At 66.5% G+C, this 227315-nt stretch carries 201 protein-coding genes, 2 tRNA genes and 1 pseudogene (2 of these 204 cut by a window edge); 100 read left to right on the forward strand and 104 right to left on the reverse strand.

Annotation, left to right across the window (positions count from 1 at the left end; all coding sequences use genetic code 11):
- Together hutC and ACZK2R_RS14470 are read right to left on the reverse strand one after the other, a co-directional pair.
- Nucleotides 1–108: the beginning of a histidine utilization repressor gene (gene hutC / locus ACZK2R_RS14465; RefSeq protein WP_125892035.1), read on the reverse strand. 621 nt of this gene lie to the left of the window's left edge; only the first 108 of its 729 coding nucleotides appear in the window; it begins with the start codon at nt 106–108; its stop codon lies off the left edge, out of view.
- Nucleotides 109–136: 28 nt separating this feature from the next.
- The gene (locus ACZK2R_RS14470) at nt 137–1507 is read right to left on the reverse strand and encodes a formimidoylglutamate deiminase (protein WP_125892037.1); all 1371 of its coding nucleotides are present in this window, start codon (nt 1505–1507) and stop codon (nt 137–139) included.
- Between the two features lie 67 nt (nt 1508–1574).
- On the opposite strand from ACZK2R_RS14470, the gene hutI reads away from it, so the two are divergent.
- The 6 genes from hutI to ACZK2R_RS14500 all read left to right on the forward strand — a co-directional run bounded on the left by hutI (nt 1575) and on the right by ACZK2R_RS14500 (nt 10733).
- The gene (gene hutI, locus ACZK2R_RS14475) at nt 1575–2798 is read left to right on the forward strand and encodes an imidazolonepropionase (RefSeq protein WP_125892038.1); all 1224 of its coding nucleotides are present in this window, start codon (nt 1575–1577) and stop codon (nt 2796–2798) included.
- A complete protein-coding gene (gene hutH, locus ACZK2R_RS14480) occupies nt 2795–4336 on the forward strand; it encodes a histidine ammonia-lyase (protein WP_125892040.1) in 1542 nt (513 codons plus the stop codon). Before hutI ends, hutH begins: the two co-directional genes overlap by 4 nt.
- Nucleotides 4333–5187: an N-formylglutamate deformylase gene (gene hutG, locus ACZK2R_RS14485; protein ID WP_125892042.1), complete on the forward strand. Its 855-nt coding sequence runs from the start codon at nt 4333–4335 to the stop codon at nt 5185–5187. The genes hutH and hutG overlap by 4 nt, the downstream gene beginning before the upstream one ends.
- A complete protein-coding gene (gene hutU, locus ACZK2R_RS14490; protein WP_180837941.1) occupies nt 5184–6851 on the forward strand; it encodes a urocanate hydratase in 1668 nt (555 codons plus the stop codon). The genes hutG and hutU overlap by 4 nt, the downstream gene beginning before the upstream one ends.
- 149 nt (nt 6852–7000) lie before the next feature.
- Nucleotides 7001–8437: a serine hydrolase domain-containing protein gene (locus ACZK2R_RS14495; RefSeq protein ID WP_180837541.1), complete on the forward strand. Its 1437-nt coding sequence runs from the start codon at nt 7001–7003 to the stop codon at nt 8435–8437.
- A gap of 187 nt (nt 8438–8624) precedes the next feature.
- Entirely contained in the window at nt 8625–10733 is a 2109-nt protein-coding gene (locus ACZK2R_RS14500; protein WP_180837540.1) for a TonB-dependent receptor family protein, read from the forward strand.
- Nucleotides 10734–10779: 46 nt separating this feature from the next.
- Here ACZK2R_RS14500 and ACZK2R_RS14505 read toward each other — a convergent pair whose 3' ends face one another.
- The 3 genes from ACZK2R_RS14505 to ACZK2R_RS14515 all read right to left on the reverse strand — a co-directional run bounded on the left by ACZK2R_RS14505 (nt 10780) and on the right by ACZK2R_RS14515 (nt 12567).
- A complete protein-coding gene (locus ACZK2R_RS14505) occupies nt 10780–11301 on the reverse strand; it encodes a hypothetical protein (protein WP_180837539.1) in 522 nt (173 codons plus the stop codon).
- Nucleotides 11302–11555: 254 nt separating this feature from the next.
- A complete protein-coding gene (locus tag ACZK2R_RS14510) occupies nt 11556–11939 on the reverse strand; it encodes a nuclear transport factor 2 family protein (RefSeq protein ID WP_180837538.1) in 384 nt (127 codons plus the stop codon).
- Between the two features lie 52 nt (nt 11940–11991).
- On the reverse strand, nt 11992–12567 hold the full coding sequence (locus ACZK2R_RS14515) for a TetR/AcrR family transcriptional regulator (RefSeq protein WP_125892050.1): 576 nt from the start codon (nt 12565–12567) through the stop codon (nt 11992–11994).
- Between the two features lie 69 nt (nt 12568–12636).
- Here ACZK2R_RS14515 and ACZK2R_RS14520 point away from each other — a divergent pair, with 69 nt between their 5' ends.
- Nucleotides 12637–13182, forward strand: a complete 546-nt coding sequence (locus ACZK2R_RS14520; protein ID WP_049397600.1) for a thioesterase family protein — start codon at nt 12637–12639, stop codon at nt 13180–13182.
- A 37-nt stretch (nt 13183–13219) separates the two neighbouring features.
- Here the strand turns inward: ACZK2R_RS14520 and ACZK2R_RS14525 are convergent, their stop codons facing one another.
- Both ACZK2R_RS14525 and ACZK2R_RS14530 read right to left on the reverse strand, forming a co-directional pair.
- A complete protein-coding gene (locus ACZK2R_RS14525) occupies nt 13220–13597 on the reverse strand; it encodes a hypothetical protein (RefSeq protein ID WP_478487390.1) in 378 nt (125 codons plus the stop codon).
- A 122-nt stretch (nt 13598–13719) separates the two neighbouring features.
- Nucleotides 13720–14850 carry an agmatine deiminase family protein gene (locus tag ACZK2R_RS14530; RefSeq protein ID WP_180837536.1) on the reverse strand — a complete coding sequence of 377 codons (1131 nt, stop codon included), beginning with the start codon at nt 14848–14850 and terminating at the stop codon, nt 13720–13722.
- A gap of 105 nt (nt 14851–14955) precedes the next feature.
- Here ACZK2R_RS14530 and ACZK2R_RS14535 point away from each other — a divergent pair, with 105 nt between their 5' ends.
- Nucleotides 14956–15840, forward strand: coding sequence for a LysR family transcriptional regulator (locus ACZK2R_RS14535; protein WP_180837535.1), 885 nt, complete (start codon nt 14956–14958; stop codon nt 15838–15840).
- Here the strand turns inward: ACZK2R_RS14535 and ACZK2R_RS14540 are convergent.
- Nucleotides 15815–16603, reverse strand: coding sequence for an SGNH/GDSL hydrolase family protein (locus ACZK2R_RS14540; RefSeq protein ID WP_125892055.1), 789 nt, complete (start codon nt 16601–16603; stop codon nt 15815–15817). The two genes, ACZK2R_RS14535 and ACZK2R_RS14540, sit on opposite strands and share 26 nt — an antisense overlap.
- 49 nt (nt 16604–16652) lie before the next feature.
- Complete coding sequence (locus tag ACZK2R_RS14545; RefSeq protein ID WP_180837534.1) at nt 16653–17618, reverse strand: DUF2268 domain-containing putative Zn-dependent protease; 966 nt, start codon at nt 17616–17618, stop codon at nt 16653–16655.
- A gap of 138 nt (nt 17619–17756) precedes the next feature.
- On the opposite strand from ACZK2R_RS14545, the gene ACZK2R_RS14550 reads away from it, so the two are divergent.
- The gene (locus ACZK2R_RS14550) at nt 17757–18740 is read left to right on the forward strand and encodes a hypothetical protein (RefSeq protein ID WP_180837533.1); all 984 of its coding nucleotides are present in this window, start codon (nt 17757–17759) and stop codon (nt 18738–18740) included.
- Between the two features lie 10 nt (nt 18741–18750).
- Here ACZK2R_RS14550 and ACZK2R_RS14555 read toward each other — a convergent pair whose 3' ends face one another.
- The 4 genes from ACZK2R_RS14555 to ACZK2R_RS14570 form a co-directional block, all read right to left on the reverse strand.
- Complete coding sequence (locus tag ACZK2R_RS14555) at nt 18751–19071, reverse strand: hypothetical protein (RefSeq protein ID WP_125892059.1); 321 nt, start codon at nt 19069–19071, stop codon at nt 18751–18753.
- Between the two features lie 133 nt (nt 19072–19204).
- Complete coding sequence (locus tag ACZK2R_RS14560) at nt 19205–19957, reverse strand: hypothetical protein (protein ID WP_125892061.1); 753 nt, start codon at nt 19955–19957, stop codon at nt 19205–19207.
- A gap of 109 nt (nt 19958–20066) precedes the next feature.
- Nucleotides 20067–22529 carry a S9 family peptidase gene (locus ACZK2R_RS14565; protein ID WP_125892063.1) on the reverse strand — a complete coding sequence of 821 codons (2463 nt, stop codon included), beginning with the start codon at nt 22527–22529 and terminating at the stop codon, nt 20067–20069.
- Nucleotides 22530–22696: 167 nt separating this feature from the next.
- Nucleotides 22697–23026: a hypothetical protein gene (locus ACZK2R_RS14570; RefSeq protein WP_006376346.1), complete on the reverse strand. Its 330-nt coding sequence runs from the start codon at nt 23024–23026 to the stop codon at nt 22697–22699.
- Nucleotides 23027–23598: 572 nt separating this feature from the next.
- On the opposite strand from ACZK2R_RS14570, the gene ACZK2R_RS14575 reads away from it, so the two are divergent.
- The 5 genes from ACZK2R_RS14575 to ACZK2R_RS14595 all read left to right on the forward strand — a co-directional run bounded on the left by ACZK2R_RS14575 (nt 23599) and on the right by ACZK2R_RS14595 (nt 26758).
- Nucleotides 23599–24105 carry a hypothetical protein gene (locus tag ACZK2R_RS14575; RefSeq protein ID WP_239669774.1) on the forward strand — a complete coding sequence of 169 codons (507 nt, stop codon included), beginning with the start codon at nt 23599–23601 and terminating at the stop codon, nt 24103–24105.
- A 12-nt stretch (nt 24106–24117) separates the two neighbouring features.
- The gene (locus ACZK2R_RS14580) at nt 24118–25362 is read left to right on the forward strand and encodes an XVIPCD domain-containing protein (protein WP_258015759.1); all 1245 of its coding nucleotides are present in this window, start codon (nt 24118–24120) and stop codon (nt 25360–25362) included.
- Nucleotides 25356–25541 carry a hypothetical protein gene (locus ACZK2R_RS14585; RefSeq protein ID WP_478487393.1) on the forward strand — a complete coding sequence of 62 codons (186 nt, stop codon included), beginning with the start codon at nt 25356–25358 and terminating at the stop codon, nt 25539–25541. The genes ACZK2R_RS14580 and ACZK2R_RS14585 overlap by 7 nt, the downstream gene beginning before the upstream one ends.
- A 70-nt stretch (nt 25542–25611) precedes the next feature.
- Nucleotides 25612–26388, forward strand: coding sequence for a HipA family kinase (locus ACZK2R_RS14590; protein WP_180837532.1), 777 nt, complete (start codon nt 25612–25614; stop codon nt 26386–26388).
- The gene (locus ACZK2R_RS14595; protein WP_180837531.1) at nt 26366–26758 is read left to right on the forward strand and encodes a DUF3037 domain-containing protein; all 393 of its coding nucleotides are present in this window, start codon (nt 26366–26368) and stop codon (nt 26756–26758) included. Before ACZK2R_RS14590 ends, ACZK2R_RS14595 begins: the two co-directional genes overlap by 23 nt.
- A 12-nt stretch (nt 26759–26770) precedes the next feature.
- Here the strand turns inward: ACZK2R_RS14595 and ACZK2R_RS14600 are convergent, their stop codons facing one another.
- The 3 genes from ACZK2R_RS14600 to ACZK2R_RS14610 all read right to left on the reverse strand — a co-directional run bounded on the left by ACZK2R_RS14600 (nt 26771) and on the right by ACZK2R_RS14610 (nt 29613).
- Complete coding sequence (locus tag ACZK2R_RS14600) at nt 26771–26995, reverse strand: hypothetical protein (RefSeq protein WP_125892069.1); 225 nt, start codon at nt 26993–26995, stop codon at nt 26771–26773.
- A gap of 62 nt (nt 26996–27057) precedes the next feature.
- On the reverse strand, nt 27058–28488 hold the full coding sequence (locus ACZK2R_RS14605; RefSeq protein WP_180837530.1) for a serine hydrolase domain-containing protein: 1431 nt from the start codon (nt 28486–28488) through the stop codon (nt 27058–27060).
- Nucleotides 28489–28707: 219 nt separating this feature from the next.
- Nucleotides 28708–29613 carry a LysR family transcriptional regulator gene (locus tag ACZK2R_RS14610; protein ID WP_180837529.1) on the reverse strand — a complete coding sequence of 302 codons (906 nt, stop codon included), beginning with the start codon at nt 29611–29613 and terminating at the stop codon, nt 28708–28710.
- 119 nt (nt 29614–29732) lie between these two features.
- Here ACZK2R_RS14610 and ACZK2R_RS14615 point away from each other — a divergent pair, with 119 nt between their 5' ends.
- Nucleotides 29733–30722: a zinc-dependent alcohol dehydrogenase family protein gene (locus tag ACZK2R_RS14615; protein WP_180837528.1), complete on the forward strand. Its 990-nt coding sequence runs from the start codon at nt 29733–29735 to the stop codon at nt 30720–30722.
- Nucleotides 30723–30765: 43 nt separating this feature from the next.
- On the opposite strand, the gene ACZK2R_RS14620 is transcribed toward ACZK2R_RS14615, so the two are convergent.
- From ACZK2R_RS14620 to ligA, 7 genes are all read right to left on the reverse strand, one after another.
- Nucleotides 30766–33294 (reverse strand): membrane-bound PQQ-dependent dehydrogenase, glucose/quinate/shikimate family, encoded by a 2529-nt coding sequence (locus ACZK2R_RS14620; RefSeq protein ID WP_180837527.1) that lies wholly within the window; start codon nt 33292–33294, stop codon nt 30766–30768.
- A 131-nt stretch (nt 33295–33425) separates the two neighbouring features.
- A complete protein-coding gene (gene gyrA / locus ACZK2R_RS14625; protein ID WP_049400193.1) occupies nt 33426–36140 on the reverse strand; it encodes a DNA gyrase subunit A in 2715 nt (904 codons plus the stop codon).
- 218 nt (nt 36141–36358) lie between these two features.
- Nucleotides 36359–37423: an S-methyl-5-thioribose-1-phosphate isomerase gene (gene mtnA / locus ACZK2R_RS14630; protein WP_180837526.1), complete on the reverse strand. Its 1065-nt coding sequence runs from the start codon at nt 37421–37423 to the stop codon at nt 36359–36361.
- A gap of 47 nt (nt 37424–37470) precedes the next feature.
- On the reverse strand, nt 37471–38199 hold the full coding sequence (locus ACZK2R_RS14635; protein WP_032127686.1) for a DUF3011 domain-containing protein: 729 nt from the start codon (nt 38197–38199) through the stop codon (nt 37471–37473).
- A gap of 142 nt (nt 38200–38341) precedes the next feature.
- Nucleotides 38342–39298: an EF-P lysine aminoacylase EpmA gene (gene epmA, locus ACZK2R_RS14640; RefSeq protein ID WP_125892083.1), complete on the reverse strand. Its 957-nt coding sequence runs from the start codon at nt 39296–39298 to the stop codon at nt 38342–38344.
- Complete coding sequence (locus ACZK2R_RS14645; RefSeq protein ID WP_032127684.1) at nt 39295–39780, reverse strand: GNAT family N-acetyltransferase; 486 nt, start codon at nt 39778–39780, stop codon at nt 39295–39297. Before ACZK2R_RS14645 ends, epmA begins: the two co-directional genes overlap by 4 nt.
- Nucleotides 39781–39829: 49 nt before the next feature.
- Nucleotides 39830–42301 carry an NAD-dependent DNA ligase LigA gene (gene ligA / locus ACZK2R_RS14650; protein WP_180837543.1) on the reverse strand — a complete coding sequence of 824 codons (2472 nt, stop codon included), beginning with the start codon at nt 42299–42301 and terminating at the stop codon, nt 39830–39832.
- Nucleotides 42302–42665: 364 nt separating this feature from the next.
- Here ligA and ACZK2R_RS14655 point away from each other — a divergent pair, with 364 nt between their 5' ends.
- Entirely contained in the window at nt 42666–43790 is a 1125-nt protein-coding gene (locus ACZK2R_RS14655) for a pyridoxal phosphate-dependent aminotransferase (protein ID WP_125892087.1), read from the forward strand.
- A 118-nt stretch (nt 43791–43908) separates the two neighbouring features.
- On the opposite strand, the gene zipA is transcribed toward ACZK2R_RS14655, so the two are convergent.
- The 7 genes from zipA to ACZK2R_RS14690 form a co-directional block, all read right to left on the reverse strand.
- Nucleotides 43909–44646 (reverse strand): cell division protein ZipA, encoded by a 738-nt coding sequence (gene zipA / locus ACZK2R_RS14660; RefSeq protein WP_006376490.1) that lies wholly within the window; start codon nt 44644–44646, stop codon nt 43909–43911.
- Between the two features lie 46 nt (nt 44647–44692).
- The gene (gene smc / locus ACZK2R_RS14665) at nt 44693–48196 is read right to left on the reverse strand and encodes a chromosome segregation protein SMC (RefSeq protein ID WP_180837525.1); all 3504 of its coding nucleotides are present in this window, start codon (nt 48194–48196) and stop codon (nt 44693–44695) included.
- A 259-nt stretch (nt 48197–48455) separates the two neighbouring features.
- Complete coding sequence (rplI, locus tag ACZK2R_RS14670) at nt 48456–48905, reverse strand: 50S ribosomal protein L9 (RefSeq protein WP_014037734.1); 450 nt, start codon at nt 48903–48905, stop codon at nt 48456–48458.
- Between the two features lie 105 nt (nt 48906–49010).
- Nucleotides 49011–49241 carry a 30S ribosomal protein S18 gene (gene rpsR, locus ACZK2R_RS14675; protein ID WP_002804494.1) on the reverse strand — a complete coding sequence of 77 codons (231 nt, stop codon included), beginning with the start codon at nt 49239–49241 and terminating at the stop codon, nt 49011–49013.
- Nucleotides 49242–49252: 11 nt separating this feature from the next.
- On the reverse strand, nt 49253–49690 hold the full coding sequence (gene rpsF, locus ACZK2R_RS14680) for a 30S ribosomal protein S6 (protein ID WP_006452997.1): 438 nt from the start codon (nt 49688–49690) through the stop codon (nt 49253–49255).
- A 160-nt stretch (nt 49691–49850) separates the two neighbouring features.
- On the reverse strand, nt 49851–50393 hold the full coding sequence (locus tag ACZK2R_RS14685; RefSeq protein WP_180837524.1) for a CbrC family protein: 543 nt from the start codon (nt 50391–50393) through the stop codon (nt 49851–49853).
- 78 nt (nt 50394–50471) lie between these two features.
- On the reverse strand, nt 50472–50810 hold the full coding sequence (locus tag ACZK2R_RS14690; protein ID WP_006376495.1) for a HesB/IscA family protein: 339 nt from the start codon (nt 50808–50810) through the stop codon (nt 50472–50474).
- 128 nt (nt 50811–50938) lie between these two features.
- On the opposite strand from ACZK2R_RS14690, the gene asnS reads away from it, so the two are divergent.
- The 12 genes from asnS to ACZK2R_RS14750 all read left to right on the forward strand — a co-directional run bounded on the left by asnS (nt 50939) and on the right by ACZK2R_RS14750 (nt 61495).
- Nucleotides 50939–52333 carry an asparagine--tRNA ligase gene (asnS, locus tag ACZK2R_RS14695; RefSeq protein ID WP_049400203.1) on the forward strand — a complete coding sequence of 465 codons (1395 nt, stop codon included), beginning with the start codon at nt 50939–50941 and terminating at the stop codon, nt 52331–52333.
- A 30-nt stretch (nt 52334–52363) separates the two neighbouring features.
- Nucleotides 52364–52663, forward strand: coding sequence for a hypothetical protein (locus ACZK2R_RS14700; RefSeq protein ID WP_005417403.1), 300 nt, complete (start codon nt 52364–52366; stop codon nt 52661–52663).
- Between the two features lie 7 nt (nt 52664–52670).
- On the forward strand, nt 52671–52985 hold the full coding sequence (locus ACZK2R_RS14705; protein ID WP_006453002.1) for a hypothetical protein: 315 nt from the start codon (nt 52671–52673) through the stop codon (nt 52983–52985).
- A gap of 7 nt (nt 52986–52992) precedes the next feature.
- The gene (locus ACZK2R_RS14710) at nt 52993–53631 is read left to right on the forward strand and encodes an FMN-binding negative transcriptional regulator (RefSeq protein WP_180837523.1); all 639 of its coding nucleotides are present in this window, start codon (nt 52993–52995) and stop codon (nt 53629–53631) included.
- Nucleotides 53632–53703: 72 nt separating this feature from the next.
- Nucleotides 53704–54366: a carbonate dehydratase gene (gene can / locus ACZK2R_RS14715; protein ID WP_014037740.1), complete on the forward strand. Its 663-nt coding sequence runs from the start codon at nt 53704–53706 to the stop codon at nt 54364–54366.
- Nucleotides 54367–54385: 19 nt separating this feature from the next.
- Nucleotides 54386–54907, forward strand: a complete 522-nt coding sequence (locus ACZK2R_RS14720) for a 3-hydroxyanthranilate 3,4-dioxygenase (RefSeq protein WP_032127723.1) — start codon at nt 54386–54388, stop codon at nt 54905–54907.
- Between the two features lie 218 nt (nt 54908–55125).
- The gene (gene kynU, locus ACZK2R_RS14725; RefSeq protein ID WP_180837522.1) at nt 55126–56400 is read left to right on the forward strand and encodes a kynureninase; all 1275 of its coding nucleotides are present in this window, start codon (nt 55126–55128) and stop codon (nt 56398–56400) included.
- Nucleotides 56401–56431: 31 nt separating this feature from the next.
- Complete coding sequence (locus ACZK2R_RS14730; RefSeq protein ID WP_032127676.1) at nt 56432–57799, forward strand: FAD-dependent oxidoreductase; 1368 nt, start codon at nt 56432–56434, stop codon at nt 57797–57799.
- Nucleotides 57799–59238: an exodeoxyribonuclease I gene (gene sbcB / locus ACZK2R_RS14735; RefSeq protein WP_180837521.1), complete on the forward strand. Its 1440-nt coding sequence runs from the start codon at nt 57799–57801 to the stop codon at nt 59236–59238. Before ACZK2R_RS14730 ends, sbcB begins: the two co-directional genes overlap by 1 nt.
- On the forward strand, nt 59235–59921 hold the full coding sequence (locus ACZK2R_RS14740; protein ID WP_032127674.1) for a DUF2461 domain-containing protein: 687 nt from the start codon (nt 59235–59237) through the stop codon (nt 59919–59921). Before sbcB ends, ACZK2R_RS14740 begins: the two co-directional genes overlap by 4 nt.
- Nucleotides 59921–60901: an aldo/keto reductase gene (locus ACZK2R_RS14745; RefSeq protein WP_049463159.1), complete on the forward strand. Its 981-nt coding sequence runs from the start codon at nt 59921–59923 to the stop codon at nt 60899–60901. Before ACZK2R_RS14740 ends, ACZK2R_RS14745 begins: the two co-directional genes overlap by 1 nt.
- Before the next feature lie 42 nt (nt 60902–60943).
- Nucleotides 60944–61495, forward strand: coding sequence for a DUF2939 domain-containing protein (locus ACZK2R_RS14750; RefSeq protein WP_071227460.1), 552 nt, complete (start codon nt 60944–60946; stop codon nt 61493–61495).
- 129 nt (nt 61496–61624) lie between these two features.
- Here the strand turns inward: ACZK2R_RS14750 and ACZK2R_RS14755 are convergent, their stop codons facing one another.
- From ACZK2R_RS14755 to ACZK2R_RS14765, 3 genes are all read right to left on the reverse strand, one after another.
- Nucleotides 61625–62569, reverse strand: coding sequence for a 5'-nucleotidase (locus tag ACZK2R_RS14755; RefSeq protein WP_005417414.1), 945 nt, complete (start codon nt 62567–62569; stop codon nt 61625–61627).
- Nucleotides 62570–62616: 47 nt separating this feature from the next.
- Nucleotides 62617–63390, reverse strand: a complete 774-nt coding sequence (locus ACZK2R_RS14760; RefSeq protein WP_006376667.1) for an NAD kinase — start codon at nt 63388–63390, stop codon at nt 62617–62619.
- Between the two features lie 381 nt (nt 63391–63771).
- Nucleotides 63772–68748, reverse strand: coding sequence for an NAD-glutamate dehydrogenase (locus tag ACZK2R_RS14765; RefSeq protein ID WP_180837519.1), 4977 nt, complete (start codon nt 68746–68748; stop codon nt 63772–63774).
- A gap of 250 nt (nt 68749–68998) precedes the next feature.
- On the opposite strand from ACZK2R_RS14765, the gene ACZK2R_RS14770 reads away from it, so the two are divergent.
- From ACZK2R_RS14770 to ACZK2R_RS14780, 3 genes are read left to right on the forward strand one after another with little or no spacing between them, the layout of a single operon-like run.
- Nucleotides 68999–69655 (forward strand): TetR/AcrR family transcriptional regulator, encoded by a 657-nt coding sequence (locus tag ACZK2R_RS14770; protein WP_032127669.1) that lies wholly within the window; start codon nt 68999–69001, stop codon nt 69653–69655.
- Nucleotides 69655–70923, forward strand: a complete 1269-nt coding sequence (locus ACZK2R_RS14775) for an efflux RND transporter periplasmic adaptor subunit (RefSeq protein WP_180837518.1) — start codon at nt 69655–69657, stop codon at nt 70921–70923. Before ACZK2R_RS14770 ends, ACZK2R_RS14775 begins: the two co-directional genes overlap by 1 nt.
- Before the next feature lie 15 nt (nt 70924–70938).
- Entirely contained in the window at nt 70939–74112 is a 3174-nt protein-coding gene (locus ACZK2R_RS14780; protein WP_107433071.1) for a multidrug efflux RND transporter permease subunit, read from the forward strand.
- A 139-nt stretch (nt 74113–74251) separates the two neighbouring features.
- Here ACZK2R_RS14780 and ACZK2R_RS14785 read toward each other — a convergent pair whose 3' ends face one another.
- Together ACZK2R_RS14785 and ACZK2R_RS14790 are read right to left on the reverse strand one after the other, a co-directional pair.
- Nucleotides 74252–74515, reverse strand: coding sequence for a hypothetical protein (locus ACZK2R_RS14785; RefSeq protein ID WP_080355173.1), 264 nt, complete (start codon nt 74513–74515; stop codon nt 74252–74254).
- Between the two features lie 155 nt (nt 74516–74670).
- Complete coding sequence (locus tag ACZK2R_RS14790) at nt 74671–75819, reverse strand: acyl-CoA dehydrogenase family protein (protein ID WP_180837517.1); 1149 nt, start codon at nt 75817–75819, stop codon at nt 74671–74673.
- Between the two features lie 153 nt (nt 75820–75972).
- On the opposite strand from ACZK2R_RS14790, the gene ACZK2R_RS14795 reads away from it, so the two are divergent.
- Genes ACZK2R_RS14795 through metH form a run of 3 tightly spaced genes read left to right on the forward strand, consistent with a single transcriptional unit; the run spans nt 75973 to nt 80749 of the window.
- Nucleotides 75973–76902: an ArsR/SmtB family transcription factor gene (locus ACZK2R_RS14795; protein WP_032127664.1), complete on the forward strand. Its 930-nt coding sequence runs from the start codon at nt 75973–75975 to the stop codon at nt 76900–76902.
- Between the two features lie 13 nt (nt 76903–76915).
- Nucleotides 76916–78007, forward strand: coding sequence for a homocysteine S-methyltransferase family protein (locus tag ACZK2R_RS14800; protein WP_219630851.1), 1092 nt, complete (start codon nt 76916–76918; stop codon nt 78005–78007).
- A 57-nt stretch (nt 78008–78064) separates the two neighbouring features.
- On the forward strand, nt 78065–80749 hold the full coding sequence (gene metH, locus ACZK2R_RS14805) for a methionine synthase (RefSeq protein WP_219630850.1): 2685 nt from the start codon (nt 78065–78067) through the stop codon (nt 80747–80749).
- Between the two features lie 212 nt (nt 80750–80961).
- Here metH and ACZK2R_RS14810 read toward each other — a convergent pair whose 3' ends face one another.
- The 6 genes from ACZK2R_RS14810 to ACZK2R_RS14835 form a co-directional block, all read right to left on the reverse strand.
- A complete protein-coding gene (locus tag ACZK2R_RS14810) occupies nt 80962–83034 on the reverse strand; it encodes an acyltransferase family protein (protein WP_180837516.1) in 2073 nt (690 codons plus the stop codon).
- 48 nt (nt 83035–83082) lie between these two features.
- Nucleotides 83083–83772 (reverse strand): DUF2058 domain-containing protein, encoded by a 690-nt coding sequence (locus tag ACZK2R_RS14815; RefSeq protein WP_180837515.1) that lies wholly within the window; start codon nt 83770–83772, stop codon nt 83083–83085.
- A 10-nt stretch (nt 83773–83782) separates the two neighbouring features.
- Nucleotides 83783–84022, reverse strand: coding sequence for a SlyX family protein (locus ACZK2R_RS14820; protein WP_019660397.1), 240 nt, complete (start codon nt 84020–84022; stop codon nt 83783–83785).
- The gene (locus tag ACZK2R_RS14825; protein ID WP_032127659.1) at nt 84015–85364 is read right to left on the reverse strand and encodes a UDP-glucose dehydrogenase family protein; all 1350 of its coding nucleotides are present in this window, start codon (nt 85362–85364) and stop codon (nt 84015–84017) included. The genes ACZK2R_RS14820 and ACZK2R_RS14825 overlap by 8 nt, the downstream gene beginning before the upstream one ends.
- A 23-nt stretch (nt 85365–85387) precedes the next feature.
- Nucleotides 85388–86365 (reverse strand): FKBP-type peptidyl-prolyl cis-trans isomerase N-terminal domain-containing protein, encoded by a 978-nt coding sequence (locus ACZK2R_RS14830; RefSeq protein ID WP_019337358.1) that lies wholly within the window; start codon nt 86363–86365, stop codon nt 85388–85390.
- Between the two features lie 96 nt (nt 86366–86461).
- On the reverse strand, nt 86462–87049 hold the full coding sequence (locus ACZK2R_RS14835) for a glutathione peroxidase (RefSeq protein ID WP_019337359.1): 588 nt from the start codon (nt 87047–87049) through the stop codon (nt 86462–86464).
- Nucleotides 87050–87664: 615 nt separating this feature from the next.
- On the opposite strand from ACZK2R_RS14835, the gene ACZK2R_RS14840 reads away from it, so the two are divergent.
- From ACZK2R_RS14840 to ACZK2R_RS14865, 6 genes are all read left to right on the forward strand, one after another.
- Entirely contained in the window at nt 87665–88024 is a 360-nt protein-coding gene (locus ACZK2R_RS14840; protein WP_006453095.1) for a GntR family transcriptional regulator, read from the forward strand.
- A complete protein-coding gene (locus tag ACZK2R_RS14845) occupies nt 88024–88899 on the forward strand; it encodes an ABC transporter ATP-binding protein (protein WP_032130455.1) in 876 nt (291 codons plus the stop codon). The genes ACZK2R_RS14840 and ACZK2R_RS14845 overlap by 1 nt, the downstream gene beginning before the upstream one ends.
- On the forward strand, nt 88896–89924 hold the full coding sequence (locus ACZK2R_RS14850; protein ID WP_125892125.1) for an ABC-2 transporter permease: 1029 nt from the start codon (nt 88896–88898) through the stop codon (nt 89922–89924). The genes ACZK2R_RS14845 and ACZK2R_RS14850 overlap by 4 nt, the downstream gene beginning before the upstream one ends.
- A 25-nt stretch (nt 89925–89949) precedes the next feature.
- Entirely contained in the window at nt 89950–90837 is an 888-nt protein-coding gene (locus ACZK2R_RS14855) for a DUF4097 family beta strand repeat-containing protein (protein WP_125892127.1), read from the forward strand.
- A gap of 31 nt (nt 90838–90868) precedes the next feature.
- The gene (locus ACZK2R_RS14860; RefSeq protein WP_164081210.1) at nt 90869–91474 is read left to right on the forward strand and encodes a YggN family protein; all 606 of its coding nucleotides are present in this window, start codon (nt 90869–90871) and stop codon (nt 91472–91474) included.
- A 106-nt stretch (nt 91475–91580) separates the two neighbouring features.
- A complete protein-coding gene (locus tag ACZK2R_RS14865; protein ID WP_125892130.1) occupies nt 91581–92006 on the forward strand; it encodes a hypothetical protein in 426 nt (141 codons plus the stop codon).
- A gap of 104 nt (nt 92007–92110) precedes the next feature.
- On the opposite strand, the gene ACZK2R_RS14870 is transcribed toward ACZK2R_RS14865, so the two are convergent.
- On the reverse strand, nt 92111–93538 hold the full coding sequence (locus ACZK2R_RS14870; protein ID WP_049462122.1) for a class II fumarate hydratase: 1428 nt from the start codon (nt 93536–93538) through the stop codon (nt 92111–92113).
- A gap of 294 nt (nt 93539–93832) precedes the next feature.
- Between ACZK2R_RS14870 and purB the strand changes: the two genes are divergently transcribed.
- The 6 genes from purB to lpdA all read left to right on the forward strand — a co-directional run bounded on the left by purB (nt 93833) and on the right by lpdA (nt 104009).
- The gene (gene purB / locus ACZK2R_RS14875; protein WP_125892132.1) at nt 93833–95200 is read left to right on the forward strand and encodes an adenylosuccinate lyase; all 1368 of its coding nucleotides are present in this window, start codon (nt 93833–93835) and stop codon (nt 95198–95200) included.
- 732 nt (nt 95201–95932) lie between these two features.
- The gene (locus tag ACZK2R_RS14880) at nt 95933–97345 is read left to right on the forward strand and encodes a ribosomal protein uL16 3-hydroxylase (protein WP_125892134.1); all 1413 of its coding nucleotides are present in this window, start codon (nt 95933–95935) and stop codon (nt 97343–97345) included.
- Between the two features lie 9 nt (nt 97346–97354).
- On the forward strand, nt 97355–98251 hold the full coding sequence (locus ACZK2R_RS14885; RefSeq protein WP_180837513.1) for a GNAT family N-acetyltransferase: 897 nt from the start codon (nt 97355–97357) through the stop codon (nt 98249–98251).
- 186 nt (nt 98252–98437) lie between these two features.
- Nucleotides 98438–101269, forward strand: a complete 2832-nt coding sequence (locus ACZK2R_RS14890; protein ID WP_180837512.1) for a 2-oxoglutarate dehydrogenase E1 component — start codon at nt 98438–98440, stop codon at nt 101267–101269.
- Between the two features lie 40 nt (nt 101270–101309).
- Nucleotides 101310–102509, forward strand: a complete 1200-nt coding sequence (gene sucB / locus ACZK2R_RS14895) for a dihydrolipoyllysine-residue succinyltransferase (RefSeq protein WP_032129627.1) — start codon at nt 101310–101312, stop codon at nt 102507–102509.
- A gap of 63 nt (nt 102510–102572) precedes the next feature.
- The gene (lpdA, locus tag ACZK2R_RS14900; protein WP_008264626.1) at nt 102573–104009 is read left to right on the forward strand and encodes a dihydrolipoyl dehydrogenase; all 1437 of its coding nucleotides are present in this window, start codon (nt 102573–102575) and stop codon (nt 104007–104009) included.
- Between the two features lie 149 nt (nt 104010–104158).
- Here the strand turns inward: lpdA and ACZK2R_RS14905 are convergent, their stop codons facing one another.
- The 11 genes and pseudogenes from ACZK2R_RS14905 to ACZK2R_RS14955 form a co-directional block, all read right to left on the reverse strand.
- A complete protein-coding gene (locus ACZK2R_RS14905; RefSeq protein ID WP_125892138.1) occupies nt 104159–104407 on the reverse strand; it encodes a hypothetical protein in 249 nt (82 codons plus the stop codon).
- A complete protein-coding gene (locus tag ACZK2R_RS14910) occupies nt 104404–104616 on the reverse strand; it encodes a hypothetical protein (RefSeq protein WP_010486834.1) in 213 nt (70 codons plus the stop codon). Before ACZK2R_RS14910 ends, ACZK2R_RS14905 begins: the two co-directional genes overlap by 4 nt.
- 167 nt (nt 104617–104783) lie before the next feature.
- The gene (locus tag ACZK2R_RS14915; protein WP_180837511.1) at nt 104784–106373 is read right to left on the reverse strand and encodes an alkaline phosphatase D family protein; all 1590 of its coding nucleotides are present in this window, start codon (nt 106371–106373) and stop codon (nt 104784–104786) included.
- Nucleotides 106373–108616 carry a TonB-dependent receptor family protein gene (locus ACZK2R_RS14920; RefSeq protein ID WP_180837510.1) on the reverse strand — a complete coding sequence of 748 codons (2244 nt, stop codon included), beginning with the start codon at nt 108614–108616 and terminating at the stop codon, nt 106373–106375. Before ACZK2R_RS14920 ends, ACZK2R_RS14915 begins: the two co-directional genes overlap by 1 nt.
- Before the next feature lie 173 nt (nt 108617–108789).
- Nucleotides 108790–110218, reverse strand: a pseudogene (locus ACZK2R_RS14925) (replicative DNA helicase).
- Nucleotides 110219–110430: 212 nt separating this feature from the next.
- On the reverse strand, nt 110431–110991 hold the full coding sequence (locus ACZK2R_RS14930; protein WP_180837509.1) for an NADPH-dependent FMN reductase: 561 nt from the start codon (nt 110989–110991) through the stop codon (nt 110431–110433).
- A gap of 66 nt (nt 110992–111057) precedes the next feature.
- Nucleotides 111058–113001 carry an asparagine synthase (glutamine-hydrolyzing) gene (asnB, locus tag ACZK2R_RS14935; protein WP_180837508.1) on the reverse strand — a complete coding sequence of 648 codons (1944 nt, stop codon included), beginning with the start codon at nt 112999–113001 and terminating at the stop codon, nt 111058–111060.
- A gap of 3 nt (nt 113002–113004) precedes the next feature.
- Nucleotides 113005–115284, reverse strand: a complete 2280-nt coding sequence (locus tag ACZK2R_RS14940; RefSeq protein WP_180837507.1) for a thiamine pyrophosphate-dependent enzyme — start codon at nt 115282–115284, stop codon at nt 113005–113007.
- A 78-nt stretch (nt 115285–115362) separates the two neighbouring features.
- Nucleotides 115363–116019 carry a glutathione S-transferase family protein gene (locus ACZK2R_RS14945; protein WP_180837542.1) on the reverse strand — a complete coding sequence of 219 codons (657 nt, stop codon included), beginning with the start codon at nt 116017–116019 and terminating at the stop codon, nt 115363–115365.
- A 175-nt stretch (nt 116020–116194) separates the two neighbouring features.
- On the reverse strand, nt 116195–116737 hold the full coding sequence (locus tag ACZK2R_RS14950; RefSeq protein WP_049460564.1) for a GNAT family N-acetyltransferase: 543 nt from the start codon (nt 116735–116737) through the stop codon (nt 116195–116197).
- Nucleotides 116738–116863: 126 nt separating this feature from the next.
- Nucleotides 116864–117709: a glycine zipper 2TM domain-containing protein gene (locus ACZK2R_RS14955; RefSeq protein ID WP_032129667.1), complete on the reverse strand. Its 846-nt coding sequence runs from the start codon at nt 117707–117709 to the stop codon at nt 116864–116866.
- Between the two features lie 163 nt (nt 117710–117872).
- Between ACZK2R_RS14955 and ACZK2R_RS14960 the strand changes: the two genes are divergently transcribed.
- Together ACZK2R_RS14960 and ACZK2R_RS14965 are read left to right on the forward strand one after the other, a co-directional pair.
- Nucleotides 117873–118088, forward strand: a complete 216-nt coding sequence (locus tag ACZK2R_RS14960; protein ID WP_049398753.1) for a DUF6116 family protein — start codon at nt 117873–117875, stop codon at nt 118086–118088.
- On the forward strand, nt 118085–118864 hold the full coding sequence (locus tag ACZK2R_RS14965; protein ID WP_049420901.1) for a TatD family hydrolase: 780 nt from the start codon (nt 118085–118087) through the stop codon (nt 118862–118864). Before ACZK2R_RS14960 ends, ACZK2R_RS14965 begins: the two co-directional genes overlap by 4 nt.
- Nucleotides 118865–118936: 72 nt before the next feature.
- Here ACZK2R_RS14965 and ACZK2R_RS14970 read toward each other — a convergent pair whose 3' ends face one another.
- The gene (locus tag ACZK2R_RS14970; protein ID WP_134952129.1) at nt 118937–119764 is read right to left on the reverse strand and encodes a tRNA threonylcarbamoyladenosine dehydratase; all 828 of its coding nucleotides are present in this window, start codon (nt 119762–119764) and stop codon (nt 118937–118939) included.
- Between the two features lie 80 nt (nt 119765–119844).
- On the opposite strand from ACZK2R_RS14970, the gene ACZK2R_RS14975 reads away from it, so the two are divergent.
- Nucleotides 119845–120279, forward strand: a complete 435-nt coding sequence (locus ACZK2R_RS14975; RefSeq protein WP_180837506.1) for a cytochrome c — start codon at nt 119845–119847, stop codon at nt 120277–120279.
- A 136-nt stretch (nt 120280–120415) separates the two neighbouring features.
- Complete coding sequence (locus tag ACZK2R_RS14980) at nt 120416–120910, forward strand: glycine zipper 2TM domain-containing protein (protein WP_010486804.1); 495 nt, start codon at nt 120416–120418, stop codon at nt 120908–120910.
- A gap of 71 nt (nt 120911–120981) precedes the next feature.
- Here ACZK2R_RS14980 and ACZK2R_RS14985 read toward each other — a convergent pair whose 3' ends face one another.
- Nucleotides 120982–121191, reverse strand: a complete 210-nt coding sequence (locus ACZK2R_RS14985; RefSeq protein WP_005410290.1) for a cold-shock protein — start codon at nt 121189–121191, stop codon at nt 120982–120984.
- 236 nt (nt 121192–121427) lie between these two features.
- Here ACZK2R_RS14985 and ACZK2R_RS14990 point away from each other — a divergent pair, with 236 nt between their 5' ends.
- From ACZK2R_RS14990 to arsC, 3 genes are all read left to right on the forward strand, one after another.
- Complete coding sequence (locus tag ACZK2R_RS14990) at nt 121428–121913, forward strand: DUF456 domain-containing protein (protein ID WP_049398758.1); 486 nt, start codon at nt 121428–121430, stop codon at nt 121911–121913.
- Between the two features lie 119 nt (nt 121914–122032).
- Nucleotides 122033–123187 carry a phospholipase A gene (locus ACZK2R_RS14995; RefSeq protein WP_125895489.1) on the forward strand — a complete coding sequence of 385 codons (1155 nt, stop codon included), beginning with the start codon at nt 122033–122035 and terminating at the stop codon, nt 123185–123187.
- Nucleotides 123187–123528: an arsenate reductase (glutaredoxin) gene (arsC, locus tag ACZK2R_RS15000; RefSeq protein ID WP_125895488.1), complete on the forward strand. Its 342-nt coding sequence runs from the start codon at nt 123187–123189 to the stop codon at nt 123526–123528. The genes ACZK2R_RS14995 and arsC overlap by 1 nt, the downstream gene beginning before the upstream one ends.
- A 71-nt stretch (nt 123529–123599) precedes the next feature.
- On the opposite strand, the gene ACZK2R_RS15005 is transcribed toward arsC, so the two are convergent.
- The 3 genes from ACZK2R_RS15005 to ACZK2R_RS15015 form a co-directional block, all read right to left on the reverse strand.
- Nucleotides 123600–124235 (reverse strand): glutathione S-transferase family protein, encoded by a 636-nt coding sequence (locus ACZK2R_RS15005; RefSeq protein WP_049398760.1) that lies wholly within the window; start codon nt 124233–124235, stop codon nt 123600–123602.
- Nucleotides 124236–124293: 58 nt separating this feature from the next.
- Entirely contained in the window at nt 124294–124629 is a 336-nt protein-coding gene (locus tag ACZK2R_RS15010; RefSeq protein ID WP_100434983.1) for a hypothetical protein, read from the reverse strand.
- A gap of 127 nt (nt 124630–124756) precedes the next feature.
- Complete coding sequence (locus ACZK2R_RS15015) at nt 124757–126274, reverse strand: fumarate hydratase (RefSeq protein WP_125895487.1); 1518 nt, start codon at nt 126272–126274, stop codon at nt 124757–124759.
- Between the two features lie 149 nt (nt 126275–126423).
- On the opposite strand from ACZK2R_RS15015, the gene ACZK2R_RS15020 reads away from it, so the two are divergent.
- From ACZK2R_RS15020 to ACZK2R_RS15035, 4 genes are all read left to right on the forward strand, one after another.
- Nucleotides 126424–127320, forward strand: coding sequence for an RNA polymerase sigma-70 factor (locus ACZK2R_RS15020; RefSeq protein WP_180837505.1), 897 nt, complete (start codon nt 126424–126426; stop codon nt 127318–127320).
- 36 nt (nt 127321–127356) lie between these two features.
- On the forward strand, nt 127357–127806 hold the full coding sequence (locus ACZK2R_RS15025; protein ID WP_012511595.1) for a carboxymuconolactone decarboxylase family protein: 450 nt from the start codon (nt 127357–127359) through the stop codon (nt 127804–127806).
- A gap of 241 nt (nt 127807–128047) precedes the next feature.
- Nucleotides 128048–129919 (forward strand): ABC transporter ATP-binding protein, encoded by a 1872-nt coding sequence (locus tag ACZK2R_RS15030; protein WP_125895485.1) that lies wholly within the window; start codon nt 128048–128050, stop codon nt 129917–129919.
- A gap of 79 nt (nt 129920–129998) precedes the next feature.
- Nucleotides 129999–130778, forward strand: a complete 780-nt coding sequence (locus ACZK2R_RS15035; protein ID WP_046984352.1) for a ferredoxin--NADP reductase — start codon at nt 129999–130001, stop codon at nt 130776–130778.
- A 79-nt stretch (nt 130779–130857) separates the two neighbouring features.
- Here ACZK2R_RS15035 and ACZK2R_RS15040 read toward each other — a convergent pair whose 3' ends face one another.
- Entirely contained in the window at nt 130858–131337 is a 480-nt protein-coding gene (locus tag ACZK2R_RS15040) for a glutathione peroxidase (RefSeq protein ID WP_125895484.1), read from the reverse strand.
- A 130-nt stretch (nt 131338–131467) separates the two neighbouring features.
- Between ACZK2R_RS15040 and ACZK2R_RS15045 the strand changes: the two genes are divergently transcribed.
- The gene (locus tag ACZK2R_RS15045; RefSeq protein ID WP_125895483.1) at nt 131468–133636 is read left to right on the forward strand and encodes a M3 family metallopeptidase; all 2169 of its coding nucleotides are present in this window, start codon (nt 131468–131470) and stop codon (nt 133634–133636) included.
- Between the two features lie 199 nt (nt 133637–133835).
- Here ACZK2R_RS15045 and ACZK2R_RS15050 read toward each other — a convergent pair whose 3' ends face one another.
- From ACZK2R_RS15050 to ACZK2R_RS15065, 4 genes are all read right to left on the reverse strand, one after another.
- Entirely contained in the window at nt 133836–134597 is a 762-nt protein-coding gene (locus ACZK2R_RS15050) for a hypothetical protein (protein WP_180837504.1), read from the reverse strand.
- Between the two features lie 161 nt (nt 134598–134758).
- A complete protein-coding gene (gene cfa / locus ACZK2R_RS15055) occupies nt 134759–135874 on the reverse strand; it encodes a cyclopropane fatty acyl phospholipid synthase (RefSeq protein ID WP_125895481.1) in 1116 nt (371 codons plus the stop codon).
- Nucleotides 135875–135893: 19 nt separating this feature from the next.
- Entirely contained in the window at nt 135894–136775 is an 882-nt protein-coding gene (locus ACZK2R_RS15060; protein ID WP_071229774.1) for a DUF3298 and DUF4163 domain-containing protein, read from the reverse strand.
- A gap of 37 nt (nt 136776–136812) precedes the next feature.
- Entirely contained in the window at nt 136813–137115 is a 303-nt protein-coding gene (locus tag ACZK2R_RS15065; RefSeq protein ID WP_006455911.1) for a GNAT family N-acetyltransferase, read from the reverse strand.
- Nucleotides 137116–137324: 209 nt separating this feature from the next.
- On the opposite strand from ACZK2R_RS15065, the gene ACZK2R_RS15070 reads away from it, so the two are divergent.
- A complete protein-coding gene (locus ACZK2R_RS15070) occupies nt 137325–137486 on the forward strand; it encodes a hypothetical protein (protein ID WP_165929939.1) in 162 nt (53 codons plus the stop codon).
- A 43-nt stretch (nt 137487–137529) separates the two neighbouring features.
- Here the strand turns inward: ACZK2R_RS15070 and ACZK2R_RS15075 are convergent, their stop codons facing one another.
- Nucleotides 137530–138156 carry a rhomboid family intramembrane serine protease gene (locus ACZK2R_RS15075; protein WP_010486760.1) on the reverse strand — a complete coding sequence of 209 codons (627 nt, stop codon included), beginning with the start codon at nt 138154–138156 and terminating at the stop codon, nt 137530–137532.
- 7 nt (nt 138157–138163) lie between these two features.
- Entirely contained in the window at nt 138164–139729 is a 1566-nt protein-coding gene (locus tag ACZK2R_RS15080; protein WP_032129657.1) for a POT-type proton-dependent oligopeptide transporter, read from the reverse strand.
- A gap of 163 nt (nt 139730–139892) precedes the next feature.
- On the opposite strand from ACZK2R_RS15080, the gene ACZK2R_RS15085 reads away from it, so the two are divergent.
- The gene (locus ACZK2R_RS15085) at nt 139893–140729 is read left to right on the forward strand and encodes an endonuclease/exonuclease/phosphatase family protein (RefSeq protein ID WP_125895480.1); all 837 of its coding nucleotides are present in this window, start codon (nt 139893–139895) and stop codon (nt 140727–140729) included.
- Between the two features lie 132 nt (nt 140730–140861).
- On the opposite strand, the gene ACZK2R_RS15090 is transcribed toward ACZK2R_RS15085, so the two are convergent.
- Complete coding sequence (locus ACZK2R_RS15090; RefSeq protein WP_005410310.1) at nt 140862–141473, reverse strand: superoxide dismutase; 612 nt, start codon at nt 141471–141473, stop codon at nt 140862–140864.
- Between the two features lie 219 nt (nt 141474–141692).
- Here ACZK2R_RS15090 and ACZK2R_RS15095 point away from each other — a divergent pair, with 219 nt between their 5' ends.
- Nucleotides 141693–142154: a guanyl-specific ribonuclease gene (locus tag ACZK2R_RS15095; protein WP_125895479.1), complete on the forward strand. Its 462-nt coding sequence runs from the start codon at nt 141693–141695 to the stop codon at nt 142152–142154.
- Nucleotides 142151–142564 (forward strand): barstar family protein, encoded by a 414-nt coding sequence (locus ACZK2R_RS15100; RefSeq protein ID WP_032129660.1) that lies wholly within the window; start codon nt 142151–142153, stop codon nt 142562–142564. Before ACZK2R_RS15095 ends, ACZK2R_RS15100 begins: the two co-directional genes overlap by 4 nt.
- 695 nt (nt 142565–143259) lie before the next feature.
- On the opposite strand, the gene ACZK2R_RS15105 is transcribed toward ACZK2R_RS15100, so the two are convergent.
- Both ACZK2R_RS15105 and ACZK2R_RS15110 read right to left on the reverse strand, forming a co-directional pair.
- A complete protein-coding gene (locus tag ACZK2R_RS15105) occupies nt 143260–145026 on the reverse strand; it encodes a hypothetical protein (protein WP_125895478.1) in 1767 nt (588 codons plus the stop codon).
- Nucleotides 145027–145036: 10 nt separating this feature from the next.
- The gene (locus tag ACZK2R_RS15110; protein ID WP_125895477.1) at nt 145037–145636 is read right to left on the reverse strand and encodes an NfuA family Fe-S biogenesis protein; all 600 of its coding nucleotides are present in this window, start codon (nt 145634–145636) and stop codon (nt 145037–145039) included.
- Nucleotides 145637–145726: 90 nt separating this feature from the next.
- Between ACZK2R_RS15110 and ACZK2R_RS15115 the strand changes: the two genes are divergently transcribed.
- The 3 genes from ACZK2R_RS15115 to zupT all read left to right on the forward strand — a co-directional run bounded on the left by ACZK2R_RS15115 (nt 145727) and on the right by zupT (nt 147398).
- Entirely contained in the window at nt 145727–146077 is a 351-nt protein-coding gene (locus ACZK2R_RS15115; protein ID WP_100440645.1) for a 4a-hydroxytetrahydrobiopterin dehydratase, read from the forward strand.
- A complete protein-coding gene (locus tag ACZK2R_RS15120) occupies nt 146074–146490 on the forward strand; it encodes an energy transducer TonB (protein WP_032129663.1) in 417 nt (138 codons plus the stop codon). Before ACZK2R_RS15115 ends, ACZK2R_RS15120 begins: the two co-directional genes overlap by 4 nt.
- Before the next feature lie 98 nt (nt 146491–146588).
- Complete coding sequence (gene zupT / locus ACZK2R_RS15125; RefSeq protein WP_049399991.1) at nt 146589–147398, forward strand: zinc transporter ZupT; 810 nt, start codon at nt 146589–146591, stop codon at nt 147396–147398.
- A gap of 542 nt (nt 147399–147940) precedes the next feature.
- Here zupT and ACZK2R_RS15130 read toward each other — a convergent pair.
- A complete protein-coding gene (locus ACZK2R_RS15130) occupies nt 147941–148915 on the reverse strand; it encodes an RluA family pseudouridine synthase (RefSeq protein WP_049401092.1) in 975 nt (324 codons plus the stop codon).
- Between the two features lie 407 nt (nt 148916–149322).
- Here ACZK2R_RS15130 and rne point away from each other — a divergent pair, with 407 nt between their 5' ends.
- Complete coding sequence (gene rne / locus ACZK2R_RS15135) at nt 149323–152607, forward strand: ribonuclease E (protein ID WP_125894419.1); 3285 nt, start codon at nt 149323–149325, stop codon at nt 152605–152607.
- Nucleotides 152608–152979: 372 nt separating this feature from the next.
- Here rne and ACZK2R_RS15140 read toward each other — a convergent pair whose 3' ends face one another.
- The 10 genes from ACZK2R_RS15140 to ACZK2R_RS15185 all read right to left on the reverse strand — a co-directional run bounded on the left by ACZK2R_RS15140 (nt 152980) and on the right by ACZK2R_RS15185 (nt 166867).
- Nucleotides 152980–153867 carry an endonuclease/exonuclease/phosphatase family protein gene (locus ACZK2R_RS15140; protein WP_125894421.1) on the reverse strand — a complete coding sequence of 296 codons (888 nt, stop codon included), beginning with the start codon at nt 153865–153867 and terminating at the stop codon, nt 152980–152982.
- 2 nt (nt 153868–153869) lie between these two features.
- A complete protein-coding gene (locus tag ACZK2R_RS15145) occupies nt 153870–157037 on the reverse strand; it encodes a discoidin domain-containing protein (protein WP_125894423.1) in 3168 nt (1055 codons plus the stop codon).
- Entirely contained in the window at nt 157034–157870 is an 837-nt protein-coding gene (locus ACZK2R_RS15150; protein WP_006378064.1) for a carbohydrate ABC transporter permease, read from the reverse strand. Before ACZK2R_RS15150 ends, ACZK2R_RS15145 begins: the two co-directional genes overlap by 4 nt.
- Nucleotides 157867–158748 (reverse strand): carbohydrate ABC transporter permease, encoded by an 882-nt coding sequence (locus ACZK2R_RS15155; protein ID WP_032129770.1) that lies wholly within the window; start codon nt 158746–158748, stop codon nt 157867–157869. The genes ACZK2R_RS15150 and ACZK2R_RS15155 overlap by 4 nt, the downstream gene beginning before the upstream one ends.
- The gene (locus ACZK2R_RS15160; protein WP_032129771.1) at nt 158745–160085 is read right to left on the reverse strand and encodes a sugar ABC transporter substrate-binding protein; all 1341 of its coding nucleotides are present in this window, start codon (nt 160083–160085) and stop codon (nt 158745–158747) included. Before ACZK2R_RS15160 ends, ACZK2R_RS15155 begins: the two co-directional genes overlap by 4 nt.
- A 4-nt stretch (nt 160086–160089) precedes the next feature.
- Entirely contained in the window at nt 160090–161694 is a 1605-nt protein-coding gene (locus ACZK2R_RS15165) for a glucoamylase family protein (RefSeq protein ID WP_032129772.1), read from the reverse strand.
- Nucleotides 161695–161945: 251 nt separating this feature from the next.
- Nucleotides 161946–165032, reverse strand: coding sequence for a TonB-dependent receptor (locus tag ACZK2R_RS15170; RefSeq protein WP_049401101.1), 3087 nt, complete (start codon nt 165030–165032; stop codon nt 161946–161948).
- Between the two features lie 76 nt (nt 165033–165108).
- Nucleotides 165109–166146, reverse strand: coding sequence for a LacI family DNA-binding transcriptional regulator (locus ACZK2R_RS15175; protein WP_032129774.1), 1038 nt, complete (start codon nt 166144–166146; stop codon nt 165109–165111).
- A 149-nt stretch (nt 166147–166295) separates the two neighbouring features.
- Nucleotides 166296–166571: a BolA family protein gene (locus ACZK2R_RS15180; protein ID WP_434060509.1), complete on the reverse strand. Its 276-nt coding sequence runs from the start codon at nt 166569–166571 to the stop codon at nt 166296–166298.
- Nucleotides 166568–166867 carry a YciI family protein gene (locus tag ACZK2R_RS15185; protein WP_032129789.1) on the reverse strand — a complete coding sequence of 100 codons (300 nt, stop codon included), beginning with the start codon at nt 166865–166867 and terminating at the stop codon, nt 166568–166570. Before ACZK2R_RS15185 ends, ACZK2R_RS15180 begins: the two co-directional genes overlap by 4 nt.
- Nucleotides 166868–167242: 375 nt before the next feature.
- Here ACZK2R_RS15185 and ACZK2R_RS15190 point away from each other — a divergent pair, with 375 nt between their 5' ends.
- From ACZK2R_RS15190 to ACZK2R_RS15200, 3 genes are read left to right on the forward strand one after another with little or no spacing between them, the layout of a single operon-like run.
- Nucleotides 167243–168148: a segregation and condensation protein A gene (locus tag ACZK2R_RS15190; RefSeq protein ID WP_006456456.1), complete on the forward strand. Its 906-nt coding sequence runs from the start codon at nt 167243–167245 to the stop codon at nt 168146–168148.
- Nucleotides 168149–168161: 13 nt separating this feature from the next.
- Entirely contained in the window at nt 168162–169037 is an 876-nt protein-coding gene (gene scpB, locus ACZK2R_RS15195; protein ID WP_125894427.1) for an SMC-Scp complex subunit ScpB, read from the forward strand.
- Nucleotides 169030–170679, forward strand: a complete 1650-nt coding sequence (locus ACZK2R_RS15200; RefSeq protein ID WP_049401107.1) for a pseudouridine synthase — start codon at nt 169030–169032, stop codon at nt 170677–170679. The genes scpB and ACZK2R_RS15200 overlap by 8 nt, the downstream gene beginning before the upstream one ends.
- A gap of 116 nt (nt 170680–170795) precedes the next feature.
- Here the strand turns inward: ACZK2R_RS15200 and ACZK2R_RS15205 are convergent, their stop codons facing one another.
- Nucleotides 170796–171584, reverse strand: a complete 789-nt coding sequence (locus ACZK2R_RS15205; protein WP_125894429.1) for an AraC family transcriptional regulator — start codon at nt 171582–171584, stop codon at nt 170796–170798.
- A gap of 90 nt (nt 171585–171674) precedes the next feature.
- Between ACZK2R_RS15205 and ACZK2R_RS15210 the strand changes: the two genes are divergently transcribed.
- The gene (locus ACZK2R_RS15210; RefSeq protein WP_180836682.1) at nt 171675–172823 is read left to right on the forward strand and encodes an MFS transporter; all 1149 of its coding nucleotides are present in this window, start codon (nt 171675–171677) and stop codon (nt 172821–172823) included.
- 84 nt (nt 172824–172907) lie between these two features.
- Here ACZK2R_RS15210 and ACZK2R_RS15215 read toward each other — a convergent pair whose 3' ends face one another.
- Nucleotides 172908–173315, reverse strand: a complete 408-nt coding sequence (locus ACZK2R_RS15215; protein WP_010486702.1) for a hypothetical protein — start codon at nt 173313–173315, stop codon at nt 172908–172910.
- 352 nt (nt 173316–173667) lie between these two features.
- Here ACZK2R_RS15215 and ACZK2R_RS15220 point away from each other — a divergent pair, with 352 nt between their 5' ends.
- The gene (locus tag ACZK2R_RS15220; protein ID WP_049401115.1) at nt 173668–173961 is read left to right on the forward strand and encodes a hypothetical protein; all 294 of its coding nucleotides are present in this window, start codon (nt 173668–173670) and stop codon (nt 173959–173961) included.
- Here ACZK2R_RS15220 and ACZK2R_RS15225 read toward each other — a convergent pair.
- The 3 genes from ACZK2R_RS15225 to ACZK2R_RS15235 form a co-directional block, all read right to left on the reverse strand.
- Entirely contained in the window at nt 173948–174382 is a 435-nt protein-coding gene (locus ACZK2R_RS15225; protein WP_071229733.1) for a hypothetical protein, read from the reverse strand. The genes ACZK2R_RS15220 and ACZK2R_RS15225 overlap by 14 nt on opposite strands.
- Nucleotides 174383–174485: 103 nt before the next feature.
- Nucleotides 174486–175292, reverse strand: a complete 807-nt coding sequence (locus tag ACZK2R_RS15230) for an amidohydrolase (RefSeq protein WP_180836681.1) — start codon at nt 175290–175292, stop codon at nt 174486–174488.
- Nucleotides 175293–175306: 14 nt separating this feature from the next.
- On the reverse strand, nt 175307–176455 hold the full coding sequence (locus ACZK2R_RS15235) for a pyridoxal phosphate-dependent aminotransferase (protein WP_125894437.1): 1149 nt from the start codon (nt 176453–176455) through the stop codon (nt 175307–175309).
- A 186-nt stretch (nt 176456–176641) separates the two neighbouring features.
- On the opposite strand from ACZK2R_RS15235, the gene ccmA reads away from it, so the two are divergent.
- The 11 genes from ccmA (at nt 176642) to ACZK2R_RS15290 (ending at nt 184999) form a co-directional block, all read left to right on the forward strand.
- Complete coding sequence (ccmA, locus tag ACZK2R_RS15240; protein ID WP_032129784.1) at nt 176642–177271, forward strand: heme ABC exporter ATP-binding protein CcmA; 630 nt, start codon at nt 176642–176644, stop codon at nt 177269–177271.
- Nucleotides 177268–177963, forward strand: coding sequence for a heme exporter protein CcmB (gene ccmB / locus ACZK2R_RS15245; protein WP_032129785.1), 696 nt, complete (start codon nt 177268–177270; stop codon nt 177961–177963). Before ccmA ends, ccmB begins: the two co-directional genes overlap by 4 nt.
- Before the next feature lie 43 nt (nt 177964–178006).
- On the forward strand, nt 178007–178777 hold the full coding sequence (gene ccmC, locus ACZK2R_RS15250; protein ID WP_125894439.1) for a heme ABC transporter permease CcmC: 771 nt from the start codon (nt 178007–178009) through the stop codon (nt 178775–178777).
- Nucleotides 178774–178962 (forward strand): heme exporter protein CcmD, encoded by a 189-nt coding sequence (locus tag ACZK2R_RS15255; RefSeq protein ID WP_032129786.1) that lies wholly within the window; start codon nt 178774–178776, stop codon nt 178960–178962. The genes ccmC and ACZK2R_RS15255 overlap by 4 nt, the downstream gene beginning before the upstream one ends.
- On the forward strand, nt 178959–179420 hold the full coding sequence (gene ccmE, locus ACZK2R_RS15260; protein WP_032129787.1) for a cytochrome c maturation protein CcmE: 462 nt from the start codon (nt 178959–178961) through the stop codon (nt 179418–179420). Before ACZK2R_RS15255 ends, ccmE begins: the two co-directional genes overlap by 4 nt.
- Nucleotides 179421–181340, forward strand: coding sequence for a heme lyase CcmF/NrfE family subunit (locus ACZK2R_RS15265; protein WP_125894440.1), 1920 nt, complete (start codon nt 179421–179423; stop codon nt 181338–181340). It abuts the gene before it with no gap.
- An 8-nt stretch (nt 181341–181348) separates the two neighbouring features.
- Complete coding sequence (locus ACZK2R_RS15270; protein ID WP_125894442.1) at nt 181349–181966, forward strand: DsbE family thiol:disulfide interchange protein; 618 nt, start codon at nt 181349–181351, stop codon at nt 181964–181966.
- Nucleotides 181967–181970: 4 nt separating this feature from the next.
- Nucleotides 181971–182420 carry a cytochrome c-type biogenesis protein gene (locus ACZK2R_RS15275; protein ID WP_032129419.1) on the forward strand — a complete coding sequence of 150 codons (450 nt, stop codon included), beginning with the start codon at nt 181971–181973 and terminating at the stop codon, nt 182418–182420.
- Nucleotides 182414–183403, forward strand: coding sequence for a tetratricopeptide repeat protein (locus tag ACZK2R_RS15280; protein ID WP_125894444.1), 990 nt, complete (start codon nt 182414–182416; stop codon nt 183401–183403). Before ACZK2R_RS15275 ends, ACZK2R_RS15280 begins: the two co-directional genes overlap by 7 nt.
- 138 nt (nt 183404–183541) lie before the next feature.
- On the forward strand, nt 183542–184654 hold the full coding sequence (gene metX / locus ACZK2R_RS15285) for a homoserine O-acetyltransferase MetX (protein WP_125894446.1): 1113 nt from the start codon (nt 183542–183544) through the stop codon (nt 184652–184654).
- The gene (locus ACZK2R_RS15290; RefSeq protein WP_049401133.1) at nt 184655–184999 is read left to right on the forward strand and encodes a DUF1294 domain-containing protein; all 345 of its coding nucleotides are present in this window, start codon (nt 184655–184657) and stop codon (nt 184997–184999) included.
- Between the two features lie 91 nt (nt 185000–185090).
- Here ACZK2R_RS15290 and cydC read toward each other — a convergent pair whose 3' ends face one another.
- Together cydC and cydD are read right to left on the reverse strand one after the other, a co-directional pair.
- Nucleotides 185091–186764: a thiol reductant ABC exporter subunit CydC gene (gene cydC, locus ACZK2R_RS15295; protein ID WP_125894448.1), complete on the reverse strand. Its 1674-nt coding sequence runs from the start codon at nt 186762–186764 to the stop codon at nt 185091–185093.
- Nucleotides 186761–188506 carry a thiol reductant ABC exporter subunit CydD gene (gene cydD, locus ACZK2R_RS15300; RefSeq protein ID WP_125894450.1) on the reverse strand — a complete coding sequence of 582 codons (1746 nt, stop codon included), beginning with the start codon at nt 188504–188506 and terminating at the stop codon, nt 186761–186763. The genes cydC and cydD overlap by 4 nt, the downstream gene beginning before the upstream one ends.
- A 228-nt stretch (nt 188507–188734) precedes the next feature.
- Between cydD and ACZK2R_RS15305 the strand changes: the two genes are divergently transcribed.
- The 10 genes from ACZK2R_RS15305 to pgaD all read left to right on the forward strand — a co-directional run bounded on the left by ACZK2R_RS15305 (nt 188735) and on the right by pgaD (nt 199415).
- The gene (locus ACZK2R_RS15305) at nt 188735–190318 is read left to right on the forward strand and encodes a cytochrome ubiquinol oxidase subunit I (RefSeq protein ID WP_032129413.1); all 1584 of its coding nucleotides are present in this window, start codon (nt 188735–188737) and stop codon (nt 190316–190318) included.
- A 15-nt stretch (nt 190319–190333) separates the two neighbouring features.
- Entirely contained in the window at nt 190334–191488 is a 1155-nt protein-coding gene (gene cydB / locus ACZK2R_RS15310) for a cytochrome d ubiquinol oxidase subunit II (RefSeq protein ID WP_125894452.1), read from the forward strand.
- Between the two features lie 54 nt (nt 191489–191542).
- Nucleotides 191543–191656, forward strand: a complete 114-nt coding sequence (gene cydX, locus ACZK2R_RS15315; protein ID WP_125894454.1) for a cytochrome bd-I oxidase subunit CydX — start codon at nt 191543–191545, stop codon at nt 191654–191656.
- A gap of 56 nt (nt 191657–191712) precedes the next feature.
- Nucleotides 191713–191789, forward strand: a tRNA-Pro gene (locus tag ACZK2R_RS15320).
- A 140-nt stretch (nt 191790–191929) separates the two neighbouring features.
- Nucleotides 191930–192006, forward strand: a tRNA-Pro gene (locus ACZK2R_RS15325).
- Nucleotides 192007–192225: 219 nt separating this feature from the next.
- Nucleotides 192226–193431 carry a CynX/NimT family MFS transporter gene (locus ACZK2R_RS15330; protein WP_032129410.1) on the forward strand — a complete coding sequence of 402 codons (1206 nt, stop codon included), beginning with the start codon at nt 192226–192228 and terminating at the stop codon, nt 193429–193431.
- A 343-nt stretch (nt 193432–193774) separates the two neighbouring features.
- Complete coding sequence (pgaA, locus tag ACZK2R_RS15335) at nt 193775–195802, forward strand: poly-beta-1,6 N-acetyl-D-glucosamine export porin PgaA (protein ID WP_125894456.1); 2028 nt, start codon at nt 193775–193777, stop codon at nt 195800–195802.
- 1 nt (nt 195803) lies between these two features.
- Nucleotides 195804–197690 carry a poly-beta-1,6-N-acetyl-D-glucosamine N-deacetylase PgaB gene (gene pgaB / locus ACZK2R_RS15340; protein ID WP_032129408.1) on the forward strand — a complete coding sequence of 629 codons (1887 nt, stop codon included), beginning with the start codon at nt 195804–195806 and terminating at the stop codon, nt 197688–197690.
- 1 nt (nt 197691) lies between these two features.
- Nucleotides 197692–198948 carry a poly-beta-1,6-N-acetyl-D-glucosamine synthase gene (gene pgaC / locus ACZK2R_RS15345; protein WP_010486660.1) on the forward strand — a complete coding sequence of 419 codons (1257 nt, stop codon included), beginning with the start codon at nt 197692–197694 and terminating at the stop codon, nt 198946–198948.
- The gene (gene pgaD, locus ACZK2R_RS15350) at nt 198945–199415 is read left to right on the forward strand and encodes a poly-beta-1,6-N-acetyl-D-glucosamine biosynthesis protein PgaD (RefSeq protein ID WP_125894458.1); all 471 of its coding nucleotides are present in this window, start codon (nt 198945–198947) and stop codon (nt 199413–199415) included. The genes pgaC and pgaD overlap by 4 nt, the downstream gene beginning before the upstream one ends.
- Nucleotides 199416–199552: 137 nt before the next feature.
- Here the strand turns inward: pgaD and ACZK2R_RS15355 are convergent, their stop codons facing one another.
- From ACZK2R_RS15355 to ACZK2R_RS15405, 11 genes are all read right to left on the reverse strand, one after another.
- Nucleotides 199553–200824 (reverse strand): glutamate-5-semialdehyde dehydrogenase, encoded by a 1272-nt coding sequence (locus ACZK2R_RS15355; protein WP_125894460.1) that lies wholly within the window; start codon nt 200822–200824, stop codon nt 199553–199555.
- A complete protein-coding gene (proB, locus tag ACZK2R_RS15360; protein WP_125894462.1) occupies nt 200821–201978 on the reverse strand; it encodes a glutamate 5-kinase in 1158 nt (385 codons plus the stop codon). Before proB ends, ACZK2R_RS15355 begins: the two co-directional genes overlap by 4 nt.
- Nucleotides 201979–201989: 11 nt before the next feature.
- Nucleotides 201990–202253: a YciI family protein gene (locus ACZK2R_RS15365; protein ID WP_032129404.1), complete on the reverse strand. Its 264-nt coding sequence runs from the start codon at nt 202251–202253 to the stop codon at nt 201990–201992.
- Complete coding sequence (argH, locus tag ACZK2R_RS15370) at nt 202253–203548, reverse strand: argininosuccinate lyase (RefSeq protein WP_049461415.1); 1296 nt, start codon at nt 203546–203548, stop codon at nt 202253–202255. Before argH ends, ACZK2R_RS15365 begins: the two co-directional genes overlap by 1 nt.
- A gap of 20 nt (nt 203549–203568) precedes the next feature.
- On the reverse strand, nt 203569–204522 hold the full coding sequence (argC, locus tag ACZK2R_RS15375) for an N-acetyl-gamma-glutamyl-phosphate reductase (protein ID WP_125894464.1): 954 nt from the start codon (nt 204520–204522) through the stop codon (nt 203569–203571).
- A complete protein-coding gene (locus tag ACZK2R_RS15380; RefSeq protein WP_125894466.1) occupies nt 204519–205121 on the reverse strand; it encodes a GNAT family N-acetyltransferase in 603 nt (200 codons plus the stop codon). Before ACZK2R_RS15380 ends, argC begins: the two co-directional genes overlap by 4 nt.
- A gap of 3 nt (nt 205122–205124) precedes the next feature.
- A complete protein-coding gene (locus ACZK2R_RS15385; protein WP_125894468.1) occupies nt 205125–206453 on the reverse strand; it encodes an acetylglutamate kinase in 1329 nt (442 codons plus the stop codon).
- A 75-nt stretch (nt 206454–206528) separates the two neighbouring features.
- Nucleotides 206529–207617, reverse strand: coding sequence for an acetylornithine deacetylase (locus tag ACZK2R_RS15390; protein WP_125894470.1), 1089 nt, complete (start codon nt 207615–207617; stop codon nt 206529–206531).
- A gap of 137 nt (nt 207618–207754) precedes the next feature.
- Nucleotides 207755–208951, reverse strand: coding sequence for an argininosuccinate synthase (locus ACZK2R_RS15395; protein WP_125894472.1), 1197 nt, complete (start codon nt 208949–208951; stop codon nt 207755–207757).
- Nucleotides 208952–209070: 119 nt separating this feature from the next.
- Nucleotides 209071–210081 carry an N-acetylornithine carbamoyltransferase gene (locus ACZK2R_RS15400; RefSeq protein ID WP_032129398.1) on the reverse strand — a complete coding sequence of 337 codons (1011 nt, stop codon included), beginning with the start codon at nt 210079–210081 and terminating at the stop codon, nt 209071–209073.
- Between the two features lie 318 nt (nt 210082–210399).
- Nucleotides 210400–210969 (reverse strand): glycine zipper 2TM domain-containing protein, encoded by a 570-nt coding sequence (locus ACZK2R_RS15405; protein ID WP_032129397.1) that lies wholly within the window; start codon nt 210967–210969, stop codon nt 210400–210402.
- Nucleotides 210970–211157: 188 nt separating this feature from the next.
- Here ACZK2R_RS15405 and cysS point away from each other — a divergent pair, with 188 nt between their 5' ends.
- The 3 genes from cysS to ACZK2R_RS15420 are packed head-to-tail and all read left to right on the forward strand — an operon-like array spanning nt 211158 to nt 214284.
- Nucleotides 211158–212534: a cysteine--tRNA ligase gene (gene cysS, locus ACZK2R_RS15410; protein WP_032129396.1), complete on the forward strand. Its 1377-nt coding sequence runs from the start codon at nt 211158–211160 to the stop codon at nt 212532–212534.
- Nucleotides 212535–212587: 53 nt separating this feature from the next.
- Nucleotides 212588–213040, forward strand: coding sequence for a SufE family protein (locus ACZK2R_RS15415; protein WP_049423936.1), 453 nt, complete (start codon nt 212588–212590; stop codon nt 213038–213040).
- On the forward strand, nt 213037–214284 hold the full coding sequence (locus tag ACZK2R_RS15420) for an MFS transporter (protein ID WP_032129395.1): 1248 nt from the start codon (nt 213037–213039) through the stop codon (nt 214282–214284). Before ACZK2R_RS15415 ends, ACZK2R_RS15420 begins: the two co-directional genes overlap by 4 nt.
- A gap of 646 nt (nt 214285–214930) precedes the next feature.
- Here ACZK2R_RS15420 and dksA read toward each other — a convergent pair.
- A complete protein-coding gene (gene dksA, locus ACZK2R_RS15425; protein ID WP_180836677.1) occupies nt 214931–216160 on the reverse strand; it encodes an RNA polymerase-binding protein DksA in 1230 nt (409 codons plus the stop codon).
- 272 nt (nt 216161–216432) lie between these two features.
- Between dksA and yidD the strand changes: the two genes are divergently transcribed.
- The 4 genes from yidD (at nt 216433) to ACZK2R_RS15445 (ending at nt 220516) form a co-directional block, all read left to right on the forward strand.
- Nucleotides 216433–216687 (forward strand): membrane protein insertion efficiency factor YidD, encoded by a 255-nt coding sequence (yidD, locus tag ACZK2R_RS15430; protein WP_478487400.1) that lies wholly within the window; start codon nt 216433–216435, stop codon nt 216685–216687.
- Nucleotide 216688: 1 nt separating this feature from the next.
- Complete coding sequence (locus ACZK2R_RS15435) at nt 216689–218035, forward strand: dihydroorotase (protein WP_010486624.1); 1347 nt, start codon at nt 216689–216691, stop codon at nt 218033–218035.
- Entirely contained in the window at nt 218035–218883 is an 849-nt protein-coding gene (locus ACZK2R_RS15440; RefSeq protein ID WP_180836676.1) for a M23 family metallopeptidase, read from the forward strand. Before ACZK2R_RS15435 ends, ACZK2R_RS15440 begins: the two co-directional genes overlap by 1 nt.
- Before the next feature lie 112 nt (nt 218884–218995).
- Nucleotides 218996–220516 (forward strand): gliding motility protein, encoded by a 1521-nt coding sequence (locus ACZK2R_RS15445; protein ID WP_125895509.1) that lies wholly within the window; start codon nt 218996–218998, stop codon nt 220514–220516.
- 97 nt (nt 220517–220613) lie between these two features.
- Here the strand turns inward: ACZK2R_RS15445 and ACZK2R_RS15450 are convergent, their stop codons facing one another.
- The 5 genes from ACZK2R_RS15450 to efp form a co-directional block, all read right to left on the reverse strand.
- Nucleotides 220614–221318 (reverse strand): squalene/phytoene synthase family protein, encoded by a 705-nt coding sequence (locus tag ACZK2R_RS15450; protein WP_049460737.1) that lies wholly within the window; start codon nt 221316–221318, stop codon nt 220614–220616.
- Nucleotides 221319–221329: 11 nt separating this feature from the next.
- A complete protein-coding gene (locus tag ACZK2R_RS15455; protein ID WP_125895510.1) occupies nt 221330–222025 on the reverse strand; it encodes a phosphoglycolate phosphatase in 696 nt (231 codons plus the stop codon).
- A complete protein-coding gene (ubiG, locus tag ACZK2R_RS15460; protein WP_049401248.1) occupies nt 222022–222738 on the reverse strand; it encodes a bifunctional 2-polyprenyl-6-hydroxyphenol methylase/3-demethylubiquinol 3-O-methyltransferase UbiG in 717 nt (238 codons plus the stop codon). Before ubiG ends, ACZK2R_RS15455 begins: the two co-directional genes overlap by 4 nt.
- 24 nt (nt 222739–222762) lie before the next feature.
- Nucleotides 222763–224106 (reverse strand): TRZ/ATZ family hydrolase, encoded by a 1344-nt coding sequence (locus tag ACZK2R_RS15465; protein WP_014037873.1) that lies wholly within the window; start codon nt 224104–224106, stop codon nt 222763–222765.
- A gap of 197 nt (nt 224107–224303) precedes the next feature.
- Nucleotides 224304–224870, reverse strand: coding sequence for an elongation factor P (gene efp / locus ACZK2R_RS15470; RefSeq protein WP_014037874.1), 567 nt, complete (start codon nt 224868–224870; stop codon nt 224304–224306).
- A 120-nt stretch (nt 224871–224990) separates the two neighbouring features.
- Here efp and epmB point away from each other — a divergent pair, with 120 nt between their 5' ends.
- On the forward strand, nt 224991–226007 hold the full coding sequence (gene epmB, locus ACZK2R_RS15475) for an EF-P beta-lysylation protein EpmB (RefSeq protein ID WP_049401246.1): 1017 nt from the start codon (nt 224991–224993) through the stop codon (nt 226005–226007).
- A 74-nt stretch (nt 226008–226081) separates the two neighbouring features.
- Here the strand turns inward: epmB and ACZK2R_RS15480 are convergent, their stop codons facing one another.
- Nucleotides 226082–227315: the 3' portion of a putative bifunctional diguanylate cyclase/phosphodiesterase gene (locus ACZK2R_RS15480; protein WP_049460742.1), read on the reverse strand. The gene runs 893 nt beyond the window's last position; the window shows 1234 of its 2127 coding nt (coding positions 894–2127); its start codon lies off the right edge, out of view; its stop codon occupies nt 226082–226084.

Consider the following 227315-nt stretch of genomic DNA (forward strand, 5'->3'; position numbering starts at 1 on the left):
GTGTTCGTACGGAATACGGAAGCCCGGCGCCCACTCTCCGCTGAGGATGCGGCTTTCCAGATCGCTGCGGATACGCTGGTTGAGCGTGGCGGACTTGCTGGCCTTCACGTGATGGGATCTCGGTGGCGGGAGGCGATCAGCCCAGCACGCCGCGCAGGGCGGCAGCGAAGGCGCTGGTGATCGCCTCGCGCTGCAGGTGGCGGCCGTCGGCCACGCACTGGCGGCCATGGCGCCAGACCGATCGCAGCGCGCCATTACGTGCGGCGAACACCCAGCTGTCAAGCCATGCGTCGTCCTGCCGCGCCTGTAGCGCGGGGTGTGCGGCATCCAGCTCGACCAGATCGGCGCTGGCGCCGACCTGCAGGCCAGCAGCCACGCCCAGCGCCTGTGCACCGCCCTGCAATGCACCTTCGAACAGGAAGCGACCGCTGCTGCGGGTGGCATCCGGGGCCAGTACGTTGCGCCCGCGCAGGGTCAGGCGCTGACCGTACTCAAGCAGGCGCAGTTCCTCAGCCGCGTCGATCAGCACATTGGAATCGGAACCGACACCGAAGCGTCCACCCTCGCGCGCGAACGCCTGCATCGGGAACAGGCCGTCGCCAAGGTTGGCTTCGGTGATCGGGCACAGGCCGGCCACCGCCTGGCTGGCCACGATGGCGGCGCGCTCATCGTCGGTGATGTGGGTGGCGTGCACCAGGCACCAGCGCGCATCCACCGGCGCATGGTCGTACAGCCACTGCACCGGACGCTGGCCGCTCCAGGCCAGGCAGGCCTCCACCTCGCGCACCTGTTCGGCGATGTGGATGTGCACCGGGCCGTCGGTAAGCGGCAGCAAAGCACTCAATTCCTCGCCGGTGACTGCACGCAGGCTGTGCGGGGCAATGCCGAGCACCGCATCGGGCAGCGCGGCCAAAGACGGCTTGGCGGCGTCCAGCAGCTGCGCGAAGCCGTCCACGTCGTGGATCAGGCGTCGCTGCGCGGGGTTCGGTGCCGCTCCGCCGAAATCGGCATGCGCATAGAACACCGGCAGCAGGGTCAGCCCGATGCCGGTCTGGTCGGCCGCCGCCGCAATCCGCGCGCTCATCTCGGCACGGTTGGCATACGGCCGGCCGTCAGCATCATGGTGCAGGTAATGGAATTCGCCGACGCGGGTGAAGCCGCTTTCCAGCATTTCCATGTAGGCCTGGGCGGCGATGGCCTGCACCGCGTCCGGGCGCAGATGGGCCAGGAAGCGATACATCAGCTCGCGCCAGCTCCAGAAGCTGTCACCGTCGCCGCCGCCGATCTCGGTCAGCCCGGCCATGCCGCGCTGGAAGGCATGGCTGTGCAGGTTGGGCAGGCCCGGCACCAGGATGCCGACACGGGTATCACCCGCCTGCGCGCCCTGCCCCGTACTGATCGCCGTGAAGCGACCGTCCTGCACCTGCAGGCGGACATCGCGGGCCCAACCCTCGACCAGCAGGGCGTGGGCGGCATGGAAACTGTGCGGGGAACGCGAATCGGACATGGCTGGACAACCCGAAATGGACGCCTATATTGTATAGACATATAAGCACAGCCGCGTTGTGGATGCCATGCACGTCGATACCCTCTGGTCCAACGTTCACCTGATCACCCTCGATGGCGAGGGGCTGGGTGTCATCCGCGATGGCGTACTGGCCTGCGCCGACGGCCGCATCGTCCATGTCGGCGCGGCCGGCAGCGATGCCCACCTGCAGCCGACCACCCGCATCGACGGCGAAGGCCGCTGGATTTCGCCCGGCCTGATCGACTGCCACACCCACCTGGTCTACGCCGGCAACCGCGCCAACGAATTCGAGCAGCGCCTGCAGGGCGTCAGCTATGCCGACATCGCCCGTGCCGGCGGCGGCATCGTCTCCACCGTGCGCGCCACCCGCGCCGCCACACCGGAACAGCTGGCCAGCGAAAGCCGGCCGCGCCTGCTGGCAATGCGCGCCGAGGGCGTGACCACCCTCGAGATCAAGTCCGGCTACGGCCTGACCCTGCCCGACGAACGCAAGCAGCTGCAGGTGGCGCGTGCGCTGGGCGAGGAATGCAGGGTCAACGTGGTGACCACCTTCCTCGGCGCACATGCGATTCCGCCAGGCCGCGAAGCACAGGAATACACCGACGAGGTGTGCAACGTGATGATTCCGGCCATCGCCGCCGAAGGCTTGGCCGAAGCGGTGGATGTGTTCTGCGAGAACATCGCGTTCTCGCCGGCGCAGGCGCGGCAGGTCTTCGAAGCGGCGCGCGCCAACGGGCTGGCGGTGAAGATCCACGCCGAGCAGCTGAGCAACCAGCATGGCGCCGAACTGGCCGCCAGCTTCGGTGCCCTCTCGGCCGACCATATCGAACACCTGGACGATGCCGGCATTGCCGCGATGGCGGCGGCCGGCACCGTCGCCGTGCTGCTGCCCGGTGCCTTCTATTTCACCCGCGATACCACCCTGCCACCGATCGCGGCGCTGCGTGCGGCCGGCGTGCCGCTGGCGCTGGCCACCGACAGCAACCCGGGCACCTCGCCGCTGACCAGCCCACTGCTGGCGATGAACATGGGCGCCACCCTGTTCCGCCTGACCGTGGACGAGTGCATCGCCGGCTTCACCCGTGAAGCAGCGCGCGCTCTGGGCCATGGCGACCGCATCGGCCGCCTGGCCGTGGGCATGGACTGCGACCTGGCGATCTGGGACATCGACGCCCCCGCCGACCTGGTCTATCGCATTGGATTCAACCCGCTGCACGCGCGCGTGGTGCGCGGACAGCCCGACCTGCCTGCCTCCTGGAGCAACACATGAGCAACACCCTGGTTCTTCGCCCCGGCCATGTCACCCTCGCCCAGTGGCGGCAGGCCTATCGCGGTGCGCCGCTTGCACTGGACCCGGCCGCGCTGCCGGTGGTGCGTGCCAGTGCCGCGACCGTGGCCGCCATCGTCGCCAAGGGCGCGCCGGTCTATGGCATCAACACCGGCTTCGGCAAGCTGGCCAGCGTGCGCATCGAGCGCGAGGACCTGGCTACCCTGCAGCGGAACATCGTGCTCTCGCATGCGGCCGGTGTGGGCGAGCCGATGCCGGCGAATGTGGTGCGACTGATGATGGCGCTGAAGCTGGTCAGCCTGGCGCAGGGCGCTTCGGGCGTGCGCGAGGAAACCCTGCTGCTGCTGGAAGCAATGCTGGTCAAGGGCGTGCTGCCGGTGGTGCCCGCACAGGGCTCGGTGGGTGCCTCGGGTGACCTGGCGCCGCTCTCGCACCTGGCCAGCGTGATGCTGGGCGTCGGCGAAGCCTTCATCGGTGACGAACGCCTACCGGCGGTCGACGCACTGGCACGTGCCGGCCTGCAACCGATCGAGCTGGGCGCGAAGGAAGGCCTGGCGCTGCTCAACGGCACCCAGTTCTCCACCGCCTATGCGCTGGCCGGCCTGTTCGAGATCGAAACCGTGTTCCAGGCCGCGTTGGTCACCGGCGCGCTGTCGGTGGAAGCGGCCAAGGGCTCGGATACCCCGTTCGACCCGCGCATCCATGCCATCCGCGGCCAGCGCGGGCAGATCGCCACTGCCGCCACCCTGCGCACGTTGATGCAGGGCTCGGACATCCGCGAATCGCATCGTGACAACGACGTACGCGTGCAGGACCCGTACTGCCTGCGCTGCCAGCCGCAGGTGATGGGCGCGGCGCTGGACATCCTGCGCCAGGCCGCGACCACGCTGGAAATCGAAGCCAACGGCGTCTCCGACAATCCGCTGGTGTTCACCGATACCGGCGAAGCACTGTCCGGTGGCAACTTCCACGCCGAGCCGGTCGCATTCGCCGCCGACATGCTGGCCATGGCGGTGTGCGAGATCGGTTCGATCAGCGAGCGCCGCCTGGCGATGCTGGTCGACCCGGCCCTGTCCGGCCTGCCGGCGTTCCTGACCCCGCGTCCGGGCCTGAATTCCGGCTTCATGATTCCACAGGTGACCGCGGCTGCGCTGGTCTCGGAAAACAAGCAGCGTGCCTACCCGGCCAGTGTTGATTCGATCCCGACCTCGGCCAACCAGGAAGACCACGTGTCGATGGCCGCGCACGGCGCGCGGCGCCTGATGCAGATGGCCGAGAACGCCGCCAACGTGATCGGCATCGAACTGCTGGCCGCTGCGCAGGGCTGCGACTTCCATGCGCCGCTGCGCTCCAGCGCCGCGCTGGAAACCGTGCGCGCCACCCTGCGTGCGCAGGTGCCGACGCTGGAAGAAGACCGCTACTTCCACCCGGACATGGTGACCGCCACGAATCTTGTGCGCAGCGGTGCACTGGCGCAGGGCCTGGGAGAGCTGCTGCCGACCGTGGAACCGCAGGCATGAATGCCCATCCCGAATGGTTGACGGTGCACGAGGGCGACGCCCCGTTGATCGTCAGCTTCCCGCATACCGGCAGCGAACTGCCGCACGACCTGATCGGCGACTACCACTCGCCGTGGCTGGCCCGTCGCGATGCTGACTGGTGGGTGCACGAGCTGTACGACTTCGTGCGCGGCATGGGCGCCACCACGGTGCGCTCGGCGATCTCGCGCTCGGTGATCGACCTCAACCGCGATCCCAGCGGTGTGTCGCTGTACCCGGGTCAGAACACCACCGGCCTGTGTCCGCTGACCACCTTCGACAACCAGCCGCTGTACCACGCCGGGCGCGAACCGGATGACGCGGAAATCGCTCGTCGCCGCGACACGTATTTCCTTCCTTACCACGATGCGCTGGCCGCACAGATCACGCGCCTGCGTGCACGCCACGGCACCGTGGTGGTGTATGACGCGCACTCGATCCGCTCGCATATCCCGCACCTGTTCGAAGGCGAGCTGCCGCAGTTCAACCTCGGTACCGCCGGCCCGTCCGGCGCACCGGACACGTCCTGCGACAACGCCTTGAGCGATGTGGTGGAGAACCTGCTGAAGATCAGCGGCATGAGCCAGGTACGCAACGGCCGCTTCAAGGGCGGCTGGATCACCCGCCACTACAGCAACATCGCCGGTGGCGTGCACAGCCTGCAGATGGAACTTGCCTGCCGCGGCTACATGCACGAACCCCTGCCGGACCAGGTGGACGAACACAGCTGGCCCACCCCGCTCGACCCCGATCACGCCGCACCGCTGCGCCACACCTTGGCGCAGGTGCTCAACGCCTGCCTTGAATTCGCTACGAACCGGAGCGCCGCATGACCCGCAACGACCCGACCCGCACCATTGCCGCGCCGACAGGCACCACGCTCAACGCCAAGAGCTGGCTGACCGAAGCGCCGCTGCGCATGCTGATGAACAACCTGCACCCGGACGTGGCCGAGCGCCCGCAGGAACTGGTGGTGTACGGCGGCATCGGCCGCGCCGCGCGCGACTGGGAGAGCTTCGATGCCATCGTCGAGACGCTCAAGCGCCTGGACGACGACCAGACTCTGCTGGTGCAGTCGGGCAAGCCGGTGGGCGTGTTCCGCACCCATGCCGATGCGCCGCGCGTGCTGATCGCCAATTCCAACCTGGTGCCGCGCTGGGCCAACTGGGACCACTTCAACGAGCTGGATAAGAAGGGCCTGGCCATGTATGGCCAGATGACCGCCGGCAGCTGGATCTACATCGGTGCGCAGGGCATCGTGCAGGGCACCTACGAGACCTTCGTGGAGATGGGCCGCCAGCATTTCGGTGGCGACCTGACCGGCAAGTGGCTGTTCACCGGTGGCCTCGGTGGCATGGGTGGCGCGCAGCCGCTGGCTGCCGTGATGGCCGGCGCGTCCTGCCTGGCCGTCGAGTGCCGCAAGAGCAGCATCGACATGCGCCTGCGCACCGGCTACCTGGATACCTGGACCGACAACCTGGACGAAGCGCTGCGGCTGATCGATGAATCGTGCAAGGCCGGTACGCCGAAGTCGGTGGGCCTGCTCGGCAACGTGGCCGACGTGCTGGCCGAACTGCTCAAGCGCGGCGTGAAGCCGGACCTGCTGACCGACCAGACCTCCGCGCACGACCCGGTGAACGGCTACCTGCCACAGGGCTGGACCGTCGAACAGTGGGATGAGAAGCGTGTGAGTGCACCGAAGGACGTGGAGAAGGCCGCGCGCGCGTCGATGGCCAACCACATCCGCGCCATGCTCGGCTTCCACGCACTGGGCGTGCCGACCGTGGACTACGGCAACAACCTGCGGCAGATGGCGCTGGAGGAAGGCGTGGCCAATGCCTTCGACTTCCCCGGTTTCGTGCCGGCCTACATCCGCCCGCTGTTCTGCCGCGGCATCGGCCCGTTCCGCTGGGCCGCACTGAGCGGCGACCCGGAAGACATCGCCAAGACCGATGCCAAGGTGAAGGAACTGATTCCGGACAACCCGCACCTGCACCGCTGGCTGGACATGGCTGCCGAGAAGATCAAGTTCCAGGGCTTGCCGGCACGCATCTGCTGGGTCGGCCTGGGTGACCGCGATCGCCTCGGCTTGGCGTTCAACGAAATGGTCGCCAACGGTGAACTGAAGGCGCCGGTGGTGATCGGCCGTGACCACTTGGACAGCGGCAGCGTGGCGTCGCCGAACCGAGAAACCGAAGCGATGGCCGATGGTTCCGATGCGGTGTCCGACTGGCCGCTGCTGAACGCCCTGCTCAACACCGCCAGCGGCGCGACCTGGGTGTCGCTGCACCACGGCGGTGGCGTCGGCATGGGCTTCTCGCAGCACGCCGGCATGGTGATCGTCTGCGATGGCACCGAGGCCGCAGCCAAGCGGATTGGCCGCGTGCTGTGGAACGACCCGGCCACCGGCGTGATGCGCCATGCCGATGCGGGCTATGAGATCGCGATCGACTGCGCGAAGGAAAAGGGGCTGGATCTGCCGGGCATCCTGGGCTGATCGCAGGGGTGCCGGCCAGCGGCCGGCACTACCGGAAGCGTAGGGTAGTGCCGGCCGCTGGCCGGCTCTCCCTGATGCGGGAATCGGTGCCCTTGACCCGCTCTCCCGCCGTGACCAACATGCGCCATCACCGCTGACGGATCACCGCGATGTACCGCACCCTTGCTGCCGCATTGCTCTGTGCCCTGGCCATCGCCCTGCCCGCCTCGGCGCGTGACGTCCCTACCGGCCTCTCTTCCCGGCTCGACGCCCAACTGCAGAGCAACCGCGAGCGCTACGGCATCGCCGGCCAGGCGGTACTGGTCGCACACAATGGCCAAGTGCTCTACCAGGGCGCCAGCGGCGAGCGCGACCCGGCCACGCATGCACCGGCCACCGTCGATACCATCTTCGCCGCGCAGTCGATGGCCAAGCTGCTGACCAGCACGCTGGTGATGCAACTGGTGGATCAGGGCAAGGTGGATCTGGATGCGCCGGCCAGTCGCTATGTGCCGGACCTGCCATCAGCATGGCAGACCATTCACGTGCGCGATTTTCTCAACCACAGCTCGGGTATCGGCGAGTATTACGACCGGGTGGACAACCGCTGGGTGAGCAAGGGCTACACCGGAGTGGCGCCGGACCTTGCAGCAGCGCTGAAGGTGGCCGGCGCGACACCGATGCAGTTCGTCACCGGCAGCCGCGTGCAGTACACCCAGGCCAACTACCTGGTGCTGACCGCCTTGCTGGAAGCGCATTACGGCAAGCCCTACCCGGCCATCGCGCGCGAACGCATCCTGCAACCGCTGAATATGACCAGCACCTCATGGGGCGTCACCAGCGTGCCAGCCACGCGCGCGGCGGTGCCTTACATCGGCAAGGACGGCCAACTGCAGCCGGCCAATGAAGACCCCTGGCCGAACTACGGTTGGGGCCACGCCGACCTGCAGACCACCGTGGGCGACATGAACCGATTCCTGCAGGCGCTGGCGACCGGCAAGCTGCTGCGCACGTCCACGCTGGAAACGCTCTGGCAGCCGCAGAAGCTGAGCGGCGGCGGCAGCAATTTCTTCTCCACCGGTTGGGACACCACTCGCAGCGACGGCTACACCCAGGTCGGCCACGATGGCGGCACCCGTGTACGTGCGCGGCTGGCCTACAAGGGCACGCTGGCCAACGGCTACTGGGTGTTCGTGTACCTGACCAACGGCAGCGCCCGCAATGTCTGGTCGAGCACGCTGGTCGAGAGCACGATGGCGGTGGCCGCACCCGAGGAGTTTCCGCATGCGGCGTTGTCCGAGCGACTGATCGCGTATGCGCTGGATGACAGCGCTGGCGCGGCCGAAGCTGTGCATCGCTGGCTGCGCGACAGCAACAAGGTTGCTGCCAGTGAACTGGAACGCGCGATCAATGCCGATGGTTACGCGATCCGCGAGAGCCTCGGGGCACGCAAGGCAGTAAAGGTATTTGCTCTCAACACCGAGCTGTATCCGGATTCGGCAAATGCGTGGGACAGCCTGGCGGAATGCCTTGCGGCGCTGGGTGAGAAGGAAGCGGCCGATCGGCTGTATGCAAAGGCCAAGGCGCTGGCGAAGCCGGCTCTGTAGAGTCGAGCCGTGCTCGACTCCGGGACACAGAGGCAGTCGAGCAAGGCTCGACTCTACAGAAAGCGAAAGACAGTCGAGCAAGCTCGACTCTACAAGGAGCGCGGGCGGCCATACGCCGCCGATGGGTGACGTGACGCCGTCGACCTGTTAACTTGCGCGCCACTTTCGTGGTTTACAGCATTCCCGCATGTCGCTCTCGTCGTACCGCCCCACCCGATCACTGCTGTCCCTGGCCGTTTCCCTCGGCCTCGCCTCCACCGCCGCAGCCGCCCCGCAGGCCACCACCCTCGATGCGGTGCAGGTCACCGCCGCCGATGCCAGCGCCCAGGCGCGCGAGGCGCTGAAGCGCGTACCCGGCGCCAGCAACGTCATCGACGTGGCCAAGGCCGACAGCCGACTGTCCAGCAGTGCCGATGTGCTGGCCTACCAGCCGGGCATCAGCGCACAGTCGCCGGGCAACGAGGGCACCAAGATCTCGATCCGTGGCTCGGGCATCAACCGTGGCCCGGGCGCGCATGCCTCGGGTATTGCGGTGTCGATCGACGGTCTGCCACTGACCGGCCCGGGCGGCACACCCTACGAGCTGCTGGAACCGCTGTGGCTGTCGCGCGTGGAAGTCCTGCGCGGCGCCAACGGCTTCGAGCGCGGCGCGCTGGCGCTGGGCGGTGCCATCGACTACGTCAGCCGCAGCGGTCGTGATTCGGCGGGCGTACAGCTGCACTACGAAGCCGGTAGCCGTGGCTACCAGAAGCGCGGCATCAGCTGGGGCGGCGTCAATGGTGATGTCGATTACTTCCTGGCCTACACCGATACCGAGTTCGACGGTTATCAGCGCCATGCGCGCGGCGATGGCAAAGGCGCGATGGCCAACATCGGCTGGCAGATCACGCCCGACCTGCAGACGCGCTTCTTCGTGCGCTACCGCGAAACCAATCATGAAACACCCGGGCGCCTGACCCGCGATCAGATCCGCAACGACCCACGTGCCGCGAATGCGGCCAACCTGGCCATCGACGCGCGCCGCCCGCAGCCGGGCAGCACGTGGGTGGGCAACGTCACCACGCTGCAGATTGATGAGGACTCCTCGCTGCAGGCCGGGCTGGTCTACCACAAGTATCCGATGGACTTGAACGAGAGCCTGTACCGCCAGCAGCTGGACTACGCCAACCTCAATGCCACGCTGGACTATCGCCGCCGCCACCGGCTGTTCGGCCTGGACAGCGAAACCACGGTCGGCCTGCGCGTCACCCACGATCTGGACGCCGATGTGCGCGAGTCGCTGCGTTTTGCCAGCAACGGCTATGCCGCCGGCACGCGCACACGTGACTTCCGCCACCACGGCACCGACAGCACCCTGCACGTCAGCAACACCCTCTCCTTCAATGACCGCCTGCGCATGCAGACCGGGCTGGCGCTGATCAACACCCGTCGCGATGTGCAGGTAACCTGGCCGAGCAGCGGCGGCCGCCTGCGCGACCACGACTGGGACTACGCGCCGCGTCTGGGCTTCACCTGGCAGCACAGCGCGCAGACCCAGTGGTTCGGCAACCTCAGCCACTCGGTGGAAGCACCGCATCCGTGGTCGATGATCTGGAGTTCCAACCAGTACTTCGGGCCGGGCAATGGCCCGTCCACCGGCCGCCAGCGCGCGCCGGTACCGATGCAGAACCAGACCGCCACCACGCTGGAACTGGGCGCGCGCGGTGACGCGGCGCTGGGCCGCTGGGAACTGACCGGTTACTACGCACACGTGAACCACGAACTGCTGAGCGTCGAGCTGCAACCGGTGCCGAACCTGTTCATCGCCGAGAACAACGCCAGCCCCACCGTTCACCGCGGCATCGAAGCCGGGTTGGACAGCACCCTGTGGCAGGCTGCACCGGGCCGCCTGTCGCTGCGCCAGGCGTACACCTTCAGCGATTTCCGCTATCGCCACGACGCGCGTTTCGGCAGCAACCGCCTGCCCGGCCTGCCACTGCACAGCTACCAGGCCGAGCTGCGCTTCGATCACGCGTCCGGCCTGTACGCTGCGCTCAATTCCGAATACGCCTCGCGCATCGCCGTGGACTACGCCAACAGCTACTGGGCCGACAGCCATGTGATCTTCGGCAGCCGCATCGGCTACGACGCACCCGGTGGCCGCTGGCAGGCCTGGGCGGAGATGCGCAACATCGGCAACCGCCACTATGCCGCCACGGTTACGCCGGGCTACGACGACGCCGGCAAGGATGTCGCGCGCTCAACACCGGGCGAAGGCCGTGGGGTCTATGCAGGCGTGCGCTTGCGCTTTGATTGATTGCCTCAGGCGGCGCCGGGCGTGATCCGGCGCCGCCGTTACAGGGTCAGCCGATACGCCACGCTGGCAGGCGCTCGCTGCGCTTCCAGATGGAAGGCGCCAAGCCGATCAGCACCATCGCCGCCAGCCACTTCGGTGAGGTAGTGAGCAGTGTCGAGGTGAGCGAGCCATCGACGGGGGCGGCCATTTCCTGCCACGGGTTGTAGCCCAGGTAGACGACGCTGCCAGCCCACCACAGCAACGCCACACCGACACCCACCAGCAACAGGGCCAGCGTGCGGCAGGTCCATCGTTGCGAGGTGGTGCCCCATTCGCGGGATACCGCCACCAGCAGGCCCACCACCAGCAGCGAAATCAGGGCCACCAGGCCGATATCGACCTTGGGCCCAATGCGCTCATAAGCGCAGGCGCGGCATTGCGCCTCTTCCGTAGCGGTGGTGGCGGCTTCGGCGCCATCGGCCTGCCCGGCTGCAGGCTGTGCCAGTGCTGCAAACGGCAACAACACCGCCAGCAGCACCATCATGGTCCAACGAAACAACGTCCTGTTGCGGTGTGCAGCGACATCCATGCGCTCTTCCTCGTCAGTGGTGGTTGACAGCCGGCCACATACCTTGGCCTTGGCGCGGATCATAGCGCAGGGTAGGCCAGGAACGAAAAACTGGGCTCGGCCATCCACATGCGCCGCTACAGCTCGTGGAGCATGGGGGCTCAAGAGCCTGATGCAGCATGCGGACATCCTTGCCGGGCACGCGTAGGTGGTGATGGGCGGATTCTACCGCGGGCAGGTCCGCTGTCCAGACGGCGGACCTATGCCATCGATCCTCAGCTGCGGTCGATGATCCGCACGATGCGACCGTCCTCAAAAGCGAACTCGCTGCGTCCCTGCAGGGCCAGTTCCGTGCCCGCACTGGGACCATCGGGAATGTCCTGCGCGAACACGCCACGCCAGCCGATGCTGGCCAGCGCCATGCCATCCTCGAAGGTCAACTCGAGCAACCGCTGCTCGCGCTCGCGGAACAACGGCGCCGATTGCCGTGCCAGTTCGCCGAAGGCATCGATGCCTTCGGTGACCATCGTCGGCTGGCTGCCGCTGTGGTTCTCGAATCGCACGTTATGCGCCAGCACCGCCAGCATGGCGTCGATGTCGAAGCGGTTGTAGGCCTGCAGGTAGTGCTCAATCAGGTGGCGGCAGTGCGATTCGTCCATGGCGGCGTCCAGTCAGGGCCTGCACCGAGTCTCCCGCGACCGTGCCGCCGGATCAAGGCCGCGCGGCGGCCTTCAGCAACTGCGCGGCCACCTGGTCGAACGGGGCGATGTCCTGCAGTGCGCGGCACATCGCCACCGCACCTTCCACGCTGGCGATCACCAGACTGGCCAGCCCACCCGCGGCGGCCGGATCGTGTCCGTCGGCGACGAACGCTGCGGCCAGATGGCCCTGCCAGCGCGCGAATACCTCTGCAGCTGCCGCGCGCGGCTGGCTGTGCACCGCGTCAACCGGCTCCTCCACCGCAGCGGCCAACACCGGGCAGCCGGCGCGGAAATCGGTGCGCAGCAGGCGCTCGCGCCACATCGTCAGGAACTGCTGCAGGCCCTGCACCGCCCCGCCTTTCAGCAGCTCCACCAGCAACGCTTCGACCTTGTCGCCGGCCATATGGGTGGCACGCGCCAACAGCTCCTGCTTGCCGCCGGGAAAGTGGTGATAGGTGGAGCCCAGCGGCGCCTCGGCAAGCTTGGTGACCTCACGGATGCTGGTGGCATTGAGGCCCACACGCGCCAGCATCTGTGCCGCAGCATCAATCACGCGTTGTGGCGCATCAGACGTACGCGGGCTCACGGCAGGCTCCTTGCCAGGACAGTCGTCATAGATTAGCGTACCGGCGATTATATAACAGTCGTCATAACCATGAATCTCTGGTTCCGCCTGCTCCATCTGCTGCTGTGCAGCCTGTTCCGGCCCAAGCTGGAGGCCCCATTCGGGGTCTCGCGGCTGCAGTTCCGGGTACTGCCCAATGACCTGGACAGCAACCTGCACATGACCAACGGCCGCTACTGGAACATCTTCGACCTGGGCCGGCTGGACCTGATCCTGCGCATGGGCCTGGGACGGGTGGCGCTGCGCGAGAAGTGGGCACCGATCGTCGGCGCCGGCACCATCCAGTTCCGCCGCGAGCTGAAGCCGTTCCAGCGCTTCACCCTGGAAACGCGGCTGGTCGGCTGGGTCGGCTCGCGCGGGATCATGGAGCAACGCGTACTGATCGGGCCCGAGCAGAAGATCGCCACCCGTGCGCTGCTGGTCACCGGCATCTACGACCGTCGCGCACGTCAGTTCCTGGGCATGCCGAAGATGATGGAAGCGATCGGCGTGGTCGCCCCGCCGTCGCCGCCGCTCAGTGCAGCCGCCGAGGCGCTGCTGGCTGCCGATGCGGCGTTGAAGCAGGACGACGCCTGAGCGGGCTGGATGTGCGCGCCATGCAGGTGCTGCCGCCTCAGCCCGGCAGCCGCAAAACTCCGACCACACCACAGGCGACGCCTGCCAGCAGGATCGAGTAGATCAACCACACCGGCCCACCCTGCGAATAGCCGAAGATCACCCATGCCTCACGGATCGGACGGCGGGTCATCCAGGGAATCAGCAGCAGCGCCAACAGCGGCAGACCGCAACTCATGCCGGTAGCCAGCAGCAATGGAAGTGAATCCGTACTGGCGTAGTGACCCAACGGCCAGATCAACAGGCCGCTGATCAACCCGAGCAGGAAAAGCGCGTTTGCACTCCAGATGGAAGCGCGATGGCGGCGTCGCAGGTAGACCAGACTATGGCCGCGGTAGTGACTGGGAAGTCGACCGGCAGCTCGCCGTGCAATCATCGTGGCGATACTGCCGCCGACCAATCCACTCCATATACCCGTATCCAGATCCATCTGCTCCCCCGAGCATGTGTATCTGGAGCATCATGACATGACCTCCGGCGCGTCAACGCAACAGTGGACTACACCTTCGGCATGTTCTTGGTCACGCAATGTATGCCGCCACCGCCACCGGCGATGGCATCGATATCCACCTGCTCGATCACGCGGCCGGGATACATGTCTTCCAGTAGTTCGCGGCAGAATCCATCGGCTTCGTCGTCACCGAACTGCGGCGCGACCACCGCGCCGTTGATCGGCAGGTAGTTGATGTAGCCCATCGCAAGATCATCGTTGTCGCGGGTATGCACGTTATCGCGCCCGTCCAGCGGCGGCGGCAGCGTATGCACCTGCAGGCGCCGGCCATCGGCATCGGTGGCCCCGCGCAGGATCCGCAGATGCTCGCGGGTCAGGTCGTAATCGTAGGACTCCGGATCGTTGTCCAGATTGGCGATCACCACGCCCGGGCGTACGAAGCGCGCATAGAAGTCCACGTGCGCATCGGTGATGTCCTTGCCGGCGATGCCGGGCAGCCAGATCACCTTGCGCAGGCCCAGGTGAAGCTTCAGCTCGGCCTCGATATCCGCGCGCGACCAGTCCGGATTGCGGTTGCGGTTGACCCAGCAGCTTTCGGTGAGGATGGCCGTGCCATGGCCATCGACTTCGATGCCACCGCCCTCGCCCACCAGATCGCTTTCCAGCAGCGTCGCACCGGTCACCTGCGCCAGCCACGGCGCCAGCGCGCCATCGTTGCGCGCGCTCTGCTTGCCACCCCAGCCGTTGAAGTTGAAGTCGACCAGGCCCAGGCCGCCCTTGTCATTGGTGACGAAGCAACCACCGTAATCGCGCACCCAGATGTCATCCAAGGGCACGTCCAGGAACTCGATGTTGTCACGGCCACAGCGATCCTGCGCCTGCTTCAACTGCGCCGGACGGCACAGCACGCTGATCGGCTGGTGGCGCGCGATGGTACGGGCCAACCGCGCCACGGCGGTGTTCACCGCATCGGCTTGCGCGCCCCACACCCGCGGCTGCGCGGCGAAGGCAAGGAACACGCGTTCCTGTGGGCCGTGCTCGTCCGGCATGCGCCAAGTCCCCGCACCTGGCCCTGCTGCAGCCACGCGACCCGGCAGCCCGGCCAGGCCCAGAGCAGCCAGGCCGCCAAGGCCGGCGGCGCCCGCCAGCTGGGTGAGGAAGTGACGACGGTTGCTCATGACAGGCTCCATGGCCGGTGTGGGATGGGCGCTATGCTGCGCTTGCCGACACATAAGAACAAACGATAGATTTAGTCATCAATTGAACAGTTTTACTTATCTGAAATGCTCAAGCACTGGCCACCACTGAACGCGCTACGGGGTTTCGAGGCTGCGGCCCGGCTGGGCAGTTTCCACCGTGCGGCGGAGGAACTGCACCTGACCCAGTCGGCCATCAGCCAGCAGATCCGGGGCCTGGAAGCGTCGCTGCAGCAGCCGTTGTTCTTCCGGCAGGGCCGCAGCGTCACCCTCACCGATGCCGGCATCGACCTGCTGGAAACAACGCAGGCGCTGCTGCGGCAGCTGGCCAGCGGCATCCGCCGGCTCGATCAGTACCGCAAGCCCAATCAACTGATCGTCAACGCCAGCCCGGCCTTTGCTCGGCATTGGCTGGTGCCACGCCTGGCCAGCTTTCACCGGCTGCATCCCGACGCCGATCTGTGGCTGCTGACCAGCGAGGAAGCGCCGGACATGACCACGCAGACGCTGGACGTAGCGGTACGTGATGACCTCGACTCACAGGCGCAGTGCCAGCATCGCGTGCTGCTGCAGGATCGTCTCTATCCGGCCTGCCATCCCAAGCTGCTGGCGACGCCCGTGCACGAACGTCTCACCCTGCATGGCGAGCGTGAGATGGACTGGAGCCAATGGCAGGTACAGGGTGGCGCCGATGTCGGCCAGCGCCGCGAGGGAATGAATTTCTCCGAGCCTGGGCAACTATTGGATGCCGCGTGCCAAGGGCTGGGTATCGCCTTGGTCAGCGAGCTGCTGGCAGCCCGAGCCTGCGAACAAGGCCTGCTGCAACCATTGGATGATGCACGCGTGCGCGGCCCACGCTGGAGTTGGCTGGTACATGAGGAGAGTGCAGCCGATCCGCTGGTGATCAGTTTCTGCGAGTGGTTGTTGGCAAGCCTGCCCGGCGGAGCTACTTCTGCTGCAGCGCGCGCATGACCGCCGCCTCGGCCAACGGCGCCATCACCGCATAGCCCTTCGCCGTAGGATGCACGCCGTCCTCCGCCAACTGCGGGTCCAGTCCGCCGATTGCATTGGCCATCGGCGTGTAGTAGTCCAGATAGACCAGCTGCTGTGCATCGGCATAGCGCTTCAATGCCGTGTTCAATGCACGCACCTTGGGCGCAGGTGCTGTGCCCGGCAGCCACGGGTAATCGCTGACCGGCAGCACTGATGCCAGTACTACGGCGATGCCATGTGCACGGGCAAGGTCCACCATCGCGTGCAGGTTGTCTTCGATCATCGCCTGCGTGGATGGGCCAGTGTTGCCTGCAATGTCGTTGGTGCCGGCCAGGATCACCACCACCTGTGGCTTCAGTGCCAGTACGTCCTGCGGGAAACGCACCAGCATCTGCGCCGTGGTCTGGCCGCTGATGCCGCGGTTGAGCCAGCCCTTGCCGGGGAAGAAACCGGCACTGCCTTCCCTGCCCCAGCCCTTGGTGATGGAGTCACCGAAGAACACCACGCGCGGCTGGCCGGGCACCGCATCAGGTAGGCGCGCATTGGCATCACGATAGCGTTGCAGCTCCGGCCAATCGGCCAGGCGCTGCTGCATGAAGCGCACTTCGTCGGGGCGTAGCCGGTCGATGGGCGTCTGCAGTAGCGGGTTGACGGCGACGGCCTCAGCGGCGTCCAGCGGAGAAGCCAACGCGAGGCCCAACGTCACGACAGTGGCAGTGGCAAGCTCAACAGGTCCACGCATGCGGGTACTCCAGAAATCATCTTCAGCAGTCTAACGCCCCACCCTGTGCTCAGCGTGCAGCCGTACGCGCCGCCACACCCGTGACTTTCGCCGGCATCCACATACCCGGCGTCCAGCCGCTGGCGGCCAGGATCGCCTTCGGGTTGTCCTGCTGGATCAGCGCACGCACCGCGTCACGCTTGTTCTTGGCCTGCAGGTAATAGGCCTTGGCGATGCGGTATCCCACCCAGTACCCGAGGTCATAGGGCTCCTGCGAACCGGGCTTGTAGTTGTACAGCCACGGCGACAGATCGGTGCTGTCCAGATCCAGCGCGAATGCGCTTTCGATATGCACTTCCCGACCACGGGTCCAGGCCGCATGGCGCCCGTTGCCGACGTTGCCGGAAATCAGTTCGGCGATGAACTCAGCAATGCCCTCGCCCAACGAAACACGCAGCACGGTCGCATGCGGGTCGCCCGGCTCGAAGTCGGTCAGGCCGGTCTGCTGGATGTGCACGTACTCGTGCGCGATCACATGCACGAAGCGGTCCTGCACATTGGGATTCATGAAATCGGCTGCGCACAGCGCTTCCAGGCCGATGATCACGCCGCTTTTCGAGGTCAACCCTACCGGACGACCACGGCCGACGGCGATGGTCACCGGCGGAAACGCAGCCTGCGGATAGATGGCCTGCAGGTTGGAAAACACCTGCGTCAGACGTTGTTTCACCGCCGGCAGTTCGGCCAGGCAGCTTCGCCCCTGCACATACAGCTCCGGCTGGCTGGCGACGGACTCGGCAATGCGCTCGGGGGTGACCCGGCGCGCCTTGGCCAGCTCGGCCAGGCCCGCCGAACCCTCGGCCATGTAGCCACGCAACTGCGCAACGCTGGGTTTGCCACCTGCGTTGTCGTACAGCGCGTAGAAACGGCTGACATCGTCAGTGACAATCTGCGGCCCGGCCGGTGCCGCCGCCGTGGCCATGCCAACCACCCCGGCACAGGCCAGGGCCAACAGGCCGCGCAGGATCATGGACATCGCTCCGTCCTTGGTGGAGTGCATGCGAAGCGCGCAATCTATCACTCCGGCCCGGCCGCCGCAGCAAGCAGATGCGGGCACCCCGGCGCTGTGCCAGACTCGCGTTGGCACCTGCCACGGAAGATAGAGCACCCCGCGATGATGATCGTTCCCGCCTACTGGGCCGAAGCCCGCCTGCAGGCCCGTTTCCGTGGCCGGCCGGTGGTGGTGCGCCGCTTCGGCTGGTCCGACGAAGGCCCTGCCGAGGCGCAGGTGCACGCCGACCGCCGCGCCAATGAAGCCCTCAATGCCATCCTCGCCGGACAGGTGCTGCCGCGTCGCGAAGTGCGCAGCAACTACGGCGTGGAAGGCGTGCCGATCCGCGAGCAGATCGTGCTGCGCGACGGCGACGTCATCATCACCCGCAACAGCTATGGCGCACTGTGCCTCAACAGCCCGGACGTACTGTTCGCCGACATCGACCATGCGCAGCCGCCAGCCGGCTGCGTGATGCCAGCCATCGTTGCGGCGGTCGTGCTGCTTGCCGGCGCCGTCACCGGCACGCTGCTGTGGCATTGGCTGGTGGGACTGGTGCTGGGCGTGGCGGCGGTGGTTCTGGTCAATGCCGCATTGCTGATGCGCCGCAGGCAGCGGCTGGCCGCCGCCGGGGGCGCCGAGGGGTTGGCGCTGCGACGCGTGGAAGCCTTCAGCGAACAACACCCCCACTGGCATCTGCGCGCCTACCGGACGCCTGCGGGACTGCGCGTACTGGCGATGCATGCCACGTTCTCCCCGGAGGACGAGCAGCTGCAGGCATTCTTCAAGGCACTGGGCACCGATACCCTGTACGCGCGCATGTGCCGGCTGCAGCATTGCTTCCGTGCGCGACTGACACCGAAGCCGTGGCGCGTCGGCCTGAAGTACCGCATCCGCCCACCAGTGGCCGCGTGGTCATCCGAACAGGCCAACAATCCGGATCGATTGGCCTGGATTGCCGAGTACGAAAAGAAGAGCGCCGGCTTCGCAGCCTGCGCTTATCTACGCAGTTTCGGCGATACCACCCGGGTGCATGCCAAGGCCGAGCACGTGCGCGACCTGCATGACGGGTTATCCCACGCGCAGGACCGCCTACCGCTGGCGTGAGGGCGGGTGCTCAGTCAGCGCTCTGCACGAACGGCTGCCCTGCCAGGGTAGTACCCAGCCGCACCGCGATCTGTTGACCGTCCTTTTCGAAGGTCGTCGCACACTGCTTTCCGTCCTTATGGCATCCGACTTCCGGAAAGCCCTCCAGCGACTCCGGCGCGCCCTGCGCAGGTTTCGCCTGCCAGCCTGCGGCATCCAGCAGGCGCTTGGCCTTGGCGTAAGGCATGCCGGCGATGATGCCCAATTGCGTCAGCTCAGCGGGAAACGACTGAGCATATGCCGTTGAAACCTGGGCCAACGACAACGTTGCAGCAAGGAGAATGGCTTTCATTGCACCGACCTGGAACGAGCGATCAGGTTCAGCCTAGACCATTTGCGTGGCATGCGAATGTGCCGGTAACACGTCGTTACCGAGTCTCCACAGTTGATTGCAGAGCATCCATGGATGATCAATCTGCCGTTTCCTAGCGCAGGGTTCCACAACGCAGCGCCTCCAAGGCAAGGTCGCCGCGTAATCTGTTCTGAAACCAAGCGATCTTGAAGCGTTCGCGTGTGGGTTCTCCCCCAGGTAGGAGCCCCATCAATGCATCGCTCAACGCCGGACGCCACTCTTCCTGAGCACCTTCCAGAACCTGCTGATCGAAGTCCGCCGACGACAGGCGCTTCCAAGGCAGCATCATCGTGTGCTGGGAGGTGGACACCAAGACGGTATCCGGGTGGCCCAGCCGGGATACGACCACGGTCATGATGGGATAGTCATCGGTCCGGAGACTGTTGAAGTGTTCTGCAACGCGCTCCTGCAAACCCTGCCCGGCCAGAGCTTGCCGTGCCCAGGCCTGCTGCTGGGCAAACGAACATCTGGCCGGCGGCATGCTGCGCAGCTCCGGATCCAGCTTGAGTATCGCGGGCCGGTCCAGCTGCGAAGTGATCAGATCCACCGTGGCGTCCCTGGTCAACGGTGCTGCCCGCAGCGCGGCCTCGAACGCTGACAGCGCGCCGAACGGCAGAAGCTCCGGCAAACGCGGCTGGACGTCGGGCGCATCAACCACCTGTACACGGGTGGTCAAGCCATAGGCATCGCGCCGGATGACCCAGCGCTCAGATACAGAACCCCAACCAGACCAGTCGTACGTCACGTGCACGCTCATCCGGGGCTGCACCGCCATTGCCACGGGAGAAACCAACAACGTGGCCAGTACCAACATCCATGCCTTCATGAGACTTTCCTATCTCTGTCGAACAGCAGCCGAGCATGGCGCGGCTCTACAGGATGCAGGAAGGCCGCCCGAAGGCGGCCTTCTGCAAAGCAGTCGAGCACGCTCGACGCTACTTGGCGTTCTTCACGTAGGTGTCGAACCAGTTCAGCATCTCCGACACCAGCTGCTCGTTGGACTCCAGCGCGGTGTACCAGTGCGGTTCGTTCGGCAGCATCACCAGGCGGGTGGTACCGCCGTTGCCACGAATGGCCTGGTACAGCTTGCGCGACTGGAACGGTTCGGTACCCGGGTTGGCGTCATCCTCACCGTGGACCAGCAGCAGCGGCAGCTTGATCTTGTCGGCATAGAAGAACGGCGAGGCCTTCAGGTACACGTCCTGCGCCTGCCATACCGAGCGACGCTCGTTCTGGAAGCCGAACGGGGTGAAGGTCTTGTTGTACGAACCGCTGGTCGCCACGCCGGCCTTGAACAGGTTGGTGTGCGCGATCAGGTTGGCGGTCATCAGGCCGCCGTGGCTGTGACCGGTCACGCCGATGCGGTTGCGGTCGACCACGCCCATGTCCACGGCCTTGTCCACCGCTGCCTTGGCGTCGGCTTCCAACTGCTCCAGGTAGGTGTCGTAAGCGTTCTTCGGGTCACCCACGATCGGGAACGAGGCGTTGTCGATGATCGCGTAGCCGGCCAGCAGCATCAGGCGGTAGGGTTGCAGGCGGGTGAAGGTCTGCTGCGAACCAGACACCTGGCCGGCCTGCGCGGCATTGGCGAAGTCGGCCGGGTAGGCGTACAGGATCGCCGGCACGCGCTGGCCCTCCTTGTAGCCCGGCGGCGTGTACAGGGTGAACGACAGGTCCACGCCATCGGCACGCTTGTAGGTCACCAGCTGCTTCTTGATCTGGCGCACTTCCGGGGTCGGGTCGACCAGTTTGGTCAGCGCGGTCGTGGTCGACGCGAACTGCGCCTCGCCGGCCTTCGCATCGGCCACTGCCTCCCCCTGCTGGCGGATGAAGGCGTTCGGCGGATCGATCACCGACTGGTGCCAGGTCAGGTAGCGCCCCTGCGTGTTGCTGAAGCCGAGGAACTGTTCGTAGGCGTCGGCACTGCTACGGAACAGGCGCTCGCTCTTCAGCGTGCCCAGGTCCAGGCGGTCGAGGAACGGACGATCGCCCTGCGGCGAGGCGCCACGGCCGCTGAGGAACACGTGGTTGCCCTCACGGCGCACGACCTGCGCACCATTCGGCAGACGGGTGAACACCAGGTTGCCGGGATTGCCGTACAGCTCATCGCTGGACATGTCCCACAGCAGGCGGCCTTCCTTCTTCGGCTGGTCCACATCGACGATGCGGGTCTGCATCCAGTGGCGGTTCTCGTCGTTCTCGTACTGGAAGGCTACGGCCGGATCGGCGGTCCACGCAAACCCTTCAAAACGCTGCGCGGTACGGGTGATTTCGGTCGGCTTGCCGTTGAACGGGGCCTTCAGCATCAGCACGCGGTCACGGTGCGGTACGCTGACCTTCCAGTCGCCCTTGTCCAGCGCTTCGGCATAGACCAGGGTCGCCGGATCGGTGGCCCGCCAGTCGAAACCGCGCGGGCCTTCCGGTACGCCGTGCACCGGCACGCGATCCGCCAGCGGCAGGCTGGCGATCGGCGTGCTGCGGCCATTGCTTACGTCAAGCACCGCCACATCATTGGCGAAGCGCTGATAGGTCACCGCATGTGAGTACGGCGCCTTGATCGATTCGGTCAGCACGTGCACGCCATCGGGCGCGGCGCTGACCTCGTTGAACAGCGCAGGCTGCCCGACCGGGCGCACGCTGCCCGCGGCGGTATCGACCACGGCCAGCTGCGAAGCGCCGTAGTAGGCGAACAGCTTCTCGTCATGCACGCTGGTCAGCGTGTCGCGAGCTTCATAGGTGCTGCTCTCGCCGCTGCTGCCCAGCGACTCCTGCGCATCCGGACCGGTCGGCACGCCGCCGTTGGACGGCGCCGGACCCTGATTGGCCGGCACCAGTTTCACCAGAAGGTTCTGGCTGCCACCCAGCCACTGCACGGTGTAGCCGAAGATCGGGTTCAGCTGTACGTTCGGCACCTGCTTCACCTGGCCGGTGGCCGCATCGCCCACCCACAGCTGCACGCTGGTATCGACCGCATTCTGGAAGGCGAAGTGGCTGCCATCGGCCGACCACAGCGCGCCGGTGGCGCAGCCCTGCGGCAGGTTGACCTTGGTCTCCTTGCTGCTGCCGATATCGACCAGGGTGAAGTCGGCCACGCAGGCCGGAATACCGTAGCCGCCGGGGGTGTCATGCCGACTGCGGTTCTTCGGCTCCAGCCGAACGCCGGCCAGCTTCAGGTACGGCTGGGCGACGCGGCTGATCGACGGATAGGTCTGCGCGGTGGTCAGCAGCAGGCGCTGGCCGCCCGGGGCCACGTTCGGTGCTGGCGGCGGCGGTGCCTTCAGCACCTTGAGCAGGTGCTCCGGCGGCTTCGCGTAATCGGCAAGCGCCGGGCCAGCGGCCAGCAGGCCGACGGTGGCAACGGCAACGGCCGCTGCCAGAGAGGTTCGACGGATCAGCATCCTTATCCCCTGGGGTGTGAATGGGTACCCGGAATCGGGCATGGCCCCGAATCTAGCACCGCAGGGGTTGTCGTGAATGGGCCGGAAGGGCTAGTGGCCGGATGGGGCAAAGTGCAGCTCCGGCAGGTGCCGGGGAGCTGCCGGCACCTGCCAGGCATGGCCTGGCACTACTGCTGGGCGTGCAGGTCCCAGGCGGTGAGATAGTCCGGGTCGACCACGATCATGCCGCTGTTGCTCATCCGGTACTCTCCCGGCTGGGCCGGCAGGTACTGGTCGAGCATCGGCGGCAGGTAACGCTCGTGGCCATCGTTCTCGTCGGCCAGCACCACGCCTTCATCGGCACTGATGCGCAGCACCGTTCCCGCGTACTGCTCCAGTCCCTGCACCTGGCCGTCGCCGCCGTAGCGGGTCACCCCGACCAGCACCAGTTTTCCGATCATTTCCTCGACCTTGGCATCGTCCAAGGCCGGCAGCATTCGTTCGTATTGGTCGCTCATCGGTGCACCTCCAAAGCCTGCAGGATCATCATGGACAAGCCAGCCTCCGCGCTGCGAAGGCCATCGGGCAACGCAGAGGACAATCTGGCGGGCGTATGTCTGTATTGCAGGGCCGGCAAGAGCATGCCGGGACCGCATCGGGTGAACAGTGGCAGATGCTGTGGGTGGCGGCCATCCGTGCCGGCAAAGTGGCCGTATCAGACCAGGGTCAACACCACGCGTTGCATTGCATGCAGGGTAAAGCGTGACAGCTGCGCAGTTGTTGCATGACGGCCTCCTGTTGAAGGTCACACGCGAAGTTGATGCTCCATGAACCCGATGCTGACATCGCGCCCGGAATGGTCAAGTGAAGAATGCGCACCCGTTCACCTTTTGTAACGCATTCGGATGCCTCGATTACGCTTAACCTCTGCTTCATCCGGCTGGCCCTAGGGTCAGCCTTCAATCTGCAAGGATCGCACATGCCCCGGTACGCATTCATACGACCGTGGACGCTCGCACTTTCAGCGGCCGCGCTCTGCGCCTGCGCACATGCCGCCGACCGCACGCCGACTTCTCAAGGAACCGACACCATGGCCCCCGCCGTATCCGAGACCACTTCGCCCTCCCCGCTCAATGCCGAGCAGTTGCTGCTGCGCCTGTTGGACCTGATCAAGGCCACGACCTCCACCCGCGAGCTCACCGCTGAGCGCCTGTCCGCAGCGATGCAGGCGCCGGCGCAGGTCTTCGGCCCCGGCCACTTCGGCTATGGCGGCACGCTGACACCGGAATGGGGCTATGGACTGGAAGTGCAGCGGGCCGGCACTGCCGACGCGCGGCTGGACCTGAACTTCATGGACACCAGCAGCGATCGCAAGGCCTCGGCTGCGGCGATCTGCCAGGTCGACTTCAACCACTTCGCTTCGGCACTGGATGCCGCCGGCTTCAAGCGCGAGACGGTGCGCGGCGAACACGGCCGGGTGATCTACGATCGCTTCGATCGACCGCAGCTGAGCATCAAGGTCGACACGATGCCCGAGAACCCCCACGCCCTTGGCGACGCCACGCATGCCTGCGTGCGTCTTGTCACCGTGCAGTAAGGGGAGCCATCAATGACGATCCTTTCCGCAGAAACGGAACGCCTGCTGGGCGAGTTCGCCGGCAAGACCGACGTCACCAGCGACCAGGTCGACAACCTGCGCAGCGTCATCGCGGGCTCGCACGTGCTGGCGAAGCAGGTGGACGCAGCGATCGCGGCAGGCTATCTGGAACGCTTCGAACTGTTGCCCGCCACAAGCAATGCGGGTGGTACCTACGAGACCGGCACGAAATCCATCAACCTGCCCGCCAGCAGCTTGTCGACCCCGGCGGCGCCGGACAGGTTCGACGCGGCCGAGGTCACCTTTGTGCTCGGTCACGAGATCCAGCACGGCTTCAACGATGCTGATGTCGAGCGTGCCTACGTGCAGTTCGATGCCGACGTGGAGCAGATCGCAGGCCGTACCACCAGCCATGATTACACCGAGGCGATCGGCACCCTGCTCGCGGCCAACCGCCGCGATGAGGCCTGTTCCAACATCGCAGGCTGGAATGCGCTGGTCAGCCAGGTACGTGCCAGCAACCCGGACGCTACCCTGCGCGACCTGTATGAAGCCAGCACCCGCTCGACAGACGTCATCCAGTCGCGACCCGGCCCGCCGATCACCTATGCCCCGCACCCGGAGCTGACCCTCAATGCGGACCTGACCATCTCCCCCACCGCAGCCAACATCGAGGGAATGGCCAGGCACTATTACGATCAGGGCGTCAGCACCGGCCTGGGCCATCATGGGAATTCGGACTACCAGAATTTCTACGGCGCCCTGGCGATCGGACTGGCCAGCGAATTCGAGGCCGCGAATCCAGCGCCCGATGGCGTCAGCCGGATGGAAGTGAACATGAAGAAGCTGGGCCTGGACGAGCGCCTGCTGGAGCAGAACGGGCTCAACCTCGGCGAGGGCTCGCCCCCGCGCCAGCCCTACTTCGATACCAGTACCTCGCCGTCGACGCTGCGTTACTTCGACCACACTGAGGGCACGCATACGCATGTGCCGATCACCACACAGCATGCGGTGGAGGGCGATGGCTTACCGACGCTGCTTGCGGAAGGCCGTGACCGTTCGCTGCACGAGCAGATCCGCGGCAAGGTAGCTGAGCTGGATGCTGCCAACGGACGCAGTTTCGATGCGTCCAGCGAGCGCCTGAGTGCCAGCCTGCTGGTGCTGGCCCGCGAAAACGGCCTGGACCGGGGGTCGACCATGTGGTGCTCAGCCGCCAGACCGAGGGTGCGGGCGCGGCGCAGAACATCTTTGTGGTGAAGGGGCCACTGGATGATCCGGCCTCGCTGCGCGCCTCATCACCCACTGCCGAGGCCGCCCAGCGTCCGGTGCAGGACAGCCTGGATACGCTTGCCGTGGTCAACCAGCGGCAGGCCGATCAGGCCACGCAGGAACAGGTCCGCGTGCAGGAGCAGCAGCGCGGCGCGCTGACGCACTGACGGGGAACGACATGGAGCCGCCGGGACGCGCCCAGCGCTCCCTTGGCGGCACCCACGCTAGAATGCGCGCATGCGCACCGTACATGCCCTCCGCTACATCACCCCCTTGCGGGAAGGTGGCTCCCTGCCGGCCGTGGTTGAGACCGACGACGACGGCATGGCCGTACTGAAGTTCCGTGGCGCAGGCCAGGGCCCGAAGGCCTTGATCGCGGAGCTGATCGCCGGCGAAATGGCGCGCACGCTGGGCCTGCCGATTCCGGAGATCCTGTTCGTGGAGCTGGACCGCGAGTTCGCCCGCACCGAGCCCGACCCGGAGATCCAGGAACTGATACGCGCCAGTGAAGGTTTGAACCTGGGCCTGGACTACCTGCCCGGTGCGATCAACTACGACCCGGCGGCGATGCCGGTGGATGCCGACCTGGCCTCGCGCATCGTCTGGTTCGATGCGTTCACCAGCAATGTCGATCGCACCACGCGCAATCCCAACCTGATGGTGTGGCATCGAAAGCTGTACCTGATCGACCACGGTGCGGCCATGTACTTCCATCACGACTGGGCCAACGCCGGCGATGCCTGCGAAAAGCCGTTCGTGCTGATCCGCGACCACGTACTGCTGTCGTTCGCCAACCGCATCGCCGAGGTGGATGCCGAACTGGCCGCGCGCCTGACCGATGCCGAGATCGAGCGCATCGTCGGCCTGGTGCCGGACAGCTGGCTGGTGGACGAACCGGCGTTCGACAGCCCGCAGGCCTACCGGCAGGGTTATATCAACTACCTCAAGCACCGCCTGAAGGTGCGTGCGGTGTTCGTGCAGGAGGCCATCCGTGCCCACGCTGCACACGTATGACTATGCGATCATCCGCGTGGTACCGCGGGTGGAGCGCGAGGAGTTCATCAACGTCGGGGTGATCGTCTCCTGTCCCGGCGCGCGCCATCTGGAAGCAGCCATCGAGATCGATCCGGCACGCCTGCACGCCTTCGCGCCAGCGCTGGACCAGGAGGCGCTGCAGCCATGGCTGGATGCGATCGTGGCGATCTGCCGCGGCGATGCCAGCGCCGGGCCGATCGCGCAGCTGCCGGCGCGTGCGCGCTTCCATTTCCTCACCGCCAAGCGTAGCTCGGTCGTGCAGATGTCGAGCACGCATGTGGGCCGCACGGCGGACCCGGCGGGTGTGGTGGAACACTTGATGACGAAGATGGTGCGGGTGCCGCGCTGACGCGCCCGTCTCTCACTTCCGGGCGCGCGCCCTGTGCCAGGCAATGAGCGCACAGGCTGCTGCAGCGGCAATCAACACCCACCCGGCTGCCGCTTGTCCATGCAGGTAGCCTTGTGCATACGCAGCACTGGCACCTTCGCTGGCCATGGCCGGAACACCCTTGAGTATCACGTGCACCCCACGCAGCAGCAGCACCATGCTGGCGACCAGACACACCACGGGAAGAAGTCGGCTCATGGCCCGATTCTGGTCCGCCACCCGCCCCAGCGTCAACATCGCTGCGGCATAGTCGCTCGGGACTACAGCGGCACTCTTCGCGCGATGTAGTTGACCACATTGCCGATCGCATCCGGATCGACATTGGCCAGCCCAACGATCACATAGCCCTGCGCGGGTAGCACCACGATGGCACTGTTCGATCCGGGCGCACCGCCTTCGTGGCCGTACTGATGCTCCCTGCCCTCGCCCTGCACCAGGAAGCCGAACCCGTACCAGCCCTTGTGGTTCTGCGCCGTGGTGGCCTGCTGCAGCAATACAGGTGAGACCAGCTTTCCGCTGCGCAGCGCCTCGGCGAACTTCACCATGTCGCTCACCGTGCTGTAGCCACCACCGGCTGACATGCCGCGCCAGGGCAGCGACTTCGTTTCACGCACCCATTGCCCTTCCTGCTTCGTATAGGCGACCGCACGCTGTGGCACCGTCACTGTTTCCGGTTCGAAGCCGGTGCCGGTCATGCCTGCCGGGCGCAGGATGTGTTGCTCCACATAGGCGTAGTACGACTGACCGGAGACGGCCTCGATGATCCGCCCAAGCACGATGAAGCCATAGTTCGAGTAGCTGTCCTGGCTGCCGGGCGTGAACTGCGGTGCATCCTTGGCAAAGCGCTGCACATAGTCATCCAGCGTCTTCAGCGACGCGGAACACTGCTCGAAATCGTCGCCGAAGAAATCACCCAGGCCACTGGTATGGGTCAGCAGCTGGCGAACCGTCACGCTGTTGGCAACGGCCTTGTTCGGATAGTCCGGCAGGTGCTTGCCGATCGTGTCATCGAGACTGAGTTTGCCCTCCTGCACCCGCTGCAGTATGGCCACTGCGGTGAACATCTTGTTGGAGGACGCAAGGCGGAACTGCGTATCCACGCCCACTGGAATGCCAGCGGTGCGATCGGCCTCGCCACCGCGCCAGTCCAGCAACACCTTTCCATTCTGTGCCACCTGCAACGCGCCCGACAGCGCGTCCTGCGCCCGCAGCGCCTCCAGCTTTGCCGTGGCTTCGGCCATCAGGGCAGGCAATGCAACCCTCTCCGGTCTGTACTTGTCCGGCGTTTCAGTGCCTTCGATCTGGAACTGCTTCACATGCGCCGGGCTGGCCGGATCCATGACGACCGTCACCCACATCGCGCGCTCGCTCAGCTGGCCCATCACCAGCACCTTCGCGTGACCGGGCGCGCTCTGGCGTGTTTCCAGCACACGCAGCGGGCCGGTGCTCTCGCGGAACTCGAGATAGTCCTTGGGGCTGCTGCCTTCCTTCTTCGCGTAGGTATCGGCGAACGCCTGCAGTTGCTCGAGGCTGCCAGCGTTGAAGGCCGCCAGCCAGTCATCGATGGCGTCCTGCGCACGTGGATGTGCACTCTCGGAAGATGTAGCGCCGATTGCTGGAAAAACCGGGGTAACCAGTAGAACCGAACAGGCCAGTGCATTGCAGAGAAACAGGCGTCCAACAACCCTCATGGCAGTTCCTTTGCGGGGATTCCTGGACGCATCCTAGACCAAGGATGCGGCCGCCGCATCGACACCAGGGACTCTGCTGCAACACCTCAACAGTGACGCTGAATGCATCGATGCGCTGCCATCCACTCCGCGTGCGTGGTGGAATGCGCACAGCCCCGGATGCAACGTGAGTGCGAGATCCTTCGCAGTTGATGGAAACCCTGCTACCCGATGGCCCCGCTATCGCCTTGCCATCGTCTGTTCGCTGAATCTCGCCACGCAGAAGTCCAGGAAGCTGCGCAGCTTGGGCGTCAGCTGGCGATCGCGCGGATACACCAGGTTGATCCAGGTCGACACCGGTACGTAGTCCGGCAGCACTTCCACCAGCTCACCACGCGCCAATGCTCCGGCCAGCATTTCGTGCGGTTGCAGGATCAGCCCCAGCCCTCCGATGGCGGCGGTCAGCAGCGGCTCGGCCTGGTTGACCATGAAGCGGCTGGACACTGGCACGGTCAGCACGCCGCCATCGGTATCGCGAAAGCTCCAGCGGGTGCGGATGATCGAATGCGCGAAGCCCAGGCACTCGTGGCGGCTCAGGTCATTGGGATGGGCAATGGCCGGGCGCGAAGCCAGATAGTCCGGCGAGGCACACAGGACCAGCGGATACGGCCCCAACCGCCGCGCCACCAGCCCACTGTCGGCCAGATCGCCAGTGCGGAACACCAGTTCGTAGCCGTCTTCAACGATGTCCACCAGACTGTTGGACAGGTTCAGATCGACCTGCACGTCCGGGTACTGCTGCATGTAAGCCACCACCGCCGGGCTCAGCGCGTGCACGCCGAAGGTGACCGGCGCACTGATGCGCAGGCGCCCCATCGGCCGCCCGCGCGCCACTTCGGCCAGCTGCTCGGCCCCCTCCACTTCCTCCAGGATCACCCGCGCCCGCGCCAGGTAGGCCTGGCCGAAGTCGGTCAGGCTCTGCTTGCGCGTGGTGCGGTTGAGCAGGCGCACCCCCAGATGCTGCTCCAGCGCCTGGATGTGCTTGCCGACCAGCTGCGGCGACAGGTCCAGTGCCTCGGCAGCGGCGGCGAAGGAGCCGACCTCGGCCACCTTGGCGAAGGTCCGCAGGGGAACGATCAGGTCCATTGCAAACAATTGTTTTTCAATGAAACGCCAGATTACCCCTTATTCTGGATGCAGACTACGCGCACAGTAGCGCTCACCCTTTCGCCGGCGCCCTCGCCGGCCCTTCCTTGGAGCCCCCCATGAGCCAGGTTGTCCGCATCCACGAATATGGCACTGCCGATGTACTGCGCATCGACGATATCGACGTTCCCGCCCCCGCCCCTGACGAAGTCCAGATCCGGGTGAAGGCGATCGGCCTGAACCGCGCCGAGGTGATGTTCCGTAACGGCGCCTACTTGCAGGAAGCGCAGTTCCCCAGCCGCCTGGGCTACGAAGCGGCCGGCGTGGTTGAAGCCGTCGGCAGTGCAGTGAGCGGATTCACTGCGGGCGATGCGGTCAGCGTAGTGCCGCCGCTGGATATCGCGCGCTGGGGCACCTACGGCGAACTGGCCAACGTGCCGGCACGACTGGTAGTCAAGCATCCGCAGGCACTGGACTTTGAAACGGCCGCCGCGGTGTGGATGCAGTACGTCACCGCCTGGGGGGCGCTGTTGGAGCAGGCGCACTTGTCCGCCGGGGATTTCGTCATCATCACCGCCGCCAGCAGCAGCGTCGGCCTGGCCGCCATCCAGATCGCCAATGCAGTCGGCGCCACGCCGATCGCTGTGACCCGTGGCCCGGGCAAGCGCCAGGCCCTGCTCGATGCAGGCGCCGCCCACGCCATCGCCACCCAGGAGCAGGATCTGGTGGCCGAAGTGGCGCGCATCACCGGCGGCGCAGGTGCCCGCGTGGTGTTCGATCCGATCGGTGGCCCGCAGTTCGTGCCGCTGACCGAAGCGATGGCGCGTGGCGGCATCCTGCTGGAGTACGGCGCGCTGAGCAGTGAACCCACCCCGTTCCCGTTGTTCAACGTGCTGGGCAAGTCACTGACGCTGAAGGGTTACCTGTACTCGGAAATCGTCTCCGACGATGCCGCGCTGGCACGCGCCAAGGCCTTCATCGTCAACGGCCTGGACCAGGGCACGCTGGCGCCGAAGATCGCCAAGGTATTCCCGTTCGCGCAGATCCAGGACGCACACCGTTACCTGGAATCGAACGAGCAGATCGGCAAGGTGGTAGTGACGGTGTGATCCAGCGTCATGCAACGGGGGCGGCCCACCGCCCCCCTTGCGGTTACCTGGGCAACTCAAACGCCATCACGTAATCGCCGTTCGGGGTTTCCATGAAATGGTGGCCGCCGGCCATGATCACCACGTACTGGCGCCCGCCCTGCTCGTACACCATCGGGTTGGCCTGACCTCCCGCGGGCAGCTTGGCATGCCACAACTCCTTGCCGGTCCTCAGGTCGATGGCGCGCAGCAGGTCATCGGTGGCGGCGGCGATGAAGATCAGGCCGCTGGCGGTCACCACCGAACCGCCATTGTTCGGTGTGCCGATCTCGATCGGCAGGCCGGAGCGGATGCCGAAGGGTCCGTTGCCGCGCGCACTGCCGAATGGACGGTCCCACAGCAGTTTGCCGGTGCGCAGGTCGATGGCACGGATGCCGCCATAGGGCGGCTGCTTGCACAGCAAACCGGTGAACGGCAGGCGCCAACCGGCATTGACCTGGATGGCGTAGGGCGTGCCCACCTGCGGGTCACCCGCGCCTTCTGCTCCGCCCTTGTCGAACCGGATCTTTTCGCGCGGCAGCCAGCCCAACCGGTCGGCCTCCGCGCGTGGCACCAGCCGGTTGTAGTTCGGCATGTCGTTGTAGTTGGCCACGATCACGCCGCGGCGCGTATCGATGGACACACTGCCCCAGTCCGAGCCGCCGTTGTAGCCGGGGTACTCGATGGAATGGCGCTCGCTGCTCGGCGGCGTGTAGAACCCTTCGTAGTAGGCCTTGCGGAACTGGATGCGGCAGACCAGCTGGTCGATCGGGGTGATGCCCCACATGTCACGTTCGGTCAGCTCATGCTCGCGACGCAGCGTGTGGTACAGCGAGAACAGTTGCGTGGGCGAGCGCTGCTCGGGTTCAACACCACCGATGGGCACCTTGCGCTCTTCGGCCGCGGTCAGAAGCTGGCCGTTGCGGCGGTCGAGGATGTAGATGTCGCCCTGTTTGGTCGGCAGCAGGATCGCCGGCACTTTGCCGGCAGCGGTCGGGTAATCGATCAGGCTGGCCTGCGAACCCAGGTCGTAGTCCCACACATCCTTGCGCACCGCCTGGAAATGCCAGGCCGGCTTGCCGGTGGCCACGTCGATCGCCACCAGTGACGTCGCATAGCGGTTCTGGTTTTCCGTGCGTGAGCCGCTCCAGTAGTCACCCGCGGAATTGCCCAGCGGCAGGTAGACCAGGCCCTGCGCCTCATCACCGGTGGCGGTGGTCCACATGTTGGGCGTGCCGCGCGTATAGGTCTGCTCGCGCGGCGGCAGACCGCTGCGCTCGGGCTGGTCCATGTCCCACGCCCAGCGCAGCTTGCCGGTGATGGCATCGTAGGCCTGGATCACGCCCGACGGCGCGTCACGGCGCTGCCCGTCCAGCACCTGGTGACCGGTCACGATCACGCCACGCACGATGGCCGGCGGCGAGGTGATCGACACGTAACCCGGTGGCACCTCGCCCATGCCCAGGGTGATGTCGACCTGGCCGTTGTTGCCGAAGTTGGCGCAGGGGCGGCCGCTGTCCGCGTCCACCGCGATGATGCGGCCGTCCAGCGTGCCTTCGATGATGCGTGCCCAGCACGCCGGGCGATTGCCCGGTGCAGCACTGCGGGTGACGCTGGGCGGCGGCTCCGGCAGCGCCAGATCGGCGGCGACATCGGCCAATGCCGCATCGGCAATGGTCGGCGTGCGGGGCTGCTCGTAGTAGCTCACCCCACGGCAGGCGGCGGTGTACGGAATCGAGGTGTCCTTCACCTTGGGGTCGAACCGCCACAGTTCCTTGCCGCTGGCGGCATCGAGTGCGATCAGGCGGTTGCGCGCGGTGCACAGGTAAAGGCGATCGCCGATCTTCAGCGGCGTGGTTTCCGCGCCCCAGCGCTTCTTGGGCATATCGCCGGTACGGAACTGCCAGGCTGGCTGCAACGAGGCCACATTGGCCGGGGTGATCTGCTGCAGCGGCGAATAGCGGGTGGCGGCATTGCTGCGGCCCCACGCCGGCCAGTCGCCCTCGGCGGGCTGGTCAGCCGGCTGCAGGCCCGTGGTATCACGCGTAGGTTCCAGTCCGGCGCTGACCGCGCCTTCCGGGAACGGCTGATGCCCATCCACTTCACCATGCGGCGCAAAGGCCAGGCCGAAGGCGGCCACGAACACCAGCATCAGCACACCCGCCACGCTGCGCGACAGGCGTTTGGAGACCGGCTCGTGCAAGGTGGGCGCCAGCAAGGCCAGCACGATGCCGAGTGCGGTCACCAGGCCCAGCCGTGGCACCCAGCGCCAGTAGTCGCTGCCTGACTCCCACCAGGTCCACAGCAGCGTGCCGATGAACACCAGCGCGTACAGCAATGCACCGCTGCGGCGGTTGCCGAACAACAGGATGCCGCTGGCCAGCAGGCCGAGCCCGGCGATGGCGTAGTACGCCGAGCCGCCAAGGCTGAGCAGCCACGCACCGAGCCCGCCGATGACCAGGCCGAGCACGACCAGCAGCAGCGACAGCACGGTGACAAGGGGGTGCCGGGAGGCGCGAACAGGGGCAGGAGCGGACTGCGGCGTGGCGGACATCGTCGATCTCCGGGGGCAGCATGCGCCGTTATCCCACCGCCTGCGTGAAGCGCGCGCGTATGTGCGGCACCCGGATACGACGACGCCGGCACAGGGCCGGCGTCGTCGGGTACCTCAACCTGATGGCAGGATCACTCCTGCGCGGCGTCCTCGCTGCTGGCAGCCGCCGGTGCGCCGTCGGTCGCGGCCGGGGCGGCGACGGCCACCTCGTCCTCGTCCTCGTCGATCGAGGCATCCATGCGCTCCACCGCCTGCAGCTTCTCGTCCTTGGACAGGCGGATCAGGGTCACGCCCTGGGTGTTGCGGCCGACGCGGCTGATTTCCGAGCCACGCGTACGCACCAGGGTGCCACCATCGGAGATCAGCAGCACTTCGTCGCTGGAGCCCATCAGCACCGCGGCGACCAGCTTGCCGTTGCGCTCGGTGGTCTGGATGCCGATCACGCCCTGCGTGCCACGGCCCTTGCGCGGGTAGTCCGGCAGCGGGGTACGCTTGCCGTAGCCGTTCTCGGTGGCGGTGAGGATGTACTGCACGCTGGCGTCATCGGCGCCGTCGATCACCGCATCGCCATTGGCTGCGGTTTCCTCGACACCGTTGTCGTCCTCGTTCTCATCCTCGCTGCCACCGGCACTCTCGGCCACGATCAGGCTGACCACTTCCTCGCCGGCCGGCATCTTGATGCCACGCACGCCGGTTGCGGTACGGCCCATCGAGCGGACCTTGTCTTCACCGAAGCGCACGGTCTTGCCGTTGGAGGCGAACAGCAGGATGTCGCGCTCGCCGTCGGTCAGGCCGACGCCGACCAGGGCATCGCCCTCGTCCAGATTGATTGCGATCTTGCCGCGCGCCAGACGGAAGGCGAACTCGCCCAGCGGGGTCTTCTTGACCGTACCGTTCTTGGTGGCGAAGAACACGAACTGGCCATCGGCGTATTCGCGCACCGGCAGCACGGCCTGCACGCGTTCGCCCGGCTCCAGCGGGATCCAGTTGATGATCGGACGGCCGCGGGCATTCGAACCGGCTTCGGGCAGCTGGTAGACCGGCAGCCAGAACACCTTGCCCGAGCTGGTGAAGGTCAGCAGCGTATCGTGCGTGTTGACCAGCCACAGCTGTTCGATGAAATCCTCTTCCTTGGTCGCTGCCGCACTGCGGCCACGGCCGCCACGGCGCTGTGCGCGGTACACGCTCACCGGCTGCCGCTTCACGTAACCGGCATGCGACACGGTGACCACCACGTCTTCCGGCGCGATCAGGTCGAGGATGTCCAGGTCTTCTTCGCTGTGGCGGATTTCGGTACGACGCTCATCGCCGAACTCGGCCTTGACGTTGACCAGCTCCTCGCGGATCACCTGCAGCAGGCGGTCGGGATCTTCCAGGATGTGGATCAGCCCGGCGATCACTTCCAGCAGCTGCTTGTACTCGTCGGTCAGGCGGTCCTGCTCCAGCCCGGTCAGGCGGTGCAGGCGCATTTCCAGGATCTGGGTGGCCTGGATCTCGGTCAGCTGGTAGCCGCCCTCGATCAGGCCCACGCCCTTGGGCAGGTCTTCCGGGCGCGAGGCTTCGGCACCGGCGGCACCCAGCATCGCACCGACCAGGCCCGGCTCCCACACGCGCGCCAGCATGCGCTCGCGTGCTTCATTCGGGTTCGGCGAGGTCTTGATCAGCTCGATCATCTCGTCGATGTTGGCCAGCGCAACGGTCAGGCCTTCCAGCACGTGGGCACGGGCGCGCGCCTTGCGCAGCTCGAACACGGTGCGACGGGTGACCACTTCGCGACGGTGGCGGACGAACGCCTCCAGCATCTGCTTGAGGTTCATCAACTGCGGGCGGCCATCGACCAGCGCCACCATGTTGATGCCGAACACCGATTCCATCTGGGTCTGCTGGTACAGGTTGTTCAGCACAACCTCGGCAGATTCACCGCGCTTGATCTCGATGTAGATGCGCATGCCGTCCTTGTCGGACTCATCGCGCAGCTCGCTGATGCCTTCGATCTTCTTTTCCTTGACCAGCTCGGCGATCTTCTCGATCAGACGCGCCTTGTTCACCTGGTAAGGAATTTCGGTGACGATGATCGATTCGCGGCCGTTGTCGGCCACTTCGATATCGGCCTTGGCACGGATGCGCACACGGCCGCGGCCGGTGCGATAGCCGGCGACGATGCCGGCAGTGCCATTGATGATGCCGGCAGTCGGGAAATCCGGGCCCGGGATGTACTCCATCAGGCCGTCGACATCGATTTCCGGATTATCAATCAGCGCGATGCAGGCGTTGATCGATTCGCTCAGGTTGTGCGGCGGGATGTTGGTCGCCATGCCCACCGCGATACCGGCCGAACCGTTGACCAGCAGGTTCGGGAACCGGGTCGGCATGACCGTCGGCTCCAGTTCCTTCTCGTCGTAGTTGGGCTGGAAATCGACGGTTTCCTTGTCGATATCCGCCATCAGCTCATGCGCGAGGCGCGACATGCGCGCTTCGGTGTATCGCATCGCCGCGGCGGAGTCGCCATCGATCGAGCCGAAGTTACCCTGGCCATCGACCAGCATGTAACGCAGCGAGAACGGCTGTGCCAGGCGCACCAGCGTGTCGTACACCGACTGATCGCCATGCGGGTGGTACTTACCGATGACGTCACCGACGATACGCGCCGACTTGAAGTAGGGCTTGTTGCTGTGCGCGTTGAGTTCGTTCATCGCGAACAGCACGCGGCGATGCACCGGCTTGAGGCCATCGCGCGCATCCGGGAGCGCGCGGCCCACGATCACGCTCATGGCGTAATCGAGGTAGCTCTTGCGCATCTCGTCTTCCAGGTTGACCTGGATGATTTCCTTGGCGTTTTCTGCCATTCGGGTTCCGTTGTCTGGTAGCGGTCCAGTCCGGCGCAGCCCTCTGCGGGAGGGGGTCGTGCCGGAACCTCGATTCAACCTGTGGATACTACCACAACAGGCCGCTCCCTGCCTCCATTTACGGGGATTTTACCGGCACAAATCAGGAACTTAGGGGGGTACCGGCCAGCGGCCGGCACTACCGGGGGCGGAGGTCACGCTGCCCCCTCCCCTGTGCCTCAGCCACCAAAGGCGGCGCGCATGTTCTCGATGGTCGGGTTCAGGATCACCCCGCGCTCGGTCACGATGGCATCGATCAGTTCACCCGGGGTGACGTCGAACACCGGGTTCCAGGCGGCGATGCCTTCGGCCACGGTGCGGGTACCGCCCACGCCGTACAGCTCGCCCGGGTCGCGCTGCTCGATCTCGATCTGGCTGCCGTCCACGGTCTCCATGTCCACGGTCGAGGACGGCGCCACCACCATGAACTTGACCCCGTGGTGGCGAGCGGCGATGGCCAGCTGATAGGTGCCGATCTTGTTGGCGGTATCGCCGTTGGCGCAGATGCGGTCGGCGCCGACGATCACCCATTGCACCGCACCGGTCTTCATCAGGTGCGAGGCTGCCGAATCGGCGATCAGGGTGGCGTCGATGCCATCCTGCTGCAGTTCCCACACGGTCAGGCGTGCGCCCTGCAGCCACGGACGGGTCTCGCCGGCGAACACGCGGGCGATGCGGTGCTGGGCCATACCGGCACGGATCACGCCCAGTGCCGTGCCGAAGCCGGCGGTGGCCAGCGAGCCGGTGTTGCAGTGGGTCAGCACGCCGCTGCCGGCCTCGATCAGGCCCGCGCCCAGCGCGCCCATGTGGCGGTTGGCGGCCAGGTCCTCCTCGGCAATGGCCTGCGCTTCGGCTTCCAGCAGAGCCTTCCAGTCGGCGCCGGCGACGTTCAGGCAGCGACGCATGCGCGCCAGCGCCCAGGCCAGATTGACGGCGGTCGGGCGCGATGCGTTCAGGCGCTGCAGCGCCGGCTCCAACTGCTGAAGCGCATGCGCGCCATCAGCGGCCTGCACGTCCCGCGCCGCCAGCACCACACCCCAGGCTGCGGCAATGCCGATCGCGGGCGCGCCACGCACAGTCAGCGCGTGGATGGCGCTGGCAACGTCGTCACTGTCATGGCAGACCACGTGCTCGACCACGAACGGCAGCTTGCGCTGGTCCAGCAGTTGCAGGGCATCGCCGGTCCAGAGGATCGGGCGGATGTGGTCATAACGGGCGTAGTCGATGTCGGAGGCAGTGTTCATGGGCCCATTGTAGGGCCACGCCCCGCGTGGTTGGAGCCTGCCCGGGCTCAATTCACCGAGAATTCGGCGCGGCAGCCGCCGTCCACCCAGATCCCGTTGCGGTTCCAGCCCCAGGTGTTGCCTTCCTCGCACGGGGTGCTGGACAACTGCTCGGTAACGACCGCGCCGACCGAAATGCTCGCCCCACAGAAGCGGCGCTTCTTCGACTTCGACTCGCAGGTCAGGCGGCGTGGCACGTCGACAAAACGGCCGTCCTCGTCAGCCACTTCGAAATCGCCCTGGCAACCACGGCTGGTCCAGACTTCATTGCGCTTGTAGCCCCAGCCCTGCCCTTCGCGGCACGGCAGCACCGACAGCTGGCGCAGCAGGCGCACCGGCGCCCCGTCCAGGCGCACCGGGCAACTCTGCGGGCGGCCATTGGATTCGCAGCGCACCACACGGCGGACCAGGCGCTTGCCTTCCGTTGCCGCAGGCGCTGCACCTTCCGCACGACGCGCACGGAACTCTGCGCGGCAGCCAAGGGTGACCCACACGCCACTGCGGTCGGTGCCCCACTCGCTGCCACGGATGCAACTGTTGCTGGACAACTGGCGCACAAGGTCGATGCCATTGCTGACGTCGATATCGCAATGCACCCAGCCCATGTCGCGCGATTCGCAGGTCACCACTTCGCCGTCATAGCCCGCCTGCTGGGCCGACGCCGATGACGGCAGCCAGGCACCCCAGAGCGCGATGGAGTACACCGGTGCAGCGACAACCGCAAACCACTTGACCAAAGCCTTCCCCAGCAGGAATGGATGAACTGCGTGCCAGTGTCCGGCATCTGCCGTGATAAGAGCATCATCCTGCTTACCGAAGCAAGCGCGGAAACGCGGAATTCCGTTCAGTCTTCGATGTTCAGGAACGTGCGCACCGCGCTCACGCGTGGGCGAAGTCGTAGGCCAGCACATCGGCGATACGCGGCGTGCGGCTCATCGCCATCAACAACCGATCGACACCCACCGCCACGCCAGCGCAGGCAGGCATCGATGGCAACGCCGACAGCAGCGCCTCATCCACGGACGGTTGCACCTGGCCCCGCTCATGGCGTCGCTGCAGGTCACGCTGGAATCGCGCACGCTGTTCGTGCGCGTCGTTCAGTTCGTGATAGCCGTTGGCCAGTTCCACGGCCCCCAGATAAAGCTCGAAACGCTCGGCCAGCGGCGGCGTGCCGGCTCGAATGCGCGCCAGTGCGGCCTGGCTGGCAGGCCAATCGTGGACCACGGTCATCACCGCGTCATCGAAATGCGGCTGGATATGATGGGTCATCAGCAGATCCAGCCAGTCATCGCGGGTCAGCCCGACCGGGTCGATATGTACCTCGCCCAGCGCGGCACGCAGCGCGGCCTCGTCGGCATCGAACGGATCCACACCCACGTACTGCTGGAACAGCTCGCGGTAACTGAGCACACGCAGCGTCGCACTGCGCCCGACCAGGGCCAGCGCCTGGCCGACCAGCTCGGCGGTTTCCTGCACCAGACGATGGTGGTCCCAACCGACCCGGTACCACTCCAGCATGGTGAATTCCGGATTGTGGCGGCCGCCCGCCTCGCCGTTGCGGAACACCCGGCCCAGTTCGTAACAGTCACCCACGCCCGCCGCCAGCAGGCGCTTGAGCGGATACTCCGGCGAGGTACGCAGCCAGCGGCGGCGGCCACCGGCATCGACATGGCCGGTGAAATCGGTATGGAAGCTGTCGATGTTCGGCTCGGTGTTGCCGGCCACCGACAGGATCGGCGTCTCCACCTCCAGCACATCGCGATCGGCGAAGAAGCGGCGCACCAGCGCGTTGAGCGCGGCACGCTGCTGCAGCGCGCGCAGCAGGGCCTCGCTCACAGGATGCCCTCCGGGCGCGGATGATCCAGCGGCAGGGTCAGCAGATCGCGGGTGTCATCGATGTAGCCACTGGCCAGGTACAGGCGCCGGGCCAGTTCGTTGTGGTGGTTCACTTCCAGCCGCAGGCGGCTGACGCCACGCCCGCGAGCGCGCTGTTCGCAGATGGCCAGCGCCTGCTTGCCGCGGCCGCGGCCGCGCGCGCGGTGGCTCAGGTACAGCTCGTCCAGCAGCATGAAGTGGCCGCCCTGCTCCAGGCTGAAACCCATCGCGATCACTGCGTAGCCCACCACCTCGGCGGCCTCGTCCAGCCACAGCAGCACCTCGCCATTGCGCGGATCGGCCAGCAGCGCGTCCACGCCGCGACGCACGCGCGCGTCGTCGAAGTCGATCTTGTCTTCGGCATAGAACTCGCGCATCAACGCGATCAACAGTTCTTCGTCGGCACGGGTGGCCAGGCGGAAATCCAGCGGAGCGGTCTGCATCGGTGTTCCTTTGTGTTTCATGCCGGGCGCCAGGCACCCGGCGGGGTCATCATTCGTGTTCGGCGAGGTAGGCCAGCAGGCGGTCTTCGTCCCATACCGGCACGCCCAGCGACTGCGCCTTGTCCAGCTTGGAGCCGGCCTCGGTACCGGCCACCACGAAGCTGGTCTTCTTCGACACGCTGCCGGAGACCTTGGCACCCAGCGCTTCCAGGCGTTCCTTGGCGGCATCGCGGGTGAGCTGGGCCAGGGTGCCGGTCAGCACCACGGTCTGCCCATCCAGCGGGCCGGCCACGATCTCGGCCAGCGCCGGCGCCTTGGCCAGGATCTGCTGCATCGCCTTCTCGGCCGCCAGCAACATCGCGCCATGGCCATCGGCATCGAGCCACGCAGCCAGGCCGCGTGCAGTGTCATCGGGCAGGCCGGCGTTGACGAACTGGCCATGCTCGGCGTCGAGCACTGCTTGCGCGCCGGAAAGCGCAGCGACCAGTTTTTCGGCGCGCAGGCGGGTGATGCCAGGGATCTCCGATTCGACCAGCAGCTGCGCCAGATCCAGCCCTTCGCGCAGCTTGGCACTGGGCGCATGCACATCGCTGATGCGCACCTGACCGACCTGCAGCAGGTCATCGATGGCCTGCTGGTTGCCCTGCTGCTCGAAGAAATGACCCAGCGAACGCGCCACTTCGCCGCCGATGTCCGGCACACGCTTGAACAGCGGCCACGGCAGGTGGCGGATAAGCTCCAGGTCACCGAACCACTGCGCCAGCGCCTTGGCCGTGCTCTCGCCCACGTGCTCGATGCCAAGCGCGAACAGCAGGCGCTCCAGCGTGGCCGCACGGCTGGCATCGATCGCCGCGATCAGGTTGTCGGCCCACTTGGTGGCGATCTTCTTCGTGTTCCATTCGAAGCTGGCCGGCTGTGCCAGCGCCTGTGCTCGCCAGCCCGGATCGTTGCCATCCAGCTTGAGCACCGCATTGAGCACCGCACCACTGCCTTCGGCGGGCAGGTGCAGCTTCAGCGCAGCCGCCAGTGCGGAAGGGTCCTCGGCATCCAGCACCAGCTTCAGATGCAGCAGCTGGTCACGGTTGAGCCGGTACAGATCGGCCACGCTTCTGACGATGCCGGCGTCGACCAGAGTTTCGATGTACTTGTCACCCAGGCCATCGATATCCATCGCGCGACGCGAGGCGAAATGGGCGATGGCTTCCTTGCGCTGCGCCGGGCAGGACAGTTCGCCCGAGCAGCGCCATGCGGCAGCACCTTCCTCGCGCACGATTTCCGAGCCGCACACCGGGCAGCGCGTCGGCATCTGCCACGGCGTGGTGCCCGGCGGGCGGCGATCAAGGATGACGCTGACCACTTCCGGAATCACATCACCGGCGCGGCGCACGATCACGCTGTCACCCACGCGCACATCCAGGCGTGCGATCTGGTCGGCGTTGTGCAACGTGGCGTTGGACACGATCACGCCTGCCACCGCCACCGGCGCCAGCCGCGCGACCGGTGTGGCTGCACCGGTGCGGCCGATCTGGATCTCGATCGCCTCTACCGTAGTGCTCTGTTCCTGTGCCGGGAACTTGTGCGCGATGGCCCAGCGCGGCGCACGCGAAACGAAGCCCATGGCCTGCTGGCCGGCGCGGTCATCCAGCTTGTAGACCACGCCATCGATATCGAACGGCAGGCCATCGCGGCGCTCACCGATATCGCGGTAGTAGCCGAGCAGGCCGTCGGTGCCTTCCACGACCTTGCACAGCTCACTGACCGGGAAGCCCCAGGCACCGAGCTGGGCCAGTGTGCCCGAATGGGTGTCCGGCAGCTCGCCGCCCTGCACTTCGCCGGTGCCGTAGGCGAAGAAACTCAGCCGGCGCTGCGCACTGATCTTCGGGTCGAGCTGGCGCAGCGAACCGGCGGCGGCGTTGCGCGGGTTGGCCAGCACCTTGCCGCCCTGCAGGCGCGCACGCTCGTTGTAGGACTCGAAGTCGGCGCGGGCCATGTAGACCTCACCACGCACCTCCAGCACATCCGGCCAGTCCTTGCCGTGCAGCCGCTTGGGAATATCACCGATCTCGCGCAGGTTGGCCGTCACGTCCTCGCCGGTACTGCCATCGCCGCGGGTCGCGCCGAGTACGAAATGACCGTCCTCGTAGCGCAGGCTGATCGCCAGGCCGTCCATCTTCGGCTCGGCCGAGAACCGCAGGCTGCGTCGGCCCAGGCGCTCGTCGATGCGGCGCACGAAATCTGCCACTTCCTCGTCGCTGAAGGCATTGGACAGCGACAGCATCGGCACCGCGTGGCGCACTTCCGGGAAGCGGCCGGAGGGGCGCGCACCGACCTGCTGGGTCGGGCTGTCGGCACGGGCCAGCTCCGGATGCTCGCGCTCCAGCGCTTCCAGCTCGCGCACCATCCGGTCGTAGTCGACGTCGGGGATCTCCGGCGCGTCCAGCTCATGGTAGGCGCGGTTGGCCTGGGCGATCTGCCGGCGAAGGTCTTCGGCGCGTTCGGCGGGGCTGGGGCTCATCGGGATCCGGTGGTTCTGGGATGGCCGGGGATTCTACCGCGCCCGACCGTCAGGCCCTGTAACGCTCCCGCCTTTGTAGCGTCGAGCTTGCTCGACTGGTGCTCCCTCGCTCTGGCAGGTGCCAACCACTCCCCCATCCTGGTACGTGCCAACCACTCCCCAGCTCTGGTACGTGCCAACCACCCTCCCGCTCTGGTAGGTGCCAACCACCCTCCCGCTCTGGTAGGTGCCAACCACCCTCCCGCTCTGGTAGGTGCCAACCTTGGTTGGCACATCTGCAGTCAAGCATGGTTCGACTCCACAAAAAGCAGCTTGCCGCCCATCCCCACCGGCGCTAGCGTGCGACGGTCTTCCCTTCGGAATCCCACCCGTGACCCTGCCCGCCTCCCGTCGACGCTTCCTGCAACTGGCCGGTGCTGGCCTCGCCGTCGCCGGCACCGGGCTGCCGCAGCTCGGCCATGCCCAACCCGCGACAGCCGCCGCCCCAGCCCCTGCCGAAGGCGCCGTACTACTGAACTTCAACGAATGCCCGTACGGCCCCTCGCGCGCCGCCCAGCAGGCGGCGCGCGACAGCATCGCCAGCTGCGGCCGCTACCGCTTCGCTCTGGCGGCACAGGTTCGCGATGCCTTCATCGAACAGGCGCGCATCCCGGCTGATCACGTGCGGCTGTATCCGGGTTCCAGCGAGCCGCTGAACCGCGCCGCCGTGCTATGGACCGGCCCGCAGGCGGGGCTGGTAGTGGCCGACCCGACCTTCGAGACGCTGGGCGAGGTCGCCGCCGCACACGGTGCACACGTGCAGAAAGTGCCGCTGCGCGAGGACGGTGCACACGACCTGCGTGCGATGGTCGCCGCCGCACACGCACGCCCGACCGGGCTGCTGTATGTGTGCAACCCGAACAACCCGACCGGCTCGATCAGCCCACCGGATGAGCTCGCCTGGCTGCTGGCCCACAAGCCCGCTTCCACCCGCGTGCTGTTGGACGAGGCGTATCTGCAGTACAGCGAACAGCCGAGCCTGATCGCGCAGGTGGCGCAGCGCGATGACCTGATCGTGTTGCGCACGTTCTCCAAGCTATATGGCATGGCCGGCCTGCGCCTGGGCGTGGCGACCGCACATCCCGACCGCCTGCGCGAGCTGGCCAGCCTCGGCGACAACCCGCTACCCGTGCCGGCACTGGCCGCTGCACTGGCCAGCCTGCGCGATCCGCAGTTGATTCCGCAGCGCCGCCTGCAGAATGCCAAGGTGCGCGAGGCCACCATCGCGTGGCTGGGCAAGCGTGGTTTCAGCTGCGTGCCGTCGGAAGCGAACTGCTTCGTGGTCGACGTGCAACGCGATGGCAGCGCGTTCGCCAAGGCGATGGCGGACAACGGCGTGGTGATCGGACGCAGCTGGCCGATCTGGCCACAGCGCGTGCGCGTGACCGTCGGCACCGAAGAAGAAATGGCCGCGTTCCGCCATGCGTTCGCGAAGGTGGCCGGCGTGCCGGCCTGATCCTGTTGGTGGGGGCGAACCTTGGTTCGCCCCATCCACGCATGGCGTGGATCTACTGTTGTGGGTGCCGACCGTTGGTCGGGGTGGGTGCCGACCGTTGGTCGGCACGCCATGGCGCTTACCAGCGCGGGGTCTTGGTCAGCGGCGGGGCCTGGTGCTGGCGGTCGTAGGCGCGCAGCTCGTCACGGATGTGTGCGATGCGCTGGCGGCCCAGGGCATTGCGGCTGTCATCGAGCACCACGCCATCCAGCAGTTCAGCCATGCGCTGCACCGTCGGCAGCATCTTCTCCCAGGCGTCCAGCGCGGTCAGCGGCGCCGGCAGGGTCAGGAAGAAGGCGATGGCCGGGGTTTCCATGGCACGGATGTTGGCCATGTCGAAGCTGCCCGGCTTCATGATGCTGGCCATCGAGAAGATCGGGCCGCGCTCGGGGTGGCCTTCCACCAGACGGTGGAACACGTTCATGTGGCCGAACACCAGGCCGGTCTTCTCAGCCGCCACCACGATGTCCTCACCACGAAGCTGCTCGCCGGCCCGGGCAGCCACGAACAAGGAGACGATCTTGTCGAAATCCTGGGTGGCGCGCTTGCCGAGATCACTGGCGCCCGGGTCGGTTTCGCCCAGACCAAGTTCGGCCTGCTCGCCTTCCGTGCCCATGCCCGGTTCGACGCGGCCATCGGCCACGGCGACGCCGTCTTCGCCCAGTACCGGTTCGCGGCGCTCGCCGCTGGTCGGTTCCGCGCCTTCCACGCGGCGCCCCTGGGGCTTCTTTTTCGGACGGCCAAACAGGAAGATCGCGGCGATCAACAGCAGGCCGGCGGCCAGGATGCCGATGCGCAACAGTGCCGTGTCGGACATTCGATAGGTTCTCCGGCTGGTTCATTCAGGTAACTAGGATGGCACGTCAGGCCGCGCCCGCCAATCGCGCGGCTTCTTCCAGGTCCACGCTGACCAGGCGGCTGACGCCCGGCTCGCGCATGGTCACGCCCGACAGCTGGTGCGCGGCCTCCATCGTCGCTTTGTTGTGGCTGACGAACAGGAACTGCACCTTTTCGCTCATTTCCTTGACCATGTTGGCCAGGCGGCCGACGTTGGCTTCGTCCAGCGGCGCGTCCACCTCGTCCAGCAGGCAGAACGGCGCGGGGTTCAGCTGGAAGATGGCGAACACCAGCGCCACCGCGGTCATCGCCTTCTCGCCGCCGGACAGCAGCGAGATGCTGGACACGCGCTTGCCCGGCGGACGCGCCATGATGGTCACACCGGTGTCGAGCAGGTCTTCACCGGTCAGTTCCAGGTAGGCGTGGCCGCCACCGAACAGGCGCGGGTACAGCGCCTGCACGCCAGCGTTGACACGATCGAAGGTGTCCTTGAAACGACCGCGGGTCTCGCGGTCGATCTTGCGGATGGCATCCTCAAGGGTTTCCAGCGCCGTGGTCAGGTCGGTGTGCTGCGAATCCAGGTAGTCCGAGCGCTGCGAAGCCTCGCCGTACTCGTGGATGGCGGCCAGGTTGACCGGCTCCAGCCGGCGCATGCGGCCATCGATCTGGTGCACGGCCTGCTCCCAGTCACCCAGGCGGGCGTCCTCGGGCAGTGCGTTGAGCACGTCCTGCAGCACGAACCCGGCCTTCTCCACCGCGCCCTGCAGGGTATCCGCGCTGAGCACCAGCGCCTGCTGGTCCAGCTTGCGCTGCGAAATACGCTCGCGCTGGGCCAGCGCCTGTTCGTCACGCTGGTGACGGGTCTGCTCGTAATTGCGCAGCTCGGCGTCGATGCCGTCCAGCAGCGTGCGCGCCTCGGTCAGCACGCGATCGGCACGCACACGCTCTTCCAGTGCGTTCTGGTGCTCGGCCTGCAGCGACTCGACCGGCGAATCACCTTCGTCCAGCTGCGAATGCAGTTCGCCCAGTCGCGAATCCAACTGCCCGCGCTGGGTACCCATGCGTTCCAGCGCTTGGCTCAGTGAAGCCAGCTGCGCCCGCTGCGATTCCAGGGTCAGCGCCAACGAGTGCGAGCGCTCGCGCACCGCTCGCGCGGCGTCTCTGGCCAGGTCGCGGGCCTCGGTCAGCTGGCGGCGCTCACCCTCCAGCCGTTGCCGGGTCGATTCCAGGTCGCCCATGCTGCTGACCGCGTTTTCCAACCGCGACCGCGCTTCACGCGCCTGCTCGTTGTTGGCTTCCAGCGTTTCCTGCAGCTGCTTCAGTTCACCTTCGATGCGGTCGATGCGCGTTCGCGCCGCCTCCACCTTGCCCTGCTGTCCCTGCAATTGGCCAGCCAGTTCAGAGACCGCACGATGGGCCTGGTACAGCGCACGCTGCGCGTCTTCGCGCTGCTGCTCAGCGGCCTGCAACTGCTCGCGGAAACCACTCAGCTGTTCTTCCAGCTCGGCTTCGCGATCCTGCAGTTGCTCGATCTGCTCACGCAGCTCGTTGATCTCACGTTCGCGCAGCAGCGCGCCCTGCTGGGCCGCACCGGAGCGCGACACGCGCAGCCAGCCCTGGCCCAGGCGCTCGCCGCTCTGGGTGATGATCGAATCGCCTTCCGGAAGACTGCCCTGCAACACCTTCGCCTCGGACAGGTCCTTGGCTGCGTGCAGGTGCGCCAGCAGGCGACGGATCGCGGCCGGGCCACGCACGCGGGCCGCCAGCGAGGTTGGCGCGACCTTCAGGTCCGCGCCATCGTTGGCAACCAGCGCGATGTGGCCCTCGCCCAATTCGCCTAGGGCATCGACCAGGCTGGCCGGATCATCAACCAGCACGCCTTCGATCAATTGGCCGAGCGCGCTTTCCACCGCGTTCTCCCAGCCGGCATCAACGTCCAGGCGTTCGCCGACACGCGCCGCCGAATCCAGTCCACGCGCCTTCAACCAGGCCACGGCCGCGCCCTGCTCCTGGCCCAGCGCGGCCTGCTGCAGGGTTTCCAGCGAAGCCAGGCGACCGCGCAGGCCGTTGGCCTGCTTGCGCAGTTCGGCCAGTTCGTTCTGGCCATTGCGCTGCTGTTCCTGCACCGTCGCCACGCCCTGCTTGCGCAGCTCGACGTCTTCGCTCAATTCATCCAGCGCGGTCTTCTGCGTGTCGTGCTGCAGGTGCAGCTGCTCGAAGGCTTCTTCCAGCGCGTCCACGTCCAGCCCGGCGCGCTCGGCGGCCAGGGCCTCGCGACGCCGGTCAGCGTCGAGGATCTGCTTGTCCAGGTAGTCCACGCGCGTGCGCTCGACATCGCCGGCGCGCGACGCCTCCGAACTCTGCGAGGTGTGCTGCTCCCAGCGCTGCTGCCAGCTGGCCAGCCGGTCCTCGGCCTCGCGCAGGCTTTCCTGCTTGATCTCGTTCTCTTCCTGCAGTTCTTCCAGCTGCGGGGTGGCGGCCTCCACCGCCTCGCGCAGCACCATCAGCTTGGCTTCGTCGCCGCTGATGTGCTGGCCCAGTTCGGCCAACGCCTGACGGGTCTCGTCGCGCGCCTTGTGCAGGCGCTGCGACAGTTCGCGCTGGTGCTGGATCTGCTGCTCCAGGCGCGCCAGCGTGCTGCCGACCTGATAGACCGCAGCCTGCGCGGTGTTGAGCGCGTCGGCGGCCTCTTCGCGTCGAACGCGCGAGGTCTCGATGCGGGCCTCGGCATCACGCTGATCGGCGATCAGCTGCTGCAGCTTGGTCTCTTCCTGCGACAGCCCTTCGCGCAGCTTGGACAGGCGACCGTCCAACCCGCGGAATTCCAGGGCCTTCCACTCGGCATCCTTGACCCGGCGCTCTTCCTGCAGCGCCTGGTACTGCTCGGCCTGCCTGGCCTGGCGCTTGAGGTGTTCGAGCTGCTTGCTGATCTCGTCGCGCAGGTCGCCCAGCCGGTCCAGGTTCTCGCGGGTGTGGCGGATGCGGGTCTCGGTCTCCTTGCGGCGCTCCTTGTACTTGGAGATGCCGGCCGCCTCCTCCAGGTACACGCGCAGGTCTTCCGGGCGCGCCTCGATGATCTGGCTGATCATGCCCTGTTCGATGATCGAGTAGCTGCGCGGGCCCAGGCCGGTGCCGAGGAACAGGTCGGTGATGTCGCGGCGGCGGCACTTGGTGCCGTTGAGGTAATAGTTGCTGGTGCCGTCGCGGCTGACCGTGCGCTTGACCGAGATTTCGTTGAACGAGGCGTACTCGCCCGAGATCGTGTGGTCGGAGTTGTCGAAGATCAGCTCAACCGTGGCCTGCGACACCGGCTTGCGGGCGTTGGAGCCGGAGAAGATCACGTCGGTCAGCGAGTCGCCACGCAGGCGGCTGGCCGAGCTCTCGCCCATGACCCAGCGCACGGCGTCGATGATGTTCGACTTGCCGCAGCCATTGGGGCCCACCACGCCGGTCATGTTGGTCGGCAGGTGCAGGGTGGTCGGATCGACGAACGACTTGAAGCCGGACAGCTTGATCGTGGAAAGACGCATAGGGGTTCCGGACTGGGGCCGGCAAGCGGCCTGCGTTTACCCTCCAAGTCATTGATCCTGCTGGGATCGATGCCCGTGGAACGGGTGTGACGCCCTGAGTATACCGATGTGGCCGTGTTCTACGAATGGGCGTGGAACATTGTCCAGCCCCACCCCGCCGGCCGGACGTGGCCCGACGCCACGAAACGGAGCCATAAAACAAAACGGGCACCCTTGCGGGCGCCCGTTCTGCGGTGATTCCAGGCCTTGCGGCGTGGGATCAGGCTTCGGCGACGACGACGACCTTGACGGTGGTCTCGACGTCGGCGTGCAGGTGGACCAGCACGTCGTATTCGCCGATGTTGCGGAAGGCGCCTTCGCCCAGGATGACTTCGCTCTTGCTGACCGGCAGGCCGGCAGCGGTGAAGGCATCGGCGATTTCGCGGGCGCCGACCGAGCCGTACAGCTTGCCTTCGGTCGAAGCGTTGGCCGGGATGGTCACGCTCGCGCCTTCCAGCTTGGCCTTGCGGGCGTCAGCGTCGGCGTGGATGGCCTGGGCCTTGGCTTCGTATTCGGCGCGCTTGGCTTCGAACTCGGCCTTGTTGCTCTCGGTGGCCGGAACGGCCTTGCCCTGCGGCACGAGGAAGTTACGGCCGTAGCCCGGCTTCACGTCGACCAGGTCGCCCAGATTGCCGAGGTTGGTGACTTTCTGCAGGAGGATCAGCTGCATGGTATTGCTCCAGATAAGTTATTCGTTAGCGAGGCGATGCCCCGCAACAAAGGCTGTCCGAATAGCTGGCACAGCGGGGGCGGCACCGGGCCGCCCCGCCGGGCATCAGACGTCGTGGTTGTCGGTGTACGGGATCAGGGCCAGGAAGCGAGCGCGCTTGACGGCGGTCGCCAGCTGACGCTGGTACTTCGACTTGGTACCGGTGACGCGGCTCGGCACGATCTTGCCGTTCTCGGTCAGGTACTGGCGCAGGGTGTTGAGATCCTTGTAGTCGATCTCCTTCACACCTTCAGCCGTGAACTTGCAGAACTTGCGGCGACGGAAGAACTTGGACATGGGAAGGCTCCTTAGGCGGCGGAAGCGGCGTCGTCGCCGGCTTCGTTGTCAGCGGTGGTGGTGGACTCGCCTTCTTCGTCGTCACGACGACGGCGCTCACCGCGCTCCGGCTTGTCACCCTTCTCGTCCTTGCTCTTCATGATCAGCGACTGCTCGGTGTCAGCCTCGTCACGCTTGATGACCAGGTTGCGCAGCACGGCGTCGTTGAAGCGGAAGCTTTCGGTCAGTTCGTTCAGAACGGCCTGGTCGGCTTCGATGTTCATCAGCACGTAGTGGGCCTTCACCAGGTTCTGGATCGGGTACGCCAGCTGGCGGCGGCCCCAGTCTTCCAGACGGTGGATGGTGCCGTTGCCGTTCTCGACCAGCGACTTGTAGCGCTCGATCATGGCCGGGACCTGCTCGCTCTGGTCCGGGTGGACCATGAACACGATTTCGTAATGACGACTCATGTTTTTTCTACCTTTCGGATGTGGCCTCGCGGCCGGACAGCCCCCCGCCGTTGAGACCGCGGTGGGGCAAGGATTCCCGCCAGGAAGGCAGGAAGCCGCGCATTATGGCGCAGATGGGGTGGCTGGGCAACCGGCGGGTCACAGGGCAACCTGAACCGGGCTACCCCAGATCCACATGAAGGCGGTGCTGGCCGCATTCCAGGCACTGGAACAGGCAGCCAATCATCTCCCCGTCCCGGCTCAGGTGTTCCAGCACCCAGTCGGCGTCGCGCGGGTTGACCTCGATCACGACGGGCCGGACCTCGTCGAGGATGGGCTGGAGATCCTCGCTACCGGCGTAACCGAGGAAGGCGCAGGGCCGCTCACAATGGCTGAGCCAGACCGACTGCTGCCAGGACGAGTAGCCCGGGGTGCGCTCGCAGATCTCCAGCAGCAGCTCGCGGGCGATGGTCGGCGGCGGATCGGCCGGATCCGGGGATACCCCCTCGATATCGCTCCAGCCGGTGAATTCACCCTCGTAACTGGCCGCTGCCCTGCCATCGGCGATACACCAGGGGCACAGGTAATCGGGGCTCAGAACGGAGTAGAACGGCCCCCGGTACCGCAGTGTGCGCGGCTGACCGCAGCAGTCGCAGACCCCGTCGACCTCTTCGAAGGAGAGGGCGTAGGCGTTGGGGTGATAAATGAAAAGCGGTCGTTCCACCCGTGGATCCCTTCCCTGCCGACCAAGGTCGGCATCTACCAGCGCCCGGCCATGCCCGGCGGACGCCAGAACCAGCCCTCAGGCCTTGTCGGCGTCGGTGGTGAAGCTTTCACCGCAGCCACACTCGGCGGTGGCGTTCGGGTTGCTGAACGTGAACGTTTCGCTCAGGCCGTGCTTGCCGAAGTCGATCACGGTGCCGTCCACCAGCGCCAGGCTCTTGGCGTCGACGTAGATCTTCACGCCGTCCTGGTCGAACACGGTATCGCCCTCGCGCTCGTCGCGGGCCAGGTCGGTGATGTGACCCCAGCCCGAGCAACCGGTCTTGGTCACGCCGAAACGCAGGCCCAGCGCGCCGGGGGTCTGGGCGACAAAGCGCTGCACGCGCTCGAAGGCAATGGGGGTCAGGCTGACGGCCATGGGGCTACTCCATAGGTACGGGGACATTATAAGGAGCCGTTGCCACGAAAAATGCCTCGCAAGCAGAACGCTGCAACCGGTAAACTCCCGTGTTCACAGATCGAGTCGATCAGCAGAGGATTCAAGTCATGACGGTGGTCAGCGTTGAACATGCGCTTGCCGGGAAGATCCCGGAAGGCGGCGAAGTCACGGTACGCGGATGGGTGCGCACGGTGCGCGGTTCAGCGAATCTGGCCTTCGTGAATGTGAGCGACGGCTCCTGCTTCGCCCCGATCCAGGTCGTGGCCGGCGACAGCCTGGCCAACTTCGACGAAATCAAGCGCCTGACCAGCGGCTGCTCGGTCATCGCCACCGGCACCCTGGTGAAGTCGCAGGGCAAGGGCCAGTCGTTCGAGATCCAGGCCAGCACGCTGGAAGTGGTCGGCTGGGTCGAAGACCCGCTCACCTACCCGATCCAGCCCAAGCCGATGTCGCCGGAGTTCCTGCGCGAAGTGGCGCACCTGCGCCCGCGCACCAACCTGTTCGGCGCGGTCACCCGCATCCGCAACTGCCTGGCCCAGGCCGTGCACCGTTTCTTCCACGAGAACGGCTTCAACTGGATCAGCACCCCGATCATCACCACCTCCGACGCCGAGGGCGCCGGCCAGATGTTCCGCGTGTCCACCCTGGACATGGTGAACCTGCCGCGTGACGAGAAGGGCGCGATCGATTTCAGCCGCGACTTCTTCGGCAAGGAAACCTTCCTGACCGTGTCCGGCCAGCTGAACGTCGAGGCCTACTGCCTGGCGCTGAGCAAGGTCTACACCTTCGGCCCGACCTTCCGCGCCGAGAACAGCCACACCACCCGCCACCTGGCGGAGTTCTGGATGATCGAGCCGGAAATCGCCTTCGCCGACCTGGCCGAAGACGCGCGCCTGGCCGAAGAGTTCCTGAAGTACCTGTTCCGTGCGGTGCTGAACGAGCGTGGCGACGACCTGGCCTTCATCGCCGAGCGCGTGGACAAGAACGCGATCACCAAGCTGGAAGACTTCATCAATGCGCCGTTCGAGCGCATCGACTACACCGATGCGGTCAGCCTGCTGCAGAAGTCCGGCAAGAAGTTCGACTTCCCGGTCGAATGGGGCCTGGACCTGCAGACCGAGCACGAACGCTGGCTGACCGAAGAACACGTCGGCCGCCCGGTGGTGGTGACCAACTATCCGGAGCACATCAAGGCCTTCTACATGCGCCTGAACGACGACGGCAAGACCGTTGCCGCGATGGACGTGCTGGCCCCGGGCATCGGCGAGATCATCGGCGGCAGCCAGCGCGAAGAGCGCCTGGACGTGCTGGATGCGCGCATGGCCCAGTTCGGCCTGGATCGTGAGCACTACAGCTGGTATCGCGACTTCCGCCGCTATGGTTCGGTGCCGCACGCCGGCTTCGGCCTGGGCTTCGAACGCCTGGTGGTGTACGTCTGCGGGCTGTCCAACATCCGCGATGCGATCCCCTACCCGCGCGCCCCGGGCAGCGCGGACTTCTAAGCCCCACACGACCACGGAGGTACCGCTCCCATGACCCTGTTCTTCGCCCTCTGTTTCGTCGGCGTTGCAGTGGCCGGGTTCAGTGCCTTCGTGATCTTCTGGCCGCTGACCCTGGTGCACGTACGCGATCGCCATCCGGCGCTCGCCGAGCGCTTCGGCAGCGGTGCCTTCCTCAAGCCCGATGCCCTGGCCTGGCTGCTGCGCCGTGACTATCGCCAGCAGCCGGACCGCTCGCTGTCCGGGCTGGCGACGCCGGCCTGGGTATCGCTGCTGACCCTGCTGGCCGGACTGGGCATGGCCGCCCTGCTCTGGCTGGCCTCGCTCTGGTAACACATCCATGAATGACATCACCGCCTCGCGCGACAGCTGGTGGCTGGCCAGCCTCGGCAACACCCTGATCTGGGCGCGCCTGCGCGTGCGCCCGGCCGGCACCGCCGAAGTGCTCGACAGCGATGGCAACACGCTGAGCTATGACAGCGAAGACACCGCGCGTTCGCAGCTGTTCGACGCCGAATTCGTCGAGTACGACGGCTTGGACGAGGAAGACGCGCTGGTGCGCGGCTTCAGTCTGCACGAAGTGCAGCCGCCGCAGGCCGACAGCGATGAGGGCCTGCGCGGCCGCATGATCCAGTCGCTGGGCGGGCGCGCCTGACCCCTGCATGTTCACCCCGCGCGCCTTCGCCGAGACCGACCTGCTCTGGCTGGACCGCCTGCTGGCGCGCGACCCGTTCGTTACCGTGCTTACGCCCGGCAGCGATGGCCTGCCGGAGCTGACCCGGATGCCGGTGCTGTACCGGCGTGACGGCGACCAGATCGAACTGCGCGGCCACTGGGCGCGCGCCAACCCGCAGTCGCGCCACCGCGGCGCGGCCAAGGTACTGATCGATGGTCCGCATGGCTACGTCTCGGCCAGCTGGTATCCGGACAAGGAACCCGCTGCGCGGGTACCCACCTGGAACTACGCCGCTGCCGAGCTGCGTGGCCAGCTGCAGACCTTCGACGATACCGAGGCGCTGGCCGAACTGGTCGGCGCGATCAGCGACCGCTTCGAAGCGAGTGTCGGCCAGGCCTGGCAGTTCGATGCCACGCGTGCCGAACATGGCCCGGAGCTGCGCGCCATCGTCGGCTTCCGTTTCCAGGTCGAACAGGTGCAGCTGAAGCTCAAGCTGAGCCAGAACCATCCCGATGCGAACCAGCGCGCGGTGATCACCGAACTGGAACAGCTGGGCACCCCCGCTTCCACCGAGTTGGCGCAGTGGATGCGCTGGCACCGCGAACAGGCCGCCCGCAGCGACTGAACGCCCCAGATTCCCGCGACGACGCAGCCGGACGGCTGCGGCGCGCCCCCACCCGACGCCAGGGACCCATACATGAAAGACATCCACAAACTGCTGCAGAACAACCGCGACTGGGCCGACCGCATCGAGAAGGAAGACCCCGAGTTCTTCCACCAGCTCGCCAAGCAGCAGCACCCCGAATACCTGTGGATCGGCTGTTCCGATTCGCGCGTGCCGGCCAACCAGATCATCGGCATGGCCCCGGGTGAAGTGTTCGTGCACCGCAACGTCGCCAACGTGGTCGCCCACACCGATCTGAACTGCCTGAGCGTGGTGCAGTACGCGGTAGACCAGCTGAAGGTGAAGCACATCCTGATCGTCGGCCACTACGGCTGCGGCGGCGTGCATGCCTGCCTGCACAACACCCGCGTCGGCCTGGCCGACAACTGGCTGCGCCACGTTGGCGACGTGATGCAGAAGCACACCGGCATCCTCGATGCGATCGAGACCGACGAGCTCAAGCACGCACGCCTGTGCGAACTGAACGTGATCGAGCAGGTGGCCAACCTGTGCCGCTCGACCATCGTGCAGGACGCCTGGGCCCGCGGCCAGAAGCTGATGGTGCACGGCTGGGTCTACAGCCTGAAGGACGGACGCGTGCGCGAGATGGGCATCGACGTCGGTTCGCAGGAAGAACTGCAGCCGGCCTACGAAAAGGCCCTGTCCTACGTCCCGCGCAAGGGCAAGCGCGACTGATCCCTTACGGATGACCACCATGCTCGCTTCGCCGATCAACCTGCACGCTTGGATCGAAGAAAACCGCCACCTGCTGAAGCCGCCGGTGGGCAACAAGATGATCGACAACGGCGACTTCATCGTGATGGTGGTGGGCGGGCCGAACTCGCGTACCGACTTCCACTACGACGAAGGCCCCGAGTGGTTCTACCAGCTCGAAGGCGAGATGGTGCTGAAGGTGCAGGAAGACGGCGCAGTGCGCGACATTCCGATCCGCGCCGGCGAGATCTTCCTGCTGCCGGCAAAGGTTCCGCACTCGCCGCGGCGCCCGCCCGGTGGTATCGGTCTGGTGGTCGAGCGCAAGCGCCTGCCGCACGAGATGGACGGCGTGATCTGGCACTGCGAGCGCTGCAACCACAAGCTGCACGAAGAGTATTTCCCGCTGCAGAACATCGAAACCGACCTGCCCAAGGTGTTTGCGCGCTATCACGCCAGCCTGGAACTGCGTACCTGCAGCGAGTGCGGGCACGTGGACCCGCTGCCGGCGCCAGCGGTCGGCTGAGCCTCGAACGGTAGTCGCCCACCCTGGTGGGCGCATGCTCGCCCCCGCTCTGGTAGATGCCCACCTTGTAGATGCCCACCTTGGTGGGCGCTTGCTTGTACGTGCGCCAACCAAGGTTGGCGACAACCGGGTCATGCGGCGCTGGCGTTGGGTTGGCAGCTACCGGGCCATGCCCCAGGCGCTACACTGGCGGTCCCGTTGCAGCCTGTTGCCCGACCATGTCCGACCTGCTCAGCCGCACCCACGCCATTGCCCTGGACGCCGCCGATCCGCTGCGCCCGCTGCGCAATGAATTCCTGATTCCGCGCCATGGCGGCGGCGAGCAGACCTACTTCGTCGGCAACTCGCTGGGCCTGCAGCCGCGTGGCGCGCAGGCGGCCGTGCAGGAAGTGATGAAGCAGTGGGGTGAGCTGGCGGTGGAAGGCCACTTCACCGGCCCGACGCAGTGGCTGTCCTACCACCGCCTGGTGAGCGCGCAGCTGGCCCGCGTGGTCGGTGCGCTGCCCAGCGAGGTGGTTGCAATGAACACGCTGAGCGTGAACCTGCACCTGATGATGGTCAGCTTCTACCGGCCCACGGCCGAGCGCCCGGTGATCCTGATGGAAGCCGGCGCATTCCCGACCGATCGCCACGCGGTGGAAGCACAGATCCGCTTCCATGGTTTCGACCCGGCCGAGTGCCTGGTGGAAGTGCAGCCGGACGAGGCCAACGGCACGATTTCACTGACCGCGATCGAGCATGCCATCGCCGAGCACGGTTCACGCCTGGCGCTGGTGCTGTGGCCCGGCGTGCAGTACCGCACCGGCCAGGCCTTCGACCTCGATGCGATCACCCGCGCCGCACGCCTGCAGGGCGCGCGTATCGGCTTCGACCTGGCACACTCGGTCGGCAACCTGCCGCTGCGCCTGCATGACGTGGCCCCTGATTTCGCCGTGTGGTGCCACTACAAGTACCTCAACAGCGGCCCGGGCGCGGTTGCCGGCGCCTTCGTCCACGAGCGCCATCACCGCGACACCAGCCTGCCGCGCTTTGCCGGCTGGTGGGGCCATGAGGAATCCACCCGCTTCCAGATGGCACCGCAGTTCACGCCGGCCATCGGTGCCGAAGGCTGGCAGCTGAGCAATCCGCCAATCCTCGGCCTGGCGCCGCTGCGCGCCTCGCTGGACCTGTTCGAGCGCGCCGGCATGGAGGCGCTGCGCAGCAAGTCGCTGGCACTGACCGGCATGCTCGAAGCACTGGTCCGTGCGCGCCTGTCCGGCGTGCTGGACATCATCACCCCGGCCGAGCCGCAGCGCCGTGGCTGCCAGTTGTCGCTGCGCGTGATCGGTGGCCGCGAGTGCGGCCGTGCGCTGTTCGAGCATCTGCGCGGCATCGGCGTGCTCGGCGACTGGCGCGAACCCGACGTGATCCGCATCTCGCCCACGCCGCTCTACAACCGCTACCTGGACGTGCACCACTTCGTCGAGGAAGTGGAAGCCTGGGCCGGCCTCTAAGCCGGCCCCTCCCCTACTGCTGGACAGTTCGTTGATCGCACACGCTTCCCGCTCGTTGAGCATTATCGGTGCCGGCCTTGCCGGGTCCCTGCTGGCCATCCTGCTGTCACGCCAGGGCTGGCGCATCACCTTGTACGAACGCCGCGGCGATCCACGCGTGGCCGACTACGAGAGCGGCCGCTCGATCAACTTGGCGTTGGCCGAGCGTGGGCGCAACGCACTGCGTCAGGCGGGCGTGGAAGACGAGGTGATGGCGCGCGCGGTGATGATGCGCGGGCGCATGGTGCACCCGCGCGAGGGCGAACCGCAGCTGCAGCGCTATGGCCGCGACGACAGCGAAGTGATCTGGTCGATCCACCGCAGCGACCTGAACACCACGCTGCTGGAGCTGGCCGAACAGGCCGGCGCCACCGTGCACTTCCATCGCCGCCTGCACACCGTCGATTTCGATGCGGGTTACGCACGCTTCATCGATGACCGTGACGACAGCCCGCACGACATCCGTTTCGACACCCTGATCGGTGCCGACGGTGCCGGTTCGGCACTGCGTGCGGCGATGAACCGGCGCGCGCCGCTGGGTGAGGACATCGCCTTCCTCGACCACTCCTACAAGGAGCTGGAGATCCCGCCGGCTGCCGATGGCAGCTTCCGCATCGAGCGCAATGCACTGCACATCTGGCCGCGCGGCCACTACATGTGCATCGCCCTGCCCAACCATGAAGGCACCTTCACCGTCACTCTGTTCCTGCCCAACCAGGGCGACCCCAGCTTCGCCACGGTCAACACCGGCGCACAGGCCGAGGCGCTGTTCGCGCGCGAGTTCGCCGACACCCTGCCGTTGATCCCGAACCTGCGCGCGGACTGGGAGCAGCATCCGCCGGGCCTGCTTGGCACGCTCACTCTGGAACGCTGGCACCAGCAGGGCCGCGCCGTGCTGATCGGCGACGCCGCGCATGCGATGGTGCCGTTCCATGGCCAGGGTATGAACTGCGCGTTCGAGGACTGCGTTGCGCTGGCCCGTCACCTGATGGAGGCCGATGATCTGGAAGGCGCGTTCGCCGCGTTCGAAGCCGAGCGCAAGCCAAATGCGCGCGCAATCCAGCAGATGGCGCTGGAGAACTACCTGGAGATGCGCGACCGCGTGGCCGATCCCGCCTTCCTGCTGCAGCGCGAGCTGGAACAGGAACTGCAGCGGCGCTGGCCGACCCGCTTCGTACCGCACTACACGATGGTCACTTTCCTGCACACGCCGTACGCCGAGGCGCTGCGCCGCACCGAACTGCAGCGCGACATGCTGGTGGCCGCCACCGCCGGTCACGATTCACTGGACAACATCGACTGGACCGCACTGGAAGCACAGATCCACGCCCAGCTGCCGGTCCTGGAGGGCGCGCACTGATGGCTGACAGCTTCCTGTTCTACGACCTGGAAACCTTCGGCCAGGACCCGCGGCGCACGCGCATCTCGCAGTACGCCGCGATCCGTACCGACGCCGATCTCAACGAAATCGACACGCCGGTCAGCTTCTTCGTGCGCCCGGCCGATGACCTGCTGCCCTCGCCGATGGCCACGCTGGTCACCGGCATCACCCCGCAGCAGGCACTGGCCGAGGGCATCAGCGAGGCCGAGGCCTTCGATCGCATCAACGAGCAGCTGTCGCGCCCCGGCACCTGTGCGCTGGGCTACAACACGCTGCGCTTCGACGATGAGTTCGTCCGCTACGGCCTGTTCCGCAACTTCCACGACCCGTACGAACGCGAGTGGCGCAACGGCAATTCGCGCTGGGACCTGCTGGACATGCTGCGGCTGATGCGCGCGATGCGCCCGGACGGCATCCGGTGGCCGCTGCGCGAGGATGGCGCCACCTCGTTCAAGCTCGAGCACCTGGCCGAGGCCAACAACGTGCGCGAAGGCGATGCGCACGAAGCGCTGTCCGACGTACGCGCCACCATCGGCATGGCACGCCTGTTCAAGCAGTCGCAGCCACGGCTGTGGGAGTACGCGCTGAAGCTGCGCGACAAACGCTTCGTCGGCAGCCTGCTGGACGTGGCCGCGATGAAGCCGGTACTGCACATTTCCATGCGCTACCCGGCCAGTCGCCTGTGCGCGGCCCCGGTGCTGCCGCTGGCCGCGCACCCGACCATCAACAACCGGGTGATCGTGTTCGACCTGGAAGGCGAGATCGACGATCTGCTGGAACTGCCGGCCGAGGTGATCGCACAGCGCCTGTACATGCGCGCCAGCGAGCTGCCCGAAGGCGTGGCGCGGGTGCCGCTGAAGGAAGTGCACCTGAACAAGGTGCCCGCGCTGATCGCCTGGAACCACCTGCGCGCCGATGACCACGCGCGCCTCGGCCTGGACGTGGCCGCGATCGAGGCCAAGGTGGAACGCCTGCGCGCGTTCGCCCCGCAGCTGGCCGAGAAGGCCCGGCAGGTCTACAACCAGCCCCGCGCCGCCACCGTGGCCGATGTCGATGCCTCGCTCTACGACGGCTTCCTCGGCAATGGCGACAAGCCGCTGCTTGCGCTGGCACGCACCACCGCGCCGGAGCAGCTGGCCGCGCTGGAAGGCCGCTTCCGCGACCCGCGCCTGCCGGAGCTGCTGTTCCGCTACCGCGCGCGCAATCATCCCGACAGCCTCGCGCCGGCTGAACGCCAGCGCTGGCAGGATTACCGCCGCCAGCGCCTGCTCGGAGATGGCGGGCTGGGCGAACTCAACCTGCCCCAGTACCAGCAGCAGCTCGATGCACTGGCCGCTGAAGCGCCCGACGACGCGCGGCGCCAGGCCCTGCTGCAATCGCTGCGCGACTGGGGCCAGCACCTGCAGGAGACCTTGTGAGTACCTATTTCTCGGACGCCAGCTTCAAGTTCCTGCGCAGCCTGGCGCGGCATAACGACAAGGCGTGGTTCAACGACCACCGCCAGCAGTATGAAGACCACGTGCGGCAGCCATTCCTGCGCCTGCTGGGTGACCTGCAGCCGGCGCTGGCCGAGGTCAGCGACCACTTCCGCGCCGATACCCGCGGCGTCGGCGGCTCGCTGTTCCGCATCCATCGCGACGCGCGCTTTTCCAACGACAAATCCCCGTACAAGACCTGGCAGGGTGCACGCCTGTTCCATGAGCGCCGCCGCGAGGTGGCCGCGCCCTCGTTCTACGTGCACCTGCAGCCGGGCGAGAGCTTCGTCGGTGCCGGCCTGTGGCATCCGGAACCGGAGACCCAGCGCCGCGTGCGCCACTTCATCCTCGACAACCCGGGCAGCTGGAAGGCCGCAGCGCATGCACCGGCCCTGCGCAAGCGCTTCGACTTCGAAGAGAGCGAGAAGCTGGTGCGTCCGCCGCGCGGCTTCCCGGCCGACTTCGAATTCATCGACGACCTCAAGCACCGCAACTGGGTGATGTGGCGCTCGCTGGACGACGCCACCATGACCGGCCCGCGCCTGCTGTCCACGCTGGGCAAGGACCTGGCCGCGCTCGGCCCGTTCGTCGACTACCTGTGCGCGGCGCTGGACCTGGAATTCTGATGCCGTTGGCACAGCAACGCCGCACGCTGGGCCGCACCGGCCTGGCGGTTTCGCCGGTGGGCCTTGGCTGCTCCGGCTTCTGGGGGCATCGCCGCTTCCCGGAACAGTCGGCCGCGCACGTGGTCGAGCATGCACTGGCACAGGGCGTGAACCTGTTGGACACCGGCCACAACTATTCCGGTTTCCACGCCGAGCCGCGACTGGGCCGCATCCTGCGCCCGTTGCTGAAGCGATACCCGCGCGAGTCGCTGGTGATTTCCAGCAAGGGCGGCACGCTGACCGGCCAGGCCGGCGTCAGCGGCGCCGAGCAACGCAATTTCTCGCCGGCAGCCATCACTGCCAGCTGCGAGGCCTCTCTGCGCAACCTCGGCCTGGATTACCTGGATATCTACCAGCTGCACGGTGCCAGCCAGCACGACATCAACGATGACCTGCTGGCCGCGCTGCAACGCCTGCGCGAACGCGGGCTGATCCGGCACACCGGCATCAATACGCACACGGCATCGACCCTGCGCTGGATGATCGACCATCCCACGCTGTTCGACGTGGTGCTGCTCGATTACAACGCCCTGCAGCAGGACCGTGAACCCCTCATCGACCAGTTGCACGCGGTGGGCATCGGCGTACTGGCCGGCACCGTGCTGGCGCAGGGCCATCTGCTGCCACCACGCCCGCGCCTGCCACGACCGGCGGATGCCTGGTACCTGGCCAGGGCCTGGCTCAAACCGAGCAGCCGTCAACTGATGCGCAGCGCACGCAACATGCGGAAGGCACTCGCCGCCATCCGCAGCCAGCGCCCGGCCCAGACCGCGTTTGCCTACGCCCTGGGCCATCCCGGCGTGGCCAGTGGCATCCTGGGCACCACCCGCACCGGCAGCCTGGACGAAGTACTGGCGACGCGGCTTGAGGCACTGACCGCAGCCGAACGCCAGCAGCTGGTGGACGCCTTCGGTGATGGCCGCGGATCTCCCAGTCATTGAGTCTTCACCCCATGCTGCTGCGGTTGCGGCAGTCTGGGCGGCATGAAGAAACTCACCGCACTCGTTGGGCTGCTGGTCCTGGCCTTGGCCGCCTGGTGGTTCGGCGGCCCGTACATGACCGTCAATGGCCTGTCCAAGGCCATTGAGCAACGCGACACCGCGCGCCTGGAGCGTTACGTTGATTTCCCGCGCGTGCGCAGCAGCCTGCGCGCGCAGCTCAATGACTATCTGGTGCGCCAAGCCGGCCCGGATGTGGCGGCCAGCCCGTTCGGTGCCCTGCTGTACGGGCTGGGCGACCAGCTTGGTGGTGCCGCGGTGGACACCATGGTGACCCCGACCGGGATCGGCGCGATGCTGCAGGGTCACGTGCTGTGGAAGCGCGGCCGCAATGAACTGCAGGGCGGCGATGCCTTCGGCGCGACCGAACCCGCACGGCCGCTGAAGCATGCCGAACATCATTTCGAAGCGCTGGACCGCTTCGTGATCGATGTCGATCGCGGCCCCGGCCAGCCGCCGATGAAGGTGGTGCTGGAACCGCAGGGCCTGCGCTGGAAAGTGGTGGACCTGCAGCTGGGGATGTCCGGCAGCCCTTGACGGGACCCGTGGCCTGACGGCAATGCCAACCAAGGTTGGCGACTACCGGGGCATGGCGCTCTGGTAGATGCCCACCTTGGTGGGCACGCATCCAGGACGGCGCCAACCAACGTTGGCAACTACCAGACCCTATCCTTCGTTGGCAACGCCATGCGGCACGTGGCCGGCGGCTACATGCTCTCGGGCGCTGTCGATGTTGTGCTGCGAATCATCGAAGAAGATGTCGGCGCCGAACGCCTGCAGGAACGGGCCCTTGTGGCGGCCACCGAGGAACAGCGCTTCGTCCAGGCGCACACCCCACTCACGCAGGGTGCGGATCACCCGTTCGTGCGCAGGTGCCGAACGCGCGGTCACCAGTGCGGTGCGGATCGGTGCACTGTCTCCGGCCGGGAACACTTCCTGCAGCGTGTGCAGCGCCGACAGGAAGCCACGGAACGGCCCGCCGCTGAGCGGCTCGCGGGCGCGCTCGCGTTCGTGGCGGCCAAAGGCTTCCACGCCCTGCTCGCGCGAAATGCGCTCACTCTCGTCGCCGAAGATCACGGCGTCACCGTCAAAGGCGATGCGCAGCTGGCCGGCCGGGCGACCGGTATCGATCTGGTCGGCCGCCGCAGCGGCGGTCTCGCCCGGCGGCTTGGGCAGGATGGTCGCCGCCGCGATGCCATGGCGCAGCGCGCTGCGCACCGATTCGGGGTTGGCCGACAGGAACAGGTCGGTGCCGAATGGCTTCACGTACGGCCAGGTCGGCTCGCCGGCGGTGAACGTTGCGCGGATGATGCCCAGGCCGTAGTGCTGGATCGAATTGAAGATGCGCAGGCCGGTATCGGCCGAATTGCGCGACAGCAGGATCACCTCGACCCGCGGGTTCTCCGGGCTGGCGCCCTGATTCAGCGCCAGCAACTTGCGCACCACCGGGAAGGCCACGCCGGGCCCGAGGATATCGTCCTCGTGCTGGCGCTGGAATTCGGCATAGGCCGCCACGCCATCGCTCTCGAACAGCGCATGGCTTTCCTCGAGGTCGAACAGGGCGCGCGAGGTCACCGCGACGGTCAGCAAACGGGGGGAGTTGTCGCCCATCGGTGGGGGTCCTTCAAGCGGTCGGCGGGGCCGGCCGCCTATTGTCGTCAAAAAACGAACTGTTCGCTCAGGATCCGGTCTTCCAGGTTGTGCTCCGGGTCGAACAGCAGGGTCACGCGGCGGTCCTTCGACTCGCGGATGGTCACCTCGACCACGTCGCGGGTCTCGTGCGAATCCGCTGTAACGCTGACCGGGCGCTTGTACGGATCAAGCACGCGGAAACGCACCTCGGTGTCGGCCTTGAGGATCGCCCCGCGCCAGCGTCGCGGCCGGTAAGGGGCCAGCGGCGTGAGCGCGATGGTATGCGAGCCCAGCGGCAGCACCGGTCCGTGCGCGGAATAGTTGTAGGCGGTACTGCCTGCCGGGGTGGCCACCAGCACGCCGTCTCCGATCAGTTCGGCCACACGTTCCTGGCCGTTGAGGTCGATGCCGATATGCGCCGCCTGCCGGGTCTGGCGCAGCAGCGACACATCGTTGTAGGCCAGCGAACCGGTACTGGTGCCCGACTCGGTCAGCGCCACCATTTCCAGCGGGCGCAGGTTGGCCGGTTCGGCACGGGCGATGCGGGCCTGCACGTCATCGTCGCCACGGTACTGGTTCATCAGGAAGCCGACGGTGCCCAGCTTCATGCCGAACACCGGCTTGCCCAGGTGCCCGTGCCGATGCAGGGTCTGCAGCATGAAACCGTCGCCGCCCAGTGGGCACAGAACGTCGGCCTGCTCCGGCGCGTGGTCACCATAACGCGAGACCATGGCCGCGCGGGCCATCTGCGCGGGCTCGGTGGTGCTGGCCAGGAAAGCGATGCGGGGGGTGTCGCTCATCGGTGGATCCGGGGGGGACTGGTGAAGAGCATAACCGAGCGCCGGGGGTGGACCGCGCGGGGCGGATGACCGGCATATCCGCCGGGACACGCCGTAAACCCGTCCCTGGGGGCTCGATCGCGCCATCCATGGCGCTCACGGTCCCGGCGGATATGCCGGTCATCCACCTGACAGGTCGACGGCCGGCGTCGGGTCAGTGATCGCAGAAAAACAGGCAGAAACAGAACGGCCCCGCTTTCGCGGGGCCGTTCCTCCAACTGCTGCAGATCAGGAGCCCCCCTGAGTCAGGGGGGCGCGCCAACGGCGCGGGGGTCTGGGAGCATGGTTGGCATGGGGCCCACGGTTTGCAGAGCAAACCGTGGGGCGTCAGCGCGAATGCGCTTACGCACCATGCGCGGCCAGCTGGCCCAGGCGCTGGACGGCGACCGAGACGGTCGGGTAGTCCAGGGTCTTCTGCTCGGCCAGTTCGGCCAGCATCGCCAGGGTGAAGCGCAGGCTGTTGTCATCGCGGCCCATCCATGCGGCCACCTTGGCTTCGGCACTGCCACCCTTGGTGCCCAGCACCTGGCCCGCCAGGTTGCGGTGGTTGGCGGCCAGCTCGTCGCGCAGCACGCCACGTGCCACGGCGTGCCAACGGCCGTTGACCTCCAGCGCGTCGACCTGCTCGAACAGCCATGGCAGCTGCAGGGCATCGCCCAGGCGGAAGTGGACCTTGGACACGTCCACCGGCTTCAGCTTGCGGGTACGGGCCAGTTCGATGATGTCGAACGCCGGCTCCAGGAAGTGCAGTTCGGCCAGCTGCTGTGCCAGCGCGGACGGCAGGCCCTTTTCCTTCCACTCGGCCACCAGGGCTTCGTAGGTCGGACGCTGCGAATCCGGCAGCACACCCGAAGCAACGCGGATGTCGTTGAACGGACCCTGGTAGCGGTTGACCGCTTCGGTGATGCCCGGCATCGCGCCCGGGCGCGACAGCAGCCAGCGCACGAACGAGCGCTGCAGCTTCCAGATCACTTCCAGTGCGTCGATCTGCACCGACTCCGGCACCTTGCCGTCGAGGGCATCGATCTGCGCCCACAGCGCGCGTGCATCCAGCGTTTCACGGCTGATGGTGTAGGCCTTGGCGACCTCGGCGATGGAACGACCGGTGTCTTCCTGCATGCGCATCAGGAAGGTGGCGCCCATGCGGTTGATGGTCTGGTTGGTCACGGCCGTGGCGATGATTTCGCGCTTCAGGCGGTGACGCTCCATTGCGTCGGCGTACTTCTTCTGCAGCGGGGTCGGGAAGTAGCGCTGCAGCTCCTTGGACAGGTACGGATCTTCCGGAATGTCCGAATCCAGCAGCTGGGCGAACGCCACCAGCTTGGAGTAGGACAGCAGCACCGACAGCTCCGGACGGGTCAGGCCCTGGCCGCGTGCCTTGCGCTGCGACAGCTCGGCATCGGACGGCAGGAACTCGATCTGGCGATCAAGCAGGCCCTGCTGCTCCAGGGTACGGATGAAGTGCTGCTTGGAACCCAGGCGCTTGACCGCCATCCGCTCCATCAGGCTCAGCGCCTGGTTCTGGCGGTAGTTGTCGTTGAGCACCAGCTCGGCGACTTCATCGGTCATCGAAGCCAGCAGCTTGTTGCGCTGCTCGACGGTCAGCTTCTTGGCCCGCACCACATCGTTGAGCAGGATCTTGATGTTGACTTCATGGTCGGAGGTGTCGACACCGGCCGAGTTGTCGATGAAGTCGGTGTTGAGCAGCACGCCGGCCTGGGCAGCTTCGATGCGGCCCAGCTGGGTCATGCCCAGGTTGCCGCCCTCGCCCACCACCTTGCAGCGCAGCTCGCCACCGTTCACGCGCAGCGCGTTGTTGGCGCGGTCGCCGACATCGCTGTGCTGCTCGCTGGCGGCCTTGACGTAGGTACCGATGCCGCCGTTCCACAGCAGGTCGACCGGTGCCTTCAGGATCGCGCTCATCAGGTCGTTCGGCGACAGCGCCTTGACGTTCTCGTCCAGGCCCAGCACTTCACGCACCTGCGGGGTGATCTCGATCGACTTCAGGCTGCGCGGGTACACGCCGCCACCCTTGCTGATCAGCTTGGCATCGTAGTCCGCCCAGCTCGAACGCGGCACGGTGAACAGGCGCTCACGTTCGACGAACGTGGTGGCTGCATCCGGGTTCGGGTCCAGGAAGATGTGGCGGTGATCGAACGCGGCGACCAGGCGGATGTGGCGCGACAGCAGCATGCCGTTGCCGAACACGTCGCCGGACATGTCGCCGACGCCGACTGCGGTGAAGTCCTGGCTCTGGCTGTCACGGCCCAGCGCACGGAAGTGGCGCTTGACCGACTCCCACGCACCGCGTGCGGTGATGCCCATGCCCTTGTGGTCGTAACCCACCGAACCACCAGAGGCGAACGCATCGCCCATCCAGAAGCCGTGCGCGATGGCCAGGCCGTTGGCAATGTCGGAGAAGGTCGCGGTGCCCTTGTCGGCAGCCACCACCAGGTACGGATCGTCCATATCGTGGCGCACGACATCCACCGGCGGCACGATCTTGTTGTTGACGATGTTGTCGGTGATGTCCAGCAGGCCCTGGATGAACAGCTTGTAGCAGGCCACGCCGTTAGCGAAGATCGCGTCGCGGTCGCCGTTCACCGGCGGGGTCTTGGCGAAGAAGCCGCCCTTCGCGCCGACCGGCACGATGACGGTGTTCTTGACCATCTGCGCCTTGACCAGGCCCAGCACTTCGGTACGGAAGTCTTCGCGACGGTCCGACCAGCGCAGGCCACCACGGGCGACCGCGCCGAAGCGCAGGTGGGTACCTTCCACGCGCGGGCCGTAGACGAAGATTTCGCGGTACGGGCGCGGCTTCGGCAGGTCCGGCACCAGCGCCGAATCGAACTTGAAGCTGATGACATGGCCGTGCTGGCCGTTGGCATCGGTCTGGTAGTAGCTGGTACGCAGGGTCGCGTCGATCACGCCCATGAACGAGCGCAGGATGCGGTCCTCGTCCAGGCTGGACACGCGGTCCATCAGCTTCAGCAGCGCATCGCGCGCGGCCTGCATCTGCGCGTCGCGGTCACCCTTGCGGGCATCGACCACGGTCTTGAGCACCTTCAGGGTGGCGTCGTCGCCAGCAGCCAGCACATCGAAGTGGGCCTTCAGCTGGGCCTGGCCGGCGGCGATATCGTCCTTGCTCTCCTGGCCGGTAGCCGGATCGAAGCGGGCTTCGAACAGCTCGACCAGCAGGCGGGCCAGCAGCGGGTAGCGCGCGAAGGTGCCTTCCACGTAGGCCTGCGAGAACGGCACGCCAGTCTGCAGCAGGTACTTGCAGTAGCCACGCAGCATGGCGACCTGGCGCCAGTGCAGGCCAGCGGCCAGCACCAGGCGGTTGAAGCCGTCGTTCTCGGCATCGCCGTGCCAGACGCGGGCGAAGGTCTCGCCGAAGGCTTCATCGACGCTGGCGGCATCGATCGCGCCGGCGGTCGACTCGACCTCGAAGTCCTGCACGTACACCGGCGCGTTGTCGACCGACAGGCGGTACGGACGCTCGGCGATCACGCGCAGGCCCATGTTTTCCATCATCGGCAGCGCGTCCGACAGCGGAATGTCGTCCAGCTGGCGATACAGCTTCAGGCGCAGGCCATCGCCGCTTTCGCGCGGCACGGCCTGCAGGCTCAGGCGCAGGTCGTCCGGGCCGGTCAGGGCATCGAGCTGGCTGACATCGTTGGCGGCAACGGCGGTGCTGTTGTCTTCAATGTAGCCGGCCGGCAGTGCCTTGCCGATACGGGCAGCGATGCGCAGGCCTTCGGTTTCGCCATGGCGGGTCACCAGCGCTTCGCGCAGGTCGTCCTGCCAGTTGCGCAGCACCTGGGCCAGCTTCTGCTCCAGTTCGGCGGTATCGACGTCCAGCATTTCGCCCGGCTTGGGGCGCACGATCAGGTGCACCTGGGCCAGCGGCGATTCGCCCAGCACCACCGAGCTGTCCACGTACTCGCCGTGCAGCGCGTCCTTCAGCATCGCTTCGATGCGCAGGCGCACGTCGGTGTTGAAGCGCTCACGCGGCAGGTAGACCAGCGCGGAGATGAAACGGCTGTACTTGTCGCGGCGCAGGAACAGGCGGCTGCGCACGCGCTCCTGCAGGCCCAGCACGCCCATGGCAGTGCGGAACAGTTCGTCCTCGCTGGACTGGAACAGTTCTTCGCGCGGCAGGGTTTCCAGGATGTGGCGCAGGGCCTTGCCGCTGTGGCTGGCCGAGGCCAGGCCCGACTGCTTCATCACGTGCTCGTGGCGCTGGCGCACCAGCGGGATTTCCCACGGGCGACGGTTGTAGGCGCTGGAGGTGAACAGGCCGAGGAAGCGCTGCTCGCCGATGATCTTGCCCTTGGCGTCGAATTCCAGCACGCCGATGTAGTCCATGTAGCCGGCGCGGTGCACGCGCGAACGGGCATTGGTCTTGGTCAGGATCAGCGCGTCCTTCAGCCCGGACGTGGTGTTCAGGCCCTGCGCGGCCAGGGTCTTGACCGGACGGGCGGCGGACTTGTCCTTGCCGCGCATCAGGCCCAGGCCGGTGTCGTTCAGCGGCGCCAGCACCTCTTCCTTGCCCTGCTTCTCGACGCGGTACTCGCGGTAGCCGAAGAAGGTGAAGTGGTTGTCGGCGGCCCAGCGCAGGAATTCCTGTGCTTCCTTGCGCGACGCGTCGTCGACCGGCAGCTGGCGGCTGCCCAGGTCGTCGGCCAGCGCCAGTGCCTTGTCCTTCATCGGCTGCCAGTCGCGCACGATCGCACGCACTTCGTCCAGCGCCTTGCTGATGGCCTGCTCGATGGCCGCCATGGCTTCGGCCGGCTGGCGGTCGATCTCCAGCAGCATCACCGACTCGGCATCACCCTCGCCGACCTTGACCAGCTTGCCGGCCTTGTCGCGGGTGAAGCGCAGCACCGGGTGGCCCAGCACGTGGACGCCTACGCCCTGTTCGGCCAGCGACATGGTGACGGTGTCGACCAGGAATGGCATGTCGTCGTTGACGATCTGCAGCACGGTGTGCGGCGATTCCCAACCGTTGGCCTTCGCGGTCGGATTGAACACGCGGACGTTGGCCTTGCCGGCCTTGCGGGCACGGGCGAATTCCAGCGTCTCAGCCGCGAGAGCGGCCCACTCTTCAGCGCTGTGGTGCGGGAACTCGTCCGACTCCATGCGCTTGTAGAAGTCAGTGGCGAAGGCCACCGCTTCGGCCTGTGCGGCCGCGGGGTAACGCTTGCGCAATGCCGTGTACACCGGCTCCAGGGAGAAACCAGCGGTCACTGCGACCTCCGACTCTGCTGGTTTGGTCTTGTTTTTCACGGTCTTGGCTGCGGTTTTTTGCGGTTTCATGGCAGAGCGATGCGCTTGCTCAGTTGGGAAAATGAAATTGTAGCCCTACCGCACGAAAAGGCCTTGCTGCAGGACGGAATAACCAGATTCGGGTTTGCTGCGGTTTAGACGCCTATTCAGTTCGCACCGGTATGGTGCTGGTGCGCGCTTCAGCACTGCCGACAGGATCGGCAAAGCGTGTTACCGGAAGACACACGCGGCGACGCCGATTCGATTCCACAATCCTGAACTGGACGGTATAGTCCACCGCGTGAACCCGGCCTACCTCCCCGTTGCCCTCGACGCACGCGATGAGCGCGTGTTCGATGCCGTGCGCGAGCTGTTGGCCCAGCAGGGCATGCAGATGAGCATGGACGCGGTGGCCCAGCATGCCGGCTGCTCCAAGCAGACCCTGTACTCGCGCTACGGCAACAAGCAGGAACTGCTGCGCCGGGTGATGCAGCGCCATGTCGGCCACGCTACCGGAGCCATGGTTCGTGCACTCCGCACTGACGACCTGCGTGCCAGCCTGCTCCAGTTCGCCACCGACTTCCTGGAGCATTTCAACCAACCGCACGTAGGGCAGGCCTGTCGGCTGATCGCCGCCGACGCGGCCCAGTTTCCCGAAGAGGCGCGTACGCTGTACCGGCATGGCGCCGGCGCGCTGACGCTTCATCTTGCTGAATGGATTGAAACCGTTTGCATGCGTGGCCAGCTCCGGCATGACGACCCGCACTTCATGGCCGAACTGCTGCTGAGCATGATCGCCGGTCAGGATTTCGACAAACAGCGTTTCCATACCCCCCATCGTGATGACGCGCAGCTGCGTCGGCGCTGGGCAGAGTTCTCCGTCGACAGCTTCCTGCGCGCGTTCGCGCCTCAGCCGTCGGCGGCCCCGTCTTCAAACCAACCCCGGAGTTCCTCCTGATGACCGCCCCACTCCGCACCCTTGCCCTGACGTGCGCCGTTGCTGTCGCGCTGGCTGCCTGCAAGAAGCCGGAACAGCAGACGCCCCCGCCGCCGGAGGTGGGCGTGATCGACGCCAAGCCGCAGACCCTGCCGCTGCAGCGTGAGCTGGTCGGCCGCCTGTCGCCGTTCCGCAGCGCCGACGTCCGCGCGCGCGTGCCGGGCGTACTGCTCAAGCGCGTCTACCAGGAAGGCTCGCAGGTCAAGCAGGGCCAGCCCCTGTTCCTGATCGACCCGGCGCCGCTGCGTGCTTCGCTCAATGCCTCCGAGGCCCAGCTGGCCTCGGCCCGCGCCACCTACGCCAACGCCAAGGTCGCCGCCGACCGCGCGCGTTCGCTGGCGCCGCAGCAGTTCGTCTCCAAGTCCGACCTGGACAACGCCGAATCGGCCGAGCGCACCGCGCTGGCCGCGGTCAAGCAGGCCGAAGCGGCGGTGACCTCTTCGCGCATCAACCTGGGCTACACCGAAGTGACCGCACCGATCAGCGGCGTGGCCAACAAGCAGCAGGTCACCGAAGGTGCGCTGGTCGGCCAGGGCGATGTGACCCTGCTGACCACCGTCGACCAGCTCGACCCGCTGTACGTCAACTTCTCGCTGAGCGTGGACGAGTTGACCCAGCTGCGCGCGCAGCAGGCCAAGGGTGCGCTGGCGCTGTCTGGTGACGGCAAGGCTACGGTCAACGTCAAGCTGGCCGACGGCAGCACCTACAGCGAACCGGGCACGCTGGACTTCTCTTCGACCACGGTCGACCCGGCCACCGGCGCGGTGTCGCTGCGCGCGCTGCTGCCGAACCCGCAGCAGATCCTGCTGCCCGGCGCCTTCGTCAGCTTCCAGGCCAACCTCGGCGAGCGCAACAACGCCTACCTGGTGCCGCAGCAGGCGCTGCTGCGCGACACCACCGGCGGCTACGTGATGGTGGTCGGTGCCGACGGCAAGGTCGTGCGCAAGAACGTGAAGACCGATGGCGCGCAGAACGGCAACTGGCTGATCAGCGACGGCCTGGCCGCCGGTGACAAGGTGATCGTGGCCGGCGTGCAGAAGGTCAAGGAAGGTGCGCCGGCGGTGGCCAAGCCGTGGACCCCGGGGCAGGACGCCAACGGCAAGCCTGCCGCAGGCGGCGCCGCTCCGGCGGGCGCAGCACCGGCCGCAGGCAAGGCACCGGCCGACGCGGCCAAGCCCGAGCAGGCCGATGCGGCCAAGCCGGCCGCCAACGATTCGAACAAGCAGTAACGGGAACCTTCCGTCATGCCTAAATTTTTCATCGAACATCCAGTCTTCGCCTGGGTGGTTGCGATCCTGATCTCGCTCAGCGGCGTGATCGCGATCCTCAACCTGGGCGTGGAGTCCTATCCCAACATCGCCCCGCCGCAGGTCACCGTCTCGGCGACCTACCCGGGCGCCAGTGCGGACACCACCGAGAAATCGGTCACCCAGGTGATCGAGCAGCAGCTGACCGGTATCGATCACCTGCTGTACTTCAGCTCATCGTCCGCCTCCAACGGCCGCGCGCAGATCACCCTGACCTTCGAGACCGGTACCGATCCGGACATCGCCCAGGTGCAGGTGCAGAACAAGGTCTCGCTGGCCACGCCACGCCTGCCTTCGGAAGTGACCCAGCAGGGCGTGGTGGTGGCCAAGGCCAACGCCGGCTTCCTGATGGTGATCGCGCTGCAGTCCGATACGCCGGCCATCAACCGTGACGCCCTGAACGACATCGTCGGCTCGCGCGTGCTCGACCAGGTCTCGCGTATTCCCGGCGTCGGCAGCACCCAGCAGTTCGGTTCCGAGTACGCCATGAACATCTGGCTCAACCCGGAGAAGATGCAGGGTTATGGCCTGTCGGCCAGCCAGGTGCTCGCCGCGGTGCGTGCGCAGAACGTGCAGTTCGCCGCCGGTGCGCTGGGTTCGGACCCGTCGCCGGAAGGCCAGCACTTCACCGCCACGGTCTCGGCTGAAGGCCGCTTCAGTTCGCCGCAGGAGTTCGAGAACATCATCCTGCGGGCAAATCCGGATGGTTCGCGGGTGCTGATGAAGGACATCGCCCGCGTTGCCTTCGGTGCCAACAACTACGGTTTCGACACCCAGTACAACGGCAAGCCGACCGGTGCCTTCGCCATCCAGCTGCTGCCGGGCGCCAACGCCCTGAACGTGGCCGATGCGGTGCGCGCCAAGATGGACGAGCTGCAGCCCAGCTTCCCGTCCGGGGTGACCTGGTTCTCGCCGTACGACAGCACCACCTTCGTCAAGATCTCCATCCAGGAAGTGGTCAAGACACTGTTTGAAGCAGTGTTCCTGGTGTTCCTGGTGATGCTGATCTTCCTGCAGAACTTCCGCGCCACCCTGATCCCGACCCTGGTCATCCCGGTGGCCCTGCTCGGCACCTTCCTGGGCATGTGGATGATCGGCTTCACGATCAACCAGCTGACCCTGTTCGCGATGGTGCTGGCGATCGGCATCGTGGTCGATGACGCGATCGTGGTGATCGAGAACGTCGAACGCATCATGACCGAGGAAGGCCTGGCGCCGAAGCCGGCCACGCAGAAGGCGATGACCCAGATCACCGGCGCGGTGGTGGCGATCACCGTCGTACTGGCCGCGGTGTTCATCCCGTCCGCCCTGCAGGGCGGCGCCGCCGGTGAGATCTACAAGCAGTTCGCGCTGACCATCGCCATCTCGATGGCGTTCTCGGCGTTCCTGGCTCTGGGCTTCACCCCGGCGCTGTGCGCGACCTTCCTCAAGCCGACGCACAACGACAACCCGAACATCATCTACCGCACCTTCAACAAGTACTACGACAAGATCAGCCATACCTATGTGGGGCACATCACTTCGGCGGTGCGCCATGCACCGCGCTGGATGATCCTGTTCGTGGTGCTGACCGCACTGTGCGGCTTCCTGTTCACCCGCATGCCGGGCAGCTTCCTGCCGGAAGAAGACCAGGGCTATGCGCTGGCGATCGTGCAGCTGCCGCCGGGCTCGACCAAGGGCCAGACCAACGAAGTGTTCGCGCAGATGCGTGGCATCCTGGAAAAGCAGGATGGCTATGAAGGCATGCTGCAGGTGGCCGGTTTCAGCTTCGTCGGTTCCGGCGAGAACGTCGGCATGGGCTTCATCCGCCTGAAGCCATGGGAGGAACGCAAGTTCACCGCGCCCGAGTTCATCCAGAACATGAACGGCGCGTTCTACGGCATCAAGGAAGCGCAGATCTTCGTGGTCAACCTGCCCACCGTGCAGGGCCTCGGCCAGTTCGGCGGCTTCGACATGTGGCTGCAGGACCGCAGCGGTGCCGGCTACGAGCAGCTGACCCAGGCGCGCAACATCCTGCTTGGCCAGGCTGCGCAGAAGCCCGATCATCTGGTGGGCGTACGCCCGAACGGCCTGGAAAACGCCCCGCAGCTGCAGCTGCATGTCGACCGCGTGCAGGCGCAGTCGATGGGCATGTCGGTGTCGGACGTGTACAGCACCATCCAGCTGATGCTGGCCCCGGTGTACGTGAACGACTTCTTCTACGAAGGCCGCATCAAGCGCGTGACCATGCAGGCCGATGGTCCGTACCGCACCGGCCAGGAATCGCTGAAGAGCTTCTACAGCCCCTCCAGCCTGACCAAGAACGCCGATGGCACCAGTTCGATGATCCCGCTCAATACGGTGGTCAAGTCCGAATGGGTGTCGGCACCGCCGTCGCTGAGCCGCTACAACGGCTACTCGGCGATCAACATCGTCGGCTCGCAGGCACCGGGCACCAGCTCGGGTGAGGCGATGCAGACCATGGAAGGCATCGTCAACGACGATCTGCCGGCTGGCTTCGGCTACGACTGGTCGGGCATGTCCTACCAGGAAATCCTGGCCGGCAACGCGGCGACGCTGCTGCTGGTGCTGTCGATCGTGGTGGTGTTCCTGTGCCTGGCCGCGTTGTATGAAAGCTGGTCGATCCCGGTGGCGGTGCTGTTGGTGGTGCCGCTTGGCGTGCTTGGCGCCCTCGGCCTGTCGATGCTGCGTGGCCTGCCGAACGATCTGTTCTTCAAGATCGGCCTGATCACCGTGATCGGCCTGGCCGCCAAGAACGCGATCCTGATCGTGGAGTTCGCGGTGGAGCAGCGCGCAGCAGGCAAGACCCTGCGCGATGCCACCATCGAGGCGGCCCGCCTGCGCTTCCGCCCGATCCTGATGACCTCGTTCGCGTTCATCATGGGCGTGATCCCGATGGCGATCTCCACCGGCGCCGGCGCCAATTCCCGCCACGCCATCGGTACCGGCGTGATCGGCGGCATGCTGTTCGCCACCCTGCTCGGCCTGCTGATGATCCCGGTGTTCTTCGTGGTCGTGCGCCGCATGCTGGGTGACAAGCTGGATGAGTCCTCCAAGGAATTCATGGAGCGCCAGCGCGACGCGGAAGCCGCGCATCGTCCGGATCGTTGATCCGGTAGTGAGTTGAAACGAAAAGGCCCCGGAGCGATCCGGGGCCTTTTCATTCGTGCCATGAAGCCGGTAGTCGCCAACCTTGGTTGGCGCCGCTGGATCCATGCCAACCAAGGTTGGCGCATGCCAAGCCGGCGTCTCAGCGCAGCAGTGCAACCACCACGCACACCACCACGAGAGCCAATGCAGCCCATTGCATCGGCACAAAGAAGAAATGATGGGGTGCAGCCATACCCTTCTGCCGGGGCGCACGGTTGAGCCACAAACCCAGCAATACGTTCACCGCTGCGCCGATGCCTGCACCCAACAGAACCTGGGGCAGCGGCGTGTTGCCCCTGGAGCCTTCATGCGGAAAGAAGTACGCCAGCAGCAGGATGGCTGCAATCGGCGTCACCAGCGTCATGAATCCCCAACCTCGATAGATCATCTTTGCAGACCGCGTAAAAACCGGCTTGCATTGGACCAGATCGGGTATCGCTCGGCCAAGAAGACCGTGTATCCACGCATGGCGTGGATCTACTGGCCGCGCCGCCGTTGCAGCGGCGCGGCCGGTCGAACTCAGCGCAGCCCGGTCTCGTTGCGGGCGATCACCAGGCGCTGGATTTCCGAGGTGCCCTCGTAGATCTCGGTGATCTTGGCATCACGGAAGTAGCGCTCCAGCGGCATTTCCTTCGAGTATCCCATGCCGCCATGAATCTGCACGGCCTGATGGGTGATCCACATCGCCGCTTCCGAGGCCGTCAGCTTGGCCACCGCCGCTTCGGTGCTGAAGCGCTTGCACTGGCCCTTCACCCACGCCGCGCGCAGGGTCAGCAGCAGCGCTGCGTCCAGCTTGCACTTCATGTCGGCGATCTTGGCCTGGGTCATCTGGAAGGTACCAATGGCCGCGCCGAACGCCTTGCGCTCCTTCACGTACTCCAGGGTCGCTTCATAGGCGGCACGGGCGATGCCGATGGCCTGCGAGGCGATACCGATGCGGCCAGCATCGAGCACGCTCATGGCGATCTTGAAGCCCTCGCCTTCCTGGCCCAGCACGTCTTCAGCCTGCGCCACGTAGTCGTTGAACTCGATCTCGCAGGTGGCCGAGGCGCGGATGCCCAGCTTCGGCTCGGTCTTGCCGCGGCCGAAGCCGGCCTTGTCGGTGTCGATGAGGAAGGCGGTGATGCCGCGTGCGCCCTTGTCCGGCTCGCTCATCGCGAACAGCACGATGTACCTGGCCACCGGGCCGGAGGTGATCCAGCTCTTCTTGCCATTGATGACAAAGGTGCCGTCTGCCTGCTTCACCGCGCGGCAGCGCATGGCGGTGGCGTCGGAGCCGGACTGCGGCTCGGTCAGCGCAAACGCGCCGATGGCCTCGCCCTCGGCGATGGCACGCACGTAGGTCTGCTTCTGCTGCTCGGTACCGTGGGTGAGGATGCCATTGCAGAACAGCGAGTTGTTGACCGACATGATGGTCGAATGGGCCGCGTCGGCGGCGGCGACCTCCACCATCGCCAGCACGTACGCCACCGGGTCCATGCCCGCGCCACCGTATTCGGTCGGCACTTCGATGCCCATCAGGCCGTTCTCGCCCAGCAGGCGGATGTTGTCGAGCGGGAACTCGCCGGTACGGTCATGGTGCTCCGCGCTCGGGGCGATCTTCTCCTGCGCGATGCGCCGCGCAACGTCCTGCAGCATCAACTGCTCTTCGGTAAAGCTGAAATCCACAACACCCTCCCGGGTACATGAAGTTATGGGCTACATACGGCGCGCCCAGGTGCCCCGATTGTACCGGGGCCCGGCTGTTTCCGTACGCTGGCGACTTGACCGCGACGGGCCCTTTCAGCGAATATATCTCTATATCGCGATAGGTAGATATTTATGGATCTTGAAGACTGGTCGACCCGCCTGAAGGTGTTCGCCGATGCGACCCGCGTGCGCCTGCTGGCGCTGCTGGAGCAGGAGGAACTGACCGTGGCCGAACTGTCGGCGATCACCCGGCTGGCACAGCCGCGCGTCTCCACCCACCTGGCGCGCCTGAAGGAAGCCGGCCTGGTCCGCGACCGCCGTGCGGGCGTATCGGCCTATTACCGCTTCGACGAGGCCCAGCTGGACCCGGCGCAGCGTGCATTGTGGCATGCCTTGAGCAACGGAAGCGATGACCCGCTGCTGCGCCAGGACGCTGAACGCGTCGCTGCCGTGCTGGCCCACCGCGCCTCCGACCAGAACTGGGCCGACAGCGTGGCCGGCGACATGGAACGCCACTACTCCCCGGGGCGCACCTGGGAAGCCCTCGCCCGCACCGCGCTGCCGCTGCTGGAGACCGGCGACGTGCTGGACATCGCCTCTGGTGACGGCGTGCTGGCCGAACTGGTGGCCCCGCATGCCAAGCGCTACATCTGCATCGATACCAGCGCGCGCGTGGTTGCCGCCGCCAGCGAGCGCCTGCGCCGCCTGCCCAATGTGGAAGTGCGCGAGGGCGACATGCATGCGCTGCCGTTCAAGGACGGCAGCTTCGACCTGGTGGTGCTGATGCATGCGCTGACCTACGCCAGCAAACCGGCGCAGGCGGTGACCGAAGCCGCGCGCGTGCTGCGCTCCGGCGGCCGCCTGCTGCTGTGCAGCCTGGCCCGCCACGAGCACAAGGCGGCGGTCGAGGCCTACGGCCACGTCAACCTCGGCTTCAGCGACAAGGAGCTGCGCAGGTTCGTCGACAAGGCCGGCCTGCAGGTATCCAGCCTGGAGACGGTCACCCGCGAAAAGCGTCCGCCGCACTTCGAAGTGATTTCACTGATCGCCAACAAGCCCTGAGCCCGAGATCGCCATGCCTGCCCTGCCCTGGTTGCATCCTGATCGTGCCAACGCCCTGCTCGACGCCCTGCGCGAGCGGATCCTGATCATCGACGGCGCGATGGGCACCATGATCCAGCGCCATGGCCTGCAGGAAGACGACTACCGCGGCGAGCGCTTCGCCGGTGGCTACGATCATGTGCATGGCCCCGCTTGCGACCACGCCGTGCAGGAAGGGCATGACCTGAAGGGTAACAACGATCTGCTGCTGCTGACCCGGCCGCAGATCGTCGCCGAGATCCATACCGCCTACCTGGAAGCGGGCGCGGATCTGGTCGAGACCAACACGTTCAACGCCACGTCGGTCAGCCAGGCCGACTACCACCTCGAACACCTGGTGTACGAACTGAACAAGGCTGGCGCAGCGGTGGCACGCGCCTGCTGCGATACGGTAGCCGCAACCACACCAGGCAAGCCACGCTTCGTGATCGGGGTGATCGGCCCGACCAGCCGCACCGCCTCGATCAGTCCCGATGTCAACGATCCGGGCTTCCGCAACACCAGCTTCGACGAGCTTCGCGACACGTACCGCGAAGCCATTGACGGCCTGATCGACGGCGGCGCCGACACCATCATGGTCGAGACCATCTTCGACACGCTCAATGCCAAGGCCGCGCTGTATGCACTGGAGGAGGCCTTCGATGCACGCGGTGCAAGGTTGCCGGTGATGATCTCCGGCACCATCACTGATGCCTCGGGACGCACGCTGTCCGGGCAGACCGCCGAGGCCTTCCACGCGTCGCTCGCGCATGCGCGCCCATTGTCGATCGGCCTGAACTGCGCACTGGGTGCCGATGCGATGCGCCCGCACGTGGAAACCCTTTCGCAGGTCGCCGACTGCTACGTCAGCGCGCACCCCAACGCAGGCCTGCCCAATGCCTTCGGCGAGTACGACGAGACGCCCGAGGACATGGCCAGCACCCTGCGCGGTTTCGCCGAGGATGGCCTGTTGAACCTGGTCGGTGGCTGCTGTGGCTCCACCCCTGACCACATCCGCGCAATCGCCGAGGCCGTGGCCGGGCTGCCGCCGCGCGCCCTGCCCGGTGTCCAGGAGCAGGCCGCATGAATGTCGCCGCCACCGTTCCGCACTTCCCGCCCTATTGCTGTTGAGCCGACGCCTGCCATGACGCCTGTCCGCCCTACCCGCCTGTCCGGCCTGGAACCTCTGGTCATCACTCCGGACCTGCTGTTCATCAACGTCGGCGAACGCACCAACGTCACCGGCAGCGCGCAGTTCCGCAAGCTGGTCAAGGAAGGCCGCTACGAAGAAGCGGTGGACGTGGCCCGCCAGCAGGTGGCCAGCGGTGCGCAGATCCTCGACGTCAACATGGACGAGGGCCTGATCGATTCGGAAGCGGCGATGACCCGCTACCTCAACCTGATCATGTCCGAGCCGGACATCGCCCGTATTCCGGTGATGGTCGACTCCTCCAAGTGGAGCGTGATCGAGGCCGGCCTGAAGTGCCTGCAGGGCAAGAGCGTGGTCAATTCGATCTCGCTGAAGGAAGGCGAGGCGCTGTTCCGCGAGCACGCACGCAAGGTCCTGCGCTATGGCGCGGCCGCGGTGGTGATGGCATTCGACGAAAGCGGCCAGGCTGACACCTGCGCACGCAAGGTCGAGATCTGCACCCGCGCCTACCGCATCCTGGTCGACGAGATCGGCTTCCCACCGCAGGACATCATCTTCGACCCGAACATCTTCGCCGTCGCCACCGGCATCGAAGAGCACGACAACTATGCGGTGGACTTCATCGAAGCCACCCGCATCATCAAGCAGACGCTGCCGCACTGCCATGTGTCCGGCGGTGTTTCCAACGTCTCGTTCTCGTTCCGCGGCAACGAAACGGTGCGCCAGGCCATCCACTCGGTGTTCCTGTACCACGCCATTGCCGCCGGCATGGACATGGGCATCGTCAACGCCGGCGCCATGCCGATCTACGACGAACTGGAACCGGAACTGCGCGAGCGCGTGGAGGATGTGATCCTCAACCGCCGCAGCGATGCCACCGAGCGCCTGCTGGAAATCGCCGAGCGCTACAAGGGCAAGAAGGGCGCGGCGAAGACCGAAGACCTCGCCTGGCGCGAGAAGCCGGTGGCGCAGCGCCTGGCGCACGCGCTGGTGCACGGCCTGGATGCCTTCGTGGAAGAAGACACCGAACTGGCCCGGCAGGCGTCCAGCCGCCCGCTGGACGTGATCGAAGGTCCATTGATGGATGGCATGAACGTGGTCGGCGACCTGTTCGGCGCCGGCAAGATGTTCCTGCCGCAGGTGGTGAAATCCGCGCGCGTGATGAAGAAGGCCGTGGCCTACCTGCTGCCCTACATCGAGGCCGAGAAGGCGCGCAGTGGAGACACCGCCAAGAGCAACGGCAAGATCATCATGGCCACGGTGAAGGGGGATGTGCATGACATCGGCAAGAACATCGTCGGCGTAGTCCTGGCCTGCAACAACTTCGAGGTGGTCGACCTTGGCGTGATGGTGCCGGCGCAGAAGATCCTCGATGCCGCGCGCGAGCACAACGCCGACCTGATCGGCCTGTCCGGCCTGATCACTCCATCACTGGAAGAGATGAGCCACGTGGCCCGGGAGATGCAGCGCCAGGGCTTCGACCTGCCGCTGCTGATCGGTGGAGCGACCACCTCGCGCGCGCACACCGCGCTGAAGATCGACCCACATTACAAGGCGCCCACGGTGTGGGTGAAGGACGCCTCGCGCGCGGTCGGCGTCGCCCAGTCGCTGATCTCGCGTGACCTGCGCGAGGCCTTCGTAGCCGCCAACGAGGCCGACTATGCCGAGATCCGCGCGCGTCATCGCAACCGTGGCGATGCCAAGCGCCTGGTTTCTCTGGAACACGCGCGTGGGCAGAAATTCCAGGGCGGCTGGGACACCTACACGCCGCCGGCACCGAACCAGCCCGGCCTGCACGTATTTGACGACTACCCGCTGGCCGAACTGGTCGACTACATCGACTGGACGCCGTTCTTCCAGGCCTGGGAGCTGGCCGGCAAGTTTCCGGCCATCCTCACCGACGAGATCGTCGGCACCCAGGCCAGCGATCTGTACAGGGACGCCCGCGCGATGCTCGAGCGCATCGTCAATGAGAAATGGCTGACCGCCAAGGCCGTGTTCGGCCTGTGGCCGGCGAACAGCATCGGCGACGACGTGCGCGTGCAGCACCCGCAGGGCGAAACCACCCTGCACTTCCTGCGCCAGCAGGTGGACAAGCCGGCCGAGCGCCCGGATTTCTGCCTGGCCGATTTCATCGCCCCGGCCGACAGCGGCAAGCAGGATTGGATCGGCGCCTTCGCCGTCACTGCCGGCATCGGCATCGACGCGCACGTAGCGCGCCTCGAAGCCGACCACGATGACTACAACGCGATTCTGCTGAAGGCCCTCGCCGATCGCTTCGCCGAAGCGCTGGCCGAGCGCCTGCACCAGCGCGTGCGTACCGAATTCTGGGGCCATGAGCACGCCGAGACGCTGGACAACGAGGCGCTGATCGACGAGGAGTACCGTGGCATCCGCCCGGCACCGGGTTACCCCGCCTGCCCGGAGCACAGCGAAAAGCGACGCCTGTTCGACCTGCTGCAGGCCGAAGCCAACGCCAGCATGGAACTGACCGAGAGCTTCGCGATGCTGCCTACGGCGGCCGTTTCGGGCTACTACTTCAGCCATCCGCAGAGCCAGTACTTCGTGGTCGGCCGCCTCAGCCGCGAGCAGGTCAGCGACTACGCCCGCCGCAAGGGCGTGGACCGCGCCCAGGCCGAGCGCTGGCTGGCCTCCAACCTCGACTACGACCCCGAATGACACAAAAAGGGGACGGAGGGGATTAAGTCGTTTGTGCCTAAAACGACTTAATCCCCTCCGTCCCCTTTTCGCTTCATCATTGCGCTGGGCTTTGACGGTTTCTCGTCCGGTGTCGTTTGCCCTGGTCGGCGCACTGCTGTGCTTTTTCGCACCGAGCCTGCCACTGATCCGCGCACGCCGGAGCCGCTTCAAGGCCTGACGCCGGCGCGGTCCTACTGCTGCAGCAGTACCTGCTGCAGCGACGGCAGCAGCACACGGTTGCCATGCGCGCTGAGGTGATCGCCATCGAAGAACAACGGCCGGCCATCGCGCTGCGCCGGGCACAGCACGTCATCACACAGCACCGGCATCGGATCCCACAGCACACCCCCTGGCAGGCCATCGACCACCTGCTGCAGGCTGCCCAGCATCGGCGCACGCAGCGTTTCCATCGCCTCACGCGTGCTGTCCAGGCCGTTGCGGCAGACCTCGTTGCGTGAATTGAAGCGGTCAGAGCAGCGATACGGCGGCGCCGGCAGCACCGGTTTGGGCGCCTCCAGCACAATTCGCACACCGCGCTCGGCCAACGGTTTCCACTGGGTGATCGCCTCGGCCACTTCGGCCTCGCGTCCTGCAGTGGCTTCCGGGGTCACCTCGCCCGCCAGCTGCGCCTGCGCATCGAACAATACGAACTGATCGGACAAGCGCGGTATCCGCAGCGACACCAGCACCACGGCATCACCTGGCTGCGCACGCTGCGTGACATCGGCGAGCATCGCTGCGTCGAAATCACTGCAACCGGCACCCGCGCCGCGCCACTTCTGCAGGCTCACCTGCGGGCATCCACCACGACCGTAGAGAATCACCTCCGAGCCACTCTCAAGCGCCAGCCGCTGCAGCAGCTCGATGTAGGCCATTGCATGCGAATCGCCAGCAACGAACACCTGCTTCGGCGCACCGGCAGGCACCGGCCGATCGCAGTCACCACGCGCATAGGTCCGCATGCTGCCACCTTCGAAGCGTCGCTTGGTGGTCACCAGGCTGCAGTCGGGATAGTCGCCTGCCACGCTCTTGCCGTTGGGATACCAGTCGCCGGGATGCCGACTGACCGTGCTCAGTGATATCCGCGGTGCCTGCAGGTACAGCAGCGTCTGGGTGCCGGCCGCGACCAGCAGCACAGCCGAACCTGCCAGCACCCAGCGACCCGGGCGCAGACGCTGCGCCAAGGGGCCCCGGAACGGTTGCTCCACCCAGCGCCACGACAACCACGACAGCAGCAGCACCAGCGCCATCGCAGCGCTCATCTGCAGGGGTGTCTGCAGGCCCACGGTCCAGCGCATCAGCACGAATACCGGCCAGTGCCACAGATACAGCGAGTACGACAGCAGGCCGATGGAGCGCATCGGCCTGCTGGCCAACAGGCGTGCCACCCAGGACCGGGGATGATGATGCAGCGCCCACAGCAGGCCTGCCGCAGCAAAGGTCGGCAGCAGGCCATCAGGCCACGGCGAACGTCCGGCCCGTGCGGTCCACAATGCCCAGCACAGCAAGGCCAGCGCCACCATCGCGAGCAGCGAGAACACGGGCGCAGCGCGCTTCAGTGCAATCGTCGTCACCGCATCCACTGGCTGGCGAACATGCAGCAGCTGGAACAGCAGTACGCCAACGCCCAGCTGCCACAGCCGCGTAGTGGTGGCGTAGAACGCCCACGATGGCGGCGCCTCGCGCAGGCCCAGCACCGCCGCATGCAGCAGCGACGCCGCGCTGACCACGGCAAACAGCCCAAGGCTGATCCAACGCCCGCGCGCGCCGCGCGCCCAGGCCAGGAACAGCAGCGGGAACAACAGGTAGAACTGTTCCTCCACGCCCAGCGACCAGGTATGGGTATAGGGATTGAATTCGGCCTTGGGCGCGAAATAATCGTTGCCGATCAGCGCCAGCACCCAGTTGCTGAAGCCGAAGAATGCCATCAGCCCGGTCTTGTCACTGGCCTCGCTGAGCCAGGACTCGGGAATGAACAGCACGCTGCCGACAGCGGTCAACAGCAGGCAGCTGATCAGCGCAGGTGCGATGCGGCGGATGCGGCGCGAATAGAAGCGCAGCATCGACTGCCACAGCGACAACGACGGCAGCCGGTGCACCGATGCGCTGACCACGAACCCGGAAATGACGAAGAACACGTCTACGCCGGTGAACCCGCCCGGCAACCAGGCCGGGTCCAGGTGGAACACGATGACGGCCAGCACGGCAATCGCGCGCAGGCCGTCAATGTGCGGCACGTAGCCGCGGCTTGGATCAGCGGTCATCCTTTCCCCCCAACCGCGGAGGCAGTGCCGTCCACGGTGGTTGCGCCTTTACCAGACCAGGTCGTCCGGCACCTGGTACTGCGGATCCGCATACGGATCTTCCTCGGCCGGCGCATTCGGATCGACCTTCAGCGCCACCGAGGCGGCGAACACCGCCTCGGACTGTGCCAGCACGTCGGCCGTTACCAGCAGGTAGCGGCCATTGAGCTGGACCACACCCAGCTCACCGGCATTGAGCGCGGTCAGCTGTTCGGCAGTCACATAGATGCGCTTGATCTTGCCGCCATACGGGAAGTGGCGGGCGATGTCCGCTGCCTCGGCGTTGAGGCTCTTGTCCTTCAGCAGTTCTTCCAGCTTGGCCTTCGCCTCGCGGCGCACGCGTGCTTCTTCCTGCTTCAGGCGCTCGGTCTCGATGCGCTCTTCCTTCTCCCGCTGCGCCCGGATGGCATAGGCCTTGGCCAGATCCATCTCTTCGGTGCTGCGCGGCTTGCGCGGGCCCTGCTGGCCCTGGCCACCGCGCGCATGCCCGCCGGGCTTGCCCGCGCCATGGCCCTGCCCACGACGCTCACCGGGCTTGTGCTCGCCCTTGCCTGGGCCCTGCGGCTTTCCATTGCCGTTGCCGTTGCCACCCTTGCCCTGCGGGCGGCCATCACGGCGGGGGCCATCATTCTTGCGCTCGGGCTTGGGCGCGGGCTTGAAGCCCAGGCCCATCAGCTGGTCGCGGAGGGTATCGCTCATAGGATTCGGATCAGTAGTGCGGCGGCGGCGGTTCGCTCGCCGGATCGGAAGAATTCAGTGCGTTGCGGACCTTGCCCAGGTCTTCCAGCAGCACGCGCAGCACATCGGCGTTGCGCATGCCCTGCATGCGGGCATCAGCCAGCGCGTCGCTCAGCTCGGCCAGCGCCTGTTCCTGGAAGGACACGCGCATTTCCAGCTCGACCAGGCGCGCTTCCAGCGCCTGCTCGCGTTCAGTGGGCAGATCAGACATGCAACGAGCGCCCCCGGCCAATGCCGTAGTACGCAAGACCTGCGGCTTCCACTTCGCCCGGCTCATACAGATTGCGGCCGTCGAACACCGCCGCATCCTTCAGCTGCTCGCGCAGCTTCTGGAAGTCGGGGCTGCGGAACTGCTTCCACTCGGTGACCACCACCAGCGCGTCAGCACCCTGCAGCGCTTCATCGGCACTGTTGCAGAACACCAGGTCATCGCGTTCGCCGAAGATGCGCTGCGACTCGTGCATCGCCTCCGGATCGTAGGCACGCACCGTCGCACCGCCTTCCCACAGCTGCGCCAGCAGTCGACGGCTGGAGGCCTCACGCATGTCGTCGGTGTTCGGCTTGAAGGCCAGACCCCATACGGCAAAGGTCTTTCCGCGCACGCCCTCGTCCTCGCCCTTGTCGTAATGACGCTGGATGAGGGCAAACAGATGGCCCTTCTGCGCATCGTTGACCGCTTCAACCGCATTGAGCAGCTTCGGCTCAAGGCCATACTGCTGGGCGGTACGGGCCAATGCCTGCACGTCCTTGGGGAAGCACGAGCCGCCGTAACCGGCACCCGGATAGATGAAGTGCCAGCCGATGCGTGGATCCGAACCAATGCCCTGGCGGACCTGCTCGACATCGGCACCGACGCGTTCAGCGATGTTGGCGATTTCATTCATGAACGAAATCTTGGTCGCCAGCATCGCATTGGCGGCGTACTTGGTCAGTTCGGCCGAACGCACGTCCATTTCCACCACGCGGTCGTGGTTGCGGTTGAACGGCGCGTACAGGCGACGCATCACCGCCACCGACTCTTCGTTCGCCGCACCGATGATGATGCGGTCCGGGCGCATGCAGTCCGCAACCGCATCGCCTTCCTTCAGGAATTCCGGGTTGGACACCACGTCGAAGGCGATGTCCGCGCCACGCGCGGCCAGCTCTTCGGCAATGGCGGCACGCACCTTGTCGGCGGTGCCGACCGGCACCGTCGACTTGTTCACCACCACGGTCGGCACACTCATGTGCCGACCAATGGTTCGGGCTACGGCAAGCACGTATTGAAGATCGGCACTGCCATCCTCGTCCGGCGGCGTACCAACGGCGATGAACACCACCTGGCCGTGATCGATGGCGGCCGCGGCATCCGTGGTGAACGCCAGCCGCGCTGCGGCATGATTGGCCTTCACCATCGGCTCCAGGCCGGGTTCATAGATCGGGATGATGCCCTGGTTGAGGCCATCCACCTTGGCCTGGTCGATATCGACACAGACCACCTGATGACCAACATCGGCCAGGCAGGTACCGGTCACCAGTCCAACGTAGCCGGTACCAAAAATCGCAACGCGCATATCCGTATTCGCTCCTGAATGACTTACGGCAGAACGCCCAGCAGCTCGACGTCGAACGTCAGAGTCGCGTTCGGGCCGATCGGGCCGCCCGGGGTGCCGTTCTCACCGTAGGCGAGTTCGCCCGGGATCCAGAAGCGGTACTTCGAACCGACCGGCATCAGCGCGACGCCTTCGGTCCAGCCCTTGATCACCTGATCCAGGCCGAACTCGGCCGGCTGGCGGCCGTAGGAACTGTCGAACACGGTGCCGTTGAGCAGCTTGCCTTCGTAGTTCACGCGCACCTTGCTGCTCGGCAGCGGGCGCTCGCCGCTACCCGGGCGGATCACCTGGTACTGCAGGCCCGACGAGGTGGTCACCACGCCCGGCTGGGTCTTGTTCTTGGCCAGGAATGCGTTGCCTTCCGTGCGGTTGGTCTGCGCAGCCTGGGCAGCCTTGGCCTGCATTTCAGCCTGCTTGGCACCCATGAAGGCCTGGATGGTGGCGGTCGCGTCAGCTTCCGTCATCTTCGGCTGGCCCTTGGTCAGGCCGGTGCTGATTGCGTCAAACAACGAGGCGACATCGATATCGTCCTTCAGCTGCGCCAGCGACGGACCCACCGAGTAGGAGCCGATCATCTGCGACACCTTGACGCGGTCGACCTTCGGCGGCTGCGAGCCCGGTGCCACGCCCGGCACCTGCTGGCCGCTGCGGGCCATAACGACCTGGCGCAGGGCGGCATCGGTGGCCTTGGCCTGTTCCTGGGTGATCTGCGGCTGCAGGCCCTCGAACGAACGCTCAACGGCGGTGCGCAGGGCGGCCACATCGATCTCATCGGCGATCGGGGTGAACGACTTGGCGACATCAAGGCCGATGGCGTAGCCGAGCTTCTGCTTGGGGGAATTCAAGGTTGCGGTCTCCTTGGCGGCTGCGGGGGCAGCCGGTTGTTGCGACAGAGCGACACCCGAAGTGCCCATCGCCAGAATCAGAACCGACGCCGCGGCGCCGCGCATTCCCATCTTCATTCGCTGCATTCCTGGAAGTGTCTGGGCGCCGACGTCGGCGCGAAAAGAAACATTGTCGCACGCATGCCGTCGATGTCGAGGCATGCGTGCTGGATATCAATGCGTGGCGGCTGCCGCCAGCGCCTTGTCGATGGCCGCGGTCAGCTGCGGATCGTCCGGCGTCACCTTGCTGGCGAACTGGGCAATGACCTTGCCATCGCGGCCCACGAGGTACTTGTGGAAGTTCCAGGCCGGCGCAACGCCGGTCGCTGCGGTCAACCGCTGGTACAGCGGCGTGGCCTGCGTGCCGACCACATGCACCTTCTCGAACATCGGGAACTTGACGCCGTAGGTCAGGGTGCAGAAGTCCTGGATCTGCTTCTCGTCACCCGGTTCCTGGCCCTTGAAGTCATTGGAAGGAAAGCCCAGCACCGCAAAACCGCGGCCTGCATAGCGCTTCTGCAGCGCCTCCAGCCCTTCGTACTGCGGCGTGTAGCCACACTTGCTGGCGGTGTTGACCACCAGCAGCACCTGCCCGTGATAGCGCTGCTGCAGATTCACCTGCTGCTTGCTGGCCAACGGCCGGTATTCCAGATCGAGCAGGTCGGCCGCCAGCGCACTGGCGGAACCGGCGGCGCCGGCCACCATCAGGGCCAGCAGGGACAGGCCGCGCAGGCGGCACGGGGAAACGGTCGGCAGGGGCATCAGAGGCGGTCCGCGGTAGCCATTCACAAGGCCCGGCCAATGCTGGCCGGGAATCGGCCGAACTATAGCACCGGGCTCTGGAGCCCCTGATGGCACAGGTCCACCCCGGGCTTTGCGCGGCGTGGCGAATGTGCTGCCCGGGCGCCATCGAAGGCGCAGTGATGACATAGCATGGACATCACTGAATGGAAGGCCGCCCCGAAAAGCCCCCTGCAGAAGATTCATTTCCCTTTTAAATCAATCGACTAAAGGGATGTTTCAGCAATCTGACCACCCCTGCCATCAGTTGGGGACGGCAAGGGGTTGCACGTAGGCGTGCCGGTGTTATAGTTGCATACAACACCAGTCACCTGAGACAGGGGGAAGCCATGAACGTCCGGATCCGTCGCAACCTCACCGCACCCGCGGCCGTCGCTGTTTCGACCCTGCTCGTGCTGGCCTGGTGGGCCACGCCCACCGCCCCTGTTTCCGCCGCTGCTGAAAGTGCGCAGGACGCGACTCTCTCCCCCGCAGGGAACGCCCCCTCCTCCTCCCCCCTCCCCCGCGTCGGCTGCACAGCGCGCTGTCCATGCCGTATTTCTCGTTCGCCCAGCCGCTGACCCCACGGAGCTGAATATGAGCGACATCCAGTGGAGCGACGGCGCTCCCATCTACCGTCAGTTGAAGGAGCGCGTGATCGCCATGATGCTCGACGGAATCCTCAAGCCGGGCGATGCCCTGCCTTCGGTGCGCCAGGTGGCCGCCGACTATCAACTCAACCCCATCACCGTTTCGCGCGCTTACCAGGAGCTGGCCGACGAAGGCCTGGTCGAGAAGCGCCGCGGCCTGGGCATGTTCATGACCGAGCAGGCGGCCACGCAGCTGCGCAGCAGCGAGCGCGACCGTTTCCTCAACGAAGAATGGCCGGCGGTTCTGGAGCGCATCCAGCGCCTGGGCCTGAGCCTCGACGAATTGCTGCCCCAGGGGAAAGTCTGATGAATAGCACTGCAAGTGAGTCGGTCATCACCGCCCGAGGCCTGCGCAAGGCCTACAAGACCACGGTCGCCCTCGACAACGCCAGTTTCAGCATTCCAAGCGGGCGCATCGTCGGCCTGATCGGGCCCAATGGCGCCGGCAAAACCACCGCGCTGAAGGCCATTCTTGGACTGACCTCGGTGGAGGGTGAACTGAGCGTGCTCGGCCGCGACCCGCGACTGCACCGCGACGAACTGATGAACGACATCTGCTTCATCGCCGACGTCGCCGTGCTGCCGCGCTGGCTGAAGGTGCGCGAGGCGATCGATTTCGTGGCCGGCGTCCACCCGCGCTTCGACCGCGCCCGCTGCGAGCGCTTCCTGGCCAACACCAAGCTGCAGCCGAAGCAGCGCGTGCGCGAGCTGTCCAAGGGCATGATCGTGCAGCTGCACCTGGCGCTGGTGATGGCCATCGATGCCCGCATCCTGGTGCTGGACGAGCCGACCCTCGGCCTGGACATCCTGTACCGCAAGGAGTTCTACCAGCGCCTGCTGGAAGACTACTTCGACGAACAGAAAACCATCATCGTCACCACCCACCAGGTGGAGGAGATCGAGCACATCCTCAGCGACGTGATGTTCATCCGCGATGGCCGCATCGTGCTCGACGCGGAAATGGACGACGTCGGCCAGCGCTATACCGAGCTGCTGGTCAATGCCGACCAGCTGGACACCGCGCGCGCCCTGAAGCCGATCGACGAGCGCAGCCTGGCGTTCGGCAAGACGGTGATGCTGTTCGATGGCGTGCCGCGCACCCAGCTTTCCTCTCTCGGCGAGACCCGCATCCCGGGCCTGGCCGACCTGTTCGTCGCCATCATGAAGGGGACCTACGCATGAATGCCATCAAGCACCCCATCAGCCCGATCGGCACCCTGCGCTGGCTGCTCAAGCGCGAGTACTGGGAGAACCGCGGCGGCTTCCTGTATGCCCCGTTGATCGCGGGCCTGATCTCACTGGTGATGAGCATCGCCGGCATTGCCTTCGGCCTGTTCGCGCTGAACCGTGCGGCACGCGACGGCGGCCTGCACATCGATGGCGAGAACGTGAACATCAACGGCCTGAACCTGGCCCTGCTCACCCGTGACATCAGTGCCAAGGACCTTGCTGATCTTGGCAACGGCCTGGACCTGACTCTGGTACTCAGTTCAAGCTGGCCGTTCGTGGTGCTGGCCTTCGTCGTGTTCTTCTACTGCCTGGGCGCCCTGTACGACGATCGCCGCGACCGCAGCATCCTGTTCTGGAAGTCGTTGCCGCTGTCGGACACGCAGACCGTGCTGTCCAAAGTGATCAGCGCACTGATCATGGCACCGTTGATCGCGGTCATCGCCGGCATCCTCACCATGTTCGGCTTCATGCTGATCATCAGTGCCGTCGCGCTGCTGCACGGTGGCAGCCCGATGACCCTGATCTGGGGCCCGGCCAGCCCGCTGACCCTGGCCGCTGGGCACCTGGCCTGGATTCCGGTCTATGCCCTGTGGGCCCTGCCCACCGCCGGCTGGCTGTTGCTGTGCTCGGCATGGGCCAGGAGCAAGCCGTTCCTGTGGGCGGTAATGTTGCCGCTGTTTGCCGGCATCATTGTCAGCTCCACCAAGATGATGCCGCTGTTCGGCCTGACCACCGGCTGGTTCTGGCAGAACATCGTCGGCCGCCTGCTGCTGGGCGGCGTGCCCGGCATGGACCTGCTGTATCGCCTCGGCGCCGACGAAGCATCGCGCCGCGATCTGGACTCGGTCGTCAGCCTGATGTCCCCCGCCTCGCAGCTGAAGTCGCTGGCGATGCCGGAGCTGTGGATCGGCGCCGTCGTCGGCGCAGTGTTCATCTTCCTTGCCATCCGCCTGCGCAAGCGCGCCGGCGAGATCTGATCCCATCCATCCGGAGGCACCACCCATGCGTTCTTTGCTCGCCTGTTCTGCGTTGTTGCTGTTGCCGTTGTCGGCGCTGGCCGCCGATGCTCCGAACTGCAAGTTCACTGCCGCCCGCGCACTGAAGCTGGACGTGGCTGGTGCCAGGACGGTGGTGTTCGAGGTCAATCAGCATGACCTGAAGGTGGTCGCCAGCGCTGGCGGCGGCCAGCTGGACGGCCGCGCCTGCGCGTCCAGCCAGGAATGGCTGGACCAGCTGGTGCTGGAGCAGCGCAAGGTCGGCGACAAGCTGGTGGTGAGCCTGCGCCGCGACGGCCGCCAAAGCGGCATCAGCCTGGGCAACAGCTACGCCTGGCTGGATATCCGTGGCAGCGTGCCGGACAACATCCCGCTGCAGTTCAAGATCGGCTCGGGCGATGCCAGCGTGGAGAACGCACAGTCGCTGAGCGTGGACGTGGGTTCCGGTGACGCCGTGGTCCGCGGTACCCGCGGCAGCATCCACGCTGCAGTGGGTTCGGGCGACCTCAACATCGATGGCGGCAGCTCCCTGAATCTGCTGTCGCTGGGTTCCGGCGACGTCACCGTACGCAACATCAGCGGCGATGCCAGCACCGGTACCGTCGGCTCCGGTGACCTGAAGATCAGCGATGTGCGTGGCAACGCGCGACTGGATACCGTGGGCTCGGGTGATATCGAGTTCAAGCGCGTGCAGGGCAGCGTTGAAGTGGGCGTGGTCGGCTCCGGCGGGGTCGATCTGGCCGACATCGGTGGCAATGTGCATGTCCGCAGCCACGGCTCGGGCGACATCAACGTCGACGGCGTGCGCGGCACCCTGACCGTCGACCACAGCGGCAGCGGTGACGTCGATCATCGCAACGTCAGCGGCAGGGTCACTCTGCCGCGCAGCAAGTAAACCCTCTTCCAGACACTACCAGGGGAACACCATGAACCTGTTGCGCCTGTTGCCCGCTGTGCTGCTGTCCCTGCCGCTGATCGCCTGCGGCGGCACGTCGTCAGCACCCGACAAGACCGTTGGCAAGAGTGTGGCCGAAGCCACAGGCGGCGTCGGCGAGACCGTCAGGAACGCGATGGACGATGCCCGCAAGGATATCGCCCAGGGCAACATCAAGATCTCGGCGGACAAGCAGCCGCGTGCGGAGATCACGCCGGATGGCCGCCTGCTGATCGCGGGCAAGGAGATCGCCGCCAACGATATCCAGCGCCGTCATCTGCAGGACTACCGCGGCCACGTGGTCGCCATCGCGATGGACGGCATGGATGTCGGCCTGGCCGGCGCCAAACTGGGTGCCAGTGCTGCCGGCGAAGCGCTGAAGGGCATTTTCAGTGGCGACAGCGAAGGTGTCGAAAAGCGCATCAATGCCGAAGCCGAGAAGATCGAAGCCCAGGCCAAGCGCATCTGCGACCGCCTTCCGGCGATGCTGGCCAGCCAGCAGGCTCTCGCACGTGAACTGCCGGCATTCAAGCCCTACGCGACCATGGACCAGAGCGACGTGGACGACTGCGGCAAGGACACCGTGGTCCAGCGCTAGGCCTGTGACAGATCAGCGCACCCGGCCGGCAGCGGCGTCCGGCTGCCGGCCGTAGTGCGCCGCCCGGCTTACAATGGCGGCCCCGGACGCCCCCGAACCGATTGCCATGAAGAAGCTGTTTCTGCTGTTGACCGCCCTGCTCTGCCTCGGCCTGGCCGGCTGTGACCAGGAGTACCGCAACCACCGCGCCGAGCGTGGCAAGCCCAAGATTTCCGTCAGCGAAGGCATGGTCACCGTGCGTCGCCCGCCCGCGCCGAACATCATCATCCTCGCCGACGGCACGATGAAGATGGACGAGATCCAGATTCCGCTGGACGACGGGCAGAAACAGATGCTGCAGACCATGTTCGGCAAGCTGCAGGTGCTGCGCCAGAACACCCTGGTGGCCGCACCGGCCGATCCCAACATGCAGCCGGTGAAGATCCAGCCGCCGGAGGGCATGGACGTGATTCCGGCGGACCTGATCCAGCGCATCCCGGAGTTCAAGGATTACACCGACACCTTCGGCAACATCGTCGCCGACCGTCGCTGAAAAAAAACGCCGCCCGAAGGGCGGCGTTTCTGCTTTCTGTAGAGTCGAGCCACGCTCGACTCCGGAACAACAGTCGAGCATGGCTCGACTCTACAACCGGCCGATCAACCGCCGGCGCCGCCGCCACCGGCCTGGATGCCACCGGCGGTCAGCGCGGTCGGGTCCAGCAGGCGACGCAGCTCGGCCTCCTCCAGCCCACTGTCCTCCAGCGCCACATCCAGCACCGGGCGCTGTTCCTTGTACGCGCGCTTGGCAATCGCCGCAGCCTTCTCGTAGCCGATGATCGGGTTGAGGGCGGTAACCAGGATCGGGTTGCGCGCCAGCGCCTCGGCAACGCGGTCCTCGCGCACCTTCAGCCCGGCAATCGCACTGTCGGCCAGCAGGGTGGACACGTTGGCCAGCAGGCCGATGCCATCGAGCAGGTTCACTGCGATCAGCGGCAGGGTGACGTTGAGCTGGAAGTTGCCGGTCTGCCCGGCCACGGTGATCGCAGTGTGGTGACCGATCACCTGTGCACAGGCCATCACCGTCGCTTCCGGAATCACAGGGTTGACCTTGCCCGGCATGATCGAGCTGCCCGGCTGCAGCGCCGGCAGTTCGATCTCGCCCAGCCCGGCCAGCGGACCGGCGTTCATCCAACGCAGGTCGTTGGCGATCTTGATCAGCGCCACCGCCAGCGCATTGAGCTGACCGGAAAGCTCCACCGCGTCGTCCTGTGCGGCCAGGCCTTCGAACTTGTTCTCGGCACTGTCGAACTTGAAACCGGTCTGCTGCTTCAGTGCCTTGGCCACCTGTGCACCGAAGCGCGGATCGGCATTGATGCCGGTGCCGATGGCGGTGCCACCCAGCGGCAGCCGGCGCACGCGCTTGAGGCTGTCTTCGATACGCTCCTGCGCCGACGCCAGCTGCGCCGACCACGCGCCGAATTCCTGCTCGAAGGTCAGCGGCATCGCATCCATCAGGTGGGTGCGGCCGGTCTTGACCACCTTGCGCAGGCTGCGGCCCTTCTTGTCCAGGGTCTTGCGCAGGTGCACCAGCGCCGGCAGCAGCTGCTCATGCGTCGCCAACACCGCCGACACCCGCAACGCGGTCGGAATCACGTCGTTGGAGCTCTGCCCCTGGTTGACGTGGTCATTGGGGTGCACACTGGTCTTGCCCGCCTTGCCGGCACGGTTGGCCAGGGTGGCGATGACCTCATTGGCATTCATGTTCGACGACGTGCCAGAACCCGTCTGGTAGACATCGATCGGGAACTGCGCGTCCCAGTTGCCGGCGGCCACTTCGGCGGCAGCGGTCTGGATGGCCTTGGCCACGTTCTTCGGCAGGTGGCCCAGTTCTGCGTTGACGCCCGCGGCGGCGCCCTTGACCAGGCCCAGGGCACGGATGAAACCGCGCGGCATGCGCTGGCCCGACACCGGGAAGTTCTGCACGGCACGCTGGGTCTGGGCGCCCCACAGGGCGTCCGCAGGCACCTGCAGCTCGCCCATGCTGTCGTGTTCGATTCTGAAACCCTTGCTTGCAGCTTTGCTCATTGCATCAACTCCGCACTACTTCAGTTGGGGAAAGGGAAGCGGCGGCTGGCAGGGTGTCGCTTCCCGGGCTGGCGGCTGCGCCAACGATACTCCCTTGCCCGCAGCGTGGGATGACGAGGGCGGGCCAGATCGTTTCATCCGCAGGGCCGATCTGCACGCGCAAGGGGTAGTGCCGGCCGCTGGCCAGCAATCCATGGAATCGTGGGCCGGGCGTGGTTGCCGGCCAGCGGCCGGCACTACCTCACCGGCACGTCGTAGAATATGGCCCCCGCCGCTCGCCCCAGCCCTGCCGACATGTCCGATTCCGCCCTGCTCGCCCTGTCCCCGCTCGATGGCCGCTATGCCGGCAAGGTCGACGCCCTGCGCCCGATCTTCTCCGAGTACGGCCTGATCAAGGCCCGCATCACGGTCGAAGTGGAGTGGTTGCTGGCCCTGGCCGCCGAGCCGGGCATCGTCGAACTGGCCCCGTTCTCCGACGCCGCCATCGCGCGTCTGCGTGCCCTGGCCGCCAGCTTCAGCCCGGTCCAGGCCGCGCGCGTGAAGGAGATCGAGCGCACCACCAACCATGACGTCAAGGCGGTGGAGTACTTCATCAAGGAACAGCTGAAGGACGACGCCGAGCTGGCCCCGGCGCTGGAATTCGTGCATTTCGCCTGCACCAGCGAAGACATCAACAACCTCAGCTACGGCCTGATGCTGGAACAGGCGCGCCGCGAGGTGGTGCTGCCGACGCTGGATGGCATCGCCACCTCCCTGCGCAGCCTGGCCCACGCCCAGGCCGGCCAGCCGATGCTGTCGCGCACCCACGGCCAGACCGCCTCGCCGACCACCCTCGGCAAGGAGCTGGCCAACGTGGTCGCCCGCCTGGAACGCCAGCGCAAGCAGATTGCCGCGGTCGAACTGACCGGCAAGATCAATGGCGCGGTGGGCAACTACAACGCCCACATCGCCAGCTACCCGGACGTGGACTGGCCGGCCTTCGCCGAGCGCTTCGTGACCAGCCTGGGCCTGGTGTTCAACCCGTACACCACGCAGATCGAGCCGCACGACAACATCGCCGAAATCGGCGATGCCGCGCGCCGCGCCAACATCATCCTGATCGACCTGGCCCGCGACATCTGGGGCTATGTTTCGCTGGGCTACTTCAAGCAGCGCCTGAAGGAAGGCGAAGTCGGCTCGTCGACGATGCCGCACAAGGTCAACCCGATCGATTTCGAGAATGCGGAAGGCAACTTCGGCATTGCCAATGCGCTGTTCGAGCACTTCAGCGCGAAGCTGCCGATCAGCCGCTGGCAGCGTGACCTGACCGACTCTACCGTGCTGCGTGCACTGGGTACCGCGTTCGGCCACAGCCAGGTGGCGCTGGATTCGCTGGCCAAGGGCCTGGGCAAGCTGGAAGTGAACCCGCAGCGCCTGGATGCCGATCTGGATGCGGCCTGGGAAGTGCTGGCCGAGGCCGTGCAGACGGTGATGCGTCGCCACGGCCTGCCGAACCCGTACGAACAGCTGAAGGCGCTGACCCGCGGCCAGGGCATCACCGCCGAGTCGATGCGGGCGTTCGTGCAGGGGCTGGAGCTGCCGGCGGATGCGAAGCAGCGCCTGCTGGAGATGACCCCGGGCAGCTACACCGGCCTGGCCGAGTCGCTGGCGAAGAAGATTTAAGGAGTTTCCTTTGCGGCGGCGGCCGCGGGCGCTGCCTGCGGCAGGCAACAGCAACAGCAACATCAACGTCAATAGCGGCTCTGGGTTTTTGCCGTGCTTGGCGGGGCGGGTTGGATTCGCGGGACACGCCGTGAACCCGTCCTTGGGGGCTCGATGGCGCCATCCATGGCGCCAACGGTCCCGCGAACCCAACCCGCCCCACCTCTGACAGATTCCCGGTGACGGATCGAAGAGCATTGGGTTGTCGGGACGGAATTTGAAAGAGGGACGCGGCTTCGCCGCGTCCCTCTGTTGTTTTTGGCTGATTGTAGAGCCGAGCCCATGCTCGGCTGCTTGTTCCAACAGCAAGCCGAGCATGGGCTCGGCTCTACAGGAGCATGAGCAAGCGCAGCGCGCGACCCGCTTTTGCCTTTGATCTTCTTCTTCCATTCCGTGGCGGGCCGCGCAGGAAACTGTCAGGGGCCGGGCGGGTGGGCCATGCAGGGGCGTTGGCGCCATGGATGGCGCCATCGAGCTTACAAGGACGTACTTGCAGCGTCCCCTGCATGGCCCACCCGCCCGGCCAAGCGCGGCTTTTGATTCTGAACCACCCCGCCACGAGGGGCTCCGCCGTTGGCCGGACACCCCGCGACAAACCCGCGCACGTGCGCAATCCCGGCGAACGGCGGACAATGGAGATCTCAGGCGGCCCGCCGCGCCGCCCCTCCCGCTTTCCGCTGCAAGGATTCCCCCATGGCCGCCCGCAAGTCCTCCGCCCCCCTGATCGAAGTCACCGCCCGCCCCGGCCAGCCGCTGGGCATGGCGCCGGCCACCTTCCTGCGCGACTTCTGGCAGAAACGCCCGCTGCTGATCCGCAACGCCTTCCCCAACTTCCAGACCCCGGTGCAGCCGGAAGACCTGGCCGGGCTGGCCTGCGAGGAAGGCGTGCTGGCACGCCTGATCGAGCACGACAAGACCCAGGACGGCTGGCGCGTACGCACCGGTCCATTCCAGGAAGACGTGTTCCCCGCCCTGCCCGACCACGACTGGACCCTGCTGGTGCAGGACGTGGACAAGTGGGACCCGGACGTGCGCGCCCTGATCGAGCACTTCAGCTTCCTGCCGCGCTGGCGCATGGATGACGTGATGATCAGCTTCGCCGCCACCGGCGGCTCGGTCGGCGCCCACGTCGACCAGTACGACGTGTTCCTGCTGCAGGCCCATGGCCATCGCCGCTGGCAGATCGATGCTAGCGAATCGATCAAGGGCAAGCAGCCGCCGCTGGGCTTCCGCCCCGACGTGGAGCTGAAGCTGCTGAAGGTGTTCAAGCCGACCCACGACTGGGTGCTGGCGCCGGGCGACATGCTGTACCTGCCGCCGAACGTGCCGCACCACGGCGTCGCCGAAGATCCCTGCCTGACATTCTCGTTCGGCATGCGCGCGCCGTCTTCGGCCGAGCTGATCAGCGACTACCTGGACACCCTGATCGCCGATGCCGACGAGAACATCCGCTACCAGGATGCCGACCTGAAGGTGCCGGCCGACCCGAACGAAATCGACACAGTGGCGATGGCGCGGGTGATCACCGCGCTCAACGCCATCCGCATGAACGACCCGGACAAGCTGGGCGACTGGTTCGGCCGCTTCATCACCACCTACCGCGCGGCCGGCGAAGTGATGGCCCACCAGGCCGCACCGGCACAGGAAGAAGTGGTCCAGGCCCTGGCATCGGGCCTGCTGCTGCAGCGCCACCCGTGGGCCCGGCTGGCCTGGCGCCGGGCCAAGCGTGGCGCCAGCCTGTATGTCAGCGGCCAGGACTTCGCGCTGCCGGTGAAGGACGCGCAGCGCCTGGCTGGCACCGAACAGCTGGACGCCGCCGCTTATCGCGGCCTGTCCGACAAGGGCCGTGCCGTGGTCCAGCAGCTGCTGGTCGGCGGGGTGTTCCAGCTGATCGACCCGAATGAGGTATACGAGGCCGAAGACGAGGACGACGGCGAGGATGCCGTGGCGCTCGGCGAGGTCGTCGAAGGCCGCGACCGCGTGGATGCGATCGACGCCGACGCGGTGTCCGACGATGTCCACTCCGTGACCGTGCACGACGACGGCATCGAGGTCATCGTCAACTTCGAGGACGACGAGGAAGACGACAGCGCCGGCCGGGCCTGAGCCATCGCCATGATCCGGGTCCAGCAGGTCAGCCACGCCGATGCCCACGCAGCCATCCACGAGGTGCGCCAACGCGTGTTCGTGCAGGAACAGGGCATCGCCGCCGAGCTGGAACGCGATGCGCTGGACCCGGTCAGTGCCCATGTGCTGGCGCTGGACAGTGACAACCAGCCGGTCGGCACGGGCCGGCTGGCCCCGGATGGCCGCATCGGCCGCATGGCGGTGCTGGCCAGCCATCGCAGCCACGGGGTCGGCGGGGCCCTGCTGGAAGCACTGGTGGAGGCCGGGCGCCGGCTCGGCCTGGCCGAGCTGCATCTGCACGCCCAGCTGCCCGCCCGTGACTTCTATGCCCGCCAGGGTTTCCTGCCCGAAGGCGAGGTGTTCGAGGAGGCCGGCATCGGCCACCAGCAGATGCGCCGCCGGCTGGGCGCGGCCAGCGCCATCGACAGCCGCGCCGAGGCGGTGGCCACCACCACGGCCATCATCCACCGCGCCCGTCGGCAGCTGTGGCTGCACAGCCGCCAGCTGGACCCCGGACTGCTCGACGCGCCCCCGGTACAGGCCGCCCTGCGCCGCTTCGTCACCGCCCGCCACGACAAGCAGCTGCGGGTGATCGTGCACGACGCCGCCGCGATCGCCTCTAGCGGGACGCCGCTGCTGGCGCTGGCCCAGCGCCTGCCCAGCGTGATCCAGTTCCGCGAGGTCACCGACCCGGTCGACCGTGCACTGGCCTCGGCCTGCCTGCTCAACGATGCGGGCGACTTCTACTTTCGTCTGATCGGCCATCGCCTCGACGGCGAAGCCGGCATCGCGCTGCCGGCACGTTCGCAGCCGTTCGAGCAGCAATTGCAGCGCGTCTGGGACCGTTCGCGTGATTGCAGAGAACTGCGCGCGCTCGGCATCTGAGCGGAGCGGGCTGACTCAACCTGTCTGGAACCGGCACCGGGGGACGCGCGATACCTCTGGTGCTGCCCCTTCGTGTCCGGTTGGGGGTACAATTTGGCTGTTTGAACGCGCCCGCGCAGGGCTATTCATCTTCCTGCCGGGTCCTTCTGAAGCCATACCCCACAAAGCGAATCAACACCCTCCATCGTGGACAATCAACTGAAGCAGTTTGCGCAATCTTCGCAACTCGCCGGCGGCAACGCCTCCTATGTCGAGGACCTGTACGAGCAGTACCTGGTCTCCCCGGATAGTGTCGATCCCAAATGGAAAACCTACTTCGACGGCTTCAAGGGCCGTGAAGCAGGTGACATTCCGCACTCGGCCGTCATCTCCCACATTGCGGACGCGGCCAAGGATGCGCTGAAGGCCGGTACCGGCAACGGTGCAGGCGACGAGCGCGAGCGCAATGTCGGTCGTCTGATCACTGCCTACCGTTCGCGCGGCCACCTGGACGCCCGCCTCGATCCGCTGGGCCTGGCCGCACCGGTCAACACCCCGGACCTGAGCCTGCCGTTCCACAGCCTGTCCGATGGCGACCTCAACAGCGAGTTCAGCACCGGCGGCGTCGGTGGCCAGCCGCGCATGAAGCTGCGCGACCTGCTGGCACGCCTGAAGGCGACCTACACCGGCTCGATCGGTGCGGAGTTCATGCACATCTCCGAGGTCGAGCAGCGCCAGTGGATCTACAAGAAGCTGGAACTGGCCGGTGGCAACTACCAGCTGGACGCTGATACCCAGCGCCGCACCCTGGAGCGCCTGACCGCGGCTGAAGGCCTGGAGCGCTACCTGCACACCAAGTACGTCGGCCAGAAGCGCTTCTCGCTGGAAGGCGGCGACTCGCTGATCCCGATGATGGACACCATCATCCGCAGCGCCGGCAAGGATGGCGTCAAGGACGTGGTGATCGGCATGGCCCACCGCGGCCGCCTGAACGTGCTGGTCAACACCCTGGGCAAGAACCCGCGCAAGCTGTTCGACGAATTCGAAGGCAAGTTCGAGCACGACGAGCACGCCTCGGCCGGTGACGTGAAGTACCACATGGGCTTCTCGGCCGACGTCGCCACCGATGGCGGCCCGGTGCACCTGGCGCTGGCGTTCAACCCGTCGCACCTGGAAATCGCTGACCCGGTCGTGGCCGGTTCCGTGCGTTCGCGCCAGGAGCGCCGCAAGGACACCGCGCGCAAGCAGGTCATGCCCATCCTGATCCACGGCGACGCGGCCTTCTCCGGCCAGGGCGTGGTCATGGAACTGTTCCAGATGTCGCAGGCCCGCGGCTTCGCCGTCGGCGGCACCGTGCACATCGTGGTCAACAACCAGGTCGGCTTCACCACCTCCAACCCGCTGGACACGCGTTCCACGCGCTATGCCACCGACGTGGCGAAGATGATCGCCGCCCCGGTGCTGCACGTGAACGGCGATGATCCGGAAGCCGTTGTGTTCGCCGCGCAGCTGGCCTTCGAGTTCCGCCAGAAGTTCGCCAAGGACGTGGTCATCGACCTGATGTGCTACCGCCGCTGGGGCCACAACGAGGCCGACGAACCGGCGATCACCCAGCCGCTGATGTACCAGGTGATCCGCAAGCACGCCACCACCCGCGAGATGTACGCCGAGCAGCTGGAAAAAGCGGGCGTGATCGCCGCCGGTGCCGGCAAGGCGATGGTCGATGCGTACCGCGAGAAGCTGGATGCCGGTGAAGTGACCACCGAGCTGGCCAAGGTCGAGAAGACCCCGCCGACCAGCCCGCTGTTCGTCGATTGGCCGAAGCTGCTGGAAGGCAAGCTGTCCGACCCGATCTCGACCAAGGTCGAGAAGAACAAGCTGGTCGAGCTGGCCAAGCTGATCAACACCATTCCGGACGAAGTGCAACTGCACTCGCGCGTGGCCAAGGTCTACGACGACCGCCGCAAGATGGCCGCTGGCGAGATCCCGGGCGACTGGGGCTTTGCCGAGAACCTGGCCTACGCCACCCTGCTCGACGAAGGCAGTGCCCTGCGCCTGGTCGGCCAGGACGTGGGTCGCGGTACGTTCACGCACCGCCACGCGATCCTGCACGACCAGAAGACCGACAACTACTACATGCCGCTGCGGCAGCTGGTGGATTCGCCGGAGAAGGCCACCGTCATCGATTCGCTGCTGAGCGAAGAAGCGGTGATGGCCTACGAGTACGGCTTCTCCACCACCGATCCGAACACGCTGTGCATCTGGGAAGGCCAGTTCGGCGACTTCGCCAACGGTGCCCAGGTCGTCATCGACCAGTTCATCGCCGCCGGTGAAGCCAAGTGGGGCCGCATCTCCGGCCTGACCCTGCTGCTGCCGCATGGTTATGAAGGGCAAGGCCCGGAACACAGCTCGGCGCGCCTGGAGCGCTTCCTGCAGCTGTGCGCGCTGGAGAACATGCTGGTGGTGGTGCCGTCGACCCCGGCACAGGCCTTCCACATGCTGCGTCGCCAGCAGCACCTGACCACCCGCAAGCCGCTGGTGGTGATGTCGCCGAAGTCGCTGCTGCGCCACAAGCTGGCCGTGTCGACCCTGGACGAGCTGGCCAACGGCGAGTTCCAGCACCTGATCGGCGACGCCAACGCGGACGCCAAGAAGGTCAAGCGCGTGGTGCTGTGCTCGGGCAAGGTCTACTACGACCTGCTGGAAGACCAGACCAAGCGTGGCCAGGACGACGTGGCGATCATCCGCGTGGAGCAGCTGTACCCGTTCCCGCGTGCGCTGCTGGCTGCCGAACTGAAGAAGTACGGCAAGGCCACCGACGTGGTGTGGACGCAGGAAGAACCGCAGAACCAGGGTGCGTGGTACCAGATCCGCCACCACCTGCAGTTCTGCCTGGCCGATGGCCAGAACCTGCACTACGCCGGTCGCGCACGTTCGGCTTCGCCGGCTGCCGGTCACATGGCTGACCACGTCCGCGAACAGCAGCAGCTGGTCGCCGATGCACTGGTCAACCCGTTCAACGACACGTTCGCTGAATAATCCTCCCCCTATTTAGAAGACAAACCAGGAAGCTCCCGCAATGGCCACCGAAGTCAAAGCCCCGGTACTGCCCGAATCCGTCGCCGACGGCACCATCGCCACCTGGCACAAGAAGGTGGGCGACGCCGTCAAGCGCGACGAAAACCTGCTTGACCTGGAAACCGACAAGGTCGTCCTGGAAGTGCCGTCGCCGGTCGACGGCGTGCTCAAGGAAATCAAGTTCGCCGAAGGCTCGACCGTGACCTCCAGCCAGGTCGTGGCGATCATCGAGGAAGGCGCCGTCGCTGCTGCCCCGGCTCCGGCCGCTGAAGAGAAGAAGGCCGAGGCCGCTCCGGCCGCTGCCGCTCCGGCCGCCGCCGCTGCTCCGGCCCCGGCTGCCAAGTCGGCCGCCGACACCCTGCCGCCGGGCGCCCGCTTCACCGCCATCACCGAAGGCGTGAACCCGGCCGACGTCGACGGCACCGGCCGTCGCGGCGCGGTGACCAAGGAAGACATCGTCAACTTCGCCCGCAACGGCGGCGCCGGCAAGGCCGGTGGCGCACGTCCGGAAGAGCGCGTGCCGATGACCCGCATCCGCAAGCGCATCGCCGAGCGCCTGATGGAGTCGAAGAACTCGACCGCCATGCTGACCACCTTCAACGAAGTCGACCTCTCCAAGGTGTCGGCGGCGCGCAAGGAACTGCAGGACGAGTTCGTCAAGGCCCACGGCATCAAGCTGGGCTTCATGAGCTTCTTCGTGAAGGCCGCGGCCAATGCCCTGCAGCGCTTCCCGCTGGTCAACGCCTCGATCGACGGCGACGACATCATCTACCACGGCTACTCGGACATCTCGATCGCCGTGTCGACCGAGAAGGGCCTGGTCACGCCGGTCCTGCGCAACGTCGAGCGCATGTCGTTCGCCGACATCGAGAAGACCATCGCCGACTACGCCAAGAAGGCCCGTGATGGCAAGCTGAGCCTGGAAGAACTGCAGGGCGGCACCTTCACCGTGACCAACGGCGGCACCTTCGGTTCGCTGCTGTCGACCCCGATCATCAACCCGCCGCAGAGCGCCATCCTGGGCATGCATGCCATCAAGGAGCGTCCGATCGCCCAGAACGGCCAGGTCGTGATCGCGCCGATGATGTACCTGGCGCTGTCGTACGACCACCGCATCATCGACGGCAAGGACTCGGTGCAGTTCCTGGTGGACATCAAGAACCAGCTGGAAAACCCGGGCCGCATGCTGTTCGGCCTGTAAGACACCTCACGCCCCTCCGCGCCCGCGCGGAGGGGTTCTGGTAATGCATCAAGGAATAATTCAATGGCTGAACAATTCGACGTCGTCGTCATCGGTGCCGGCCCGGCCGGTTACCACGCTGCCATCCGCGCGGCCCAGCTGGGCCTGAAGACCGCCTGCATCGACGCAGCGCTGGGCAAGGACGGCAAGCCGGCGCTGGGCGGCACCTGCCTGCGCGTGGGCTGCATCCCGTCCAAGGCGCTGCTGGATTCCTCGCGCCAGTTCTGGAACATGGGCCACATCTTTGGCGACCACGGCATCAGCTTCAAGGATGCCAAGATCGACGTCGAGGCGATGGTTGGCCGCAAGGACAAGATCGTCAAGCAGTTCACCGGCGGCATCGGCATGCTGTTCAAGGCCAACAAGGTCGCCGCCTACTACGGCTTCGGCGAACTGCAGCCGGGCAACGTGGTCAAGGTCACCCAGCATGACGGTTCCATCGTCGAGCTGAAGGGCACCAACGTCATCATCGCCGCCGGTTCGGATTCGATCGAACTGCCGTTCGCCAAGTTCGACGGCGAGACCATCGTCGACAACGTCGGCGGCCTGGACTTCACCGAAGTGCCGAACCGCCTGGCGGTGATCGGCGCCGGCGTGATCGGCCTGGAACTGGGCAGCGTGTGGAAGCGCCTGGGCGCTGAAGTCACCATCCTGGAAGCACTGCCGGAGTTCCTGGCCGTGGCCGACGCCGAAGTGGCCAAGACCGCTGCCAAGGAATTCAAGAAGCAGGGCCTGGACATCCGCCTCGGCGCCAAGGTCTCCAAGACCGAGATCACCGGCAAGGGCAAGAAGAAGGAAGTCGTTGTCACCTACACCGACAGCGAAGGCGAAAAGACCCTGACCGTGGACAAGCTGCTGGTGGCCGTTGGCCGTCGCGCCGCCACCAAGGGCCTGCTGGCCGAAGGCACCGGCGTCAAGATCAACGAGCGCGGCCAGATCGAAGTCGACGCGCACTGCCACACCGGCGTCAACGGCGTGTGGGCGGTCGGCGACTGCGTGCGTGGCCCGATGCTGGCGCACAAGGGCTTCGAGGAAGGCATCGCGGTGGCTGAGCTGATCGCCGGCCTGCCGGGCCACGTCAACTTCGACACCATCCCGTGGGTCATCTACACCGAGCCGGAACTGGCCTGGGTCGGCAAGACCGAAGCTCAGCTGAAGGCCGAAGGCATTCCGTACAAGGCCGGCAGCTTCCCGTTCGCCGCCAACGGCCGTGCCGTGGCGATGATCGAGCCGGCCGGCTTCGTGAAGATCCTGGCCCATGCTGAAACCGATCGCATCCTCGGCATGCACCTGGTCGGCGCCAACGTCTCCGAGCTGGTGCACGAAGGTGTGCTGACCATGGAGTTCAGCGGCTCGGCCGATGACCTGGCCCGCATCTGCCACGCTCACCCGTCGCTGTCGGAAGTGATCCACGACGCCGCGATGGCGGTCAGCAAGCGCGCCATCCACAAGGCGAACTGATCTGCATCCGGGTAGGTGCCGACCGTTGGTCGGCACGCGCCTGCAGACAAAAAACCCCGCCTCGGCGGGGTTTTTTGTTGGCGTTGATGATGTAGAACCGAGCCCACGCTCGGCTATCCCGGGAAAAGCAGCCGAGTATCGGCTCGGCACTACACCTTTCCAGCCGGCTTCTTCGGCGGATCGTCACAGATGCGGTGCTGGACCACGGTTTCACCGACCTTCCATTCCTTCGCGACCCTGCAGCGCTCCTTGGCTTTCTGCACAGAGACCGCGGCAGCATTCGCCTCGTCAGCCGCAGCAGTCTGCTGGCGTTCCAGCCACACCGACGGTGGCGCTGGAGGTGTGGCCAGTGCCGGCCCCGCGAGCAATGCCAGCGCCACCAGCAGCACCGTCCTCATGCAGCCACCGCTCGGCCACCGAGCAGGCGCGCCGGCAGCATGAACAGCGCGCGCAGGAACGCGAACAGGGCCGAGAACGTGATGCCGACCAGGCGGAACGGCAGGCTCAGCAGCCACACGAACGGCCAGGCGATCAGGGCGAGGATCGCCAGCGGCCAGCACAGCACGAACAGCAGGCACCACACACCGAGCGCGAACAGGGTCTTCATCACGGTCTCCTTGGGGCGGCACCCTGCCGCCTGCGGACACCTTGGCGCCCCGCCCCACCGCCGGCAAACGGTTTGCGACAAAACCGGGCTGGGGGCGATGAAACCGGTGGTGGGGAAACCGGAGATTGATCAGGTTGCCGGCCAGCGGCCGGCACTACCGCAGGGATTTACACCGGGACCGCGCCCGGGCGGCCGTGGGTCACCTGGAAACGCGCCGCGGTGCGCACCGCAGCGTCCGCACGCAGCACGCTGTCGGCGAAGCGCAGTTCCGCGTCCACGGTCTGCCGGTTCAGCTGCAGCTTCCACCAGCCACGGCGGTCACCGTCGAAGTAACGGATATGCGGGTTCTGCGGTATCGACGGCCCGTAGTACGGCCCGTATGGCGTGTCGTCGCCGCCACTGCTGATCGCCGGAGCGATGAATTCGGTGGCTACGACCGGCGCACTGGCCGCGTCGAAATCCAGCTTCAGGTCGTTGACGAAGGTGGAATGCCAGTCGCCGCCCAGCACGATGGCATTGCCCTGCCCGCCTGCCTGCATCGCCTGCAGCAGCCGGTTACGTGCGGCGGGATAGCCATCCCAGGCGTCATTCCAGAAGCGCTCGCGTGGCGTGCCACCGTCCAGCCGCAGCTGCGCCATCAGCAACTGCTGCACCACCACGTTCCAGCGCGTGCCCTGCGCGGCCGCCATCGACTGCGCGAACCACGCCTCCTGGCCCGTGCCGAGCATGCTCATGCGCGGATCCAGTGCAGCATCACAGCGTGGCGACTCGCCCACGCCACAGGGATTGGCCGGGCGGAACTGGCGGCAATCGAGCAGGGTCAGCTGTGCCAGATCGCCGTAACGCAGGCGCCGATGCACGCGCAGGCCGCCGTTGCCCGCAGGTGTGCTGCGCATCGGCAGATGCTCGTAGAACGCGCGGTAGGCGGCGGCGCGGCGGATGATGAAGTCCTCCGTTGATACGCCGGGTTTTTCCGGGTGGATGCCGGAGTAATCATTCTGTACTTCATGGTCGTCCCAGATCACCGCGAACGCGTGTGCGGCATGCGCGGCCTGCAGATCCGGATCGAGCTTGTACAGCGCGTACTGGTCACGGTAGCGCTCCAGGCTGACGGTCTCGCCACTGAAGCGTTGCGCATCCAGCGCAAGACCACGCGCGTTCTGCAGCGGGCTGTATTCGTACAGGTAGTCCCCGGCATGCAGCACCAGGTCGACATCGCTCTGCGCGATATCGCGCAGGACCGGGTAGTAGCCGCTGTTCCAGGCCTGGCAGGTGCACAGGGCCAACCGAAGCTGCTGCAGTTGCGTGTCCAGCGGCGGCGCGGTGCGGAAGTGGCCGACCGCGCTTTCCTCATCGCCGTCGCAGGCGAAACGGTAGTAGTAGTCGCGGCCTGGGCGCAGGCCGTTGACCTCCACGTGCACCGAATGCGCCAGCTCGGGCACCGCGGCCGCAGTCCCCCGCTGCACCAGCCGGCGCATGCCCGGGTCCTCGGCCACGAACCAGCGCACCGGCACCGCCCGCGACGGCATGCCGCCGCCATTGAGCGGGTCCGGTGCCAGCCGCGTCCACAATACGGCCCCCTGTGGATCCGGATCACCGGCGGCGACACCGAGGGTGAACGGATCGCGCCCCAGCCGCGGCCGTGGGCCGGCCGTGGCCAGCCCCGGCATCGCCGCCAGCGCGATCGCCGCCCCCGTGCCCTGCCACGCCATGCGCAGCAGGCGACGACGGCTTTCCGGATCGACAGGCCCGCGCATCAGAAGCGCACGGTAGCGGTGGCCATCACCTGGCGCGGCGCGCCGACCTGCATGGTCGCCAGGCTGCGGGTCGGGTCAGCGGCGTAGGTACCGTTGGTGTTGATCGAGGACAGGTAGCGCTTGTCGGTCAGGTTGGTCAGGTTCAGCGCTACGGTCAGGTTCTGCGCCGGGCCGAGCTTGCCGAAGTCATAGGCCGCCGAGGCGTTGACCAGCCAGTAGCTCGGCACCGACACATCGTTGGTATAGGTCACATAGCGCTTGCCGACATGGTTGGCGGCCAGGCGCAGGTCCCACGGGCCCGGGGTCCACGCCAGGGTGCTGGCGAACATCCATTCCGGGGTGTCGACGGTCGTCTTGCCGCGGGTCGGCACCACGCCGTTGTTCACGTAGTCGTTGTCGTAGGTGCTGTCATTCCAGGACAGCGCATTGGACCAGGTCAGGTCCTGCATCGGCTTCAGCTGCAGGGTCGCCTCGGCGCCGCGGCTGGTCACAGAACCGACGTTGGAGAACAGTGCCGGGCAACCGAGGATGCCCACGCACTGCGCGATGGCCAGCAGGCGGTTGTCGAACTTGACGTCGTACACCGCCACCGAGGCTTCATAGCCGCGGCCGTAGCCACGCCAACCCAGCTCGATGGTGCGCGACTGTTCCGGCTTCAGGTTCTTCGCGCTGGCATCGAAGGCGGCCTGCGGCACATTGAACGGGCTGCCCACGCCCAGCGCATAGGCGGCGACGTTTTTGGCGAACGAACCGAAGATCTCGTTGCCTTCGTTGAGCTTGAAGTTGAAGCCGGCCTGCGGCAGCAGCCCCTTCTTCGATGTCAGACTGCTGTTGTTGGCGTAGCTGCCCAGCGGGGTGCGCACGCTGGTACGGGTGTGCGGCGACTTCGCACCGATGTCGATGGTCAGGCGATCATCGAACAGGCGGAAGCGGTCCTGCACGTAGAACTGGCGGGTGATGGTGGTGTAGCGCTGGTGCCACACGCGCTGGTCCGGGTTGCGCAGGAAGAAGTCGTCGGTGATCGGGCCGTCGATGTAGTAGAAGTTGCGCTGCACGCTGTGGCCGTTGTCCTCGTACCAGAGGCCCGCTTCCAGTTCGTGGCCACCGACGTTCCAGGTGAACGCCGAGGTCACGCCGGTACGGTCGATCGCGTACTCGGTGGTGCGGACCGAGATCGGAATCTCGCGGCTGGTGCCCGGGTTGGACGGATTGGACGGGCTGAACCAGTGGCCCTGGCCACGGTTGCTGTGGTTGTAGACATTGACCTTCAAGCGCATCGACTCGTTCAGGCCGAAATCACCGGCAATGCTGGACAGGTCATCGTTGCGCAGGCCGTGGCCGGAGTAGTACGCATCCCACGGGCTGTTGACGCCGCCGCTGAACTTGCCGCGTGCGGCGGCGACGGCGCGATCCCAGTCCGGCGCGTAGTTGTCCCAGTCCCAGCCGAGGCGATCGATCATTTCCAGCGACAGATCCTGGTAATCGGCCTCGACGCGGCGCGAGGCGTTGAACAGCGCGGTGATCCTGCTGTCCGTTCCGAAGTTGTAGGTGGCCTTGCCGTTGAACTGCTTCAGCTCCTGCGAGCCCTTGCCCTTCCACTTGTCACCTTCCGAATACACGCCGGACAGGTAGGCGGCAAAGCCCTGGTGCTCGCCGGTATCGAGGCGTGCATAGCTGCGGCGTGCGCTGTCACTACCAAAGCTCTGTGCCAGCACGACTCCATACTCGGTGGACGGATCGATCGAGTAGAACTGGAACACGCCGCCGAGGTTGCTGGTGGACGGCGTACCCAGTGCGCCTATGCCGGTGGAGACCTCCGCACCGCCCAGGTTCTCGCTGATCACCGCGCGGCTGATATGCAGGCCGTTGCTGTTGCCATAGGCCATGTTGCCCAGCGGGATGCCATCAAGGGTGTAGCCCAGGCGGTTCTGGTTGAAGCCACGCAGGCTGATGGTGGTGGACCATTCGTAGGCGCCGGTGGCATCGGCCGATTCGAAATGCACGCCCGGCTTGGTCGCAAGCAGCTTCAGCGGATTGGCACCCGGCGGCAGCACCTTCATGTCCTCGGCGGTTACGCGCTGCACCTGGCGCGCTTCACCGCGGCCGATCACCGAGACCGAATCGAGGGTGGTGGCCGACTGCGCGTCGGTGGCGGGGGCGGTTTCAGCGACAGCCAGCAACGGCAGCGAAGCACAGACCAGCAGGGCCAGCAGATTGCGGCGGAGCGGAGCGTGGGACGGCATGGGGGCGGATTCCTTGGGCACGCTGGACGCCGAAGGGCGGCGTCGAAGGGCAGCAGCGGCGGAATCGTAGAAGCGTCGCGTTACATGTCATTTACACGCCACATACGGACGTTTGGCGTTTCGAATGGTTTGCCAGCCGTGGGGTGGTTGCCGGCCAGCGGCCGGCACTACGGTTATTCGAATGAACCGACCGAGTCGTGGGCCAGGTTGTCGAAGCGGGTGTACTCGCCGAAGAACTTCAGCTTGCACGACCCGGTCGGGCCGCCACGGTGCTTGCCGATGATGATCTCGGCCAGGCCCTTGTCCGGCGAATTTTCCTTGTTGTAGTAATCATCGCGGTAGATGAAGACGATCATGTCCGCATCCTGCTCGATTGCGCCCGATTCGCGAAGATCGGCCATCACCGGGCGCTTGTCGGTACGCGTTTCCAGCGAGCGGTTGAGCTGCGACAGCGCGATCACCGGCACGTGCAGTTCCTTGGCCAGGCCCTTCAGCGAACGCGAGATCTCCGAGATTTCGGTCGCGCGGTTTTCGCTGTTGCCCGGCACGCTCATCAGCTGCAGGTAGTCGATCACCACCAGGCCCAGATCATGCTCGCGCTTGAGGCGGCGGCACTTGGAACGCAGCACTTCCGGCGACACGCCAGGCGTGTCGTCGATGAAGATCTTGGTTTCCTTCAGCATCTTGATCGCGCTGGTGACGCGGCTCCAGTCCTCGTCTTCCAGCTGGCCGGTACGCAGGCGCTGCGCGTTGATGCGGCCGTTGGAGGAAATCAGGCGCATCGCCAGCTGCGATGCCGACATTTCCATCGAGAACACCGCCACGCCCTTCTTCGACTTGATCGCCGCGTACTCGGCGATGTTCAGTGCGAAGGTGGTCTTGCCCATGGCCGGGCGCGCGGCAAGGATGATCAGGTCGGTCGGCTGCAGGCCGGAGGTCATCGCATCGAAATCGTTGTAGCCGGTCGGCAGGCCGGTGATGTTGCCGCCGTTCTCGAAGCGGCTGCGCAGCTCTTCGAAGGCATCCTTCAATGCACCGGGCATCGCCACGAAATCGGTACGGCCGCGTGCGCCCTGTTCGGCGATGGCGAACACGCTCTTTTCCGCCGAGGCCAGCAGCTCGCTGCTCTCGTCCCTCGGGCTGGAAACCGTCGTTGACGATGTCGGTACCCACCTGGATCAGCTGCCGCAGCACCGCCTTGTCACGCACGATCTCGGCGTAGGCCACGATGTTGGCCGCCGACGGCGTGGTACTGGCCAGTTCGATCAGGTAGGCACCATCGCCCACCAGTTCCATCTTGCCCTGCGATTCGAACCACTCGCCCAGGGTCACCGCATCGAACGGCCGCTCGCGCTCGGACAGCTCACGGATCGCGCGATAGATCATCTGGTGGTCGCGGCGGTAGAAATCGCCTTCGGTCAGCTGGTCATTGACCCGGTCATAGGCCTCAGGGGCCAGCATCAGGCCACCCAGCACCGCCTGCTCGGCTTCCACCGAATGGGGCGGTACCCGCAACTGGTCGATGCGCGACTCGTCGCGATCGCGATCGAAGCCATCACCGCGCTCTCTGCGGTTGGAACGGAAGCCGGGGCGAGCGGACATGCTGCGGTGTTTCCTGCGAAAGTGGGCCGGACGAGTGTAGGCATGCGCCGACCCCGGCGGCCATGGACAAGCCTGTGGATAAGCCGTGGAGAAACGGGGGATATCCGCCGGTGCCTGGCCAGACTGGCGTGGGAGCGTCGCACTGCCTGCGACGGGCGCCATTGCGGCACCCGAGCGGACATTATCGCAGATGGGGCTGGCAACCGCTGGCGTCAATCGCCCTTGACGTGAACCGCGATCAGCGCCAGGAACCGGTCCACGTAGCCCTGCAGGAATTTCTGCGTGCCTTCATTGTGGACCGTGCCATCGGCATCGATCAGGCCGTCCTTGAAATGAATGAACGCCTCGGGCTGGCCGAGCACGTGCATGTCCAGGAAGGCCAGGTTGTTGCGCAGGTGCTGCTGGGCCACGGCGGTGCCGATCTGGCCGATGGAGGCGCCGATCACCGCCGCCGGTTTGCCGGCAAACGCGCTGTCACCGTAGGGGCGCGAGCCGATATCGATGGCGTTCTTCAGCACGCCCGGCACCGACCGGTTGTATTCCGGGGTCACGAACAGCACCGCATCGGCGGCACGGACCTGGTCCTTCAGCCGGGTACCCTGCGCCGGATAGTGGCCATCGAAGTCCTGGTCGTACAGCGGCAGATCACCGATCTGCACGTACTGGAAGCGCGCACGGTCGCCGGCAATCTTCTCCAGCGCATGGGCCAGTTTGCGGTTGCAGGAATCCTTGCGCAGGCTGCCGACGAACACGGCGATGGTGGGGACGGACATCGGGACATACTCCTCACGGTGCGGGAGGCCCAGCCTAGTCGCCGGGCCCTTGCAGGCCGGTGAAGATCAGCCGCCGGTCACGCCCGCGCGCACCTGCCGCCAATGCGCCTGCCAGGCCTGGAACATCAGCACGTTCCACAGATGGGTATGCCACTTGCGCTGGCCGCCGAGGAACTGCTGCCACAGCGGCTGTACCGCGGCCGCCGACAGCACGCCCTCCTGCTCCAGCCGCGCGGGCTGCAGCAGATCTTCGGCCCACGGCCGCAGGTCGCCCTTCAGCCAGTCACTGACCGGCGCGCCGAAACCACGCTTGGGCCGGTGCACCATCGACTGCGGTACATAGCGGCCCAGCACGCGCTTGAGCAGCACTTTGCTGGTGGTTTCACTGCGCTTGAAGCCCAGCGGCAGCGACCAGGCGAACTCGGCCACGCGAGAATCCAACAGCGGTGCGCGGGCTTCCAGGCTGACCGCCATCGAGGTGCGGTCGACCTTGCACAGCAGGTCATCCGGCAGATAGGTCACGTAATCGGCCAGCATCATCGCATCGGCCGGTGTGCCGGCACCGTGCAAAGGGTCGGCCAGGTCGTAGAAGCTGCCCGCGGCCTGCGCTCCGGGCACTGCCGCCGCCGGGTCGCGCCAGCGCGAGATGCGGTTGCGGTACACGTCACCGATGCCACGCGCGCCGGATTCTGCCAACAGCGCGGCCAGGCCGCCGGTACGCGAGGCCTCGCCCTGCTGCTGGGAGCGCGCGCCCATCCAGCGCCGCAGCGGCCCCGGCACACGGCCCAGCATCTGCCAGTTGCGCAGCGCGCGTACATAGCGGGTATAGCCGAAGAACAGCTCGTCGCCACCATCGCCGGACAGCGCCACGGTCACGCCCTGCCGCGCCAGGCGGGCGACCAGCGCGGTCGGCACCTGCGAGGCATCGGCGAAGGGTTCGTCGAACATCGCCGGCAACTGCGGCACCACCGCCAACGCATCGGCACCGCTGACGTAGAGTTCAGTGTGGTCGCAGCCCAGATGCGCGGCCAGTTCCTTGGCCAGCGGCGCCTCGTCGTGGCCCGAACCGGTGAACCCGATACTGAAGCTGTGCACCGGCTGGCCACTTTGTGCCTGCATCAGCGCGGCCACCAGCGACGAATCGGTGCCGCCGGACAGGAACACGCCCACCGGCACGTCGGCCACCATGCGCAGCGCCACCGCGTCACGCAGCAGCCCGTCCAGCTGCTCCTCGGCTTCCTCGATGCGGCCCTGGAACGGCGCAGCCAGCGCCGCCTGCATGCGCGCACGCGCATCCCAGTACGGGCGCTGCGCCTGTTCCGGCCGGTGCGCGGCCGCACCCGCCGCCACGGCTTCCGCATCCAGGCGCAGCACGCGCCCGGGCATCAATTTGTGGCAGCGCTGGTGGATGCTGTGCGGCGCCGGAATGTAATCCAGCCGCAGCAGCAGGGTCAGGGCGTCACGGTCGATGTCGTTGTCGAAGGCCGGGTGCTGCCACAGCGCCTTCAGTTCCGAACCGAACACCAGCGTGTCGCCGGCCCAGCCGTAGTACAGCGGCTTCTTGCCGACACGGTCGCGGGCCAGCCACAGGCACTGCTCCTGGCGGTCCCACAGCGCAATGGCGAACATGCCGTTGCAGCGCTGCAGGGTGTCTTCCATACCCCACTGCAGGATCGCTGCCAGCAGCACTTCGGTGTCGGAGTGCCCACGGAAGGCGTGTCCCAGCTGCTCCAGTTCGGCACGCAGGGTGGCGAAGTTGTAGACCTCGCCGTTGTAAGCCATCACGTAGCGACCATCGGACGAGGCCATCGGCTGGTGGCCCAGCGGCGACAGATCGAGAATGCTCAGCCGACGGTGCGCCAGCGCGATGCCGGCCCCGGCATCGACCCAGCTGCCGCCATCATCCGGCCCGCGATGGTGCAGCGCCTCGCCCATGGCCAGGACCTGCGCCTGCAGCACCTCGGCCGACGCCACCGGCGCCGGCAACAACATTCCCGCCAATCCACACATGCATCAAGGTTCCTGCGCCAGTTCAAGGGCGGCGCCAATCACCGCATTGTCGCTTGGAAGCCCGAACATTGCTGCCCCCGCCAGCGGCGTATAGGTATCGGCACCGCAGACCCGGCGCAATGGCAGGTGGCCGAAACCGGCCTCGACCAGGGCGGTGACCACGCCCTCGCCCACCCCGCCACTGTGGCGGCCCTCATCCAGAACCAGCACGCGCCGGGCGCTGGCGGCTTGCGCGGCGATGAAACCGGCATCCAGCGGCACCAGCCAGCGCAGGTCGACCACCCGCACCTGCCAGCCCAACTGCTGCTCGATCGCCCGCGCCGCGCGCAGCGCCATCGGCACGCCGTTGCCATAGGTGTAGACCACCAGGTCGCCCGCCTCCGGCGCATAGACCCGGCCCTCGCCCGGTACCAGCGCCTGGCCCTGGGCGGGGTAGTCGAACAGCCACTGGCCATCGCCCGGCGCATGCAGGTCCTTGCTCATGTACAGCGCGATCGGCTCCAGGAACACCGCCACCCGCCCGTCCACCCGCGCCAGCGCGGCCAACGTGCGCAGCATCATCACCGCATCGTCGCCGCGCGACGGGCAACCGACCACCAGGCCGGGAATGTCGCGCAGCGCGGTGATCGAATTGTCGTTGTGGAAGTGGCCACCGAAGCCTTTCTGGTAGCCCAGCCCGGCCACCCGCACCAGCATCGGGTTGCGGTACTGGTCATTGGAGAAGAACTGCAGCGAGCACGCTTCGCCGCGCACCTGGTCGATGGCGTTGTGCAGGTAGGCCAGGTACTGGATCTCCGGAATCGGCAGCATGCCCATGTTGGCCAGGCCCTGCGCCATGCCCAGGATCATGGTCTCGTCCAGCAGGGTGTTGAACACCCGGCGTGGGCCGAAGCGGCGCAGCAGATCCTTGGTGACGGTATAGACACCGCCCTTCTGCGCGACGTCCTCGCCGAACAGCAGGCTCTGCGGATACTTCGCCAGCAGTTCCTGCAGCCCATGGTTGATCTGGATGGCGAGGTGCCGAGGTGCCTGCCGCTCAGGCAGGGTCTCCGCACCGCCATACAGCGCTTCGCGCGCATCGGCGGGCACCTCGCGCCGCGCCTCGGCCTGCACCGCCGCCGGCGTGTACGGCGCCAGCGGCGCCATCACCTCCTGCAGTGACTGCAGCGTCGGGCGGCCTTCGGCATCCGCCGCCGCGGCCATGCAGCGCGCGCGCATCGTTTCGTAGGCGACCTCGATGGTGGCCGCATCCATCCAGCCCGACTCCATCGCGATCTGCGCCGAGCGCAGCAGCGGATCCTGCGCCTCGGCCGCGCACAGCTCCGGCAGCGCGCGCCATTCCACTTCAAAGTCGGTGCCGGCGTGGCCCATCAGGCGGGTGGTGCGTAGATGCAGGAAGGTGGGCCGTCGCGTGCGCCGGCAGTGCTCCACCGCCGCCTGCACCTGGGCGTGCCCGGTGGCCAGGTCGAGACCATCAGCGAAGAAATAGTCGAGCCCCGGCTGGCGGCTGAAGCGATCGGCAATCCAGCCTTCCGGCGTCTTCACCGAGATGCCCAGGCCGTTGTCCTCGCAGACGAACAGGATCGGCGCCGGTAGCTTCTGGTAGGCCGACCACATCGCGGTGTTGAACGCGGTCTGCGCGGTGGCATGGTTGGCCGAGGCGTCGCCGAACGAGCACAGCACGATGCTGTCGGCCGGGATCGGCAATGGCTGCCCCAGGCGCTTGCCGCTCTCGATGGCCAGCGCGGTGCCCAACGCTTTCGGCAGGTGCGACGCGATGGTCGAGGTCTGCGGCAGCACCCACAACGGTTTGCTGCCCCACACCTTGTGGCGGCCCCCGCTGGCCGGGTCATCGGCGCTGGCGGCGAAAGACAGTGCGGCATCGCGCAGCGGATCGATGCCCGGCAGCTGGCGCGAACGCTCGGCCATGAAGGCACCGGAGCGATAGTGCAGGAAGGCTGGATCGGTATGCCGGCAGGCCCGCGCCAACAGCGCGTTGCCTTCGTGGCCGGAGGAACCGATGGTGTAGAAGACCTTGTTCTGAACGCGCAGCACGCGTGCCATCAGGTCCAGCTGGCGGCTGGCCAGCTGCGAATCGAACAGTTCGCCAAACGCGGCGGCAGTGAGCGTGCTGCCCGGCAGGATCGGCGCATCCGGCGCCGGGCGCGGACGCGGGGTTCCACGCCAACCACGCACCGCATCGAGAAAGTTGACGTCGCACACTTCGGCGCGGTTGAGCACGCGCATGCGTGCGGGAATCGGATCTGGAACCACAGCGAACATCGAACACCCTCCGTGTCGTTGTTGCATTCCGCCCGGCGTTGGCCAGGCGCTACCCTGTGGGGGTCACCCTGGTGAGACTCACGCAGCCTCGAATCGCGAGCGCACTTCGGCAGTCACGGCCGGCATCGGCAGGAAGCGCGATTGTTCACGCACGCGCTGCAGCCAGCCACGCACTTCCGGGAATGGCTGCAGGCTGATACCGCCCTCTCCAGCCACGTCGGTATAGGCAAACAGCGCGATATCGGCGATGCCATATCCGTTGCCGGTGAACCACTGCGCTTCGCGCAGATGTTGCTCCATTACTGCCAGCGCGGTGGCGGCGCGCTCGTGCAGGCGCGGCAGTTCGGCGCGGCGCGGTGAATCAGCGGGGGTCCAGCCACGGATGAAGCGCGCCACCGCCACGCACGGCTCGTGCGTGTACTGCTCGAAGAACATCCAGCTCAACGCCTGCGCGCGCTCCCAGCCATCGGTGGGCAGGTACGGCGTGCCCTCGGCCAGCCAGAACAGGATCGCGTTGGATTCGGTCAGCACGCGGCCATCGTCGCGGACGATCAGCGGCACCTTGGCATTCGGATTCAACGCCAGGAATTCGGGGGTGTGGGTCTGGCCATGGGCACTGTCCACCTCCACCCAGCGGTAGCGGCTGCCGAGCTGCTCCAGCAGCAGGCGCACCTTGTGGCAATTGCCCGAGACCGACATGCCATGCACCGTCAACGGGACGCGCTCTTCCACCATCGCCTGCTCCATCGGATCCGGCCGGCGGCCAGCTGCGTGCAGTCTGGCAAGCGCGCCGATGAATGCCAAGCGCGGGTGCAGCATGGCAACACGGTAGTGCCGACCGATGGCCGGCAATCGCGCGAATCTGCCGCAACGCGGTTGCCGGCCAGCGGCCGGCACTACCGGGCAAGGCTCAGCGCGCGCGCTGCCGCCACTGCTCGCGCGACTGGCCCCAGATCTGCATCGGCTTGTCGTTGTACGGCGCTGGCAACTCCCCCATGCGCAGCAGGGTGCTGCCGAGCTTGCGCGCGACCGCCCGCGAGTTGTCGTTGTTCTCGGCAATGGTGTGGATCACTTCGTCCCAACCCAGCGTGTCGAACGCCCAGTCGATCGCGGCGACCGCCGCTTCCGGCGCATAGCCCCGGCCCCAGCTGGCATGACGGATGCCCCAGCCGACCTCGGTACCGGGCCAGTCCTGCGGTTGCCAGGGCCCCATCCGCCCGATCCAGTCACCGCTGGATTTCTCGATCACGCTGAACATCGAGAAGCCAAACAGCTGCCAAGCGCCAGCCAGGCTGCAGAAGCCACGCCAGGCCACCGAAGGCGGCTGCACGCCACCGAGGGTGCGCATCGTTTCCTCGTCGGCGCAGAACGCCAGATACGGCTCGTAGTCCTCGCGCAGCAGCGGCCGCAGGATCAGCCGTTCGGTTTCGATGCGCAGGTCGAAGATGCTCATGCCGGCTCCATGTCGAAGGAAGCGTCCATGATGGTGGATTCACGCCCCGCGCGGATGAATTTCGCCGGCTGCAACGAAACGGGCCGGCATAAGCCGGCCCGTCAGGTACTGCATGCTGCGTCTGGATTACTGGCGCGTGCTGGCCGCCGTGGCACCGGCAGCAGCGGTCTGCGTGACCAGCTGGCCATCGACCACCGGCAGGCGATCGCTGGCCGGCTTGTTGTCCATGCGCACCGTCTTCTCGGCGCCGTCATAGCGGTAGGTCACGTTGTACCCCTTCACCACGTCGTTGGTACCCATGGCAATGCGGTTGCCCGGCTTGCTGGCCATGCGCATGGTGCCGGTGGTGCCGTCCTCGTTGCGGTAGGTCACGTTGTAGCCGGTGACGCGGCTCGACTCGGAGGTCGCGGTCTCGGTGTGGCACTGGCGCTCGGTGCGGTTGACCACGCGGCCACCCACATGGCGCTTGTCGATCTGGTTGCCGATGAAGCCACCGGCCACCGCGCCGGCCGCAGTGGCGGCCTTCTTGCCATTGCCGCCGCCGACCTGGTTGCCCAGCAGGCCACCCACCACAGCACCGACCACGGTACCGCCGACGTTGCCGTCACGTTCCGGCAGTCGCTCCTGCACCGTCACGTCCTGGCAGACTTCATGCGGGGTCTGGGTGGTGGAGGTCTCGCGCACCGCATCGGTGCCGATCACGGTGGCGTAGGCCTTCTGCTTCTCGGTGATCGGGTCGACCTTCAGCACATCGGCATATTCCAGCCCACGCGGTGCGGTCGGGTCGAGAGTGTCACCACGCGCGCCATCGTCGGTGGCGTTGCCATCGACCAGGCGCGATTCACCATTGGGGGTTCCGGCGCTGATGGAATCGGGCGATTTGTCGCCACTCTTCATGAAGGCGGCAGTGGCGATGCCACCGACCAGCAGCGCGCCCGCTGCGACCAGGACAGTTGTAGTTGTGCTTTTCATGACCTGCTCCTTGCGGACCATCCGCAACGTTCTCGAACCAGATTGCAGCATGCGCTGCCTGAACGGAATCTCCACATTTCCTGCTCATTCCCGTAACCCATTCAGCATCGGGAAATGCTGGGCCCGTGGTAGCGTTTGCATATTCCCCAGGAGGACCCCCGCCATGGCCAACCCGATGCTGCTGCCGGTACTGCAATGGGCGCGCCGGCTGCGCTACCCCACCCTGTTCAAGCTCACCGCGGGCCTGTTCGCGCTGACCCTGTTCATCCCGGACCCGATTCCGTTCGTCGATGAGCTGGTGCTCGGCTTCGGCACCCTGCTGCTGGCCAACTGGAAGCGCCGCAACACCACCACGCCTCCGCCGCTGGAGCAGCATTGAGCCTGCTGGTCGACAGCCACTGCCATCTGGACGCCAGCGAGTTCGACCGCGACCGCGCCGCAGTGGTCGAGCGTGCGCAGGCCGCTGGCGTGCACCAGCAGGTGGTGCCGGCGGTGACCGCAGCCAGCTGGCCGAAGCTGCGCGAGGTCTGCCAGCAGGCGCCGGGGCTGTACCCAGCCTACGGCCTGCATCCGATGTTCCTGGCCGAGCACCAGCCTGGACACCTGCCGCTGCTGCGCGAGTGGATCGAACGCGAACGCCCCTGCGCGATCGGCGAATGTGGTCTGGACTTTTTCGTTGAAGGCCTGGATGCCGAGGCGCAACAGGCATATTTCATCGGTCAGCTGGAACTGGCCCGTGAGTTCGAGCTGCCGGTGATCGTGCATGCACGGCGCGCGGTGGATGCGGTGATCGCCGCGATCCGTCGCGTCGGCGGCCTGCGCGGCGTGGTGCACAGCTTTTCCGGCAGTCCGGAACAGGCTGCGCAACTGCACAGGCAGGGCTTCCTGCTCGGGCTCGGCGGCCCGTTGACCTACGAACGCGCGCAACGCCTGCAGCGGCTGGTGCGCGAGATGCCGCTGGAACAGCTGCTGCTGGAGACCGACGCCCCGGACCAGCCTGACGCCGGCATCCGCGGCCAGCGCAACGAACCGGCCCGGCTGGCGATCATCGCCCGCCACGTGGCGGCGCTACGCGGGATGGAGCTGGACGCGGTGGCCCAGGCCACGACGGAGAACGCGCGGCGGCTGTTCGCGCTGCCCGCAATGCAACGGTAGGTGCCGGCCGCTGGCCGGCATCTGCGCTGATTCAATCATTCCGGGTTGCCGGCCAGCGGCCGGCGCTACCGATCACGCGTCAGCGTGATCCTCGACCACTTCGGCCTTCACCTTCTTCGGCTCCAGCAGCATTTCAAGCGCCTTGCCGACCGCCGCGAACGCGAACGCACCGGTGATGTGGGTCGCCGCACCCAGGCCCGCGCCGCAGTCCAGCTTCAATGCCGCATCAGCGCCCAGGTTCGGGCGGATGCCACAGACGCTGCCATCGGCCTGCGGGTACTTCACATTCTCCAGCGAATACACCGCCGGCACGCCGAAGTAGCGCTTGGCATTCTTCGGAAAGTTGAACTCGCTGCGCAGCTTCTTGCGGATCAACGCCAGCATGGCGTCGTGCTCGGTGCGCGAGACATCGCGGATGCGCACCAGGGTGGGATCGGTGCGGCCACCGGCGGCACCCACGGTCAGCAGCGGCAGCTTGCGGCGGCGGCACCAGGCAATCGTCTCGACCTTGACCCGGAAGCTGTCGCAGGCATCGATCACCAGATCAAAGCCACGGTCCAGCAGTTCGGCCATGTTCGACACCGTCAGGAACGCCTGTACGGCATCGACAGCGATGTCCGGGTTGATCGCGCGGCAGCGTTCGGCCATCGCCTCGGCTTTGTTGCGGCCGTAGTTGCCTTCCATCGCCGGCAGCTGCCGGTTGGTGTTGGACACGCAGATGTCATCGGCATCGATCAGGGTCAGGTGGCCGACCGCTGAACGCGCCAACGCTTCCACCACCCACGAGCCGACGCCGCCCATGCCGACCACCGCCACGCGGCTGCCCTGCAGGCGCTCGAGTGCGCCCACGCCATACAGCCGTTCGATGCCGGCGAAGCGTTGTTTGACCTGTTCGTTCATCCCGCTATTTTAACGTGCAGGCGTCGGCACCCGCAGTACGTCGGCATCGAACCTACCGTTGCACGCCCGGAGAGCCCGCCATGAACGCCAGCCCGCCCCGCCGCCCGTCCACCGCCTACCGCTATCTGTTCGTGCTCGGCCTGGGCCTGTTGATCGGCCTGATCGCCACGGTGATGGTCGGCCGCGCCCTGCAGGCCCGCCGCGATCCGTTCCCGGACAGCCTGATGCAGGTGATGCAACGGCAATCGCAGCTGCTGCAGCAGGCCCAGCAGCAGAACCGCTGCAGCCTGGCCGACAGCGTGCCGCGGTTGCAGGCCATGCGCCTGCTGTCCAACGACCTGGACCTGGCCTTTCCCGGGCTGAAGGACAGCGCGCAGTTCCAGCAGCATGCCAGCCAGCTGCGCGGCAACCTCAACGCCGCTCTGGCTGCGCCGCCCAGCGACTGCGCGGCCCTGGCCCGGGTGGTGGAAACGGTGCAGGCCGACTGCCGCGCCTGCCACCAGGACTTCCGCTGAGCCGCATTCATCCTGCAGCCGGACAAGGCCTGCGCGGTTGGCGCCTTGTTCACGTTCAAAAGGGGACGATTCGTCCACCCTGCTGCATGACGCAGTACCACCCCAGACACCCGCCTTCACGGCCAGGAGACGCCCCATGAAGATCCAGCTCATCGCCGCCAGCGCCATCGCTACCCTTGCTCTGGCTGGCTGTGCCACCTCGCCCGGCTACGGCGGTGGTGGTTACAACAACGGCTACAACAATGGCGGCTACGGCAACAATGGTGGCTACAACCAGGGCCGCTGCGCCGACTGCGGCATCGTGACCCGCATCAACACCGTGCAGTCCGGCCGTACCGCGCCCAGCGCGACCGGCGCGATCCTGGGCGGCATCGTCGGCGCCGTGGCCGGCCACGAGATCTCCGACCACACCGGCGGCAGCCGTGGCAACAAGAACATCGCCGCCGCTGCGGGCGCGGTCGGTGGCGCACTGGCCGGCAACCAGATCCAGAAGAACGTGACCAGCGACACCTACGACATCAGCGTGCGCATGGACGATGGCCGCACCATCGTGGTCAACCAGCGCGACCTCGGCGGCATCCGCGAGAACACCTACGTGCGCGTGGTCAACGGCAAGGTCATCCTGCGCTGACCTGCATCGGGCCGATGGCAAAGAAAAGGCCCGCTTGCGCGGGCCTTTTCATTTGACGGTATGCAGCGCGATCAGGTCGGCTGAACGGCGTCGGCCTGCAGGCCCTTCTGGCCCTGCACGACGGTGAAGGTGACCTTCTGGCCTTCCTTCAGGCTCTTGAAGCCCTGGGTCTGGATGGCACGGAAGTGCACGAACACGTCTTCGCCGTTTTCACGGCTGATGAAGCCGAAGCCCTTTGCATCGTTGAACCACTTGACGGTACCGGTCTCGCGATCAGACATCTCACTAACTCCCTGGTGACTCTCTCTTGTTGTAGGAAACGCCTGGTGGGCGGCTGACAAGCAAGGGGGAAGCGAGGTGCATCGATGCAGCGGATCGGGAAGATCTTGCTTCATCAGGCCACGATCCACGGTGACCTTGCCAAGCTCAGCGACTGCAACTTAACCCGCCCAAAACGAAAAAGCAACTGGCAAAATCTTTCACTGTCAACCCCAAAACGACCACCATACGGGACAGCATGGGACTCTCATTCATCTTATATCTGCTAGCGGTCATTTTTGTCCTCGTCGGCATCGCCGGAATCATCCTTCCGGCCCTCCCCGGCATCCCGCTGGTGTTCATCGGACTGCTGCTGGCTGCGTGGGCCGACGGCTTCGCCCACGTCGGCTGGCCGACCCTGGTCGCGCTGGGCGTACTGACCCTGCTCTCGCTGCTGGTGGACGTGCTGGCCACAGTGGTGGGTGCGCAGCGGGTCGGTGCCAGCCGCAAGGCGCTGTGGGGCACGTTCGTCGGCAGCATCGTCGGGCTGTTCTTCATGCCGATCGGTCTCTTTGCCGGGCCCCTGATCGGCGCCCTCGCCGGCGAGTACTGGCACACCCGTGAACTGGGCCGCTCGACCAAGGTGGGTCTGGCCACCTGGCTTGGCATCCTGCTCGGCCTGGCGCTGAAACTGGCGGTGGTGATCGCGATGCTGGGCCTGTTCGCCTTCGCCTGGTTCCTGTAAGCCGCGCCGTCTTCACGCCGCGCGCACGCGGTGGCCGTGCATAAACCGTGGGGGCTGGCCGCGATGCGGTACAGCCGCCACACTGTGCGATCCCCGTATTCACCGAAGGGCCTGCTGGAATGACCCTCCCCCCGCTGCTTCCCCGCCTTGCGCCGCTGGCGCTGGCCCTGGCCAGTGCCCCATTGGCCGCGCAGGAATTCGTGCCCAACACCGATACCTCGCCCGCGGCGTGTGCCGCCATCACCACTGACGCGGCGCGCCTGGCCTGCTATGACCGCCTGTTCGCGCATACGCCGCAGGCCACGGCCGCCGCCGATGCCGCTGCCGAGGCGGCCGCGCAGGCCCGTCGCGAAGAACGCCAGACCGCACGCGTGAGCCAAGGCGAAGAGAAACTGCGCGAGCGGGTCAGCGACCTGTTCCGCCCCGCTGCGCCGGACAGCGCGCTGGCCAATGCCGGCCGCGGTTCGCTGCTGGACAGCCGCTGGGAACTGGCCGAGGACTCCAAGCTCGGCCCATTCCAGCTGCGTGCCTACAAGCCGGTGTACCTGCTGCCGGCGTTCTGGACCAGCGACCGCAACACCACGCCGCATTCGCCGAACCCGGCCAACACGGTCACCACGCCGCAGGTGCTGGACAGCGCCGAACTGAAGTTCCAGATCAGCTTCAAGACCAAGATCGCCGAGAACCTGTTCGGCGACAACGGCGACATCTGGGCCGGTTATACCCAGAGCTCGCGCTGGCAGGCCTACAACGGCGAGGATTCGCGCCCGTTCCGCGAAACCAATTACGAGCCGGAAGTGATGATGGTGTTCCGCAACGGCTACTCGATCGGTGGCTGGCGTGGACGCATGACCGGCATCGCGCTGAACCACCAGTCCAACGGCCGTGCCGACCCACTGTCGCGCAGCTGGAACCGGGTGATGCTCAACATCGGCCTGGACCGCGAGAACTGGGCGCTGGTGCTGCGGCCGTGGTACCGCATTCCCGAGACCCGCAGCGACGACAACAATCCGGACATCGAGGACTACATGGGCCGCGGTGATGCGACCCTGACCTGGAACCGCAACGGCCACGAAGTCTCACTGATGGCGCGCCACTCGCTGCGCACCGGCAGCCGTTCGCACGGCGCCCTGCAGCTGGATTACGGCTTCCCGATCAGCAACCTGCTGCGCGGCCATGTGCAGGTCTTCGACGGCTATGGCGAGAGCCTGATCGACTACAACCACAAGGCCACCTACGTGGGCGTGGGCGTGTCGCTGCTGGAGTGGTTCTGATGGACGTGACGATCTGGCACAACCCGGCCTGCAGCAACTCGCGTGGCGCATTGAAGCTGATCCGCGATGCCGGCTTCGATCCGGAGGTGATCGAGTACCTGGGCAATCCACCCGATGTGACCACACTGCGCCAGGTGCTGGCCGAATCCAGATTGAGCGCACGTGATCTGGTGCGCAGCAAGGAAGCACAGTTCACCGAACTGGGCCTGGAAGATGCGGACGAGGCCACGCTGCTGGCCGCGATGGCCGCACACCCGCGCCTGATCAACCGCCCCGTGGTGCGCACGCCCAAGGGCACCCGGCTGTGCCGTCCACCGGAAACGGTGCTGGAGATCCTGTAACGGAAAAGGGGACGGAGGGGATTAAGTCGCTTGTGCACAAACGACTTGATCCCCTCCGTCCCCTTTTCTGGTTACCGCCAGTCGGTGATGCCCTCGCGGCGGTATACCTCGGCGAACGCCGGGCGCGCCTTCATCGACGTGGCATGTGCCTTCAGCACCGGCCAGGTGTCGCTGGGCTTCGGCATGTTGCGCGACCAGCGCATCAGCATCACCAGCATGTAGTCGACCACGCAGGGCGTGGTGCCCAGCAGGTAGGGGCCATGCGCCTGCAGGTGCGTGGCGACCTGCTGCCAGGCCGCCTCAAGGCGCTGACGGGCCATCTCGCGGCTCGCTTCGATATTTGCCTCGCCCGCCATTTCATGCGGATAGAACCAGGCACGATAGGCCGGCTGCAGCGTATTGGCACACCAGAACATCCAGCGGTAGGCATCGGCGCGCTGCGGCGTGCCCAGTGCGGGCAGCAGGTTGGCCTCCGGATGGCGGTCAGCCAGATACAGTGCGATCGCCGCCGCTTCGGTCAGTACCAAGCCATCTATCAGCAGTGTCGGCACCACACCGGCCGGATTCAGCGCCAGGTACTCCGCCGACTTGTGCTCGCGCGCGTCGAAATCCAGCAGCACCAGTTCGTGCTCGATGCCCAGCTCGATCAGCAGCCAGTGAACCACCAGCGCGGCGGTACTGGTTGAACCATACAGCGTGGTGCTCATGCGGAAGATCCTGTGCAGGTGGATCAGCCGATTATGCGCCCACGCGCGCAATCGTTGCTCAGCCGCAGCGGCTCATGCAGGTATCGCGGCTTTCGCTACAGGACATGATCGGCGTGCGTATCGCGCAGTCGTGCGTCTTCAGTTCACAGGAACGGCGCAGCTCGGGGTTGGCAATGTCCTTGCAGCGCTTGTCCGGCGCCGGCACCATCTGTTGTTCGCAGCTGAAGTCGTTGCTGCCGATACTGCCCCGCGCCATGCAGCTGCGATAGTCGGCCTGACACTGCATGCGGCACTGCGAGGAGGCGGAGAAGTCCGCACCTTCATAGGACGAGGTTGTACTGCAGCCGGCCAGGGCCAGCAGGATCGCAACGGCGATGAATCGATGCAGGCCCATGAACACGTCCTGTGTGAGGTCGCGCCGAGCCTAGCAGAGCAGAGCAGATGCTGCAGGTTCGTTAACCCTCACCACACAACAACGGCGCCACACGGGCGCCGTTGCTTGAACCGGAAGCGCGGCAGGATTACTCCACCACCACCGGAATCTTGCCAATGCGGGCCTGCCATTCGCGCGGGCCGGTCTTGTGCACCGACTCACCGCTGGAATCCACCGCCACCGTCACCGGCATGTCCTGCACGGTGAACTCGTAGATCGCCTCCATGCCGAGGTCGGCGAATCCGACCACCTTGGCGGCCTTGATCGCCTTGGACACCAGGTAGGCCGAACCGCCAACAGCCATCAGGTAGGCCGACTTGTTGTCACGGATCGCCTCGATCGCCGCCGGGCCGCGCTCGGCCTTGCCGACCATGCCCAGCAGGCCGGTCTGTTCAAGCACCTGACGGGTGAACTTGTCCATGCGGGTCGCCGTGGTCGGACCAGCCGGGCCCACCACTTCGTCGCGCACCGGATCGACCGGGCCGACGTAGTAGATGAAGCGGCCCTTCAGATCGACCGGCAGTTCCTCGCCCTTGTTGAGCATGTCGACCATGCGCTTGTGCGCGGCGTCGCGGCCGGTCAGCAGCTTGCCGTTCAGCAGCAGGGTCTGGCCCGGTTTCCAGCTGGCCACGTCCTCCGGGGTGATCGTGTCCAGGTCCACGCGGGTGCCCTTGGACGAATCGTAGGTCAGCTTCGGCCAGTCCTCCAGCGACGGCGGGTCCAGCATCACCGGGCCGCTGCCATCCAGGGTGAAGTGCGCATGGCGGGTGGCCGCGCAGTTCGGGATCATCGCCACCGGCAGGTTGGCCGCATGAGTCGGGTAATCGTTGATCTTGATGTCGAGCACGGTGGTCAGGCCACCCAGGCCCTGCGCACCGATGCCCAGCGCGTTGACCTTCTCGTACAGCTCCAGGCGCAGCTCTTCAATGCGGTTGGACGCACCACGGGCCTGCAGCTCGGTGATGTCGATCGGCTCCATCAGCGCTTCCTTGGCCAGCAGCATCGCCTTCTCGGCGGTGCCGCCGATGCCGATGCCGAGCATGCCCGGCGGGCACCAGCCGGCGCCCATGGTCGGCACGGTCTTCAGCACCCAGTCGACGATGGAGTCGGACGGGTTGAGCATGGCGAACTTGGTCTTGGCTTCCGAACCACCGCCCTTGGCGGCGACGATCACGTCGACAGTGTTGCCCGGCACCACCTTGACGTTGACCACGCCCGGGGTGTTGTCCTTGGTGTTGATGCGCTTGCCGGCCGGATCAGCCAGCACCGAGGCGCGCAGCTTGTTGTCCGGGTGCATGTAGGCACGGCGCACGCCTTCATTGGCCATGTCTTCCACGCCCATGGTGGCGTCGTCCCAACGCACGTCCATGCCGATTTCCAGGAACACGGTGACGATGCCGGTGTCCTGGCAGATCGGACGGTGGCCTTCGGCGCACATGCGCGAATTGATCAGGATCTGCGCCATCGCTTCCTTCGCGGCCGGCGACTCCTCGCGCTCGTAGGCGGCGGCAAGGTTCTTGATGTAGTCGACCGGGTGGTAGTACGAGATGTACTGCAGCGCGTCGGCGATGGACTGGATGAGGTCTTCCTGCTTGATCGATGTCACGACTTGCTCGCTTGCTGGAGGCTGGCGGGGGTAATCCGCCCATTTTACCCCCTCCCCCGGCCGCGGGGTGGTGGTCCCGGCCGCTGGCCGGCAAGATCAGACCCCGAACCCTCTGTCACGCGACGCCCCGCTGGCGCGTCCTTGCCCACATGAACGCCGAAACCGCTTTCCAGACCCACCGCCCGCGCCTGATGGCCCTGGCCTACCGCCTGCTCGGCAGTCGCGCCGACGCCGAAGACGTGGTCCAGGATGCCTGGTTGCGCTGGTCCGGCGCCGACCCGGCGGCCGTCCGCGACCCCGAAGCCTGGCTGGTCACCACCACCACCCGGCTCGGCCTGGACCGGCTGCGCGCAGCCAAGCGCGAGCGCGTGCATTACGTCGGCCCGTGGCTGGCTGAACCGCTGGCAGTCACCCTGGAGCCGGACCCGGCGCCCGGCCCGGCCCAGCTGCATGCGCTGGCCGACGACATCTCGGTCGCCTTCCTGACCCTGCTCGAACAGCTCGGCCCCGAGGAGCGCGCCGCCTTTCTGTTGAAGGAGGCCTTTGACCACGATTACCGCGAGATTGCCGAGCTGATCGGCCACAGCGAGGCCAACTGCCGGCAACTGGTGCATCGTGCCCGGCAGCGCCTGCAGTCTGGGCGGCCACGCTTCAATGCCGATGCCAGCCAGCACCGGCAGCTGCTGGCACGCTTCATGGACGCTTCCCAGCGCGGCGACAGCGAAGCGATCCAGACCCTGCTGCACGCCAACGCGTTGCTGGTCTCCGACGGTGGCGGCGTGGTTACCGCGGCGATCCGCCCGCTGCTGGGCGCCGAACGCATCGGACGCCTGTTCTGGGCCATCGCCCGCCGTGGCGCGGCGCATTCGGCGCAGCTGGGCTACGTCAACGGCGAGCCGGCGATCCTGCGCTTCATCGGTGATCGCCTGCACTCGGTCACCACCATCGAGGTGGTCGCTGGCCGCATCGCCAACGTGTACAGCGTGCTGAATCCGGAAAAGCTGCCGGACGTTGTCACGAACAGGGACGGCACGGCGTCCTTGTAATGAAAGGCGGCCATCGTGGCCGCCGTGGAGCCGAAAATGTCCGACCACGCCTCTCCCCGCGTCCCTTACACCCGCCTGGCCGCCGAAGCCTTCAAGGGCCTGCTGGCCACCAGCCAGGCGGTGCATGACAGCTCGATTGATCCGACCCTGATGGAACTGGTGTTCCTGCGCGTGTCGCAGCTCAACGGCTGCGGCTATTGCATGGACATGCATGCCACTACGCTGCGCAAGGGCGGCATCGAGCCGCGCAAGCTCGATACCCTGCCCGCCTGGCACGAAAGCCGTTTCTTCGATGCCCGCGAGCGTGCGGCGCTGGGCTGGGCCGAGGCACTGACCCGGCTGACCGACGGTGCACCGTCACAGGCGGCGTTCGATGCACTGGCACCGCACTTCGATGAGAAGGGCATCAGCGACCTGAGCATGGGCATCGCGGTGATCAATGCCTGGAACCGGCTGGGCGCCGGGCTGCTGCCGCCGCTGCCGTAAAGGGAGGCAAGCCGGGCCAGGCAGGTTCTGCAGCTGTTGGTAGGTGTCGACCTTGGTCGACACGGTAGATCCACGCCATGCGTGGATGTGGTGGGTCGGATCCCTTCGCATTACGAAGGGCTCTGACCCGATCCGGGCAGATGAGGTCAGAGCCCTTTGCGCCGCAAAGGGATCTGACCCCGGCGCGGCCACACGCCTGCACTGACCCCATCTGCACGCGTCAGGCGCGCACAATACGCGCATGCCTGCTACCCCCACCGCTGGCGCTGCCGCCGCGAAGAAACCCAGCCTGCGCCAGCGCTTCAAGGCGATGCGCAACCTGCCACCGTTCCTGCGCATGGTCTGGAAGACCAGCCCCGCGCTCACCCTGGCCAGCCTTGGCCTGCGCCTGATCCGTGCGCTGCTGCCGGTGGCGATGCTCTACGTCGGCAAGCTGATCATCGACAGCGCCCTGCACCTGAGCCAGCACGACGCTGGCTTCCCGCCGCTGGGCGAAGCACTGTCCAGCGGCATACTGAATCCGCTGCTGGGCCTGCTGGCGCTGGAATTCGGCCTGGCCATCGCCTCGGATCTGCTCGGCCGGCTGGTCAGCTACGCCGATGCTCTGCTCTCGGAACTGTTCGCCAACGTCACCAGCATCCGGCTGATGGAGCACGCTGCGACGCTGGATCTGGAGGATTTCGAAGACCCGGACCTGCAGGACAAGCTGGACCGTGCGCGACGCCAGACCATGGGCCGGATGAACCTGATGAGCCAGTTGTTCGGCCAGGTGCAGGACGCGATCACCGTGGCCAGCCTCGCCGTCGGCCTGCTGGTCTACGCGCCGTGGTTGATCCTGCTGCTGGCGCTGGCCCTGGTGCCGGCCTTCATCGGCGAATCGCACTTCAACGCGGCCGGCTACAGCCTCAACTTCCAGTGGACGCCCGAGCGCCGCCAGCTCGACTACCTGCGCCAGCTCGGTGCCAGCGTGGAAACGGCCAAGGAAGTGAAGATCTACAACCTGCATCGCTTCCTGGTGGAGCGCTACCGTCGCCTGTCGGTGGCGCTGTTCCAGGCCAACCGCGCCCTGGCCCGGCGCCGCGCGTTCTGGGGCACGCTGCTGGCCGCACTGGGCACGCTGGGCTACTACACCGCCTACGCCTACATCGCCTGGCGCACGGTGCGCGGCGACTTTTCGATCGGCGACCTGACCTTCCTCGCCGGCAGCTTCCTGCGCCTGCGCCAGCTGCTGGAGGGCCTGTTGATCGGGTTCTCGCAGGTGGCCAGCCAGGCGCTGTACCTGGATGACCTGTTCTCGTTCTTCCAGATCCAGCCGGAAATCCACTCGCGTGAAGGTGCGGTGCGCGTGCCGCAGCCGATCCGCCAGGGCTTCGTGTTCGAGAACGTCGGCTTCCGCTACCCGGATGCCGAGCAATGGGCGGTGCGCCACCTTGATTTCCAGCTGCAGGCTGGCGAAGTACTGGCGCTGGTCGGTGAGAACGGCGCCGGCAAGACCACCCTGGTGAAGCTGCTGGCACGGCTGTACGAACCGGACGAGGGCCGCATCCTGCTCGATGGCCGCGACCTGCGCGACTACGACCTGGACGACCTGCGCGCCAACCTCGGGGTGATCTTCCAGGACTTCGTGCGCTACAACCTCAGCGCCGGCGAGAACATCGGCGTCGGCCAGGTCGAGGCGATGGACGACCAGGCGCGCATCGCCGACGCCGCACGGCGTGGCATGGCCGAGGAAGTGATCGACGACCTGCCCGGCGGCTACGACCAGCTGATCGGCCGCCGCTTCAAGCAGGGCGTGGACCTGTCCGGCGGCCAATGGCAGAAGATCGCCATCGCCCGCGCATGGATGCGCAATGCGCAGGTGATGATCCTGGATGAGCCAACGGCGGCGCTGGATGCGCGAAGTGAGTTCGAGGTGTTCCAGCGGTTCAGGGAACTGGCGGATAATCGCACCGCAGTGCTGATTTCCCACCGTTTCTCTTCGGTACGCATGGCCGATCGCATCCTGGTGCTGGCCGATGGCCGGATCGAGGCCAGCGGCACCCATGAAGAGCTGATGGCCCAGGGCGGCCGCTACGCCGAGCTGTTCGAGCTGCAGGCGGCCGGCTACCGCTGAGAACGCCTCTCGTTCCGCCTAATGAGAACCTGTCTCATTTGAGATAGAATCACCCCGACGACTTCCGATAGATACGCCCATGTCCTCCGCTTTTGGCGCCGAAACGGTGCTTGAGGTCCGTCATTGGACCGATGCCTACTTCAGCTTCACCCTCACCCGCGACAGCGGTTTCCGCTTCGAGAACGGCCAGTTCGTGATGATCGGCCTGGAAACCGAGGCGCGGCCGCTGCTGCGCGCGTATTCCATCGCCAGCGCCAACTGGGAAGAGCATCTGGAGTTCTTCAGCATCAAGGTGCAGGACGGCCCGCTGACCTCGCGCCTGCAGCACATCAAGCCGGGTGACAAGGTGCTGGTCGGCAAGAAGCCCACCGGCACCCTGCTGATCAGCGATCTGCACCCCGGCAAGAACCTGTACCTGCTGGGCACCGGCACCGGCATGGCGCCGTGGCTGTCGGTCATCAAGGACCCGGAAACCTACGAGCGCTTCGAGAAGGTGATCCTCTGCCACGGCGTGCGCTACGAAAAGGACCTCGCCTACCGCGACTACTTCGAGAAGGAACTGCGTGAGCATGAGTTCCTGGGCGAGATGATCGGCGACAAGCTGCTGTACTACCCGGCCGTCACCCGCGAGCCGTTCGCCAACCAGGGCCGCCTGACCCAGCTGATGGAAAGCGGCGAGATGCAGCGCACCCTCGGCCTGCCGGAGCTGAGCCCGGAGAACGACCGCGCGATGATCTGCGGCAGCCCGCAGATGCTGGCCGACCTGCGCAGCGTGCTCGATGCCCGTGGCTTCCAGGTCTCGCCGCGTATCGGCCAGCCGGGCCACTACGTGTTCGAACGCGCCTTCGTCGAGAAATAAACAAAAAAAGGGGACGGAGGGGATTAAGTCGTTTGTGCACAAACGACTTAATCCCCTCCGTCCCCTTTTTGGGTTCATCTCACAGCAGCGCTTCGATCTCGCCGCGCAGCTGCTCCGGCTTGGTGGTGGGCGCATGCCGCGACACCACCTGCCCCTGGCGGTCGACCAGGAACTTGCTGAAATTCCACTTGATGCGGGCGCTACCCAGCAGGCCGCGCTTCTCGCGTGACAGCCATGCCCACAACGGATCAGCCCCCTCGCCGTTGACCTCGATCTTCTCCGACAGCGGGAAGCTGACCGGGTAGTCCAGCGAACAGAACTGGCGGATCTGCGCGGCGTCGCCGGGCTCCTGTGCACCGAACTGGTTGCATGGGAACCCGATCACCACCAGGCCACGCTCGCGATACTCCTGCCACAGCTGTTCCAGCCCGGTGTACTGCGGGGTGAAGCCACAGCGGCTGGCGACATTGACCAGCAGCATCGGGTGCCCCTGGTACCGGGCCAGGGCCTGCGGCTGGCCGTCGAGGTCGCGGAAGCTGAAGTCGTAGGCAGTGGTCATGGCAGCGGGCCGTGGGCGGTGAATGCATGGTACCCGCGCCCGGCCCCGGCAACATGCCTTTTGACACAAGTGCGGGCGCCGCCGGCCGGGTTACCCTCGGGCCCTTGTTTGCCTTACCGGAGTTCCTACCTTGACCACTCGCCTTGCCCTTGCCGTGGCCATGTCCCTCGGCCTTGCCCTGCCCGCCTTCTCGGCCGGCGCCGCCACCCCGGCTGCCAGCACCAATGCCCAGCAGGCCAACCCGTTCTTCGCCGAAAGCCCGCTGCCGCTGCATTTCCCGCAGTTCGACAAGATCAAGGACAGCGACTTCGCCCCGGCCTTCGACGCCGGCATGGCGCAGCAGCTGAAGGAAGTGGAGGCGATCGCCAACAACAAGGCCAAGCCGACCTTCGACAACACCATCATCGCCCTGGAAAAGAGCGGTGACATCCTCGACCGTGCGACCACCGTGTTCTTCAGCCTGGTAGGCGCCGATACCAACGACACCCGCAAGAAGCTGCAGGCCGACTACTCGGCGAAGTTCGCCGCGCACAGCGATGCGATCGCGCTGAACGGCAAGCTGTTCGCCCGCATCCAGGCGCTGTACGACACCCGCAGCCAGCTGGGCCTGGACGCCGAAGGCGTGCGCCTGGTCGAGAAGTACTACGACAACTACGTGCGCGCCGGCGCCAAGCTGTCCGAGGCTGACAAGGCCACGCTGAAGGAGATGAACGCCGAGCTGGCCAACCTGGGCACCAAGTTCAGCCAGAACGTGCAGTCGGAAGTGAACGCTTCGGCGATCACCGTCGACGACGTCAAGGAGCTGGACGGCCTGTCCAAGGAGCAGATCGCTGCCGCCGCCGAAGCCGCCAAGGCCCGTGGCCTGGAAGGCAAGTACGTGATCACCCTGCTCAACACCACCGGCCAGCCGCCGCTGACCAACCTGGCCAACCGCGCCCTGCGCCAGAAGATCTACGAAGCCTCGACCACCCGCGGCAGCCGCGGCGGTGAGTTCGACAACACCGCGCTGGTCTCGCGCATCATGCAGCTGCGTGCCGACAAGGCCAAGCTGATGGGCTTCCCGAACTTCGCCGCCTACAACCTGACCAACCAGACCGCCAAGACCCCGGAAGCGGTCAACGCAATGCTCGGCAAGCTGGCTCCGGCCGCCGTGGCCAACGCCAAGCGCGAAGCCGCCGATCTGCAGGCGATGATCGACAAGGAACAGAAGGCCGCGCGCAAGCCGACCTTCCAGCTGGAACCGTGGGACTGGGCCTTCTACAGCGAGAAGGTGCGCCAGGCCAAGTACAACTTCGACGAGTCGCAGCTGAAGCCGTACTTCGAGATGAAGAACGTGCTGGAGAACGGCGTGTTCTACGCCGCCGGCCAGGAATTCGGCCTGACCTTCAAGCAGCGCACCGACCTGCCGGTCTACCACGATGACGTCACCGTCTACGACGTGTTCGACGCTGACGGCAGCCAGCTGGCGATCTTCATCTTCGACCCGTATGCACGCGCCTCCAAGCGCGGCGGTGCGTGGATGAACTCCTACGTCTCGCAGTCCAAGCTGACCGGCTTCAAGCCGGTGGTCGCCAACCACCTGAACATCCCGAAGCCGCCGGCCGGCCAGCCGACCCTGCTGACCTGGGACGAGGTGAACACCACCTTCCACGAGTTCGGCCACGCCCTGCACGGCATGTTCTCCAACGTGAAGTACCCGTACTTCTCGGGCACCTCGGTGCCGCGTGACTTCGTCGAGTTCCCCTCGCAGGTCAACGAAATGTGGTCGGACAACCCGGTCATCCTGAAGAACTACGCCAAGCACTACCAGAATGGTTCGGCGATGCCGCAGGCACTGCTGGACAAGGTGCTGGCAGCGGCCAAGTTCAACCAGGGCTTCGCCACCACCGAGTACCTGGGCGCGGCCATGCTTGATCAGCGCTGGCACCAGATCGGCGCCGACCAGGTGCCGGCCGCCAAGGACGTGATGGCCTTCGAGCGCGCCGCGCTGGAGAAGGACGGCATCTACTACGCGCCGGTTCCGCCGCGCTACAAGACCCCGTACTTCAGCCACATCATGGGCGGCTACTCGGCCGGCTACTACGCCTACATCTGGTCGGAAGTGCTCGACGCCAACACCCAGAAGTGGTTCAAGGACAACGGCGGCCTGAGCCGCAAGAACGGCGACCACTTCCGCGCCACCCTGCTGTCCAAGGGCGGCAGCGTGGATGCCATGCAGCTGTTCCGCGATTTCGCCGGCCACGAGCCGCAGATCGAACCGCTGCTGGAAAAGCGTGGCCTGACCGGCGCCGGCAACTGATCGCCCGCGCGGTAGCCTGAAACGAAAACCGCCCGGAAGACCGGGCGGTTTTTTGTTGGCGCCATCCACGCATGGCGTGGATCTACTGGAGTGCGTCATGTGTGGATCGATGATGCCGGGGTTCGTGGCGCGAATGGATCGTACCGACCAACGATCGGCACCCACCAGTAGATCCACGCCATGCGTGGATGCTCTCCGGTCACCGCCGAAACAGTCGCTCCCACCACCGCCCTTTCGGCGTACCGGGCGTGGCAGCGGCAGTCGATGCGATATCCGGGTGCGCTGCCACGAACTCCGCCAGCTGTGCCGCCGCGGCCTCCGCATACAGCATCGCGCCATCCGGCGCGCAGTTCAGCAGATTGCTCAAGCTGGTCGATGCATTGAGATCCATCGGGTTCGGCTCGACCACCTCGCTGCCCTCCAGCAGTCCACAGCCCTTGGCGATGGCATCATCGACAACACGCCAGAAAACGACCAGGCGTCCATCGGAGAACAGCTCCTCCAGGCGCGCAGCCAGTGCGCTGTCCACTGCATGATCAGCGCGTAACTGCTTCAGCCGGGCATGCGTGATGAACACGCCACCACCATAGTTTTCACGTAGATGGTTGCCGGCGGCAGCATCCGCCCACTGCAACGGCACCAGTTGCCGCCAGTCCGCGAAATAGCGGGCGACCACCGGATCGTCGATGAAAAACGAAAGGGCGCTCCCGCGGAGATAGTGATACTGCCGAAGGTGGCCGGCCACGATCGCCAGGTACAAAGCGTGCCCCTTCTCGAAAGGCATTTCTGCGCTGATCGAGCGAGCCTCCTCGATGCGCTCCTGCAGCTGCTCCATGTAGAACGGCTCGATCTGGAACCGCTGCTGCAGCTCGGCGACCAGCGCGCCATCCTCAAGCGCACGGAAATAAATGTCACGGATCTCGGATTCCGCAATCGGATGATAGGTGATGTCCCAACCCATGCTGCGATGCCTTCAGTGAAGCGGTGATGCCGCTGGTCGACAAGTTTAGCGCCCACGTCACCCCAGCCAGGCACAGCGCCGACAACGCTCGCGCATGACGTCAAGCGATGTCGCGTCTTCCACGATCCGCACCATCGGTCGCGCAGGGCAGAAGTGCAGCCTCAACGTGGCGCCACGTACCCACCCGGCACGCCTTCCGGCGACAGCACCAGCTGCCACAGCTGCGCGTGCCGGCAACGGAAGGTGGCCATCGACCCGGCCAGGTAGAAGCGCCACATGCGCCGGAAGTGCTCGTCGTAGCGCGCATCCAGCCGCGGCCACGCCGCTTCCACGTTGCGCCGCCAGGCCTGCAGGGTCAGGTCGTAATCGGTGCCGAAGTTGTGCCAGTCCTCCAGCACGAAGCAGCCCTCGAACGCCTTGGTGATCTGCACCGCCGATGGCAGCATCGAGTTGGGAAAGATGTAGCGCGCGATCCACGGGTCGGTACGATGCCGCGAGATGTTGGTGCCGATGCTGTGCAGCAGCAGCAGGCCGCGCGGTGACAGGCAACGCCTGGCCACCTCGAAGAAGCTGGCGTAGTTCTTGTCGCCGACGTGCTCGAACATGCCGATCGAGAAGATCGCATCGAACGGCTCGTGCAGTTCGCGGTAGTCCTGCAGGCGGATCTCGATCGGCAGGCCGGCGCACAGTTCGCGGGCGAACTCGGCCTGCTCCTGCGAAATGGTCACGCCGACGCCACTGACACCGTAGCGCTCGGCGGCGAACTTCAGGGCTTCGCCCCAGCCACAGCCGATGTCCAGCACACGCTGCCCCGGGCGCAGGCCCAGCTTGCGGCAGACCAGGTCAAGCTTGGCTTCCTGCGCGGCGTCGAGATCGCCGGCATTGCGCCAGTAGCCACAGCTATAGACCAGGCGCTGGCCCAGCATGGCCTGGTAGAGATCATTGCCGAGGTCGTAGTGGCGGCGGCCCACCTCGTAGCTGCCCTGTCCCACCTGCAGGTTGAACAGGCGCGCCTTCAGTGCATCGGCCACTTCGCGCCAACCGTGCACCCGTTCGTCCAGGTGCGCCTGCATCAGGTGGACAAGGAAGTCGTCCAGGACGTTGGCATCCCACCAACCGTCCATGTAGCTCTCGCCGAGGCCAAGCGAGCCGTGCGCCATGACCCGCGCGAAGAAGCGCGGGTCATGAACCTGGATATCCTGTGGCTGGGTACCGCCGATGCGGACCCCGGCTTCCTGCAGCAGGCCGGCGACCCGCTCCTGCAACCCTGTATCCACGCCACCTCCTCGACTGCGGTCAACCGCGTGCGAACAGCTCCACGTAGTCCTTGGCCACGTGCGGCAACAGCACCGCCGCCGGTACATCGGCGGTCTGGGTGCCGTCCGAGTATGGACCCACCTGGTACGGCGGGAAAACAAAGCGCAGCGCGGTGATCTGCCCCTTGTCGTCGGTCAGCGGCTGGAACTGGCTGAAATTGTCGGCCTGCGGGCCGGTGCCGTCGGCAATCATTCGCGATGCGTTGCGCAGCGATTCCTGCAGCTGGGCCGGATCCATGTCCTCACCGCTGAGGCGGGTGGCCACGCGTTCACGCAGCTGGTCGGCGACGAAATCGCTGATCGCCTTCCAGCCCTTGGCATCGGCCACCAGCTTTTCGGCGCTGAGCATCTGCTGATGCTGCGGCAGCCACACGAATCGGGCCACCAGCGGTTCGCCATGGGCGCCACCGGTGTAGCGGCTGCCATCGGCACTGACCACCACCAGCTGCGGGGTTTCCAGCAGCTTCTCGAAGCTCAGCGACAGCTCGTACGGCATGGTCGGCTTGTCATTGCCCAGCCCGTCCAGCGCCTGTTGCAGGTCACTGCGCGCACTCGTCGCATAGCTCTGCAGGGCGCGGGCCAGGCCCGGGTAGCGGTCGATGCCGGCCGGGTAGCTGATACCCACCACTTCGCGCTCGTTGTTCTCGATCACGTCGCGCAGGTCCAGCGGCGCTTCCGTGGCCGGCGTTTCACCTGCGGCGGTGGCTTCGGCGGCGGGCGCCGCGTCGGTCGCCGGTGCCGGCTCGCTTTCACGCTGGCAACCGGCCAGCAACAGCACGCCCACCACGCCGGCCAGCACGCTGCCGTGCAATGGCCGGTTGTTTCCAATCTTCATCGGGATCCCCTGTTCATGTTTGTACATCATCGCCTGCCATGGCTGAAGCGTGGCCCGCTGGCATTCAGCCAACGAGCAGGTCGTGGTACTCCTCATGCCGCTGCAGGAAGGCCTCGGCGTAGGAACACGCCGGCACCACCTTGTACTTCTGCTCACGGGCAAAACGCAGCGCCACACGGGTCAGCTCACCGGCGATGCCTCGGCCGGCAATCGGCTCGGGCACCTCGGTATGCGTGATGACCATGCGCCTGCGTTTGATCTGGTAGTCCAGCACCGCCAGCTGTCCGCGCACACGGGCGGTGAAGCGATGGTTGGCCAGGTCGTGTTCGACCTCGTAGGCCAGACCGGGGGGCGTGACCGAAGCCATGGAACTGTCTCCTGCGGCGACTGCGTGGATGGTGCGCAGCCGGGCGCCATGATCGCGTGAAGCCTGAACAGGGGCAAGTCCGTTCCATTCACGTCAGTTTGCGACCCTCAAGCTGGAGCGCTGGCGGCCGCTATCGCCTGTGGAGGGGTACGGCCAGGCTGGCACGGCCCTTGCGACCGTTGATCATGCGCACCACCGCGGAGGCTCCGATGCACCCCAGCGATTCCCATTCAGATACCGACCGCGCCCTGCTGGAGGGCCTGCTGCAACTGGCGGTGGAGGGGCAGACCCAGGACCAGGATTTCCAGCGCATCGGCGAAGAAGTGTTCGCCCGCCTGCTGGATACCTACGGTCAGCAGCCCACGCTCTGAAACAGCGGGGGCGGATCGCTGCCGATCCGCCCCGCTCCCGTCATCAACCGCCGCCGAGGCGGAAGGTCGGGTTGGAGAGTTCGCGCAGGAAGTGAGTGAAGATGCTCGGCTGCATGGCCAGCATGAAGATCACGCCGAACGCCGCGCCTGCCAGGTGCGCGCTGTGGTTGATGCGGTCACCGCCGCGCTTGTCCATCCAGATGCTGTAGCCGACGTAGAACGCGGCGTAGACGATGGCCGGCGCCGGGATGAAGAACACCAGGATGATCGACCACGGCTTGATCAGGATGAAGGCGAACAGCACCGCCGACACCGCACCGGACGCACCCAGGCTGAGGTAGTTCGGGTTCTTCTGGTTCTTCAGGTAGCTGGGCAGGATCGAGACCAGCAGCGCACCGATGTAGAACGCCGGGTAGGTCAGGTAGCTGCCGGTCAGCTGCACCATCACGCTCTCGATGAATCCCCCGAAGAAGAACAGGGTGATCATGTTGAAGATCAGGTGCGACCAGTCGGCGTGGATGAAGCCATAGGTCACCAGCCGGTCGTACTGGCGGTGACGGTCGATGGCCGGCGGCCACAGGATCAGGCGGTCGGCCAGCTTGCGGTTGTTGAACGCCATCCACGAAAGGATGGCGGTGATGGCGATCAACAGCAGATTGACGGGGGTCATGTCAGGCTCAGGCGCTACGGTAGTTGTCGACCATACGATAGCGTTTCGCATACCAACCGAAGGCCAACGCCGCGACGAAGGCGAAACCGGCGAAGAAGAACATCAGGAACGCCGCCTCGCTCAGGCCCGTACTGGCGATCTTGTGGGTCACCGCATCGTTGCGCACCGCCGCGTTGGACAGCAGCACCCACAGGTTGCCGATGGTGGTGGTCAGGTTCCAGAAGCTCATCACCACGCCCTTCATCGCCTGCGGCGCCTGGCTGTAGGCGAACTCCAGGCCGGTGGCCGAGACCAGCACCTCACCGAAGGTCAGCAGCGCATACGGCAGCATCTGCCAGAAGATCGACATGGCGTTGCCCCCGTCCATCACCACCTGGATGCCGCCGACCACGATCCAGGCCAGACCGCTGAAGGCGATGCCGGCGGTCATGCGGCGCAGCGCGGTCGGCTCGAAGCCGAAGCGGCGCAGGGCCGGGTACAGCACCAGGTTGTTGAACGGAATCAGGATCATCACCAGCAGCGGGTTCAGTGCCTGCATCTGCGAGGCGGTGAACCAGCTCGGCATCTGCATCTGCTGGCCCTGCAGGACCCAGGTCGAGGCCTTCTGGTCGAACAGCGAGAAAAACGGCGTGGTCAGCGCGAAGATCACCAGCACCCGCAGCACCGAGCGCACGCCTTCGACGGCTTCGGCCGGATGCTGACCACGGGCGCGATCGAGCTGCAGCCAAGTGCCACCGCCGATACCGGCCAGGATCGATACCAGCGCCAGGCACAGGCAGATGACAATGCCCAACGAGCCAACCAAGCCGAACGAGGCCACTGCCAGCACCAGGCCGAGCACGGCGATCACCAGGCCCGGACGGCCCTGGCCGGCCACGCGCGTGGTCAGTGCGGTACGCACCACGTTGGCGAACGAATGCGGATCCTTCGGCGGCAGCGGCACCAGCACGTAGCGCTTGCGGCCCAGCCAGAACACGAAGGTGGCGATGAACATCAGGATGCCCGGGATGCCGAACGCCCACTGCGGGCCCCAGTTCTTCAGCACCAGCGGGATCAGCAGCGAGGCGAACAGCGAGCCGAAGTTGATGATCCAGTAGAAGGCGTCGAAGACGATCTTGGCCAGGTGCTTGTTGCTCTGGTCGAACTGGTCGCCCATGAACGAGGCCACCAGCGGCTTGATGCCACCGGCACCGAGCGCGATCAGGCCCAGGCCGAGGAAGAAGCCCTCGCGGCTGTTCTCGAACAGCGCCAGGCACAGGTGGCCGGCACAGTAGACCAGGCTGAACCAGAGAATGGTGTGGTACTTGCCGAAGAACCTGTCGGCCAGCCAGCCTCCGAGCAGCGGGAAGAAATACACGCCGATCATGAAGCTGTGCATGATGTCCTTGGCTTCACCGGCACGGCCTTCCGCAGTGATTTCCTGCAGCAGCAGCGAGGTGATCAGGAACTGCACCAGGATGTTGCGCATCCCGTAGAAACTGAACCGCTCGCAGGCCTCATTGCCGATGATGTACGGGATCTGGCGCGGCATCTTTCCCTGGCCGGCGATGGGGGCAACTGCGTCGTGGCTCATCCTGTAAGGCAATCCTGCAAAGCGAAAGGCGCAAGATTACCGGAAGCAGGGCTTGCGAAGCACGCTGCAGGGCTGCATGACAACGGTGCCAATCCATGGCAGGCAGCGACACTCCGTGCCGGAAGTCACGGCACCTGCACGACAAAAGCGTAAACTTATCGTTATGCGCCCCCTCGCCCCCGCCCGTCTCCTGCTCAGTTGCCTGGTGCTGCTGATGGCGTTGCAGGCACAGGCGCGGCCGCAGGCAACGGCCACCGCCGCCAGCGAGAGCGAGCCCCGGCAACTCACCGTGGCCGCGCTGGAACTGCCCAGCCGCGATGACGCGCAATGGAAGTTGCGCCGTGAGCAGGTCGCACAGTTGCTGACCGATCTGCAGCCGGACGTGATCTCGGTGCAGCAGGTGCTGCAGCAGCAGGGCCGCAATCCGGCCTGCTGGCTGGCCAGCCGGCTGCGCTACAGCTGCGACTTCGTTACCGCCGATCCGCCCAGCCAGCCGTTGCGGCATGGCAACGCGATGCTGACCCGGCTGCCGGTCAGCGAGGATGGCGTGACCCTGCTGCACCCACCCGGCACCTTCAGCGCCGCCGGCATGATGCGGCTGAAGCTGGGCGAGGCACTGGTCAACATCTATGTGGCACGGCTGCGCCCGGACCCGGACGAGGCCACCGCCCGCCAGCATCAGACCAGCGACCTGATGACCTGGATCGGCGCCACCGCCGAGGGCATGCCCAGCCTGATCGCCGGCGATTTCTCCGCCAACACGGTGGAACTGGTGCGCAGTACGCCCGGCTTCCAGCCGGCCCGGCGCAATCCCGGCGGCCGCGCCGAGGCGCCTGCGGCCAGTGGCGGTGGCAGCAGTGGCCATGGCCTGGATGTGCTGTTCCAGGTCAAGCACTTCGGCGGCATCCGCCAGCAGCCGATCCTGCTGCCAGCCGACGGCGACCTGCCCGGCCTGCGCCTGGGCGTGATGGCCACCCTGCGGCTGCAGGGCGCGGAATAGGTAGTGCCGGCCGCTGGCCGGCTCCTCGGGTACCACACGATTGCCGGCCAGCGGCCGGCACTACCGAATGACTCCTGCAACAGAAAAGGCCGGGGTCTCCCCCGGCCTTCTCAGTTCATCCCGTTACCGCGATCAGGCGATCGCTTCCTGGTAACGGCGCTCGACTTCGTTCCAGTCGATGACGTTGAAGAACGCGCCGATGTATTCCGGACGACGGTTCTGGTACTTCAGGTAGTACGCGTGTTCCCACACGTCCAGGCCGAGGATGGGGGTGTTGCCTTCCATCAGCGGGCTGTCCTGGTTGCCGGTGCTCTCGACCACGACCTTCTTGTCCGGGGTCACGCTCAGCCACGCCCAGCCGCTGCCGAAACGGGTCAGCGCCGCCTTGGTGAAGGCGTCCTTGAACTTGTCGAAGCCGCCCAGGTCCTTGTCGATGGCCTTGGCCACGTCGCCCACCGGGTTGCCGCCAGCATTCGGAGCCATCACGGTCCAGAACAGCGAGTGGTTGGCATGGCCGCCACCATTGTTGCGCACCGGACCCTGCAGGTTCTCCGGCAGCGACTTGAGCTTCTTCACCAGTTCTTCGACCGGCAGGTCAGCGTACTCGGTGCCTTCCAGCGCCGCGTTGACGTTGTTGATGTAGGTCTGGTGATGCTTGGTGTGATGGATTTCCATCGTCGCCGCATCGATATGCGGTTCCAGCGCGTCGTAGGCGTAGGACAGCTTGGGCAGGGTATAGGCCATGATGCATCTCCTGATTGCGAGGGCACCCGACGGTGTCGGGCGTTGCGCGGTGAATGATGGGGACAGACCACCAGATTACCAAGGGGGATGTAAAGGAAATTGCGTCCTGCCAGTGAGCATGACGGCAATTGTTACGCAGCAGTGACGCGACGGCGTCCTCATGCACCGTGCAGCGCACAGGCGCTACAGTGCCCGCACCACCCTCGCCCGCCCCTGCTCATGCGCAACCCCCGGCTGCTGATCACCGCCATCGCCCTGCTGCTGCTCGGCCTGGTCGTCAACCATTTCATGCAGCGCCCACCGGCGCCGCAGTTCGCGCCGGACCTGCAGGGTGCGCCTGCCGCGCGCGCGCCGGCCACGGCCACGCCCGCAACCGACAACGACAGCGGCCTGCCCGCATTCCTGCCCGCCGAAGCCCGGCAGACCATCGCCCTGATCCAGCGTGGCGGCCCGTTCCCGCACCGCCAGGACGGCAGCACCTTCGGCAACCGCGAGCAGCAGCTGCCGCAGCGCCCGCGCGGCTACTACCGCGAATACACCGTCGACACCCCCGGTGCGCGTACCCGCGGCACGCGCCGCATCGTCACCGGTGGCGATCCGCCGGAGGCGTGGTACTACACCGACGACCACTACACATCGTTCCGCAGCTTCACCGTACCGGCCCAGGGAGCGCAGCAATGAGCCACGATGATTTCGGCCTCGGCCTGCATGACATCAACAATGCCGGCGTCTACGCCATCGACAGCGACGACATCGGCGCACTGGCCGCTGCGATGCGCGATGCCGGGCTGAAGGTGATCCGCATCGACCTGGAAGGCGTGGCCGACAAGCGCACCCTGCTGGCCCGGCTGGCCGCGCAACTGGATTTCCCTGCCGGCTTCGGCGGCAACTGGGATGCGCTGTCGGACAACCTGCGCGACCTGCAGTGGCTTCCGGCCAACGGCTACGCGCTGTTCCTGGCCGACGTGGACACGTTGCGCGCCTCCACGCAGAAGGATTTCGACACGTTGCTGGACGTAATGGACGAAGCCAGCCGCGACTGGGTTGGCCGCGACGTGCCGTTCTGGGTGTTCCTGTCGCAGAGCGCGTAAGCGCAATGCCGTGGTAGATGCCGACCTTGGTCGGCGCTTCTGTGCCAACCAAGGTTGGCACCTACCAAAGCGCGGGCCGGCCAGCAGGTTGGCGGAGACGTGCCGTTCTGGGTGTTTCTGTCGCAGAGCGCGTGAGGTCACCACCCAGGTAGAGGCCGACCTTGGTCGGCGCTTCTGTGCCAACCAAGGTTGGCACCTACCAAAGCGCGAGCCGGCCAGCAGGTTGGCGGAGACGTGCCGTTCTGGATGTTTCTGTCGCAGAGCGCGTGAGGTCACCACCCAGGTAGAGGCCGACCTTGGTCGGCGCACGTGCATCCGGTAGATGCCGACCTCGGTCGGCGCACGTGCATCCGGTAGATGCCGACCTCGGTCGGCGCACGTGCATCCGGTAGATGCCGACCTCGGTCGGCGCGTCTGTGCCAACCAAGGTTGGCACCTACCAAAGCGCGAGCCGGCCAGTGGGTTGGCGGAGACCTGCCGTTCTGGATGTTTCTGTCGCAGAGCGCGTGAGGTCATCGCCCAGGTAGAGGCCGACCTTGGTCGGCGCTTCTGTGCCAACCAAGGTTGGCACCTACCAAAGCGCGCCAGCATGGCCGTCACATCCCGCGATGGGTCCATCGAAAAGTCCCCTTGTTGTTCAAGGGGGCGCGCCAACGGCGCGGGGATAAGGAAACATGCGTGGACAACGGGAGCCGTTAGCGGCTCCCGTTATCTTCCTGCAGCTCTTTCTTGAACGGGATGTCCGGCGGCGGTCGTGCCACCGCTGGCTGGTCCTGCATGTTCGGATTGGTCAGGCCACAGCCACCACCGGCCTGCAGGATCGAGATCACGCAGGAGATCTTCGTGCTGGTACCCGGCAATGGAATCTCCATCGCCTTGACGCCCTTGCGCACCCATTCGGCCAGCAGCGATTCCTGCGGCACCCAGTACTTGTCGAACGAAGTGGGCGTGTAGTCGTACGGCGGTCGCTTCAACCAGGTGCCCGATTGCGCGATGCGTTCCTTGCTCCAGCCGTCGTTGGCGCCACCTGGCGCACCGCGCTCGGCACGCCCCTCGCCTTCCTGGCCCGGCACGCGGACGCTGCCATCGGCATTGAACAGGCCACTGCCCTTGCCGCTGGTACTGGCCTGGCGGGCGCCCTTGTCGGCGCCGTCCTGGTTGCGGCTCGATGCCCCCCAGTCATCGCCCTTGGCGGGCGTGGCCCAGTTGCCCGGATTGGGGGCCGGGCGCGCTCCAGCCTGGGCCGGGGTCGTGCTGGATGCAGCAGGCCGCGCAGCGCTGCTGCTCGCCTGCGTCGCGCTGCCACTGGCTGCCGGCGCGGGCGTTGCCGCGGGTGCATTGCCACTGGAAGACGAAGGGGCTGCCGCCGGTGCCGAGGCTACTTCGCGCTCGCGCACCTGTACGTCACGACCCGCCGGCGCATGCACTGCCGGTTCACGACCGGCGACGGTCGCCATCCGCACCTGCGGATCGACCACCGCCTGCACTTCACGCTCGCGCACCTGTACGTCCCGCTGCGGCACGCGCACCTGCACATCGGCCGTGCGCAGTGGCTGCGACACCGCCGGTGCATCGACCGTACTGACTTCGCGCTCCTGCACCGGGATGTCACGCAGCTGCGGCGTCCGCACCGCGATCTGCGGCGCACGCATCACGGTTGGGGTTGGCGGCGCCTGCACCGGCTGCACGCTGCGCTCGCGCACCGTGGGTGTGGTGTCACGCGGCACGATGCTGACCTCGGTGCGCGGCACGCTGACCGGCGGCACCACGAAATCCGTGCTGGCCTGCGCCACTTCGGTGGCCTGCACCGGCGACGGTGGCGGGGCCGCAAGCGGGGCCGGCTCGGCTTCGGCCGGCGGCGACGGCACGCTGGCTGCCGGTGCTGGAGCCGGTGCAGGCGCAGGCGCCGACGCGGCCGCAGGTCGCGGCTCAGGTGCAGTCGCGGCCCCTGCTGCCTGGCCGGCGGCAACCTGGCCGGCCGGTGCAGCCGCAGCCGCCTCGGCACCCGGCTGATCGCCTCCGCCCTCCTGGGAGGCGCGGCCGACGAATTCCACCTGCACACGCTCGCCTTCGGCGCCCCCTGCTTCCGGTGCCGTGGTGCGGATCACCGCAACCCACAGCAGCAGCATGAAGAACAGCAGGTGCAGCAGCGCGCTGGCCAACGCCGAGGTCCAGCGCATCCAGCGCTGATCGCGCGGCGCAGCATCCCAGTCCTGCCAGAACAACCGGCGCAGCGCCTGCCACGGCGACAGCCGGGGTGATTGGCCCGGCGCTCCAGGCAGCGGGCGCGGCAGCAATACCGCAATCACTTCGCGGGCGTGGAACGGCCGCGGCAGCGGGCCTAGCGAGCGCAGCCACAGCGCCCAGCCATAGGGCAGGCGCGTGGACTTCTCGAGGACGGCGCGTGGCTGCTGGCGGGCCAGCAGCAGTTCGATGAGTTGCTCGGCCCGGGTCAGAGGCACGCGTCAGCGGTCAGGCGACGTTGCCGCGCGGGATATACGGCGCGTGGCCGCTGTCATGGTCGGTCGCGTCGCGCACGGCGGTCACGCCCGGCACACGGCCCATCAGGGTCTTCTCGATGCCCTGCTTGAGCGTCACGTCGGCCATGCCACAGCCCTGGCAGCCACCACCGAAGCGAAGCAGCACCACGCCGTCGGACGAGACTTCCTGCACGGCCACCTTGCCACCATGCGAGGCCAGCTGCGGATTGACTTCGTTTTCCACCACCCAGTGCACGCGCTCGACCAGCGAAGCGGCATCGCCGGGGGCCTCACCCTTGATGCGCGGCGCCTTGATGGTCAACTGCTGGGTACCGGCGGTGCCGGCGACGATGTCGATCTCGGCGCCATCGAGCCAGCCGACACTGCTCGCATCGACGTAGAGGGTGAAGCCATCGCAGTCCACCGCCCACTCGTCACCGAGCAGGTCGGTCGGTTCGGCGAATTCCAGCCTGGCATCGGCGCGCGGCGTACCAGGGTCGACGGCACTCAGGCGCACGCCCATGCCGGGCACGCCCTCGCGTTCGATCAACTTGCGGAAATGGGTCTGGGCAGTGTCGGAGATCTGGATCATCAGGCTATTCTAGCCAAGTAAGCGTCAGCCGCTCATTCGATTTATACACCGTCCGGCGCATTGTTCAGTCAACACGAGGTGGAGATTCCCATGGCCGACCTGATTCCACTGGCCCAGGCCCGTTGCGTGCCGCGCAAAGGCAGCGACCACAAGCTCGGCGAAGCCCGCCTGGCCGAACTGCTGCCGCAGATTCCCGGCTGGGAGCTGAGCGAGGGCGGGCAGGCCCTGTTGCGCACTTTCCGCTTCAAGGATTACTACGCCACCATGGCCTTCGTGAACGCGCTGGCCTGGATTGCCCACCGCGAGGACCACCATCCGGACCTGGGCGTGCACTACGACCGCGCGGTCGTGCGCTTCTCCACCCACGATGTGGGCGGCCTGAGCGAGAACGACTTCATCTGTGCGGCGAAGACTTCGGCCCTGACGGAGCAACTGCCATGAACGTACGTTTGCTGAGCCTGTCCCTGATCGCTGCGACCGGCCTGGCCGGCTGTGGCGCGTCCGAACCAGCGGCACCACCACCGCCGCCGCCCACCGAAGTGGCTGCGGTGAAGACACCGCCGCCGCAGTACCCGCTTGAGCTGGCCTGCATGGGTGTGGGCGGCACCAGCACCTTCAAGGTGACCATCGGCACCGATGGCAAGCCGAGCGAAGTGGCTCTGCTGACCGGCGCCGGCAACCCCCAGCTGGACGAGCTGGCCAGGACCGCCGTGCAGGGCTGGCAGTTCAATGCCGCCACCCGCAACGGCCAGCCGGTGCCGGCCACGATCCAGGTGCCGGTGAGCTTCAACCCGCCGCAGCCGAAGCCGGACCAGTGCTTCGCCATCGAAGAACGCCTGCGCCGCGGCGGCTGATCGCGCGCGCCCCGACGAGGCCAGCCGACGCCCGCCTCGCCCTCCCCGCCCCGCGTTCATCCGGGGCGGTTGTCTGTTGACCAGGACCGCGTCGGTACATGCTGCAGATTCCCCCCGAAAATGTCTGGATCGCACTGGCGGTCACCCTCGCGGCCGGCCTGGCCACCGCCATCGGCAGCCTGCTGGTGCTGTTCTCGCGCCGCCCCAACCCGCGCCTGCTGGCCTTCGGCCTGGCCTTCGCCGGCGGTGCGATGGTCTATGTGTCGCTGTCGGAGATCCTCAACAAGTCCATTGCCTCGTTCGCACTGGCCTATGGCGAGCGCACCGGCTTCACCTACGGCACTCTGGCCTTCCTGCTGGGCGTGATCGTGATCGTGCTGATCGACCACTTCATCCCCAACCCGCATGACAGCCTGGACAAGCAGGACCCGGCGTTCCGCGAGAACAGCCGCGAGTATCTGAAGCGCGTCGCCCTGCTGACCTCGATCGCGATCACCGCGCACAACTTCCCGGAAGGGTTGGCAACCTTCTTCGCGACGCTGGAAAGCCCGTCGGTGGGCATGCCACTGGCCTTCGCCATCGCCATCCACAACATCCCCGAGGGCATTGCGATTGCAGTGCCGGTGTACTTCGCCACCCAGAACAAGCTGTATGCATTCAGCGCCAGCCTGCTGTCAGGCTTGGCCGAACCGGTAGGCGCGGCGCTGGGCTACTGGCTGCTGTCCGGGTCGCTGTCGCACGCCACCTTCGGCTGGGTGTTCGGGCTGATCGCCGGCGTGATGGTGTTCCTGGCACTGGACGAGCTGCTGCCGGCGGCCAAGCGCTATGCCAAGGGCCACGAAACGGTGTACGGGCTGGTGGCGGGCATGGGCACGCTGGCGATCAGCCTGGTGCTGTTCAAGTGGTGAGGGGTTTGCGGCCAACGGGCTGAGCCCCCTCGTGGCTGGTACGTCCCGCAGCATCGAGAGGTCACGGGCGGGGGCGGCTTGCAGGGGACGCCGTGAATCCATCCATGGAGGCTTGGCCGCCGCATCCATGCGGCGGACACCCCTGCAAGCCGCCCCCGCCCGTGCCCCGTCATTTTTCTGTGCGTGCCAGCCACGCGATGAAAGAATAAGAAAGCGAAGCCCGCGCTGCGCGCGCGAGTCGAGCGTCGCTCGACTCTACAAAGGCTACGTGCGGGTATGGGTCTACGCTGCGGCTGTCTGGTCCGCCTAGCCGAGCACCGCAGGTCCGGCGAGCGTGAAGAGGCGCGGGTGTCTGAGCGCAGCGAGTTCCGCGCCGCCCCTCGGCGGACCGAGGAGCGCAGGGCACCGGCGCGCAGCGCCGGCTCGCGGATGGCGGCGTGTTTCTTTGGTTACTTTCTTTGCACGAGCAAAGAAAGTGACAAGCCCACTCATCGCAGGGAAGCGACGGCGCCGACCAAGCACCCGGCGCCGCCGAACCGCCGTCAGCGCAGCCGGTCCAGCGCCTCGACCAGCTCATCGGCCAGCGGCGCGTTCAGCACGTACGGGCTCTTGCCGTCGTCCAGCGCGAACTCCAGCGAGGCCGCGTGCAGGAACAGACGCTTCAGCCCGATCTGCTCACGAAGCCGCTTGTTGACCGCAGGATCGCCGTATTTGTCGTCTCCAGCCACCGGATGCCCCAGATGCTGGGCATGCACGCGGATCTGGTGGGTACGGCCGGTCTCGATGCGGACTTCGCAGTAGGAATGACCACCGCGACGCTCCAGCACACGGAAGTGGCTGATCGATTCCTTGCCGATCGCATTGACCTGCACATGGCGCTCGCCGCCCTGGCGCAGGCCCACGTGCAGCGGCGCATCGACCGTCATCACGCCGTCCGGCATGCGCCCGGCCAGCAGGGTCAGGTAGCGCTTGCGGATGCCGGCGCCGTGATCTTCACGCAGCAGCGCCTGCAGTTCGCTCAGCGCGGAGCGCTTCTTGGCCACGATCAGCAGGCCCGAGGTGTCTCGATCCAACCGGTGGACCAGCTCGAGGGTCTGGCCTGGGCGCAGGGCCCGCAGGGTCTCGATGGCACCGAAACTGATGCCGCTGCCGCCATGGCTGGCCACGCCAGTGGGCTTGTTCAGGGCCAGCAGGCGGGCATCCTCGAAGACGATGGCCTGCTCCAGGCGGCGCATGAACGCCTCCGGCGGACCGGCCTTGTCTCCCTCTTCGGTGAGACGGACCGGCGGCACACGCACCTCATCACCCGCCTCGAGCTTGCGTTCGGCCTTGGCGCGGCCACCATTCACCCGTACCTGGCCGCTGCGCACCAGCTTGTAGACCAGGCTGCGCGGGGCACCCTTCAGCTGGCCGAGCAGGAAGTTGTCCAGGCGCTGGCCGGCACGGTCGGCGGGAACGGTGATCATGCGCACGGAAGGCTTGTCGCCAGCGGGTTTGGTGGGGTCTTGGGCAGTCATCAGGCTGTTTATTCTGTTACACTCGGGGGGCGAGATAAGGGATTGATTTCGTTGGAAGTTACTCAGGGCCAGAAGCCCAGCTTCCGACGAATCCGGCACAGTGCGCGACCACCGCCCGCGGGGCGGCCATGTTAGCGGCTCACCGGCCTTCCCGGCCATCGCCGGATGCCTGACACGCAACCGTGCTGAACATGTCCCGCGTGGCGCTCCAGCCTGGCTGACAGCTGCCTGCGGCCTGTAACACCCCAAAACCCATAAGAGTGAAGCGCTCCCGCGGCCTGCCGTGGTGTCGTAGCGCTGGAAACCCAAGCCGCCCTCCCCGCGCTTGCGCGAATGGGCGGCGAACCGTGTCCAGAGGCGAAACCCCATGGCGTTCCGCGCGGTAGCCGCTTGCGAGGAACGCAACAATGAAGCGAATGCTGATCAACGCCACGCAGGCTGAAGAGCTGCGTGTTGCCATCGTGGATGGCCAGTCGTTGTATGACATCGACATCGAGCAGCCGTCGAAGGAACAGAAGAAGTCCAACATCTACAAGGGCCGGATCTTCCGCATCGAGCCCTCGCTGGAAGCGGCCTTCGTTGAATACGGTGGCGGCCGCCATGGCTTCCTGCCGCTGAAGGAAATCTCCCGCGATTACTTCCAGGCCGGTGTCGACCACAACAAGGCCGGCATCCGCGAACTGCTGAAGGAAGGCCAGGAGATCGTTGTCCAGGTCGACAAGGAAGAGCGTGGCAACAAGGGCGCCGCCCTGACCACGTTCATCTCGCTGGCCGGCCGCTACATGGTGCTGATGCCGAACTCGCCCAGCGCCGGCGGTGTCTCCCGTCGCATCGAGGGCGAAGACCGGGCCGCCCTGAAGGACGCCCTGGACAAGCTGAACATCCCCGACGACATGGGCGTGATCATCCGTACCGCCGGCGTCGGCCGCGATGCGGAAGAGCTGCAGTGGGATCTGGATTACCTGCTCAACGTCTGGCGCGCCATCGCCGAAGCCGCATTGAGCAAGCCGGCCCCGTTCCTGATCTACCAGGAATCGCGCCTGATCGTGCGCGCCCTGCGTGACTACCTGCGCGCCGACATCGGCGAGATCCTGGTGGACACCGAGGAGATGTACGAGCACGCCCGCGAGTTCATGCAGCAGGTGATGCCGCAGACCCTGCGCAAGCTCAAGCATTACAAGGACGACATCCCGCTGTTCAACCGCTTCCAGATCGAATCGCAGATCGAAGGCGCCTACGAGCGCAACGTGCGCCTGCCGTCGGGCGGCTCGATCGTGGTCGACCAGACCGAAGCGCTGACCGCCGTCGACGTGAACTCCTCGCGCGCCACCAAGGGCAGCGACATCGAGGACACCGCCTTCCAGACCAACCTGGAAGCGGCCGAGGAAGTGGCCCGCCAGCTGCGCCTGCGTGACCTGGGCGGCCTGGTGGTGATCGATTTCATCGACATGGCCTCCAACAAGCACCAGCGTGAGGTCGAGAACCGCCTGGCCAACGCGCTGAAGTACGACCGTGCGCGCGTGCAGGTCGGCCGCATCTCGCGCTTCGGCCTGCTGGAAATGAGCCGCCAGCGCCTGCGCCCGAGCCTGGGCGAATCGAGCCAGATCGTCTGCCCGCGTTGCGACGGCCACGGCCGCATGCGCAGCGTCGAGTCGCTGTCGCTGTCGATCATCCGCGTCGCCGAAGAGCATGCGATGAAGGAGAACACCGGGCAGGTGCTGGTGCAGGCCCCGGTGGAGATCGCCAATTACCTGCTGAACGAGAAGCGCAGCGCCCTGCGCGAGATCGAACAGCGCCACGAGGCGCCGATCGTGATCGTCGCCGACGAGCAGCTGCACACCCCGCACTACACCGTCACCCGCCTGCGTGAGAACGAGCTGGGTGAAGAGAGCAACAAGCCCAGCTACCAGCGCGGCACCCCGCGCAAGCTGCCGGTGCACGCGCTGACCAAGGGTCAGCTGAACATCCCGCCGCCGGCGGTGACCCAGGTCAAGCACACCTCCCCCGCCCCGGTACGCGAGGAAGTGGAGCCGGCCGCAGCGGCACCGGCCCCGGTCGTGGCAGCGCCGGTTGCAGCGGCCCCGAGCGGCGGCGTGATCGGTTGGCTCAAGCGCGTGTTCGGTGGCGAACCGGCGCCGGCACCGGCACCGGCGGCTCCGGTCGCCCGCCAGCAGCAGGACGGCGGCCGCAAGGACCGCAACAAGGATCGCAACAAGGACCGCAAGGACCGTCGCGACGACAACCGTGGCAACGGCGGCAACGGCAACGCGCAGCAGCAGAAGGACGGCGGCAACCGCAAGGAGCGCGGTGAGCAACGCAGCAAGGACGGCCGCAACGGTAACAACGGCAATGCCCAGCAGCAGCCGCAGCAGGGCAAGCAGAAGGAGCCGCAGCAGAAGGATGGCCAGCAGCAGCCGCAGCAGCAGAACAAGCCGCGCAACGAGCAGCAGGGCCAGAACCCGCAGCAGCCGAAGCTGAAGCAGCCGAAGCAGCCGCGCCCGCAGCAGGACGGTGACAAGCCGGCCGAGAAGCCGCAGCGCAACGCCGCAGAAGCACCGGCCGAAGCCGTGACCGCGGCTGCAGCCGTGGCCGCCACGGCGGTCGCTGCCAATGCGGTGACCGCGCAGGAAGCGACCGCGCCGGTTGCTCCGGTGGCCGCCGCTCCGGCGGAAGCCGCAGCACCGGTCGACACGACTGCCAACACCGCCAGCGAGGCCGAGGTGGTTGCGGTTGCCGGTGAAGAGGCTGCAACCGACGCCAATGGCGAGCAGACCGGCGAAGGCGCGACCCGCCGTCGTCGCGGCCGTCGCGGTGGCCGTCGCCGTCGTCGCGGTGGCGCCGAGAATGCCGCCGGCAGCGACGCCCTGGGCGATGACCAGGACGATGGTGACGACGGTGACGACGCCGACGGCGCCGAGCCGAGCGTCGACAGCACTGCCGGCACTGCGCCGGTCGCTGCTGCGCAGCCGGCCCGTTCGCAGCCGGAGTTCGACTTCGATGACGAAGCCGAACCGGCCGCTGCCGACGCCGCAAAGCCGGTCCGTGCTGCCGCCGCTGTTGCCGCCGCACCGGTTGCCGTGGTGAGCAGCGCTGTGGTCGAAGCCGCCGCCCCGGTCGTGGCTGAAGTGCAGGCCCCGGTCGAAGCTGCTGCGAAGACCGAAGCGGTGTCCTCGCCGGTGCAGACCAGCATGCTCGATGCCATCGACGCCGCGACCCCGGCCCAGCCGGTAGCCGCTGCCGCGCCGGTGACCGAAGCAAAGCCGGTCGCGGTTGAAGCCGCCCCGGTGGTTGAAGCCGCTCCGGTGATCGAAGCGAAGCCGGCGGCGGTCGAGGCTGCGCCGGTGGTTGAAGCCAAGCCGGTGGCCGTTGAGGCCGCACCGGTGGTTGAAGCCAAGCCGGTGGCCGTTGAGGCCGCGCCGGTGGTTGAAGCCAAGCCGGTGGCCGTTGAGGCCACGCCGGTGGTTGAAGCCAAGCCGGTCGTCGAGCCCGTCGTGGCCGCCGAACAGTCGGTCGCTCCGGTGGCGGTGGAAGCCGCGCCGATCGAGGCCGCTGCCCCGGTCGCCGAAGCGGTGGTGACGCCGTCGATCGACCCGGTCGCCGATGGCCATGCCGACGCTGCGGCCCAGGCCGCAGAAGCCAAGACCGATGAAGAAGACGAAGAGGCCGCCAAGCGCACGCCGCCGGCGAACTGATCGCTCCTTGATCGCGTGAAACGAAACGGCGGGGATCAATGATCCCCGCCGTTTTTGTGTGTGCGTTTGGCGCTGGCTTCGCTTTGGTAGAAGCCAACCTTGGTTGGCGCCGTTGATTGAGTGCACGTGGACACGCACGCGCCAACCGAGGTTGGCACCTACCAGGGCACACCCCGCACACGGTCACTGCTTTGGTGGAGGCCAACCAGCGCACAACCCGCGCACGGTCACTGCTTTGGTGGAGGCCAACCAGCGCACAACCCGCGCACGGTCACTGCTTTGGTAGAGGCCAACCTTGGTTGGCGCCGTTGATTCAGTGCACGCGGACACGTTCGTGCCAACCAAGGTTGGCACCTGCCGGAGCCTGCTCCGTCAGGGCTTCGGTGCGAACTGCAGGCGGGTCCACACGCCGTAGTGGTCCGAGGCCCAGCGTCCGCTGTCATCGGGCTGGTCGAACAGCAGCTTCGCCTCACGCGCGACCATCTCGTCCTGCTGGAAGAAGATGTGGTCGATCCGCGAAGGCGCCTGGTAATAGTGGCGGTTGAGCGTACTGACCCCGGACAGGTCGGTGTTGACGTGCACGCTGCCGTAGCTGTCGCCGTAGTGGCTGCGCAGCTCGCTCAGGTCGCCGGCATCCACCAGCGCATTGAAGTCGCCCGCGATCACCACCGGCGCACCGGCCGACGTCGTGGTGATGAAGCGCAGCAGGTCCTCGACCTGGGTGCGACGGATGCGCTGCCCACTCTCATCGCTGCGCTCGTTCAGATGCGTGGCGTAGACGTTCACCGGCATACCGTCGACGTCGATGCGCAGGTGAGCCACGGTGCGGTAGTCGTCCAACGGCAGCAGCAGATGATCCCCCTGGGCGAGGATCGGCCGCCGGGTCAGCAGCGCATTGCCGTAGCGCTTGGGTGCCCCGACCGGATCGGTGGACACGAACACGTACTTGTAGCCGAGTTGGCTGGCCAGCCATTGCGCCTGGTTTCGCACGTCGCGGCGCTGGATCACCTCCTGCAGGGCAACCGCATCCGGCTGCAGGCGCTTGAGCTCGGCCAGGATGGTGCGGCGCCGGCTCGGCCAGTCTTCGCGGTCATGATGCAGGTTGAAGGTGACCATGCTCATGCCCGCTGCGCTGGCAACGTCGGGCGCCGCGTTCGCGGCAGCCGGCTCGGCCGCCATCACCGCGCTCGGCACTGCCAATGCAATTGCCAGCCCCAGGGCACGCACCGACGTGCGCACCCCTGCCCCCTGTTGCTTCATCGTTACTGCCCCTTGCGTTCGGCTCGGCGCACTGCGCTCGGTACGTCGATCTCAACCCGCGCCGGCAGCTGGTGCACGTGCAGTTCCTTGTTGACCCACTCGGCTGCTTCGCCGTTGATACTCGCCTCGCCCGGATCACCGGCGTATGGCCACGGCAACACCACGCCTCCCACCGGTGGCACCAGGCCCGGCTGCACCTCCAGCACCAGCTGCTTGTCGCTGCGCTGCAGGCGGTAGTTGAGCTGGCCCTGCGGCGTACGCAGGCCTTGCACGGCGATGCCCTCGCCCTGCAGCCACGCGGTCGGTACGCCGGCGGCCAGCACCAGTGACTCGTCCATGTCGCGGTTGTAGGCGAACATGTCCAAGGCCGAGCGCACGAAGTCCGAGGCCACCCAGGCATGCGGCAGGTCACCGACGAAGAACGGCCTGCGCGGCGTGCGCGAAACTACTTCGGCCCACTGGTTCCAGGCCTGCGGTGCGCGGTCCTTGAAGAAGAACTCGGTGGCCTGCCAAGCGCGATCGCGCCAGCCCAGGCGCACGAACGCGGCCACGTTGCGCCACTCGTACGGGGTGTAGTCCTTCCACTCGCGCTTGCCGTCGCGACGGGCAACGAACTCGTTCCAGTAGCGTTCGAAGGTCGCCTCCAGCGCCTGCTGCGGCAACCTGCCCTGTTCGCCGCCCGGGGCCAGTGCGATGGTCGTCGACGTCGCGTCGAAGTCACCCAGCTCGGCCGAGCCCGGCAGGTAGTCGATGTTGTGCTGCTGCATCGCCGACAGCAGCGAGGCCTGCAGGTCATCACGGAACTGGTCACGCGATTCGGCGATCTGCATCGCCTCGACCTTGCCCAGCTGGGTCGCCAGCAGGGCCGCGTCCTTGTAGCCGCGCAGTGCCCAGAAGTTGTCCCAGTACGAGTGCATCGGCTTGGCCGAATAGCCTTCGTGGCTGATCGAGGCCGGCATCATGCCGTAGAAGGCCGGGTTGCGTGCGCGGTTCTCCTCAGTGCGCTCGCTGGCGCGCAGCTGCTCCATGTAGCCGTAGGCGCCCTGCACATGCGGCCACATCAGCTCGGTGAAAGTGCTGTCGCCGGTGTAGCGCCCGTACTCGGCGATGCTGTAGATCAACTCGCCATGGCTGTCGTTCTCCGGCACCGGGTCGCTGCCGCGGGCATCGACGCAGCACGGCACCTTGCCGTTCTCGAACTGATACGGCGCATACCAGTTGATGTAGTCGCGCACCGCATCACTGCGGCCCATGCGCAACAGGCCCTCGGAAATCATCGCGCCATCGCGGATCCAGCTGCGCGCATACGAACGCGTGCCCGGCTGCAGGCGTGGGCCGACGCGCGAGATCAGCATGTGCGCGACCGCGGTGCGCAGGGTATCCACCAGCGCCTGGCCCGCAGCCGGCACCTGCAGCGAGACCACGCCCAGCTTCTTGCGCCACTGCTCGGCCACCTGCGCCTGCGCCTTGGCCACGTCCAGCGCCTGCGGTGCCCAGCCACCGGTCTGTGGCAGCACCACCGCCACTTCACGGCTCTGGCCGGGCTCCAGCTTGATCGTGTACATCAGCGCACCCGACGCCATGCCGGTGCTGTCCTTCACCGCTGTGGTCGCCGGGTACGTGCCGCTTTCCAGATGCATCGCATCAAGCTTGCCGTCGAACGTACTGGCAAAGCGCGCGTCCGGCACCTGCAGCGGGTAGATGCGCGGCTCACCGTTGACCCGCACCAGCTGCTCACCCACGTCCAGTGCATCGATGCGGCTGAAACCACCGACGGTGTTGAGGAACTGGGTGGGCGGGTTGACCTGCCACGGGCGGATCGCCAGCGCCAGGGTGTACTCGTGCGCGACCTTGTCCGGATTGCTCAGGCGGTAGCGGCCGATCAGCTGCGCGCGCTCCGGCGTACCCTGCACGAAGCTGGTCACTGCCAGGCCGACCTTCTCATGCACCCAGTCGACGTTGGCGATCGGCAGGTAGTGATCCTGCAGCGACTGGGTGATGGCCACCTTCGACCAGTCCAGAAGCTTGCCATCGAGGCGGATGAACGGCTCGATGCTGAAGCTGCCCTTGGCCGGCTCCAGTGCGCCATCCTCGCTGATCAATGCCTGTTCCTGGCCACCATCAAGGCCGAGCAGGGTCCAGTACGGCTGCTCGCCCACATAGGCACGAGGCAGCGAGCCCCGTGGCAGGTCGGCGGCGACCGAGGACAGGAATGCGTTCGGGGTGGAAGCAAAGGCCAGCGGCTTGAGCGCGATGTCGCGGATGCCGTAGCGCCAGTTCGGGCCGTCCTGCAGATCGAAGCGCACGTAGCGCGCATCGGTGTCCGGCAGCGCCAGCCAGTCGCGGCCACCGGCACCACTGGTGACTTCGCGCACGGTGCGCCAGTCGCGGCCATCCTCGGAGGTGCGCACGGTGTAGCGGCGGGCTTCCAGGTTCGGCAGCCAGTCGATCACCGCACCACCGATCTCGCGGCTCTTGTGCAGGTCCAGGCTGATGGTCTGCTGCTTGACGCCACCGCTGATCCAGAACGTATCGCTCTTGCCGTCGATCATGCGGTCCTGCAGCGCGGTGGCGGTATCGGCGATCACCGACGGCACCAGCGCCGAGTCATCCTGGACTGGCAGGCCCTGCAGGGTCAGCTTGTCGAAGCACACCGTGCCGCGGCCGCCGACCTTGCTGTAGATCGTGAACTCGACCGCAGCGCTGCGTGCCATCTCCTTCTCGGGAGACGGCCCCCACGCCTTGTCGATCTGGCGACGGCGATACTCGACCGGCGTCCACGCCTTGGGGAAACTGTAGCCGGGACGATTGACCCACCAGACGTTGTCGCCGCTGGCATCGATCAGCTTGAACTGCAGGTCGTTGCCCGGTGAATCACCGCGCAGCTGGAAACCGAAACGGTAATTGACCGGGTAGTCGATGTTCAGCGCGCGGCGGATGCCGACGTAACCGGAGACATCGTGGAAGTCATAGTCCAGGCACAGCGCGCGGCCACCACCGGCGCCGCTGACCGGTCGCAGCGATCCGCTGACCTGGTCGGACAGCACCAGCTTCCAGGCTGCGATGTCGTCGAAGTCGTCCAGCACCTTCGGTGCCGGCAGCGCCGGTGGTGCGGCGATCGCCAGGGAGGTCCACAACAGGCCCAGTCCAACGGCGATCGCTCGCTTCATCCTTTGACGCTCCCCAGCAACAGACCTTGGATGTAGTACCGCTGCAGCACCAGGAACAGCGCCAGCACCGGAACCACGGTGACCACCGCGCCGGCCATCATCATTTCCACGTCCATGATGTGCTCGCGCGAGAGGGTGGCCAGCGCCACCGGCAAAGTGTAGTGCTCCTGGTCGGTCAACACGATCAACGGCCACATGAAATCGTTCCATGCGCCCATGAAGGTGAAGATCGCCAGGGTCACCAGCACCGGCTTGAGCATCGGCAGCACGATCTGGAAGAAGATCCGCAGCTCCCCTGCCCCGTCGATGCGGGCCGCTTCCAGCAGTTCGTCAGGAATGGAACGCGCGTACTGGCGCACCAGGAAGATGCCGAACACGCTGGCCAGCGCCGGCACGATCACGCCGCCGAAACTGTTGACCAGACCGAGCTGTTTCATCAACAGGAACAGCGGCAGCATCGCCACCTGGGCCGGAATCACCAGCGCCGCCATCAGCACCTGGAACAGGCGCTCGCGGCCGACGAAGTTCAGCTTGGCGAAGGCATAGCCGGCCATGGTGTTGAGCAGCAGCGAACCCAGGGTGATGCCGACCGACACCAGCAGGCTGTTGGCGAAGTTGCCGCCCATGCCGGTGCGCGCGAACAACTCATGGTAGTTGCGCGTGGTGATGCTGGACGGCAGCAGCGGCGGCGGGAAATGGGTCGCCTCGCCCTGTGGCATGAACGAAACCGAGAGCATCCACAGCAGCGGTGCCAGGCTGACCAGGGCCAGCACCAGCAACGCACCATTGATCAACCACGGGTACCAGCGCGACTGGCCGATTTCACGACTCATACCAACTGCCTCTTGCGGCCGAAACGCAGCATCACGGTGGTCACCGCCAGGATGATCAGGAACAGCAGAAACGCCACCGCGGAGGCGCGTCCCAGGTTCCACCACTTGAAGCCTTCCTCGAACATGAAATACAGCACGCTGACGGTGCTCTGCAGTGGGTCGCCGCGGGTCATCACATACGGTTCGGCGAACAGCTGGAAGTAGCCGGACACGGTGATCACGCCGACCACCAGCAGCACCGGGCCGAGCATCGGCAGGGTGATGTGCAGGAACTGCTTCCAGCGCGAGGCACCGTCGATGCGGGCGGCCTCGTACAGGTCATGCGGGATGGCCTGCAGGCCGGCCAGGAAGATCACCATGTTGTAGCCGAAGTTCTTCCATACTGCGAACAGCATGATGGTCGGCATCGCCCAGTTGGGATCACCCAGCCAGTCGATCGGGCTGATGCCCAGGTGGCCCAGGCCGTAGTTCACCAGGCCGTAGCTGGTATGGAACAGGTAGCGCCAGATCACCGCCACTGCCACCAGTGTGGTCACCACCGGCGCGAACAGCGCGGTGCGGAACAGCGCCTTGAAACGCGCGGCAGGTGCATTCAGCAGCATCGCTGCGCCCAGCGACACGCCGATCGACAACGGCACGCCGATCAACACGAAGTAGGTGGTGTTCCACAGCGACTTCCAGAACATCGGCGTCTGCAGCAGATCGATGTAGTTGCCGAGGCCGACGAAGCGCAGGTTGCTGCTGTCGGCCAAGGCATACAGGTCGAAATCGGTCACGCTCAGCGCCAGCGCCGAGGCGACCGGCAGGCCGAAGAACATGCCCAGCACGATCAGCGAGGGACCGGCGAAAACCCAGCCGGCAAGCGAGGTACGTTTCATTGCGCGCTCCCGGCGGCCACGGCACTGCTCGATTGCGGCGACGGCACGCGCTGCTGCAGGCGTTGTTGTTCATGCATCCAGCGGCGCTTGGCCAGCACCTTGTCCACGCGCTGGTCCAGCTCTTCCACGGCCTTGTCCTGCGCCAGGCCACCACGCACCACCTTCTCGGTGACGATGCGCATTTCCTGCACGATGCGCTCCCACTCAAGCACCTTCGGTGTCGGCTTGACCCGCTCCAGCTGGTCACGGAACGCAGCGGCCAGCGGATCGTTGGCCAGCGACGGCGCGTTCCAGGTACTGCGGCGCGGCGGCAGGTCGCCGATGATCGAATGGAAGCGCGCCTGGATTTCGGGTCGCGACAGGAACTCGATCAGCTTCCACGACGCCTCCTTCTGCTGCGACTTGCGGAAGATCACCAGGCTGGTACCACCGGCAATACCGGCGCCCGGGCCGTCCGGACCCGGCAGCGCGGCCGTACCCCACTGCCCTTCCAGTTCCTTCGGCTGCAGCTTCTTGAACTCACGGATGTTCCACGGGCCGGAAATGTAGAACACGTTGAAGCCGCGGAAGAACTCATCCCAGACGTTGGAGATCTGCGTCTCGGACATCTTCGGCGCCCAGCCCTGCTCGAACATGTTGGCGTAGAAGGCCAGCGTGCGACGGAAGCCCGGGCTGGCGAAATTGCCGCGGGTGTCGTCGTCGCGCAGCAACGGATCAGGCTGCTGCAGTGCCAGCGAAAGCTGCTGCTCGAACTCGTTGATCGGCATCAGCACCGCATAGCGGTTCGGGCCCTGCATGCGCTTGATCGCCGCCATCTGCTCGTCCCACTCCTGCCAGGTGCGCGGCGGGTGGTCGTAGCCGGCCTTGGCCAGCAGGTCCTTGCGGTAGTAGATCAGGCGGGTATCGACATACCACGGCACGCCTACCAGTTCGCCGTGGATCACATTGGTATCCCAGATGCCCTGGAAATAGTCCTTCGGGTCGACCACGGACGAACGCTGCACGAACGGCTGCAGCGGCGTCAGCGCGTCCAGTTCGGCGAACTCCGGCACCCAGGTGTTGCCCAGCTGGCACACGTCCGGCAGGCCGTCCGCGGCGAACGCGGTCAGCAGCTTCTCGTGCGCGGCGGTCCACGGAATGTTCTGCACATCCACCTTGATGCCCGGATTCTCGGCCTCGAATTCATGGATCAGCTCGCTGACCACCTCGGCTTCGCGGCCCATCGCCCAGAAGCGCACGGTGGTGGTGCCCGGTTCGGTACGGGCGCAGCCGGCCACGGCCAACACGGCCAGGGCAGGCAGCGCCCAGCGGCGCAGGCGGTCGATCCAGTTCGGCATCGGGTTACTTGCCCTGGCCTGTATTGCGGTTGGCATTGTTCTTCTGTTCCTGCGCGGCAGCCGCGCGTGATTCGGCGATACCCACCGCGCGTGCCGCCGCGGCCTTTTCGTCTTTCTGCAGTTCCAGCGGCTGGAACGAACCTTCCGGTGCCAGCCAGCCACCGCTGAACCCGGCCCGTTCCAGGCCCTTGCGGATGTACGGGTTCTTCTTCATCACTTCCCAGACGAAGTCATCGCGGTAGTTGGCGATCATGGTCAGGATCGGGCCTTGGTCGATGGCGATGTAATCGCTGGCGACCCAGCCGCGATCCGGCACCAGGCGACCGGTCTTGATCGGGATGTCGTAGTTGAAGCTGGGGTTGAACGAATCCAGGAAACCGTAGCTGGAATAGATGTAGTCGCCGTAGCGCTTGTGCATTTCCAGCGTGGCCGGGATCACCTGCTCAGGTGCGAACACCACCGAGGCGATCGCGGCGGTGGGGGCAATGGTGCCGTCATCGAAGTTCTCGCGCAGGCCGGCGCCGCGCGAGGAGTAGTGGCGGAACTGGCGCTGCTCGCCGCGGTACTCCTGGGTGGTGTTCTGCGGGCCGTCGCTGGCGGTCAGGCCCCATACGTTCTCGCCATAGTCCTTCCACTGCATCGGGTTGGCGATGGCGTACTCGCGCTGGGCCAGCGCAGCCGAGCGGCTGTTGAGGAAGTAGGTGCTGCCGCGCTCGCGCATGTACGCGTCCTGGATATCGCGGAAGTCGATCCAGACATGGCTGTACTGGTGGCCGAACAGCGGGCCGAAGGACAGGTATTCCTGGCCCTGGTAGACGCCCCAGTCGTTGTCGTAGGTGCGCGTCCACACCGTCCACGCATCCGGGCTGACCGGGTGCGTCGGCGACCCCAGGGCGAGGATGTAGACCATCATCGCCTCGTTGTAGCCCATCCAGTCGTGGTCGATGAAGCCGCTCTCCGGGAACCAGCCCATCGAGATCAGCGGCGCACGCTGCTGCAGCCACGGCCAGTCGACCTTCTTGTACAACGTGTCGGCGATCTGGCGGATCTCCTTCTCGCGCGGATCGTCACCGTCGTAGTACGACTGCGCGAACAGCACGCCCATCATCAGCAGCGCGGTATCCACCGAGGACAGTTCAACCCAGCTGTCGTAGCGACGCCCTTCCTGCATGTCCAGGAAGTGGTAGTAGAAACCCTTGTAGCCGGCCTTGCCGGTGCGCTGCGGGCCCATCGGCACGTCGCGGAAGAACTTCAGCGTGGTCAGGGTGCGGTCGATCGCCTGGTTGCGGCTGACCCAGCCGTTCTCGATGCCGATCGGATAGGCGGTCAGCGCGAAGCCGACCGAGGCGATGCTGGCGAACGGCCGCGACGGATAGCGGTCCGGGGTCAGGCCGTTGATCTCGTTGGTGGTATCCCAGAAGAACTGGAAGGTACGGCGCTCGATGTCATCGAACAACGGCGGCAGCACCGGCTTCATCGGCCGCGGCGGTGCGTCGGCCTCGATCAGGATCACCGGCGGCCGCGGCTTGGCAGGTTCCTGCTGGGCCGGCTGGCAGGCGGCCACGGCCAGGCTCAACGCTGCGGCGGACAACAGATGGCGTGCCTGCATGGCGCGATTTCTCCGGTGGTCTGATCGATGGGAAAGCATACCGTCCAATGATCTGAAATCGTTTACAAGATGCGTTCTGAAAAAACCACGAAAAACGTGGTTTGACACCGCGATCATTGCCCATGCCGCTGCCGCCTGGCCGGCAGCGGCATGGGCAATGGACCGGCACGGGGCCGGCCATTGCCTTTTTTCTTCCTGCCGATGCCGCCGGCGGAGCGGCGGCATCGGGGTATTGCTTCAGGCGGATCCGCTTAGAAGCGGAAGCCCACTTCGGCCTTCACCTGACGCGGGGTACCGATCACATCGCCGGTCTCGTTGTAGCTCACCAGCAGCTTGCCATCGCTCTTCACGTAGTTCAGGTTCGAGAAGTTGTCGAAGTTGAGCACGTTGATGATGTCGATACGCGCATACAGCTCGGTATCGCCGGCCAGCTTGAAGGTCTTGGTCGCCTGCAGGTCCAGCGAGCGGTAGCCGAAGATCTTGCCACCGAGCAGGAAGCGGCCATTGCCACCCGGAGTACCCGCGGCCGGAGTCGGCAGGCAGTTGGCAGTGCCAGCCTGCGCGATGCAGGACCAGTCATTGCCCGGGGTAGGCGTGGCCAGGGTCAGCTTGCCACCAAAGGTGATGCCCCAGAAGCCGTCATACGAGCCGGTGACCACCAGGCGATGGCGCGGCGCGCCGTTGGACTTGATGGTCGGGTACTCACCGATGGTGCCGCGATCGAACGAGTAATGCTCGTTGATGTTTCGGTTGTGACGCGCGTTGGTCCAGGTATAGGCGATCGAGGTGCCCCAACCGCTTTCCTTGCTGTACGGCTTCTGCGCCGACAGCAGCACCTGGGTGGAACGGGTCTTGATGCCCTGCTGGCCGATGATCAGGCTGCCGAAGCCCGGAATGTTGCAGTTCCACGGCTGGCCGTAGGTCGGCTCCTTGGCACCACACAGCATCTGGTTATCGAAGAAGTTGCCGTTGTTGAAGCGGTTGCCCAGGGTGAAGGCGAACCCATCATAGGTCAGCGTGCGAGAAATCGTCGCGTCGGTCAGCCACTCACCGAACTGGTTGCTCATGCCCAGGCTGAACTGGTCGGCGTACGGCACCTTCATGTTGTTGTTCAGCAGATCGACTTCCATGCCTTCATTGCTGGTGGAACCCAGCAGTGCCTGCACGTTCTCGATGCCGTTCATCAGGTTCGGGTTCCAGTCAAAGCACGGAGTCTGGCCGTACATGCAGTTGCCGGTGGCCGGGTTGCGGAAGTAAACGGTCGGCTGCGGCAGTGCCAGCTTGGTGGTTTCCAGTGCCAGGTTGTCGAACAGGTCGCGGTCATAGGAACGGCCGGCGCCACCATGGAACACGTGCCGTTCGTCGGCATTGACGTCATACGAGAAGCCCAGGCGCGGCTGCCAGGCGTTCTTGAAGTTCTTGCGGTTGTGGCCGGTGCTGATGTAGTCGTTGACGTTCAGCCCGCTGAGCGCCAGCGTCTGCGCATAGGTCTGGGACACGCCCGCCGGCGCGTTCGGATCCTGCGAGAACAGCGCCTTCACTACCTCCGGCGGGGTCACGAAATCGGTGTAGACCGGGTTCTTTTCGTAGTCCCAGCGCAGGCCGATGTTCAGCTGCAGGTGATCGTTGACCTGCCAGTCATCCTGGATGAACAGGCCAATCTGCTTGACCTTGGCACGCACCTCGGACTGCACGCCGGTGACGCCGGTGCTGGCCTTGGTGAACTGCGCCTTATACGGCGTGCTCGAGGGGAACGCCGGGTTGTCGATGGTGTAGGAGAACTGAGGGTTGATCTGCGCCGCGTCGGAAGCGTACAGGTCGATCTGCTTGTACTTGGCGCCCATCTTGATGGTGTGGTCACCCGCCCACTGCAGGCCGTCCAGGGTCAGGTTGTCCTCGATCGCCCAGCCCTTCTGGCCCTTCACCTGCGAGGCGAAGGCATCAGCCGCGCCAACCTGGACGAGTGTCTTCTCCTGCGGGCGGTTGGCGTCCGAGTCGCCGAAATCCGGTGCGGTGTAGATGATGCCGTTGCCCATGGTCAACGGCAGCGGATTGTTGAAGGCCTCCTCGTGGGTCACCATCAACTCGTTGTAGAAACGCTCACCGCTGTGGTTCCAGCGCAGCGCATAACGGCGGTCGGTGTTGTCCACGACCTTGCCGTGTACCTTCGCGGTCTGGCCACTGAACTGCTGCTGGGTTTCGTCGCGGTCCTGGAAGGTCAGTTCGATGCGATCGTTGTCAGTCGGCTCGAAGTCGATCTTGGCGAAGATCAGGTCCTGCTGGAACGGCTGGCTGGCCGGGCCGAGACCTGCGAGACCATCGGCGGGCAGATTGGCGGCCGACGGAGTGACGGCACCGTCCGGCGCGATGGTCACCGGCAGATCGAAGCGCTTGGCTTCGTAGGTGACGAAGAAATGGGCCTTGTCCTTGATGATCGGGCCACCCAGCGCGAAGCCGTATTCCTTCTCGGCCGAGTCTTCCTTGCTCTTGCCCGGCTGGCGTTCGGCCGGGGTCATCGCACGCATGCTTTCGTTGGTATAACGGTAGAAGGTCTCACCCTTGAACTCGTTGGTACCCGACTTGGTCGCAGCCGTGATCGCGGCGCTGGACACCTGGCCGTACTCGGCCTTGTAGTTGCCGGTGATGACCTTGTACTCACCGATGGCCAGCTGCGGGAACGGGTTGCCCGCACTGCCGGACTGGCCGGAGATGCCGCCACCCTTCACGTAGCTCTTCTGGCCCACACCATCGATATAGACGTTGGTGCCGTCGGAGTTGGTGGCACCGCCACGCAGCGAGGTGTTGCCCTTGGCATCGCGGGTGAAGATCATGCCCGGCACCGCGTCGGCGAACTCCAGGAAGTTGCGCGAGACCTGCGGCGTGGTCTGGATCTGCTGCAGGCTGACGGTCTTGCCGACTTCGGACGTGCGCACTTCCTGCAGCAGGGTCGGTGCGACAACGTTGACGGTGTCCAGGTTGGTGGCCGCGGTCGAACCCGGGGTGCTGCTGGCGGCACCGGCGAAGTTCAGGGTAGCAGTCGAGGCCACAGTGACGGTGACCTTCTGCGACTGGCCGTTGGCGACCACGTCATAGGTGCCCGGGTCCAGGCCCATCAGCGAGTAGCTGCCATCGGCACGGACGGTGCCGCGACGGACGGTGCCTGTGGCCAGGTTGGTGGCGGTCACTTCGGCGCCGGCCTGGGCGCCGGAAACCTGGCCGCGCAGGCTGGCATTGGCCGACTGCGCCATGACGTTCGGAGCGGCGGCCAGCATCAGGCAGCTGACCAGTGCGGTGCTCAGCAGCCGGCGCGCCGGCGTGCGGAAGGTGGTGTGCATCATCAACTCAATCTCCGGGTGGCGGTAACCGCTCGCGCGGTCCCTGCGATCAATCAAAAAAGAAGGAACGCCTCTGGCTTCAATGGCCCGATGGCGGAGTGGTGGAATCGCGAACTATCAAGCGGGGAACCAGGGTCTGCTTGTCCCCTGTCCCGTCCGTGGAGGTGCCGTCCATCAACTGCAGCAGGCGCGTCATGGCCCGGTCGCCGAGCTCGGCGATGCTGACCTGCATGGTGGTCAGCGACGGGTGGACGAAACGCGCCAGTGGAATGTCATCGAAACCCGCCAGGGCGACATCGGTCGGAACACGGACACCGGCCTGCGTGAATGCATACAGGCATCCCAGGGCCATCATGTCGTTGGCGGCGAACACGGCATCAGGCAGCGCTCCGGCTGCCAGCAACTCCTGACCGGCGCGATGGCCGGAAGCTTCGTCGAAATCACCGGGCAGCTCGATGCCCTCGGCGCCACCGCCAAAAGCCGCCAGCGCGTCACGGAAGCCGCGCAGGCGCTCGCGCGCGTCGAAGTTGAGATCCGGGCCAGAAATGAAAGCGATGCGACGGTGGCCGGCGTCAAGCAGATGGCGGGTCATCGCCATCGCACCGGCATGGTCGTCGATGCTCAGCACCGGGTGGTCCTGCCCGGGCAGATAGGTGTTGATCAACACCGTCGGCAACGACTGCGGCAGGTTGTCGGTCAGGAAACCGGGGCTCTCGGCATAGGGCGAGAGCACCAGCAGGCCGTCGACGCGGCCGCGCATGGCGCGCAGGGCCGCGCCCTGCTGCTCCTGGTCACCGTGGTAGCTGGACACCAGCAGGTGCTGGCGACGGCTACGGGCGACATTGTCGATGCCACGCATCAGTTCGGAGAAGAATTCGCCGTACAGGTCAGGCAGTACCACGCCCACCGTATTGGTGCGGCGGCTGCTCAGGCTGCGGGCGGCGGCGTGCGGGGTGTAACGCAGCCGTGCGGCCACCTCCAGCACAAGCTGGCGGACCGGTTCGGCGACATTTTCATGCCCGTTGAGCGCGCGGGAAACCGTGGCCACGGAGACCCGGGCTTCGCGAGCGACGTCTTTGATTGTGATAGCTGCCTTGTTCACGAAGCCGCCCTCCACGGCTTGGACCTACCAGCATTGGCGCGGAATGTAAGCGTTTCCATCTGGGCTTGTAAACAGTCCGTTAGGCGAATGTCCCGAAATGGACATGGAAATCTGTCTGCAGCGAGCCCCCGCAGGGACCCGCCAGGACAGCGTGGGACAAGGGCTCAGCCCTGTTCTGACGGGGTCTGCGCGCGGATGGACAACGCGTGGATATCGGTCTCCATCATCGTCCCCAGCGCGGCGTACACCGCGCGATGCCGGGCCAGCGGGCCCAGTCCGGCGAAGCGTTCACTGACCACATGTACGTTGAAATGGCCGCGGCCATCGCGCGCACCGGCATGGCCGGCGTGGCGATGGCTGTCGTCCTCGATCTCGAGCACGCTCGGCGCCAGCGCATGCTGCAGCGCATCACGCATTCGCGAGATCCGTTCCGCGTTCACGGCAACACCTTCCGGAACGGTCGCACCTGCACGCGGGTGTAGACGCCGGCGGCCACGTACGGGTCGGCGTCGGCCCAGGCCTGGGCCTGCAGCAGCGACTCGAACTGCGCGATCACCACCGAGCCGCTGAAACCGGCCGGGCCGGGGTCTTCACTGTCCACCGCCGGGCAGGGGCCGGCCAGCAGCAGGCGTCCCTCGTCGCGCAGCGCGTGCAACCGCGCCAGGTGTTCCGGCCGCGCCTGCAGCCGCTGCGCCAGCACATCCTGGCCGTCATACCCTTCGATCACATACCACACCGGCATTTCCTCGCTTGCGTTGTCGGGTCCGCAGATTCTAGCCAATGCGGCCCCTGCCCCGGCCCGGCTGGACACTGGCGCAACAAAGGCTTACCCTAGACTCCATTGCACGTGGCTGGATGCAGCAGCCCGTCGGTTTTTGCGGCCAACGCAGCCCCCGACGACCGTCCCGCTGCTTCAAACCGGACCACCTGGCCGGGCCACGTAGACGACCTCCCCGTAGTTCCGTCGCTGCCGTTTCCTGCGGCGCGTCCTGCTGTTTGATATGTGTGGAATCGCGCCGATCCCGGCGTGTCTGGTGCCCTGGGGCTCCGTGGCGTTGGCCCGGCGAACCCGGTGCCGCGACTGGTCCGTTGCAATCCTGATGTCCATTAGATGACTTCCGAACTCGCGCTCGACGCGAACCCGCCAACCCGGCCGCCCGCCCCCCAGCAGCAGGAAATGCCGCTGGCCGTGGTGCATGGGCAACCGGTCCTGCAGATTCCGCAGGACCTGTACATTCCGCCGGACGCGCTGGAAGTCATCCTGGATGCCTTCGAAGGCCCGCTGGACCTGCTGCTGTACCTGATCCGCCGCCAGAACCTGGATGTCCTGGACATTCCCGTCGCCGAGATCACCCGGCAGTATGTGGAATACATCACCGTGATGCGCGAGCTGCGCTTCGAGCTGGCCGCCGAGTACCTGGTGATGGCCGCGATCCTGGCCGAGGTGAAGTCGCGCATGCTGCTGCCGCGCCCGGTCAGCGAGGAAGGCGATGAGGCCGACCCGCGCGCCGAGCTGGTGCGCCGGCTGCAGGAATACGAACGTTTCAAGCAGGCCGCCGAGGACATCGACGCCCTGCCCCGCCAGGACCGCGACACCAGCCTGGCCCATGCCTTCATGCCCGAACGCGCTACGGTGAAACTGCCGCCGCCGGTGGACCTGAAGGAGATGCTGCTGGCGCTGCACGACGTGCTCAAGCGCGCCGAGCTGTTCAGCGGCCACGCCATCAAGCGTGAGGCACTGAGCGTGCGGCAACGCATGGGCGAAGTGCTGGGACGCCTGGAAGATGGCAAGTTCTATCGTTTTGAAGGCTTGTTCACGGCCGAAGAAGGCAAGCTGGGCGTGCTGGTCACGTTCCTGGCGGTGCTGGAACTGGCCAAGGAACAGCTGCTGGACATCGTCCAGGAAGAACCGCTGGCGCCGATCTACGTGAAATCGCTGGCCGCCGGCAACACCAACGCCCCGCTGCAGTTCAGCAGCGAGTTCGACGACAACGACGCCGCCAATGCAGACGAGTGAGCGCTGACTGCCGATGGATCAATTGCTGATCAACCGCATTGTCGAAGGTGCGCTGCTGGCCTCCAGCCAGCCGCTCACCCTGGCCCAGCTGAAGGACCTGTTCCCGGAAGAGGAACCGGCACCGCCGGGCAGCATCGAACGCGCACTGGAACGCCTGCGCGAAGCCTGCGAAGGCCGCGGCGTGGAACTGGTCGAGGTCGCCTCCGGCTTCCGCTACCAGGTCACCGGCGAAGTGCATGGCTGGATCAGCCGGCTGTGGACCGAACGCAAGACCCGTTACACCCGCGCCACCCTGGAAACCCTGGCGCTGATCGCCTACCGGCAGCCGATCACCCGCGGCGAGATCGAGCAGGTGCGCGGCGTGGCGGTCAGCAGCAACATCATCCAGGCGCTGGAAGAACGCGAGTGGATCCGCGTGGTCGGCCACCGCGACGTACCCGGCAAGCCGGCGCTGTTCGGCACCACCAAGGGCTTTCTGGATTATTTCGGCCTGAAGCGATTGGATGAGCTGCCGCCACTGTCGGAACTGAAGGACCTGGGCGAGCTGGAACCCCAGCTGTCCCTGGACCGCGATGCACCGGCAACGGCAAGCGCCGACGGTCCTGACATCTCGGCCGGCGACGAAGGCGCTGCCGCGAACGATGATGCCGGCCTGGCCGGCAGTGACACCCCCGATTCCGCCGACGCAGCCCCTGCGCCGGCTTCCGATGAGCAAGCACCTTCGCCCCTCGATGATGGGCACCCCGATTCCGCGCCGGGCGAGCGCGCGGTGCCAGTGAACGAACGCGAAGACAACGCCGTCGCGATGACGACCGTGGCTGTTGACCAAGCCGATTCCGAACCAGAGGCCGACCCCGAAACCGTCGGCCGGAGCAAAACTGATGAGTGACACCCCTCGCAAGCTGTCGTTGAACAAGCTCTCGCTCAAGCGCGAAGCCACCTCCGAACAGTTCAAGTTGGAAGAACGCCTGCACAAGGTGCTGGCACAGGCCGGCCTTGGCTCGCGCCGCGCGCTGGAACAGCGCATTGCCGAAGGCCTGGTCAAGGTCAACGGTGAAGTCGCGCAGACCGGCATGTCGGTCAAGAGCGGCGACAAGATCGAACTGGATGGCCGTGGCTTCGTCGCCACCGCCCTGGCCGAGCCGTCGCGCGTGCTGGTCTACAACAAGCCGGAAGGCGAAGTGACCACCCGCGATGATCCGGAAGGCCGCCCGACCGTGTTCGAATCGCTGCCGCCGCTGAAGGGCGCGCGCTGGATCGCGATCGGCCGCCTCGACATCAACACCACCGGCCTGCTGCTGGCCACCACCGACGGTGAACTGGCCAACGCCATGATGCACCCGTCGTTCGAGGTCGAGCGCGAATACGTGGTGCGCGTGCGCGCGCCGGAAGGCGAGGAAAAGGTCTCCGACGCCATCGTCGACCGCCTCACCCGTGGCGTCGCGCTGGAAGACGGTCCGGCCAAGTTCGACGAGATCGAACGCATCGGCGGCACCGACTCGCACGACTGGTTCCGCGTCGTGGTGAAGGAAGGCCGCAACCGCGAAGTGCGTCGCCTGTGGGAGTCGCAGGGCTGCCAGGTCAGCCGCCTGAAGCGCACCCGCTACGGCAAGGTGAGCCTGCCGCGCGAACTGGCCCGTGGCCATTCAGTGGAACTGGGCACCGCGCAGGTTGAAGCCCTGCGCGCGCAGCTGAAGCTGGAAGAAGGCGCACCGTCGGCACTGACCCTGCAGCCGGTGATCGGCCAGCGCCGCGCCGCCAAGACCACCGTGCGCGTGCGCGAAGGTGGCCGCGGCAACGCCTACGTCAACGGCCACAACACCGCCGACGAAGGTCGCGAGCTGCGTCGCTTCGACAACGTGCGCGAAGACCGCGGCCGTGGTCGCGGCGGCAAGGGCGGCGGCTTCAAGGGCGGCCTGACGGTCAGCGGCGAAGCGGCAGCCAAGCAGTCGCAGAAGCCGTTCAAGCAGCGTGCCCAGAAGAACGACCGTTCGCTGCCGGAAGGCAATCCGGCCGCGTTCCGCACCTGGTACGTGCCGGATGGCGTGAGCACCGGCCCGAGCGGACATCGCAATGCCGGTCCGGGCGCACGTGGCCCGGGTGCCCGTGGTCCGGGCGCAGGCGGCCAGGGCCGTCCGTACGGCAAGCCGAAGGGTCCGGGTGCTGGCGCCGGTGGCGGCCAGGGCCGTGGCGGCTTCGGCGGTGAAGGCCGTGGCGGCGCAGGCGGCCAAGGTCGTCCGGCCGGCGCGGGCAACCGCTCGCAGGGCCAGGGCAACAAGCACCCGTACGGCCATCCGGGCAATGCCCCGAGCTTCCCGTCCGACCACGCCACCCCGGGCTTCAACCCGTATGGCAGCCCGAAGCCGGCGCAGGGCGCCCGTCCGGGCGGTCGCGGTCCGGGCGGTGGCAACAACCGTGGCCCGGGCGGTAACCGTGGTCCCGGTGGTCCGGGTGGCAACCGAGGCCCGGGCGGCCCCGGTGGCAACCGCGGTCCGGGCGGCCCGCGCCGCAGCGGCCCGCGCGGCGGCTGATCAGCGATCCGACTGAAATGAAAAACCCCAGCTCCGGCCGGGGTTTTTCTTTAAAAAGGGGACGGAGGGGATTAAGTCGTTTTTGCCACGGCGTGTGTCGAAGGGGCGAAAGCGACTTAATCCCCTCCGTCCCCTTTTGCGTGGCGCTGGAACGCGGCGGGTGTGGTGCCGGTCATGCTGCGGAAGAAGGCGATGAACGGGCTCTCGGCGGAGAAGCCGGTGTCCTGCGCCACATGCGCGACGCGATGGCCGAGCAGCAGCAGCTCCATGGCCCGCATCAGGCGCCATTGCTGGCGCCAGGCCTGGTAGCTCATGCCGGTATCACGCTGCATTAGCCGGCCAACGGTACGCACGCTCAGGTCCACACGCGCGGCCAATTCGCCCAGTTCGGGCGGCAACTGTTCGGCCAGCGGCAGACAACGTGCGATCCGCGGATCACGCGGCAGAGGCAGGTCCATCGGCGCCACCGGTGCAGCGACGATTTCCAGCACGCACAACGCCAGTTGATGGTGTGCGCGCGGCGACTGCCAGTCATGGTCGAACGGTGCCTGCGCGATCGGCTCCAGCAAGGCCTGCAGCAGCGGACCCACGCCGATGATGGCCGGCTGGCGGGGCAGCTGGGCCGACAGGGTGGCGTCGAAGTACAACGAACGGTAGTCGACCGCCTGGCGCATCTGCGCGCGATGGCGCAGCCCACCCGGAATCCACGCTGCGCGCGCGGGCGGCAGCAGGCTGACGCGATCACCATAGGTCAGGCGCGTACAGCCCTGCCGGGTGTACAGCAGCTGCGCGCGCGCATGCTGGTGCCAACCCGAGTCGTGATCCGCCAATGAGGCCGCGATACCCAGCACCGGAGCGCCCCAGGCATCGGCGTCGAAGTGTGCATCCGGCTGCAACCAGGCCATGTCTTATTTCATGTATTCGATGACAGGATATACAGAGTGCGCCATTGCGGACGCGACCACAATGCGCGGCCCTGTTCCTGGAGCGCCCGCATGTCGCGCCGCCTGTTGCTGCTCACCATTGCACTGCTGATGTTTCCGCAGTTGGCACAGACCCTGTACAGCCCGGCCCTGGCCGATCTGGCCGAACGCTTCGCCCTGCCGCCGAGTGCCGCCAGCCAGGCCATGAGCCTGTACCTGTTCGGCTTCGCTGCAGGCGTGCTGCTGTGGGGGCGCCTGGCCGATCGTATCGGTCGTCGCCCTGCCCTTCTCTGTGGCCTCGGCGTTTTCGCAGCGGGCGCATTGGGCGGGCTGGTGGCTGGCAGCTTCGGCCACGTGCTGCTGGCCCAGGCGTTGGCCGCAATCGGCGCCGCCGCCGCTTCGGTGGTGACCCAGACCGTGCTGCGCGACCATCTGCAGGGGCCAGCGTTGGCCCAGGCATTCTCCTGGATCGGCATGGCCCTGGCCCTGAGCCCGGCCATCGGTCTTGCACTGGGCACGCTGCTGGTCGCCGCCAATGGCTATCTCGGCGTACAGTCCGGCCTGCTGCTGATAGCTGTCCTGCTGGCAGTCGCATGCCTGGCTGGCCTGCGCGAAAGCCGCCCTGCACATATCCCGCACACGCCCATGCTGCCGCTGCTGCGGGAACTGCTGCACGATCGCTGGATCTGGTCACACGCGTTGCTGGTGATGGCCTTCAACGTGGCGATGTACAGCTGGTATGCACTCGGCCCCTTCCTGTTTGCGCGCCTGCACTGGCCAGCCACCTGGTTCGGCGCCAGCGGCGCGGTGCTGGCATTGGGCTCGGCACTGGGCGCGTGGGGCAATGGCCGCCTGCTGCGTGCAGGCGTTGCCGCAACCACGCGCATCCGCATCGCCGCAGGCCTGGTTCTGACGGGAGGCCTGCTGGCCGCGCTGCTGCATGATCACCCTGCCCTGGTCGCGGCGATGGTGCCGGTGGTGACTGGCTTCGGCCTTGCCATTCCCAATGTGCTCGGCCAGGCCCTGCGCGGCTATCCACACTGTCTCGGCAGCGCAGGCGCGCTGTTCGGCCTGCTTTACTACCTGTTGATCGGCGCGGCAATGGCGTTGGTCGGTGCAGTGCAGCTGCTGGCACCGACCCTCATCGTGTGTGGCCTGCTGGCCTTGTGGCTGCAGCGGGATCGGTCAGTCGACGGCGGAAGGCCTGGCTGCCGATCGTAACGATGAAAGACTCGCTCCTGCTGCCACGCGGGCAGCAGTGGCCCCGAGGTCCCTGCCCCGGGGCCTGGATCAGAGAACAGCGGGTTACTGCACGTTGATCACTTCGTCCATCGGCGCGAGGAAGTTGCCAGGACTGTTGCGCGACGCTGAGATCACATAGGTCCCGGGTGTTGCGATGGTCGCGGTGCAATGGCGGATGGGCGTGGTGTTGCCACCGTCGTAATTGTCATTGGTACGGCACAGGAACTGACCATTGGCATAGACCGAGAAATTACTCGTTCCATCCACCTGGCCGCCGCCTGTGATGTAGATTTCCGACGGCGAGCCAGCCACACGCGGCAGGGTGCCGATCTCGAATCTGGCCGTCACCGGATGCGGCAACAGGCTAGGACACGGCACAACGAGTCCGCTGTCAGACAGGCAGACCTCGGCGTGGGCGATGGCGGGCGTGGCGATGAGGGCCACGAGCAGCACGGACGTTCTGAACTCCATTCCAGCGTCTCCAATGATCCCAGCAGAATCGCTGGGACGTCCCTGTTAGGCATTGCGGGGTTACTGCAGGGTCAAGGAAACGTAAATGCATGAGCGCCCACAGCATCGGATGGCCGCAGGATCCCCTGTGGGCGGCGCGTTTCACGCCTCCACTGCCGTTGGAACCCATCCCTGACCGATGACCTCATGTCGATGCAGGATGCTCACCGTCGCGCGGCACTTTTCCGGCGCGGATCGACGCTCACACCGCATGTTAGGAATTGCTGCAAACACAAGGCATTGTGCGCCACGCCCGGAATTCACATCAGGGCGCTGGCTATCGTGCGCGCTCTCCCACACCAGGCAGATGCCCATGATCACCATTACCGCCGAACAGGCCCGCGCCAACGCCGATGCCGCCAAGCGCCCGATCGAACTGTTCTACCGCGACCTCGACAACGCCATCCAGATCGGCTCGGAGAATGGCCGCCGCTATCTCGTGTTCGGCTTCAGCCAGGTGATGGCCAGCGAGCAGCTCGTCGAAGACGTGACCGCACAACTGCTCAAGAATGGTTTCGGTGTCGAACGGTTGTTGAGCGATTCCGAACAGCACTACATCCGCATCAGCTGGGGATCTGCCGAGCCGTCGCGCCTCAGCGCCGGCTGAGGGTGAACGCGGTGCCGTCCACGCCCAGGTCCCAGCCCTTGCCGGTACCGGACAGGGCCAGCGAGATGTCGCCCTTGGTCATCACCTGCGCGTTGCTGGACTTCACCGCACCGGCGTGCGCACCCACCGAGGCGTAAGTACCCAGTAGTTCGTTGACGCTGACCGCGCCGGTGAAGCTGCCACGCCCGTTGGTGATCTTCGACTTGCCCACGGTCAGGCCGCCGCCCTTCATCTGGATGCGCACCGGCATGCTGGCGCCGTTGCTGCAGGTGACCGTGCCATTGCCGGAGGCGGTCTTGTAGATCAGCGACCAGCCGGACAGGTTGTAGCGCAGCTGGCAATCGAGGTTGCCGGCGGCGTGCGCGGCCGGGGCCAGGGATGCGGCGGACAGGGCCAGCAGCAGGGCGAAGGACGTGTTCATGGCAGGACTTCCAGTTCGGTCGGACTGGCGGCGAATCTAGCAGCGCGCGCGTGCACGTTGAATGCAGGCGCGCGTGCTGGTGCGGCGGCGTTCAGGCCATCGCTCAGGCCTGCTCCTCCAGGTGGAAGGCATCGGCATCAAGCATCGCCGGGAAGCGCGCACGGTGTGCGGCCAGCGCCTCGGCCGAGATGGTGGTGGTGACCACCTGTTCGCGCTCGCGGATTTCCACCTGTGGCTGGCCGAGGAAGTCGATCACCGCGCTGTCACCGGCGTAATGCAGCTGGTTGCCATCGACGCCGACACGGTTCACCGCGGCAACGAAGCACAGATTCTCGATCGCACGTGCACGCAGCAGTGTCTTCCACGCATAGGCACGTGCCGACGGCCAGTTGGCGACGAAGATCTGCAGGTCGAAATCCAGCTGCTGTGGACGTTCAACGTTGTAGCGGTTGCGGCAGAACACCGGGAAACGCAGGTCGTAGCAGACCTGCGGATTGATCCGCCAGCCCTTCCATTCCACGCTCAGGCGCTCGCGACCGGCCGCATAGCGCTCGTGCTCGCCGCCATAGCGGAACAAGTGGCGCTTGTCGTAGTACTGCAGCTCGCCGTCGGGCGTGGCGAACAGCAGGCGGTTGTAGACGCCCTCGCCCTCGCGCAGCTGCACGCTGCCGATGACCGCCGCGTTCAAGGCCTTGGCCTGCTCGCGCACCCAGGCCACGGTCGGGCCGTCCATGCCTTCGGCCTGGGCGATGGCGTCGTTGGAGAAGCCACTGGTGAAGGTCTCCGGCAGGATCACCAGGTCGGTGGTGCCCGCCAGCGGTGCCAGCAGCGCGCCGTAGTACTCACGGTTGCCCGCCGGGTCATGCCAGCGGGTGTCGCCCTGGACGAGGGAAATGCGCAGGTCCTGCATGTTCACGCCTCCGCTCAGAGCAGGCGCAGGCGTTCGATCGCCGCGTCCATCGTTGCTTCATTCTTGGCGAAGCACAGGCGCACCAGGCGCTGGCCGGCCGGCGGGTTCTCGTAGAACGGCGACAGCGGAATGGCAGTGACGCCCTTCTCGATGGTCAGCCACTTCACGAACTCATGGTCCGGCAGGTCGCTGATGGCCGAGTAGTCGACCAGCTGGAAGTAACCGCCCGGCACCGGCAGCGCCTTCAGCCGGGTGCTGGCCAGCTGTTCGCGGAAGCGATCGCGCTTGGCCTGGTAGAACGCACCCAGCTCCAGGTGGTGTTCGGGCTCATCGCGGATCATCGCGGCGAAGCCGTACTGCGCCGGGCCGAAGCTGGTGAAGGTGTTGTACTGGTGCACCTTGCGGAACTCGGCGGTCAGCGCCGGCGGGGCGATCGCATAGCCGATCTTCCAGCCAGTGCAGTGGTAGGTCTTGCCGAAACTGGAGATGACGAACGCGCGCTCGCGCAGTTCCGGGTAGCGCAGCGCCGACTCGTGGCGGCGACCGTCATAGATGATGTGTTCGTACACCTCATCGGAGATCAGATAGATCTGCGTGCCGCGCAGCAGCTCGGTCAGCGCCTGCATGTCCTGCGCCGACAGCATCGCACCGGACGGATTGTGCGGGGTGTTGACGATCAGCATGCGGGTACGCGGGGTGATCGCCGCACGCACGCGGTCCCAGTCGACGGCGAAGGTCTGCGGATCCAGCGACACATGCACGGCCTTGGCGCCGGCCAGATCGATCGCCGGTTCATAGCAGTCATACGCCGGGTCGAGCACGATCACTTCCTCGCCCGCACGCACCACAGCGTGAATAGCGTTGAAGATGGCCTCGGTGCCGCCGCTGGTGACAGTGATCTCGCTGTCCGCATCCACCTGCGCGCCGTAGCAGTCCAGCGCCTTCTGCGCGATGGCCTGGCGCAGCGGCGCCACGCCCGTCATCGGCGGGTACTGGTTCAGCCCGGCGGCCATCGCCCTGGCAGTCTCGTCGACCAGGCGCTGCGGCGCCGAAAAGTCCGGGAAACCCTGGCCCAGGTTGACCGCGCCGTGTTCGGCAGCGAGCTGGGACATCACGGTGAAGATCGTGGTACCGACCTTGGGCAGCTTGGTGTTGGGTTGCATCGGCCTGGGGATATGGGGAGACAGGCCCCTGAGTTTACGCAATCCCTGCTTCGGTAGTGCCGGCCGCTGGCCGGCAACCCGGGACTATCTGCGACGCTTGGTCGCGCCTGCCGGCCAGCGGCCGGCACTACCGTATGCATTCACCGCTACAATTGCCGCCGCACTCCGGCATGAAGACCCTGCCCCTTGAACACCCCTGCATTGCTGGCCGCCAGCGGCCTGAGCTTTTCCCGCAATGACGAGCCGGTGTTCGGCCCGCTGGACTTCCATGTGGACGCCGGCGAAGCCCTGCTGGTGCAGGGCGGCAATGGCGCCGGCAAGACCACCCTGCTGCGCGTGCTGGCGGGCCTGGCCCGGCCTGGTGCCGGGCAGGTGCAGATCGATGGCAGGCCGGCCGGCAATGCCGAGCGCGCGCGTTACGTCGCCTACCTCAGCCACCTGCCCGCATTGAAGCCCGATCTGGACACGCTGGAGAACCTGCATTTCCTGTGCGGCCTGCACGGCCGTCGCGCACGGCAGATGCCGGGCAACGCGCTGGCCATCGTCGGCCTGGCCGGTTATGAGGACACTCTCGTTCGGCATCTGTCCGCCGGACAGAAGCGGCGGCTGGCACTGGCACGCATCTGGCTGTCACCGGCGCCGTTGTGGCTCCTCGACGAACCCTATGCCAACCTCGACCTGGAGGGCATCACCCTGGTCAACCGGATGATTTCCGCGCATCTGCGTGCCGGCGGCGCTGCACTGGTCACCACCCACGGCGCCTATGCCGCACCACCGGTGCGTACCCGCCAGCTCGACCTCGGCGGTACCGCATGATCGCGCCAGGCACCGAACCGGGCCTGTGGCAGACCGCAGCGGCCCTGCTCAAGCGCGACCTGCGCCTGCTCTGGCGCCGCCGCGGCGATGCGCTGCAGCCGCTGCTGTTCGCGGTACTGGTGGTGGTGCTGTTCGCGCTCGCCCAGGGCCGCGAACCGCAACTACTGGCCGCCACCGCCGGCGCGGTGCTGTGGCTGGCCGTGCTGCTGGCCGGCCAGCTGTCACTGGATTCACTGTTCCGCTCCGATGCCGAAGACGGCTCGCTGGAGCAATGGCTGCTGGCGCCGGTGCCGCTGGCCTGGCTGGTGCTGGTGCGCGTGCTGCTGCACTGGGCCACCACTGCGCTGCCGCTGATCGTGGTCAGCCCGTTGCTGGCCGAAATGCTGCATCTGCCGCATGACCAGCTGCCGATGTTGCTGGCATCGTTGCTGCTGGGAACACCGTTGCTGAGCCTGATCGGTGGCGTGGTCGCTGCACTGACCGTAGGCATCCGGCGCTCTGGTATTCTCGTGGCGTTGCTGTCGTTGCCGCTGTACGTGCCGGTGCTGGTGTTCGGTGCAGGCAGCCTGGCAGCGGCGGGACGCGGACAGGATCCGGTCGGTGCGCTGCTGATGCTGGGCGCCGGTCTGCTGGTCGCGCTGGTGCTGGCGCCGTTGGCCACCGCCGCTGCAATACGTATTTCTCTGAGTTGACCGAGCTGAGAGCCAATCCACCCCTGCTGGATAGCCGCCACGCATGAATCCGATTGTCCGCTGGTTCCACCAACTCGGTTCGCCTCCCACGTTCGACCGTTTCGCTGCCCGCTGGTCGCGGGTGTTCTACCTCGCGGCGGTGCCGGTGCTGCTGGTCGGCATATGGCAGGCGCTGCTGGTGGTGCCGCCGGAAGCCAAGCAGCTGGACAGCTTCCGCATCCTCTACATCCACGTGCCCAGTGCCTGGATGAGCCTGTTCGTGTTCGCGCTGATGGCGCTGTATGCCGCCATCGCGCTGATCTGGCGGATCAAGGTCTGCGAGATCCTGGCCATGGCCTGCGCACCGATGGGTGCCGGTTTCACCCTGATCACCCTGTTGACCGGCAGCATCTGGGGCAAGGGCACCTGGGGCACCTGGTGGGACTGGGACCCGCGCATGACCAGCGAGCTGGTGCTGCTGTTCCTGTACCTGGGCGTGATCGGCCTGTACCACGCCATCGAGGACCGCCGCAGCGCCGCACGCGCAGCCGGCCTGCTGGCCATCGTCGGCGTCAGCCTGCTGCCGGTGATCCGCTATTCGGTGGACTGGTGGGGCGGCCTGCACCAGCGCCAGTCGATCAACGTGTTCGGTGAATCGGCGATCAGCAGCGCGATGATCGCGCCGCTGTGGTGGATGGTGATCGGCACCAAGTTCTGGTTCGCCGGTTCGGTGCTGGCCAAGGCCCGTGCCGACAATCTCGACCGCGAGGCCGGCAAGGCCTGGGTCGGCGGCCGCGTCGATGCCGCACGTCCGGCCGGGGAGGCCCAGCCATGACCCACCTGCCCTATGTGATCGGCGCCTACGCCGTGTTCGTGCTGGTACTCGGCGCCGATGCCATCGGTTCGTGGCTGCGCCTGCGCGTGGCACGCCGGTTGGCGCTGGCACGCCAGCAGCGGCAGCAGACCCGCGCCGTCAAACAGGACGCTGCGGCGCCGCTGTCGACGGAGCTGGAACGATGACGCCGGTACAACGTCGCCGCCTGGTCTGGGTACTGCTGGCCCTGCTCGCCTCCGGGCTGGCCACCGCGCTGGTGGCGATGGCGCTGGAACGCAACATCGCCTACCTGTACACGCCTTCGGAAGTGCTGCGCGGCGATGTCGATGCGCAGTCGCGGTTCCGCCTGGGCGGCATGGTGGTGAAGGGCTCCTTCAACCGCCCGGTCGGTTCGCTGGAAGCACGTTTTGAAGTGACCGACGGCGATGCCCAGCTGGCGGTGACCACGTCGCGGATCCTGCCGGACATGTTCGCCGAAGGCACGGCGGTGGTTGCCAGCGGCCGCCTGCAGGACGATGTGTTCGTCGCCGACGAGGTGCTGGCCAAGCACGATGAGAAGTACGTGCCGAAGGAAGTGGCCGACAAGATGGGCGACGCACATCGCAAGCACGACGTGCCGGTGACGGCACCCGAGGTGCGCTGAGTGCTGCCCGAACTGGGTCAGATCCTGCTGCTGTGCGCGTTGCTGGCCTCGCTGCTGCAGGCCGGCCTGCCGCTGGTCGGCGCGCAGCGCAACAACAACGCGTGGATGGCGGTGGCACGACCTGCCGCGTTCGCGCAGCTGCTGCTGGTCGCCGGCGCGTTCGCCGTGCTGACCGCTGCGTTCGTGCAGCAGGACTTCTCGGTGCGCTACGTGGCCGAGAACTCCAATTCGCTGCTGCCGATGATCTACCGCTACTCGGCGGTGTGGGGCGCGCACGAGGGCTCACTGCTGATGTGGGCACTGGTGCTGGCGCTGTGGACCGGCGTGGTGGCGCTGTTCTCGCGGCACCTGCCGGCACCGGTGCAGGCGCGTGTACTGGCGGTGATGGGCATCGTCAGCGTCGGATTCCTCGCCTTCCTGATCTTCACCTCCAACCCGTTCCTGCGCCTGAATCCGGCCCCGCTGGAAGGCCGTGATCTCAACCCGCTGCTGCAGGACCCCGGGCTGATCATCCACCCACCGATGCTCTACATCGGGTATGTCGGCTTCGCGGTGCCGTTCGCATTCGCCGTGGCCGCGCTGCTGGAAGGTCGTGTCGACGCACGCTGGCTGCGCTGGACGCGGCCGTGGACCAACGTCGCCTGGGGCTTCCTGACCCTGGGCATCGCGCTGGGCAGCTGGTGGGCCTATTACGAGCTGGGCTGGGGCGGCTGGTGGTTCTGGGACCCGGTGGAAAATGCCAGCTTCATGCCGTGGCTGGTCGGTGCGGCACTGATCCATTCGCAGGCGGTCACTGAGAAGCGCGGCACCTTCGGCAGCTGGACCCTGCTGCTGGCGATCGCGGCCTTCGCGCTGTCGCTGCTCGGCACCTTCCTGGTGCGCTCCGGTGTGCTGACCAGCGTGCATTCGTTCGCTGCAGATCCGTCGCGCGGCCTGTTCATCCTGGTGTTCCTGTCGGTGCTGGTCGGCGGCAGCCTGCTGCTGTACGCGCTGCGTGCCAGCCAGCTCAGCGTGGACGCCGACGATCCGCGCCGTGGCTTCACCGCCACCTCGCGCGAGACCCTGCTGCTGGCCAACAACCTGCTGCTGGCCACCGCCTGCGCGATGGTGCTGCTCGGCACACTGTATCCGTTGCTGGCCGATGCACTGTCGCTGGGCAAGATCTCGGTCGGCCCGCCCTACTTCGGCAGCCTGTTCCTGCTGCTGATGGCACCGATGATCCTGCTGCTGCCGTTCGGCCCGCTGGTGAAGTGGCAACGCGACCAGCCCTCGCGCGCGTTCGCGCTGCTGGCACCCTGGCTGGGGCTGGCGGTGCTGCTGGGTGCGCTGGCCTGGTGGCAGGCGCCGCAGAACGGCTGGAAGGCCGGTCTCGGTGTCGCTGCCGCGGTCTGGGTCGGCTTCGGTACCGCACGTTTCGTCTGGCAGCGACTGCGCGGCAATGGCCGCTTCACCGCCGAAATGCTCGGCATGATCGTCGCCCATGCCGGCATCGCCGTGTTCCTGGCCGGTGCGCTGCTGGTGGAAGCCCTGAACGTACAGCGTGAAGTGGCTCTGGCACCGGGCCAGCAGGTGGTGGTCGGCCGCCACGAAGTACGCTTCGAGGGCGTGGACCATCGCGAAGGACCGAACTTCATCGCCGACCGCGGCCACCTGCGCGTGTTCCGCAACGGCCGCGAGCTGGCCCTGCTGCATCCGGAAAAGCGCCAGTACGCCAGCGGCGGCCAGGTGATGACCGAGGCCGGCATCGATGCACGCCTCGATGGTGATGTCTACGTGGCATTGGGCGAGCCGCTGGGCAACAATGCATGGGCGGTCCGGGTGCACATCAAGCCGTTCGTGCGCTGGATCTGGCTGGGCGCGCTGTTGATGGCCCTAGGCGGATTCATCACCGCCGCCGACCGCCGCTTCCGTCGTCCGTAGGAGTTTCCATGTCCGAGTCCCCCGCCCCGCGCCCCTCCCGCCCGCTGCCGCCGGTAGCCATCGTGATCGGCGTGCTGTTCTTCTTCGGCCTGCTCGGGCTGATGATCTACGGGGTGATGAAATCGGGCGATCCGCAGCGCGACGTGCTGCCATCGGCGCTGATCGACAAGCCGGCGCCGGCGTTCGCGCTGCCGGTGCTGCACGACCCGGAAATGATCGTGCACAGCGACGAACTGCGCGGCGCGCCTTACCTGTTTAACGTGTGGGGCAGCTGGTGCGCGGCCTGCCGCGAGGAACACCCGGTGCTGACCCGTTTCGCCGAGAGCAAGCGCGTGCGCGTGATCGGCTACAACTGGAAGGATGAACCGACCGATGCCCTGCATTGGCTGGAACAGCTGGGCAACCCGTTCATGGTCGTGCTCAGCGACGTGGAAGGCCGCACCGCGATCGACTGGGGCGTGACCGCGGCACCTGAAACCTTCCTGGTCGATGGCAGCGGTGTCGTGCGCTGGAAGTACAGCGGTGCGATGACCCAGCGCGTGGTCGACGAGAAGCTGATCCCGGCACTGGAGAAGATCGAGAAGGCCCAGGGCAATGCCGGCAGCACGCTGCACACGGCGCCCTGAGCCCATGCGCTGGCTGCTGGCATTGCTGCTTCTGATGCTGCCCCTGGCCGTGCTGGCACAGCAGCCGTTGCATGATCCGCAGCCACTGCAGTTCCGCGATGGCGCCGAAGAACGCCGCTTCCACGACCTGGCCGCGCAGCTGCGCTGCGTGCAGTGCCAGAACCAGTCGTTGGCCGACTCGAACGCGCAGATCGCGCAGGACCTGCGCCGCGAGGTGCTGCAGCTGATGCAGCAGGGCCGCGACGACGCACAGATCAAGCAGTTCCTGGTCGCGCGCTACGGTGAGTTCGTGCTCTATCAACCGCCTCTACAGCCGGGCACCTGGCTGCTGTGGGGCGGTCCGCTGCTGGTGCTGGGCGCCGGCGCGCTGGTGGTACTGGGCATCGTCCGCCGCCGTGGCCGCACGGTTGCTGCCGCCCCCGCCAGCAAGACCGATGAAGGAGACGGATGGTGAGCCATTGGCTGCCGATGCTGGCTGGACTGGTGGCCGCACTGATGGCGGCGCTGGTGCTGTGGCCGCTGCGCCACCACGGTCGCCGCGGTTTCGTGGTGGGTGTGCTCGCGCTGGGCGTGTCCGGTGCCTGCCTGTATCTGCTGGTTGGTGATCCGCGTGCAGCACAGGTACAACCAACCCCGTCGGTAGCCACCCTGCGCGATGGCGTGCAGGCCCTGCAGGATGCACTGAAGCGAGACCCGCAGCGAGCCGATGGCTGGACGCTGCTGGGCCGGTCGCAGGCCGAACTGGGCAACGCCGCAGCCGCAGCGGATGCCTTCGCACGTGCTGCCGCTCTCGCCCCGGAAGACCCCGGCGTGCTGGTGGAAGCGGCGCAGGCACGTGCGCAGGCCGATGCCGGCAAGCAGTTCGATGACACCGCGATGGCCTGGTTGCAGCAGGCTCGTGCGCTGGCGCCCGATGCAGAGCGCGCCAGCTGGCTGCTGGGCATCGCCCTGCGCCAGCGCGGAAAGAATGCCGAGGCTGCCGACATCTGGAGCGGCCTGCTGCCACGGCTTGAGCCCGGCGCCGCGCAGGCGCTGCAGGCGCAGATCGCCATCGCCCGTGAGGCCGCCGGCCAGGCGCCCGATGCTGCCGCTGCGGCGCCACCGGCGCTGCTGCAGGTGCGCGTGCAACTGCCTGCGCTGAACAACGCCGAGTGGCCCGCCAGCACCCAGGTATTCGTGCTGGCCCGCGCCGTGGGTGGACCGCCGATGCCGGTGGCCGCACGCAAGCTGCCTCTGGCCGGTTTCCCGGCCACGGTCGGGCTGGGCGACGCAGACAGCCCGATGCCGACCGCACCGTTGTCCGCGCATCGCGAAGTGGAAGTGCTGGCACGCATCTCGCGCAGCGGCAGTGCCAACCGCGGCGAGGATGACCTGCAGAGCGTGCCGGTGAAGGTGAGCCTGCCGCATGAAGGCGTGGTGGAGCTGCGGTTCCCGTAGTGCCGGCCGCTGGCGGGCAACCACGTGGGCGCATCCAGATTCATGAGGTTGCCGGCCAGCGGCCGGCACCACCGGGTGCATCGCCGATGGAAACCAGCGTGTCGCCAGCTCCACATGCGGCCCCGCTAGAATGGCTGCATGACCGAATTCATCCCGCCCGGCACCCGCTTCCACGCCCTGCCCTCGCCGTTCCCGTTCAAGCGCGGTGGCGCCCTGCATGGCGCACGCGTGGCCTACGAAACCTGGGGAACGCTGGCCGCCGACGCCAGCAACGCGATCCTGATCGTGACCGGCCTGTCGCCGGATGCACACGCCGCTGCCAATGACGCCAACCCCGCAGTGGGCTGGTGGGAAGGCATGGTCGGCCCCGGCAAGCCGATCGATACCGACCGCTGGTTCGTGGTATGCGTGAATTCGCTGGGCAGCTGCAAGGGCTCGACCGGTCCCGCCTCGCTCAACCCGGCCACGGGCCAACCGTATCGCCTCGACTTCCCCGAGCTGTCGATCGAAGACGGCGCACGCGCCGCCATCGAAGTCGTGCGTGCCCTGGGCATCGAACAGCTGGCCTGCGTGGTCGGCAATTCAATGGGCGGCATGACCGCACTCGCGGTACTGATGCTGCACCCGGGCATTGCGCGCAGCCACGTCAACATTTCCGGCAGTGCGCAGGCACTGCCGTTCTCGATCGCGATCCGTTCGCTGCAGCGCGAGGCGATCCGCCTTGATCCACGCTGGAATGGCGGCCACTACGACGATGCCGAGTATCCCGAGTCCGGCATGCGCATGGCGCGCAAGCTGGGCGTGATCACCTACCGTTCGGCACTGGAATGGGATGGGCGCTTCGGCCGCGTGCGGCTGGATTCGGACCAGGCCGACGACGATCCGTTCGGCCTCGAATTCCAGGTGGAAAGCTATCTGGAAGGCCATGCACGGCGCTTCGTGCGCTTCTTCGATCCGAACTGCTATCTGTACCTGAGCCGTTCGATGGACTGGTTCGACCTGGCTGAGTATGCCGACGGCGACGTGCTGGCCGGGCTGGCGAAGATCCGGGTGGAGAAGGCGCTGGCGATCGGCGCCAACACCGACATCCTGTTCCCGGTGCAGCAGCAGCAACAGGTCGCCGACGGCCTGCGCGCCGGCGGTGCCGATGCGCGCTTCATCGGTCTGGAGTCGCCGCAGGGCCATGACGCCTTCCTCGTCGATTTCGAGCGTTTCGGCCCGGCCGTGCGCGGCTTCCTCGACGCGCTGTAAGTGGCATGGCGGCGTAACCTCGCGCTGGCCGCATTCGGTGCGTTGATCGCACTGACGGTCAGCGGCGTGCTGCCGCTGTGGCTGGGCGGTTGGTGCCTGCTCGCCAGCGCAGTGTCGTTCGGCCTGTACGGCCACGACAAGCGCGCGGCGCAGCGAAAGCAGTGGCGGATTCCCGAGCGCACACTGCAGTTGCTGGCCTTTGCCGGCGGTTGGCCGGGCGCGCTGCTGGGCCAGGCGCTGTTCCGCCACAAGCATCGCAAAGCCGGATTCCAGTGGGTGTTCTGGCTGTGCGTGCTGGCCAACGTGGCCTCGATCGCGGTGATGCTGCGCGAGTTCTCGCGGTAACCCTTCGAATGGGTAGTGCCGGCCGCTGGCCGGCAATTCCGTATCCGTATCAAGCGCCATGAGGTTGCCGGCCAGCGGCCGGCACTACCATTCACGCTTCGCGCACCACTCCCCCATCACGCAACCGGTACTGCGCATCCACCACGCCGTCGGGCAGGTCGTCGTGGGTGATCATCAGCAGGCTGCGCCCGTCCAGCAACCCGGAGAGGTCCTGCAGCAACGCACGTGCGGTATCCACGTCCAGGCCTTCGGTCGGTTCGTCCAGCAGCAGGATCGGCGCATTGCGCAGCAGCGCGCGCGCCAGCGCCAGGCGTCGTGCCTGGCCGGCCGACATCGTCGCGCCGTTCTCGCCCACCCAGGTCTGCAGGCCACCGTTGCGCTCGGCCCACTCGCCCAGACGCACGCGACGCAGTACCGCCCACAACGCTGCGTCACTGGCATCGGGATCACCCAATCGCAGGTTCTCGGCCACGCTGCCGGCAAACACCGGCGCGTTCTGCGGCAGCCACGCCAGTTGCCGGTGCCAGTCGGCCTGGGCGAAATCACGCAGGTCGCGGCCCCCGTAGGTCAACCGTCCTTGTTGCGGATCCCATAGCCGCAGCAGCAGGCTCGACAGGGTGGTCTTGCCACTGCCGCTGTCGCCGCGAATCGCGATCCGCTCGCCCGGCGCCAGGGTCAGCTGCAGGCCGGACAACACCGGCCGCGCCGCACCGGGCCACTGGAAGTGCACGTCATCCCAATGCACGCGCGCGGCCTGCGGCACCGCCTGCGGCGCCTGCGGGTCCTCCACCGTCGGCGGTTGCTCGACGATGGCCTGCAGGCGATCGGCGGCGATGCGCCCGGACTGCAGCGACTGCCAGGCCAGGCCCATGCCGGCCCACAGTTCGATCAGTGCCACGGTGAGGAACACCAGACCCGCCGCCATTTCCGGCGCGATGCGCTGCTGTTCGGCCGCATGCAGGGCCAACGCCAGCATCGCCACCAGGCCCAGCCCGGCGACCAGGCCATGCAGGGTCGAGGCCGCGATCAGGCGCCAGCGCCGACGACGATCCCGCGAAGCCAGCTGCTTGGCCGCCACGCGCACCTTCAACTGCCACGCTGCATCGGCATGCAACGCGGCCAGATCACCCGCGCCCTCCAGTCCTTCGAAGGCTGCGGTACGCAGGGCAGCACGATGCGCGGCACGGTCGGCCTCCTCATCGTCGCGACCACGCACGCCCAGCCACGGCACACCGAAGGCGATCAGCAACGCCAGCACCGCCAGCAGTACCGCCGCAGACGGCAGGATCACCGCGGCCGAGGCGATCGCCATCAGTGACAGCGCACCCAGCGCCACCAGCGGCCCGATCGCACGCACCAGCAGGCCATCCACCTCATTGATGTCACCCAGCAGGCGTGCCAGCAGTTCGCCGGTACGCGTGGCCCCCAGCCGCGCCGGTGCCAGTGGCAGCGCGCGGCGGAAGAACCACACGCGCAGATCGCGGGCGATGCGCAGCGTGGCATCGTGGCCGACCAGCTTCTCGAAGTAGCGCGACACGATGCGCGCCATGGTCAGGCCGCGGATGCCGGCCGACGGCGAAAAGAAGTTGAAGCCCTGCGCCAGCCCGGCCGCACCGGCCAGCGCAGCGGCGGTCAGGAAGCCACCGGACAGGCCCAGCAGGGCGGTGCCGGCCAGCATCGTGATCCACAGCAGCAGCACGGTCAGCAGCAGGCGCGGGCGATGGCGCAGGAACACCGCGCGCAGCGAATCAGGCGAACGGCTCATGCGCGCACCGCCTGTGCCGGCTCGACCAGGCGGCCTTCCGGCAACAGCAGGCAACGGTCAGCCCACGCGATCACCGCAGGGCTGTGGGTGGCGACCACCACGCTGCGTCCACGTGCATAGGCGGCCAGGCTGCGCAACAGCGCGGCTTCGGTATCGGCATCGAGGAACGCAGTGGGTTCGTCCAGCAGCAGCACCTGCGGGTCGCGCAGCAGCAGGCGGGCCAGACCGATGCGGCGTGCTTCACCACCGGACAGGCCGAAACCACGCTCGCCGATCACGGTATCCAGCCCCTGCGGCAGGCGTTGCGCGAACTGCAGTACCTGCGAGGCCTCGGCGACCGCGCGCAGGCGCGCATCGCTGGCACCGGGATCAGCCAGCCGCAGGTTGTCGGCGATGCTGCCGTGGAACAGGTACGGCCGCTGGCTGGCGTACGCCACCTGCACGCCGGGCCGCAGCTGCAGCTTGCCGGCACGCGGCGGCAACCACCCCGCCAGCGCTTCCAGCAACGTGCTCTTGCCGGATCCGCTGGGGCCGACCAGGGCCAGGCGCTGGCCCGGTTCCAGCAGCACGTCCAGATCCTGCAGCACATCATGCGGCGCACCCAGCGGGCGCAGCACCAGACCCTGCGCCTGCAGCGGCGGCAAGGCAGCCTCGGCCGGTTCCACCGCCAACGGTGCAACCTCGCTTTCGATCAAGCCCTGCTCCCCGGGCAGCGACTGCAGCAGGCGCTCTACTTCGGCGGCAGCGGCCAGCGCGTTGGCGCGGTCGTGGTAGTGCGCGGCCAGCCGCCGCAGCGGCGCGTAGAACTCCGGCGCCAGCAGCAGGCAGAACAGCCCAGCGCCCAGCGTCGGCACTGCTGCATGCAGCGTCATCAGGCCCAGATAGCTCAGGCCCAGGTACAGCGCAACCATCGCCACGCTCACCGAGGCGAAGAATTCCAGCACCGTGGACGACAGGAAGGCGATGCGCAGCACCTTCATCGTACGCACGCGCACGCCTTCGGCAGCGGCCGCGATGCCGTCCAGTTCGGCCTCGCCCCGGCCATACAGGCGCAGCAGGCCCAGACCCTTGATGCGGTCGGCGAAGTGGCCGCTCATCCGCGCAAGCTCGCCCAGCTGCGCACGGCCGGCGGCTTCAGCGCCCCAGCCCACCAGCATCATGAAGAACGGCACCAGCGGTGCGGTGAACAGCAGGATCAGCGCCACCACCCAATCCACCCAGGCCACTGCGGCCAGGATCAGCAGCGGCACCACCACCACTTCGGTGCGCACCGGCAGGAAGCCGCTGTAATAGCTCTCGATCGCATCACCGTGATGCAGCATCAGTTCGCCCAGCTCGCCGGTGCGGCGCTGGCGCAGCCACAGCGGCCCATGCCCAAGCAGGCGCGCGAACACACGCTCGCGCAGCGCCAACCGCGCGGCATCGGCCACATCACCGGCAGCCGCCTGGGTGGCGCTGCCCAGCAGCGTGCGCAGCACCAGGATCACCGCCAGCCCAGCGAGCACCGGCAGGCCCGACGCCAGCGGTGCGCGTTCCACCAGCACCTGCTGCACCAGCCAGGCGATGGCAGCGGCCTGGCCGATCAGCAGCGCGCCGGACAGGCTGATGCACAGCGCCGCCAGCCGCTGGCGACCTCGAGCGGAGCGCGCAAGATCGGCCAGCCAGGCGGTGCGGGCACGCCGCTGGCGGGTCGTTTCGGCTTCCGGGGAAAGGCCGTCAGGGGTCGTTTCGGCAGCGCTCAAGGGGTCTTCACGGGTAACAGGGGAGACACGGCATTGTAGGCGCAGGCAACAGCCTCCCCCTGCGGCCGGCGGTCGCAGTCTTCATCGGGTTGGCATACGATCCTCCTGAATACCCATTCATACATTGATCTGGATCAAGGCTGTTTGAAGTAGTCGGTCACATCATTCACCCCGTAGACCACCCTTCCCGCCACCTGCAACGGCACTATCCAACGAGGTAGCCAGGCCATGATTGATCAGACAGTCGTAGAACTGTCGCGGCTGCAATTCGCTCTGACCGCGATGTACCACTTCCTATTCGTCCCGCTCACGCTTGGCCTGTCCTTCATGGTGGCCATCATGGAGAGCGTGTACGTGATGACCCGCAAGCAGGTCTGGCGGCAGATGACCCTGTTCTGGGGCACCCTGTTCGGCATCAACTTCGCCATCGGCGTGGCCACCGGCCTGGTGATGGAGTTCCAGTTCGGCATGAACTGGTCGTACTACAGCCACTACGTGGGCGACATCTTCGGTGCGCCGCTGGCCATCGAAGGCCTGATGGCGTTCTTCCTGGAAGCGACCTTCATCGGCCTGTTCTTCTTCGGCTGGAAGCGCCTGAGCCCGGTCAAGCACCTCACTGTGACTTGGCTGATGGCGCTGGGCACCAACCTGTCGGCGGTGTGGATCCTGATCGCCAACGGCTGGATGCAGAACCCGACCGGTGCGGTGTTCAACCCGGAAACGATGCGCATGGAAGTGGTCGACTTCGCTGCGGTTCTGCTGAACCCGGTGGCCCAGGCCAAGTTCGTGCACACCGTCAGTGCCGGCTACGTGACCGGTGCGATCTTCGTGATGTCGATCAGCGCCCTGTACCTGCTGCGCAACAAGCATCGGGACATGGCCCGCCGTTCGTTCGCGGTGGCCGCAGCCTTCGGCCTGCTGTCCTCGCTGTCGGTGGTGGTGCTGGGTGACGAGAGTGGTTACGCCGCCAGCGAACACCAGAAGATGAAGCTGGCCGCGATCGAAGCAATGTGGGAAACCGAGCGTGCACCGGCCGACTTCACCGCCTTCGGCATTCCCAACCAGGACACCCACCAGAACGACTACGCGGTGAAGATCCCGTACCTGATGGGCCTGATCGCCACCCGTTCGCTGGACCAGCCGATCCCGGGCATCCTGGAACTGGTGGAGCGTGCCGAGCACCGCATCCGCGGCGGCCAGATCGCCTATGGCGCACTGGAACGCGTGAAGAAGAACCGGAACGACCTCGAAGCACGCGAGATGTTCGATCGCCACTGGCAGGATCTCGGCCACGGCCTGCTGCTGAAGCGCTACCGCGAAGACATCCTCAACGCGACGCCGGAGGAAATCTCCAAGGCCGCGATGGATACCGTCCCGCGCGTGGCCCCGCTGTTCTGGACCTTCCGCATCATGGCGGGCCTGGGCTTCTACCTGATCGCCTTCTTCGCACTGGCGTTCTACTTCTCGTGCCGCAACAACTTCCAGGACAAGCGCTGGTTCCTGAAGCTGGCCGTGTGGTCGCTGCCGGCACCGTGGATCGCGATCGAGTGCGGTTGGTTCGTCGCCGAGTACGGCCGCCAGCCGTGGGCGGTGGATGGTGTGCTGCCCACCTTCTACGCGGCATCGGGCCTGGCACTGCATGAAATCCTGACCACGCTGGCGGTGTTCACCAGCTTGTACACGGTGCTGCTGATCATCGAGATCAAGCTGATGCTGAAGGCGGTCCGCAAGGGTCCGGACGACATCCTGCCCTCGCTGCAGGCCGATATCCGCCCCGCTTCCCCCAATGCAGTCGCCCCCGGCCAGGCCTGAGGCAGGAGAATCCAGATGGAATTCATTGCACTTGATTACACCACGCTCCGCGTGATCTGGTGGCTGCTGCTCGGCATCCTGCTGATCGGCTGGGCCGTGATGGATGGTTTCGATCTTGGTGTCGGCACGCTGCTGCCGTTCGTGGCCAAGACCGATGAAGAACGCCGGCTGGTGATCAACACCGTCGGCCCGGTGTGGGAAGGCAACCAGGTCTGGCTGGTGCTGGGTGGTGGCGCGATCTTCGCCGCATGGCCGCCACTGTATGCGGTCAGCTTCTCCGGCTTCTACCTGGCGGTGTTTGCGATGCTGTTCGGGCTGATCCTGCGCCCGGTCGGCTTCAAGTACCGCAGCAAGCTGCCGTCCAAGCGCTGGCGCGACAACTGGGACCGCGTGCTGTTCATCGGCGGCCTGCTGCCGGGCCTGATTGCCGGCGTCGCCGTGGGCAACGTGCTGCTGGGTGTGCCGTTCCACTTCGATGACACCCTGCGCGTGACCTACACCGGTTCGTTCTTCGGCCTGCTCACCCCGTTCGCGCTCATCGCCGGCCTGATCAGCGTGGCCATGCTGGTTTCGCATGGTGCAGCCATGCTGGTGATCAAGACCGACGGCCCGGTGGCCGAACGTGCCGCACGTTATGGCAGCGTCGCCGCCATCGTCAGCTTTGTGCTGTTCGCCGTGGCCGGTGCCTGGGTGGCCTTCGGCCTGCCGGGTTACCAGATCACCTCGCAGGTGGTCACCGATGGCCCGACCAATCCGCTGCTGAAGACCGCCGAACTGGGCACGGTCGCCGGTGGCTGGCTGCGCAACTACAGCTCCATGCCGGCGACGCTGGTGTTCCCGGTGCTGGGCCTGCTGGGCGCACTGGCCAGCGCGGTACTGCTGCGCGCACGTCGTGGTGGCCTGGCCTTCATCGCCTCGGGCGCCTCGATCGCCGGCATCATCCTGACCGTCGGCTTTGCGATCTTCCCGTTCCTGCTGCCGTCCTCCAGCCAGCCCACCTCCAGCCTGACTGTCTGGGACAGCTCGTCCAGCCATCTGACGCTGTGGGTCATGCTGCTGGCCACGGCCATCTTCCTGCCGATCATCATCGCTTACACCACCTGGGTGTACCGCGTACTGAAGGGCAAGACGACGGTCGAGGAAATGGGCGACAACCCCAACGCTTACTGATTGCCGGTGTGCCGGCCCACGGTCGGCACATCCCTTGAACATAGGAGATTGACCATGTGGTATTTCGCCTGGATTCTCGGTGCCGGACTGGCCTCGGTCGTGGCCATCCTCAACGGGATGTGGTTCGAAGCGCGCGAAAGCGCCCGCACCGACAACGACGCGCATTGAAACTGTAAAAAAGGGTTGCCGACAGGGCCTTCACACGGTATCTTAGGCGGCTCCTTCGGGGTGTAGCTCAGTCTGGTAGAGCGCTACGTTCGGGACGTAGAGGTCGCAGGTTCGAATCCTGTCTCCCCGACCACTCAAGTGGTCGCATTGAAGCCTGGTGAAGTCGTCCAGGCTTTTTTGTTCCCTGAAGTGGCACTGCTTCGGCAGTGTGAAGAAAACAGCATTCACCCCTTGCCGCCATCGGGGTGAATCGCTAGAATAGGCGGCTCCCTTCGGGGTGTAGCTCAGTCTGGTAGAGCGCTACGTTCGGGACGTAGAGGTCGCAGGTTCGAATCCTGTCTCCCCGACCACTTCGGTGGTCACCAAGAAGCCTGGAAGACATCACTGTCCTCCGGGTTTTTTTGTATCAAGCGCCAGGCCGCCCGCGTGACGGGACCTTGCCGCGCAGCGCACGTACAATGGCCGCGCTGCCGGCCCTCCTGCAGCCCCCCCCACCTGCCGCTTCGGCGTAGACCGATGCCGGCGCTGCATGCCGTTGCTGCGGCGTGCGACACCTGCAAGGACCACCGATGAGTTCCTCCCCTTCCGATTCGCCGTCGCTGCTGCACGGTCGTGTCCTCGCGTTTGCCGCGATCCTGCTGGCAGCGGTCAACCTGCGCACTGCGGTCACCTCGATCACCCCGCTGCTGGACGTGCTCGGCCAGCAGTTCGGCTTCGGCACCACCATGACCGGCGTGCTGGGCATGCTGCCGACCGCCTCGTTCGCGCTGTTCGGCGTGGCCACGCCGGCATTGGCGCGGCGCCTGGGCCTGGAACGCACCACGCTGCTGGCGATGGTGATGGCGATGGCCGGCCTGCTGCTGCGTTCCAGCGCCGGCAACGTCGGCACGCTGCTGCTCGGTTCGGTGGTTGCACTGGCCGGCATGGGCATCGGCAACGTGGTGGTGCCGCCGCTGGTGAAGCGCTATTTCGCCAACAAGGTTGGCACCATGAGCACGCTGTACATCAGCGTGCTGCAGCTGGGCACGATGCTGCCGGCGCTGCTGGCAGTGCCGGTGGCGAATGCTGCGGGCTGGCGCGTATCGCTGGGCATGTGGGCGCTGCTGGCGCTGGCCGCCGCCCTGCCGTGGCTGCTGCTGGCCAGGCGCGCACCGAAGCCGCAGGCCGACGCCACCGATCCCACCGCACAGCCGCACGGCAAGGTCTGGCGCACGTCGCTGGGCTGGAGCATGACGCTGATGTTCGGCATGACCTCGCTGATGACCTATTCGATGTTCACCTGGCTGCCGCGCATCGTGGTCGAGGCCGGTGGCACGCCCGCGTTCGGCGGCGTGATGGTCGCCGTGTTCTCGGCACTGGGCCTGCTGCCGTCGCTGGTCATTCCGTCGATGGCGGTGCGCCTGCAGAACCCGTTCCCGCTGGTGCTGATCGGTTTCTTCTCGTTCGTGATCGCCTTCACCGGCCTGCTTGTGGCCCCGATGAAAGCGCCGCTGCTGTGGGCCTGCCTGCTCGGCGTCGGTCCGTCCACCTTCCCGCTGGCGCTGACCTTGATCAACCTGCGCACCCGCACCCCCACCGGCTCGGCCGCGCTGTCCGGGTTCATGCAGGGCGTGGGCTACAGCTTCAGCTGCCTGGGGCCGTTCCTGGTCGGCTGGCTGCACACCGTCAGCGACGGCTGGACGATCCCATTCAGCTTCCTGTTCGGCTGCGCCACCCTGATGCTGTGCGCCTCCTGGGTGGCCTGCAAGCCGCGCAAGCTGGAAGACCTCTGGTAAGCCACGTGGGGCCTCGCAACCGGCCCCACCTACCGCTCGTCAGCCCGTCTGCGCATTTTGACGCCGGGCTGACAATTCCGGGCGGATAGTGCCCACGAATGCCCATCCTTGCCGCGTGCCGGCATCGGGCATGGGGGCGGCAGCGCCGCCCAGGCCACCACTCGGTGTGCGGGGGACTCTCGTTTCAGACAAGACATTGCAGGTCGCTGTCCTGGTTTCGCCCATCCCTGCTGGATGGGAGTTCGCGAGGGGAGTGACGCAGGCCACGGCCATCCCAAAATCTGGCATGTGATGTGCGTCACATTTTTCAGGTTGTCTGGTTCGGAAGCCAAGGGGGTCCCCAATGGTTGTCCACCGCCGGCTGGCGCTCTGCGTCGGCCTTGCCTGTACCGCCCTGGCCTGGGCCAGCAGCGCTGCCCCGCCTGACCGCGAGGCGGCCCTGGCCGAGATCGGCCGCTACCGCGACCAGGCCCGTTGGCTGGATGCGCTCGGCGCGATCGAGCGCGCCAGCCAGCAGCAGCCCAACGACGACCTGCTGTTCAAGCTGCGCGTCCTGACCCTGGGCGACATCGGCAATGCCTGGCGCGCCTGGGAGCTGTACCAGCAGCGCCCGCAACTGTTCGACGCTGCTCAGAAGCAACGCATCGAAGGCGACTACCTGGCCAAGCTGGTGGTCTGGAGCCTGGCCTACAGCAGCAGCGAAGACAGCCGGCTGGAAGAAGCCGAATCGACCCTGGCGCGCATGCAGCGCTATCTGGGCAGCGAAGGCACCCCACCTGTGCAGGCGCCATTGCGCATCCGCATGGACCGGCTGATCCTGCTCAACCGGCTGGGCCGCCATGCGCAGGTGCGAGAAGAAGCCCGCGCACTGCAGGCTGAAGGCCATGCCCTGCCCGACTATGTTCTGCCTGCGGTCGGCGATTCGCTGATGGGCACGCTGCATCCGGAAGAAGCCATTCCGGTGCTGCAGGCGGCCGTCGCAGGTGATCCGACGCGCGACGCCTCGCATTCGGAACTGGCTTACGCCTACCTGGAAAGCGAGCAGCAGGAAAAGGCCGTCGACCTGCTGCAGGCGTGGCGCGACAAGGAACCTGCCTGGCGCTGGAGCAACGGCAAGTCGCCGTATCCAAACTGGTCGCGCTACGAAGCCGACCTCAACCTGGCGATGGTGCGCGCCTACAGCGGTGACCTGCCCACCGCGCAGCGCGATCTGGAATCGATGGTCGACATCGCACCGGGCAACGGCGGCCTGCAGAGCGCGCTGGGCAGCGTGTACATGATGCGCGGCTGGCCACGCAGGGCGCTGCAACGGCAACAGATGGCGCATGCGCTGGACCCGCGCGACATCGAGCCACGGCTGGGCATGCAGGAAGCCTACGTCGCCCTGCAGCGCGATGACCTGGCGCGACCGCTGCACGACGATCTGGTCGCGCGCTACCCCACCCAGCCCGCCGTCGAACGCATGGACCAGGCCTGGCGCGCGCACCGCGGTTGGCAGCTGAAGGCATGGACCGACATCGGACGCAGTTCCGGCGGTGGTGGCACCTCGCCACTGGGCAACGACGACCGCCGCTATGGCATGGAAGTCCAGACACCCGTACTCGACGATCGCTGGCGGCTGTTCGCCTTCGCCGACCGGCGCTCGGTCGATTTCCAGGACCAGCGCATCGACCCGCTGTGGCTGGGCGCGGGCGTACGCTACCGATTCGGCCGTCTGGATGCGGAAGCTGCAGTGCTGCGCGCCAACGACCACATCGGTGATACCGGCCTGCGCGTCGGCGCGGGCTGGCAGTTCAACGACCACTGGTATGCCGGACTGACCGCCGCACGCAATGATCCGGATGCATCAATGCAGGCGCGCGTGGCCGGCATCACTGCCGACAGCGTCAGCGCGCAGGTCGACTACCGGCGCAGCGAACGCACGCACTGGATGTTCGGCGCCAGCCGCTTCCGCTACGACGATGGCAACCATCGCGAACTGTTCAGCACCAGCGTCGAGCAGCGGCTGCTGACACGCCCACGGTGGCTGATCGATGGCCTGGGCAGTGCATACACCAGTCGCGGCAGCCGCGATGATGCTCCCTACTTCAACCCGAAGCGTGATCGCATGGTCGAGATCGGCCTGCGCATCGACCAGCAGCTGTGGCGCCACTACGAACGCCACTTCCGCCACCGGCTGACCGTCTCGCTGGGCGATTACTGGCAGGACGGCTTCGGCAGTGCACTGGTGCCGTCGGTGTCATACATGCACGAGTGGCAGCTGGGCCAGGGCCGCGTGTTCGAGTATGGCGTGCGCTGGTCGCGGCCGGTCTACGACGGCCATCGCGAACGCCATATCGGCTTCGAAGCCGCACTGCGCTGGGGAGACTGACATGACCCGCATCCTGCGCCTGATCGTGCTCCTGCTGCTGTCGGCTGCGCCGCCGGCCTTCGCGCAGCAGGCCCTGCATCTCGATGCGATCGACAACGGCCTGCTGATCCTCAGCTACCACGACATCCGCGATCAGGTCGCAGCCAAGGGGGATGCCGATACCTATGCGGTGAGCACGCAGAACTTCGCCGCCCATCTGGACTGGCTGGGGGCACACGGTTACCACCCGGTGTCGCTGTCGCAGGTGATCGACGCCTCCCGGGGACGCGCCACGCTGCCACCGAAACCGGTACTGCTGACCTTCGATGACGGCCTGCGCAGCGTCTACGACAAGGCCTTCCCGTTGCTGCAGGCTTACCGCTATCCGGCGCTGGTGGCGGTGATCACCGACTACGTGGACATGGCACCTGGCCGCACCATCGACTATGGCTACCGGCCGTTCGGCCGCGACGACTTCATCACCTGGGCACAGCTGAAGCAGATGCACGACAGCGGCCTGATCGAAGTGGCCAGCCATACCGACGACCTGCACCACGGGGTGCTCGCCAACCCACAGGGGAACTCCACCCCGGCTGTCGTGACCCGCGTTTACAACCCCGCCACGCGCAGCTATGAAAGCGAGGCGCAGTACGCGCAACGCCTGCGCGCCGATCTCTCGCGCAGCGTGCAGCGCATCGAGCAGCATCTGGGCGTGCGCCCGCGCGCCATCGTATGGCCATACGCGGCCTACAACCAGTTGAGCAACGACATCGCCGAGCAGCTGGGCATGCCGGTGTCCTTCGATCTGGAGGGCCGCAGCACGCCGGTGGCCAGCGACCTGCATGGCCTGGCGCGCTTCCTGGTCAGCGACAACCCGACCGTGGAAGGGCTGGCCTACGAGCTGCGCCGCGACGTCGCGCTCGATGGCATCCGTGCCCTGCAGATCGACCTGGATGATGTCTACGACCCCGAGCCCGCACAGCAGGCGCGCAATCTGGATGCACTGATCGAGCGGGTCAAGCGCATCGCACCGACGCACGTCTACCTGCAGGCGTTCGCCGACCCGGACGGCAACAACACCGCCGATGCACTGTACTTCCCCAACCGCCACATGCCGATGCGCGCGGACCTGTTCAGTCGCGTCGCCTGGCAGCTGAAATCGCGTGCGGGGGTGAAGGTCTACGCATGGCTGCCGGTACTCGGCTTCGAGCTGCCCGACCCGGTGCAGCGCAAGGCGCTGGCGATCCGCAACGGCGATGCCGATGGCATGTACCGGCTGGACTTCACCAATCCCCAGGCGCGCCAGGTCATGCTCGACCTCTACGAGGATCTGGCGGTCAACTCCTACTTTGAGGGCCTGCTGTTCCATGACGATGGGTACCTGCGCGATACCGAGCTGCCCACGCTGGCGGCCGGCGATGGGGGCAGCGCACGCACGCAGGCGTTGATCGACTTCACCCTGGCGCTGCGCAACAGCGCGCAGCGCTGGCGGCCGAAGCTGGCCACGGTGCGCAACCTGTACGCGGAGCCGGTGCTGCGCCCGCAGAGCGAAGCCTGGTTCGCGCAGCGCCTGGACCTGTTCAACAAGGCCTACGACCAGACCGCACTGATGGCGATGCCGTGGATGGAAGGCAGCAAGCATCCGGAGCGCTGGCTCGACCAGCTGCTGGCCGCGGTGCGTGCACATGACCCACAGCTGCAGCACACCCTGTTCGAACTGCAGACCGTCGATTGGCGCAGCGGGCAACCGATTCCCGCCGAGCGACTGCGCGCGCAGATCCGCCAGCTGCAGGCGCAGGGCGTGCACCACTTCGCCTGGTACCCGGACGACTTCATCGCCGACCAGCCCTCCACCCGCGATGCCCGCGCGGCAATGTCCGCCGGCAACTTCCCGTACCCGGAGAAGTGACATGGACATGCATCCGTTGCTGCAGGTCCTGTTCCAGTTCGCCTTCTACTACCCGATGGTGATGGCATTCTTCTGGATGTCGGGCGGCCTGTATTACTACTTCCGGCGCGAACGCCATTCGCGCCCACGCAACGACCCGCCGCTGATGGTCGATCCACCGTTCGCGAGCCTGCTGATTCCCTGCCACAACGAGTCGGCAAACCTCGACGACACACTCGGCGCGGCGCTGGCCCAGCGCTACCCGGCCGACTATGAGGTGATCGCCATCGACGACGGCAGCAGCGACGACACGGGTGCGCGGCTGGACGCCCTGGCGGCAAAGCACCCACGGCTGCGCGTGCTGCACCTGGACCGCAACCTCGGCAAGGCCAATGCGCTGCGCATGGGGGCGCTCGCCGCACGCTCGGAATACCTGGTGTGCATCGACGGCGACGCGATGCTGGAAGAACACGCGCTGCACTGGATGATCTGGCACCTGGTCAGCGGCAACCGGGTCGGCGCGGTCACCGGCAACCCGCGCATCCGCAACCGCTCCACCCTGCTCGGACGCCTGCAGGTGGCCGAGTTCTCCTCGATCATCGGCATGATCAAGCGCGCGCAGCGGGTGTACGGGCGCATCTTCACCATCTCCGGCGTGATCGCCGGCTTCCGCCGCACCGCCCTGCACCAGGTCGGCTGGTGGTCCGATGACATGGTGACCGAAGACATCGACATCAGCTGGCGCCTGCAGCGCGCGCACTGGGACATCCGCTACGAACCCAACGCACTATGCTTCATCCTGATGCCGGAAACCCTGAAGGGACTGTGGCGGCAGCGGCTGCGCTGGGCCCAGGGCGGCGTGGAGGTGATGCTGCGCCACGCCCGCTCGCTGCTGCACTGGAAGGAGCGGCGCATGTGGGGCGTACTGCTGGAGTACGTGCTCAGCGTGATCTGGGCCTACACCATGTTGTTCATCGTGGTGCTGTGGGCGCTGGGCAAGTTCATCGAACTGCCCCCGCAACTGCATATCGCCAGCCTGCTGCCGGAGTGGCATGGCGTGATCCTGGCCCTGGTCTGCCTGCTGCAGTTCGCCAGCAGCCTGATCATCGACCGTCGTTACGAAACACAGATTGGACGCAACTACTTCTGGGTCATCTGGTACCCGATGGCGTACTGGTTGATCAGCCTTTCCACCACCCTGGTGGCGTTGCCGAAAACCCTGCTGCGCCGTCGCAGCAAGCGCGCCACCTGGACCAGTCCCGATCGGGGGATCCGATGAACGCACAACGCCCGTCCAACCGCTTCGACTCGCGGATGATCCGCAAGCCGCATCGCCAACCACGCTTCCAGCGCACCGCCTGGGGCTTCGTCACCCTCGCGTTCTGGGGGTTCTACTTCTACCTGTGGGCCCCACTGGTCACCCTGGTGTCGTGGCTGGTCGGCGGCCAGCTGGCCTGGCAGCAGCTGTACGAACGGCAAAGCCAGTTCGACCCCTATGTGCTGGTGGCGTTGCCGCTGATGCTGCTGTGCGCCAGCGTACTGCTGATCGGCTGGGCCGAGTACAACCGCGCGCGCTTCCGTGGCCACGAGCGGCGCCTGCCACGGCCGCTGGCCAGCCTCAACGAAGTGGCCGCCGACCTGGGGGCCAGCACCGGCCTGGCCGAACGCCTGCTGGGCTGCAAGGCCGCCACGCTGCACATGGACGACCACGCGCGGCCGATCGGCATCCGCCGCGAGGTGGTGTAACTCGATTGCCCTGGGTGCCGACCCTGGTCGGCACTTGCTTTGGTAGATGCCGACCTTGGTCGGCGTTCTCTCTGGTGGGTGCCGACCTTGGTCGGCACCGGGGTCTACCGCGAAGAGCATCCACGCATGGCGTGGATCTACTTGCGGGTCTGCCCTTCACCGCGCACGACGAATCGCTCGACGGTGAGTGCCTCCAGCCCCATCGGGCCGTACGCGTGCAGGCGCGTGGTGGAGATGCCGATCTCGCTGCCCAGGCCCAGCTGGCCGCCGTCGGAGAAACGCGAGGACGCATTGACCATCACCACCGCCGAGCGCAGCGCAGTGACGAAGCGCTCGGCGTTGCCCGCGTCTTCGGTGGCGATCACTTCAGTATGGTCGGAGGTGTAGGCACGGATGTGCGCAATGGCAGCGTCGAGATCGTCAACGACGCGTACCGCCAGCACCAGATCAAGGAACTCGGCGGCATAGTCGTCTTCAGTGGCCAACATGCTGCCCGGCAGCAGCGGCTGCGCCTGCGCATCGGCGCGCAGCTGCACGCCGCGCTCGCCGAGCGCCTGCGCCACGCGCGGCAGGAACGCTTCGGCCACCTCGCGGTGCACCAGCAGCGTTTCCAGCGAGTTGCAGGCTGCAGGGCGGCTGCACTTGCCATCCACCAGCAGATCAATGGCCTTGCCGAGGTCGGCGCTGGCATCCACGAACAGATGGCACACGCCCTTGTAATGCTTGATCACCGGCACCCGCGCATGCTCGGCGACGAAGCGGATCAGGCCTTCGCCGCCACGCGGAATGGCCAGGTCGATCAGCTCATGCAACTGCAGCAGTTCCAGCATCGCTTCGCGGCGCAGGTCGGTCAGCACGGCCACCGCAGCCGGCGGTACGCCGTTGGCCTTCAATGCGCCGGACAGCGCCTGGGCGATGGCGGTGTTGGAATGGATCGCCTCGGAACCACCGCGCAGGATCACGCCATTGCCGGCCTTCAGGCACAGCGCGGCCGCTTCGGCGGTCACGTTCGGGCGGGCTTCGTAGATCATCGCGATCACGCCCAGCGGCACGCGCACCTTCTGCACCCGGATGCCGTTTGGACGCACATCGTCGCGGGTGACCTGGCCGACCGGATCGGGCAACGCAGCGACCTCACGCACGGCTTCGGCCATCGCGAACAGGCGTGCCGGGTCCAGCGCCAGGCGGTCGAGCATGGCACTGCCAACGCCCTTGTCGCGCGCTGCGGCGAGGTCACGTGCATTACCGGCCAGGATCAGCCCGGCATTCACTTCCAGCGCCTGTGCCATCGCCAGCAGCAGCGTGCGGCGGGCCGCACTGTCGAGGCCGGCAACGATCTGGGCCGCGTCACGGCAGGCACGCGCCTGCGCTTCGATTTCGCTCATCGGGGTGTCCTTCAAACCGGTCATGGCAGCACCAGATCGTCGCGATGGACGACACTGCCACCGTAGTTGTAGCCCAGCACGGCCTCGATGTCGCGCGAATGGCGACCGGCGATCCGGCGCACATCATCGGCGGCGTATTGACTGACACCGCGGGCGATGCAGACACGGCCCTGTGGTGCATTCCAGCACACCTGCACCATATCGCCACGCCGGAACGCGCCCTCCGCACCGGTGATGCCACCGGGCAGCAACGAGGCGCCCTTCTCGCGCATGGCCTGTGCCGCACCGGCATCGATCACGATCGCGCCTTCGGTCAGCGGTGCATGCCGCAGCCAGTGCTTGCGGGCCGCCTCGCGGCTGCGCGCGGCGTGGATGCGGGTGCCGAACAGGCGGTCCTTCGCCAGTGCACGCACCACGTCGCTGCTGCGGCCGTTGAAAAGGTAGGTCTCGATGCCGAGACGACCCGCCTTGGCCGCCGCCTCAAGCTTGGTCCGCATGCCGCCGGTACCGGCGCGCGACCCTGCGCCGCCGGCCATCGCCAGCACCTCGTCACTCAGTTCCGGCACGTCGTGCAGTGGCCGCGCATCGGCCACGGTGCGCGGGTCCGCGCTGTACAGGCCGTCGATGTCGGTGGCAATGAACAGTGCATCGGCATCGACCAGCGCGGCCACGGTGGCGGCCAGGTTGTCGTTGTCGCCGAGCTTGAGTTCGTCCACCGACACGGTGTCGTTCTCGTTGACCACCGGCAACGCGCCCAGCCGCAGCAACTCATTGAGCGTGGCGCGTGCGTTGAGGTAGCGGCGGCGGTTGCGCAGGTCGTCGTGGGTCAGCAGCACCTGCGCCACGGGGCGCTCGAAGAAGCGCTGCCAGAGCCCGATCAGCTGCGCCTGGCCGAGCGCGGCCAGGGCCTGCCGCGCCGCCATCGCCGCACCGGGTTCATCGGCCCGCGGCAGGATCGCGCGCCCGGCAGCGACCGCGCCGGAAGACACGATCACCACCTCACGCCCGGCCAGTACATTGGCCGACACGAACTGTGCCAGGCCCAGCGCGTGGCGAGGTGACAGGCCGCCGCCATCGGCGGCCAGCAGGCTGCTGCCGACTTTCAGCACCGCACGCCGCCACGGCGGCAGCGCTTGTTCGGGGAACGGCGAGGCGACGTGGGCAGCGTGCTGGATCATCGGTCAGGCTCTCAGCGGGTGTTCCATTCGTGCACGGTCAGCGCGGAGGCCTGCATCGTCACCAGCGGATCGGTGGCGACGATGGCCTGCGCCTGCGCCAGGCTGTCCACGTTGCACAGCACATAGGCGCCACCGCTGCCGTCGGCAAAACCGCCGGTCAGCTGCAGCTTGCCCTGTGCCTGCAACGCATCGAGAAAGTCACGGTGCGGCTGCACGGCGGCGGCGTTGAAATCGGGCCGGCGCATGGCCAGCACCAGGTAGACGGTGCCGGCCATCAGGACAGCGCCTGCCAGCGCGCGTGCAGTTCGTCCAGGCGCAGGTCGGCGGCCGAACCCGGCGATACGCGTGCGGCCAGGCTGCCTTCCGGGGTACGCCCCTGCCCTGCGCTGTCGGCACCGGCGGCAGCAGCCTTGTAGGCCTCGCGGAACGGCACGCCGGCCACCGCCGCTTCCACCGCCACGTCGGTGGCGTACATGCCCGAGTCGATTGCCGCGCGAACCTTGTCGTCGCGCCATTCCAGGTTGGCCAGCAGCGCCGGCAGCAGTTCCAGCGCCGACAGGCCGCGACCGAAGCCGTGGAAGATGGCGCCCTTGGACGACTGCAGGTCGCGGTGATAGCCCGACGGCAGCGACAGCAGCTGCTCGATCTCGGTACGCGCGGCGGCGACGCTGGCGTGGGTCGCGCGCATCAGCTCGATCACGTCCGGATTGCGCTTGTTGGGCATGATCGAACTGCCGGTGGTGTACTGCGCCGGCAGCGCGACGAAGCCGAACTCGGCGCTGGTGAACAGCGACAGGTCCCAGGCAATGCGGCGCAGGTCCAGCGTGGCGCCGCCCAGCGCTTCCAGCGCGGCCAGTTCGAACTTGCCGCGCGACAGCTGCGCGTAGATCGGCGAGATCTGCATGCGGGCGAAACCGAGCGCGGCCGTGGTGTGCTCACGGTCCAGCGGCAGGTTCACACCGTAGCCGGCAGCCGTGCCAAGCGGATTGGCGTCGACCAGCGCATGGGTGTCGCGCGCGCGGATGGCGTTGTCGATGAAGGCCTCGGCCCAGCCGGCCCACCACATGCCGGCCGAGGACACCACGGCACGCTGGATGTGGGTGTAGCCAGGGATCGGCAGATCCTTCTCGGCCTGCGCACGGTCCAGCGCGACCTTGGCAACCTCGGCGCTGAGCTGGGCCACACGCTGCAGCTTCTCCTTCAGCCAGAGGCGGGTGGCGACCAGGATCTGGTCATTGCGGCTGCGGCCGGTGTGGATCTTGCGGCCGGCATCGCCGAGGCGTTCGGTCAAGCGCGCTTCGATCGCCGAATGACCATCTTCGTACTGCGTGTCCAGCACGAAGCGGCCTTCGCGGAAGTCCTGCGCCAGCACGTCGAGCTCGCGCAGCAGGCCGGCCAGTTCATCGGCGCTGAGGATGCCGATGTGCTGCAGGCCCTGTGCATGCGCGGCGCTGGCGGCGATGTCGTGCAGGAAGAATTCGCGATCGAGGATCACGTCATCGCCGGCGAGGAAGGTCTGGATCTGGGCGTCGACGGCGACGCCGGGCTTCTGCCAAAGAAGGTCTGCCATGGGGGCTCCGGAATACGTGTTCAGTGCGGGATCGACGTCAGTTCGTCGATGCCCAGCGCGAGGTTGAGGTTCTGCATGGCCTGGCTGGCCGCGCCCTTGAGCAGGTTGTCCAGGGTCGCCACCACCACCACCCGCTTGCCGCCCGGGGCCAGGGTGAAGCCACCGACCTGCGCACCGTGGCGGCCGGCGATGTGGCTGACCCACGGCGCTTCATCCACTACCTCGATCAGCGGTTCGCCCGCATAGGCCTGCTGGAAGCGCTCGACGATCTGTTCGCGGGTCTGCACGCGGTTCAGCCACAGGTTGGCGGTGAGCGTGATGCCGCGGAAATGCGGCGCGACATGCGGCATGAATTCAACCGCCACGCCCAGCTGGACCGACACTTCACGCTCGTGCACGTGGTTGGTCAGCGCATACGGCATCAGGTTGTCGGCGAGCAGTTCGACGTTGTTCTTGTCCGACGGCGTGGTGCCGGCGCCGGAATAGCCGGACACACCGAAGCACTGCGGCGGACCGGCCAGCAGGTCCAGCAGCGGATGCACCGCCAGCTGCATCGCCGTGGCATAGCAGCCCGGGTTGCTGATGTGCTTCTGGCCGTTGTAGCGGCCTCGGGTCAGCTCCGGCAGGCCGTAGTACCAGCTGTTGTCGAAGCGGTAGTCGGCCGACAGGTCGACGATGACGGTGTCCGGCTTCGCCGCTTCCAGTGCGGCCACGAACGGTGCGGCCAGGCCGTTGGGCAGGGCCAGGATCACCGCGTCCACGCCCTTGGCGGCCACCGCGTCGGCGTCCAGATTCTCGTACTGCAGCTCGCCCTGGAACTCCGGATGGTGGTCGGACAGGCGCTGCCCGGCGCGTTCGCGCGAGGACACGAAGGCCAGCTTCAGCCGCGGGTGTGCGGCCACCAGCTTGATCAGCTCGGCGCCGGTATGGCCACGGGCGCCGACGATGCCCAGGGTGAAAGTCGAATCGTTCATGCGTGGCTGTCCAGGCGGTACTGCAGGTGGCGCTTCACGCCCTGCCATTCCGTATCGATGATGGAGAAGATGACGGTGTCGCGCGGCGTGCCGTCGGCGTGCCGCTTGTGGTTGCGCAGCACGCCGTCCTGCTTGGCGCCGAGGCGGGCGATGGCGGTGCGCGAGGTGAAGTTGAACCAGCTGGTTTCCAGCACCAGGCTGATGCAGCCCATGGTTTCGAAGGCGTGCTGCAGCAGCAACAGCTTGGTTTCGGTGTTTACGCCGGTACGCTGCACGCGCGGTGCATACCAGGTGTAACCCAGGCTGAGCTTGGGCACGCCGGCATCCAGGTCGTAGAAGCGGGTGGTACCCACGATGTCACCCGCCACATCGAGGATCACGAACGGCAGCACCTTGCCTTCTGCCTGTGCCTGCAGCGCGGCCTGCACATAGTGCTCGACCCGCTCCGGCGAAGGCACCTGGGTGTACCAGAGCTGGTCCAGGCCGCTGCCCTCCACGGCGGCGCGCAGGCCAGGCACATGCTCGGGCTGCAGCGGCTGCAGTGTCACGTGCTGGCCGCGCAGGGTGGGAATCGTAGTCCAGTGATCGGAATGGTCCATCATTCAGCCCTGCAGGCTCGGTGCGCGCTGGGCGCAGTGGTCGACATAGGTGCTGATCCGGTCGATGCCATCGGCGCCGTACCAGAACACCTTCCAATGGCCCTGCTTGTAGCAGCCATCGGATTCAGCATAGTAGAAGTGATTGATCGGGTTGCCATTGCGCGAACGCCAGAACAGCTGCGGCGTTTCATCCCGCATCACGTTCCACACCGCGCGGCCGAGGCCTTCACCCTGTGCATCATCGAGCACGGCGAACTTGTCCAGGTACACGCCCTCGGCTTCGTCGGTGAGGATCACCGCGGTGCGGTAGTTCTCGCTGACATAGGCGCGCAGCAGCTTGGTCTTCTGGAAATAGTCAGGCACCAGCGTGCGGCCGAAGCTGGATTCGATCAGGCCCTTCAGCCGTGGCAGGTCCAGCTCGTTCCACGCGGTGGCGCGCAGCACCTTCTCGCCCTTGCGCACCAGCGTGCCCGAGCCCTTGTGGGTGAACAGTTCCTTGGCCAGGTCAGCCGGGCGCGTGATGGACACCGACGATTCCAGCGGCAGGCGGTCGAGCAGATCCTTGATCTGTTCGATCTTCACCTTCATGCCACCGTGGATCCACGGCTGCGCGATCAGGTGGTCGTACTCGGTGGACAGGTTGATCGAATCGATCACGCTGCCCTGCTCGTCCAGCAGGCCGCCGGTGCCGGTCAGGAAAATGATCTTGTACGGCTGCAGCTCCTGCACCAGCTCGTTGGCGGCGAAGTCGGCGTTGACGTTGAGGATCTGGCCACCGACGGTTTCGCCCAGGCTGGTGATGACCGGGATCGAGCCGGCGCGCAGGCTGGCTTCGATCGGCGCCAGGTTGACCTTCTTCACCTCGCCAACCAGGCCGTAGGTGTCCACGTCCAGGTACTCCGCTTCGAACACGCCGCCGGTGATCGAGGTGGCGCGCGCACCGTTCTGCTGCAGCGCTTCGACCAGGCGCAGGTTGGACTGCTGGAACACCCGGCGCACGATCGCCAACGCTTCCGGCGAGGTCACGCGCAGGCCGTTGACGGTCTGCTTCTCAATGCCGGCTGCGGACAGCTCGGCATCCAGCTGCGGGCCGGCGCCGTGCAGCACGATCGGGGTCAGGCCGACTTCCTGCAGGAACGACAGCGAAGAGGTCAGCGCGTCGAGGTCGTCGCGCAGCACCGCGCCGCCGACCTTGACCACGGCAAAGCGCTTGGCGTCCAGCTGCGAGAAGCGCTTGAGGTACTGGCTGATCTCCTTCGCGCTGGCCATGCTGGAAAGCAGGCGCACGATGGTCTGGCGGGTCTGGCGGTGGGGCTGGAGGGCAGGAGACATTTCGGTTTCGTCACAGGCGGCGGTCGCCGCGTTGCAGTTCCACCCGGCCAGGGCCGGGCGGCGTTGTAGAGTCGATCAGGCGCCGGCGGCGATGATGCGGTGCACGGCGTCGGTGTAGCGCTGCAGCTGCTCCAGCGTCACGAACTCATCGGCGGTGTGGGCCTGGGCGATGTCACCCGGGCCGAACACCAGCGTGGTGTAGCCGCCGGCCGAGAACAGCGAGGCCTCTGTCCAGAAGTCCACCGCGTTGCCGATCGGCAGTTCCAGCGCATCGGCCACGTCGCGTGCCAGCAGGCGGCGGTTCTCGGCCTCGGCGATGTCACCGGCCGGCAGGCTGGGGCCACGGAAGGTTTCGGTGAACAGTGCGGCTTCCGGTTCGGCAAAACCGGCGAAGGTCGCCAGCAGGCCATCGATGTCCATCGACGGCAGCGGACGGAACCCGAACCGCACTTCGGCGGCCGGTGCAATCATGTTGGCCTTGATGCCACCTTCGACGCGACCGATGTTGAAGCGCAGGCCGGTGAGGCCGCCGAAGCGCGCCGAGGCCAGCGATTCCACATGGTCCAGCGCACGGTTGCCCCAGCGCATGGCCTGATGCAGTGCGCTGGCGGCCGCATCCTGCTTGCCCGAGGCATGCCCGGCGCGACCGGAGAACTGCATCAGCACCGAGCTGATGCCTCGGTGCGCCAGCACCGCTTCGCTCATGGTCGGCTCCGCCACCAGCACCGCTTCATATGGCAGGCCACGGGCCAGGAACGCGGCGATGCAGCGCGGATCGTTGGCTTCTTCGTCGCTGGAGAACAGGAACGCGGCATCGCCATCACTGGCGTTGGCCGCGGCCACCAGTGCAGCGGCGGCGCCCTTGATGTCACACACGCCCAGGCCGATCACACGATCTTCCAGGCGGCGCATCACGTGCGGGTCGGCACTCCAGTGCGGCGAATCCGGCACGGTATCCAGATGCACGTTGAACAGGTACTTCGGCGTACCACGCACGGCGTACAGGCTGACCGCACCGGCACCGTGGTCGATCACCTCGACGTTGAAGCCGGGCAGGTTCGCGCGCAGGTAATCGAAGATGCCACCGGTGGTGATCGCACGCGGCGGGTTGCGGGTGTCGAAGGACACCAGGGCCTGCAGGTGATCGAGCGTCTGTTCAAGCATGAATCAACAATCCTGTGGAATTCCGCCGGGCATGGCCCAGCGCTACCGGAGCGCATCTGGAGGAGAGCCCCCTTCTTGTTGAAGGGGGCGCGCCAACGGCGCAGGGTTAAGGTGAAATGCGCGGGCTCGTGCTCAAGTCAACCACGGTTGACTTGAGCAAAGAGCGTCGAGCTCATGCCGAACAGCTTGATGAAGCCCTCGGCCTCCTCCACGCCCCAGTCGGCCGACTGCGCGTAGGTGGCGCCCTTGGTGTTGAGCAGGTGCGGCGACTTCACCGCCACTGCATCGACGCGGCCGCCGCGGGTTTCCAGCACCACTTCGCCGTTGACCTTGGCCTGCGAGGACTTCAGGAAGGCCTCGATGTCGGTCTTCAGCGGGTCGTGGTAGAAGCCTTCGTAGACCAGCTCCACCCACTTGCGCGCCACGTCCGGCTTGAAGCGGTTCTGCTGCTTGGTCAGCACGGCATCTTCCAGCGCGCGGTGCGCGGCCAGCAGCGACACCAGGCCCGGGGCCTCGAACACGATGCGACCCTTCAGGCCGATCACGGTGTCGCCGGTGTAGACACCGCGGCCAACGCCGTACGGGGCGAACAGCTTGTTGAGCTGGGCCAGGATCTGGTCGCCCGGCAACGCCTTACCGTTCAGTTCGACGGCTTCGCCCTCGACGAACTTCAGGGTCACGTTCAGCGCCTGCTCCGGCCACTCGCTGCGCGGTGCGCACCAGCCACGGGCGCCCTCGCCCGGCGCTTCCCAACGGTCGATCTCGCCGCCGGACATGGTCAGGCCCAGCAGGTTCTCGTTGATGGTGTAGGCCTGCTGCTTGGCGCGCACGCCGAAGCCGCGCTCTTCCAGGTACTTCTGCTCGTAGGCGCGGGTCTGGGTGTGTTCCTTCTGGATCTCGCGGATCGGCGCGATGATCTGGTAGTCACCCAGGGCCTTCACCGCCAGGTCGAAGCGGACCTGATCGTTGCCCATGCCAGTGCAGCCGTGGGCGATGATGTTGGTGCCCAGTTCGGCGGCACGCTTCAGCGCGGCATCGACGATCAGGTAGCGGTCCGAGACCAGCAGCGGGTACTGGCCCTGGTAGCCCTCACCGGCCCACACGAACGGCTTGACGAAGCCTTCCCAGATGGCCGGGCCACCGTTGACGGTGACGTGGCTGGTCACGCCCAGCTCGGCGGCGCGCTTCTCGATGAAATCACGCTCTTCATCATCCACGCCGCCGGTATCGGCGAACACGGTGTGCACGTTGTAGCCGCGCTCCTGCAGGTACGGCACGCAGAAGCTGGTATCCAGGCCGCCGGAGAAGGCGAGAACGACGTCTTTGTTGCTCATGGGGATCAGGTCCACTTGGGGGATGGGAATTCGGTAGAGCCGACCGCTGGTCGGCTGAAATGTTGGATGCGCCGCTGCGGGAGCAGCCGACCAACGGTCGGATCTACCCCTTGCTTGATTCAGCGCCCGGCAACCGCGGCCATGATCGCCTTCTGCACGTGCAGGCGGTTTTCGGCTTCGTTGATGGCGATGCACTGCGGCGAATCCATCACCGCGTCGGTGGCCTTCACGTTGCGGCGCAGCGGCAGGCAGTGGCTGAACACACCGTTGTTGGTCAGCGCCATCTTCCGCTCGTCCACGATGAAGTGCTTGAACTGGTCGCGGATCGGCTTTTCCGGTTCCCAGTTGCCGAAGAACGGCAGCGCGCCCCAGCTCTTGGCGTAGACCACGTCGGCACCGGCGTAGGCGCTGTCGATGTCATGGCTGATCTTCAGCGAGCCGCCGCTCTCGGCCACGTTCTGCTCGGCCCAGCCCATGTAGCGGTCGTCGAGGATGTAGTCGGCGGTCGGGCACAGCAGGGTCACGTCCATGCCCATGCGGGTGGCGATGGTCAGCGCCGAATTGGCGACTGCGGTGTTCAGCGGCTTGGGGTGGTAGGTCCAGGTCAGCACGTACTTCTTGCCGCGCAGGTCCTGGGTGCCGAAGTGCTCCTGCAGGGCCATGATGTGGGCCAGCTCCTGGCACGGGTGGGTGATGGTCTCCATGTTGATGACCGGCACCGGCGAGTACTTGGCGAAGCTGTTGAGGACGATGTCCTGGCGGTCGTAGGCCCAGTCGATGAACTTGGGGAACGCACGCACGGCGATGATGTCGCAGTAACGGCCCAGCACCTTGGCCACTTCAGCGATGTGCTCTTCGGTATCGCCGTCCATCACCGTGCCGAGGTTGAACTCGATCGGCCACGCATCCTTGCCCGGCTGCAGCACCACCGCGTGGGCACCCAGCTGGAACGCACCCAGTTCAAAGCTGGTGCGGGTGCGCATGGACGGATTGAAGAACACCAGCGCGATCGACTTGCCCTTGAGCTGGTCGCCGAGCTTGTTGCGCTTGAACAGCGCGGCCTGGGTCAGCAGCGCGTCGAGCTCGCTGCGGCTCCAGTCCTGGGTGTTCAGGAAGTGCTTGGGGGACATCATCTTTCCTTGCGTGGCGGCGCCGGGTTCGACGCGGTGGAAGGGAAAACAGGAAGCAAAGGTGGAACGAAAAGGTTGCAGTTGCAGCTTTCATGACGCGGAAACGAAAAAACCCAGCCGGCGGGCTGGGTTTTTTTCGGACGAACAGCAAAAAGCTCCGGTTACCCAGCGAGGATGTGGGGTTCCGGTCGACGCGCACGCGAGGTCATGCCCGACGCCTGTCGGGCTGCGCTGCTGTCGTGCTGGAAGTCGGTGAGCTTCATGGTCATCCATCTTTGCATGCGGCCGGGGCCGACGCAAGGGGCCGGGGTCGCAGAATCAGGGATTGCCGGCGGCGCCCTGCTCGGGGCCGACCCAGGGGGTGATCGACACCCGGATCTTGAGCCGGTTGCCGGGATCTTCCGGCAGCCGCGAGCGGTACTTGGTGCCCTTGTAGACGTAGTCCACGTCGTAGGCGATGGGCCGGCGGAATTCACGTCCCACCGGCACGATGCGACAGTCGCGGGTCAGCATCGGACCATTGTTGGCCGGTGCCGGCGCCGGGGCCGGTGACTCGGCGGCGGTGTCCTCGGAGACCTCTTCATCGCTGCGCTTGAACATCGAGCGTACCGAGTCCCAGAAGCGGCTGATCCGGCCCTTGTCCTCGACCGGCTCCTCACCAGTGACATTGACCGGCGCCAGGGTCCGGGTCGAGACCGGCTCGCAGTGTTCTTCGGTACGGGTCGCGCGCAGGGTCTGGAACACGGGTTCGACGTTCAGTACCTGCGCGTAGTCGAACTTCACGTTCTCCACGATCACCACCCGGTTGCGGGGCTCGGCCTCCTGCGCCTGGGCCACGGCGGCCAGCGCCGACAGGCAGGCCAGGGTCAGCAACGCGGTGGATTTCATTGGCGAAGGGAGCAAGGACACGGCAATAGTGTAGGCAGTGGCGAGCGCAAGGGGCTGAACATTACCCGTCCACGCTGCTCCTGCCCACCCCACCCTGGTTGGACCCGGCGTCCACCGGTGGCAGGCGGTGCCCCCAAAGGGGGCCGACACGTTCTAAAATCACAGGCTTGTCCCCCAGCCACAGCCCCATGACCCTGCGCCTGCACAACAACCTGACTCGCCAGCTCGAACCGTTCACCCCGCTCGACCCGGCCTGTCCGACCCTGTATGTGTGCGGCCCGACGGTCTACAACTACGTGCACATCGGCAACGCCCGTGGCCCAGTGGTGTTCGGAGTGCTGGCCGATCTGCTGCGGCGCCGTTTCGGTGGCCTGCGCTACGCGCGCAACATCACCGACGTGGACGACAAGATCAACAACGCCGCGCGTGAGCAGGGCGTGCCGATCAGCACCATCACCGACAGGTTCGCCGCCGCCTACCGTGAAGACATGGCCGCGCTGGGCGTGGTGCCGCCGGACATCGAGCCCGAAGTAACCGCGCACATTCCGCAGATCATCACCATGATCGAGCAGCTGATCGCCAACGGGCATGCCTACGCCGCCGAAGGCCACGTGCTGTTCGCGGTGGCCAGCTTCGAAGGCTATGGCAAGCTCTCGCGCCGCGACCCGGAAGAGATGCTGGCCGGCGCCCGCGTCGACGTGGCCCCGTACAAGCGCGACCCGGGCGATTTCGTGCTGTGGAAGCCGTCCAGCGACGACCTCCCTGGCTGGGAGTCTCCCTGGGGCCGTGGCCGCCCGGGCTGGCATATCGAATGCTCGGCGATGGCCGCCGCCCACCTGGGCGAGACCATCGACATCCATGCCGGCGGCGTCGACCTGCAGTTCCCGCACCACGAGAACGAGCTTGCGCAGAGCGAATGCGCCCACGGCGGCAAGATCTTCGCCCGCTTCTGGCTGCACAACGGCATGCTCAACTTCGGCGGCGCCAAGATGAGCAAGTCGCTGGGCAACATCGAACGCGTGCACGATCTGGTCCGCCAGCACCCGCCGGAAGCGCTGCGCCTGGCCCTGCTGTCGGCCCACTACCGGCAGCCGCTGGACTGGTCCGATGGCCTCATCGAGCAGTCGGTGCGCACCCTGGACCGCCTGTACGGCACGCTGCGCGAGCTGGCGTCGGTCGAGGCGGTCGTGGCGATCCCGGCCACGGTCGAGGCAACCCTGGATGACGACCTGAACACCCCGCAGGCACTGGCCGAAGTGGCCCGCATCGCCGCCGATGCACGCCGGGCCACCGACCCGGCCGAACAGGCGCGCCTGAAGGGCGAACTGCTCGGTGCCGGCCTGGCCCTGGGCCTGCTGCAGGCCGATCCAGCGCAGTGGTTCGGCACCGCGGCCAGCGATGATGGCGAAGATGCCCGCATCCAGGGCCTGATCGACGAGCGTGCCGCCGCCAAGCAGGCACGCGATTTCGCCCGTTCCGATGCCATCCGCGACCAGCTGGCCGCCGAAGGCATCGTGCTGGAAGACACCCCGCAGGGCGTGCGCTGGTCACGCAAGCGCGGCTGACCCACCCTGCCCCGTGGCCGGTCCGCCGGCCACGCTCCACTGTAGAGACTGTTGTGACCGACTCTCCGTTCCCGCTTGAACCCACCGCCGCCGAGGCCCAGACCGCCATCGCCGAGGAATTCGGCTTCTTCGGCGACTGGTCCGAGCGCTACCAGTACCTGATCGACCTCGGCCGTAAGCTGCCCGCCTTCCCGGACGAATGGAAGACCGAAGAGCACCGCCTGCTCGGCTGCCAGTCGATGGTCTGGATCGTGCCGGAAGGCAATGCGCAGTCGCTGCGCTTCCACGCCATCAGTGATTCGGCCATCGTTTCCGGCCTGATCTTCCTGGCCCTGCGCGTGTACTCCGGGCGCTCGGCGCAGGAGATCCTGGCCACCGAACCGAGCTACATCCAGGACATCGGCCTGGCCCGCCACCTCTCGCCCACCCGCAGCAACGGCGTGGCGGCGATGCTGGCCTTCATCCGCGAGACCGCGCAGGCCCAGCTGCAGCGCGACCCGTCGTGAGCGAACCCGCCACGGCCGAAGACACCGCGCTGGGGCTGCTGTCCCGGCCCGGTTTCGCCAAGCTGCTGGCCTACCGCATCTTCGCGATGCTGTCCTACCAGGTGGTCGCGGTCACCGTCGGCTGGCACATCTACGAAGTCACCCGCAATCCGTTCTCGCTGGGCCTGGTTGGCCTGGCCGAGGTGCTGCCGTTCTTCTGCGTCGCACCGTTCGCCGGTTATCTGGTCGACCACCTGCCGCGCCGCCGGCTCGGCATGGTCGCTTGCTCCGGGTTGATCGCCACCGCGCTGGTGTTGACCGGCGTGGCCAAGGGCTGGCTGCCGTTCGAAGGCGTGTGGCCGATCTATGCGGCCATTGCGCTGACCGGCATGGTCCGCGCCTTCCTGTCGCCGATCTACAACGCCCTGTTCGCCCGCGTGCTGGCCCGTGACCAGTTCGCACGTGGCGCTGGCCTCGGCGCCGTGGTGTTCCAGGCCGGCATGGTGGCCGGTCCGGCATTGGGCGGCGTGCTGGTCGGCTTCGGCGGCAAGGGCCTGTCCTACGCGGTGGCCACGGGCTTCGCGCTGGTGGCGATGGCCTGCCTGGCCACGCTGAAGGTGGAAGAACCGGTGCATACCGGTCCGGCCGCCCCGATCTTCAAGAGCATCGCTGAAGGCGCGCGCTTCGTGGTCGGCAACCGGATCATGGTCGGGGCGATGGCGCTGGACATGTTCTCGGTGCTGCTGGGCGGCGTGGTGGCGATGCTGCCGGCGTTCCTGCACGAGATCCTGCACCACGGTCCGGAAGGCCTGGGCATCCTGCGCGCAATGCCGGCGCTGGGCTCGGTCTGCGTTGGCCTGTGGCTGGCGCGCCACCCGCTGCACCGCAATGCCGGCCGCGTGCTGCTGTTCGCGGTGGCCGGCTTCGGCCTGTGCGTGATCAGCTTCGGGCTGTCGCAGCACTTCTGGCTGTCCGCGCTGATCCTGCTGTTCTATGGGGCCTTCGACGGCGTGTCGGTGGTGATCCGCTCGACCATCCTGCAGCTGGCCACGCCGGAAGAGATGCGCGGACGGGTGTCGTCGATCAACGGCATCTTCATCAGTTCGTCCAACGAACTGGGCGCGTTCTATGCCGGCACGATGGCAAAGCTGCTCGGCCTGGTGCCAGCGGTGGTGCTGGGCGGGTTCGCGGTGCTGAGCGTGGCCGGGATCACGGCGTGGAAGAACCCGACGTTGCGGAAGCTGAATCTTCGCGACCTGCAATAGAGCGGATTTCCGCGCGCCCACGCGCCGGTAGCGCCGGGCCATGCCCGGCGGGCTCTTTCCGTGACCGCGGTGGGGTGTCACTTTTCTTTTCGCGCGAAAAGAAAAGTAACCAAAAGAAGCGCGCCGCCATCCGCGAGCCGGCGCTGCGCACCGGTGCCCTGTGCTCCTCGGTGAATCAGGGGACGGCGCCGAACTCGCTGCGCTCAAACAGCGGCGCCTCTTCGCCCCTGATTCCCCTGCGGTGCTCGGCTCGCTACAAGGCGGACCCAACAGCCGCGAGCGCACGCATGACCGCCCTTGGTAGAGCCAAGCCATGCTTGGCTGCTTTTGCTTTTGCTTTTGCTTTTGCTTTTGCTTTTGCTCTTCCTTGCCCTCCGTTTTCGGCCCGAGCCGGGCATGAGCTCGGCTTTACAGCAACCGCGCACGCAGGAAACCGTAGAGAGCCTGCGGGTGGGGCCGGGCAGGACCGTCCGCGGCATGGATGCCGCGGCCGAGCTTACCGGGATGTACTTGCAGCGTGTCCTGCCCGGCCCCACCCGCAGGCTCCCTCCGATACCCGGAAGGCGCCGTTCTACAAAGCCAACCACACCCAACAAAAAACCCGGCCGAGGCCGGGTTTTTCGCATGACCATACAACGATCGGGAATCAGTCGCCCTGCTGCTTCTGCAGGTGCTCCCAGCGCTCCTGGGCGTCGATGGTGCGTTCGGCGGTGAGGCGCGCTTCCAGGCGCTCCAGGCCGATTTCTTCGCCGGTGTCGACGCAGTAACCGTAGTCGCCGGCTTCCAGGCGCTTCAGGGTGCTGTCGATCTTGCCGATCAGCTTGCGGTAGCGGTCACGGGTACGCAGTTCCAGCGAGTTTTCGGTCTCGCGGGTCGCGCGCTCGGCTTCGTCGCCGATGTCACGCACTTCCTCGCGCAGGTTCTCGATGGTCTGCTTGGACTCTTCCACCAGGTCCGCGCGCCAGTTCTGCAGGCGCTGACGGAAATACTCCTGCTGCAGCGGGCTCATGTATTCCTCTTCCGAGGACGGCTTGTAGCCAACCGGCAGGATCGGGCGGCCGGTGGCCTCGTCGGTCTTGTACTCGACCACCTTGTACTTGCTGCGCGGGGCCGGTGCCGCCGAGCGGGCGGCGACGGCCACGGCAACCTTGCCGACAGGGCGCGACACGGTCTTCGGGGCGGAATCGGATTTCACGGCGGTTTTGGCAGGCGATTTCGAAACGGGCACGGGATTCTTGGATTGCGGGGCCTTCGAAGCAGCAGGAGCGGCGGCCGGGGCCGGCTTGGGGGCCGGTTGGGCTGCTGCCACTGCCACGGTCTTGGCCGGGACAGGCTTGGCCGGAGCCGGCTTGGGGGCAGGCTTCGGTGCGGACTTCACTACGGGGGCCGGGGTCGGCTTTGCGGCCGGCGCGGCAACATTCTTGGTGACTTTCTTTACAGCGGCAGGCGTGGCCACCGGTTTAGCCGCAGCAACCTTCTTCGCTGCAGGTTTGGCGACCGGCTTGGCCGCAGCCTTCTTCACCACCGCCTTCGGCGCCGGCTTGGCTGCTGCCTTCTTCGCCACCGGGTTGGCGGCGGCCTTCTTCACCGGCGCGGCCTTGCTGGCGGCTTTCTTCACCACCGGCGCCTTCTTGCTGGCAGCGGCAGGCTTGGCCTTGGCGGGCGCAGCAGCCTTCTTCGCCACCGGCTTGGTTGCCTTGACCGGCGTTTTCTTTGCGGTGGCCTTCCTGGCCGCCGGTTGCGAGGACGCTGCCTTGGTCGCCGGCTTGCTGGCCGGTTTCTTGGCAACGGGCTTTGCCGCCAACTTCTTCACAACAGGCTTGGCGGTTTTCTTGGCGGCCGTTGCGGCCTTCTTTGCAGTTTTTTTAGCAGCCACGAAACGCTCTTCCTTGGATTCCCCGGGGCCCGGGAAAGCGGGCCTTTATAGCCTACCCGACCCGCAGCAGCAACCTCGACCCCCTGCTCCATTCAGTCCTGGAGTCAAGGCGCCCTTGGAGGCAGTCCGACGAACACGGACCGCCTTGCGCGGTACGGAACCTGGCCAGCACCCGAAGGTACTGGTACCGGTCGCAGGCCATCGGCGACATGCGACCAACGGCCCATCCTGCACAAATGCGGCCTTCATGCCAACTGGCATAAGATGACTGGGTGATCTCGCGCCTGCTCATTGCCCTGCTGCGCTTCTACAAGCGCTTCATCAGCCCCCTGCTGGGGCCTCGCTGCCGTTTCGTGCCGAGCTGTTCTGAATACGCGATGGACGCCATCTCGCGGCACGGCCCGCTGCGCGGAAGCTGGCTGGCTGCGCGCCGGCTGGGCCGCTGCCACCCGTTCCATCCCGGCGGCTTCGACCCCGTGCCCGAGTCCCCCAACGTCCCCTCTTGCCGTTGCACAGGAAAACACTGACATGTCCTCCACCCTCATCACCAACGCCCGCATGGTCAATGAAGGCCGCACCTTCGACGGCGACCTGCGCATCGAGAACGGCCGCATCGCGCAGATCGGCAACGGGTTGGCGCCGCGCGACGGCGAGCAGGTGGTGGACGCAGCCGGACGCTGGTTGCTTCCGGGCATGATCGACGACCAGGTGCACTTCCGCGAACCGGGCCTGACCCACAAGGGCGACATCGCCAGCGAATCGGCGGCTGCGGTGGCCGGTGGCCTGACCAGCTTCATGGACATGCCCAACACCAATCCGCCGACACTGGATTCGACCATCCTGGAAGCCAAGTACGAACTGGCGCGCGGCCGCGCCTGGGCCAACTACGGCTTCTACCACGGCGCCAGCAATGACAACCTGGACGCCATCCGTGCCCTGGACCCGAAGAAGGCCCCGGGCGTGAAGGTGTTCATGGGTGCTTCGACCGGCAACATGCTGGTCGACAACCCGGAAACGCTGGACGCGATCTTCCGCGAATGCCCGACCCCGATCATCACGCACTGCGAAGACACGCCGATGATCGATGCCAACCTGAAGGCCTTCCAGGAGAAGTACGGCGATGCGCTGACCCCGGACATGCACCCGGACATCCGCTCGCGCGAGGCCTGCATCAAGTCGACCCGCCTGGCGATGTCGCTGGCGCGCAAGCACGGCACCCGCCTGCATGTGCTGCATATCTCCACCGCCGACGAGTTGGCGCTGTTCGAGAAGGGCCCGCTGATCCGCGCCGACGGCAGCCGCAAGCAGATCACCGCCGAAACCTGCGTGCACTTCCTGCACTTCGCGCGCCCGGACTATGCGACCAAGGGCAACCTGATCAAGTGCAACCCGGCGATCAAGGAAGTGTCCGACCGCGAGGCGATCACCGCCGCGCTGGCCGACGACGTGCTGGACGTGCTGGCCACCGACCACGCGCCGCACACCTGGGAAGAGAAGCAGAAGCCCTACGCACAGGCGCCGTCGGGCCTGCCGCTGGTGCAGTACGCGCTGGTGGCCGCGCTGGAACGGGTGCACGAAGGCAAGCTGACCCGCGAGCAGGTGGTGCAGAAGTTCGCGCATGCGCCGGCACAGCTGTTCGACGTGGAAGAACGTGGCTTCCTGCGCGAGGGTTACTTCGCCGACCTGGTGCTGGTCGAGGACGTGCCGTTCACGGTCAAGCGCGAGGACGTGCTGTCCAAGTGCGGCTGGTCGCCGTTTGAAGGCACGACCTTCCGTTCGCGCGTGGCCTCCACCTGGGTCAATGGCCAACTGGTGTGGGACGGCAGCAAACTGGTGGGCGAGCCGGCCGGCCAGCGCATGACCTACGACCGCTGATGCGCTCCGCACTTCTGATCGGGGCGCTGCTGCTGGCCGCACCCCTGTTCACCGCACCGTCGGCGCAGGCACAGGACGGCATCGGCAGCCTGATCGACAGCCGGGTGGTGTTCCCGGCCAGCGCATCGCAGGGCGCACTGGTGATCGGCAAGGTACCTGCCGGCAGCCGCGCGCAGTACGCCGGCCGCCAACTGCGGGTGAGCGGCTATGGCAGCGTGGTGTTCGGCATCGGCCGCGACGAGAAGGGTCCGCTGCACGTGCAGGTGCAACGCCCTGATGGTGGCAGCGAGACCGCGACCATTGCGGTGACCCCGCGCGACTGGCCCACCGAGCGGGTCAACGGCGTGCCGCCGAAGACGGTCAACCCGCCGCCGGCGATTGCCGAGCGGATCAAGCGCGAACAAGCACAGGTGACCGCCGCGCGTGCCCGTGATGACGACCGTACCGACTTCACCCAGACCTTCATCTGGCCGGTGCAGGGCCGCATCAGCGGCCGCTTCGGCAACGCACGCGTGTACAACGGACAGCCCGGCGCAGGTCATTCCGGCATGGACATCGCGGTACCGACCGGCACGCCGGTGAAGGCGCCGGCGGCCGGCATCGTCACCTTCGCCGGCCCCGACCTCTACCTGACCGGCGGCACGCTGCTGCTCGACCACGGTTTCGGTGTCAGCTCCAACTTCCTGCACCTGTCGCGCATCGACGTAAAAGTTGGCGACCGTGTGGAACAGGGCCAGGTGATCGCTGCGGTCGGCGCCACCGGTCGTGCCACCGGCCCGCACCTGCACTGGGGCATGAACTGGTTCGATACCCGTATCGATCCGCTGCTGGTGCTGGAGCGCAAGTAACGGTCGTGCCGGCCGCTGGCCGGCAACCCCATGATCTTCGCGGCGAATCTGGATGCCGGCCGGCGGCCGGCGCTACCGTGATGTTTCGACGCATGGAAACAAGGAACGTTGCATGCCCGCTACGGGTGATATCCACGTCGTCCACAACGCACGCCTGGGCGCCTACGTGGCCTACCAGCTCACCCACCAGAATACGGAGGACGGCAGCTTCGCCGTCCTTGCACTGGACTGGGTGGGCAGTGCCCTGCCGGATGCCGCCGCCGTTGCAGCCATGCAACCTGCCCGCTTCAGCCCGTTCCGTGCGGCGCCCGCGATCCTGCACCGCTGGGTAGGCAAACGCGTCCCGCGCGATTTCCGGCAGGCAGGCTGGCGCGAGCCGCTGATCGCCGATCATCCGAGGGCTTACGGCAGCTGGCCGGATGGCGCCGAATGGGTCGGGCAACGCAAGTGGGATGCGCTGGATACCGATGCCGTGCGCGCCTTCCACGCCGCGATGTCCGCGCCGCAAGACCAGAGCGTGGTACTGGAAAGCGATGCCTTTCCGGTGCGGCGCTGCACCCGCCAACTGGACAGCGCGACCCTGAACCGTGCGCCGTCACTGGCTGTATTCGATGCCCTGCCGCTGCTCACGCAGCTGGAGATCGGCACACCGGTGCCGGGCCTGCTGCCGTGGCTGCGCACACGGCCGTTGATCCATACCTTGCAGATCAGTGGCCTGCAGGAGACCGACGTCGATGTGCGAGAAACCAGGCTCCTGCAGATGACGATCGATGTCACCGGCCTGCGCTCGCTCCACCTCAACCCGCAGCTGGATCGCCTGACGCTGATCGGCAGCATCGATCCCGCGCTGATCATCCACGCCGAGGACGAGGGCCGCTGGCTGACCCTCATCAGTACCGATCCGCTGCTGCCAGGCCTGGGCCTGGCGCAGCTCGGTGAGCTGCAGCTGCGGGAGGTACGCGAACTCGACGCCGCACGCATCGCCCAGCAGTTCCCGCAACTGCAATCACTCGCGATCAACGGCGCCCCCTGCCTGCTGCATCAGCTGCAGTGCCTCGGCGATCTGCAGCAGCTGCACACCCTCAGCGGCAGCGATCTCTTTCCGCCTGCTGGTTCGGTGTTTCCGGCACCGGAATGCTGGCCGCGCTTGTGCCGGCTGTGGCTGCACAGCTTACCGGCCGATCTTGGCACCGCCATCAGGAAGGCCTACAAGGGCGAGGTGGCAAAAGGCCTGGATCTGGATGTGGGCCAGCTGCGCAAGCCCGAATGGCTGGCCGCAAATCTCGACAACCCCTTCCGCGACTGGGAGGGAAGCACGCACATCAGCACTGCGCAGGCGAAGAAGGCAACCACGCTGTATCGCAAAGCCTGTACGGATGCATTGAAGCTGGCCACCGATGACCGCGCTGCTGCAGAACTGACCGCAGCGCTGGCGCAGATCGGCCGCAACTACACCGAAGGCTTCAACGCACTGGACCGCCGCAGCGGCTTTATCGAAACCGAAGAGCGCGAGCAGATCTACATGGCGTGGATGGGCATCGTCGATGCAGTGGAAGCGGCGCGCGCACCGGGCAGTACGCCGCTGCAGCGCGACGTACTGCGCGAAGCAATGAACGAGGTCAGGACGTTCTGAGGCGCCCTGGAAGGGTAGCGCCGGCCGCCGGCCGGCAACCCCATGAATCCTGCATCACCCTGGCTGTCGGCCAGCGGCCGGCAGCCAGGGCAATCGATCAGCCGCGCGCAGCCCACCACACACGCAGCAGGGTGCGTACCGGCGTGGCTTCGATCGGCTTGCCTGCCGCCTGCGCGGCAACGCGTGCACGCGCCAGGCTGGACCACACGCGGCGCGGCCGCGGGCCGGGCACGCGGCTGCCCCAGCCCTTCAACAGATGCTGCGCCCAGCGCTGTGCGGCCGTGCTGGCATCACCGTCCAGCAGGCTGCGCGGCACACCGGCTACGCCGGCATCCTGCAGGCGCTGGGCCAGGGTCTGCAGCTGCACCGCACGACCGGCGCCAGTGCGCGGCTTGTCCGCGAACAGGGCTGCCTCCACCGCAGCCACGGCTTCAGCGTAGTTCGCCAGCGCGCGCTCGGCGCCGGCCGCATCCAGCGCGACGGTACGCGCTTCAACCAGATCGGGCAGCGCTTCGGCCAGTTGCGCCCACGGCGCACGCACCGGCTCCAGCAGGCGGCCCAGCGGGTGGCGCGAACGATGCGCGGCCCAGCTGCGCAGCTCCTCGCCCCACCACGCCAGCTTGGCGTCGGCCGGCAACGGGTCGCCGCTGGTGTTGAGCATGTCGTCGAATTCCTGCAGCAGCGCGAACCACGCCACCGCAAGCTCGCGTTGCGATTCGGCCACGAACGGGGCGGCCACCGACCATTCCGGCCAACGGCTGCGCCACTTGTCGAGGAAACTGTCCAGCGCGGTACTGCTCACTACGTGATTCCTTACGGCTGGGCCGGGGCTGCCGGCCGGGTCGGCCAGAGACTGGCCAGTTGCAGAAGTGCGGCGTTCTCGACCAGCACGTCGGCCTGCCAGGCCAGCGGATCGTCGCTGTGCAGGCGATAGCCCCACAACGCCGCCACCGACGGCATGGCCGCGGCACGCGCGGCGATGATGTCGCGCTCGTCGTCACCCACGTACACGCAGTCTTCGGCGGCAATGCCGATCGCCTGCGCGGCGTGCAGCAACGGCAGCGGATGCGGCTTGCGTTCGGCCAGGCTGTCACCACCCACCAGTACCGCACAGCGCTGCTGCCAGCCGTGCTGCGGCAGGATCAAGCGCGCCAGATATTCAGGCTTGTTGGTGACAATGCCCCACACCGTACCGGCATCGTCCAACGCGGCGAGCATGCCGGCCACGCCATCAAACAGCACTGCGTGCTGGCCGATCAATGCTTCGTAGCGCTGCAGGAATTCCGGGATCAGCGCGTCACGTGCGGCAACGTCCAGTTCCGGGAACGCAGCCGAGACCATCGCCCGCGAGCCCTTCGACACCACCGGGCGCAGCGCGGCCGGATCGATGGGTGCGCGTCCACGCTCGGCCAGCATCGCGTCGCAGGTGGCGACGAAGTCCGGCGCGCTGTCCAGCAGGGTGCCGTCCAGATCGAACAGCACCGCGCGCGGGAAGCGGGCCGCGGTCATGCCGGCTTGACCGCGTAGGCCAGGTAGTTGATGTCGGTACGGCTGCTCAGGCGGGCCTGGTTGCGCCACGGCTCGTAGGCCATGCCGCTGACATCCACCAGCTGCATGTCGGCCTCGCGCAGCCAGCGCGCCAGCTCGGCAGGCTTGATGAATTCCTGGTAGTGGTGCGTGCCCTTGGGCAGCAGCCGCGCCACGTACTCGGCGCCGACGATCGCCACCGCGAAGGCGGCGGCGGTGCGGTTGATGGTCGACAGGAACAGGTGGCCGCCCGGCTTCAGCAGGCGCTTGCAGGCCTCGATGATCGCGCCCGGGTCGGGCACGTGCTCGAGCATTTCCATGCAGGTGACCACATCGAAGCTGCCCGGCTGCTCGGCGGCCAGATCTTCGGCAGCCTGCACCCGGTAATCGACCTTGGCGCCGCTTTCCAGCGCATGCAGGCGCGCGACCTTGACCAGTTCCGGGGCCAGGTCGATGGCGGTGACGTCAGCACCGGCCTGGGCCAGCGCTTCACTCAACAGGCCGCCACCACAACCGATGTCGAGCACGCGCGCACCGCGCAGCGGCACGCGATCGGCCACGTACTGCAGGCGCACCGGGTTCAGCGCATGCAGCGGCTTCTGCGGGCCGTCAGCGTCCCACCAGCGGTTGGCCAGCGCGGCGAACTTGTCCAGCTCGGCCTGATCGAAATTGGAGGAAGCGTGGGGGGCAGTCATGAGGGGTCCTTGCGGCGCCGGGGTTCAGGCGCGGATATGACGGATGCGCTCGCGCCACTGGCGCGCGTTGGCGATGATGCCCGGCAGGTCCATGCCGACCAGCTCGCGCTGCACCAGCTTCGGCTTGCCGGCAATCCAAACGTCGCTGACCTGCTGGCGGCCGGTGGCGTACACCAGCTGCGACAGGACGTTGTGCAGCGGCTGGGTTTCCAGTGCGGACAGGTCGACGCAGACCAGATCGGCCTGCTTGCCGACTTCGATGGAACCGATGCGGTCGCCGAAGCCCAGTGCGCGGGCGCCACCCAGGGTGGAGGCGCGCAGCGTGGTCGCCGCATCGAGCGCGGTCGCATCGTCGGCCACGGCCTTGGCCAGGATCGCCGCGGTGCGGTTCTCGCTGAACATGTCCAGGTCGTTGTTGCTGGCGCAACCATCGGTGCCGATCGCCAGGTTCACGCCGGCGCGCTGCAGGGCGCAGGCCGGGCAGAAACCGGAGGCCAGCTTCAGGTTCGATTCCGGGCAGTGCACCACGCTGACGCCACGTTCGGCGCACAGGTGGATTTCCGCATCGGTCAGCTGGGTCATGTGCACCGCGATCAGGCGGTCGTTGACCAGGCCGAGCCGATCCAGCCGCGCCAGCGGGCGCTGGCCGTGCAGCTTGATCGAATCGTTGATCTCCTGCGCGGTCTCGTGGGTGTGCAGGTGCACCTGCATGTCGAGCTGGTCGGACAGCATCCGCACCCGCTCGAAGTTGGCATCGTTGACCGTGTAGGGCGCATGCGGCGCGAACGCGGTGCCGATCAGCGGATCGGTGCGCCACTGGTCGTGCAGTTCACCGGCCTTGGCGAAGTATTCGTCATCGGTCTTGGCCCAGGCGGTGGGGAAATCGATGATGACCGCGCCCACCAGCGCGCGGAAACCGTGCTTCTTGTAGACCGCGGCCTGCACGTCGCCGAAGAAGTAGTTCTCGTTGGCACAGGTGGTACCGCCGCGCAGCATCTCGGCGATGGCCAGAGTGGTGCCGTCGGCAACGAATTCGGGGCCGATCACCGCCGCTTCCACCGGCCAGATGTGCTGCTGCAGCCAGGTCATCAGCGGCAGGTCGTCGGCGACGCCGCGCAGCAGCGTCATCGGGTTGTGCGTGTGCGCATTGACCAGGCCCGGCATCAGGGCAGCCTCGGGGCGGCTCACCACCTGGGTGGCGCGGAACCGCGCGCGCGCCTCGGCACGCGGCAGGATGGCCACGATTTCACTGCCACGCACGGCAACGGCATGGTCTTCCAGCACCACCGCGTGCGGCTCGATCGGAACGACGTAACCGGCTTCGATGAGCAGGTCGCAGGCTTCGGGGAGGTGCGGGCTATCGCTCATGCGGGCTCACTGGCTGTGGGGCGAGATACTTCTGGGGGACACGCCCCTGAGTCAGGGGCTGCCGCGAAGCGGCGGGGTCTGGAGACTCGTGAAGCGGGGCCCATGATCTGCCGAAGCAGATCATGGGAGCGCCAGCGCGAATGCGATGGCGCGTACCCGGCCACCGGCCGGCACTACCATGATCCGGCTGCGCCGGATTACTTGACGCGTGCGGAGTATTCGCCCGAACGGGTGTCGACACGAATCACTTCTTCCTGGTTCACGAACAGCGGCACGCGGACCACGGCGCCGGTTTCCAGGGTGGCCGGCTTGCCGCCGCCGCCCGAGGTGTCGCCACGGACGCCCGGATCGGTTTCGGTGATCTTCAGTTCAACGAAGTTCGGCGGCTGCACGAAGATCGGCTCACCGTTCCACAGGGTGACCACGCAGGACTCTTCGCCCTTCAGCCACTTCTCGGCGCCGCCCATGCCGGCCTTGGTGGCCTGGACCTGCTCGAAGGATTCCGGGTCCATGAAGTGCCAGTACTCGCCGTCGCTGTACATGAAGTTCATGTCGGTATCGACGACGTCGGCTGCATCCAGCGAGTCGGTCGACTTCATGGTGACTTCCTGGGTACGGCCGTCCTTGATCAGGCGGTACTTCACGCGGGTGAAGGCCTGGCCCTTGCCCGGCTTGACGTATTCGGTGTCGATGATGACGGCCGGTTGGTTGTTGACCAGGATCTTCATCCCGTTCTTGACGTCGTTCATGCCGTAGCTGGCCATGCGTAAACTCCTGAGTGGCAAAAACGCCGCGGGTGCGGCGAGCCGTTAGAATGGAAAGCCCACCGGATGCCGGTGGGCGACTGTTTTTCTGCCCCCATGATAACCGCAGGCCCCCTCTCCATGCAGCTTTCCGCCTTCCCACGGCCCCAGTCGCCAGGTGCGCCCGCGCGCTGGCAGCAGCTCTGGCGCCAGGCGCTGCGCGACCCGCACGCCCTGCTGGCCCGGCTGCAGCTGGACCCGGCCGCGCTGGGTGTCTCGGAGGCGGCCATGGCCCAGTTCGCGCTGCGCGTGCCGGAGGGCTTCGTGGCCCGCATGCGCCCCGGCGATGCGGCCGACCCGCTGCTGCGCCAGGTGCTGCCGATCGACGAGGAAATGCACCCGGCGCCCGGGTTCAGCTTCGATGCGGTGGGCGATGGCGCCGCCAAGAAGGCCACCGGCGTCATCCAGAAGTACCGTGGCCGCGCCCTGCTGGTCGCCACCGGCAGCTGCGCGATCAACTGCCGCTACTGTTTCCGCCGCCACTTCGACTATGGCGCGGAGAACGCCGCCAAGGGCGGCTGGCAGGAGGCCGTAGCCGCCATCGCCGCCGACCCGGACATCGACGAGGTGATCCTGTCCGGCGGTGACCCGCTGTCGCTGGCCACGCACAAGCTGGTGGAACTGACCGACGCCCTGCGCCAGATACCGCACATCCGCCGCCTGCGCATCCATACCCGGCTGCCGATCGTGCTGCCGGAGCGCGTGGACGATGAACTGGTCTCCTGGCTGGGCAGCCTGCCCTGGCCGCTGGCGATCGTGGTCCACGCCAATCACGCCAATGAATTCGACGCCAGCGTGGACGCAGCGATGGCCCGCCTGCGCGGTACCGGCGCCCAGCTGCTGAACCAGGCGGTGTTGCTGCGCGGGGTCAACGACAGCGTGCAGGCCCTGCAGGACCTGAGCGAGCGCAGCTTTGCTGCTGGCGTGCTGCCCTATTACCTGCACCAGCTGGACCGGGTCGAGGGCGTGGCCCACTTCGAAGTGGACGACACCCAGGCCAAGGCGCTGATTGCCGGCCTGACCGCACGCCTGTCCGGCTACCTGATCCCCAAGCTGGTGCGCGAACTGCCCGGCGACCCGAGCAAGCGCCCGCTGTAACAAAAAAAGGGGACGGAGGGAATTAAGTCGCTTATGCATTTGCGACTTAATTCCCTCCGTCCCCTTTCTTGGGGTCAGACGCCCGATTCGATCATCCGCACCACTTCGGTGGCGGTCACCGGGTGGCTCAGCCAGTAGCCCTGGCCAAGGTCGCAGCCGCGCTGCGCCAGCAGCTCGAACTGTGCCTGCTGCTCGATGCCCTCGGCCACCACGGTGATGCCCAGCGCGTGGGCCATGGCGATGATCGCCGTGGTCAGCGCAAGGTCGTCGGGATCGCGCTGCATGTCGGCAACGAAGCTCTTGTCGATCTTCACGCCGTCCACGGGCACCTGGCGCAGATGACTGAGCCCGGAGAAGCCCGTACCGAAATCGTCCAGCCACACCTTCACGCCGGTGCGGTGCAGCTTGTCCAGCAGCTGCGCGGCAACCATCTCGTCGCCGATCACGGCGGTTTCGGTCAGCTCCAGGTGCAGGCGCGACGCCGGCAGCCCGGACTCATGCAGGCACTGCGCGACCAGTGCCGGCAGTTCGCCGCCACGCAGCTGCCGCGGTGACACGTTGACCGACACGAACAGATCATCGCCCGCTGCCCCGCGCGGCCACTGCGAAGCCTCCATGCAGGCCGCACGCAGCACCTTCGGGCCGATGATCTCGATCAGGCCACTCTGCTCGGCCACCTCGATGAACACTGAGGGCGGGATCGTGCCCAGGGTCGGATGCTGCCAGCGCAGCAGTACTTCAACACCGACCATGCGGCGGTCGCGCATGCGGAAGATCGGCTGGTAGGCCAGGCGCAGCTCACCGCGCTCCCAGGCGCCGCGCAGCTCCTGTTCCATATGCACGCGACGCTCGACCGCATGGTCCATCGCCCGGCTGTAATAGCGATAGCAGTTCTTGCCGGCCATCTTCGCCTGGTACATGGCGATGTCGCCGTTCTTCAGCAGCGTGGTCGCATCGGCAGCATCGTCGGGGAACAGGGTCACGCCGATCGAGGTACCCAGGAACAGTTCCCTGCCCTGCACCACCAGCGGCTTGCCCAGCTCGCGCACCAGCACTTCGGCCAGCAGCCGCGCATTGGCCGCCACGTCGCCATCTCCGACCAGGATCACGAACTCGTCGCCGCCGAAGCGGGCCAGCAGGGCTTCATCGCCCCCGGCCTCGGTGACCGCGCGGCCGATACGCTGGGCGAACTGCAGCAATGCCTCATCGCCGGCCTCGTGGCCAAGGGTGTCATTGACCCGCTTGAAATCGTCGATATCGGCGAACAGCAGGCCCAGCCGGTGGTTGGCGGCACGGGCCGCCATCAAC

The sequence above is a fragment of the Stenotrophomonas sp. 96582_Sma genome (genome assembly GCF_056480905.1).

What these genes read in the sequence shown, in the direction of transcription:
- ACZK2R_RS14470 (WP_125892037.1), bottom strand. Translation starts at nt 1,507, where the DNA reads ATGTCCGATTCGCGTTCCCCGCACAGTTTCCATGCCGCCCACGCCCTG.
- hutI (WP_125892038.1), top strand. Translation starts at nt 1,575, where the DNA reads ATGCACGTCGATACCCTCTGGTCCAACGTTCACCTGATCACCCTCGAT.
- hutH (WP_125892040.1), top strand. Translation starts at nt 2,795, where the DNA reads ATGAGCAACACCCTGGTTCTTCGCCCCGGCCATGTCACCCTCGCCCAG.
- hutG (WP_125892042.1), top strand. Translation starts at nt 4,333, where the DNA reads ATGAATGCCCATCCCGAATGGTTGACGGTGCACGAGGGCGACGCCCCG.
- hutU (WP_180837941.1), top strand. Translation starts at nt 5,184, where the DNA reads ATGACCCGCAACGACCCGACCCGCACCATTGCCGCGCCGACAGGCACC.
- ACZK2R_RS14495 (WP_180837541.1), top strand. Translation starts at nt 7,001, where the DNA reads ATGTACCGCACCCTTGCTGCCGCATTGCTCTGTGCCCTGGCCATCGCC.
- ACZK2R_RS14500 (WP_180837540.1), top strand. Translation starts at nt 8,625, where the DNA reads ATGTCGCTCTCGTCGTACCGCCCCACCCGATCACTGCTGTCCCTGGCC.
- ACZK2R_RS14505 (WP_180837539.1), bottom strand. Translation starts at nt 11,301, where the DNA reads ATGGATGTCGCTGCACACCGCAACAGGACGTTGTTTCGTTGGACCATG.
- ACZK2R_RS14510 (WP_180837538.1), bottom strand. Translation starts at nt 11,939, where the DNA reads ATGGACGAATCGCACTGCCGCCACCTGATTGAGCACTACCTGCAGGCC.
- ACZK2R_RS14520 (WP_049397600.1), top strand. Translation starts at nt 12,637, where the DNA reads ATGAATCTCTGGTTCCGCCTGCTCCATCTGCTGCTGTGCAGCCTGTTC.
- ACZK2R_RS14525 (WP_478487390.1), bottom strand. Translation starts at nt 13,597, where the DNA reads ATGATTGCACGGCGAGCTGCCGGTCGACTTCCCAGTCACTACCGCGGC.
- ACZK2R_RS14530 (WP_180837536.1), bottom strand. Translation starts at nt 14,850, where the DNA reads ATGAGCAACCGTCGTCACTTCCTCACCCAGCTGGCGGGCGCCGCCGGC.
- ACZK2R_RS14535 (WP_180837535.1), top strand. Translation starts at nt 14,956, where the DNA reads ATGCTCAAGCACTGGCCACCACTGAACGCGCTACGGGGTTTCGAGGCT.
- ACZK2R_RS14540 (WP_125892055.1), bottom strand. Translation starts at nt 16,603, where the DNA reads ATGCGTGGACCTGTTGAGCTTGCCACTGCCACTGTCGTGACGTTGGGC.
- ACZK2R_RS14545 (WP_180837534.1), bottom strand. Translation starts at nt 17,618, where the DNA reads ATGTCCATGATCCTGCGCGGCCTGTTGGCCCTGGCCTGTGCCGGGGTG.
- ACZK2R_RS14550 (WP_180837533.1), top strand. Translation starts at nt 17,757, where the DNA reads ATGATGATCGTTCCCGCCTACTGGGCCGAAGCCCGCCTGCAGGCCCGT.
- ACZK2R_RS14555 (WP_125892059.1), bottom strand. Translation starts at nt 19,071, where the DNA reads ATGAAAGCCATTCTCCTTGCTGCAACGTTGTCGTTGGCCCAGGTTTCA.
- ACZK2R_RS14560 (WP_125892061.1), bottom strand. Translation starts at nt 19,957, where the DNA reads ATGAAGGCATGGATGTTGGTACTGGCCACGTTGTTGGTTTCTCCCGTG.
- ACZK2R_RS14565 (WP_125892063.1), bottom strand. Translation starts at nt 22,529, where the DNA reads ATGCTGATCCGTCGAACCTCTCTGGCAGCGGCCGTTGCCGTTGCCACC.
- ACZK2R_RS14570 (WP_006376346.1), bottom strand. Translation starts at nt 23,026, where the DNA reads ATGAGCGACCAATACGAACGAATGCTGCCGGCCTTGGACGATGCCAAG.
- ACZK2R_RS14575 (WP_239669774.1), top strand. Translation starts at nt 23,599, where the DNA reads ATGGCCCCCGCCGTATCCGAGACCACTTCGCCCTCCCCGCTCAATGCC.
- ACZK2R_RS14580 (WP_258015759.1), top strand. Translation starts at nt 24,118, where the DNA reads ATGACGATCCTTTCCGCAGAAACGGAACGCCTGCTGGGCGAGTTCGCC.
- ACZK2R_RS14590 (WP_180837532.1), top strand. Translation starts at nt 25,612, where the DNA reads ATGCGCACCGTACATGCCCTCCGCTACATCACCCCCTTGCGGGAAGGT.
- ACZK2R_RS14600 (WP_125892069.1), bottom strand. Translation starts at nt 26,995, where the DNA reads ATGAGCCGACTTCTTCCCGTGGTGTGTCTGGTCGCCAGCATGGTGCTG.
- ACZK2R_RS14605 (WP_180837530.1), bottom strand. Translation starts at nt 28,488, where the DNA reads ATGAGGGTTGTTGGACGCCTGTTTCTCTGCAATGCACTGGCCTGTTCG.
- ACZK2R_RS14610 (WP_180837529.1), bottom strand. Translation starts at nt 29,613, where the DNA reads ATGGACCTGATCGTTCCCCTGCGGACCTTCGCCAAGGTGGCCGAGGTC.
- ACZK2R_RS14615 (WP_180837528.1), top strand. Translation starts at nt 29,733, where the DNA reads ATGAGCCAGGTTGTCCGCATCCACGAATATGGCACTGCCGATGTACTG.
- ACZK2R_RS14620 (WP_180837527.1), bottom strand. Translation starts at nt 33,294, where the DNA reads ATGTCCGCCACGCCGCAGTCCGCTCCTGCCCCTGTTCGCGCCTCCCGG.
- gyrA (WP_049400193.1), bottom strand. Translation starts at nt 36,140, where the DNA reads ATGGCAGAAAACGCCAAGGAAATCATCCAGGTCAACCTGGAAGACGAG.
- mtnA (WP_180837526.1), bottom strand. Translation starts at nt 37,423, where the DNA reads ATGAACACTGCCTCCGACATCGACTACGCCCGTTATGACCACATCCGC.
- ACZK2R_RS14645 (WP_032127684.1), bottom strand. Translation starts at nt 39,780, where the DNA reads ATGCAGACCGCTCCGCTGGATTTCCGCCTGGCCACCCGTGCCGACGAA.
- zipA (WP_006376490.1), bottom strand. Translation starts at nt 44,646, where the DNA reads ATGTCCGACACGGCACTGTTGCGCATCGGCATCCTGGCCGCCGGCCTG.
- smc (WP_180837525.1), bottom strand. Translation starts at nt 48,196, where the DNA reads ATGCGTCTTTCCACGATCAAGCTGTCCGGCTTCAAGTCGTTCGTCGAT.
- rplI (WP_014037734.1), bottom strand. Translation starts at nt 48,905, where the DNA reads ATGCAGCTGATCCTCCTGCAGAAAGTCACCAACCTCGGCAATCTGGGC.
- rpsR (WP_002804494.1), bottom strand. Translation starts at nt 49,241, where the DNA reads ATGTCCAAGTTCTTCCGTCGCCGCAAGTTCTGCAAGTTCACGGCTGAA.
- rpsF (WP_006452997.1), bottom strand. Translation starts at nt 49,690, where the DNA reads ATGAGTCGTCATTACGAAATCGTGTTCATGGTCCACCCGGACCAGAGC.
- ACZK2R_RS14690 (WP_006376495.1), bottom strand. Translation starts at nt 50,810, where the DNA reads ATGGCCGTCAGCCTGACCCCCATTGCCTTCGAGCGCGTGCAGCGCTTT.
- asnS (WP_049400203.1), top strand. Translation starts at nt 50,939, where the DNA reads ATGACGGTGGTCAGCGTTGAACATGCGCTTGCCGGGAAGATCCCGGAA.
- ACZK2R_RS14700 (WP_005417403.1), top strand. Translation starts at nt 52,364, where the DNA reads ATGACCCTGTTCTTCGCCCTCTGTTTCGTCGGCGTTGCAGTGGCCGGG.
- ACZK2R_RS14705 (WP_006453002.1), top strand. Translation starts at nt 52,671, where the DNA reads ATGAATGACATCACCGCCTCGCGCGACAGCTGGTGGCTGGCCAGCCTC.
- ACZK2R_RS14710 (WP_180837523.1), top strand. Translation starts at nt 52,993, where the DNA reads ATGTTCACCCCGCGCGCCTTCGCCGAGACCGACCTGCTCTGGCTGGAC.
- can (WP_014037740.1), top strand. Translation starts at nt 53,704, where the DNA reads ATGAAAGACATCCACAAACTGCTGCAGAACAACCGCGACTGGGCCGAC.
- ACZK2R_RS14720 (WP_032127723.1), top strand. Translation starts at nt 54,386, where the DNA reads ATGCTCGCTTCGCCGATCAACCTGCACGCTTGGATCGAAGAAAACCGC.
- kynU (WP_180837522.1), top strand. Translation starts at nt 55,126, where the DNA reads ATGTCCGACCTGCTCAGCCGCACCCACGCCATTGCCCTGGACGCCGCC.
- sbcB (WP_180837521.1), top strand. Translation starts at nt 57,799, where the DNA reads ATGGCTGACAGCTTCCTGTTCTACGACCTGGAAACCTTCGGCCAGGAC.
- ACZK2R_RS14745 (WP_049463159.1), top strand. Translation starts at nt 59,921, where the DNA reads ATGCCGTTGGCACAGCAACGCCGCACGCTGGGCCGCACCGGCCTGGCG.
- ACZK2R_RS14750 (WP_071227460.1), top strand. Translation starts at nt 60,944, where the DNA reads ATGAAGAAACTCACCGCACTCGTTGGGCTGCTGGTCCTGGCCTTGGCC.
- ACZK2R_RS14755 (WP_005417414.1), bottom strand. Translation starts at nt 62,569, where the DNA reads ATGGGCGACAACTCCCCCCGTTTGCTGACCGTCGCGGTGACCTCGCGC.
- ACZK2R_RS14760 (WP_006376667.1), bottom strand. Translation starts at nt 63,390, where the DNA reads ATGAGCGACACCCCCCGCATCGCTTTCCTGGCCAGCACCACCGAGCCC.
- ACZK2R_RS14765 (WP_180837519.1), bottom strand. Translation starts at nt 68,748, where the DNA reads ATGAAACCGCAAAAAACCGCAGCCAAGACCGTGAAAAACAAGACCAAA.
- ACZK2R_RS14775 (WP_180837518.1), top strand. Translation starts at nt 69,655, where the DNA reads ATGACCGCCCCACTCCGCACCCTTGCCCTGACGTGCGCCGTTGCTGTC.
- ACZK2R_RS14780 (WP_107433071.1), top strand. Translation starts at nt 70,939, where the DNA reads ATGCCTAAATTTTTCATCGAACATCCAGTCTTCGCCTGGGTGGTTGCG.
- ACZK2R_RS14785 (WP_080355173.1), bottom strand. Translation starts at nt 74,515, where the DNA reads ATGACGCTGGTGACGCCGATTGCAGCCATCCTGCTGCTGGCGTACTTC.
- ACZK2R_RS14795 (WP_032127664.1), top strand. Translation starts at nt 75,973, where the DNA reads ATGGATCTTGAAGACTGGTCGACCCGCCTGAAGGTGTTCGCCGATGCG.
- ACZK2R_RS14800 (WP_219630851.1), top strand. Translation starts at nt 76,916, where the DNA reads ATGCCTGCCCTGCCCTGGTTGCATCCTGATCGTGCCAACGCCCTGCTC.
- metH (WP_219630850.1), top strand. Translation starts at nt 78,065, where the DNA reads ATGACGCCTGTCCGCCCTACCCGCCTGTCCGGCCTGGAACCTCTGGTC.
- ACZK2R_RS14810 (WP_180837516.1), bottom strand. Translation starts at nt 83,034, where the DNA reads ATGACCGCTGATCCAAGCCGCGGCTACGTGCCGCACATTGACGGCCTG.
- ACZK2R_RS14815 (WP_180837515.1), bottom strand. Translation starts at nt 83,772, where the DNA reads ATGAGCGATACCCTCCGCGACCAGCTGATGGGCCTGGGCTTCAAGCCC.
- ACZK2R_RS14820 (WP_019660397.1), bottom strand. Translation starts at nt 84,022, where the DNA reads ATGTCTGATCTGCCCACTGAACGCGAGCAGGCGCTGGAAGCGCGCCTG.
- ACZK2R_RS14825 (WP_032127659.1), bottom strand. Translation starts at nt 85,364, where the DNA reads ATGCGCGTTGCGATTTTTGGTACCGGCTACGTTGGACTGGTGACCGGT.
- ACZK2R_RS14830 (WP_019337358.1), bottom strand. Translation starts at nt 86,365, where the DNA reads ATGAAGATGGGAATGCGCGGCGCCGCGGCGTCGGTTCTGATTCTGGCG.
- ACZK2R_RS14835 (WP_019337359.1), bottom strand. Translation starts at nt 87,049, where the DNA reads ATGCCCCTGCCGACCGTTTCCCCGTGCCGCCTGCGCGGCCTGTCCCTG.
- ACZK2R_RS14840 (WP_006453095.1), top strand. Translation starts at nt 87,665, where the DNA reads ATGAGCGACATCCAGTGGAGCGACGGCGCTCCCATCTACCGTCAGTTG.
- ACZK2R_RS14845 (WP_032130455.1), top strand. Translation starts at nt 88,024, where the DNA reads ATGAATAGCACTGCAAGTGAGTCGGTCATCACCGCCCGAGGCCTGCGC.
- ACZK2R_RS14850 (WP_125892125.1), top strand. Translation starts at nt 88,896, where the DNA reads ATGAATGCCATCAAGCACCCCATCAGCCCGATCGGCACCCTGCGCTGG.
- ACZK2R_RS14855 (WP_125892127.1), top strand. Translation starts at nt 89,950, where the DNA reads ATGCGTTCTTTGCTCGCCTGTTCTGCGTTGTTGCTGTTGCCGTTGTCG.
- ACZK2R_RS14860 (WP_164081210.1), top strand. Translation starts at nt 90,869, where the DNA reads ATGAACCTGTTGCGCCTGTTGCCCGCTGTGCTGCTGTCCCTGCCGCTG.
- ACZK2R_RS14865 (WP_125892130.1), top strand. Translation starts at nt 91,581, where the DNA reads ATGAAGAAGCTGTTTCTGCTGTTGACCGCCCTGCTCTGCCTCGGCCTG.
- ACZK2R_RS14870 (WP_049462122.1), bottom strand. Translation starts at nt 93,538, where the DNA reads ATGAGCAAAGCTGCAAGCAAGGGTTTCAGAATCGAACACGACAGCATG.
- purB (WP_125892132.1), top strand. Translation starts at nt 93,833, where the DNA reads ATGTCCGATTCCGCCCTGCTCGCCCTGTCCCCGCTCGATGGCCGCTAT.
- ACZK2R_RS14880 (WP_125892134.1), top strand. Translation starts at nt 95,933, where the DNA reads ATGGCCGCCCGCAAGTCCTCCGCCCCCCTGATCGAAGTCACCGCCCGC.
- ACZK2R_RS14885 (WP_180837513.1), top strand. Translation starts at nt 97,355, where the DNA reads ATGATCCGGGTCCAGCAGGTCAGCCACGCCGATGCCCACGCAGCCATC.
- sucB (WP_032129627.1), top strand. Translation starts at nt 101,310, where the DNA reads ATGGCCACCGAAGTCAAAGCCCCGGTACTGCCCGAATCCGTCGCCGAC.
- lpdA (WP_008264626.1), top strand. Translation starts at nt 102,573, where the DNA reads ATGGCTGAACAATTCGACGTCGTCGTCATCGGTGCCGGCCCGGCCGGT.
- ACZK2R_RS14905 (WP_125892138.1), bottom strand. Translation starts at nt 104,407, where the DNA reads ATGAGGACGGTGCTGCTGGTGGCGCTGGCATTGCTCGCGGGGCCGGCA.
- ACZK2R_RS14910 (WP_010486834.1), bottom strand. Translation starts at nt 104,616, where the DNA reads ATGAAGACCCTGTTCGCGCTCGGTGTGTGGTGCCTGCTGTTCGTGCTG.
- ACZK2R_RS14915 (WP_180837511.1), bottom strand. Translation starts at nt 106,373, where the DNA reads ATGCGCGGGCCTGTCGATCCGGAAAGCCGTCGTCGCCTGCTGCGCATG.
- ACZK2R_RS14920 (WP_180837510.1), bottom strand. Translation starts at nt 108,616, where the DNA reads ATGCCGTCCCACGCTCCGCTCCGCCGCAATCTGCTGGCCCTGCTGGTC.
- ACZK2R_RS14930 (WP_180837509.1), bottom strand. Translation starts at nt 110,991, where the DNA reads ATGTCCGTCCCCACCATCGCCGTGTTCGTCGGCAGCCTGCGCAAGGAT.
- asnB (WP_180837508.1), bottom strand. Translation starts at nt 113,001, where the DNA reads ATGTGTGGATTGGCGGGAATGTTGTTGCCGGCGCCGGTGGCGTCGGCC.
- ACZK2R_RS14940 (WP_180837507.1), bottom strand. Translation starts at nt 115,284, where the DNA reads ATGTTCGCTGTGGTTCCAGATCCGATTCCCGCACGCATGCGCGTGCTC.
- ACZK2R_RS14945 (WP_180837542.1), bottom strand. Translation starts at nt 116,019, where the DNA reads ATGGTGGAAGAGCGCGTCCCGTTGACGGTGCATGGCATGTCGGTCTCG.
- ACZK2R_RS14950 (WP_049460564.1), bottom strand. Translation starts at nt 116,737, where the DNA reads ATGAGCATCTTCGACCTGCGCATCGAAACCGAACGGCTGATCCTGCGG.
- ACZK2R_RS14955 (WP_032129667.1), bottom strand. Translation starts at nt 117,709, where the DNA reads ATGAAAAGCACAACTACAACTGTCCTGGTCGCAGCGGGCGCGCTGCTG.
- ACZK2R_RS14960 (WP_049398753.1), top strand. Translation starts at nt 117,873, where the DNA reads ATGGCCAACCCGATGCTGCTGCCGGTACTGCAATGGGCGCGCCGGCTG.
- ACZK2R_RS14970 (WP_134952129.1), bottom strand. Translation starts at nt 119,764, where the DNA reads ATGAACGAACAGGTCAAACAACGCTTCGCCGGCATCGAACGGCTGTAT.
- ACZK2R_RS14975 (WP_180837506.1), top strand. Translation starts at nt 119,845, where the DNA reads ATGAACGCCAGCCCGCCCCGCCGCCCGTCCACCGCCTACCGCTATCTG.
- ACZK2R_RS14980 (WP_010486804.1), top strand. Translation starts at nt 120,416, where the DNA reads ATGAAGATCCAGCTCATCGCCGCCAGCGCCATCGCTACCCTTGCTCTG.
- ACZK2R_RS14985 (WP_005410290.1), bottom strand. Translation starts at nt 121,191, where the DNA reads ATGTCTGATCGCGAGACCGGTACCGTCAAGTGGTTCAACGATGCAAAG.
- ACZK2R_RS14990 (WP_049398758.1), top strand. Translation starts at nt 121,428, where the DNA reads ATGGGACTCTCATTCATCTTATATCTGCTAGCGGTCATTTTTGTCCTC.
- ACZK2R_RS14995 (WP_125895489.1), top strand. Translation starts at nt 122,033, where the DNA reads ATGACCCTCCCCCCGCTGCTTCCCCGCCTTGCGCCGCTGGCGCTGGCC.
- arsC (WP_125895488.1), top strand. Translation starts at nt 123,187, where the DNA reads ATGGACGTGACGATCTGGCACAACCCGGCCTGCAGCAACTCGCGTGGC.
- ACZK2R_RS15005 (WP_049398760.1), bottom strand. Translation starts at nt 124,235, where the DNA reads ATGAGCACCACGCTGTATGGTTCAACCAGTACCGCCGCGCTGGTGGTT.
- ACZK2R_RS15010 (WP_100434983.1), bottom strand. Translation starts at nt 124,629, where the DNA reads ATGGGCCTGCATCGATTCATCGCCGTTGCGATCCTGCTGGCCCTGGCC.
- ACZK2R_RS15020 (WP_180837505.1), top strand. Translation starts at nt 126,424, where the DNA reads ATGAACGCCGAAACCGCTTTCCAGACCCACCGCCCGCGCCTGATGGCC.
- ACZK2R_RS15025 (WP_012511595.1), top strand. Translation starts at nt 127,357, where the DNA reads ATGTCCGACCACGCCTCTCCCCGCGTCCCTTACACCCGCCTGGCCGCC.
- ACZK2R_RS15030 (WP_125895485.1), top strand. Translation starts at nt 128,048, where the DNA reads ATGCCTGCTACCCCCACCGCTGGCGCTGCCGCCGCGAAGAAACCCAGC.
- ACZK2R_RS15035 (WP_046984352.1), top strand. Translation starts at nt 129,999, where the DNA reads ATGTCCTCCGCTTTTGGCGCCGAAACGGTGCTTGAGGTCCGTCATTGG.
- ACZK2R_RS15040 (WP_125895484.1), bottom strand. Translation starts at nt 131,337, where the DNA reads ATGACCACTGCCTACGACTTCAGCTTCCGCGACCTCGACGGCCAGCCG.
- ACZK2R_RS15050 (WP_180837504.1), bottom strand. Translation starts at nt 134,597, where the DNA reads ATGGGTTGGGACATCACCTATCATCCGATTGCGGAATCCGAGATCCGT.
- ACZK2R_RS15060 (WP_071229774.1), bottom strand. Translation starts at nt 136,775, where the DNA reads ATGTACAAACATGAACAGGGGATCCCGATGAAGATTGGAAACAACCGG.
- ACZK2R_RS15065 (WP_006455911.1), bottom strand. Translation starts at nt 137,115, where the DNA reads ATGGCTTCGGTCACGCCCCCCGGTCTGGCCTACGAGGTCGAACACGAC.
- ACZK2R_RS15070 (WP_165929939.1), top strand. Translation starts at nt 137,325, where the DNA reads ATGCACCCCAGCGATTCCCATTCAGATACCGACCGCGCCCTGCTGGAG.
- ACZK2R_RS15075 (WP_010486760.1), bottom strand. Translation starts at nt 138,156, where the DNA reads ATGACCCCCGTCAATCTGCTGTTGATCGCCATCACCGCCATCCTTTCG.
- ACZK2R_RS15080 (WP_032129657.1), bottom strand. Translation starts at nt 139,729, where the DNA reads ATGAGCCACGACGCAGTTGCCCCCATCGCCGGCCAGGGAAAGATGCCG.
- ACZK2R_RS15085 (WP_125895480.1), top strand. Translation starts at nt 139,893, where the DNA reads ATGCGCCCCCTCGCCCCCGCCCGTCTCCTGCTCAGTTGCCTGGTGCTG.
- ACZK2R_RS15090 (WP_005410310.1), bottom strand. Translation starts at nt 141,473, where the DNA reads ATGGCCTATACCCTGCCCAAGCTGTCCTACGCCTACGACGCGCTGGAA.
- ACZK2R_RS15095 (WP_125895479.1), top strand. Translation starts at nt 141,693, where the DNA reads ATGCGCAACCCCCGGCTGCTGATCACCGCCATCGCCCTGCTGCTGCTC.
- ACZK2R_RS15100 (WP_032129660.1), top strand. Translation starts at nt 142,151, where the DNA reads ATGAGCCACGATGATTTCGGCCTCGGCCTGCATGACATCAACAATGCC.
- ACZK2R_RS15110 (WP_125895477.1), bottom strand. Translation starts at nt 145,636, where the DNA reads ATGATCCAGATCTCCGACACTGCCCAGACCCATTTCCGCAAGTTGATC.
- ACZK2R_RS15115 (WP_100440645.1), top strand. Translation starts at nt 145,727, where the DNA reads ATGGCCGACCTGATTCCACTGGCCCAGGCCCGTTGCGTGCCGCGCAAA.
- ACZK2R_RS15120 (WP_032129663.1), top strand. Translation starts at nt 146,074, where the DNA reads ATGAACGTACGTTTGCTGAGCCTGTCCCTGATCGCTGCGACCGGCCTG.
- zupT (WP_049399991.1), top strand. Translation starts at nt 146,589, where the DNA reads ATGCTGCAGATTCCCCCCGAAAATGTCTGGATCGCACTGGCGGTCACC.
- ACZK2R_RS15130 (WP_049401092.1), bottom strand. Translation starts at nt 148,915, where the DNA reads ATGACTGCCCAAGACCCCACCAAACCCGCTGGCGACAAGCCTTCCGTG.
- rne (WP_125894419.1), top strand. Translation starts at nt 149,323, where the DNA reads ATGAAGCGAATGCTGATCAACGCCACGCAGGCTGAAGAGCTGCGTGTT.
- ACZK2R_RS15140 (WP_125894421.1), bottom strand. Translation starts at nt 153,867, where the DNA reads ATGAAGCAACAGGGGGCAGGGGTGCGCACGTCGGTGCGTGCCCTGGGG.
- ACZK2R_RS15145 (WP_125894423.1), bottom strand. Translation starts at nt 157,037, where the DNA reads ATGAAGCGAGCGATCGCCGTTGGACTGGGCCTGTTGTGGACCTCCCTG.
- ACZK2R_RS15150 (WP_006378064.1), bottom strand. Translation starts at nt 157,870, where the DNA reads ATGAGTCGTGAAATCGGCCAGTCGCGCTGGTACCCGTGGTTGATCAAT.
- ACZK2R_RS15155 (WP_032129770.1), bottom strand. Translation starts at nt 158,748, where the DNA reads ATGAAACGTACCTCGCTTGCCGGCTGGGTTTTCGCCGGTCCCTCGCTG.
- ACZK2R_RS15160 (WP_032129771.1), bottom strand. Translation starts at nt 160,085, where the DNA reads ATGCCGAACTGGATCGACCGCCTGCGCCGCTGGGCGCTGCCTGCCCTG.
- ACZK2R_RS15165 (WP_032129772.1), bottom strand. Translation starts at nt 161,694, where the DNA reads ATGCAGGCACGCCATCTGTTGTCCGCCGCAGCGTTGAGCCTGGCCGTG.
- ACZK2R_RS15170 (WP_049401101.1), bottom strand. Translation starts at nt 165,032, where the DNA reads ATGATGCACACCACCTTCCGCACGCCGGCGCGCCGGCTGCTGAGCACC.
- ACZK2R_RS15190 (WP_006456456.1), top strand. Translation starts at nt 167,243, where the DNA reads ATGACTTCCGAACTCGCGCTCGACGCGAACCCGCCAACCCGGCCGCCC.
- scpB (WP_125894427.1), top strand. Translation starts at nt 168,162, where the DNA reads ATGGATCAATTGCTGATCAACCGCATTGTCGAAGGTGCGCTGCTGGCC.
- ACZK2R_RS15200 (WP_049401107.1), top strand. Translation starts at nt 169,030, where the DNA reads ATGAGTGACACCCCTCGCAAGCTGTCGTTGAACAAGCTCTCGCTCAAG.
- ACZK2R_RS15205 (WP_125894429.1), bottom strand. Translation starts at nt 171,584, where the DNA reads ATGGCCTGGTTGCAGCCGGATGCACACTTCGACGCCGATGCCTGGGGC.
- ACZK2R_RS15210 (WP_180836682.1), top strand. Translation starts at nt 171,675, where the DNA reads ATGTCGCGCCGCCTGTTGCTGCTCACCATTGCACTGCTGATGTTTCCG.
- ACZK2R_RS15215 (WP_010486702.1), bottom strand. Translation starts at nt 173,315, where the DNA reads ATGGAGTTCAGAACGTCCGTGCTGCTCGTGGCCCTCATCGCCACGCCC.
- ACZK2R_RS15220 (WP_049401115.1), top strand. Translation starts at nt 173,668, where the DNA reads ATGATCACCATTACCGCCGAACAGGCCCGCGCCAACGCCGATGCCGCC.
- ACZK2R_RS15225 (WP_071229733.1), bottom strand. Translation starts at nt 174,382, where the DNA reads ATGAACACGTCCTTCGCCCTGCTGCTGGCCCTGTCCGCCGCATCCCTG.
- ACZK2R_RS15230 (WP_180836681.1), bottom strand. Translation starts at nt 175,292, where the DNA reads ATGCAGGACCTGCGCATTTCCCTCGTCCAGGGCGACACCCGCTGGCAT.
- ACZK2R_RS15235 (WP_125894437.1), bottom strand. Translation starts at nt 176,455, where the DNA reads ATGCAACCCAACACCAAGCTGCCCAAGGTCGGTACCACGATCTTCACC.
- ccmB (WP_032129785.1), top strand. Translation starts at nt 177,268, where the DNA reads ATGATCGCGCCAGGCACCGAACCGGGCCTGTGGCAGACCGCAGCGGCC.
- ccmC (WP_125894439.1), top strand. Translation starts at nt 178,007, where the DNA reads ATGAATCCGATTGTCCGCTGGTTCCACCAACTCGGTTCGCCTCCCACG.
- ACZK2R_RS15255 (WP_032129786.1), top strand. Translation starts at nt 178,774, where the DNA reads ATGACCCACCTGCCCTATGTGATCGGCGCCTACGCCGTGTTCGTGCTG.
- ccmE (WP_032129787.1), top strand. Translation starts at nt 178,959, where the DNA reads ATGACGCCGGTACAACGTCGCCGCCTGGTCTGGGTACTGCTGGCCCTG.
- ACZK2R_RS15270 (WP_125894442.1), top strand. Translation starts at nt 181,349, where the DNA reads ATGTCCGAGTCCCCCGCCCCGCGCCCCTCCCGCCCGCTGCCGCCGGTA.
- ACZK2R_RS15275 (WP_032129419.1), top strand. Translation starts at nt 181,971, where the DNA reads ATGCGCTGGCTGCTGGCATTGCTGCTTCTGATGCTGCCCCTGGCCGTG.
- ACZK2R_RS15280 (WP_125894444.1), top strand. Translation starts at nt 182,414, where the DNA reads ATGGTGAGCCATTGGCTGCCGATGCTGGCTGGACTGGTGGCCGCACTG.
- metX (WP_125894446.1), top strand. Translation starts at nt 183,542, where the DNA reads ATGACCGAATTCATCCCGCCCGGCACCCGCTTCCACGCCCTGCCCTCG.
- cydC (WP_125894448.1), bottom strand. Translation starts at nt 186,764, where the DNA reads ATGAGCCGTTCGCCTGATTCGCTGCGCGCGGTGTTCCTGCGCCATCGC.
- ACZK2R_RS15305 (WP_032129413.1), top strand. Translation starts at nt 188,735, where the DNA reads ATGATTGATCAGACAGTCGTAGAACTGTCGCGGCTGCAATTCGCTCTG.
- cydB (WP_125894452.1), top strand. Translation starts at nt 190,334, where the DNA reads ATGGAATTCATTGCACTTGATTACACCACGCTCCGCGTGATCTGGTGG.
- cydX (WP_125894454.1), top strand. Translation starts at nt 191,543, where the DNA reads ATGTGGTATTTCGCCTGGATTCTCGGTGCCGGACTGGCCTCGGTCGTG.
- ACZK2R_RS15330 (WP_032129410.1), top strand. Translation starts at nt 192,226, where the DNA reads ATGAGTTCCTCCCCTTCCGATTCGCCGTCGCTGCTGCACGGTCGTGTC.
- pgaA (WP_125894456.1), top strand. Translation starts at nt 193,775, where the DNA reads ATGGTTGTCCACCGCCGGCTGGCGCTCTGCGTCGGCCTTGCCTGTACC.
- pgaB (WP_032129408.1), top strand. Translation starts at nt 195,804, where the DNA reads ATGACCCGCATCCTGCGCCTGATCGTGCTCCTGCTGCTGTCGGCTGCG.
- pgaC (WP_010486660.1), top strand. Translation starts at nt 197,692, where the DNA reads ATGGACATGCATCCGTTGCTGCAGGTCCTGTTCCAGTTCGCCTTCTAC.
- pgaD (WP_125894458.1), top strand. Translation starts at nt 198,945, where the DNA reads ATGAACGCACAACGCCCGTCCAACCGCTTCGACTCGCGGATGATCCGC.
- ACZK2R_RS15355 (WP_125894460.1), bottom strand. Translation starts at nt 200,824, where the DNA reads ATGACCGGTTTGAAGGACACCCCGATGAGCGAAATCGAAGCGCAGGCG.
- proB (WP_125894462.1), bottom strand. Translation starts at nt 201,978, where the DNA reads ATGATCCAGCACGCTGCCCACGTCGCCTCGCCGTTCCCCGAACAAGCG.
- ACZK2R_RS15365 (WP_032129404.1), bottom strand. Translation starts at nt 202,253, where the DNA reads ATGGCCGGCACCGTCTACCTGGTGCTGGCCATGCGCCGGCCCGATTTC.
- argH (WP_049461415.1), bottom strand. Translation starts at nt 203,548, where the DNA reads ATGGCAGACCTTCTTTGGCAGAAGCCCGGCGTCGCCGTCGACGCCCAG.
- argC (WP_125894464.1), bottom strand. Translation starts at nt 204,522, where the DNA reads ATGAACGATTCGACTTTCACCCTGGGCATCGTCGGCGCCCGTGGCCAT.
- ACZK2R_RS15380 (WP_125894466.1), bottom strand. Translation starts at nt 205,121, where the DNA reads ATGGACCATTCCGATCACTGGACTACGATTCCCACCCTGCGCGGCCAG.
- ACZK2R_RS15385 (WP_125894468.1), bottom strand. Translation starts at nt 206,453, where the DNA reads ATGTCTCCTGCCCTCCAGCCCCACCGCCAGACCCGCCAGACCATCGTG.
- ACZK2R_RS15390 (WP_125894470.1), bottom strand. Translation starts at nt 207,617, where the DNA reads ATGCTTGAACAGACGCTCGATCACCTGCAGGCCCTGGTGTCCTTCGAC.
- ACZK2R_RS15395 (WP_125894472.1), bottom strand. Translation starts at nt 208,951, where the DNA reads ATGAGCAACAAAGACGTCGTTCTCGCCTTCTCCGGCGGCCTGGATACC.
- ACZK2R_RS15400 (WP_032129398.1), bottom strand. Translation starts at nt 210,081, where the DNA reads ATGTCCCCCAAGCACTTCCTGAACACCCAGGACTGGAGCCGCAGCGAG.
- ACZK2R_RS15405 (WP_032129397.1), bottom strand. Translation starts at nt 210,969, where the DNA reads ATGAAATCCACCGCGTTGCTGACCCTGGCCTGCCTGTCGGCGCTGGCC.
- cysS (WP_032129396.1), top strand. Translation starts at nt 211,158, where the DNA reads ATGACCCTGCGCCTGCACAACAACCTGACTCGCCAGCTCGAACCGTTC.
- ACZK2R_RS15435 (WP_010486624.1), top strand. Translation starts at nt 216,689, where the DNA reads ATGTCCTCCACCCTCATCACCAACGCCCGCATGGTCAATGAAGGCCGC.
- ACZK2R_RS15440 (WP_180836676.1), top strand. Translation starts at nt 218,035, where the DNA reads ATGCGCTCCGCACTTCTGATCGGGGCGCTGCTGCTGGCCGCACCCCTG.
- ACZK2R_RS15445 (WP_125895509.1), top strand. Translation starts at nt 218,996, where the DNA reads ATGCCCGCTACGGGTGATATCCACGTCGTCCACAACGCACGCCTGGGC.
- ACZK2R_RS15455 (WP_125895510.1), bottom strand. Translation starts at nt 222,025, where the DNA reads ATGACCGCGGCCCGCTTCCCGCGCGCGGTGCTGTTCGATCTGGACGGC.
- ubiG (WP_049401248.1), bottom strand. Translation starts at nt 222,738, where the DNA reads ATGACTGCCCCCCACGCTTCCTCCAATTTCGATCAGGCCGAGCTGGAC.
- ACZK2R_RS15465 (WP_014037873.1), bottom strand. Translation starts at nt 224,106, where the DNA reads ATGAGCGATAGCCCGCACCTCCCCGAAGCCTGCGACCTGCTCATCGAA.
- efp (WP_014037874.1), bottom strand. Translation starts at nt 224,870, where the DNA reads ATGGCCAGCTACGGCATGAACGACGTCAAGAACGGGATGAAGATCCTG.
- epmB (WP_049401246.1), top strand. Translation starts at nt 224,991, where the DNA reads ATGCAGCTTTCCGCCTTCCCACGGCCCCAGTCGCCAGGTGCGCCCGCG.